Origin of the sequence: Haloterrigena turkmenica DSM 5511 (assembly GCF_000025325.1) — an archaeon.
Classification (GTDB): Archaea; Halobacteriota; Halobacteria; order Halobacteriales; family Natrialbaceae; genus Haloterrigena; species Haloterrigena turkmenica.
The window spans coordinates 1,293,563-1,514,995 of record NC_013743.1; the positions used below are offsets into that span (position 1 = coordinate 1,293,563).

The 221,433-nt window shown below is 65.9% G+C and carries 220 protein-coding genes, 1 tRNA gene and 3 pseudogenes (2 of these 224 only partly in view); 98 read left to right on the forward strand and 126 right to left on the reverse strand.

Annotated elements, in window-relative coordinates:
• Both HTUR_RS06090 and HTUR_RS06095 read left to right on the forward strand, forming a co-directional pair.
• Window positions 1-1,579, forward strand: the 3' portion of a protein-coding gene (locus tag HTUR_RS06090; protein ID WP_012942430.1) for a hypothetical protein. Its footprint begins 356 nt before the window's first position; 1,579 of the gene's 1,935 nt are visible here — the last part of the coding sequence; its start codon lies off the left edge, out of view; it ends in the stop codon at window positions 1,577-1,579.
• Window positions 1,580-2,016: 437 nt separating this feature from the next.
• Entirely contained in the window at window positions 2,017-2,613 is a 597-nt protein-coding gene (locus tag HTUR_RS06095; protein WP_012942431.1) for a GNAT family N-acetyltransferase, read from the forward strand.
• Window positions 2,614-2,718: 105 nt separating this feature from the next.
• On the opposite strand, the gene HTUR_RS06100 is transcribed toward HTUR_RS06095, so the two are convergent.
• Both HTUR_RS06100 and HTUR_RS06105 read right to left on the reverse strand, forming a co-directional pair.
• Window positions 2,719-3,234: a metal-dependent hydrolase gene (locus HTUR_RS06100; protein WP_226377484.1), complete on the reverse strand. Its 516-nt coding sequence runs from the start codon at window positions 3,232-3,234 to the stop codon at window positions 2,719-2,721.
• Between the two features lie 5 nt (window positions 3,235-3,239).
• Entirely contained in the window at window positions 3,240-3,812 is a 573-nt protein-coding gene (locus tag HTUR_RS06105) for a hypothetical protein (protein WP_148225323.1), read from the reverse strand.
• A 381-nt stretch (window positions 3,813-4,193) separates the two neighbouring features.
• On the opposite strand from HTUR_RS06105, the pseudogene HTUR_RS28640 reads away from it, so the two are divergent.
• Window positions 4,194-4,414: pseudogene (locus HTUR_RS28640) on the forward strand (glycosyltransferase); the annotation flags it as partial.
• A gap of 229 nt (window positions 4,415-4,643) precedes the next feature.
• On the opposite strand, the gene HTUR_RS06110 reads toward HTUR_RS28640, so the two are convergent.
• The 4 genes and pseudogenes from HTUR_RS06110 to HTUR_RS25470 form a co-directional block, all read right to left on the reverse strand.
• Window positions 4,644-5,264 carry a metal-dependent hydrolase gene (locus HTUR_RS06110; protein ID WP_049941839.1) on the reverse strand — a complete coding sequence of 207 codons (621 nt, stop codon included), beginning with the start codon at window positions 5,262-5,264 and terminating at the stop codon, window positions 4,644-4,646.
• 1,334 nt (window positions 5,265-6,598) lie between these two features.
• A complete protein-coding gene (locus HTUR_RS06115; protein ID WP_012942436.1) occupies window positions 6,599-7,828 on the reverse strand; it encodes an RNA-guided endonuclease TnpB family protein in 1,230 nt (409 codons plus the stop codon).
• Between the two features lie 41 nt (window positions 7,829-7,869).
• A pseudogene (locus HTUR_RS26650) lies at window positions 7,870-7,938 on the reverse strand (IS200/IS605 family transposase); the annotation flags it as partial.
• A gap of 42 nt (window positions 7,939-7,980) precedes the next feature.
• Window positions 7,981-8,385, reverse strand: coding sequence for a hypothetical protein (locus HTUR_RS25470; protein WP_012942437.1), 405 nt, complete (start codon window positions 8,383-8,385; stop codon window positions 7,981-7,983).
• 342 nt (window positions 8,386-8,727) lie between these two features.
• Between HTUR_RS25470 and HTUR_RS06120 the strand changes: the two genes are divergently transcribed.
• Window positions 8,728-8,964 carry a hypothetical protein gene (locus HTUR_RS06120; RefSeq protein ID WP_012942438.1) on the forward strand — a complete coding sequence of 79 codons (237 nt, stop codon included), beginning with the start codon at window positions 8,728-8,730 and terminating at the stop codon, window positions 8,962-8,964.
• A gap of 162 nt (window positions 8,965-9,126) precedes the next feature.
• On the opposite strand, the gene HTUR_RS06125 is transcribed toward HTUR_RS06120, so the two are convergent.
• The 3 genes from HTUR_RS06125 to HTUR_RS27270 all read right to left on the reverse strand — a co-directional run bounded on the left by HTUR_RS06125 (window position 9,127) and on the right by HTUR_RS27270 (window position 11,407).
• Window positions 9,127-10,671, reverse strand: a complete 1,545-nt coding sequence (locus tag HTUR_RS06125) for a terminase large subunit domain-containing protein (protein ID WP_012942439.1) — start codon at window positions 10,669-10,671, stop codon at window positions 9,127-9,129.
• Window positions 10,671-10,931, reverse strand: coding sequence for a hypothetical protein (locus HTUR_RS06130; protein WP_012942440.1), 261 nt, complete (start codon window positions 10,929-10,931; stop codon window positions 10,671-10,673). Before HTUR_RS06130 ends, HTUR_RS06125 begins: the two co-directional genes overlap by 1 nt.
• A 182-nt stretch (window positions 10,932-11,113) precedes the next feature.
• A complete protein-coding gene (locus tag HTUR_RS27270; RefSeq protein WP_187291473.1) occupies window positions 11,114-11,407 on the reverse strand; it encodes a hypothetical protein in 294 nt (97 codons plus the stop codon).
• A gap of 335 nt (window positions 11,408-11,742) precedes the next feature.
• On the opposite strand from HTUR_RS27270, the gene HTUR_RS06140 reads away from it, so the two are divergent.
• The gene (locus HTUR_RS06140) at window positions 11,743-12,351 is read left to right on the forward strand and encodes an HTH domain-containing protein (protein WP_012942442.1); all 609 of its coding nucleotides are present in this window, start codon (window positions 11,743-11,745) and stop codon (window positions 12,349-12,351) included.
• Between the two features lie 418 nt (window positions 12,352-12,769).
• Here the strand turns inward: HTUR_RS06140 and HTUR_RS06145 are convergent, their stop codons facing one another.
• Complete coding sequence (locus tag HTUR_RS06145; RefSeq protein ID WP_012942443.1) at window positions 12,770-13,192, reverse strand: response regulator; 423 nt, start codon at window positions 13,190-13,192, stop codon at window positions 12,770-12,772.
• An 896-nt stretch (window positions 13,193-14,088) separates the two neighbouring features.
• Between HTUR_RS06145 and HTUR_RS06150 the strand changes: the two genes are divergently transcribed.
• Window positions 14,089-14,283 carry a hypothetical protein gene (locus tag HTUR_RS06150; protein WP_049941632.1) on the forward strand — a complete coding sequence of 65 codons (195 nt, stop codon included), beginning with the start codon at window positions 14,089-14,091 and terminating at the stop codon, window positions 14,281-14,283.
• A 409-nt stretch (window positions 14,284-14,692) separates the two neighbouring features.
• On the opposite strand, the gene HTUR_RS06155 is transcribed toward HTUR_RS06150, so the two are convergent.
• From HTUR_RS06155 to HTUR_RS06180, 5 genes are all read right to left on the reverse strand, one after another.
• A complete protein-coding gene (locus tag HTUR_RS06155; RefSeq protein ID WP_012942445.1) occupies window positions 14,693-15,361 on the reverse strand; it encodes a helix-turn-helix domain-containing protein in 669 nt (222 codons plus the stop codon).
• A 175-nt stretch (window positions 15,362-15,536) separates the two neighbouring features.
• A complete protein-coding gene (locus HTUR_RS28785) occupies window positions 15,537-15,992 on the reverse strand; it encodes a DUF7344 domain-containing protein (protein ID WP_449271833.1) in 456 nt (151 codons plus the stop codon).
• Window positions 15,993-16,224: 232 nt separating this feature from the next.
• Window positions 16,225-16,656, reverse strand: coding sequence for a VOC family protein (locus HTUR_RS06165; protein WP_012942447.1), 432 nt, complete (start codon window positions 16,654-16,656; stop codon window positions 16,225-16,227).
• A 765-nt stretch (window positions 16,657-17,421) separates the two neighbouring features.
• Window positions 17,422-17,823: a hypothetical protein gene (locus HTUR_RS06175; protein ID WP_012942449.1), complete on the reverse strand. Its 402-nt coding sequence runs from the start codon at window positions 17,821-17,823 to the stop codon at window positions 17,422-17,424.
• Between the two features lie 82 nt (window positions 17,824-17,905).
• On the reverse strand, window positions 17,906-19,126 hold the full coding sequence (locus HTUR_RS06180; protein WP_012942450.1) for a Cdc6/Cdc18 family protein: 1,221 nt from the start codon (window positions 19,124-19,126) through the stop codon (window positions 17,906-17,908).
• Window positions 19,127-21,230: 2,104 nt separating this feature from the next.
• On the opposite strand from HTUR_RS06180, the gene HTUR_RS06185 reads away from it, so the two are divergent.
• Window positions 21,231-21,461: a DUF7331 family protein gene (locus tag HTUR_RS06185; RefSeq protein ID WP_012942451.1), complete on the forward strand. Its 231-nt coding sequence runs from the start codon at window positions 21,231-21,233 to the stop codon at window positions 21,459-21,461.
• A gap of 117 nt (window positions 21,462-21,578) precedes the next feature.
• On the opposite strand, the gene HTUR_RS06190 is transcribed toward HTUR_RS06185, so the two are convergent.
• The 3 genes from HTUR_RS06190 to HTUR_RS06200 form a co-directional block, all read right to left on the reverse strand.
• Window positions 21,579-21,971, reverse strand: coding sequence for a hypothetical protein (locus HTUR_RS06190; protein WP_012942452.1), 393 nt, complete (start codon window positions 21,969-21,971; stop codon window positions 21,579-21,581).
• Window positions 21,972-22,480: 509 nt separating this feature from the next.
• The gene (locus HTUR_RS06195) at window positions 22,481-22,792 is read right to left on the reverse strand and encodes a thiamine-binding protein (protein ID WP_012942453.1); all 312 of its coding nucleotides are present in this window, start codon (window positions 22,790-22,792) and stop codon (window positions 22,481-22,483) included.
• Between the two features lie 322 nt (window positions 22,793-23,114).
• On the reverse strand, window positions 23,115-24,800 hold the full coding sequence (locus HTUR_RS06200; protein WP_012942454.1) for a choice-of-anchor D domain-containing protein: 1,686 nt from the start codon (window positions 24,798-24,800) through the stop codon (window positions 23,115-23,117).
• A gap of 316 nt (window positions 24,801-25,116) precedes the next feature.
• Here HTUR_RS06200 and HTUR_RS27275 point away from each other — a divergent pair, with 316 nt between their 5' ends.
• Window positions 25,117-25,293, forward strand: coding sequence for a DUF7331 family protein (locus HTUR_RS27275; RefSeq protein ID WP_012942455.1), 177 nt, complete (start codon window positions 25,117-25,119; stop codon window positions 25,291-25,293).
• Window positions 25,294-25,555: 262 nt separating this feature from the next.
• Here the strand turns inward: HTUR_RS27275 and HTUR_RS27280 are convergent, their stop codons facing one another.
• Window positions 25,556-25,720, reverse strand: coding sequence for a DUF7331 family protein (locus HTUR_RS27280; RefSeq protein ID WP_012942456.1), 165 nt, complete (start codon window positions 25,718-25,720; stop codon window positions 25,556-25,558).
• 314 nt (window positions 25,721-26,034) lie between these two features.
• Here HTUR_RS27280 and HTUR_RS06205 point away from each other — a divergent pair, with 314 nt between their 5' ends.
• From HTUR_RS06205 to HTUR_RS06215, 3 genes are all read left to right on the forward strand, one after another.
• A complete protein-coding gene (locus HTUR_RS06205; protein WP_012942457.1) occupies window positions 26,035-26,295 on the forward strand; it encodes a DUF7123 family protein in 261 nt (86 codons plus the stop codon).
• Between the two features lie 209 nt (window positions 26,296-26,504).
• Window positions 26,505-28,103, forward strand: a complete 1,599-nt coding sequence (locus HTUR_RS06210; RefSeq protein ID WP_012942458.1) for a bacterio-opsin activator domain-containing protein — start codon at window positions 26,505-26,507, stop codon at window positions 28,101-28,103.
• Window positions 28,100-29,278: a sensor histidine kinase gene (locus tag HTUR_RS06215; protein WP_012942459.1), complete on the forward strand. Its 1,179-nt coding sequence runs from the start codon at window positions 28,100-28,102 to the stop codon at window positions 29,276-29,278. The genes HTUR_RS06210 and HTUR_RS06215 overlap by 4 nt, the downstream gene beginning before the upstream one ends.
• Before the next feature lie 16 nt (window positions 29,279-29,294).
• Here HTUR_RS06215 and HTUR_RS06220 read toward each other — a convergent pair whose 3' ends face one another.
• Complete coding sequence (locus HTUR_RS06220) at window positions 29,295-29,867, reverse strand: response regulator (protein WP_012942460.1); 573 nt, start codon at window positions 29,865-29,867, stop codon at window positions 29,295-29,297.
• 142 nt (window positions 29,868-30,009) lie between these two features.
• Between HTUR_RS06220 and HTUR_RS06225 the strand changes: the two genes are divergently transcribed.
• Both HTUR_RS06225 and HTUR_RS06230 read left to right on the forward strand, forming a co-directional pair.
• Window positions 30,010-31,734: a sensor histidine kinase gene (locus HTUR_RS06225; RefSeq protein ID WP_012942461.1), complete on the forward strand. Its 1,725-nt coding sequence runs from the start codon at window positions 30,010-30,012 to the stop codon at window positions 31,732-31,734.
• A gap of 35 nt (window positions 31,735-31,769) precedes the next feature.
• A complete protein-coding gene (locus HTUR_RS06230; RefSeq protein ID WP_012942462.1) occupies window positions 31,770-33,647 on the forward strand; it encodes an ABC transporter substrate-binding protein in 1,878 nt (625 codons plus the stop codon).
• Between the two features lie 248 nt (window positions 33,648-33,895).
• Here the strand turns inward: HTUR_RS06230 and HTUR_RS06235 are convergent, their stop codons facing one another.
• The 3 genes from HTUR_RS06235 to HTUR_RS06245 form a co-directional block, all read right to left on the reverse strand.
• The gene (locus tag HTUR_RS06235) at window positions 33,896-34,423 is read right to left on the reverse strand and encodes a hypothetical protein (protein ID WP_012942463.1); all 528 of its coding nucleotides are present in this window, start codon (window positions 34,421-34,423) and stop codon (window positions 33,896-33,898) included.
• A gap of 191 nt (window positions 34,424-34,614) precedes the next feature.
• The gene (locus HTUR_RS06240; protein ID WP_012942464.1) at window positions 34,615-35,391 is read right to left on the reverse strand and encodes a hypothetical protein; all 777 of its coding nucleotides are present in this window, start codon (window positions 35,389-35,391) and stop codon (window positions 34,615-34,617) included.
• Between the two features lie 97 nt (window positions 35,392-35,488).
• A complete protein-coding gene (locus HTUR_RS06245) occupies window positions 35,489-36,184 on the reverse strand; it encodes a curlin (protein WP_222840501.1) in 696 nt (231 codons plus the stop codon).
• 746 nt (window positions 36,185-36,930) lie between these two features.
• Between HTUR_RS06245 and HTUR_RS06250 the strand changes: the two genes are divergently transcribed.
• The 7 genes from HTUR_RS06250 (at window position 36,931) to HTUR_RS06280 (ending at window position 42,374) form a co-directional block, all read left to right on the forward strand.
• On the forward strand, window positions 36,931-37,611 hold the full coding sequence (locus HTUR_RS06250; protein ID WP_012942467.1) for a hypothetical protein: 681 nt from the start codon (window positions 36,931-36,933) through the stop codon (window positions 37,609-37,611).
• Window positions 37,604-38,119, forward strand: a complete 516-nt coding sequence (locus HTUR_RS06255; RefSeq protein ID WP_012942468.1) for a metal-dependent hydrolase — start codon at window positions 37,604-37,606, stop codon at window positions 38,117-38,119. The genes HTUR_RS06250 and HTUR_RS06255 overlap by 8 nt, the downstream gene beginning before the upstream one ends.
• Before the next feature lie 1,098 nt (window positions 38,120-39,217).
• Window positions 39,218-39,571, forward strand: coding sequence for a ribbon-helix-helix domain-containing protein (locus HTUR_RS06260; RefSeq protein WP_012942470.1), 354 nt, complete (start codon window positions 39,218-39,220; stop codon window positions 39,569-39,571).
• 360 nt (window positions 39,572-39,931) lie between these two features.
• Window positions 39,932-40,147 carry a hypothetical protein gene (locus HTUR_RS06265; RefSeq protein ID WP_012942471.1) on the forward strand — a complete coding sequence of 72 codons (216 nt, stop codon included), beginning with the start codon at window positions 39,932-39,934 and terminating at the stop codon, window positions 40,145-40,147.
• The gene (locus HTUR_RS06270) at window positions 40,134-40,700 is read left to right on the forward strand and encodes an HTH domain-containing protein (RefSeq protein WP_012942472.1); all 567 of its coding nucleotides are present in this window, start codon (window positions 40,134-40,136) and stop codon (window positions 40,698-40,700) included. The genes HTUR_RS06265 and HTUR_RS06270 overlap by 14 nt, the downstream gene beginning before the upstream one ends.
• Window positions 40,701-40,824: 124 nt before the next feature.
• On the forward strand, window positions 40,825-42,018 hold the full coding sequence (locus HTUR_RS06275) for a thiolase family protein (protein ID WP_012942473.1): 1,194 nt from the start codon (window positions 40,825-40,827) through the stop codon (window positions 42,016-42,018).
• A complete protein-coding gene (locus HTUR_RS06280; RefSeq protein WP_012942474.1) occupies window positions 42,015-42,374 on the forward strand; it encodes an OB-fold domain-containing protein in 360 nt (119 codons plus the stop codon). Before HTUR_RS06275 ends, HTUR_RS06280 begins: the two co-directional genes overlap by 4 nt.
• 217 nt (window positions 42,375-42,591) lie before the next feature.
• Here the strand turns inward: HTUR_RS06280 and HTUR_RS06285 are convergent, their stop codons facing one another.
• From HTUR_RS06285 to HTUR_RS06290, 3 genes are all read right to left on the reverse strand, one after another.
• Window positions 42,592-42,927, reverse strand: coding sequence for a hypothetical protein (locus HTUR_RS06285; protein ID WP_049941635.1), 336 nt, complete (start codon window positions 42,925-42,927; stop codon window positions 42,592-42,594).
• A gap of 302 nt (window positions 42,928-43,229) precedes the next feature.
• Window positions 43,230-43,355, reverse strand: coding sequence for a hypothetical protein (locus tag HTUR_RS28420; RefSeq protein ID WP_012942476.1), 126 nt, complete (start codon window positions 43,353-43,355; stop codon window positions 43,230-43,232).
• A gap of 162 nt (window positions 43,356-43,517) precedes the next feature.
• Window positions 43,518-43,733, reverse strand: a complete 216-nt coding sequence (locus HTUR_RS06290) for a hypothetical protein (RefSeq protein ID WP_012942477.1) — start codon at window positions 43,731-43,733, stop codon at window positions 43,518-43,520.
• A gap of 231 nt (window positions 43,734-43,964) precedes the next feature.
• On the opposite strand from HTUR_RS06290, the gene HTUR_RS06295 reads away from it, so the two are divergent.
• Window positions 43,965-44,522, forward strand: coding sequence for a metal-dependent hydrolase (locus HTUR_RS06295; protein WP_012942478.1), 558 nt, complete (start codon window positions 43,965-43,967; stop codon window positions 44,520-44,522).
• A gap of 131 nt (window positions 44,523-44,653) precedes the next feature.
• Here the strand turns inward: HTUR_RS06295 and HTUR_RS06300 are convergent, their stop codons facing one another.
• Both HTUR_RS06300 and HTUR_RS06305 read right to left on the reverse strand, forming a co-directional pair.
• Entirely contained in the window at window positions 44,654-45,190 is a 537-nt protein-coding gene (locus HTUR_RS06300) for a metal-dependent hydrolase (RefSeq protein WP_226377486.1), read from the reverse strand.
• 5 nt (window positions 45,191-45,195) lie between these two features.
• Window positions 45,196-45,690, reverse strand: coding sequence for a hypothetical protein (locus HTUR_RS06305; protein ID WP_012942480.1), 495 nt, complete (start codon window positions 45,688-45,690; stop codon window positions 45,196-45,198).
• Window positions 45,691-45,962: 272 nt separating this feature from the next.
• Between HTUR_RS06305 and HTUR_RS06315 the strand changes: the two genes are divergently transcribed.
• Window positions 45,963-46,430: a hypothetical protein gene (locus HTUR_RS06315; RefSeq protein ID WP_012942481.1), complete on the forward strand. Its 468-nt coding sequence runs from the start codon at window positions 45,963-45,965 to the stop codon at window positions 46,428-46,430.
• A gap of 155 nt (window positions 46,431-46,585) precedes the next feature.
• Here the strand turns inward: HTUR_RS06315 and HTUR_RS27285 are convergent, their stop codons facing one another.
• Entirely contained in the window at window positions 46,586-46,756 is a 171-nt protein-coding gene (locus HTUR_RS27285; protein ID WP_012942482.1) for an HVO_0758 family zinc finger protein, read from the reverse strand.
• A 158-nt stretch (window positions 46,757-46,914) separates the two neighbouring features.
• Here HTUR_RS27285 and HTUR_RS06320 point away from each other — a divergent pair, with 158 nt between their 5' ends.
• The 3 genes from HTUR_RS06320 to HTUR_RS06330 all read left to right on the forward strand — a co-directional run bounded on the left by HTUR_RS06320 (window position 46,915) and on the right by HTUR_RS06330 (window position 49,379).
• On the forward strand, window positions 46,915-48,036 hold the full coding sequence (locus tag HTUR_RS06320) for a glycosyl transferase family 2 (RefSeq protein WP_012942483.1): 1,122 nt from the start codon (window positions 46,915-46,917) through the stop codon (window positions 48,034-48,036).
• A 118-nt stretch (window positions 48,037-48,154) separates the two neighbouring features.
• Entirely contained in the window at window positions 48,155-48,634 is a 480-nt protein-coding gene (locus HTUR_RS06325; protein ID WP_012942484.1) for a DUF7109 family protein, read from the forward strand.
• A 154-nt stretch (window positions 48,635-48,788) separates the two neighbouring features.
• A complete protein-coding gene (locus HTUR_RS06330; RefSeq protein ID WP_012942485.1) occupies window positions 48,789-49,379 on the forward strand; it encodes an NUDIX hydrolase in 591 nt (196 codons plus the stop codon).
• Window positions 49,380-49,388: 9 nt separating this feature from the next.
• Here the strand turns inward: HTUR_RS06330 and HTUR_RS06335 are convergent, their stop codons facing one another.
• Complete coding sequence (locus HTUR_RS06335; protein ID WP_012942486.1) at window positions 49,389-50,075, reverse strand: DUF502 domain-containing protein; 687 nt, start codon at window positions 50,073-50,075, stop codon at window positions 49,389-49,391.
• 243 nt (window positions 50,076-50,318) lie between these two features.
• On the opposite strand from HTUR_RS06335, the gene HTUR_RS06340 reads away from it, so the two are divergent.
• A complete protein-coding gene (locus HTUR_RS06340; RefSeq protein ID WP_012942487.1) occupies window positions 50,319-51,098 on the forward strand; it encodes a DUF7388 family protein in 780 nt (259 codons plus the stop codon).
• Window positions 51,099-51,285: 187 nt separating this feature from the next.
• Window positions 51,286-52,473 (forward strand): NAD(P)/FAD-dependent oxidoreductase, encoded by a 1,188-nt coding sequence (locus HTUR_RS06345; RefSeq protein ID WP_012942488.1) that lies wholly within the window; start codon window positions 51,286-51,288, stop codon window positions 52,471-52,473.
• A gap of 1 nt (window position 52,474) precedes the next feature.
• Here the strand turns inward: HTUR_RS06345 and HTUR_RS06350 are convergent, their stop codons facing one another.
• The 4 genes from HTUR_RS06350 to HTUR_RS06360 form a co-directional block, all read right to left on the reverse strand.
• Complete coding sequence (locus HTUR_RS06350; RefSeq protein ID WP_012942489.1) at window positions 52,475-52,909, reverse strand: Hsp20/alpha crystallin family protein; 435 nt, start codon at window positions 52,907-52,909, stop codon at window positions 52,475-52,477.
• Window positions 52,910-53,075: 166 nt separating this feature from the next.
• On the reverse strand, window positions 53,076-53,234 hold the full coding sequence (locus HTUR_RS27290) for a DUF7559 family protein (protein WP_012942490.1): 159 nt from the start codon (window positions 53,232-53,234) through the stop codon (window positions 53,076-53,078).
• 85 nt (window positions 53,235-53,319) lie between these two features.
• Window positions 53,320-54,048, reverse strand: coding sequence for a DICT sensory domain-containing protein (locus tag HTUR_RS06355; protein ID WP_012942491.1), 729 nt, complete (start codon window positions 54,046-54,048; stop codon window positions 53,320-53,322).
• A 4-nt stretch (window positions 54,049-54,052) separates the two neighbouring features.
• Window positions 54,053-54,412 (reverse strand): DUF7344 domain-containing protein, encoded by a 360-nt coding sequence (locus HTUR_RS06360; RefSeq protein WP_012942492.1) that lies wholly within the window; start codon window positions 54,410-54,412, stop codon window positions 54,053-54,055.
• 182 nt (window positions 54,413-54,594) lie between these two features.
• Here HTUR_RS06360 and HTUR_RS06365 point away from each other — a divergent pair, with 182 nt between their 5' ends.
• The 3 genes from HTUR_RS06365 (at window position 54,595) to HTUR_RS06375 (ending at window position 58,520) form a co-directional block, all read left to right on the forward strand.
• Complete coding sequence (locus HTUR_RS06365; protein ID WP_012942493.1) at window positions 54,595-56,322, forward strand: radical SAM protein; 1,728 nt, start codon at window positions 54,595-54,597, stop codon at window positions 56,320-56,322.
• 162 nt (window positions 56,323-56,484) lie between these two features.
• Complete coding sequence (locus HTUR_RS06370) at window positions 56,485-56,886, forward strand: TRAM domain-containing protein (RefSeq protein WP_012942494.1); 402 nt, start codon at window positions 56,485-56,487, stop codon at window positions 56,884-56,886.
• Window positions 56,887-57,701: 815 nt separating this feature from the next.
• Window positions 57,702-58,520: a DUF7537 family lipoprotein gene (locus tag HTUR_RS06375; RefSeq protein WP_012942496.1), complete on the forward strand. Its 819-nt coding sequence runs from the start codon at window positions 57,702-57,704 to the stop codon at window positions 58,518-58,520.
• Between the two features lie 169 nt (window positions 58,521-58,689).
• Here the strand turns inward: HTUR_RS06375 and HTUR_RS06380 are convergent, their stop codons facing one another.
• The 4 genes from HTUR_RS06380 to HTUR_RS06395 all read right to left on the reverse strand — a co-directional run bounded on the left by HTUR_RS06380 (window position 58,690) and on the right by HTUR_RS06395 (window position 61,433).
• Entirely contained in the window at window positions 58,690-59,454 is a 765-nt protein-coding gene (locus HTUR_RS06380) for a heptaprenylglyceryl phosphate synthase (protein WP_012942497.1), read from the reverse strand.
• A 78-nt stretch (window positions 59,455-59,532) separates the two neighbouring features.
• A complete protein-coding gene (locus tag HTUR_RS06385; RefSeq protein ID WP_012942498.1) occupies window positions 59,533-60,207 on the reverse strand; it encodes a YkgJ family cysteine cluster protein in 675 nt (224 codons plus the stop codon).
• Between the two features lie 55 nt (window positions 60,208-60,262).
• Complete coding sequence (locus HTUR_RS06390; RefSeq protein ID WP_012942499.1) at window positions 60,263-61,051, reverse strand: MBL fold metallo-hydrolase; 789 nt, start codon at window positions 61,049-61,051, stop codon at window positions 60,263-60,265.
• Between the two features lie 100 nt (window positions 61,052-61,151).
• Window positions 61,152-61,433, reverse strand: a complete 282-nt coding sequence (locus HTUR_RS06395; RefSeq protein WP_012942500.1) for a MarR family transcriptional regulator — start codon at window positions 61,431-61,433, stop codon at window positions 61,152-61,154.
• Between the two features lie 209 nt (window positions 61,434-61,642).
• Here HTUR_RS06395 and HTUR_RS06400 point away from each other — a divergent pair, with 209 nt between their 5' ends.
• Window positions 61,643-62,350 (forward strand): class I SAM-dependent methyltransferase, encoded by a 708-nt coding sequence (locus HTUR_RS06400; RefSeq protein ID WP_012942501.1) that lies wholly within the window; start codon window positions 61,643-61,645, stop codon window positions 62,348-62,350.
• An 81-nt stretch (window positions 62,351-62,431) separates the two neighbouring features.
• Window positions 62,432-63,331, forward strand: a complete 900-nt coding sequence (locus tag HTUR_RS06405; protein ID WP_012942502.1) for a glycosyltransferase family 2 protein — start codon at window positions 62,432-62,434, stop codon at window positions 63,329-63,331.
• 45 nt (window positions 63,332-63,376) lie between these two features.
• On the opposite strand, the gene HTUR_RS06410 is transcribed toward HTUR_RS06405, so the two are convergent.
• Both HTUR_RS06410 and HTUR_RS06415 read right to left on the reverse strand, forming a co-directional pair.
• The gene (locus tag HTUR_RS06410) at window positions 63,377-64,165 is read right to left on the reverse strand and encodes an enoyl-CoA hydratase/isomerase family protein (protein ID WP_012942503.1); all 789 of its coding nucleotides are present in this window, start codon (window positions 64,163-64,165) and stop codon (window positions 63,377-63,379) included.
• A gap of 87 nt (window positions 64,166-64,252) precedes the next feature.
• Window positions 64,253-65,032 (reverse strand): DUF7839 domain-containing protein, encoded by a 780-nt coding sequence (locus HTUR_RS06415; RefSeq protein WP_012942504.1) that lies wholly within the window; start codon window positions 65,030-65,032, stop codon window positions 64,253-64,255.
• 139 nt (window positions 65,033-65,171) lie between these two features.
• Here HTUR_RS06415 and artA point away from each other — a divergent pair, with 139 nt between their 5' ends.
• Window positions 65,172-66,248: an archaeosortase A gene (gene artA / locus HTUR_RS06420; RefSeq protein WP_049941637.1), complete on the forward strand. Its 1,077-nt coding sequence runs from the start codon at window positions 65,172-65,174 to the stop codon at window positions 66,246-66,248.
• Window positions 66,249-66,260: 12 nt separating this feature from the next.
• Window positions 66,261-66,968: a metallophosphoesterase gene (locus HTUR_RS06425; RefSeq protein ID WP_012942506.1), complete on the forward strand. Its 708-nt coding sequence runs from the start codon at window positions 66,261-66,263 to the stop codon at window positions 66,966-66,968.
• 57 nt (window positions 66,969-67,025) lie between these two features.
• Here the strand turns inward: HTUR_RS06425 and HTUR_RS06430 are convergent, their stop codons facing one another.
• Both HTUR_RS06430 and HTUR_RS06435 read right to left on the reverse strand, forming a co-directional pair.
• Window positions 67,026-67,439, reverse strand: coding sequence for an EamA family transporter (locus HTUR_RS06430; protein ID WP_012942507.1), 414 nt, complete (start codon window positions 67,437-67,439; stop codon window positions 67,026-67,028).
• An 85-nt stretch (window positions 67,440-67,524) separates the two neighbouring features.
• On the reverse strand, window positions 67,525-68,865 hold the full coding sequence (locus tag HTUR_RS06435; RefSeq protein ID WP_012942508.1) for an NAD(P)/FAD-dependent oxidoreductase: 1,341 nt from the start codon (window positions 68,863-68,865) through the stop codon (window positions 67,525-67,527).
• A gap of 172 nt (window positions 68,866-69,037) precedes the next feature.
• On the opposite strand from HTUR_RS06435, the gene HTUR_RS06440 reads away from it, so the two are divergent.
• Both HTUR_RS06440 and HTUR_RS06445 read left to right on the forward strand, forming a co-directional pair.
• Window positions 69,038-70,123, forward strand: a complete 1,086-nt coding sequence (locus HTUR_RS06440) for a gluconate 2-dehydrogenase subunit 3 family protein (protein ID WP_012942509.1) — start codon at window positions 69,038-69,040, stop codon at window positions 70,121-70,123.
• Window positions 70,123-71,892, forward strand: a complete 1,770-nt coding sequence (locus HTUR_RS06445) for a GMC family oxidoreductase (protein ID WP_012942510.1) — start codon at window positions 70,123-70,125, stop codon at window positions 71,890-71,892. Before HTUR_RS06440 ends, HTUR_RS06445 begins: the two co-directional genes overlap by 1 nt.
• A gap of 123 nt (window positions 71,893-72,015) precedes the next feature.
• Here the strand turns inward: HTUR_RS06445 and HTUR_RS06450 are convergent, their stop codons facing one another.
• On the reverse strand, window positions 72,016-72,150 hold the full coding sequence (locus HTUR_RS06450; protein ID WP_008896547.1) for a hypothetical protein: 135 nt from the start codon (window positions 72,148-72,150) through the stop codon (window positions 72,016-72,018).
• Between the two features lie 135 nt (window positions 72,151-72,285).
• On the opposite strand from HTUR_RS06450, the gene HTUR_RS06455 reads away from it, so the two are divergent.
• Window positions 72,286-73,077, forward strand: coding sequence for an N-acyl homoserine lactonase family protein (locus HTUR_RS06455; RefSeq protein WP_012942511.1), 792 nt, complete (start codon window positions 72,286-72,288; stop codon window positions 73,075-73,077).
• Window positions 73,078-73,086: 9 nt separating this feature from the next.
• Here HTUR_RS06455 and HTUR_RS06460 read toward each other — a convergent pair whose 3' ends face one another.
• The 6 genes from HTUR_RS06460 to HTUR_RS06485 all read right to left on the reverse strand — a co-directional run bounded on the left by HTUR_RS06460 (window position 73,087) and on the right by HTUR_RS06485 (window position 79,005).
• The gene (locus HTUR_RS06460) at window positions 73,087-73,803 is read right to left on the reverse strand and encodes an ABC transporter ATP-binding protein (RefSeq protein ID WP_012942512.1); all 717 of its coding nucleotides are present in this window, start codon (window positions 73,801-73,803) and stop codon (window positions 73,087-73,089) included.
• Window positions 73,803-74,531 (reverse strand): ABC transporter ATP-binding protein, encoded by a 729-nt coding sequence (locus tag HTUR_RS06465; RefSeq protein ID WP_012942513.1) that lies wholly within the window; start codon window positions 74,529-74,531, stop codon window positions 73,803-73,805. Before HTUR_RS06465 ends, HTUR_RS06460 begins: the two co-directional genes overlap by 1 nt.
• Window positions 74,528-75,646, reverse strand: coding sequence for a branched-chain amino acid ABC transporter permease (locus HTUR_RS06470; protein ID WP_012942514.1), 1,119 nt, complete (start codon window positions 75,644-75,646; stop codon window positions 74,528-74,530). Before HTUR_RS06470 ends, HTUR_RS06465 begins: the two co-directional genes overlap by 4 nt.
• Window positions 75,639-76,520, reverse strand: coding sequence for a branched-chain amino acid ABC transporter permease (locus tag HTUR_RS06475; RefSeq protein ID WP_012942515.1), 882 nt, complete (start codon window positions 76,518-76,520; stop codon window positions 75,639-75,641). The genes HTUR_RS06470 and HTUR_RS06475 overlap by 8 nt, the downstream gene beginning before the upstream one ends.
• Window positions 76,521-76,522: 2 nt before the next feature.
• Entirely contained in the window at window positions 76,523-77,857 is a 1,335-nt protein-coding gene (locus HTUR_RS06480; protein ID WP_012942516.1) for an ABC transporter substrate-binding protein, read from the reverse strand.
• Between the two features lie 158 nt (window positions 77,858-78,015).
• Window positions 78,016-79,005, reverse strand: a complete 990-nt coding sequence (locus tag HTUR_RS06485) for an MBL fold metallo-hydrolase (RefSeq protein WP_012942517.1) — start codon at window positions 79,003-79,005, stop codon at window positions 78,016-78,018.
• 65 nt (window positions 79,006-79,070) lie between these two features.
• Here HTUR_RS06485 and HTUR_RS06490 point away from each other — a divergent pair, with 65 nt between their 5' ends.
• Window positions 79,071-79,421: an O-methyltransferase gene (locus HTUR_RS06490; RefSeq protein WP_226377487.1), complete on the forward strand. Its 351-nt coding sequence runs from the start codon at window positions 79,071-79,073 to the stop codon at window positions 79,419-79,421.
• 524 nt (window positions 79,422-79,945) lie between these two features.
• Here HTUR_RS06490 and gatB read toward each other — a convergent pair.
• Together gatB and HTUR_RS06500 are read right to left on the reverse strand one after the other, a co-directional pair.
• Window positions 79,946-81,442 (reverse strand): Asp-tRNA(Asn)/Glu-tRNA(Gln) amidotransferase subunit GatB, encoded by a 1,497-nt coding sequence (gene gatB, locus HTUR_RS06495; protein ID WP_012942518.1) that lies wholly within the window; start codon window positions 81,440-81,442, stop codon window positions 79,946-79,948.
• 77 nt (window positions 81,443-81,519) lie between these two features.
• On the reverse strand, window positions 81,520-81,816 hold the full coding sequence (locus HTUR_RS06500; protein ID WP_012942519.1) for a HalOD1 output domain-containing protein: 297 nt from the start codon (window positions 81,814-81,816) through the stop codon (window positions 81,520-81,522).
• A 74-nt stretch (window positions 81,817-81,890) separates the two neighbouring features.
• Between HTUR_RS06500 and HTUR_RS06505 the strand changes: the two genes are divergently transcribed.
• A complete protein-coding gene (locus HTUR_RS06505; protein ID WP_012942520.1) occupies window positions 81,891-82,592 on the forward strand; it encodes a helix-turn-helix domain-containing protein in 702 nt (233 codons plus the stop codon).
• Between the two features lie 41 nt (window positions 82,593-82,633).
• On the opposite strand, the gene HTUR_RS26655 is transcribed toward HTUR_RS06505, so the two are convergent.
• The 4 genes from HTUR_RS26655 to HTUR_RS06520 form a co-directional block, all read right to left on the reverse strand.
• On the reverse strand, window positions 82,634-82,792 hold the full coding sequence (locus HTUR_RS26655; protein ID WP_394298202.1) for a hypothetical protein: 159 nt from the start codon (window positions 82,790-82,792) through the stop codon (window positions 82,634-82,636).
• Between the two features lie 75 nt (window positions 82,793-82,867).
• Complete coding sequence (locus tag HTUR_RS06510; protein WP_012942521.1) at window positions 82,868-84,139, reverse strand: outer membrane protein assembly factor BamB family protein; 1,272 nt, start codon at window positions 84,137-84,139, stop codon at window positions 82,868-82,870.
• Between the two features lie 191 nt (window positions 84,140-84,330).
• On the reverse strand, window positions 84,331-86,415 hold the full coding sequence (locus HTUR_RS06515) for an AMP-binding protein (RefSeq protein ID WP_012942522.1): 2,085 nt from the start codon (window positions 86,413-86,415) through the stop codon (window positions 84,331-84,333).
• A gap of 2 nt (window positions 86,416-86,417) precedes the next feature.
• Complete coding sequence (locus HTUR_RS06520; protein ID WP_012942523.1) at window positions 86,418-87,275, reverse strand: SDR family NAD(P)-dependent oxidoreductase; 858 nt, start codon at window positions 87,273-87,275, stop codon at window positions 86,418-86,420.
• A 192-nt stretch (window positions 87,276-87,467) separates the two neighbouring features.
• Between HTUR_RS06520 and HTUR_RS06525 the strand changes: the two genes are divergently transcribed.
• Entirely contained in the window at window positions 87,468-88,190 is a 723-nt protein-coding gene (locus HTUR_RS06525; RefSeq protein ID WP_012942524.1) for a helix-turn-helix domain-containing protein, read from the forward strand.
• Window positions 88,191-88,341: 151 nt separating this feature from the next.
• Here HTUR_RS06525 and HTUR_RS06530 read toward each other — a convergent pair whose 3' ends face one another.
• Both HTUR_RS06530 and thiC read right to left on the reverse strand, forming a co-directional pair.
• Window positions 88,342-89,241 carry a PhzF family phenazine biosynthesis protein gene (locus HTUR_RS06530; RefSeq protein WP_012942525.1) on the reverse strand — a complete coding sequence of 300 codons (900 nt, stop codon included), beginning with the start codon at window positions 89,239-89,241 and terminating at the stop codon, window positions 88,342-88,344.
• 94 nt (window positions 89,242-89,335) lie between these two features.
• Window positions 89,336-90,778 (reverse strand): phosphomethylpyrimidine synthase ThiC, encoded by a 1,443-nt coding sequence (gene thiC, locus HTUR_RS06535; protein ID WP_012942526.1) that lies wholly within the window; start codon window positions 90,776-90,778, stop codon window positions 89,336-89,338.
• 279 nt (window positions 90,779-91,057) lie between these two features.
• On the opposite strand from thiC, the gene HTUR_RS06540 reads away from it, so the two are divergent.
• The gene (locus HTUR_RS06540; protein ID WP_012942527.1) at window positions 91,058-91,357 is read left to right on the forward strand and encodes a HalOD1 output domain-containing protein; all 300 of its coding nucleotides are present in this window, start codon (window positions 91,058-91,060) and stop codon (window positions 91,355-91,357) included.
• 120 nt (window positions 91,358-91,477) lie between these two features.
• The gene (locus HTUR_RS06545) at window positions 91,478-92,176 is read left to right on the forward strand and encodes a phosphoribosyltransferase (RefSeq protein WP_012942528.1); all 699 of its coding nucleotides are present in this window, start codon (window positions 91,478-91,480) and stop codon (window positions 92,174-92,176) included.
• Between the two features lie 18 nt (window positions 92,177-92,194).
• Here the strand turns inward: HTUR_RS06545 and HTUR_RS06550 are convergent, their stop codons facing one another.
• Window positions 92,195-92,821, reverse strand: coding sequence for a class I SAM-dependent methyltransferase (locus HTUR_RS06550; RefSeq protein ID WP_012942529.1), 627 nt, complete (start codon window positions 92,819-92,821; stop codon window positions 92,195-92,197).
• Window positions 92,822-92,964: 143 nt separating this feature from the next.
• A complete protein-coding gene (locus HTUR_RS06555) occupies window positions 92,965-93,156 on the reverse strand; it encodes a hypothetical protein (protein ID WP_012942530.1) in 192 nt (63 codons plus the stop codon).
• Window positions 93,157-93,424: 268 nt separating this feature from the next.
• On the opposite strand from HTUR_RS06555, the gene HTUR_RS06560 reads away from it, so the two are divergent.
• Window positions 93,425-94,150, forward strand: a complete 726-nt coding sequence (locus HTUR_RS06560; protein ID WP_012942531.1) for a sporulation protein — start codon at window positions 93,425-93,427, stop codon at window positions 94,148-94,150.
• 36 nt (window positions 94,151-94,186) lie between these two features.
• On the opposite strand, the gene HTUR_RS06565 is transcribed toward HTUR_RS06560, so the two are convergent.
• The 6 genes from HTUR_RS06565 to HTUR_RS06590 form a co-directional block, all read right to left on the reverse strand.
• A complete protein-coding gene (locus HTUR_RS06565; protein WP_012942532.1) occupies window positions 94,187-95,632 on the reverse strand; it encodes an MATE family efflux transporter in 1,446 nt (481 codons plus the stop codon).
• Window positions 95,633-95,733: 101 nt separating this feature from the next.
• Window positions 95,734-96,444, reverse strand: coding sequence for a hypothetical protein (locus HTUR_RS06570; protein WP_012942533.1), 711 nt, complete (start codon window positions 96,442-96,444; stop codon window positions 95,734-95,736).
• Window positions 96,445-96,522: 78 nt separating this feature from the next.
• On the reverse strand, window positions 96,523-97,683 hold the full coding sequence (locus tag HTUR_RS06575; protein ID WP_012942534.1) for a segregation and condensation protein A: 1,161 nt from the start codon (window positions 97,681-97,683) through the stop codon (window positions 96,523-96,525).
• Window positions 97,676-101,266: a chromosome segregation protein SMC gene (gene smc, locus HTUR_RS06580; RefSeq protein ID WP_012942535.1), complete on the reverse strand. Its 3,591-nt coding sequence runs from the start codon at window positions 101,264-101,266 to the stop codon at window positions 97,676-97,678. The genes HTUR_RS06575 and smc overlap by 8 nt, the downstream gene beginning before the upstream one ends.
• A gap of 83 nt (window positions 101,267-101,349) precedes the next feature.
• Complete coding sequence (locus tag HTUR_RS06585; protein ID WP_012942536.1) at window positions 101,350-101,661, reverse strand: DUF7518 family protein; 312 nt, start codon at window positions 101,659-101,661, stop codon at window positions 101,350-101,352.
• Window positions 101,662-101,788: 127 nt separating this feature from the next.
• Entirely contained in the window at window positions 101,789-102,097 is a 309-nt protein-coding gene (locus tag HTUR_RS06590) for a transcription factor S (RefSeq protein WP_008896588.1), read from the reverse strand.
• Window positions 102,098-102,271: 174 nt separating this feature from the next.
• On the opposite strand from HTUR_RS06590, the gene glmM reads away from it, so the two are divergent.
• Window positions 102,272-103,612: a phosphoglucosamine mutase gene (glmM, locus tag HTUR_RS06595; RefSeq protein WP_012942537.1), complete on the forward strand. Its 1,341-nt coding sequence runs from the start codon at window positions 102,272-102,274 to the stop codon at window positions 103,610-103,612.
• Between the two features lie 345 nt (window positions 103,613-103,957).
• Here the strand turns inward: glmM and HTUR_RS06600 are convergent, their stop codons facing one another.
• The 3 genes from HTUR_RS06600 to HTUR_RS06610 form a co-directional block, all read right to left on the reverse strand.
• On the reverse strand, window positions 103,958-105,139 hold the full coding sequence (locus tag HTUR_RS06600; RefSeq protein WP_012942538.1) for a DHH family phosphoesterase: 1,182 nt from the start codon (window positions 105,137-105,139) through the stop codon (window positions 103,958-103,960).
• 153 nt (window positions 105,140-105,292) lie between these two features.
• Window positions 105,293-106,195 (reverse strand): SDR family oxidoreductase, encoded by a 903-nt coding sequence (locus tag HTUR_RS06605; protein WP_012942539.1) that lies wholly within the window; start codon window positions 106,193-106,195, stop codon window positions 105,293-105,295.
• 152 nt (window positions 106,196-106,347) lie between these two features.
• Window positions 106,348-106,773, reverse strand: coding sequence for a DUF5791 family protein (locus HTUR_RS06610; RefSeq protein ID WP_049941841.1), 426 nt, complete (start codon window positions 106,771-106,773; stop codon window positions 106,348-106,350).
• Between the two features lie 141 nt (window positions 106,774-106,914).
• On the opposite strand from HTUR_RS06610, the gene HTUR_RS06615 reads away from it, so the two are divergent.
• The 9 genes from HTUR_RS06615 (at window position 106,915) to HTUR_RS06655 (ending at window position 116,016) form a co-directional block, all read left to right on the forward strand.
• Window positions 106,915-108,003 (forward strand): tubulin/FtsZ family protein, encoded by a 1,089-nt coding sequence (locus tag HTUR_RS06615; protein ID WP_012942541.1) that lies wholly within the window; start codon window positions 106,915-106,917, stop codon window positions 108,001-108,003.
• A 454-nt stretch (window positions 108,004-108,457) separates the two neighbouring features.
• Window positions 108,458-109,339, forward strand: a complete 882-nt coding sequence (locus tag HTUR_RS06620) for a coiled-coil protein (RefSeq protein ID WP_012942542.1) — start codon at window positions 108,458-108,460, stop codon at window positions 109,337-109,339.
• Between the two features lie 264 nt (window positions 109,340-109,603).
• The gene (locus HTUR_RS06625; protein WP_049941639.1) at window positions 109,604-109,912 is read left to right on the forward strand and encodes a hypothetical protein; all 309 of its coding nucleotides are present in this window, start codon (window positions 109,604-109,606) and stop codon (window positions 109,910-109,912) included.
• Window positions 109,913-110,000: 88 nt separating this feature from the next.
• The gene (locus HTUR_RS06630) at window positions 110,001-111,323 is read left to right on the forward strand and encodes a carboxylate--amine ligase (protein WP_012942543.1); all 1,323 of its coding nucleotides are present in this window, start codon (window positions 110,001-110,003) and stop codon (window positions 111,321-111,323) included.
• 109 nt (window positions 111,324-111,432) lie between these two features.
• Window positions 111,433-112,428 carry a signal peptide peptidase SppA gene (sppA, locus tag HTUR_RS06635; protein WP_012942544.1) on the forward strand — a complete coding sequence of 332 codons (996 nt, stop codon included), beginning with the start codon at window positions 111,433-111,435 and terminating at the stop codon, window positions 112,426-112,428.
• A gap of 96 nt (window positions 112,429-112,524) precedes the next feature.
• The gene (locus HTUR_RS06640; protein WP_012942545.1) at window positions 112,525-113,832 is read left to right on the forward strand and encodes a DUF373 family protein; all 1,308 of its coding nucleotides are present in this window, start codon (window positions 112,525-112,527) and stop codon (window positions 113,830-113,832) included.
• 54 nt (window positions 113,833-113,886) lie between these two features.
• Window positions 113,887-114,612 (forward strand): diphthine--ammonia ligase, encoded by a 726-nt coding sequence (locus tag HTUR_RS06645; RefSeq protein ID WP_012942546.1) that lies wholly within the window; start codon window positions 113,887-113,889, stop codon window positions 114,610-114,612.
• 117 nt (window positions 114,613-114,729) lie between these two features.
• Window positions 114,730-114,873 (forward strand): hypothetical protein, encoded by a 144-nt coding sequence (locus HTUR_RS06650; RefSeq protein WP_187291491.1) that lies wholly within the window; start codon window positions 114,730-114,732, stop codon window positions 114,871-114,873.
• Window positions 114,874-115,092: 219 nt separating this feature from the next.
• Window positions 115,093-116,016 carry a hypothetical protein gene (locus HTUR_RS06655; protein ID WP_148225325.1) on the forward strand — a complete coding sequence of 308 codons (924 nt, stop codon included), beginning with the start codon at window positions 115,093-115,095 and terminating at the stop codon, window positions 116,014-116,016.
• 125 nt (window positions 116,017-116,141) lie between these two features.
• Here HTUR_RS06655 and HTUR_RS06660 read toward each other — a convergent pair whose 3' ends face one another.
• Both HTUR_RS06660 and HTUR_RS06665 read right to left on the reverse strand, forming a co-directional pair.
• The gene (locus HTUR_RS06660; protein ID WP_012942549.1) at window positions 116,142-116,867 is read right to left on the reverse strand and encodes a hypothetical protein; all 726 of its coding nucleotides are present in this window, start codon (window positions 116,865-116,867) and stop codon (window positions 116,142-116,144) included.
• A 128-nt stretch (window positions 116,868-116,995) separates the two neighbouring features.
• The gene (locus tag HTUR_RS06665; protein ID WP_012942550.1) at window positions 116,996-117,970 is read right to left on the reverse strand and encodes a sugar phosphate nucleotidyltransferase; all 975 of its coding nucleotides are present in this window, start codon (window positions 117,968-117,970) and stop codon (window positions 116,996-116,998) included.
• Between the two features lie 143 nt (window positions 117,971-118,113).
• On the opposite strand from HTUR_RS06665, the gene HTUR_RS06670 reads away from it, so the two are divergent.
• Together HTUR_RS06670 and HTUR_RS06675 are read left to right on the forward strand one after the other, a co-directional pair.
• A complete protein-coding gene (locus HTUR_RS06670) occupies window positions 118,114-118,410 on the forward strand; it encodes a transcriptional regulator (protein ID WP_012942551.1) in 297 nt (98 codons plus the stop codon).
• A gap of 204 nt (window positions 118,411-118,614) precedes the next feature.
• Complete coding sequence (locus HTUR_RS06675) at window positions 118,615-118,977, forward strand: DUF7344 domain-containing protein (protein ID WP_012942552.1); 363 nt, start codon at window positions 118,615-118,617, stop codon at window positions 118,975-118,977.
• 39 nt (window positions 118,978-119,016) lie between these two features.
• On the opposite strand, the gene HTUR_RS06680 is transcribed toward HTUR_RS06675, so the two are convergent.
• Window positions 119,017-119,472, reverse strand: a complete 456-nt coding sequence (locus HTUR_RS06680) for a Rieske (2Fe-2S) protein (RefSeq protein WP_012942553.1) — start codon at window positions 119,470-119,472, stop codon at window positions 119,017-119,019.
• Window positions 119,473-119,563: 91 nt separating this feature from the next.
• Here HTUR_RS06680 and HTUR_RS06685 point away from each other — a divergent pair, with 91 nt between their 5' ends.
• Window positions 119,564-120,694, forward strand: coding sequence for a saccharopine dehydrogenase family protein (locus HTUR_RS06685; protein WP_012942554.1), 1,131 nt, complete (start codon window positions 119,564-119,566; stop codon window positions 120,692-120,694).
• 3 nt (window positions 120,695-120,697) lie between these two features.
• Here the strand turns inward: HTUR_RS06685 and HTUR_RS06690 are convergent, their stop codons facing one another.
• Window positions 120,698-122,011 (reverse strand): MATE family efflux transporter, encoded by a 1,314-nt coding sequence (locus HTUR_RS06690; RefSeq protein WP_012942555.1) that lies wholly within the window; start codon window positions 122,009-122,011, stop codon window positions 120,698-120,700.
• A 208-nt stretch (window positions 122,012-122,219) separates the two neighbouring features.
• On the opposite strand from HTUR_RS06690, the gene HTUR_RS06695 reads away from it, so the two are divergent.
• Window positions 122,220-122,417: a hypothetical protein gene (locus tag HTUR_RS06695; protein ID WP_012942556.1), complete on the forward strand. Its 198-nt coding sequence runs from the start codon at window positions 122,220-122,222 to the stop codon at window positions 122,415-122,417.
• Window positions 122,418-122,441: 24 nt separating this feature from the next.
• Here HTUR_RS06695 and HTUR_RS06700 read toward each other — a convergent pair whose 3' ends face one another.
• The 5 genes from HTUR_RS06700 to HTUR_RS06720 all read right to left on the reverse strand — a co-directional run bounded on the left by HTUR_RS06700 (window position 122,442) and on the right by HTUR_RS06720 (window position 127,500).
• Window positions 122,442-123,365 (reverse strand): aminotransferase class IV, encoded by a 924-nt coding sequence (locus HTUR_RS06700; RefSeq protein WP_012942557.1) that lies wholly within the window; start codon window positions 123,363-123,365, stop codon window positions 122,442-122,444.
• Entirely contained in the window at window positions 123,358-124,056 is a 699-nt protein-coding gene (locus HTUR_RS06705; RefSeq protein WP_012942558.1) for an anthranilate synthase component II, read from the reverse strand. The genes HTUR_RS06700 and HTUR_RS06705 overlap by 8 nt, the downstream gene beginning before the upstream one ends.
• The gene (gene pabB, locus HTUR_RS06710; RefSeq protein WP_012942559.1) at window positions 124,049-125,662 is read right to left on the reverse strand and encodes an aminodeoxychorismate synthase, component I; all 1,614 of its coding nucleotides are present in this window, start codon (window positions 125,660-125,662) and stop codon (window positions 124,049-124,051) included. Before pabB ends, HTUR_RS06705 begins: the two co-directional genes overlap by 8 nt.
• A gap of 129 nt (window positions 125,663-125,791) precedes the next feature.
• Window positions 125,792-126,610, reverse strand: a complete 819-nt coding sequence (locus HTUR_RS06715) for a helix-hairpin-helix domain-containing protein (protein ID WP_012942560.1) — start codon at window positions 126,608-126,610, stop codon at window positions 125,792-125,794.
• An 80-nt stretch (window positions 126,611-126,690) separates the two neighbouring features.
• On the reverse strand, window positions 126,691-127,500 hold the full coding sequence (locus HTUR_RS06720; protein WP_049941642.1) for a shikimate dehydrogenase: 810 nt from the start codon (window positions 127,498-127,500) through the stop codon (window positions 126,691-126,693).
• Window positions 127,501-127,640: 140 nt separating this feature from the next.
• Here HTUR_RS06720 and HTUR_RS06725 point away from each other — a divergent pair, with 140 nt between their 5' ends.
• Window positions 127,641-128,588, forward strand: coding sequence for a calcium/sodium antiporter (locus tag HTUR_RS06725; RefSeq protein ID WP_012942562.1), 948 nt, complete (start codon window positions 127,641-127,643; stop codon window positions 128,586-128,588).
• Window positions 128,589-128,628: 40 nt separating this feature from the next.
• Here the strand turns inward: HTUR_RS06725 and HTUR_RS06730 are convergent, their stop codons facing one another.
• Window positions 128,629-129,891 (reverse strand): DUF7344 domain-containing protein, encoded by a 1,263-nt coding sequence (locus HTUR_RS06730; protein WP_012942563.1) that lies wholly within the window; start codon window positions 129,889-129,891, stop codon window positions 128,629-128,631.
• Window positions 129,892-129,973: 82 nt separating this feature from the next.
• On the reverse strand, window positions 129,974-132,478 hold the full coding sequence (locus tag HTUR_RS06735; protein ID WP_012942564.1) for a PAS domain S-box protein: 2,505 nt from the start codon (window positions 132,476-132,478) through the stop codon (window positions 129,974-129,976).
• A 200-nt stretch (window positions 132,479-132,678) separates the two neighbouring features.
• Between HTUR_RS06735 and HTUR_RS06740 the strand changes: the two genes are divergently transcribed.
• Together HTUR_RS06740 and ftsZ are read left to right on the forward strand one after the other, a co-directional pair.
• Window positions 132,679-134,013, forward strand: coding sequence for a D-aminoacyl-tRNA deacylase (locus HTUR_RS06740; RefSeq protein ID WP_012942565.1), 1,335 nt, complete (start codon window positions 132,679-132,681; stop codon window positions 134,011-134,013).
• A gap of 157 nt (window positions 134,014-134,170) precedes the next feature.
• A complete protein-coding gene (gene ftsZ / locus HTUR_RS06745) occupies window positions 134,171-135,349 on the forward strand; it encodes a cell division protein FtsZ (RefSeq protein ID WP_012942566.1) in 1,179 nt (392 codons plus the stop codon).
• Window positions 135,350-135,517: 168 nt separating this feature from the next.
• Here ftsZ and HTUR_RS06750 read toward each other — a convergent pair whose 3' ends face one another.
• A complete protein-coding gene (locus HTUR_RS06750) occupies window positions 135,518-136,150 on the reverse strand; it encodes a hypothetical protein (RefSeq protein ID WP_012942567.1) in 633 nt (210 codons plus the stop codon).
• Window positions 136,151-136,264: 114 nt separating this feature from the next.
• Between HTUR_RS06750 and HTUR_RS06755 the strand changes: the two genes are divergently transcribed.
• Window positions 136,265-137,437, forward strand: a complete 1,173-nt coding sequence (locus tag HTUR_RS06755) for an MBL fold metallo-hydrolase (RefSeq protein ID WP_012942568.1) — start codon at window positions 136,265-136,267, stop codon at window positions 137,435-137,437.
• Window positions 137,438-137,494: 57 nt separating this feature from the next.
• Here HTUR_RS06755 and HTUR_RS06760 read toward each other — a convergent pair whose 3' ends face one another.
• A complete protein-coding gene (locus HTUR_RS06760) occupies window positions 137,495-137,830 on the reverse strand; it encodes a 2Fe-2S iron-sulfur cluster-binding protein (protein WP_012942569.1) in 336 nt (111 codons plus the stop codon).
• A gap of 216 nt (window positions 137,831-138,046) precedes the next feature.
• Between HTUR_RS06760 and HTUR_RS06765 the strand changes: the two genes are divergently transcribed.
• Together HTUR_RS06765 and HTUR_RS06770 are read left to right on the forward strand one after the other, a co-directional pair.
• Entirely contained in the window at window positions 138,047-139,450 is a 1,404-nt protein-coding gene (locus HTUR_RS06765) for a geranylgeranyl reductase family protein (protein WP_012942570.1), read from the forward strand.
• 576 nt (window positions 139,451-140,026) lie between these two features.
• Window positions 140,027-140,848 (forward strand): DUF4397 domain-containing protein, encoded by an 822-nt coding sequence (locus HTUR_RS06770; RefSeq protein ID WP_012942571.1) that lies wholly within the window; start codon window positions 140,027-140,029, stop codon window positions 140,846-140,848.
• Window positions 140,849-140,962: 114 nt separating this feature from the next.
• Here HTUR_RS06770 and HTUR_RS06775 read toward each other — a convergent pair whose 3' ends face one another.
• From HTUR_RS06775 to HTUR_RS06785, 3 genes are all read right to left on the reverse strand, one after another.
• Window positions 140,963-142,246: an amidohydrolase gene (locus tag HTUR_RS06775; protein WP_012942572.1), complete on the reverse strand. Its 1,284-nt coding sequence runs from the start codon at window positions 142,244-142,246 to the stop codon at window positions 140,963-140,965.
• Between the two features lie 110 nt (window positions 142,247-142,356).
• Window positions 142,357-142,896, reverse strand: a complete 540-nt coding sequence (locus HTUR_RS06780; protein WP_012942573.1) for a DUF302 domain-containing protein — start codon at window positions 142,894-142,896, stop codon at window positions 142,357-142,359.
• A 135-nt stretch (window positions 142,897-143,031) separates the two neighbouring features.
• Window positions 143,032-143,367, reverse strand: coding sequence for an uS10/mL48 family ribosomal protein (locus tag HTUR_RS06785; protein ID WP_012942574.1), 336 nt, complete (start codon window positions 143,365-143,367; stop codon window positions 143,032-143,034).
• Between the two features lie 227 nt (window positions 143,368-143,594).
• On the opposite strand from HTUR_RS06785, the gene HTUR_RS06790 reads away from it, so the two are divergent.
• Both HTUR_RS06790 and HTUR_RS06795 read left to right on the forward strand, forming a co-directional pair.
• Window positions 143,595-144,029 (forward strand): bis(5'-nucleosyl)-tetraphosphatase, encoded by a 435-nt coding sequence (locus tag HTUR_RS06790; protein ID WP_012942575.1) that lies wholly within the window; start codon window positions 143,595-143,597, stop codon window positions 144,027-144,029.
• Window positions 144,030-144,142: 113 nt separating this feature from the next.
• On the forward strand, window positions 144,143-145,195 hold the full coding sequence (locus tag HTUR_RS06795) for a DUF5787 family protein (RefSeq protein ID WP_012942576.1): 1,053 nt from the start codon (window positions 144,143-144,145) through the stop codon (window positions 145,193-145,195).
• A 494-nt stretch (window positions 145,196-145,689) separates the two neighbouring features.
• Here HTUR_RS06795 and HTUR_RS06800 read toward each other — a convergent pair whose 3' ends face one another.
• From HTUR_RS06800 to HTUR_RS06815, 4 genes are all read right to left on the reverse strand, one after another.
• A complete protein-coding gene (locus HTUR_RS06800) occupies window positions 145,690-146,193 on the reverse strand; it encodes a DUF5797 family protein (protein WP_012942577.1) in 504 nt (167 codons plus the stop codon).
• Window positions 146,194-146,268: 75 nt separating this feature from the next.
• Window positions 146,269-147,558, reverse strand: coding sequence for an MFS transporter (locus HTUR_RS06805; protein ID WP_012942578.1), 1,290 nt, complete (start codon window positions 147,556-147,558; stop codon window positions 146,269-146,271).
• A 76-nt stretch (window positions 147,559-147,634) separates the two neighbouring features.
• On the reverse strand, window positions 147,635-148,666 hold the full coding sequence (locus tag HTUR_RS06810; protein WP_012942579.1) for a phosphate uptake regulator PhoU: 1,032 nt from the start codon (window positions 148,664-148,666) through the stop codon (window positions 147,635-147,637).
• A gap of 119 nt (window positions 148,667-148,785) precedes the next feature.
• Window positions 148,786-149,946, reverse strand: coding sequence for an ATP-NAD kinase family protein (locus HTUR_RS06815; RefSeq protein ID WP_012942580.1), 1,161 nt, complete (start codon window positions 149,944-149,946; stop codon window positions 148,786-148,788).
• Window positions 149,947-150,135: 189 nt separating this feature from the next.
• Between HTUR_RS06815 and HTUR_RS28425 the strand changes: the two genes are divergently transcribed.
• Complete coding sequence (locus HTUR_RS28425) at window positions 150,136-150,261, forward strand: hypothetical protein (protein ID WP_012942581.1); 126 nt, start codon at window positions 150,136-150,138, stop codon at window positions 150,259-150,261.
• A 34-nt stretch (window positions 150,262-150,295) separates the two neighbouring features.
• Here HTUR_RS28425 and HTUR_RS06820 read toward each other — a convergent pair whose 3' ends face one another.
• On the reverse strand, window positions 150,296-150,982 hold the full coding sequence (locus HTUR_RS06820; protein ID WP_012942582.1) for a competence/damage-inducible protein A: 687 nt from the start codon (window positions 150,980-150,982) through the stop codon (window positions 150,296-150,298).
• A 221-nt stretch (window positions 150,983-151,203) separates the two neighbouring features.
• Here HTUR_RS06820 and HTUR_RS06825 point away from each other — a divergent pair, with 221 nt between their 5' ends.
• The 4 genes from HTUR_RS06825 (at window position 151,204) to queC (ending at window position 153,939) form a co-directional block, all read left to right on the forward strand.
• Complete coding sequence (locus HTUR_RS06825) at window positions 151,204-151,560, forward strand: winged helix-turn-helix domain-containing protein (RefSeq protein WP_012942583.1); 357 nt, start codon at window positions 151,204-151,206, stop codon at window positions 151,558-151,560.
• 264 nt (window positions 151,561-151,824) lie between these two features.
• Window positions 151,825-152,349 (forward strand): 6-pyruvoyl trahydropterin synthase family protein, encoded by a 525-nt coding sequence (locus HTUR_RS06830; protein WP_012942584.1) that lies wholly within the window; start codon window positions 151,825-151,827, stop codon window positions 152,347-152,349.
• Window position 152,350: 1 nt separating this feature from the next.
• Window positions 152,351-153,175, forward strand: coding sequence for a 7-carboxy-7-deazaguanine synthase QueE (locus HTUR_RS06835; protein ID WP_012942585.1), 825 nt, complete (start codon window positions 152,351-152,353; stop codon window positions 153,173-153,175).
• A gap of 32 nt (window positions 153,176-153,207) precedes the next feature.
• Window positions 153,208-153,939 carry a 7-cyano-7-deazaguanine synthase QueC gene (queC, locus tag HTUR_RS06840; RefSeq protein WP_012942586.1) on the forward strand — a complete coding sequence of 244 codons (732 nt, stop codon included), beginning with the start codon at window positions 153,208-153,210 and terminating at the stop codon, window positions 153,937-153,939.
• A 16-nt stretch (window positions 153,940-153,955) separates the two neighbouring features.
• Here the strand turns inward: queC and HTUR_RS06845 are convergent, their stop codons facing one another.
• The 3 genes from HTUR_RS06845 to HTUR_RS06855 form a co-directional block, all read right to left on the reverse strand.
• Window positions 153,956-155,371, reverse strand: a complete 1,416-nt coding sequence (locus tag HTUR_RS06845; protein ID WP_012942587.1) for an outer membrane protein assembly factor BamB family protein — start codon at window positions 155,369-155,371, stop codon at window positions 153,956-153,958.
• Between the two features lie 127 nt (window positions 155,372-155,498).
• The gene (locus tag HTUR_RS06850) at window positions 155,499-156,722 is read right to left on the reverse strand and encodes an iron-containing alcohol dehydrogenase family protein (protein ID WP_012942588.1); all 1,224 of its coding nucleotides are present in this window, start codon (window positions 156,720-156,722) and stop codon (window positions 155,499-155,501) included.
• Window positions 156,723-156,854: 132 nt separating this feature from the next.
• Window positions 156,855-157,493, reverse strand: a complete 639-nt coding sequence (locus tag HTUR_RS06855) for an NAD(P)-dependent oxidoreductase (RefSeq protein ID WP_012942589.1) — start codon at window positions 157,491-157,493, stop codon at window positions 156,855-156,857.
• Window positions 157,494-157,635: 142 nt separating this feature from the next.
• Between HTUR_RS06855 and HTUR_RS06860 the strand changes: the two genes are divergently transcribed.
• The gene (locus HTUR_RS06860; protein ID WP_012942590.1) at window positions 157,636-157,998 is read left to right on the forward strand and encodes a winged helix-turn-helix transcriptional regulator; all 363 of its coding nucleotides are present in this window, start codon (window positions 157,636-157,638) and stop codon (window positions 157,996-157,998) included.
• 217 nt (window positions 157,999-158,215) lie between these two features.
• Here the strand turns inward: HTUR_RS06860 and HTUR_RS06865 are convergent, their stop codons facing one another.
• The 5 genes from HTUR_RS06865 to HTUR_RS06885 all read right to left on the reverse strand — a co-directional run bounded on the left by HTUR_RS06865 (window position 158,216) and on the right by HTUR_RS06885 (window position 162,731).
• Window positions 158,216-158,854 (reverse strand): 30S ribosomal protein S3ae, encoded by a 639-nt coding sequence (locus HTUR_RS06865; RefSeq protein WP_012942591.1) that lies wholly within the window; start codon window positions 158,852-158,854, stop codon window positions 158,216-158,218.
• The gene (locus tag HTUR_RS06870) at window positions 158,851-159,177 is read right to left on the reverse strand and encodes a KEOPS complex subunit Pcc1 (protein WP_012942592.1); all 327 of its coding nucleotides are present in this window, start codon (window positions 159,175-159,177) and stop codon (window positions 158,851-158,853) included. The genes HTUR_RS06865 and HTUR_RS06870 overlap by 4 nt, the downstream gene beginning before the upstream one ends.
• The gene (locus HTUR_RS06875) at window positions 159,174-160,367 is read right to left on the reverse strand and encodes a hypothetical protein (protein ID WP_012942593.1); all 1,194 of its coding nucleotides are present in this window, start codon (window positions 160,365-160,367) and stop codon (window positions 159,174-159,176) included. The genes HTUR_RS06870 and HTUR_RS06875 overlap by 4 nt, the downstream gene beginning before the upstream one ends.
• A gap of 15 nt (window positions 160,368-160,382) precedes the next feature.
• Window positions 160,383-160,853 (reverse strand): 30S ribosomal protein S15, encoded by a 471-nt coding sequence (locus HTUR_RS06880; protein ID WP_012942594.1) that lies wholly within the window; start codon window positions 160,851-160,853, stop codon window positions 160,383-160,385.
• Between the two features lie 279 nt (window positions 160,854-161,132).
• The gene (locus tag HTUR_RS06885) at window positions 161,133-162,731 is read right to left on the reverse strand and encodes a long-chain-fatty-acid--CoA ligase (RefSeq protein WP_012942595.1); all 1,599 of its coding nucleotides are present in this window, start codon (window positions 162,729-162,731) and stop codon (window positions 161,133-161,135) included.
• A 151-nt stretch (window positions 162,732-162,882) separates the two neighbouring features.
• Here HTUR_RS06885 and HTUR_RS06890 point away from each other — a divergent pair.
• Window positions 162,883-162,954: transfer RNA gene (locus tag HTUR_RS06890), tRNA-Ala, on the forward strand.
• 86 nt (window positions 162,955-163,040) lie between these two features.
• On the opposite strand, the gene HTUR_RS06895 is transcribed toward HTUR_RS06890, so the two are convergent.
• On the reverse strand, window positions 163,041-164,048 hold the full coding sequence (locus tag HTUR_RS06895) for a tyrosine-type recombinase/integrase (protein WP_012942596.1): 1,008 nt from the start codon (window positions 164,046-164,048) through the stop codon (window positions 163,041-163,043).
• 348 nt (window positions 164,049-164,396) lie between these two features.
• Between HTUR_RS06895 and HTUR_RS25480 the strand changes: the two genes are divergently transcribed.
• The 4 genes from HTUR_RS25480 to HTUR_RS26665 all read left to right on the forward strand — a co-directional run bounded on the left by HTUR_RS25480 (window position 164,397) and on the right by HTUR_RS26665 (window position 167,810).
• Entirely contained in the window at window positions 164,397-164,708 is a 312-nt protein-coding gene (locus tag HTUR_RS25480) for a winged helix-turn-helix domain-containing protein (protein ID WP_012942597.1), read from the forward strand.
• A gap of 317 nt (window positions 164,709-165,025) precedes the next feature.
• Entirely contained in the window at window positions 165,026-165,655 is a 630-nt protein-coding gene (locus tag HTUR_RS06905) for a hypothetical protein (RefSeq protein WP_012942599.1), read from the forward strand.
• Between the two features lie 662 nt (window positions 165,656-166,317).
• Window positions 166,318-166,791 carry a hypothetical protein gene (locus tag HTUR_RS26660; protein ID WP_012942600.1) on the forward strand — a complete coding sequence of 158 codons (474 nt, stop codon included), beginning with the start codon at window positions 166,318-166,320 and terminating at the stop codon, window positions 166,789-166,791.
• Between the two features lie 224 nt (window positions 166,792-167,015).
• Window positions 167,016-167,810, forward strand: a complete 795-nt coding sequence (locus HTUR_RS26665; RefSeq protein ID WP_012942601.1) for a DUF6338 family protein — start codon at window positions 167,016-167,018, stop codon at window positions 167,808-167,810.
• Here the strand turns inward: HTUR_RS26665 and HTUR_RS25485 are convergent, their stop codons facing one another.
• The gene (locus HTUR_RS25485) at window positions 167,811-168,272 is read right to left on the reverse strand and encodes a helix-turn-helix transcriptional regulator (protein WP_012942602.1); all 462 of its coding nucleotides are present in this window, start codon (window positions 168,270-168,272) and stop codon (window positions 167,811-167,813) included.
• A 489-nt stretch (window positions 168,273-168,761) separates the two neighbouring features.
• Between HTUR_RS25485 and HTUR_RS27900 the strand changes: the two are divergent.
• Window positions 168,762-169,135, forward strand: a pseudogene (locus HTUR_RS27900) (hypothetical protein).
• Here the strand turns inward: HTUR_RS27900 and HTUR_RS06915 are convergent.
• The 9 genes from HTUR_RS06915 to HTUR_RS27295 form a co-directional block, all read right to left on the reverse strand.
• Window positions 169,080-170,450, reverse strand: coding sequence for a hemolysin family protein (locus HTUR_RS06915; protein WP_012942603.1), 1,371 nt, complete (start codon window positions 170,448-170,450; stop codon window positions 169,080-169,082). The pseudogene HTUR_RS27900 and the gene HTUR_RS06915 overlap by 56 nt on opposite strands.
• A gap of 5 nt (window positions 170,451-170,455) precedes the next feature.
• Window positions 170,456-172,561, reverse strand: a complete 2,106-nt coding sequence (locus HTUR_RS06920; protein ID WP_012942604.1) for a dipeptide ABC transporter ATP-binding protein — start codon at window positions 172,559-172,561, stop codon at window positions 170,456-170,458.
• Complete coding sequence (locus tag HTUR_RS06925; RefSeq protein ID WP_012942605.1) at window positions 172,558-173,478, reverse strand: ABC transporter permease; 921 nt, start codon at window positions 173,476-173,478, stop codon at window positions 172,558-172,560. Before HTUR_RS06925 ends, HTUR_RS06920 begins: the two co-directional genes overlap by 4 nt.
• On the reverse strand, window positions 173,475-174,470 hold the full coding sequence (locus tag HTUR_RS06930) for an ABC transporter permease (protein WP_012942606.1): 996 nt from the start codon (window positions 174,468-174,470) through the stop codon (window positions 173,475-173,477). Before HTUR_RS06930 ends, HTUR_RS06925 begins: the two co-directional genes overlap by 4 nt.
• Before the next feature lie 229 nt (window positions 174,471-174,699).
• Entirely contained in the window at window positions 174,700-176,610 is a 1,911-nt protein-coding gene (locus HTUR_RS06935) for an ABC transporter substrate-binding protein (RefSeq protein ID WP_012942607.1), read from the reverse strand.
• 125 nt (window positions 176,611-176,735) lie between these two features.
• On the reverse strand, window positions 176,736-177,386 hold the full coding sequence (locus HTUR_RS06940) for a helix-turn-helix domain-containing protein (protein WP_012942608.1): 651 nt from the start codon (window positions 177,384-177,386) through the stop codon (window positions 176,736-176,738).
• Window positions 177,387-177,493: 107 nt separating this feature from the next.
• Window positions 177,494-178,981 carry an SLC13 family permease gene (locus tag HTUR_RS06945; RefSeq protein ID WP_012942609.1) on the reverse strand — a complete coding sequence of 496 codons (1,488 nt, stop codon included), beginning with the start codon at window positions 178,979-178,981 and terminating at the stop codon, window positions 177,494-177,496.
• A 173-nt stretch (window positions 178,982-179,154) separates the two neighbouring features.
• A complete protein-coding gene (locus HTUR_RS06950) occupies window positions 179,155-179,547 on the reverse strand; it encodes a hypothetical protein (protein WP_012942610.1) in 393 nt (130 codons plus the stop codon).
• A gap of 238 nt (window positions 179,548-179,785) precedes the next feature.
• Window positions 179,786-179,947, reverse strand: coding sequence for a hypothetical protein (locus HTUR_RS27295; RefSeq protein ID WP_226377488.1), 162 nt, complete (start codon window positions 179,945-179,947; stop codon window positions 179,786-179,788).
• Window positions 179,948-180,641: 694 nt separating this feature from the next.
• Here HTUR_RS27295 and HTUR_RS06960 point away from each other — a divergent pair.
• Window positions 180,642-180,962, forward strand: coding sequence for a HalOD1 output domain-containing protein (locus HTUR_RS06960; RefSeq protein ID WP_012942612.1), 321 nt, complete (start codon window positions 180,642-180,644; stop codon window positions 180,960-180,962).
• A gap of 64 nt (window positions 180,963-181,026) precedes the next feature.
• Here the strand turns inward: HTUR_RS06960 and HTUR_RS25500 are convergent, their stop codons facing one another.
• From HTUR_RS25500 to HTUR_RS06980, 5 genes are all read right to left on the reverse strand, one after another.
• Window positions 181,027-181,173: a DUF1328 family protein gene (locus HTUR_RS25500; RefSeq protein ID WP_012942613.1), complete on the reverse strand. Its 147-nt coding sequence runs from the start codon at window positions 181,171-181,173 to the stop codon at window positions 181,027-181,029.
• A 332-nt stretch (window positions 181,174-181,505) separates the two neighbouring features.
• A complete protein-coding gene (locus HTUR_RS06965; protein WP_012942614.1) occupies window positions 181,506-181,892 on the reverse strand; it encodes a helix-turn-helix transcriptional regulator in 387 nt (128 codons plus the stop codon).
• 446 nt (window positions 181,893-182,338) lie between these two features.
• Window positions 182,339-183,145, reverse strand: a complete 807-nt coding sequence (gene surE, locus HTUR_RS06970; RefSeq protein ID WP_012942615.1) for a 5'/3'-nucleotidase SurE — start codon at window positions 183,143-183,145, stop codon at window positions 182,339-182,341.
• Window positions 183,146-183,224: 79 nt separating this feature from the next.
• A complete protein-coding gene (locus HTUR_RS06975; protein ID WP_012942616.1) occupies window positions 183,225-184,811 on the reverse strand; it encodes a small ribosomal subunit Rsm22 family protein in 1,587 nt (528 codons plus the stop codon).
• On the reverse strand, window positions 184,808-185,644 hold the full coding sequence (locus HTUR_RS06980; RefSeq protein WP_012942617.1) for a prephenate dehydrogenase/arogenate dehydrogenase family protein: 837 nt from the start codon (window positions 185,642-185,644) through the stop codon (window positions 184,808-184,810). The genes HTUR_RS06975 and HTUR_RS06980 overlap by 4 nt, the downstream gene beginning before the upstream one ends.
• Before the next feature lie 193 nt (window positions 185,645-185,837).
• On the opposite strand from HTUR_RS06980, the gene HTUR_RS06985 reads away from it, so the two are divergent.
• Window positions 185,838-186,569 carry a GNAT family N-acetyltransferase gene (locus HTUR_RS06985; RefSeq protein ID WP_012942618.1) on the forward strand — a complete coding sequence of 244 codons (732 nt, stop codon included), beginning with the start codon at window positions 185,838-185,840 and terminating at the stop codon, window positions 186,567-186,569.
• A 47-nt stretch (window positions 186,570-186,616) separates the two neighbouring features.
• Window positions 186,617-187,705, forward strand: coding sequence for an NAD(P)/FAD-dependent oxidoreductase (locus HTUR_RS06990; protein WP_012942619.1), 1,089 nt, complete (start codon window positions 186,617-186,619; stop codon window positions 187,703-187,705).
• 369 nt (window positions 187,706-188,074) lie between these two features.
• Here the strand turns inward: HTUR_RS06990 and HTUR_RS06995 are convergent, their stop codons facing one another.
• Window positions 188,075-189,265, reverse strand: coding sequence for a M24 family metallopeptidase (locus tag HTUR_RS06995; RefSeq protein WP_012942620.1), 1,191 nt, complete (start codon window positions 189,263-189,265; stop codon window positions 188,075-188,077).
• 125 nt (window positions 189,266-189,390) lie between these two features.
• Here HTUR_RS06995 and HTUR_RS07000 point away from each other — a divergent pair, with 125 nt between their 5' ends.
• Both HTUR_RS07000 and aroA read left to right on the forward strand, forming a co-directional pair.
• Window positions 189,391-190,539 (forward strand): LolA family protein, encoded by a 1,149-nt coding sequence (locus HTUR_RS07000; RefSeq protein WP_012942621.1) that lies wholly within the window; start codon window positions 189,391-189,393, stop codon window positions 190,537-190,539.
• 98 nt (window positions 190,540-190,637) lie between these two features.
• A complete protein-coding gene (gene aroA, locus HTUR_RS07005) occupies window positions 190,638-191,942 on the forward strand; it encodes a 3-phosphoshikimate 1-carboxyvinyltransferase (RefSeq protein ID WP_012942622.1) in 1,305 nt (434 codons plus the stop codon).
• A gap of 8 nt (window positions 191,943-191,950) precedes the next feature.
• Here aroA and HTUR_RS07010 read toward each other — a convergent pair whose 3' ends face one another.
• Window positions 191,951-192,967: a hypothetical protein gene (locus HTUR_RS07010; protein ID WP_012942623.1), complete on the reverse strand. Its 1,017-nt coding sequence runs from the start codon at window positions 192,965-192,967 to the stop codon at window positions 191,951-191,953.
• A gap of 206 nt (window positions 192,968-193,173) precedes the next feature.
• Between HTUR_RS07010 and HTUR_RS07015 the strand changes: the two genes are divergently transcribed.
• A complete protein-coding gene (locus HTUR_RS07015; RefSeq protein WP_012942624.1) occupies window positions 193,174-194,316 on the forward strand; it encodes a thiolase family protein in 1,143 nt (380 codons plus the stop codon).
• 38 nt (window positions 194,317-194,354) lie between these two features.
• Here the strand turns inward: HTUR_RS07015 and HTUR_RS07020 are convergent, their stop codons facing one another.
• Window positions 194,355-195,527, reverse strand: coding sequence for an MFS transporter (locus tag HTUR_RS07020; protein ID WP_012942625.1), 1,173 nt, complete (start codon window positions 195,525-195,527; stop codon window positions 194,355-194,357).
• 84 nt (window positions 195,528-195,611) lie between these two features.
• Window positions 195,612-196,079 carry a hypothetical protein gene (locus HTUR_RS07025; RefSeq protein WP_012942626.1) on the reverse strand — a complete coding sequence of 156 codons (468 nt, stop codon included), beginning with the start codon at window positions 196,077-196,079 and terminating at the stop codon, window positions 195,612-195,614.
• 229 nt (window positions 196,080-196,308) lie between these two features.
• Between HTUR_RS07025 and aroC the strand changes: the two genes are divergently transcribed.
• Both aroC and HTUR_RS07035 read left to right on the forward strand, forming a co-directional pair.
• On the forward strand, window positions 196,309-197,460 hold the full coding sequence (aroC, locus tag HTUR_RS07030; protein ID WP_012942627.1) for a chorismate synthase: 1,152 nt from the start codon (window positions 196,309-196,311) through the stop codon (window positions 197,458-197,460).
• 90 nt (window positions 197,461-197,550) lie between these two features.
• Complete coding sequence (locus HTUR_RS07035) at window positions 197,551-198,060, forward strand: VOC family protein (protein ID WP_012942628.1); 510 nt, start codon at window positions 197,551-197,553, stop codon at window positions 198,058-198,060.
• 38 nt (window positions 198,061-198,098) lie between these two features.
• Here the strand turns inward: HTUR_RS07035 and HTUR_RS07040 are convergent, their stop codons facing one another.
• A complete protein-coding gene (locus HTUR_RS07040; RefSeq protein ID WP_012942629.1) occupies window positions 198,099-198,503 on the reverse strand; it encodes an OsmC family protein in 405 nt (134 codons plus the stop codon).
• A 226-nt stretch (window positions 198,504-198,729) separates the two neighbouring features.
• On the opposite strand from HTUR_RS07040, the gene HTUR_RS07045 reads away from it, so the two are divergent.
• The 3 genes from HTUR_RS07045 to HTUR_RS07055 are packed head-to-tail and all read left to right on the forward strand — an operon-like array spanning window position 198,730 to window position 201,828.
• Window positions 198,730-199,776: a thiamine pyrophosphate-dependent dehydrogenase E1 component subunit alpha gene (locus tag HTUR_RS07045; protein WP_012942630.1), complete on the forward strand. Its 1,047-nt coding sequence runs from the start codon at window positions 198,730-198,732 to the stop codon at window positions 199,774-199,776.
• On the forward strand, window positions 199,773-200,780 hold the full coding sequence (locus HTUR_RS07050) for an alpha-ketoacid dehydrogenase subunit beta (protein ID WP_012942631.1): 1,008 nt from the start codon (window positions 199,773-199,775) through the stop codon (window positions 200,778-200,780). Before HTUR_RS07045 ends, HTUR_RS07050 begins: the two co-directional genes overlap by 4 nt.
• A gap of 28 nt (window positions 200,781-200,808) precedes the next feature.
• Window positions 200,809-201,828: an NAD(+)/NADH kinase gene (locus HTUR_RS07055; RefSeq protein WP_012942632.1), complete on the forward strand. Its 1,020-nt coding sequence runs from the start codon at window positions 200,809-200,811 to the stop codon at window positions 201,826-201,828.
• Window positions 201,829-201,846: 18 nt separating this feature from the next.
• Here the strand turns inward: HTUR_RS07055 and HTUR_RS07060 are convergent, their stop codons facing one another.
• A complete protein-coding gene (locus tag HTUR_RS07060) occupies window positions 201,847-203,358 on the reverse strand; it encodes an E3 binding domain-containing protein (RefSeq protein WP_226377489.1) in 1,512 nt (503 codons plus the stop codon).
• Between the two features lie 77 nt (window positions 203,359-203,435).
• Window positions 203,436-204,374, reverse strand: coding sequence for an alpha/beta hydrolase (locus tag HTUR_RS07065; RefSeq protein ID WP_187291475.1), 939 nt, complete (start codon window positions 204,372-204,374; stop codon window positions 203,436-203,438).
• Window positions 204,375-204,706: 332 nt separating this feature from the next.
• Here HTUR_RS07065 and HTUR_RS07070 point away from each other — a divergent pair, with 332 nt between their 5' ends.
• Window positions 204,707-206,608 (forward strand): 2-oxoacid:acceptor oxidoreductase subunit alpha, encoded by a 1,902-nt coding sequence (locus tag HTUR_RS07070; RefSeq protein WP_012942635.1) that lies wholly within the window; start codon window positions 204,707-204,709, stop codon window positions 206,606-206,608.
• Window positions 206,609-206,611: 3 nt separating this feature from the next.
• Window positions 206,612-207,547 (forward strand): thiamine pyrophosphate-dependent enzyme, encoded by a 936-nt coding sequence (locus HTUR_RS07075; RefSeq protein WP_012942636.1) that lies wholly within the window; start codon window positions 206,612-206,614, stop codon window positions 207,545-207,547.
• An 81-nt stretch (window positions 207,548-207,628) separates the two neighbouring features.
• Here the strand turns inward: HTUR_RS07075 and HTUR_RS07080 are convergent, their stop codons facing one another.
• Window positions 207,629-208,792: a LolA family protein gene (locus HTUR_RS07080; RefSeq protein ID WP_012942637.1), complete on the reverse strand. Its 1,164-nt coding sequence runs from the start codon at window positions 208,790-208,792 to the stop codon at window positions 207,629-207,631.
• A gap of 81 nt (window positions 208,793-208,873) precedes the next feature.
• Window positions 208,874-209,194 carry a hypothetical protein gene (locus HTUR_RS07085; RefSeq protein ID WP_012942638.1) on the reverse strand — a complete coding sequence of 107 codons (321 nt, stop codon included), beginning with the start codon at window positions 209,192-209,194 and terminating at the stop codon, window positions 208,874-208,876.
• A 143-nt stretch (window positions 209,195-209,337) separates the two neighbouring features.
• Here HTUR_RS07085 and lrpA1 point away from each other — a divergent pair, with 143 nt between their 5' ends.
• From lrpA1 to HTUR_RS07100, 3 genes are all read left to right on the forward strand, one after another.
• On the forward strand, window positions 209,338-209,766 hold the full coding sequence (gene lrpA1 / locus HTUR_RS07090; protein WP_012942639.1) for an HTH-type transcriptional regulator LrpA1: 429 nt from the start codon (window positions 209,338-209,340) through the stop codon (window positions 209,764-209,766).
• A gap of 131 nt (window positions 209,767-209,897) precedes the next feature.
• Entirely contained in the window at window positions 209,898-210,395 is a 498-nt protein-coding gene (locus HTUR_RS07095; RefSeq protein ID WP_012942640.1) for an SRPBCC family protein, read from the forward strand.
• Window positions 210,396-210,458: 63 nt separating this feature from the next.
• Window positions 210,459-211,052, forward strand: coding sequence for a nitrous oxide reductase accessory protein NosL (locus HTUR_RS07100; RefSeq protein WP_012942641.1), 594 nt, complete (start codon window positions 210,459-210,461; stop codon window positions 211,050-211,052).
• A 24-nt stretch (window positions 211,053-211,076) separates the two neighbouring features.
• On the opposite strand, the gene HTUR_RS07105 is transcribed toward HTUR_RS07100, so the two are convergent.
• Window positions 211,077-211,946 carry a DMT family transporter gene (locus HTUR_RS07105; protein WP_012942642.1) on the reverse strand — a complete coding sequence of 290 codons (870 nt, stop codon included), beginning with the start codon at window positions 211,944-211,946 and terminating at the stop codon, window positions 211,077-211,079.
• Between the two features lie 57 nt (window positions 211,947-212,003).
• Between HTUR_RS07105 and HTUR_RS07110 the strand changes: the two genes are divergently transcribed.
• Entirely contained in the window at window positions 212,004-212,306 is a 303-nt protein-coding gene (locus tag HTUR_RS07110) for a hypothetical protein (protein ID WP_049941647.1), read from the forward strand.
• Here the strand turns inward: HTUR_RS07110 and HTUR_RS07115 are convergent.
• On the reverse strand, window positions 212,255-212,470 hold the full coding sequence (locus tag HTUR_RS07115; protein ID WP_049941648.1) for a hypothetical protein: 216 nt from the start codon (window positions 212,468-212,470) through the stop codon (window positions 212,255-212,257). The genes HTUR_RS07110 and HTUR_RS07115 overlap by 52 nt on opposite strands.
• A gap of 76 nt (window positions 212,471-212,546) precedes the next feature.
• Between HTUR_RS07115 and HTUR_RS07120 the strand changes: the two genes are divergently transcribed.
• Window positions 212,547-212,765, forward strand: coding sequence for a hypothetical protein (locus HTUR_RS07120; RefSeq protein ID WP_049941649.1), 219 nt, complete (start codon window positions 212,547-212,549; stop codon window positions 212,763-212,765).
• Between the two features lie 64 nt (window positions 212,766-212,829).
• Here HTUR_RS07120 and HTUR_RS07125 read toward each other — a convergent pair whose 3' ends face one another.
• Window positions 212,830-213,438 carry a class I SAM-dependent methyltransferase gene (locus HTUR_RS07125; protein WP_012942643.1) on the reverse strand — a complete coding sequence of 203 codons (609 nt, stop codon included), beginning with the start codon at window positions 213,436-213,438 and terminating at the stop codon, window positions 212,830-212,832.
• 127 nt (window positions 213,439-213,565) lie between these two features.
• On the opposite strand from HTUR_RS07125, the gene HTUR_RS07130 reads away from it, so the two are divergent.
• Window positions 213,566-214,201, forward strand: a complete 636-nt coding sequence (locus HTUR_RS07130) for a TlpA family protein disulfide reductase (RefSeq protein ID WP_012942644.1) — start codon at window positions 213,566-213,568, stop codon at window positions 214,199-214,201.
• A 147-nt stretch (window positions 214,202-214,348) separates the two neighbouring features.
• Window positions 214,349-215,680 carry a Trk system potassium transporter TrkA gene (gene trkA / locus HTUR_RS07135; RefSeq protein WP_012942645.1) on the forward strand — a complete coding sequence of 444 codons (1,332 nt, stop codon included), beginning with the start codon at window positions 214,349-214,351 and terminating at the stop codon, window positions 215,678-215,680.
• A gap of 15 nt (window positions 215,681-215,695) precedes the next feature.
• Here the strand turns inward: trkA and HTUR_RS07140 are convergent, their stop codons facing one another.
• Window positions 215,696-220,060 carry a sister chromatid cohesion protein PDS5 gene (locus HTUR_RS07140; RefSeq protein WP_012942646.1) on the reverse strand — a complete coding sequence of 1,455 codons (4,365 nt, stop codon included), beginning with the start codon at window positions 220,058-220,060 and terminating at the stop codon, window positions 215,696-215,698.
• Between the two features lie 247 nt (window positions 220,061-220,307).
• Here HTUR_RS07140 and HTUR_RS07145 point away from each other — a divergent pair, with 247 nt between their 5' ends.
• Window positions 220,308-221,433, forward strand: partial view of an ABC transporter substrate-binding protein gene (locus HTUR_RS07145; protein ID WP_012942647.1) — the 5' portion only. 473 nt of this gene lie beyond the right edge of the window; the window shows 1,126 of its 1,599 coding nt (coding positions 1-1,126); its start codon is at window positions 220,308-220,310; its stop codon lies beyond the right edge, outside the window.

The window sequence follows — 221,433 nt, forward strand, 5'->3', positions numbered from 1 at the left end:
TGTTTTACCGAAGTATGGGAAATTGCGACTCCCCTGGTTCTGTTGTGTTATCGGGCTGGGAGCAATCGTATTCCTCTCTAATCAGATGGTCTATCCGTTTGGATTTGGCGGTGCTGATTCATATTATCATATCTCACAAATGGTTCAGCCAATCCTGGAGAACGGGACGGTTCCACAGGGAACTAATTACAGCTCATATGCTCTACATCATATTTTTGTGGTCTCCAGTAGCCTCTTCCTCGATATTCCGGGGAAACAGATGTATTACTACTCCCTGGGGATCGTGATGCTAATCAGCGGGATTTGGGTATTTCTGTTCGTCCGGACCGTTCTGTACGAACGGAAGTGGGCAGCAGCTCCAGAATACTGGGCCAGCCTTGCGCTTGTCGTCTTCGTCAGCTCCGATTTCATCAACCGCTACACGAACAACGGAAACCATCTTACCTATACCGGGCTTTTCATCGTAATGATACTCACTCTGAGCTACATCCTCGTCTGGTCCCGAAATATCGAGAAACCGTTCCAAGTACGAGTGGCCGGCACAGTCTTTTTTCTCTTTGCGACCATCACCGTCACCCACCATTATTCGGTCGCGATTCTTCTGTTCCTCCTTTTTCCGCTTCTTCTCGTAGCACCGCGGATGAGGCAGGGACGACGTATACTGATTGCGTTTAGCGTGATAGTTTTTATTCAGTGGACATACAACGCGACTACATATGGCCTTGAGTTAGTGATTGCAAATATCATTCCGCTCTTCATCGGCTTCGATATCGCGAGCCCTACAGGAGCATCAATGGATCAGCCGATATGGCTCATTGCGTATACCACACTCGGAATTTCGATCGCCTTCGCCATCGTACAAATCGGCATTCTTGATCGTTTAGAAGCCAATATACCGCTTCGGGAAAAAGTATTCCCAGTGCTTTGCTACGCATTTTTAGCCCTGATGGCTGTCGGCGTAATCCTCGGAATCCAGGGGATGTCTCCAAATCGGATGTTGTTTTTCTCGCTTCTCACGTTCGTCCCTCTGTTTTTCGTTCTAGGTATCCGCTCACTTCAGTTCCGTCGTCCACAATTAGTCACTGCTGGATTAATCCTTATCATCGCATTTTTTGCACTCTCAGGACTCACTCCAAGCATCGAGACGAGCCCAGTCAGTGATGACGTATCACACAACAAGAAGTTTGAAACATATGAAGAAAGTGAGATAGTTGACTGGTACCGGGCACATCAGCCCGGAAATCAACCAACTTACGCCAGCCGATCGTTTGTAGAGTACGATTCTGGAACAGTAATGTTTCGGGCACATTTAGAGGATTCTCAGATAGGGGCGGAGCCGGTGCCATTGGCAGCTACGGGCGAACACTATTTACAGGAAAATATGACAGATAGCATTCTACTCTACAGCGAATATGATGAGCGAATAGGATATCGGCCAGGATTGGAGGAAAGTCGTCGATTCGGAGAAGGGGAATACGCAACTCATGCTCAAGAGAGCGTTACCGCTCTAGAGACCAATAACCGAATATACGATTCCGGTGTCACGAGGTCATATCGTGTCAATAAGACTATCAACTAGACTAGTATAGGTTGAAGACGCAGACGACAATTGTTTCACATTGCTATTAAAGATTATAGTTTTGTCATCAATGCGGCATATTTATTTGGAATTCCGCGCTCGAGAGCGTACCTGACCCACAGCGGACCCACCAGCCGGACGCCGCGTGCGGCCGTGCATCGGATTTGGTAGTCGTGGGTGCCATTTCTCGAGCGGTCCGCAGCAGCCAGGAGCGAGACGGTCCTGAGCGTTCATCCGGCAATGACGGGTGTCCACGGGATCGGTATTTAGGGCAGCACTGAATCCGGGATCGCTTCGACCGGGCACGGAACGGATTCACCTCGGGCACGGCCCGATTGGCGATACTCGTTCATCGGCAGCTATAAACTACCGGGACCATCGCTGTAATTGATAACTAGTTCCGTTCGTTATCCCGATCGATCTCGACTAGCGGACCGATGTTCCCGCGCGAACTCGAGACCGACCGATTGCGCCTCGAGCGACTCAGCCACGAGACGATCGACCTGGAGTCGTACTATCGGGCGTGTTCGGTTCACGAACCGGGGATCGAGGAGGTCGTCGAGTACGTCCCCGGGTTCGAACCGCATCGTCACCCGAAGGAGACGCGGGACTTCGTCGACCGTGCCGAACGACAGTGGGACGACGGGGAACGCGCCGAGTACATCGTTCGGCCCCGCGAGGGGGAGTCAGGGGCGGGCGATATCGCGGGCGGCACGCGGTTAGACATTGACTGGGACAAACGGACGGCGGATCTGGGTATCTGGCTCCGAACGGCGTTCTGGGGGCGCGGCTACGCCGGCGAGCGAGCCCGTGCCTTCCTCGAGGTCGCCTTCGAGCGGTTGGACCTCGAGTTGGTCCAAGCCGTCTGTCTCGACGGCAACGAACGGTCCAGACGGGCGATCGAGAAGTACGTCGCCGAGTTCGGCGGCACCTACGAGGGACGCCTGCGAAACTGGATGGTCGGAAGCGACGGCGCACCGGTCGACTGCCATCGGTACACGATCCGCGCCGACGAGTATTTCGAACACCGGTGACCCATGGCTAGCACGGTTGGCGGAGTGGCGACGGCATCGTATTTCTTCTGATCGACTTCTCGGGTCCGTCTTGACGGCGCTCCGACGACGAACGCGCGAACCGGATCAGCCGTCGGTTCGGACCGCCGATTCTGCCTCGAGCGAGCGCCGTCGAACGACCGACTGAACACCGAGGGCGACCGCAATCCCGATGGGGACGATCCACCCGTCGCCGCTCTTGTAGAGTCCGGGGAGTGCGATTTCGGCGTCGGTGAGCGGCCACAGGTAGGGAAACGTTCCAGCGGGCGGAATCAAGAACATGTCGAGCACGAAGTGCGAGCCGATGCCGAGCGTGAGCGATAGTGCGACCGGCCGTCGGTACGCCGGACGGACGACCAGCGAGGCGACGAGGATCGCCAGCGTCCCCCCGCCGACCGTGTGAATCGGCTGCCACGAGAACGGGACGCCGAGCACTGCTTCCACGGTCTCGGGGGAAATCACCCGCCCGAGTTTGGCAAGATCGGGAATCATCGCACCGGCCATCGCGACGGTCGTCAGCCGCGGCGTGATCCACTCGTACCGAAGAGAGAGCGCCGTCGCGAGAGCATAGGCGATCAGGACGTGTGTCAATGCGTCCGGCACGCGGATCACTCCCGAGAACGCGATCGCCGCTCCCGGAACCGCGTCGGCTGAGGAACCATCTTCTCGCCGGAACTAACCGGCACGGTCTGCCGTGGTTCGAGCGCCAGCACACTGGCCTCGATCCGCCAACCGACGAGGGCTCGAGCGGCAACGAGCACTGCGCCGACGAGCGAGATGACGTAGAGAAACCGCAGGCCGCCGATATGAATCGCCTCACTCCGATCATCAGGTGCGAATAGTGCGTTTGCGGGGATGGAATCACCGACAACGGCTGCGGTCATCGTTGATTCTGCCGTAGAGGACCCGCCGACTGACGCCGGACCCCCGCTGCGATACTCGCTCCCGGGATCGAGATTCACGTCCTGAAACATCCCGATCTCGTCAATCGTCACCGAGTCCCCTGCCACCGCCGCATCGAGTGTCCAGCCAGTACCACCAAGCACGAACAGTCCGAAGAGCCCGACGAGCAGTACTCCGATCCCGAAACAGCGGCCGAGTAGACTGGCTAACATGCTCGAAAGTGAGTACGATATCGAGATAATAGTCGGGAGAATATCATCTCTCGAGTCGACTCGCAACTCGAGACTCGAATCGAACGCCGTGTCGGCACTCGACTCGATCTCTAAAAGTCGATCCCGGACCACCGACGGACGACTCACCGGATGAGTTGACAGTAACGTTGATTGATAGTACGTTCGCATACGACTACATGGTTCGCTATCCGGAGGGACGCTGTACGATCTGTGGTGAACGGGAGTTCGCTCGAGCCAGCGGCGGAGCGTGGTGTCCGAACTGCGACACGCCGCGTTTGATCGACGAAATGCAAGTCGGACCTGATCGCTGATCCGAGGCTCTACCGAAGCTTCGAATGTCCCAGTGTTTCAGTAGTCCAATACACAGTCCACGCGCATCTCGGACCCAATCAAACCACCGTGGGTGGGACTAAAAGGGGCGACAGGCTCGAGGAGTACGACGATGTCCTCGCACACATGCGCGCGGCGGACGTCTTCGCCTCCCGTCCACCCGCGAAGGCTTCGGCATCCCGTTCGCGGAGGCGATGGCTGCGGATTATACCGTCATCGCAGCGGCCCATCCCGAGTCCGCCGCTTCCGAAGTGATCGCCGACGCGGGCTTCCTCGCGTCACCGACGGTCGACGACGTAACCGATGCCCTCGAGCGCACCACTGACTACCTCGGCAGTTGCCTGGTCGCTGTCGACGCCACTAGATGACATGCGGTGTGATCCCGAGACGGACGCTGGATTCGAACGAAGTAAGAGCGAATCACCGCTGGGTCCGACGCTGGACCGACTACACCCGCCGCCTCGCGACACATCGAGAGCCGTCGCTCGAGCAGGACGAAGTGACTCGTACGGGAAGTGTCCCGCACCCGACCGCGGGCACACCGATTCAGGACCGCCCACGGCGGCCCCTTGCGCGGATGGCGGTAAGCACCATTCGAACACCCCACCGCAGTTCTTGGCCGCCCGGGCGCCCATCAGACAGCCAGACGACGCCCGCTAACCCGACGAGTCCGAGCCTGCCGAGGACCGCAAGCGTAGGGTCGCCCGCAGCTACCGACGGATAGGCGCCGACCACGGTCGTACTGGTGTGTGCGACCGCACCGGTGGCTGAGGCGGTCGTGTCGGCCGCCGACTCGTAGGGAACGACCGGCCAGCCGACGCTCGCGAGCTGCAGCGACCCGTCCGCAGACAGGGGGATGACATCGGCTACCAGATGTGAGAGGGTGCCGACCGCGAACGCGGTCCCCAGCGGGCCCCGACCGTGGCGGCGGGCGAGCACACGGGCGACGAGGGCGAGCGGGACAGCGACGAACAGCGAGTGAGCGACCGCCCGGCCACTCGCGACGAGTCCGACCTGCCAGGCTAGGGGTTTGTCGATCAGATCCGGGAACTGGGAGGCAGTGAGGACGACGAGAACGGCCCACCCGGCGGGCGCTGTCCCCGTACGCCACCGCGCGTAGACCGTGTAGCAGAGATACGCGACCGCGGCGTGTTCCCACGGGTACATGGAGTGGCAGTTACCCCCCGCCCACTTAGAGATGGCGACCGTGGACATTCCGGTGTCACGCGAGCGCGCCAGCCCCGGCCCGAGCCCTTCTGTCGCCGAGTGCTGCTTCCACGGCGCGTCTCGACGCTAGAGCGAAACGGTCGCCACCGTTAATTGTGGGGCTCCCCCCGGAGCACGTAGCGGGCCGTAGCGTCGCCTGCGGCTACGAGCCGGGGGTCGTGCTCGTGCCGTCGACTCGAGCGCGGAAAGGCACCTGCACGACGCCAGGGCGGTAGCCAGCCGACCGCGCGAAACTCGTGGGAAGTGTGCGGGGAGAGATCGACCACGACCTCGGCCATTCGCCTCCGCTGAAGCTAGTTATAACCAATTAATATATTAATTCTGGTGGTTAACTAGTCGACGCGTGTCTAGCACGCCGCGGGGGACCGATGCATCTAGCATCCGCCTCCGTGCCACACGCCGTGCTCACTGAGCGCGGGAGTCACCTTGGGGGAGACTCTTGGAGAACTGAAGCGTGCAGTTTGTAGACGGAATATCACGTTTCTCCATTCCAATAGTAAGTAAATCTCTTGAAAATCACCCACAGATCTTTAGTTGCTCGCAAGATCGGAACTGATGCGGTGGGAGGTGCCTCTGACAGTCCTTTCCCGGCCGTACCTACTCTTGGAACTAGATCGCCGGATATTGCTATGTACGTACGGGGAGTTCACAGACCGGCCCCTTCAAGCGGAAGACGACGATCCGTCTTGGCAACGACGTTCCGTGGGGTAGCGGCCGTAACGAGCGAGGTAGGGCTCGGACATCGTTCTGACTCCGCGAGCAGCTTCGTTGCGCTTGCTGACCGAGAAGTCCGTACACCCGTTCCAGCGGGCTTGCTGGTCTCGGCAGTGGCGATGGGGCGCGTCACAGGGGGCGGGTGCAGCCACTGGTGAAGGCGGACAGCGCCGCCACTGCCGGCAGCCGTCGCAGGCTAGTGGCCGCAGCGACGTAGTTCCAAGAGTCCCCAGCAGAGAAGCGCCCAGTGAAATCGCAATCCAGACGCTTCCGGAGACTCTACGGCTACCTCGACGACCATCCTAATACGGATGGTGCTAACTATTATTTCCGATAGCTATAGAATATGAATGGAAGTCCAAAGTCGATCACACTTACCGAAACTCTCGTCAAACGGATGGACTAGTCCCGACGCTAGTACTAGTATTCTGTACTCGCTATCGGTGACATCCTCCTCGCCGGAAACCGAGAGGGAGCGAAGCTCCCTCAAGCAGTCGGGCGTAGCCCGACGACGGCAAGGCTTCCCACACAGTAAGAATACCGGGCTTGCCGGTAAGGTTTTAAGACCGATCATCTCCAAGCGTCATTTGCGTAGGTGTGCTCGGCTTGGGTGGTCTTACGGCGGTGTCACTACCGCTCCCATCCCGAGGCGAGTCATTGCGTTCCGATTTCCAAGGAACGCTCTCTCCCCACGGGTCAACCCTCTGAGCGATGCTTGCAGCTGCACTGATATCCGCTTGGAACGTCGAGACGCGACAGTGGTCGTTCGTACACCGAAGTTCTGCTTGCGTACTTCGCTTTCCGATGTGACTACACTCGTGGCACGTCTGAGACGTGTAACGCGGACTCACGTATTCGACCGGGATACCGACGTCTCTCGCTTTGTCCTCAACACGGCCCTGAAGCCGTGCAAAGGCCCACGCGTGGAGTCGCCGGTTCATGTACTTCCCGTAGTCCAAGTTCTCACGGATGTACGTCAGATTCTCCATCACGATCATCGGGTTCTCGAAAGTGCCAGCGTATTCGACGACCTCGCAACTGGCCTTCTCGAGGATATCCGTAAGCGCGTTTTGGTAGTAGTCGAACCGTTCATCAATGCGCCATTCAGCATCACGTTCTTGTAGTCGCTGAAGCGTGGTCGACATTTCCTTTCGGAGGTGTTTTGTACGCTTACCACTCCAGAGAACGGGTCTTGTCGGTGTACCGCGCTTAAGGCCACAGGCCGTGATCAGCGCAGTCTCACCGATATCAAGCCCGACTGGTGTGGTGTCACCGTCTACCGTCGGTTCTTCAACCGGGTACTCGACGGTAACGTGAAGTGCCCAGTTCTTCCGGTTCTTCTGGAGTTGAATCTGTCCAGCCTTGACGTCCTCGTTGAGGAGATCGTGCCAGAGGTCTTCTTGCTCCGGGTTAATCCGAAGCGGAATCCAGAAGTTCGTCCCTCGTCCCGGTCGCGGTGCCCACCACGTGAATTCGTGCTCACGTTCGCTCGAGTAGTCGAACCTCGCGGCCTGATTTGTGAGCCGGAGCGGGTGTTCATCGTCTAACTCACGGGCGTTATATGTTTTCCGGAGCTTCGGGATGTAGCTGCATAGTGCAGCCTTCGCTTGGTATGGAAGATCGAACGGCGTCACTACTTCAGAGACACCGTTCATCGTATCCGCACCAGAGTCGAACGCGTCTTGCAGCGCCTCACGGTATGTTTTGAGAGTATCTTGTAACTTCTCCTCTTTGTGGGCTGTCGGCGAGACAAGCGTCGCTTCGAGCGTCTTATTCGCTGTAGTAGACATTACTGGTTCTCAATATAATCCATGAGAACGTCGATACTCACTTACCCGGTCGTTGCGAGGAAGTATCCTGGTTGCCAGAACGAATCCTCGAGCGGCTGTTTCACTTCGGGTACTCGCTACGAACCTTTCGTCGGCCACCGGTGGTTCGTTGGTCATGGCGGACCTCCTTCTGTCGGTGGGCTAACCGCTCTGCTCTGCAGTTCCGTGAGACACTGGCGGTGGGTCCGCGCTGTCGGTAGCGTGATCGTCCCGAGACGGCCCCCGACGAGCACCTCCGTCACGCCGAGCGTCGGCGAGCGGATCCTAGCGGGCGCACATCCGAGACAGTACAGCCTCAACACGACCCAATCCGCGGCGTCGGTACAGCGATACGCGTACGCGAACACGATATCGGTCTCGTGGAGCGCCTCGCCACAGCCGATACAGACGGCGCCGTTCGAGCGGGGTCCAACGGGGTGGCCGGCTAACACCGCCTCCGGAGATGCGATGACCGTAGGCTTGTCGTCGCGGACGCTGTCCCTTGGCGCCTGGTGCCGACAGCTATCGTCACCGGGCATCGATCCTGGCCTCCAGGTGACGTGCCGCGTTGAAGCACGCGAAACAGGGGAGTCCGTCCCCCGTCGGGCCGTTACACCAGTCGTGATCGCACGGTTCGTTCACGGAATGTCTTTTATCGGTCGAATTCGTAGTTCTCATTGCTTCTCACTCCCGAGAAGCGCGGTTCGGTGTGCCAGCACCGAGCCACTGTCTTTCCGTGGCACTTCGCGCTTCTCTAAAAGGATCTTCACCAGCCAGCACTATATAGCTTTGTAAAGCAAAGTAGAAAGCAAATTGCAGACGAAGGTGAATTACGAAGGATATTCTACTATGGGGGACGGACGTGAAGTATGGCCTAAGATATGGTCAATGAGCGATATGAACCAACTGAGAACGACGAGCGCGTTTTGAACGCGCTGAAACAAGGGCGTGACAACAACGATCCGTGGGGCCGGGCGAATCCACGATGGTTGATCGACGAAACCGGCCTTGAGAAAGGCAACATCGAGTTTTCCCTCCGGAGTCTTCGCGATGCCGGCTGGATCAAACGTGTCTCACGCGGACTCTACGAGTTCGTCGAGGATCCCCGCGACGCCTAAGACGGCGGTCGGGCAGGGGCCGCGGCCCTACGACCATGCGCTTGGCGGGCCCGGCACCCAGCCCTCACAGGCGCCGAGGTGGGACCGGGGTCGCCGCCAGCCGACGTGGCTCAGACTGTGTGCAATCGACAGCACCGCAGTCGCGCCCAGGCAACGACGTGCCTACCGCCCGGCGACACCCATACAGGCGTAGCGCAGCGCGTCGAGGCAGTGATCCTCGGCGACCGCCTTACCGACGTGGGCTTCCTTGTAGCCGAGGAACTCCCGGATCAGGTGCTGGCAGCGATCAGACACGAGGAGGCCGACTGCGGGCTGCTCGGTAGTCGAGGACTCGGAATTGCCTGTCTCACCCGCACGCCGGGTTTCCCCGTTTGACGACGACACATACGTCGAGTTCGGCATCCCGCCGATGGTCATGATCACCTTCTCTGTGGTGCCCACGTCTAAATTCCCGTCGGCCTCGAGGCGTTTCCGGACTTCGGCGATCCCCTCGTCGATGTCCTTCGTCGCAGCCTCGGCGCGGTAGCCGGCGCGGCGGAATTTGTCGATATGCCCGGGTTCATGATCGCAGTAAACCGACCCGGAGGGCTTGCCGGTCGCCTCGAGCCAGGCGATCGCGTCCTCGACGTGCGATTCGGATTCGTAAAACTCGTCGAGGACGACCAGCTGATCGCGCGGCGTTTTCCCGACTTCCAACAGGATCCGCGGATCGTTCCAGCCGTGGTCGTAGCCGTAGACTCGCCAGTCGGCGATGACGCGGTCGGTGGCCGCAGCGTGGGGGATGACGTGGGTGTCACGGCTGAACTTCGTATAGACCAGCCCCTGGGCAGCCGCAAACCCACCCCGCAGCGCTTGAGCCTCGCGGTCGGTGTCGCCGAACTGGCGCTCGTAGCGCTCGCGCGTGCCGGCGTCGAGATAGGGGTTGTCGAGCGTCGACGCCCGCACGAGCTCGATCGCGAGCCCGATCGGGTCGCCGGTCGAATCCTGGCGCTGTTCGAGGATTTCCCAGGCGTCGTTGTAGCCGTTCCCGGTGAGCGTCCAGCATTGGACCTTCGGCCCGGCGACCCCGCGCAACCGCCCGCCCAGCATCTCCAACAGATCGTGGAGGTCGGTCTCGTAATGGCTGGGCTCGTCGAGCCAGATGGCGCCGAACTCATCGCCGGCGTACCGGTTCCAGCTGTCGGCCGCCCCGAGGACGATCACGGAGCCGTTGGTCAGCGTCAGCCGATGGGCGCCGCGATTGAAGTCGGCGACGATCGGCGAACTCTCGGGGCCGTTGATCGTCCCGGTCCGGAGCGCGGTCCGGGCGCCGGGCAGTTGTTCACAGAGGATACGGAACGTGCTGTCGCGGGCCTTGGTGAAGTCGACGCCCATCGCCAGAAACCGGCTGTCGGGATGGGCCAGCGCCTGGGCGAGCAGCCAGCGGGCGCCGAGGATGGACTTCCCGCTGCCATACCCCGCGAGGAAGGCGACGAGATCGGCGTCGTCACCCTCGAGCGCGTCCAGACATGCGCGCTGGGCGGCCCAGACGTCGTAGGTGAGCGTGGCCGTCTCGGGGTCGTAGGCGATCCCCGTCGGCCGCGCGTCGGGCGCGGCGTCGCGCCAGGCGACCGTCACGTCGGTCGGGGCGTCGTCGTCGGCCCGTCCCAACTGGTGTTTGAGGGCGTCGAGCTCCCGTTCGAGCCCGCGTTTGGTCGGGTCGCGCATCAGGGGTCACCCCCGTCAGCGGCCTTCAGCAGGTCGAGCTCGGCGGCCATCTCGTCGAGATCCTCGTCGTTGAGCAGTTTGCGGTACTGGCCTGCCAGGTACCCCAGCGCGCGAATCCACTTGATCTGGAGTTCCTGTTCGTCGCGCGACGCGGCGTCGTCAAGCTCGATTCGCGCGTGGGTTGTTTCGATCGTCTCGGCGAGGAGGTCGAGGACGTCCTCGCGATCAGTCTTCTCGGTGGAGGGCTGTGTTTGTGTCATCTGCTACGGAGAGTCATCGCCTCTGGCCACCGCGACAGGGGTGGATCGCGTCGGCGGCTGTGATCGGTAGTGGCCGGGGCGAATGACTCATGTGAACACGTTTGTTACCGATCGTGATAAGTGGTAGCAAAGCGGGGTGAAAGTGATCAGTCGATGCCGTCGAAGCAGCAAAATCACGGCGATTATAGCCCAGAACCCAGCAATCGTGCGGGTTTCGTTGCCTGATGAATCGAGTGCGGGGCCGAACGCAGCCGATTCAGCGACGTACGGCTCGATCGCGTCGCGGACCTACTGGGGGCCGAATGCCGGTTCGATCTGTGTGACCGGCCGTCGCAGCCGCGGGCGTCGAGCCAGGTGTCGACGAGCCCCATCGTCTCGAGATCGGTGACGACATCGCGGATGGCGCGCTCGCCGAGTTGCAGTGCGGCGGGATAGTCGTCCCGCTGTAAGTGCTGATGGACGTCGGCCGTCGTCACGGGCTGTTTGATCTCTCCGCCCCGCATCCAGCCCGTGATGCCGGCGAGGATGAGGTAGTGGTTTTCCGGCAGATCGAGCAGCTTGTCGATGGTCGCTTCGCGCTCGGTCGCCTCGAGATTGGCGTCGAGACACGCCTCAGTGGACTACGGAGGATAAGTTTAGCACGACGACAGCGGTTATTTCGCGCTGACACTGGTGGACCAGCCGCTCACTACAGATGCGAACTAAATACGCAAACCGGATCGTTGATTGTCAGAGATACTCATTTTACACCGAACCAATCGTTATCTAGCCACGGACTGTAAGCCTCTTACTTCCCCTTCGTGGGAGCCCCATGAACATTCATACCAACGAACTGACCGTAGAGGTGTACGTCCGTCCGGACGGACTGGTTGAGCCAATCGACACCAAAATCGACGCGCTACACCGGCTCGACGCTGCGGACCAGATCGACAACCTGGTGATACACGCGTGGCCAGCGGCAATCTCGCTCACAGACCACCCCCCCTACAGCGACGCGATCGCTGCGTTTGCACAGATGGAAATGTGGGCCAGTGAACACGGGGGCAGCATCCAACCGCCGTTCAGCGTTCGGACTACCACGTCCGCCTTTACGAACGAAACACAGACCACGCTCCGGACTCCGATGATGGGTCTTGCTGTATACGTTGGAGAGCGATTGGCGAACGTCTTCCCACACTCCCGGGGTGACGATCACCACGGAGTAATGGACGCGATTGCAGCCCTCAGAACGGACGACCTTGAGCTGTTCCCGTACGCCCCTGATTCGGCTGCACCACCCCCGAGCCACTGCCCAGAATGCAATACCCAACTGACGAACGTACAGGGAATCGGTGTATGTCAGTGTTGTGACCAAGTCGAAGTCGGCACCAGACCTCATCACGAGCGAAGTCAGCGGTCGCAGTTTATGCTCCGACCGTGAGCGAAGAACACCCCTTCTCCGGTGACAGTCTCCTAATTGGGGGCTCAATAGCTGCCCTGACTGAACGCTCACCACCTTCGCAAATCGAGCGGAATCGCGTGCTCCAGCCCCGCTGTGTATTCAGCACGGCTCTACCAACACTACCGATAGCTGATAGAAGGACCAGCGTTAGGTTCGCGGACGGCGGTGCTGATCAGCGGCGTTCTCGGCTGGTCCCGTGTTAGTGCAGCAGCTCGAATTTAAACTAATATCCAATCCCCGATAGAACCGGAGAGAGACCGAGAGAGTGGCGTCCTAGTCAGTCGTCATAGCCGGAAATCTGCAATTCGGACTGCGCGACGTAGCCGCTCACAGCAGCAGGATGGGAGACCTCAGCCACTGTCCCTTCCATGATGAGCCAGGCGATCACTCGGGCTGATCAGACGAGTTCCTGCCCGAGAGAGAATTCGTCCACAATCCGGCGGAGGTCGGCTGGCTCGATCGGTTTCAGGACGTACGCATCGGCCCCCGGCTGTTCCGATTGCAGGTCATGGAACTCTGACAGGACCCCTGTGAGCACAACGACGGGAATGTGTTGCAGAGACGCGTCACGCTTGATCGCTTGCAGCACCGTTCTCCCGCTCGTGTTCGGGAAGTACCAATCAAGTAAGATCAGGTTCGGTCGAGGTGCATCGCCATAGTCGCCCCGTCGATGGAGGAAATCTACGGCGTCGTCACCGTCGTTCGCAACGTAGTGCGTCCCATACATGCCGGCTTCCGTAAACATCTCGTGTGTGAGTCGAACGTCCCCTGGATTATCCTCGATTAAAAGAATGTCACCCACATACGTTGGGTCGCTCACACCAGAGCCTTGTGTTGGCTAATTATAAATTTTTGTTTCGCGGCTTCTCGGATTTCAGATTGTTTGTTATATAGGAATGTATGAGGGAATCAGATCAGTATCACACCGATATGTTCGGAGCCGTAGTCGCTGCTCAGTACAGCGGTCGCTATCATGTCTCCGCTTTCCAAGAGTACTCAGAAATCCTGATGAAAATCACCCGAAGGTCTTTAGTTGCTCGCCAAATCGGAACTAATGCGGTGGGAGGTGCCTCTTACACCCATTTCCGACGTACCTTTCCGTCGACGCTTGGATAGAGCGGTGGGATTGCTCTGTACACACGCGAGCGGATCGACCCCTTCGAGCGGAAGACGACGAGCCGTCTCGACGGCGTTCCCCGTGGGGTGGCGGCCGTGACGAGCGTGGTGTTGGTTCGGTCCTGACTCCGCGAGCTGCTTCGTCGCGCTTGCTGACCGCAAAGTCCGTCCACCCGCAGGAGGGGCCGTCGTCCCTCCCGATCGGAACCGGCGCTCGCGCTTCGAATGCTGGGATACCGGGGCCGCACGCTGAACACTGAACGTCCGTGCTCATCGTTCTCACGGGGGCTTTGACCGTCTCTCGTCATAGGGTGGCTCCGAATGCAGAGGGCAGGACAGTAGCACTGCAACCCAGTGGGCGCCCGCCCCTGTCCGTGGCGGGCACCGGGCCGGCGTGACGCGCTCTAGGCCAGAGCGCGGCTCTCGCGGGCGGGCCAGAACTGGCGACCGCCACCACCACGTCTCCGTGACTGGCGCCTGTGACACCGTGTCCCGCCGCCACCAGGGGGGAGCTTACCCCCGGACGGTCGCCCGCGACGCCTGGCACGAGACACCAGCAGCCACCAATATTTATGATCATCGCCAGCGAATACCGTGGTAGTGGCTGACGAACACCGCGCGACCGAGATCACCGCTGCGCAACTGCGGGAGCTCCTCGCGACGATTCAGGAAGTAGACGAGCAACTCCCCGACCCCCTCAGCCTGAACGACGCGATCGCCGAACTCGAGCAGACCCACGAGCTGTATACGCGGCTCGCGCCCCCGAACGGGGAAGGACCCGGCCGCGGGGACTGAGCGCCCGTCCCTGTGAGCCATCCCCCAGCCTGGCCGCCGTTGCTCGACGACAGCTCGTGTGCGTCTGGGGTCGCCGATCACGACCCGCCGGGGCGAAGCCAGCGGTCGCGCCCCGCCCGATTGAGCAGTGGGGAACCGGGCGGGGCAGCGATCGAAGCGGTGGCGGCTGGCGAGGACGCCGGGAGACCGATCCGCGCCGGTGGCGGGCGGGTCCGACCGTCGCAGGGTGACCGGTCCACCGACGACGCGGGGCTGGTCGCCCGCCACGTAGTGCGGGCGACTCGTGTACGGGGGGCTCGCTGCGACCAGCGCCAGCCACCGCGGGAGCGGACCCAACGGACGCCACTCGAGCGGCCAGGCGACCGAGACGGCTGTGGGTACCAGCGATCGGTCGCCGCAAAAGAGGCGCCTACTCGCTCGGTTTTGTCCCAGTGAAGTCGCATCGTGCATCGAACTCGAGCGACGAGGCGACAAGGGTCCGATAGGCGCGACGAAACCGTTCGGAGAGTGCTTGATGTGAGATGTCCAGTTTCGCTGCGAGTTCTTCTAACGAGATCTCCCGCGGGATCTCGAAGTAGCCATAGGTGAGCGCAGCAGTGAGCGCTTCATACTGCGCAGGTGACAGCCCGAGGTCATCGGCAGTGGTCGTTGTGAGTGATCGGATTTGCGTAATCTCAATCTGAATATCACGCGCTGCCAGTCGCTCATAGACACGACTGGCGTTCTCACGGGCCGGAAACCGCAGTCGGATCGTCCACATGCCAGCTCGCGCTGACGCCGCGAGCATCGTACCGCCTTCTTCAGCAACCAGAGAAAAGTTCTCTGCGATTTCGTTTGAAAAGTGGATGGTGTACAACCTCCGCGCTTCGTCACTCGTAATGAGCGAATGGTCTCTGACGGTCCTGTCCTCTCTCAGGGCGGCGTTCAGTGCTGCGCGGTCCGCACCGCTCATCCACATCCCAAACTCATCGGCGGCAATCACTGGCTCGATCTCACAGACGAGTGAGGGAACTGCGTGAAAGGTAGCGCCGAGTGCGGTATCACTGGCTGGAATGCGGAACTCAGCGATCGTTGCCATAGTTCCTCTCCTGATATACTACCACTACTAATAATTCTCAGTGACCGCTCTGAATACTTTATCTATCCTTGTACTGTATAATAGAAAATAAAAGACGTGAGTAGAGACCGAGAGAAGGTACGAGTCGTGCCTATCAAGCCGGCTTCGAGTACCCCCTCTCGGGGACCCGGAGGCTTCAGAGGAACTCCTGCAGTCGTAAGTCCGAGAGGTCATAGGTGAGCGACACGGTGTCGTCGTCGTGAGAATACACGAGGAGGTTCGCGTCTTCCATCCGCGGGAGATGAGAATGATAGAGATCGAGATAGACCTCGTGTTCCTCGTTCCGTGGCAGGTGGTGACGGGACTCGGTATCGTGTTCCAATCGTGCGACTTCGGCAGCTAGATCGGCCAGTGCCATCGGCGTTTGATACCGTTCGAGACAGTACAACGCGAATCGCCGCCGTTCGTGCGAGAGAATCGTCTTCGAAACCGGATGTTCTTCACTGACTTGTGTGGGAGTCTCTATCATATACTGTCTTCTCAGGGGATGCCCTATTATAATATTACTGGACCATACCACCCGATGGAGAGCGACGGATGGAGACTGGGTCTTCCCGGAGTTGCACCAGTGATCACGCGGTGGCTTACACATCCACACTGCCGTCAGGTCGGGTTTGAGCCGCGAGGTCGTCCCCTCTCTCACTCCGTGTGCGACGCCACGAACGCGTCCGCCGTAGGCCTGCTCCGAGGTGGGCCGGCGGTGATGCGTCGGGGCGCGTCTCGATCGAGCGCCACTGGATTGCCTGGCAGCGAATCGGCGCACCGTGGTGAGGCCGTGGCAGCCGGACTGGTGGGCCGGCGCTAAGGCGTCGGTTGCGCCCGAGTCATCCCTCGGTTTCGACGACTTCGATGACGTTCCCGTCGGGATCGCGGAAGAACAGGATCTCGGGACCGAGCTCGATCCGTTGGGGCTGGCTGATGGGGTCGGCGTCTGCGGGCAGCGCCTCGCAGAAGGCCTGGAGATCTGCCACTGCGAACCCGATGTGGACGGCCCCGTGCTGGTTGATCGCCGTCGGGTGGATGTCGTCACCGGCCGGCTCGTATTCGATGAGTTCGATGCGCGTCCCGTCGGTCCCGGCCGTCAGGTGGGCGAAGTGGCCGGTCGCGTCGTCGACATCGATCGCCGTCGCGATCCCCTCGCCGGCGAGCGTGAACTCGTCCACAACCTCGAGACCGAGCGTCTCGCAATAGAACTCGAGGGCCTCGTCCAGGTCCGTGACAACGACGCCAACATGATGTGTGTCACTGATACTCATCACCTGGAGCTACAGTCTCCTCGCATAAAATAGGCAGTTACGGAGAGGCAGGAGAGCTGTCGGATGTGACGTCCCCCAGCTACGACCGCGACGTCGGGCATCTCATCTGCGTCGAAGCGGTCTCTGTCTCCGACGGGCAGGTTGAGCAGTTCGTGATAGAAGTGGCTACCGGTCTCCTCAACGAGGCTCTCGGCGGGCATAGTTGTATTGACGTGGTAATTCTTGCTCGGCCGGTCCCGAGTCCCAGAGCATGTAGAAGGCCAGCACTGCCTGTTGCCACCGTTGATGGGCGGACGCGGCCAGCCAGTGTGCAGCGTCTCGAACCGGTCCCTACTGGGACCGAGTGGAGCTCCTCCCGGTGGTCAGTGCCACGGCGGACAGCACAGCAATGGTGTCGAACCCGAGACGGTATTGGTGGCGGTCGCTGACGCGGTGCTCGTCTCAGCGCGGTCGGCAGTGCTGTTACGGCGGGCTCCTATAGCAGCCGGGGGCACGGTGACTGTGGGCCGATCCGCGTCGTCCTCGCTCCGCACGGTTGCCGTCTCGTCAGCAGTGTCACCGCCTGTCGTAGCCTGCACGAGTGGGTAGCGTGTCCTGTCACTGCCGTCCAGCGTCACGGCTGGGCTGGTTCACTGGTGGTACCCCCTCACTTCTGCTGTCTGGGTGTTCAACGGCGGTGTCACGGATGGAGACCCTTGGGGACGTGCTCCTGAGCGGCCACTACAGGGGTGGTATCAATTTGTTCCGACGCCCCGATTCGACCACTCACCGGTCGTCCATCATTTCACCGACAGTTTTCCCACCAGTGGTGAGCCCCGTTTTGAGATCTGAATCGAGCAGTTGTCGCTCGAAGTTGACCGCCCGGTTGATCTCCTCGCGAATCTTCCGTTCTTGGGTGATATCTTCGGCATCACGCGCCTGGTCCGCGAGTTGGTGGAGTTGTTGGCGGTTTGCTCGCAGTTCCATGAGTAAAGCAACACCGCTCATATCCCGAAACTCGTCCAGCCGTGGCAGCCAGTGGGAAATCGACGTCAGATCCTCGCGAATCGTCTTTTCGTCGACATCGAATTCGGCTGCGACCTCCGAAACAACCTCCTCGTGGGGCTCCCCCCGGAGCACGTAGCGTTCCCAAAGCCGTGTCCGCCGCGCGCGTTCTGATGGCGTCATGATCGTATGCGACCGGTTGCGTGTCGCATTGCGGTATGGGTCGCAGCAAAATAGGTGTTACACAGGGGCTGATCACCGTCGGTCAGTCTGTCTCCAATGTAGCCAAGTATGTCGACTCCGTGACGTATGGCTCGATCACGTCGCGGACCCATCGCGGATCGAACGTCGTCTCGATCTGCTTGACACGGCCCTCAGCCCCGCGGGCGTCGATCCAGGTCTCGACGAGACCCATCGTCTCAAGATCGGTGATGACGTCGCGGATTGCCCGCTCCCCGAGGCGCAGGTCGGCGGGCAGCGCGTCGTCCTGGACGACCTCGTGGATCTCGGCCGTCGTCACGGGTTGTTTGATCTCGGTGCCGCGGGACCAACCCGTCACGCCCGTCAACACCAGAAAGTGGTTTTCCGGCAGGTCGAGCAGCTTGTCGATGGTCGCCTCGCGCTCGGTCGTCTCAAGGTTGGCGTCGATGCAGGCGTCGGTCACGGTCTCGAGGCCCCGGTCGGTCGCCGTCTCACCGGCCTGGCGGAACAGTGTCAGTGCCTTCCGGGCGTCACCCCACCGCCGGGCGGCCTCTCGCACGCCGTAGTCGCGTACGTCTGCCGGGAGCACGCCGTCGCGGAACGCGCGCTCGAGGCGGGGGGCGAGGACTGCCGCCAACGCATCGCTGTCATAGGGCGGGAAGAAGACCTGTTCGTCGCTCATCGCGCTCTCGACGCGGCTATCCAACCGCAGATCGACCTCGAGGAGCTCGTTGCTGATGAGCCAGACCGAGAGCTCGATCCCGCGGGACAGCCGGCCCTCACCCCGAAGCAGCCGGTAGAAAAAGTCGCTGGGATCGTAGTTCGTGTCGTGCTGGACGTGGTCGATCTCGTCGAGCACCAGCACGGTCCACTCGGGGTAGGCCTCAAGGGCCGTCCAAATGCCCGTAAAGACCCCATCCAACCCCTCGTAGGCGCCCTTCTTGGCGCCGGTCAGCGCGAACAGGATTTCGTTAGCCGCGCTGAACAGCGTCCGACACTCCTTGAGGTTGACGTACTCCACTGCAACGTCGTCATGGCGGGCGGCGAACTCCCGGCAGATCCGCCGCGTCGTCAGGGTCTTCCCCGTGCCGGGCGGCCCGTAGATCGAGACCGTCGGCGGCAGATAGCCGTCATGGACGCCGTTGATGAGCGTGGCGAGGGCGCGTTCTTGGCTGTCGCGGGCGGCGATCTCGGCGGGGTCGGCGAGTGGGTCCAGCGCGCGTTTGTTGGCGAAGACGCTGTTGGCGGGCGCCGTCTCGGCGAAGAGGTCGTCGTACTTACTCATACGCTCGCGATTGTCCCTGATAGTGGCGTGCCAGCAAAGAACGTATCGCCCTGGTCTGTACTGGGCATGCGTGGCGCTCGCTGCGCTCCGTACTCGGCAGAGACGTATTGTGAGAAAACCCCTTCGCGATCACCCACTGGGAGCAAGCGGTTCCAGCGGAACTACGAGTGTGTATGTACCACTCTCCCCTGAGGAGCACGACTGGCGGCCGACCATACCCGCCCCGACGGTCTGTCGGACAAATACCAAAGAGGTCCGCACAGACCAGAGTGCCCCCACCGTGGGGAAAGTTGCCGCCGTGGACGCAGACTCGGCCTGACTCCCACCGGTGGAATTCCGCGGCTTCGGTCGCGGGAGGACGCCAAGTCCGCGGACGACCGTGGACGATTGCTATCGAGTTTCTTCGCGAGAGAGAGCCCGCAGCTCGCACGAACGACGCTGATCCACCCGCCGCGAGCGGTTGTTCGTTGGGTTCGGTAGTCGCGGGTCCACCGCCTCGAGCAGTCCTCGGCAGTACCGCGAGCGACGGTCGCGCGTCGTCGACCGTGGACGACGGCTGTCCACGGACGACCGCCGCCGAACCCCGTCCGGGTCCGGGCTCGAGTGGCGCGTCCGATCGCCCCGCGTTCGGAGTCAGTCGCGGGCGAGCGGCGCTGCCGAGTGCGGTCCGCTATCGCCGGTGAGTCCGCGGCCGTCGCCCTCCTACTCGAGCGTGGTGCCGAACCGATCGAATGCCGCCGCTCGAGAGCGGGAGTGCACGCTGTACGGCGCGGGCCGAACGCGCGAAACTCGCGGTGAATACGAAGAGACGGAACGCGAAACCGGGCGTTCTCTTCCTCGCGAAGTGGCTATCGCCAATAGATATATCGCCACTGACGGCCAACCGATCTACGCGTGTCTATCACGCCGCGGGAGAACGGTGCGTCCGGCAGCCGCTCCCGCGCCTCACGCCGCGCTCGCTGAGAGCGGGAGTCACCTTGGGGGGTGACTCTTGGATACCCGACGCGCTCGGTTCACAGACGCTGATCGGTACCGGCGGCCGATATCACGTCGCTTCCTTCCGAGAGTAAGTAGAAACCCTTCTGAAATCCACCCAAAGTACTTTATTCGCCCGCAAAATCGGAGACGATGCGGTGGGAGGTGCCTCTGACAGCCATTTCCTGGCCGTACTTTACTTCCACTCCTGGAACTGGAGAGCCGGGATCGCGATATCCGCACGTGGAGTAGCGGATCGCCCCCTTCGAGCGGAAGCGGACGATACGTAGAAGCGGCGGCAGTATGCGAAACTCTTATGTCACACGGTAACGTATGACACACTGTGGGCGGAGCCACGAGGATTCACCGGACGACTCGATTCGACCGTCCGTACGGGACGGGGGGAATCGAGTGAGGGGTATAACCGAAGATCCCGTAACAGGGAAACGAGGTCGACACCCCCGAGGAGACCAACGCGGCCCGCAACTCGGCCACTACGGTGGTCGAGTGAGAAGGCTCAGTACCGGACCTCGCGTAAGCGAGGTTCGTGAACTGCGAATACCCAGGCCGAAGGGCCGTAGAAACGCGCTCCCGTCCGGATTCAAATCGTGGTCCTCGCCCGTGTGTTATTTTATAGTATTCCATCCCGCTGAGGGAGGCGAGCGAAGAAATCGGTGCAGAGCAGCTCTCACTCGCGTCGTCCAGTGAGTGGTTCCGCTCCGATCGCCCGGTAGCGAGCTGCGTCTCTCCCAGGGTCGCGAACGGACTCGCAGTTGACCAGGCGCCAGTGACACCGCGAAAGGCGAGGGTCCGTTCGTCCGCGACCGATCCACCGGCCACAATGCGACTAGCTGACAGGCAGCGGATCCCGTATCAGCCCCTCGAGCAACCGATATGACTACTACCGAGACCGCGTTCACGGCGGAGCGAACCGGACGGGTACTGGACGTGACCGGGAGAGGCCGGCCGGATACTCCAGCCAATTGTCCCGTGGCCTTCACGGTTCCCGCGGTGTCTCCGTCGGCACGCACCGCTAGTATGACCTAATACAACTATATCCAGATAAAGGGAAGACTTAATACCACATGGTAGTCAGTGACATGCACGGTAGAACACACCGCAAAGACAGATGGGATCGGATGAGACGCCTTCGAAGCAGACGGAAACGGAACAGGCTACTGACGAGCGATCGAGAACGCAGCGGGCACGGAAGCAGCCACAACGCGAACCGTTACCCGCAGTCCCCGACCGGTATGCGACGCTCAGTCTCGCCGAGGACGAGACGTTCGTCTACGACCAGCGAAATCCGGATGCGTGGATTCAATCGGACACGGCCCGCTCGCTCGAGCGAGCGGCGTAACGAACGTCGACCACCCGAACGTGGACCACCGCCTCTAGGGATGGGCAGCGAGCGTGTAGCGAAGTAGCGGGATTCGAATTCTATGAATGCGACCGGTCCGTCGGCGCCGCGAGCCACCTACCGCTCGGCCCGGTTCGGGACCGCGGCGATCGCGGGATCGTCCATCTCCCTGACGAGCTCGAGGACCGGGCGGAGGTCGTCACCGATCGGCGTGAGGGTGATCGCCCCCGCCTCGCGATCGTAGTCGATGATGTGGAAATCGATCAGCCGTGGGAACTGGACGTGGTGGAACCCGATCATGGCCTCGTCGTCGAAAGCGGCCTCGAGCTCTTCGACGAACACCGTGCCCCCGCGAGCGGTCAGGAAATACAACAGCTGCCGCGTCCGGTCAGTCGCGAGGAGCTGGAACAGATCGCCGAGTGCGATCGGGAGATCGGTCGGCACCTCGTCCGCGGGCGGCGCTGCCGGGACTGCGTCGGTGGAATCAGGCCGTGGGTCATCACGTTCCATAGGAGCACTCAGTCGTCGGGCACAGGTAAATGTTGCCTCGATCATGGCCGGTCGTCACCCAGCACGTCTCGTGCGTGGCCAGACCGGAGCGCCTCGAGACGCCCCCATCGGGGCGCGGTTCGTCTGTAGCCACGCGACCGGCGCCCGCGCTCGCAGAGCCGCCTCGAGAGCGCGGGCGCGCACACCGGACGACACAGGCGGCATCCAACCGACCGCACGACCCACGCGAGCGGCGACGGCGGTCCCGCTGCCGGCGGCCGGGACGCAGGCGTCGCGCGGTGGTGACCACGCGGCCACGGCGCTCACTCGTCGGAGCCAGCGCTGAGAGGGGGACTCACTGCCGGCGACCGAAACCGGTGCAGCCGCCGCCTGCGTGCCCTGGCACTGTTGCTCGCGCGTCGCCCACCGCGGTGAAACGAGCGCTGCACAGTCGGGCCGGTCAGCAGTGTCGGGCGACCGCGATCCAGCGTGCTGGGCGTGGTCTGCGGCCGGTCACGGCCCGGCAGTAGTCAGCGGTCGCGCTCCGGTTCACGGCCGAGCACGCTCGCGACGGACTCGACGCGATCCGCGGCGTCCTGCTCGCGGCTCTGGTAGTCGTCGATCTCGAGCGAGGTGATGATGCGGTCGCTTTCGACGGCGTTGTGAGCCGCGTGGACGGCCTCGAATACCTCGTCGGCCGACTCGGCCTCGATCACCGTATCGGTCGCGGTCAGTTCGTACGCGATATCGAACTCGTCGAGCGCGTCGATGGCTTGTGCGATCTCGTCGGAGAGACTCCCGTCGCGGACGGGAATGACTTCGAATCTGGCGATGACTGTCATGGTGAACACCTCGAATGCCGGCCACGGGGTGGGGCCCCGCTGGCACCGAGAGAGTACGCGCACGATCCGCATAGTTCTTCGCGCACTGGTGGTTCCGCCGCAGACGGCCGCACTGCACTGACCCAGCGGACCCCGAGGCCCTCCTCGACGGCACCTTCGTAGGCCTCGTCGTCCTCGTTCGCGAGGATTCCGTGTCGCTCCTCGAGGACGCCGAGGGACTCGCTCGGCCCGCCGAGATGGAACGCCTCGATGAACAGACCTACAGAATGTACTTCCGCACACGAGATATCCGCTGGCCGTCAAGGGAATCTCGGGGCGTAACTCAGGGCTGATTCACGTGGGGTGAGCGCGCCGTGAACGTTAGATCGGTCAGCGAATCCACGGATCCGTGGACCGTGATAGTTCCGACTAAGTGGTCGTTAACGTACAACTCGTAGGTTCCGGGGTTGTCGAACGACTCCGTGAGGATCGTCTGGCGGCTGCCGGTCGCCGCAATCGACAGTTCCCGCTGGTCGACGACGGTATCGTCACGGATGAGCCGTACGGTGTACGTGCCGTCAGCGCCGCCGACGTTGGTGACGCGTACCACGACGTCGACGCTTTCGCCGGCGCTGATCTCCGTGACGCTCACGGCCGCGTCGTCGATGCGGAAGGTCGCCTGTTTGATTCCGGTCGCGAAGTCCAACAGTCCCGGCGACTCCGTTTCGAAGAAGTAGTGCGTCTGACTCTCGTCCACGAGCGTCGTCGGAAGCTCGATCCACTGGCCGTTTTGATGCGTGTACAGGGCTACATCGTCCGGAGCCTCGTCTCCGGCCAGTTGATCCTGCCTCACGCGGAAGGTGATGGTGACGTCCCGAAGGTCCTCGTTCGCGATAGTGCTGTCCATCGAGACGAACGCCACCTCCTCGGTTCCGTCGGCGGGCTCGAACGCGGGAGACCCTTCGAACTGCTCGTCCCGTTTCGTGACGTTGATCGAGAACTCCCCGCCTCGCTCGGGGGTGTACGAGAGTGCGTCGATCGCGACGGTATCGTCTCGAGTGGCCGGCCACGAGATGTTGAGCGACTGCGTCGTGTTCGGCGCCGCGTCGATGACGGATGCGTTCACGTGCGTCCGGTCCGTTTTGATGTGCGACGGCGAGACGCGGGCCACCGTCGGCGTGTTGGTGAGCCACAGGTTCCGCTGTGGCTGCTCGGGGTCGTCGCTCAGGATATGCATCGTCGCGAACCGCGCCGCCGGTTCCGACTGCGTAAATCGCACGATGACCTCCCGACTCTGTCCCGGTTCGATCACGAACGGACCGCTATCCGCCGGTTCGAAGGCGGCTCGATCGGGACCGACGATTCGTAACGCTTCGATCGTCAGCGGTGTGGTCCCGTTGTTCGTGAGGGTGAACGTCTCCGCAACCGTTTGGTCCGTCACGTTCGCGAACCGGAGCTGCTCCCGGTCGACTTCGATGTCCGATGTGACGCCAGTCCCGGTTAGATCGGCGGTCGCGAGCGGTCCGGTAGCTCGCTCGAGCCGAAGCGTCGCGCGATGAGTGCCGTCGCGGTCGGGACTGAAGACGACCGTTACGTACTCCGTTTCGCCGGGCTCGATCGACGAGACGGAGTCGTCGGTAACGGTGAAGGCGCCGGCGTCGTCCCCCTCGATTGTCGCGTCGGTCACCGTCACGGGATCCGGCCCGATATTGATGATAGGTACTTCGCGAGTCGCGTTCGATCCGACTGCGGTCCGGCCGAAATCCTCCGTCTGGGCGGTACCGAACGCGACGCGTACAGCGTTCGAACCCGGTTCGAGTGCGTTCGCTTCGCCGGCGCCGGCGAGGCGAGCGTCGCCGGCATCGCACGCACACTGCTTCTGTGCGCTCTCGATTGACGGTTCGCTCGGCGCGACACCGGCTGCATCGTCAGCCGCCCAGACGACGCCGCCAGTCAACGCACCCGTCACCGACAGGACGGTGAGACACACCAACAGCCTCCTCGAACGGTTCCCGATGGCCGTGTTCATTGTTAACTTACCTCTCGATCGGGGCTACGGTCAGCCGGTTATTAGATGGATGGGTGTGCTCGAGCGATTACAATTCAGTATCGCGGTGACAGTAGCCACGAAAGACGGAATCGGTTGTGGACGCTGTCGGATTGGTGTCGGCTCTCGAGGCGTGCACCGAGGCCAGAGACGGCTCCGCGCAGCAATTTCTCCGGCGGAAACGCGCGGCCGGACCGGCAGTGCTAGCTGTCTAGAGCGGGTCGCGAGATCCCACACTCGGCTATTTAGCTAGGCACGCTTCGGTAACGGAGGGCCAGTATCCGAGTGGAGAGCGACAATGACCGACACCACCGACACCCGCGACCCCGACGAATTCGTGAGCGAGCCGGTATCGTCGATCCCGACGACGCACGATGCGATCGAGTTTCGCGACGAGATGCTCGTCTACGATCGCAAAGACCCCGACCGGTGGGTGCAGTCGACGGCGAGCATCTCCCTGGAGGAGTTCCGGTGAGAACCGACGCCGGCGAACGACATCGACGTCCTCCCACCTGAGCGGCGCCTTCTCGGCACCGATCGGCACGGAGATGGTCGGAGAAACCGACGTCCTCAGCAGTTCTATACCCCGTACGCAGCACGTGACTGTTCTCGAGGGCCAGCGAGACGGATCGTGAGCACCATCGGCGTTCGCCAGGCTCTCCGTGGAGACATACGACCGGAGTACCAGCGGTTTCGAACTTTACAGTCGATCGCCGATTCGCTGCGAAAGCTGCCGATCACCGCTCGACGGTGACGGCGTGCGTCGACTGGATCCACGCCCGGTCGTTCTCCCTGTCTTGAATGACGGCCACTGGTTCGTCGTCCGTCGTGTACTCGATGTAGTGGTACTGTTCGAAGGGGTCGTGCTCCGTGACTGAAGCGTTCGTATCGTATTCGGTCATCGGTGGTTCCTCGTAACTACACGTAGTGCTACGGAGTGGCGTCTCGAGGAACCCGTCTCTTAGTATCTAAACCGGCGACCACACTCGAACCCCTAGCTATTGAGCGTGGAGCGGCGAGCGGCGTTTCGACTCGTGTGCCACCGTCCGCGGCGTCCGTTCACCCGTCAACCCGCGGTTCGGGTCCCGGTCGGACGGTCGGCGGTCCCCCTCTAGATAGCGAGACCGCCTGTTCCCAGCGGCGATTGGAATACTAAGGAGGGGCTCCTTCGGAGATGCCGGCCGTCCGATCGGACGCAAACGGGTGAACCGAGATCATGAGCGAATCCGACACGTCCGATTCGACCGCGACCCGGACCGCGGCCGCGCTGAGCGACAAGCAGCGTCGCATCCTTCGATACCTCCGCGAGCAGAGCCAGACGAACACCTACTTCAAGTCCCGTCTCATCGGCGACGACCTGGGTATGAGCGCCAAGGAAGTCGGCGTGAACATGCCGGCGCTCGTCGACGGCGAGTTCGACGTAACCGTCGAGAAGTGGGGGTACTCCAGTTCGACGACGTGGAAGGTAACGACCTGACCGCATCGCACGACGTTCCGGCTCCGATCGGTCGCGTTTCTCTCGACGATCGATCCGTTGCGGTCGCGCACAGCGGACAGCGGCGACGAGCCGTTCCGTTCGACGACCGACTCCCGGCGAACGTCCCCGTCGACTCGAACCGTCCGTTCGCCCCGTCTCCCACCGCCAGCGTGGAAAGATTCACGTACAACAGTGTGCTATCGACTAGCATGGATGGGGTCCTCGACGGGGTCACCGACGGCGTGCTCGTCGTCGACACCGACTGGCGGATTACGACGGCCAACGCCGTCGCGGCGGACCTGCTCGAGCGAGAGCGCGACACCCTCGTCGGGACCGATATCAGGGACGTGTTCCCGCGATCGTTCGCGGCGACGTTTCACGAGCACTTCGGCGGCGACGATCCGGAGCCAGCCGAGATCACCTTCGAGGAGTACTTCCCGGAGCTAGACGTCTGGCTGCGCGTTCGGACGACGACGATCGGGGAGCGACTCGCGGTCTACTATCGAGACGTCACCGACCGGAAAGCCCTCGAGAGCGACCTCGGGGATCGGGAGGCGGAACTGGCCCGCCTCGAGCGGATTAACAACATCGTCCAGAAGATCATTCGGGACCTCGTCGGGGCCACGACCCGGGAGGAAGTCGAGGAACTCGTCTGTAAGCGGCTCGCGGAGACCGACCTGTACGAATTCACGGTGATCGGCGAGCGGGAGATGACGGGCGATCGGATCGTCTGTCGAACCGCGGCCGGCGAGCACGACGGGATTCTCGATCTCATCGTCGAGAGCGGTGCCGACGCCGACGGCTCGAGGGGGCCGGAGTACGCGACGCTGGAGACGGGGGAAACGCGAGTCGTCCGCCATCTCGTGGACGACGAGTCGGTTCCGGAGTCGGTCCGCCGAGAAGCGTTCGCTCGTGGATTGCAGTCGAGCATCGTCGTTCCGCTTCGGTACGGGGACACCACCTACGGGGTGTTGAGCGTCTACGCACTCGATCCGGACGCCTTCAGCGAGCGCGAACGGGAGAGCCTGGAAACGCTCGGCGTAACCACTGGGTTCGTCATCAACGCGACTCGCCAGCGCAATCTGTTGCTCTCGGATACGGTCATCGAACTCACGTTCCGTATCACCGACGCCTTCTTCGCGACGGCGTCCGCGCAACTCGATTGCGAACTCGCGGTCGAAGGCATCGTCCCGTTAGACGCTGCATCGTTACTCTGTTACGTTCGCGTCGACGGTGCCGAACCCGATGTGCTCCTCGAACTGGCCGACGATCGATCCGACGTCGACGCCGGTCGCGTGATCCACGAGTCCGCGACCGAGACCGGCGGATTCACCGAGGTTACGGTGTCCGGACGGTCGCCGATCCTCACGTTAGCCACGTACGGCGCGACCGTCAGAACGGCAGAGTTCGATCGCGGAACCGGCCTGATCGTCGCGGAAGTAGCGCCCAGCAGCGACATCCGAGAAGTCGTCGAGGCCGTCGGCGAGCGGTTTCCCAGATCGGAACTACTGTCGAAACTCGACCGCGAACGACCGATCGAAACGGTACAGGAGTTCCGGAGCGGGCTCCACGACCGTCTGACCGACCGCCAGCGAAACGCCCTCCAGATGGCGTACTACGGCGGGTACTTCGAATCGCCGCGAGACAGCACCGCCGAGGAACTCGCCGAGACGATCGGAATCAGTTCGCCGACGCTCCACCATCATCTCCGGGCGGGGCAGCGGAAACTCCTCGACGCCTTCTTCGACGACGCGGAGTGCGAACGGCCGGTTGCGGTCGACGACCACCAACCGAGGCGAAACGAATGACCGGTCGCAGCGACCGGCGGAACGAGGTCCCCTTCGAACGGCGACGCGACGACCTGTTCTCCCCGCTCGTCGCCGACGGTGGACCGACGCGACGCCTCTTTCGGCGCTTTCCCGACCCCCTCCTCTACTACGAGGTGGAGGGAGGGACCGCCGTAGTGCGCGCGGTCAATCCCGCGTTCGAGACGGCCTTCGAGGTTGACGAAGCGGCGATCAGGGACGCTCCCCTCCGTGAACGCCTGCTTCCCGGGCCGATCGACTGCGATTTCGGTCCGCACTGGGAACTGGCGACCGCCGCGGGGAACGCGACGCGACCGTCCGAGGGAGACGATCCGGACGCAGACGCGACCGGAGCGGCGATCCTCGAACAACTCGATGCGGGCGAACGCGTCACCGTCGGGATTCGTCGCGGAGCCGACGACGAGCGGCGGTACTTCCGTCTCGAGGCCATCCCGTCTCCGGACGCGGACGGAGACGGGGGTGGGGTCGCCGGCGGCTACGTCGTCTACACGACCGTGACGGAGTTACGCCGGCGCGTCGACCGCGTGACGACGCGCGCCGACCGGCTCGAGCGAGTCGTCACCGTCGCGGCGCACGATCTCAGAAACCCGCTGGAGGTTGCGAAGATCCGCCTCGAGGCGGCTCGCGATACGGGCGAGGAAGTTCACTTCGAGAAAGTCGAGGGAGCGCTCGATCGGATCGAGCGGCTGATTCAGGACGCGCTCTCGGTCGGCGGGACGGAGGTCGAACCGAGCGGTAGCGTGGCCGTCGGCGATATCGCCGAAACGGCGTGGGAGACCGTCGAAACGGCCGATGCCGCGCTCGTTCTCGAGGACGACCTCCCGACGCTCGAAGCCGATGCTGACAGGCTCCAGCAGGTCTTCGAGAACGTGTTCCGAAACGCGGTCGAACACGGCGGTCGGGAGGCGACCGTGACGGTCGGCGGCCTGGACGGCGGGTTCTACGTCGCCGACGACGGGCCGGGCGTTCCCCCAGCGGAGCGCGAGCGAGTGTTCGAACCCGGTTACTCGAGCGAAGACGGTACCACCGGATTGGGACTGGCTATCGTCCGCCAACTCGTCGAAGACCACGGCTGGAACGTGACGCTCACGGCCAGCGACGCCGGGGGCGCGCGCTTCGAATTCCGCGGGGCCGAGACCGACGAGAGAGCGCCGTAGACGGCTGCCGTGACGGCTACCCTTCACCCCGATTGATCGCGGTGAACGTCTCGACCATTCGCTCGAAATCCTCCCGCGGCACCTCCAGCCCCTCGCGAAGTTTCGCGACCCGACGTTGCATGCGGACGTACTCGCTCGACTCCTCGAGCTGTTCGGGCGTGTGTTCGGCCTCGAGCACCGAGAGTTTCGCCGTGAGGCTGAAGAACTCCGAGAGCGGATCGTCGTAAGACGCGGCGGTCACCTGTTGTTCGATTGCCGCGAAGAGATCGTCCTTCTCGATCGGCTTACACAGGTAGTCGTCGAACGGCATATCGACGATATCGAACCCGGGATTCACGGCCGTTACCATGATGACCTGGCAGTCGTGTCCCCGATCGCGGATCTCCGTTAACACCTTGTCGCCGGAGAACGGCATCCGTCGATCCAGCAGTACCACGTCGACGGTGTCGTCCATCTCGTGGAGGCACTCCTCGCCCCCGTACGCCGTCCGGACGTCGTCGTACCGCTGCCGAAGACGGAGCGCGTACGCGTCCGCCACCTCGCGCTCGTCGTCGACGACGAGCAGTGTCGGGTTCTGGTCGTGGCCCATGTTAACGAATGCCCTAGAGAGGTTCGCCTGTGACCGAGTTATAGCTTTCGTGCGCGGCCGGTCGCGGGTGTCCGACGACGTTCGTTGCGTGCGCTTAAGTGCGCGTACCGAGTACTCTGTTAATTGTTACCACGAGTCAGTGATGAGAGTCCGATTACGAACGAAATTCGTCGTCATCCTCGTCGTGATCACGCTCGTACTGAGCGGGACGGTTCACTGGACGCTCGAGTCGTACAAACGCGACGTCGTCGACGACGAACAACAGCGAACCGACGAGACGGCCTCGTTGGTCGCCGAGCAGATCGACGCGACGATCTGGGAACACCGCGATCGGATCGGGTTGGTCGCGTCGCGGCCCGAGGCTCGGCAGTTCGATCGGAGCGGTCCGTTCCTCGACGCGTTTCTCGACAACTCTCGATTCTACTCGGCGCAACTCGTCGACGCCAACGGAACGGTCGTCGATTTCCGCGGCTCCGTTACGGCAGGGACGAGACGATCAGTGATCGGATCCGACCGAAGCGGAACGCCGTACGTGGAGCGTGCGCTTCGGGGCGAAACGTACGTGAGCGACGTCGAATACGCCGAGCGAGCCGACAGGCCCGTTCTCGTATTCAGCGCGCCCATACTGGACGGCTCGGGGGTTCGGGGCGTCCTCGTGGGTGCCATGTACCTCGATCGGCAGACGATCTTCGACGCGATCCCGCCGCTCGAGACGAGTTCGCAGACGGTCACTATCGTCGGAGACGGGGTGGTTCTCAACGAGAACGAGCGGACGTTCGACGAGGGGATCGAAAGCTCCTCGACCGTCGAGTCGACCGGGTGGGAGGTCACGGTCACTCGAGATCGGACGCTGCTAGAGGATCGATTGGATCGGTTAGCCGCGCTCCAGACGCTGGTGCTGGTCATCGTGGTGCTCGTCATGGTCGGGTTCGGGTACTGGCAGTACGCCGTGAGCCTCCGCCAAACCGAGCGGTTACTCGACGGATTCGACCGACTCGGCGAGGGCGACTACGACAGTACGGTGTCGCTGCGCGGCGGCGCCGAGTGGGAACGGATGAGCGACGGCTTCAACGAATTGGTGGCGACGCTGCGAGCGCGCGAGTCGGAACTCCGAGAGCGGCGGCAGCGCCTCGACGTCCTCTATCGCGTGTTGCAGCACAATATCCGCAACCGAATGAGCATCGTTCTGAATTACGCGGATCTCATCACCGACGAGGCCGCGGACGAAACGGTCGTCGGCGCGGCGGAGACGATCCACCGGACCGGGCGCGACATCACGGGCTTGAGTCGGAAGGCGCGACAGATGAAAAACGCGCTCGAGGCCGATCCCGATCGGAGGCCCGTCGACGTGGCCTCGCTCGCGGCCGACGCGGTCGCGGAGCTTCGCGAGGAATACCCCGACGTTACCGTGACCGCGTCGCTGCCGGACGAGGCGTGGGCGATGGCGCTTCCCTCAGTGCGGCTGGCAGTCGAGAACGTCTGCGAGAACGCCTGCGAACACAACGACAGCGCCGATCCGCGCGTCGAAATAGCGGTGACCGCGACGGGCCCCGAACCGGACGTCGACCGCGATCCGGCCGACGAGAACGGCGGGCGAGTTCGCATCGAGGTGGCGGACAACGGCCCCGGAATTCCGGAACAGGATCGCGCCGCGATCGATGAGGGGCGCGAGACGGCGCTCGAGCACGGGAGCGGGCTCGGCCTCTGGCTGACCTACTGGGTGGTCGATAACTCCGGCGGAACGCTCCGGTTCGACGACAACGACCCGCGCGGGTCGATCGTGATCATCGACCTCCCGCGAGCGGCGCCCCGACGCGGCGACGCAAACGCCCCGGAACCGTCGAGCCACGTCGATGACCGACCCTGACAACGACTTTCACATCCCGTTCCGTACTCCTAACTATGCCACTGGACACCACAGTCGGCGGGGACGGGATCGATCCCGGCGGCGACGCAGTGGCCAGACGACGGCTTCTGAAGGCGGTCGGGGTCGGAACGACGGTCGGCATCGCCGGCTGCGCGCGCGACGGCGATGACGAGGATGAAGACGACGACAGCGTCGACGCGGAGTTGATCGGTCCCGACGGAGCACGAGTGGAACTGATACTCGCGTGTATCGAGGGGAACGACGCGGTGGAGACGGCCGCCGACATCATCGCGGCGGAGATCGCGGATCTCGGCGTCGCAGTTACCCTCGAGCGCGTCAGCTACGATCGGCTCCTCCGGCAATACGTGCGAAACCGGTACCTCGGAGACGGCGACCCCGAGTGGACTGCGGGACCGAACAACGCCGGACCGCGCGAGGAAACCGCGAGCGAATCGGCCTGGGACCTCATGTTCGGGGTCGCGTTCAACACGTATCCTCGAACGCCCGCTGCGATCGACGCATTCTGGCTCGAGCGAGCGCCGACTAACTACTACGGGTACGTTCCCGAGGCCGACATCGAGTCGCGGCTCGAAGCGTTCCGCACGACGACCGATCCGGACGAGCGGCGAGAGCCGATCGCCGAGGTCCTCGGCGCGTTGAGCGAAGAGCAGCCGGTGAATTTCCTCGCGATGTCGGACGACGTTATCGGTTACCGACGCTCGGTTCGCGGTCCGGTCGAAGCCTTCGGGGGAAACTGGGACAGCGCGACCTGGTACGTGGACGAGGACGGGAACGAAGGTGGCCCCACCGCCTCCGACGAGTGGGTCTGGGGCGTGGAAAGCGAGGCCGAAGGGTTGTACTTTCCCGAGCACACCGACAGCAGGGCCACCGCGCGGATCGGCCTGACCTTGGACGGGGCCTACGACGTCGACGAAAACGACACCGTCCGACCGCTGTGGATGGACATCACCGACACCGGCAGCGGACAGGTATACGTCTGCGAACTCCGGGACACCCTCCGATGGGGCGACGACTACGGCCGGATGACCGCCGAGGACTGGGTGTACCAGATCGAGAATGTCCACACCATCGACGGCGGACGTGACCACCCCTGGAACGAGGACGCCCCGCCCTCGAACCGGGTCGACGATTGGGCGACGGTCGAAAACGTCGAGCAAACGAGCGAGTCCGAGTTCCAGCTCGAACTCGAGTCGGTCAACCCCGACTTTCCGCTGGAACCGGTTCTCTGGGGATCGTACTGCGCGCCGAAGGAACTCTACGAGGCGCACGTTCCCGACGCCGACGCGCTCCGCGCGAGCGACGCGTTCGCCGAGCTCAGCTTTACGGGGAACCTCGGCCCGTACACGCTCGAGCGATGGGATCGCACGCGGGAGTTCGTCGCCGCGCGCAACGAGGAGTACTACATGCGCGAACACGTCGACGACGTGGGCGACGCGTGGCGCGACGCGCCGTATTTCGAACGCTACAGCTACCGAGTGGTCGGGGACCGAGCGGACCGCCTCGAGGCGCTCGCGGACGGGGAGCTCACGGCGACGTCGGTCCCGCCGGAGCGCTACGCGGATATTCGAGGGACCGAGGCCGTCGAAATCTACGAGATTCCGCAGCCGTTCCTGACGATCGTCGCGTACAATCAACGCGCAAACGGGTGGGCGGAACTGCGGACCCGCGAGGTCCGACAGGCCCTCTCCATGGCCGTCGAGAAACCGGCGATCACCGAGGACGCGTTCCGCGGACTCGCCGAGTGGACCCACACGTTCCAACCGCGGTGGTCGAGTTGGTACGACGACTCGCGGATCACGCCGTTCGGGGTCGACGAGTCGTACGACAAGGACCGAGCCCGCGAGTTGCTCGCGGAACACACGACCTCCGGGTACGAGTACGAGCCCGCGTAGGGATCGCGATCGAAAGCGACGCCGTCGGAATCGCGGCCTCGAGTACGTGACGTCGGCCGTACCCGGCGACCGACATCGATACGTGGCAAAAGCCGTCGATCGGTTCGTCGGCGAGTCGAACGCTAAGGGCTCGTGCGCGAAGCCCGTCGTTGTGGCTCACGATCTCGAGTCCGGCGACGCGAGGGACGGAACCGCAGCACTCGAGTCCGCGTCGAGACCGCGGCGGAAGTCGTCGCGGAGACGGAGGCCTACTCGAGGTCGACCGAACTGCTCTCGATCTCGTCTGTGACCACGACCGGCTCCGTTTCCGGTCCGGGTCGGGGAACGAACAGCCCCATCGTCAGCATCTCGTCCTCGATCTCGGCCTCGGAGAAATCGATCTCTCGAGTGCGAAACTGCATCGTAACGACGTACCGATTCACGTCCGCGCGTTCGAAGCTGGCCATTACGTCGGGCGTGGCGACGCCGCCCTCGGACGTTCGTTCGACGGCCGCGTCGTCGATAGCGGCCGAGTCCGTTTCCGAAAGACCGAACTGGTCGCGGTGTCCGAGAACGATCTGACTCGGCACCTCCCGGAGGTGCGTCGCGAGCGCCGCCGAGACGCGCACGCGAGCGGTGACGGTCTCCGCGGTCGTCTCCGTGATCTCGAAGTCGAATCGCTCCCCGGTCCGGGCGCTGGTTCGTACGGTGAGCAGCGTCGTCCCGCTGAGGAGCGTCCCGACCGCTTTGAGGACGCTGCGTTTCGAAACTGAATCGGATGCGTCGTATTCGAACATTGGTCGTCGGTCGTCGGTCGTTAGTCGCCGGTCGTCGGCGGGCGACTGTTGCGCTTTCAGCGAGGAGCGATAGCGGGCGCCTCGGGAATGATCATCCTGAAAAATGCGAATTTTCGGGGCCGAAGCGCTACCCGGGGAGAGAGCGCCGTCGGGATCGCACCGCGTGCACGGCGGGAAGCCGGACCGGTCGCTCACGAGTTCGACGAGTCGCTCGAGCACGGCTCCGCTGTCGGCGAGCGCTCGTCGCCTGCGGTCCGACCGCAGTCTCGGATCGCCGCGATCGAGTCGTCGGCGTCGTCGGTCGACGCGGACGCGACGATCAGGTCGTCTCTGATCGGTACCGTCGCGTTCCCTGTCACGGTTCCGCTCACGGTGCTGGTCGACGCACCCGTCGGCGAGACGTCGACGGACGACACCCGAGCCGTGTATGCGACGGCGTCAGGTGCCGTAAACCGGACGGCGCTCTCGTTGCAGTCGACGGCTATCGACGGCTCGTCGGTCGTCTCCGTTCGCGGTTCTTCGCCGCACTGTTCTACGGCCGACGTGATCGGCTCCTCGGTCGACGCGTCGGTGACGAACGCGTATACGATGTCGGCGTCGCCTACCGTAACCGTCGCGTTCCCCGCGAGCGGGGTCCGTCTCGAGGTGCTCGTGCTGGTCCCCGACGGACCCACGTTCACGACGCTGAGTCCGTACTCGTCGTCGTCGGGTGCGGTAACCAGCACGTCGCTCTCGTCACAGTCGATCTCGACGGTCACGTTCACGTCGTCAGCGGACTCCGCGTCCGTCGCGCCGACCGTCGCGTCGTCCGCGGGATCGGTACCCGCTGCCGGCAACCCCAGCACGGCTCCTCCTGCGACGGTGAGTAGCAGCAGGACGGCTGCGGCTCCGGGCGTCAGACGACGAATCGAATCGCCGATATGAGTCGGCTCGTCTTCAGTCGCTGTAGCTCTCGTCTTCTTCGTCATCGGGGTTCTCTCGGTCGATAGTCCGGACGCTCCCCTCGAGACGGGCTATCGGCCGCGGCGCTTCGCGAGTTCGCTGCGGGGAGAGTCGGATATCGGATTAGCTCTGATCGATGACGGCGGTGTTCTCCTGATCGACGTCGGCGCTGTTGTTCTTGCCGTCCTGATCGACGTCGGCGGTGTTGCGCTGGTCGACGCTGGCGTCGTTATTCTTGCCGTCCTGATCGACGAACGCCTTGTTGCGCTGGTCGACGTCGGCGTCGTTGTTCTTGCCGTCCTGATCGACGAACGCCTTGTTGCGCTGCTTCACGTCAGCGTCGTTATTCTTGCCGTCCTGATCGACGAACGCCCTGTTACGCTGGTCGACGTCGGCGTCGTTGTTCTTGCCGTCCTGGCCGACGAGCGCCCTGTTACGCTGGTCGACGTCGGCGTCGTTGTTCTTGCCGTCCTGGAAGACGCTTGCATCGTTTCGCTGGTCGACGTCGGCGTCGTTGCAGTGACCCTTCTGGAAGACACCGGCGTCGTTGGACTGGTCGACGTCGGCATCGTTATTCTTGCCGTCCTGGAAGACGCCCGCATCGTTTCGCTGGTCGACGTCGGCGTCGTTACAGTAGCCCTTCTGGAAGACGTCGGCTCGATTCCGCTGCTCGAGATCGGCGTCGTTCCCGAAACCGTTCTGGAAGACGTCGGCGGCGTTGGACTGATCGACGTCGGCCTCGTTGCAGTAGTCGGTGTACTTACAATCGCCCGGGGACGCGAGCGCACTGCCGCTCGCCAGGGCACCGATGAGTGCCACGGCGAACACCAGTGAAACCGTAGTGCGTAGGGTTCGTTTCATGGTCGTATCTTCGGAGTTCCTTCGAACTCCACGTGGATCCAGTCCCGCATCGTTCGAAGAACCGGGCTCTCAATAGTCGAAGCGACGGTCTCGCGGGCACCCCTAGATATCTAGTCCCGCCCGATGCGACTCGAGCGACGCGTAGAATCGGCGGCGTCGAGCGTTCCACCCCGCGGAATCGCGCCCGATTCGGACGAGTCGCGCTCCCCTAGATACTGAGCATCGTCACCTCGATCGCCGGTTGTGGTATTGAGAGCCGCGTTCCTCGAACGGAAGGGTCCTTGGTCACGGTGGAGGTAGCGCGCTGCTCCCGGGGCGCGCGGCGGCGAACCACACTCCACTGTCGACGCCGACTCGAAAGTGCCAGCCGGCTCCCCTTCGTTGGTCCAATCGTGGTTCTTCCGGATATCCGTGAGCGCATAGTAGGGCTTCCATCCATTCCGAACGAGATGGAAGTGACCGTCGAACTCGTGGTACTGGAACCGCAGGAACTTCCGCGCGCTCACTGAACTCACAGCATCCTCCGTCTCTCGACTACGGCGAGTGTGAGGGTGGGGTCGCCGATCACGACCTCACCGGGGAGCAGCCGGCGGTAGCACCCCATCCGACTGGGCGCGCTCCGCACCGGTCCCGTCTGTTCACTCGAGTGGCCGACGGGAACGGAAGACATTTGCCGCCGCTAGCGCTTCTATGCGAGCAGTACCATGTCGGAGCCGTACGGACAGCGCGGTCGCATACTCGCCGGCGTCGTGCTCGTTGGCCTCTTGGCCGCATGTTCGGTCTGGGCGGGAGCGACGACCGGCGACCTGACGGAGAGCCGGTATCCGGACGAAACCGACGTCACGTCGGAACCGGCTGCATACGTTGGCGACCGAGTCGCTCTCGGTGGCTACGTTGTCGACACCGACCCCGTCGTGATCGCGACGCGTGCCAGCGGCTACGGACGGTTCACGCTCGTGGACGCCAACGCTCGGCTCAGAACCGATGACGCGCCGCTCGAGCGGGGCGACCGGGTAACCGCATTCGGCACCCTCGAGGACGACTCGACGCTCGCCGTCGAACGGGCGCTGACTCGGGATCCGTCCGAGACGCGGTACATGTTCGTCGCATCGGCGCTGGGCGGACTCTGGGTCGTCGGTCGGTTCGTCCGCCACTGGCGCGTCGATCGGACCGGGCTCGCGATCGTGCCTCGAGAGCGATCGCCCGGCAGTCGATCCGATCACGGAAACGGCCGGAACGGGACCCGGAAAGCGACTCGAGCGAGCGAGCGCCGGACGACTCAGTCGCGGGACAACCGGCCGTCTGCGGCCGACGGTCGACGAACCGATACCCACGCCGAACGGGGCGAACGAGACGCTTCGGCCGGAGGTGACTCTCGTGCCTGACGTCTTCACGCACGTTCTCGTCGGCTACAGTCTCGGCACACTGCTCTCATTTAGATACGAGTGGTTGCGACCGGCACACGTCACGCTCGTCATGGGTGGTGCGCTCTCGCCGGATCTCATGAAAATTCGGATCGTGGCTCCGGACGGGTTCGTCGCCTGGGTGCTCGGCGTTCCGTTCTCCTGGAGTCCGTTGCACACCCTCGTCGGCTCCGCGCTCGTAATTTGGCTCGGCAGTCTCTTCGTGGCACCAGACCAACGTAACCGCGCGCTCGTGTTACTCGCGGTCGGCGCCCTCTCACATCACGCTCTCGACGTTCTGCTGTTGACACCAACGGGAGACGCCTATGCTGTCTTCTGGCCGCTCCTCGACTATCGGCCGCCTTCGGGTGATCTCTACCTGAGCAGCGACCGCTGGCCTGCGGTCCTCGCCGGGTTGTGTGCGCTTTGCGTCTGGCTCGTCGACCGCCGGCGCGACGCGGACTCGACAACGCTCGAGTGCGCACGGTAGTACGCTGGACCGTGTAACTGGGAAACGAGAACGGATGGCTGAGTCGCGCTCGGACACAGCACGTTAGTCATCGGAACCCGTGCGAGTGGGAGAACGAACTTTGCCGCCGACGCTCTGGTGGTGCAACGCTTCGAATCCACGCGGTACGCGTCACCAGTCGGCCGCGAGGTACACCATGCGCAGGCGATGGCGCGGCGCCGGATGTGACTGACACCAGGCGGTGGCATCGTCGTACGTTTCGAACGAGGCCACCTCGTGACAGGACTGACAGGTTACTGTAAACATCGGCACCAATCTGTAGTGTCTCCCACTCACACGCGACACTGGGAGAGACCGGTTTCCCTTGCAAGGGCAGGGGTAGCACTCCTGTCCGGACTTCCGAAATCACCAGCAGGGACTCTCCTCTGCTGAGGCCCCTGCACGCACGGACGCCTGTCCGGACCCTCGGCTCCTGTGTTGATTGATACCGTCTGACAAACTCTTTTATATGTTGGTATGAAAGCACACGCTTGCACTCATGCGCTCCTGCAAGTATTGCGGCGAGTCCGTCTCGATCGTTCGATCGCCTACCGCACATCCCGGTATCGACTCGGAGGAACTCCCCGAACTCATCTACGAGTGTCGAGTCGGGCATTTGTGGACGCCGTCTCGTCAGAAGGGAGGCTGATGCGCTCGCGACCGTAGATGGATCGCCGCTTGGATGAGCTCGCCGACCAGCGTCCCACTCCGGATCCACCCGATTAGTAGTCATTCGTACATCTCTCCGACCTTCGCGTGCGAGTGCTGCGCGACACGCGGTTCCATCGTCATCGACTTCGGCTCTCGAGGCTGGCACTACTCGGAGACTCTGGGAAAGAGTCAATGGAGAAACTACTATGAGGATAGAATATGATGGGTGGAGTAACGAGGACTGGACGACACCGTATGCCACCAGACCGACCGGCTGCCACGACGCACGACGAGCACGAGGCCGTACCGAACGGGGACCCGAGCTGTGAAATTTGCGGCTCGACCGACTCGCTCACGTCCTATTCGATCGGATCCCCATCGGGACCTGAGTCATCGGTTTTCCTCTGTCGGCGGCATTATCGAGTCGCGATGTTCTTGGATGGCGATCAGATGCGCGAGACGAACCGGGAAACCGATTCTGATCTCCAAGAGACGCGAAAAATCACGGTTCGCGTTCCTCGCGCACTTATCGAGAGTGCTGACGCTGCCGCCGAACAGCAGGGGCAGACCCGAAGCGAGTTCGTCCGCGAGGGCATCCAACTGGCCATCGAACTGGAAACGATGGATGACGCGTTTGCTGAAATTCTCTCTCGAGCAGTGCACTCGTCGAGCGAGACGACACAGCCGGACACGGATTCGACAGCGGACACTGACGTTGAATTTCTCAAAGAGCGCATTCGGACACTCGAATCATTGCTCGAGGATAGCATCGAGAAACTCTGATCGGCGGCGACCGTGAGCGCGGTGGGCCCGTTGGGCCGATGGCGCGGCCCGTGTCCTCAGAAACCGACAGTTTCCGGGATGCTGAAAACGTGAAGCGTTTTCAAGCACGCCTCGAGTAGGACGATCGCGACTGGCGGCCGACCGCAATCGTCCCGACGTCGGGAAACCGAGACGGACGCGCCGAGTGGCGGTCGGAACGTCGCAGCGGTCGCTCCGAGACGGCACGCGGTTGGGATTCGGCCGCGGGCTATTCTCCGGTAATACCACTTTCTTATCGGCCATTCAGTTGTTGATTTTCACGAATCCGTGTGTGTCTGTCTCAGTCTACGCTTATAGCCCCCCTCGTGGCATGTGGCTGTGATGTCCACGAGTGAACGCCGACTAACAGTTCCGAACGAGATCGCATCGCCACAGGCAAAACTCGTCTACCTGGCCGTCCACGTGACGGACGAGCCGACGGTCACCCGACTGCAGCAGCTGTTGGGGCTATCTAAACTCACGCTCTTGCCGCTTCTCGCATCGCTCGACGATCGGGATCTCGTTCGGCGGACGGAGGACGGTTATGTCGGCCGGTGAGTCCGCTTCATCGCCGGCCGTCGCGCTCGATGCGGCGGATCTCCGGGTCGATTGCTACGTTCGATCCGACGTCCCCGCCCCGATCGCCGAGATCGTCGACGGCGTCGTCGGGCGACTGGAGTCCCTCTGCGAGGCCGGGCGAATCGACGAGTACCGGGTCGCTAGCTGGCCGCCGGAAACGGGCGCCGCGAGCGCGCCGTCGCGGGGCGAACTCGTGACCGCGTTCGAGCGCTGGGCCGACCGGAACGGGCATTCGATCGAGCCGGGATTTCGCCGACGCGAACGTCCGACGTCACCGCTCGGAGCGGAGTCGGACGCCCCGGACGAGCGCGTTCGAGTGCCGATCGTGGCGCTCGCGCTCTCCACGGACGGCGACGTGACGGATCCGACGGCCCTCCGCGGAGTCGTCCCGTATACGGAACGCCCGAACGCCGTCGACGAGCGGACGTACACCGTCGACGAGTGGCTGTCCGCGGTCGAATCCGACGCGGTGGACCGCGACGCGCCCGCCGCGGGACGGGACCCGTCGCCGGTACTGGGGGGACAGCGATGACCGTCTCCTTGGCCGCGCAACCGGTGACGTCCTCGCGAGGCCGCGCGGCGAGCGACCCCCGATCCGCCGCTCGAACACCGCGACGCCGAACCCGCCGGCCGTCGACGCCGGGAGGTGACCGCTGATGTCGTCCCGACGGCAGTCCGCCGACGGAGCGGCGGATCGCGTGGCGGTGATCGGCGCATCGATGACGGAGTTCGGACAACGCGAAGGGGAGTGGATCCTCGACCTCCTCGCGGAAGCCGGACTGGAGTGTCTCGCGGACGCGGGTGCCGACGCCGGCGACGTCGACCACCTGTACGTCTCGAACATGGCCAGCGGCGAATTCGAGGGGATGACGGGCGTGATGAACGCCCTCGCTCACGACCTCGGTGCGATGCCGGCGTACACGCAACGAATCGATCAGACGAGTTCCAGCGGCGGCGCGGGCATCTACGCCGCCTGGCAGTCGATCGCCAGCGGCGCCAGCGACGTGACCCTGCTCGTCGGCGGGGAGAAGATGACCCATCGGACGACCGGCGAGTCGACCGACATCATCGCCTCGGTCACTCACCCCGCCGAGTACAAACACGGCGTCACGCTGCCCTCCTTCGCCGGGCTAACGGCACGCAACTACCTCGAGCGGTTCGACGCGCCCCGAGAGAGCCTCGCGTGGGTCGCCGCCAAAAACCACAAGAACGGCGTCGATAACCCTCACGCGCAGTTCCAAAAAGAAGTCGACGTCGAGACGATCCTCGAGTCGCCGATCATCGCGGATCCGCTGCGGCTGTACGACTTCTGTCCGGTCACCGACGGCTCGGCGGCCCTCCTGCTCTGTTCCGAGGAGACCGCCCGGGAGTACACCGACGACTACGTCGTCATTGCGGGCGTCGACGGCGCGACGGACACCCACGTCGTCCACGAGCGGGAGGATCCAACCGTGATGGGCGGCGTCGTCGAGAGCGGCAAGGGCGCCTACGAGATGAGCGGCTACGGTCCCGACGACATCGACGTCGCCGAACTCCACGACATGTTCACTATCCTCGAGTTCCTCCAGATGGAGGGACTGGGCTTCGCCGAACAGGGCGAGGCCTGGAAACTCATCGAGGACGGCTACACCGAGCGCGACACGGGCGAACTGCCGATTAACACCTCGGGCGGACTCAAGTCGAAGGGCCACCCGCTGGGTGCCAGCGGGATCGCACAGGGCGTCGAGATCTACGAACAGCTCGTCGGCGAGGCCGGCCCGCGGCAGGTCGACGCCGACGTCGGGCTCTGCTGTAACGTCGGCGGCTTCGGCAACTGCGTTATCACCACCATCATGGAGGCAACACGATGACCATGGAAGCGACCCGCTACGACGACGGCTCGATCAGTTATCCCGGCCATCCGCGCGGTCCAGGCGGCGCGGAACCTGTCGAGACGATCGATCTCAGCGAGTACACCGGCGAAGTCGTCACGTGGACGACGAGCACAGCGACGCCACCGGGCGTCCGCGAACCGAACACGCTCGCTATCGTCGAGTTCGATATCGAGGGCGAGACGGTCCGCGCGCTCGGCCAGGTGACCACCGACGACGTCGAGACCGGCGACGAAGTCGAACCCGTCTACGTCGAGGAACTCCGCGAACCCGGCGCCGGCATCCGCGAACCCGAGAGCCAGGACTGGGACGGCTACCGGTTCGAGCCCGTCTGAGAGCTACCGATCATGCAGTAGCCGGCGGTCGTCCGTCGTCTCGCACGTGATCGGGACGCGGCACCGTTCGCGGGCGCCGGAAACCGGTCTGCGGAGGCGACCGCGGCGGTAGTCCCCGACGAAACGCGGACAGACGGGGTCGTGACGGACCCGTGCGAGTTATCCAGAGGAAGCGAGTAGACGAACCGTTCGCGTGCGCTTATCCGAGGCGCGATCTCTACACCTCGTCGAGCACCGCGAGCGAGTAGAGATCGATCGCGCTGAGGACGAGGACGGCGAGCGGGAAGGCCACGTCCGCGAAGGAGGCGGTCTCGAGGCGGAGGACTGAGAGCACGAGTGGCTCGACGAGCGGGCCGGTGGCGAGGAGCGATCCGGGACTCAGAAACACGAGCGCGGCCCCGCACAGTGCGGCCCAACAGCAGCCGCGGCGCCACTGTCGGGCATAGAGGTGTCCGGCGCCCGGCCAGCAGACGGTCAGCAGATACGCCGGCCACGTCGTCACGCGCGCGTCTAGCGGGAGTAGCGGCGTGAACTGTGCTGACGATGACGACACGGATTATCGCCTCCGATACGTCGGCGGTCGCTGCTCGATACGGGACGTTTCGACGGGGAGTCGAGTTACCATACCGGTCGGATCAACGGTCGGGGTCAAAAACGTCAGTCAGACGGCTGTACGACGCGCGCGGCGGAACTGTCGAGCGATCGGACGCCCCGGACGATCACGAGCGGCACGCGGCCGCCGCTGCGGGTGAACGAGCCGTCGTGCGTCGACGGGACGGTCACCGCTCGTATCGCCGCTCGAGAGCTCGACTGGTCGGTACTCGAGGCGGAGATCGAGAATAGCGTCGTCCCGTCCTACGTCGCCTTCTCCCGTTTCCACGTGTGATCGCACAGGTTGCAGCCGTACTGGATGTGTCGCGCTCGCTCCTCGAGCCAGACGTCCGTTTCGCCGCAGTTCGGGCATGGCTCTGTAGCGGCCATATCCCGAGTACGACCGCGACCCGCTTCACGGTCACGCTGCCCATGCATGCCGGACACTGGTGCGGACCGCTGCCGAGACGGACCGACAACACCGAGAACGGACGCTCGAAAACGCCATCCGCTTCCAGCGCCGAGCCGCAAAGCGACGCGACTCGTCCTGACCTACTCGTCCCGCGACTCCGCAGAGAAATCACCGATGGAAGGTGTGGCGCTCTCGTTGGCATGGGCCGCGAACCGCGCGATGAGGTCGTCGACCGCGGGCGAGCCGCTCATCTGCGGGCTGTTCCGAGCCAGCGAGAGGCACATCAGTATCAGCTCGATTTCCTCGTCCGTGAACGCCAGTGATACGGTAGACTCCGTCTCCGTTTCCTCCTCCATATAGCGAACAGCTATAAGCAACACTCCCACTTAGCTTCCCGTAATCAGGTTTTTCTCACCACGAAGTGATCGAATCTGCAGGTCCGCGTCCGTTCGTTGATCCGCTGTCGTCGATGTCCTCAAGGCCCAGCGGTTCCAACGACGTCCTCGAGTCCTGTTCTCGAGCACCAATCCGCCCACTCGAGTCGCGGAGCGAAGTACCTTTACGCAGTTCGACGCAACCTCGAGACAATGTGGCCCTGGGGACACCTCGCCATCGCGTACCTGTGCTACTCGATCGCCCGATATCGACTCCGCGACCGCCCGCCGCGCGCGCTGCCGGTGATCGCGCTGGCGATCGGGTCGCAGTTCCCCGATCTGATCGATAAGCCGTTCGCGTGGTCGTTCGAGATCCTCCCCGGCGGACGGACGCTCACCCATTCCGTGTTCGTCGCCGCGTTGTTGCTCCCGTCCGTCTACCTCCTCGCGCGCCGATTCGACCGACCCGACGCCGGCGTCGCGTTCGTCGTCGGCCACGTCTCGCATCTGCTCGCGGACATCCCGCCGAACGCGATCCTCACGGCCGACGCGTCCCAGTTGACGTTCCTCGTCTGGCCGCTGCTCCCACCGCCGCCCTACGAGGAGGTCGACGGGATCCTCGCGGGCTTCCTGCGCTACTCGATGGGGTGGTACGAGTGGGCGCAACTCGGCCTCGCGCTCGTCGCTCTCCTCGTCTGGTATCGCGACGGACGGCCCGGGCTCGGCTACGTTCGCCGAAGCGTTACGATAATCACGCGAAAAACGGCGTAACGGACGCCCCACCGGAATCGAACCACCCGTCTACTAAATCGAACCGCTCTTCTACTCGACGTTCCACCGACCGCCGGCCCACGACCGACCACGAACCGAACCGTCTCCTCGAGTTCACTGCGCGAATCGAATCACCCGTCCGCCGGCATCGGCGACTCGCGTGACTCGCGCTCGAGCGACCGAGAGCGAGAGTGACGACGGACGACCGATCGAGCCGCGAGGGCCAGCAGGATCGCGACGGGGGCAACCCACCGATCCCGGCTGCTGTAGAACCCCGGGAAGACGACCTCGGCACTCGTGAGCGGCCAGAGGTACTGGTAGGTGCCCGCCGGCGGCACCAACAGGAGATCGAGAACCAAGTGCGACAGCGCCCCGAGCGCGAGCAGGAGCGCGACCGCCCGCCGGTACTCCGCGCGGACGGTCAGCGAGGCGATACAGATCACGACCGCCACGCCGCCGACCGAGTGCATCGGCCGCCAGGAGAACGACGCGCCGATCGCCGCTTCGACCGTCTCCGGCGGGACGACCCACTTCAGCCGATTCAGGTCGGGGAGCATCCCGCCGACCATCGCGACGGTCGCCAGCCGCGCCGTGATCCACGGGTACCGCACCGAGAGCAGCGTCGCGAGCGCGTAGGCGATCAGCACGTGTGTCAGACCGTCGGCCACGTCGATCACTCCCCGCTTCGCGCGACTCGAGTCGTCCCTGACGTCCCTCGATCGACCGGCTCCGCGGCGTCGCCGCCGAACGGCAGCCGACCGGTCGGCTCGAGCGAGAGCCGGCGGAGATCGACGCGCCAGCCGGCGAGCGCGCGGCCCGCGACTAGCGCGGCGCCGACGGCCGAGACCGCGTGGGCGTACGGGAGCCCCCCGATGCGGCGCTCCTCGCTTCGGTCGGCCGGCGCAATGAGGGCGTTCCCGAACTCGGACCCGACGGCGGACAGATCGGCGGTCGCCGCTCGATCGGCCGCCGACGGCCCGGCGTCGCGGTACGCCGCCCCGAGGTCGTAGTCGCCGCCGCCGAGGACGACGAGTTCGTTCGCGTCGCTCGAGTCGGCCGTCGGGACCGCTTCGAGGGACCAGCCGGCGCCACCCAGAACGAGCAATCCGAGGAGCCCGGTGGCCAGCGCCGCGATTCCGAGACCTCGAACGAGCGGACCGGTGTGCATACCCAACGGTTGGAACGACGCGGAGATAATGGTCAGCAGAATATTATGTCCTGAGTCGAACCGCGACTCGAGTCCCGTTTCGGCCCGCGACTCGAATCGTGAGGAGCGGGACAGTCAGGCCGTCCGTCGCCGACGAATTCGACTCCCCGTGTGCGGTCCGAACACGTCCGAACGCGATCGCTTCGGCCGCGTCCGGCCGCTTCGGAGACGAGACGAACGCGAAAATCACAAACAGATAAGTATCAACCGTCGAAAATAACTCGAGAGAGCGTATGAGTGGGGAACACGTTCAGGGAGGGGTCGTCGATCGGGGAATCGAAGACCTAGCCGCGACCGCGCTCGCCGGGCTCGCGGGCGGGGCGGGGTTCGGGGTCGCGCTGTACGCGTTCGGTCTGCTCGAGTCGGTCGGCATCCTCGTCGGACGGCCCGGACTGCTGTCGGGCCTCTCCGTCCTGCTGGTCGCCAGCGTCATCGGGGCGTTCGCGTATCGGCTGCTCGGTACGGTGAGCCACCTCGAGGAGGACGTGGCCGATCCGATCACGGGACTCACGCTCGGCGCGTGTTTCGGCCTCGCGGTCTGGGGTCTCGGCGTCGCGCTCGCGTTGCCGCTGTGGCTCAGACTGCTCGGCTGGACGCCGCCCGTCCCCTACCTCCACTGGCAGAGTCTCGTCGCGCTGCTGGTCTACGGCGTGCTGGTCGGACCGGCGTCTCCGCTCGCCGAACGGTACGTTCGGTTCTGACGACTCGCGAACTGACGCGACTCATCGCCGTCGTCACGTAGATCCGAAGCGACGCGGCGCGTCGCCGTTGTCGACGCGACCCAACGCGAGCGTCGCCACTCCTGACCAGCGGCCGAAGAAGGGACTCCGATTCGAGAGCGAGCGAGTCGGACCGTTCAGCGGATTTCCTTCCACTCGGCGTCGCACTCCGGACAGATGCGGATCGTCTTGATCTGGTCCGGGTCGTTTTCGGTCTTCAGGGCCTTCTCGCAGTCGCCACAGACGAGCCGGTCGTAGGTGTCCTTCTCGAGTTCGCCGTCGCGGAGTGCCTTCCGGACTGATTTCATGTTCCGCCCCTACGAACGTAGGGTAGAAAAAGACCGGTGCTTTATCGAGATCTGTGCCGTGACGTCCTGAGGGGGGCGATACTGTAATCTAGTGATCATGACCGGACGGTCTGGCCGGAGTCGTGGCCGTTTTACCGGTTCGCTCGAACACTCCACCGATGGAGTACGTTCAGGAGCGGATCGCGACGCTCCACGAGTTCGGCGGGACCGCCGGCCGCGACGGCGACCTCGCCCGCGCGGCCGCCGACGCCGTCGCAGAGACGGCCGTCGTCGTTCCGATGACCGCCCGCGAACACGAGAACCCCGCCGCCGAACGCGTTCTCTCGGAACTCGAGTCCCTCGACCCCTCCCCGGCCGCCGTCTTCGTTCCCGTCCGCGCCGACGCCAACGAGATCGACTCCTTTCGCGGCTGGCTCGAGTCGTTCGCGCTGCCGATCCGCGTCCTGTGGTGTAACTCGCCCCGAGTCGACGCCCTGCTGGCCGACGCGGGGCTGGACGGCGAGTTCGGCAAGGGCCGGGACGTCTGGCTCGCGCTCGGGCCCGCCGCCGACGCCGGCGAGTACGTCGTCGTCCACGACGCCGACGCCAGGAGCTACGAGGCCGGCCACGTCCCGCGCCTGCTCGCCCCGCTGACGATGGACTACGCCTTCTCGAAGGGGTACTACGCCCGCGTCGAGGACGGCCGACTCTACGGGCGGCTCTTCCGGCTGTTCTACGCGCCGCTCGTTCGCGCGCTCGCTGACCGCCACGACGCGCCAATCCTCGACTACCTCCGGGCCTTCCGGTACCCGCTGGCCGGCGAGTTCGCCGCCACGGCCGCCCTCGCCCGTCGGCTCCGCGCGCCGCGGGCCTGGGGCCTCGAGGTCGGAACCCTCGGCGACGCCTTCGACGCGGCCGGCTTCGACGGCGCCGCGCAGGTCGACCTCGGGCGCCACGAACACGACCACCGCGCGGTCGCCGGCGAGACCGGCCTCGAGGGAATGAGCCGCGAGGTGGCCGGAGAGCTGCTGCGCGTCGTCGAGGAGCGCGGCGTCGACCCCGACTACGAGACCCTCCAGGAGCGGTACCTCGCGGCCGGCGAGCGGCTGATCGAGCAGTACCGCGCCGACGCGGCGTTCAACGGGCTCACCTACGATTCCGCGGCCGAACGGGACCAGCTCGCCCGCTACGCCGGCTCGATCGCGCCGCCCGACCCCGACCGCCGGCTGCCGCCGTGGACGGACGCGCCGGTGACGCCCGAGGCGATCGTCTCGGCCACGCTGGCGATCCGCAACGCCTAACGCATCGACGGATCCACGACGCGCCCCCAGCGCTCGAGTCCGACGCCGCCGTCGGCGACCGCGGGCGACGATGCCGGTGACCGCAACGCTAATCCGACCTTCGTCCGTCGTGGCGTGTATGGACGCGACTGCGGACGAACTGGCGGGCGTCGTCGACCTCTTCGGCGGGCTGACCCGCGCGGAACTCGAGCGGGCGCTCTCCGAGGCGGCGTTCCGGGCGGACGGCCAGTCCGTCGACGAGGCGGCCCTCGAGACGGCGATCGAGGACGCCCTCGAGTCGTTCGCGCTCATTCGTCACGAGCAGACCGTCGACGGCGAGCGCCGGTCGCTGCTGGTCGCCGGGCCGACGGCGTTCCCGTCGGTGCCGGACCACGCCGAGGACGTCCCGCACATCCTCGACGTCGACCGGCGGCGGCTGGACCGTGAGGCACTCGGCGAGACGGCCCGCGAGCAGTTCACCGACGCCGTCGAGGCGGCCGAAGCGGCCGACGACGAGGACCGGATCCGACACCTGATCGACGTCAGCTACGACGTCGAGGCCTGGTCCCCGGTCGAACTCGCGGCCGAACGGGAGCGACTGGAAGCCGCCCTCGAGTGAGTCCGTGCCGTCGACGGCACGCGACCGACGGACCGCGAACCGAAACGGAGATTCCGATCGGGACCGATGGTCCGACATCGACAGCGACCTCGCGGCTCCGTGTCCGATCGACCGCCGCCGCGGGGTCGCGGAACGAAGGTGAGCGTACCCCCGTATGTCACAGCCGACGATGAACCTCGAGCCGGTCGCCGACCACGCGCCCCTCGAGATCGACGACCAGGAACGCGACGCGGCCGTCCTCGCGCCGATCATCGAGCGCGGCGGCGAGGACCACCTGCTCTTCACGCGGCGGGCCGACCACCTCGGCGAGCACCCCGGCCAGATGAGCTTTCCCGGCGGCGGCGCCGAACCGTTCGACGACTCCATTCTCGACACCGCGCTCCGCGAGGCCAACGAGGAGATCGGGCTCCGATCCGACGAGGTCGAGATCGTCGGCCGACTCGACGATATCCGAACGATTACGGAGTACGCCGTCACGCCGTTCGTCGGTCGCGTCCCCGACCGCGAGTACGTCGGCGACGGCCACGAGGTCGCCGAGATCGTCGTCCTCCCGCTGTCCGGCCTGCTCGATCCGGACAACTACGAGTACGAACGGCGCGACCACCCCTACTACGGCGACATCGTCATCCACTACTTCCACGTCGACGGCTACACCGTCTGGGGGGCGACCGGGCGCATCCTCGTCCAGCTGCTCGAGTTGACGACCGACTTCGAACCGCCCGAGCGGGTCGAACGCTCGCAGTGAGAGACGCTCTTACTGATCGCCCTCGCGCGTCCCGTCGGACTCGAGTTGCCCGACGACGGTCAGCGACGTGTCCTCGAGGTCCTCGGCGGTATCCGCGTCGCCGAAGCCGCCGCTGACCACCCGCGTGAGCGCTTCCTCGAGCGTCTCGTCGAGTTCAGTGAAATCGTCGGGCGAGACCTCGAGGACGTAGCCCGACGAGATGTTCGGCGACGTCGGGAGAAAGAGGGTCGCGCGGCCGTCGGGCGTCCGCTGGCCGGTCTTGAACGCGGTCATCCAGACGCCGTCCCAGGTCTCGACCCTGACCGGCGTCTGGAGGGTCTCGCCCGCGCCGAACGTCGTCTCGGTGGCGGTCTTCGAGGCGTTGTAGACGACGCGGATGACCGGCACCCGATTCGCGACGTAGTCGACGACCCCCTCCAAGATGCCGCCGGTCGTGGTGTCCGTCATCTGCCCGATGACGTACATCGCGAGGGCGAGGAACCCGACGAACGTTGCGACCCGGAGGAAGCCGGCGAGCCGGGCGCGCGCGTACTCGCCGAGTCCGGGCACGATCGCCTCGAGGGTCTCCGCGTTGAGCAGGAGTCCCGGCGTCACGCCCGCGATGAACGAGTAGAGGTAGTAAGCGAGGTACAGCGTCACGAGGACGGGGCCGACGACGATGAGGCCACGTCCGAAATCCCCCTTGACCGAACTCATGTGGCCGCGATCACGGTCGATGGCAGGGCGCCCTCCTATGAGTAGATTGTGGACTCGAGATAGCGGAAACCGCGTCGTTCGGCGATCGAAGCCGGTCGCTGCCGGCGCCGGTCCGGAACGCCAGCTTTTTGCGCGCCGGCCGCACAGCACGTCTATATCCGCGTCGACAGTTCGACGTCCCGACCGTCGTTGCTCGAGGTTTCGGGCCCGTCGGGACCGCCGCGTCGCGCGAAGTGAGCACCTATGTTGACCACGAGCACCGTCACCCGTGCCGGACTGGACGCGATCGCGCTGAAACCCGCGGAGTGTGACGTCTCGGACGGCGCGTCGCTCCCGGTCGAGACGATCGCGATCGACTACGAGGGCCGCGAGCACCTGCCCGCCCCAGAGACGCTCGCTTCCCTCTCGGAGGAGACCGACGTCCTGGTGACGACGCCCGTCCGCGCCGACGGCTTCGATCCGCTGGGCGACGACTCGCTGACCGCCGAACTCCCCGACGCCGTCGGGCGAGTCCTCGTCGCGGGCCACCCCGCCTACCTCACCGCCGAGGAACGCGAGCGGGCCGTCGCGCCGCGACTCGGCGCCGCCCTCGAGACCGATCCCGACGCCTGGGTCGGCACCGAGAGCGTCGAACGGATCGCGATGGCGACCGGCGCGACCCAGTACGAACTGCTCTCGCGGACGACCGAGCGCGACCTGCAGGCGTTACGGGCGGCCGGCTTCGACGGCGAGATCTCCGTCTACGCCCCGACGGTGCTCACCGAGGACGACGACGCCGTGCTCAACGCCGTCGGCGCCTACGTCGCCCGCCGCCGCCCGGTCACGCGAGCCCTCCCCGAGGACGCCCCGACCGACGCGACCGCGACCAGCCGCGCTCGAGACGTGTTGCTCGAGGCGGCCACCGACTACGCGCTCGTCGGCGCTCCCGACGAGGTGCGCGCCCGGATCGACGCCCTGCACGAGGCCGGCGCGACGACGATCGTCGGCTACCCCGCGCGGGGCCTCGAGCTATTCCTCGACTAACTGCCGGTCCTCGCGTACCCGATTCCGAAACGGCGTCCCGAGGGCCAGAAACCGACTTCCGTTGGCGACCGTCGATCACACAGGGTAAGTATCAGCCAGCCCCAGTGTCCGCCATGACGAGTTTCGGTGACGCGATCGACGCTCGAGGACAGCGCCGCGCCCGCGAGCTCCCGGCGCGTGATCGGCCATGACCGACATCGACGACGATCCGGAGATCGCGGTCGGCGCCGACGCCTTCACCCAACAGGGCGCCGGCCTCGAGGTCGCCGTCGTCGGCGGCGGCGCCGTCGGCGCGACGACGGCCTACGACCTCGCCCGCGAGGGCGCCGACGTGACCCTCTATGAGAAGGACCGAATCGCGAGCGGCTCGAGCGGCCGGGCGGCGGGAATCTGTTACGACGCCTTCGCGGACCCCCTCGACGCCGAGATCGCCAGCGACGCGATCGAACGCTTTCGGGCGCTCTCGGGCGACGAAACCTTCCCCTTTGCCGAGTGTCCCTACGTCTGGCTCGCCCGCGAGGGCGATACGGACCGCGCAGACGCCATCCGCGACCAGGTCGAGCGGATGCAGGAAAACGGCGTCGTTGCCCTCGAGGCCGACGGCGACGCGCTCGCGGACCGCTTCGACGCGCTGCGAACCGACGACGTCGCCGTCGCGGGCATTGCCGGCGCGGCAGGCTATACCGACCCCGCGAAGTACACCGCCTGTCTGGCCGCCGCGGCCGACGGTGCGGGCGCGACGCTCGCCCCCGGGACGCCGGTCGACGTCGAAATTGACCCCGCGCGAGTCGTCCTCGAGGACGGCACCGAACCCGAGGTCGACGCGGTGGTCGTGGCCGCCGGAGCCCACACGAAGTCCCTCCTCGCGGACGCCGGGCTCTCGATCGCGATGAAACCCTACCGCGTGCAGGCGCTGATCGCCGACGCCGACGTCGACGAACCGATGTGTTACGACGCGAGCGAGTCGTTCTATCTGCGGCCCCATCCCGACGGCCTCCTCGCGGGCGACGGCACGGAGTACGTCGAGGGCGACCCCGACGACTACGACCGCGACGCGGATCCCGACTTCGCCGACGACCTGCTCGAGCGCGTTCGCCACCGGCTTCCCGACGCCGACCTCGACCTCGAGCGGACCTGGGCCGGCCTCTGTACGGCGACGCCCGACCGCGACCCGCTGGTCGGCGAACTCGAGGACGGGATCTACGTCGCGACGGGGTTCCAGGGCCACGGCTTCATGCGCGCGCCGGCGATCGGACAGCGACTCGCAGAACAGGTGGTGGGCGGGGAAGGAATCGACGCGTTCGATCCGACCCGGTTCGACGGCGACGAGTCGTTCGAGATCGTCGACGGAATGGCAGTCGAGTCAGAGACGTAAGTCAGTCGTCGGCGGTGAGTTCGCCCGGTTCGGTGGCGTCGGTCGCGTCGCCGTCGACGGCGACGTCTTTCGGGATATCGATCCGCAGCGTGCCGGCTTCGGTCAGCGTCGCCGTCCCCGAGTCGGCGTCGACGACCGCGTCGTCGGGTAGCTCCGCTTCGCCGTTGAGTTCCATTCCGCGACCAGGGAACCGCATCTCGTAGCCCTCGTGGTACTGGCGGAAGCGATCGATCTGGATCTTGACATTTCCGCCGAGATACCGAACCTGGACGTCGTCGGGTTCGGCGCCCGGCGCGTCGAAGACGACCCGGTAGGCGGTCTCGGTTTCGAGCACGTCGACGGGGAGCGTGCGGTGATTCTGGACGTGTCCGTTCGCGCGACCGACCTGTCGGTAGAGGACGCTGCCGACTGATTTCCGGAGGTCACTCAGACCCACGGTGGTTCACCTCCGGGAGCGCTCGGCGCGGCGATGGGGACCTGGACGTACGTCAAAGACATGGCTCACCAACGGGTACACGATCGGCATTCATATCTCTTTTGATGGTTCAAAATAAACGTCAGACGGCGACGGGGTCGACCGTTGCTGGCGGGCACCCGTCACGCTACAGTTCGACCCGCTCGAGGCAGTCCGTCCCCCCGCAGGCCGGACAGGCGAGGTCGGTCACCTCGAGGTCGTCGGGGACGTCGTACGTGTAGTGGTTCTCGAAAATGTCGAGAAAGCAATCCTCCGCGGTACAGACGATCTCCTCGGTCGGTGGCATACCCGATACTAGCGTTACGACGACCATCAACGTCGGGGTTGCGGCACTACGGCACGGACGCCGTCGGGTTCGCGACGAACGCCGATTACGGGTCGCCCAACGACCCGAGATACGCGACGATCTCGTCGATTCGCTCCGGGTCGTACGTCCAGAACCCGTAGTACTGACCGGGATCGCGCTCTTCGGCGAGCAGTCCGCACTTGTTCAGATCGCTTCCGCCGCCGTCGAAGATCACGAACCAGAACGCTCCGATCTCACCGCTGGCGGTCGATACGACGTCGATCCCGTCGGCGATCGGCTCCTCGTACTCGTCCTCGACGAAGATCGTGATATCGAGCGTCCGCTCCCGACCCAGTCGTTCGTAGATCGAGCGTTGGGAGGCGAGGGCCGATGCGTTCTGGAAGCCGACGAAGAGCGCGCCGGCGTCGGTTCGCCACGCGCGCTCTTCGATCTCGCGGCTCGCAGCCAGCATCTGACGTCGATTGTACGAGGTGAACAGCGTGTTGTCGAGGAACTCGAAGAGGTCGGCGTAGTCGACGTCGGCGTTCTCGAGCGCCCACGGCGGGTGGATCTCCGGGGAGAGCAGGGTTCGGAAGTGTTCGATACCGATGGCGCCGCGGAACTCGCGATCCCCGTCCCGGATGATCGCGAAGCCGCGATCGGCTACCGCCGGAGTCGACCGTCGGACCACGCGAACGTTTCGGCTCGAGAACTGCCGCTCGAACTCCGCCGCGACCCGGTCTACGTCCGTGTGCACTTCGAGGATCTGCTCCCGCGCTTCGATCTCGTCGAGTTGATCGCGAAGGCCGTTCATGGTATCACGCGTTCCGCAGTAATTCGCGGATGACGGCGGGAATATCGCCTCGCTCGACGGTTCGCGTCTCGCTGTCGAACTCGAGGTAACCGGCCGCGTCGAGTTTCGGAAGTACGAGGTGATACAGGCGAACGCGTATCTCTTCGCGGTCTCCGGGTGTCGCGATAGCGCCCGACTCGGTCGCCGCCAGTCCGGTCGCCGTATCCGCGAGCGCGTCGAGGGTCGCAGTCGATTCGTCCGAGAGGTGGTACAGTACGTACCGCGCGTACCGATCCGAGAGCACGTCCAGGAGAACGTCCGGAGAGGCGTCGCTCTCCATCGCTTCGACCGCCTCGAGGACGTCCCGCAGACGCTCTTCGTCCATTGACAATAACTACCACTTCGCGAAGTGAAATAGCTGATCCAACGTCGCTTCCCGGAGTTAAACGAAAGATAGTACGTTCCCTGCGCCGGTATTTCGCCGGTGGGAGGCGGGATCCGACGCCCGAATCGATCCGTGACGACCGTGTAGTCACCGTTTTACCCATCGAGGCGCTACCGCTCGGTATGATCGACCCCGAGACGCTGTCGGTGACGATCGTCGACGGCTACGTCGACGAGCCCGCACACTTCGGGGTGCCGCCGTACATCTCGACGTACCCCCGCTACGCGGCGGGAGCGCTCGTCGACGCGGGGGTCCCCCGCGAACAGATTACGTACCACACGATCGATCGGCTCCGCGACGAGCCCGACTACTGGCGGGACGTCGACGAGGCCGACCTCATGATCTACCTGGGCGGGATGACCGTCCCCGGGAAGTACGTCGGCGGCACGCCCGCCGAGCCCGACGAGGTCCGCAAACTCGCCTGGACCGCCGACGGAACGAGCCTGATGGGCGGCCCCGTCAAGTTCGGCGTCGGCGACGAGAACGCCGGCGCCACGGAGACCGAACGCCAGGACCTGGACTTCGATTTCGTCGCCAAGGGCGACGTCGAGGCCGCCGTCCACGACCTCGTCGAGAGCGGCCTCGAGGGATTCAACAACCGGATGCGCGATATCGACGAGGTCTCGCGGTGGGCCCAAGAGGGCGCCTTTATCGTCGAGCAACACCCCAACCATCCGGATCACCTCATCGCGGAACTCGAGACCTCCCGCGGCTGTGCCTATCGCTGTTCGTTCTGTACGGAGCCGCTGTACGGCAACCCCTCTTTCCGGCCGCCGCCGACGGTCGTCGGCGAGGTCGACGCCCTCTCCGATTTCGGCGTCAAACACTTCCGAATCGGTCGCCAGGCCGACATCCTCGCCTACGGCGGCGACGGCGAGGCGCCGAATCCGGACGCCCTCAGACAGCTCTACAGCGGCATCCGCGAGGTCGCGCCCGACCTCGAGACGCTGCATCTGGACAACATGAATCCGATCACGATCGTCAACTGGCCCGAACAGAGCCGGGAGGGGATCCGGATCATCGCCGAGCACAACACGCCCGGCGACACCGCTGCCTTCGGCCTCGAGTCGGCCGACCCCGTCGTTCAGGAGGAGAACAATTTGAACGTGAGTGCGGAGGAGTGCTTCGAGGCAGTGCGGATCGTCAACGAGGAAGCCGGCTGGCGTCCGGGCGAAGATCCCGCCGACGCTCCCACCTTCGGCGACGACGCCCCGCGTCGGCTGCCCAAGCTCCTGCCCGGGATCAACCTGCTGCACGGGCTCAAGGGCGAGCGCGAGGAGACCTACGAGCGCAACCGCGAGTTCCTCCAACGGGTCTACGACGAGGGCTACATGCTCCGGCGGATCAACATCCGGCAGGTGATGTCCTTCGCCGGCACCGACATGAGCGATACAGGCGCCGAGATCGCAAACGAGCACAAACAGCTGTTCAAGCGGTACAAGACGCAGGTTCGCGAGGAGATCGACAATCCGATGCTCAAGCGGGTCGCTCCGCGGGGGACCGTCCTGCCCGACGTCCACCTCGAGTACCACCAGGACGGGAAGACCTTCGGCCGCCAACTGGGCACCTACCCGCTGCTGGTCGGCATCCCCGGCGAGCGCGAACTCGGGCGAACCATCGACGTCGCGGTCGTCGACCACGGTTACCGCTCCGTCACCGGCGTTCCCCACCCGCTGGATATCAACGGCGCCTCGATGGACGAACTCACCGCGATCCCGGGTATCGGCGACAGTACCGCCGGCGACATCGTCGTCAACCGGCCCTACGACTCCGTGACCGACGCCGATCTCGGAGGCGAGGTCGACCTCGAGGGGTTCGCGACGACCCGAGCGCTCGAGGGCGCGGACTGACCGCGCTCCGAATCACCCCGTTGTGACGGCTCGTCGACTGACGACTGCTCAAGAATCAAGGGTGTTCGACCACGTTTTTCCACCGCTGTCCCTGCAAATAACGGCCCGCGGTCGGTAGTTCTATTATGGAGGCGCTTCAGAGGTGAAATTGAGGGTCTACCTGTGGAAATATCTGAAAAACTCCTGTGTCTGTTCAGTGCGGACGTCTCGGCAGAGGAGGACCGATACGTAATCGAGGTACCGCGTCAAGAAGTCGAAACCGGCGACATCGACCCGGAGGAAGTCTACCGCGTCGCGCTCATTTCACGCGAGGAGGACGACGCCGAGGAGACGACGGCACAGCCACAGACGGCGCCGTCGGAACCGCAGCCACCGGTCGACGTCGGCGAAACACGCTACGTCGAAATCGAGGACATCGGCAAACAGGGCGACGGGATCGCTCGTGTCGAACGCGGCTACGTCATCATCGTCCCCGGTGCCGACGTCGGCGAACGCGTCAAGGTCGAAGTCTCGGAGGTCAAGTCCAACTTCGCCGTCGGCGAGATCATCGAAGAGACGTTCTAACAACGAAGTTTTTTCGCGGGGACATCGGCTGGCGTCGAAGACGCCAGCCTCAATCCCCGCGAAAAAACTTCGATGAAAAAATACCGAGCGCGCCGCATGCTGGCGCTCGCTCGCGATTGCAAGTAGTCCGTCTGCGGTGGCGCGTGCTGTCGGTCCGGCCGAGCGAAGCGAGGTGCAACCGGAGGGAGCACCTCGAATGCGAACGGGGAACGAAGTGACCCGTGACCGAAAGCGAGGACGGCCGATGACAGCGCGCGAGGCCGTCGCGAATAGTGCGAGACCGGGGTCTCGCATACCATGCAAACGGGCCGTAAGAGGCGGTTTCATCGCCTCGAATTCGCGGCGCTGCGCGCCGCACATGGCCCGTGAGCAGACGTAGCGAGTGACGGCTTGGAAGACGCTTTGCGTCTTCCTGTGGATGAGCGAGCGCTGCGAGCGTTAGCGCGGGACTTCTGGTCCCGCGAACCATCCGAACGGGTGCTTCGCACCCGTGAGGAGAAATCGGTTGGGGAGGGTGCGGCAATTCCCTGCCGGCACGACAGCAGAATACTCGAGTTTGACCCTGTCGAAATCCTATTAGTTCAACGCTTTTGCAGCCGGAACAGCCGTTGGGTCGGTGTGCAAATTCGACGCTGCTACTTCCATCAGCTATCAGTGATGTTGGTAAAGCGGTTCTGAATCTAAGGCGCATATTCTGCAGACAGTCGGGGGTGGCTCTCCTGAGAGCCACGACACCGAGTTACGGTGGCAGCGATCCTATCTGACCGTTGGAATCTCCCCGTAGAGTTAAATGTAGTGTGATTGAACAGTATCCTATGCGTGCGTCTCCACTCTCAGTGATCGCCGTCGTCGCCCTGCTGGTCCTCTCGGGGTGTGTTGGACTTCCGAACGCGGGGGAGAACCAGCCGCCGCCAGACGTGTCCCCCGACGAGTTCCCGAACGCGTCGGAGATCGATCAGTCGGTGTTCGACACCCACGCGACCGAGATGGGGAACACGAGTTTCACGCTCACGTTCGAGCAAAACCGGACGGACCGCAATCCTTCAGTCCTAGAGGATGATTTCAGTCACATGAACGACACGAGCCGGACTCTCGTCGAGCCTGACGCCTCACAGTACCTCGAACACACCACCGGCTACTTTTCGGGGAACGGTTCCACCTACTCAAACGGAAGTACGGAGTACGTGCTGTCGCGGGAGAACGACTGGACGGAGGTGAGAAAGCTCTCCCCCGTGTCAATGTTCAACGAGTCGGGCGAGTATTATCTCTGGCGCGGAGTATTCAACAACGACAGCGACCTCGGGTACGATTTCGCTGCGATTGACGCCACCTACGAGCGCGAGGGCGTCGAGTGGTTCCAGGGCGTTCCGGTGATGCGGTACGAGGCCACCGGCGTCGACGCACTGCCCGACCGGTGGGCGGGGGGCGAGAACGCGAGTTCGAACTTCGAGGAGTTCTCCGCGACGCTCCTGCTTGATGAAGACGGCGTCATCCGCCACTACGAGTACACGTTCGAGAAACCTCCCGAACACCGTTCTCGGCTGCGGTTTTCGCGGGCGTACACCCTGTCCGACGTGGGGAGCACTGACGTCGAGAAACCGGACTGGGTGGCGAACGCGACGGCGGGGTCGTAACGACTCGGCTCGATACCGACCGGGTCGCCCGGTTGATCAATCCATCTTCTGGATCTAACAACCAGCTTCGCTAGTCCTGATGAGAGCTGAGGACTTCAACAGAACCTCCAGTTTCCGTTCAGTCTCGTTCGGTTTGCGTACGCAGCGGACGACTATTCTGCACCGACTGCTACTCCGGGATCGTCTCGAGGAACGTCTCCGGATCGTCGTGGAAACAGTCGCCGACGACGATGGCATCCGCGCCAGCCTCGAGGATCTCGGTCGCTTTCTCGCGGCTGTCGATCCCGCCGCCGTAGAACAGTGCCGTCTCCTCGAGGTAGCGCGCGGCGGCTTCGACGTCCGCGGGGCCGCCGTAGGTGCCCGAGTACTCGATGTAGAAGATCGGAAAGCCGTAGAAGGTCTCCGTCGCCAGCGCCGCGCCGGCGACCTGCTCGGGCGAGTACGTCGCCTCGACGCCGGAGGTCGCCGCCGCCGTGGACTCGAGGTGCTGGATCACGTACCCCTCCCCGATGACGTTCGTGGCGAGGTCCGCGACGGCGTCGGCCCCCTTCGAGGAAATGAGGTCACCGACGACCGGCAGGCTCGCGCCGAGGACGGCCTCGGGTTTGCGGCCGACCTCGGTGAAGAGGTCGACGTGTTTCCCCACGAAGTGCTCCCGATCGCCGTTGTAGACCGCCGGCACGGACAGGTAGTCCGCCGCCTCGATCGTCGATTTGGAGACGTGACTCGAACTGTACGGTTCCTGGAAGACGGGGAGCGACGGAACGGCGTCGTCGATCGCCGCGATCGCCTCGAGCGTGTTGGTCTCGGTGACGTCGTCGGAACCGCCGACGAGCACCAGGTCGGTCCCCTCGAGCGCGCCGAGATCCGACGGAAGCGGCTTCGCCGGATCGACTTTCGTCACGTGAGTGATCCCGTCCCAATCGATGTCCATGCCGGTCCCTTCGAACAACCGGGTCAATTTCCTATCGGTTCGCGCCGGACGACGAGCGGGCGATCGCGGCGACCGCGCTCACTCCTCGAGGGGCGTCCCGTCGATCCGTTTGGCACCCTCCGAATCGTGGACGACCACTTCGCCGGGGTCGGGACCGGCGGGCGCGTACTCGTCCCGGACGGCGATGGCCTCCTCGAGTTCCCGGACGGCGCGTTCCTTCAGCGCGCGGGCCAGCTCCTCGGCGTCCGCGCGGGAGATGTCCCGCCCCAGCCCCTCGCACTCGTGAGCGCGGACGACGCCCTCCTCGTCGACCGCTTCGCCCATCGGCTGACTGGTCCCCGCGAGCGCGACGCTGAAGGGGTAGGTCCGACAGATCAGCGGGCGGTCGTCGTGGGCGACACAGGCCCCGGTCCCCGACTCGTCCTCCTCGTAGAAGGTACAGTCGCCGCAGTCGTCGGTCTGGAGTGCCCACTCGAAGGTCTCGCCCTCGAGGTCGCCGGCCTCGGTCTCCGAGAGCCCGTACGGCATCGGCCGGGCGACGTCGCGCCAGTCGTAGTCTCCCTCGTATTCATCACTCTCCTCGAGTTCCCGTACCTCGTCGGGAAAGACGGTCGCCGTGTGGTCGTCCTCGTCTTCGCCCTTACAGCAGGCGCCACAGCGGGTACACTCGAAGCCGATCGATTCGATGGCGTCCGCGAGGTCGTCGATGTCCAGCGCGCGGGCCTCCTCGAGTTCGGCTTCGAGCGATTGCACACCCGAGTGTCGTCGCCGGTGCGGAAAAGTCAGTCGCTCGGCGCCGACCGAGCGATCACTCCCTCACGGGCGCCGCGCGCTCGCCGTCCCACTCGAGGCGCCTCTCCACGGCGAGTTTCTCGAGGTGGGCGCGGACCGTCGTCCGGGCCAGATCGCGCACCCCGGAGAGGTCCTTCTCGTAGGCCGCCTCGAGGATTTCCTCGAGCGTGTCGGCGCCGCCCTCGACCGCTGCGAGCACCGTCCGTTCCCGGCGCTGTCGGTGAGTCAGGAGTCGTTCCAGCGTCTCCCGTGGGGCGTCGATCGCGGGCCCGTGGCCGGGGTAGAGCGACGGCGGGTCCATCGCCCACAGTCGTCGCAGCGTCGTCACGTACGCGCGCATGTCGCCCTCGGGCGCGCCCACGACGACGCTGCCCTCGCGGACGGCGCAGTCGCCACAGCAGATCGGACCGCCGCGGCCGGCCTCGAGGGCGACGTGGTCGGGCGCGTGCCCGGGCGCGTCGAGAACCCGGACGCGGTCGTCGCCGAGTGGAATCGTCGTTCCGGGTGCCAGCGTCCGATCCGGTTCGCAGCCGGTCGCGTCGCGAAAGCGGTCCGTACGTCCGTATCGCGCCCAGACGGTCGCGTCCGTCTCGTCGGCGTACGCGGCGACGGCGCCGACGTGGTCGGGATGCGTGTGCGTGACGAGAACGTGGTCGACGCCGCGGTCGGAAACGAGATCGTCGAGGTCGTCGCTCCGCGCCGCGGGATCGACGAGTACGGCCGGATCCTCTCCGAGAAGGTAGGCGTTGGTCTCCCCAGTCGGGGCGCGCGTCGCGACCGGAACGGCACAACGAGTAACGTCCATACCTCGAGCAACTCAGCGGTCGAAAAAGTGTGTATCGACGGATCGGACCGGACGGCCCACCCCACTCCCACCCCGGGAGCTGCGGACCGGGTCGCCGCCGTCAGTGCTTGAGGAAGTAGACCTGCTTGCGGGCGTCGCGGAAGCTGTATCGGGAGCCGACGAGGTCGACGTCCTCGAGTCGGTTGAGCGCGTAGCGGACGGTGCGGTCGGGCAGCAACGATTCCTCGGCGAGTTGCCCCTGCGAGAGCGGCGAATCGGTTTCCAGCACTTTCGCGACGAGCTTCGCGCTCGGCGGCAGATCGCGGAGGCGATCGCGGTATTCGTCCTCCGACAGGGTCTCTTCGGCGGCGGCGCCTCGGTCCTCGGCTGTACTCGTGCTCATATCTATGCCAGCGGAATCGGTGGTGGTAAAGCTTCCCTATATGTAGATACGAACAGTCCAGTTTGTATAAGGGGTATGAATGGTGTATTAACACAGCAAAGGGATCGCGGAATCGTGGGATTCGGTTCGGCTCCGATCGGGACCGTTGTCCCGGTCATCGATAGACTCCAGTATCGTTTTATCCTCCCGCTTCTGTAGTTCCGCCCAGTGTGAAAGGACAGGAGTGGTACCAAGCCGACGACGTCGCCGAGGAGTACGACGACAAGCGCTTCTCCCGGGGCGGTCAGCTGATCGACCGTCGGGAGAAGGAAGCAGTCCTCGAGGCGATCATGCCCGTCGAGGACCGGAATATCCTCGAAATCGCCTGTGGTACCGGGCGGTTTACCGTGATGCTCGCTCAGCAGGGCGCCGACGTCGTAGGACTCGATATCTCGGCGGCGATGTTACAGCAAGGACGGGAGAAAACGAAGGACGCGGCCCTCGAGGGAACCATAGAGTTCCTTCGCGGAGACGCGGGCCGACTCCCGTTTCCGGACGATCACTTCGATACCGTCATCGCGATGCGGTTTTTCCACCTCGCGGACGATCCGAAGGCCTTCTTAGAAGAGATGCGACGGGTCTCCCGAGATCAGATCGTCTTCGACACGTTCAACCGATTCAGTGCGCGCAGCATCTACAACTGGGCGCTGCCGATGGGGTCGCGGCTCTACTCGAAGAGCGAAGTGGCCGTCCTCCTGGCGAAGACGAACCTGACACTGGAGGACGTCGAGGACGACTTTATCGCCCCCTACGGACTCTACCGGTCGATTCCCAACGAGCTCGCGACGCCGATCCGGACGCTCGACGAACTGATCGGATCGCTGCCGGTGACCGACCACCTCGCGTCGGTCTCCTACTGGAACACCCGCGTCCGGTAACCGAACGCCTGTCCGCTGGCCGCGAGCCGCTCACAGCGGCGAACCCCGTATTTTTACTATCGATGGTCGCTACTACCGCGTATGGAGCTCTCGGTAGTGGTATCGACGCTCAACGACCGAGAGCGATTACTCTCGTGTCTCGACGCGCTCTCCGAGCGGACGCCGTCCGCGACGGAGATCATCGTCGTCAACGGTCCCTCTTCCGACGGAACGACCGGCGTCGTCCGCGACCGCTCGGACGTCGACGTCCTCGTCGAGATTTCCGAACGGAATCTGAACGTCTCGCGCAACGCCGGCCTCCGCGCCGCGACGGGCGACGTCATCGCCTTCCTCGACGGGGAGTACACGATCGAGTACAGCTGGTACGACGCCGTCGAGCGCGCGATCGCCGACGGGACCGACGTCGTCACTGGCCCCGTGACCGGCGGGGAGACCAAGTACGATCTCCAGAATCCGCGCACCGTCGCCGGGCGCAGCGTCACCCACTTCGACGGGAACAACGTCGCCTTCGATCGGACCGTCCTCGAGGCCTTAGACGGCTTCGACGAGTACCTCGAGGTCGGCGGCGAACGCGACTGCGCCCACCGCGTGGCCGGCCTCGGCTTCGAAACCGAGTGGGACGCGGGGATGGCCGCCAGATGCGAGGTCGGCACCGACGGCGGGCAAACCGACCGCGACTGGGGGGACACCTACCGCTCCCGATCGTATCGACTCGCGAAGAACTACGGCGTGCGGCCGACGACGGTCGGCCGGATCGTCGGGAGCGCCCTCCGCGACGGGACCGCCGGCGTTCGGGACATCGTCACCGGGGACGCGACGCCGACCGACTGGGTCGGAAACGGGACCGACGTCGTCGCCAACGCCGCCGGCGGACTCCGCGACGGACTGCGAGCCCGCTGGGCTGATCGATCGTCTCAGCGGAACCCGAACGGGTTGTCCAAACGCCACGACAGAGCGGTGCGGGTCTACGACCGGCGGTAGTTTTCGGCCCGTTCACGCCGGACGTCCCCGACCACCGGGTGTCGATCATTCGCCGCGAAACTCCGGCTCGCGGTCCTCGAGACGAGCCTCGAACCCCTCTCGGTAGTCGCGGGTGTCGTCGAGTTCGTAGGCCAACTGGCGTTCGTACTCTAGTCCCCGCTCGAGTGGCATCTCGAGGGCGGCATTGAGTGCTTGCTTCGCCTGTCGCAGGCCCAGCGGGGCATTCTCGCAGAGATCGTCGGCGAACGCCTTCGCGCGCTCATCGACGGTCCCGGCGTCGACGACCTCGTGGACCAGCCCCATCTCGGCAGCGTCCTCCGGGTCGACGAACTCCCCGGTGAGGACGATCTCCTTGGCCTTCGAGAGCCCCACGAGACGCGGCAGACGTTGCGTACCGCCCGCGTGCGGGAACGTGCCGAGTTGCACCTCGAGCAGGCCGTACTTCGCCTCGCGGCCGATGACCCGGAAGTCACAGGGCAGCGTGAGTTCGAACGCCCCCGCGGGCGCGGCGCGTTTGATCCCGGCGACGACGGGCTGCCGAGTCGTCTCGATGGTCTCGAGGACCTCGGGGAAGACGTCCCGATCGATCTCGGCGTCGGGTTCGACTCGATCGCGCATCATCTCTAAGTCCATGCCGGCACAGAAGACGGGGCCCTCGCCGAGCAGCGTCACCGCGCGAACGTCGTCGTCGGCGTCGACCGTCTCGAAGGCCTCGATCAGGTCTCGCATGAGCGGGACGGTCATCGCGTTGCGCTTGTCCGGGCGGGAAAGGTAGACGTCCGCTCGAGTGCCGTTCCAGTCGATGGCCGCGAGTCCGCTGCCGACGGATTCCATGCTCGTGGTATCTAGTACCACGCTCTTAACGGTGGGGAATTCAGAGAAATCGCTCGCGATCGTCCGCTCTGCCGATCGCCGCCTGGCTCAGCCCTCGAGGACCTCGTAGGAGACGTCTGCGTCCCGGAGCGTGTCGGTGACGCGGCCGACCTCGTCGGTCGTGACGATCGCGGTCACCTCGAGGCCCCGTTCGGCTCCCTCGGCGGCGGTCTCGCCGGCCGCGAACGGCACCGCGGGATCCGCGCCGGCCTGCCGGCAGGCGACGACGGCCTCGACGCCGGCGGCCACGACCAGCTCGGCCGCCTCGCAGTGTTCGGCGACGAGGTCGGAGTCGACCGCCCGGCTCCCGCCGCTGCGGACCGCGGGCACCTGCAGGACGGTGACCGAGCCCGGCTCTAAGTCCATCACGCCCTCGAAGCTCGTGACGCCGACGTCGGTGCCCGCCTCGGCGTCGGTTGTCGCGACGCCGGTCGCCGGCCCCTCGTTGCCGGGTTTCGCGTGGAGCAGCCCGTCCTCGACGAACAGCGTGACGGTGTCGCCCTCCGCGATGTCGTCGGTCGCGAGGTACGCCGCCTCGCTCATTGCGTCCAGGACGTCGCCGGTCACGTGGTCGGCGAACCGACGGATGTCGTCGGCGGTCCGAAACAGCCAGTCGACGCCTTCCGGCGTGACGCGATAGCGCGACCGGCCTTCCTTCTCGACGAGGTCGTCGTCGACGAGTTCGCGGATGTACTCGCTGACGGCCTGACTCGTCACGCCGACTTCCTCGGCGATCTCACCCTGGCTGACCGCGGGCTGGCGCTCGGCGATCTGGACGAGGATCCGAAACCGCGTCGCGGCCCGCTTGTTGTCGAGGACGTCGACCATACACCTCTACTTTCGCGAGGGAACCAAAAAGGGACGCGGTCGCCGACGATCAGCGACACGTGCTGAGGTAGCCGGCGACTCCCTCGAGAAACCGAGGCGTCAAGTTGATAGCGGGCGCGTCCTTCAGTCTGGCATGACTATGCCGTCCGTAACCGCCGCGACCGAGGTAGCGTCGGTCGTCGGCTACGACCTCGTCGGTTCGGCGACGCTCTCGCCCGTACTGGCCGCGGCCGAGGGAACCACCTCGTCCTCGTCGGGCCTGCTGGCGTGGGTCGCGATCGGCGCGTTCCTCGGGGCGTTACTCCTCGCCCACCAGGGGTACCGCGAACCGGCGCGCTATCTCGGCGCGGGGGCCTGGATCGCCTTCGGCGTCTTCTGGCTAACGATGGTGCCCTACTACTACGGCGAGGCCCAGAGCCCGCTCAAGACGATCCTCGGGCTGCTCGCCTTGCCGCTGTGTCTCTACACCGGCTACCTCCTCTGGGCGGGCCGGGACTCGCTGCTGATCCTCACGAAGGCCGTCGCCTGCATGGGGCTGATCTACTTACCGGTCGAGACGATCCCGTTCGTCAAGACCTGGCTGATCGAGACGACCGCGGCCCAGACCCACTTCGGGATGGAACTGCTCGGCCACAGCCCCGGCCTGATCGAGGGCAGCAACGGCTACGTGAGCAAGTTCGACTTTGATCCCGACGAGACGGTGACCGGCCGGACGACCTACATCGTCCTCGCCTGTACCGGCATCGGCAGCATGGCCATCTTCGGCGGGCTGATCGCCGCCGTCAGCGCGCCGTTGAAGCGCAAGGTCACCGCCTTCGCGCTGGCCGTCGGCGTGATCTGGTTCCTCAACCTCGTGCGCAACGTCTTCATCGGCCTCGCCTCGCCGTGGGGCTGGTTCCAGCAGGACTGGCTCGTCTCGTTCATGACGACCTACATGGGCGCCGAGGCCAGCCGCGTCTCCTTCCTCGTCGCGCACAACTACATCGCCCAGTCGCTGTCGATCGTCGCCCTCGTCGGGATCACCTACCTCGTCGTCAAGATCCTCCCCGAGATCCTCAAACCGCTCGAGGAGGCCCTGTTCGTCCTCACGGGCACCGAGTACGACCTCTTCGAGGCGCTGGCGCCGACGGAGGCGCCCGCCCGAACGGACGGCGGGTCCGACGGAAACCCGGCTGATTCAGACCGGGAACAGACTGATCCCGGCCGAGAGCGATAACCACCTGCCCCAGTGCCCGACGTCGACCTCCCCGTTTCACCGATCGAACGCGCCCTCCACGTCCCTGCAGCCGACGCGCTCGTCGTCGCCGACGTCCACCTCGGGCGCGCCGCCGACTCGAGCGTCGACGCGCCGATCGACGACGGCGGCGACGTTCGCGGCCGCCTCGCGTCCCTCCTCGAGCGTACCGATCCCGCGACGGTCGTCGTCGCGGGCGATTTACTCCACTCCTTCGGGCGGCTCCCTCGCGGCGTCGAGCGCGACCTCGAGGCCCTCGAGGACTGCGTCGCCGACGCCGGCGCCGACCTCGTCGTCACACCCGGCAACCACGACGCGATGCTTGAGTCGGCCTTCGACGGCGAGACGATTCCCGAGTACCGCCTCGCGGACGGAGAGACGGTCGTCTGCCACGGCCACGAACGCCCCGAAACGGAGGCCTCGCGGTACGTCATCGGCCACGACCACCCCGCTCTCTCCGTCGACGGCCGAAAACTGCCCTGTTTCCTCTACGGACCCGGCGCCTACGAGGGCGCGGACGTCGTGATGGTGCCCGCGTTCACGACGCTGGCGGCTGGCGCGACCGTCAACGGGATGCGCGCCCGCGACTTCCAGTCGCCGCTGGTCGCCGACGCTGACCGGTTCCATCCCGCCGTCTGGGACGACTCGAGTGGCGAGACACTGTGGTTCCCACCGCTGGGGGAGTGTCGCCGACTGCTGTAGCTGGCGAGGGTGACCGGCGGAAGACGAGAGACGCGGCTCGCGCCCGTGACGGCCACGTCAGGCCGCAACGAGGACGACCGCGACGACCGCGAGTCCCAGCCCGACGACGTTCGTCGTCGCCAGTTGGGCGTCGAAGTAGAAGACGCCGACGATCGCCGGAATGACGAAGTAGAGCGCTGAGATCGCCGACACGATCGCCATGTTGCCGTGGGTGAGCGCGGCGTAGAAGCTGATCGTCGCGACGGCCAGCAGGACGCCGGACAGCAGCGCGAACCCGACGTCCGTTCGCGTCCCGACGACGGGACGACGGGTCGCGAGGACGTAGCCGCCGACGACGGCGAGACTCGCCACGTAGGACAGCAGTACCGCGTTGACGGGCGAGAGCGATCGGGTCGCGACGCCCGCCGATACCGCCCAGCCGCCGTACAGAAGCAACGCGCCGAGTGCGAGAACGATCGCTGCGTTGGCCATGGGGCAAGGCGCTCCCTCACCGACAAAAACGTCTCGCTCTTGAGACAGTGATGCAGCGGAGACTCATCCCTGAAGCGACCGGTCGCTACCGTGAGTGATCCTCGAGCACCGCCTTCGCCGCCTCCCGTCCGCTTCGCATCGCGCCCTGGATCGACGACCAGCGGGTGTAGTCCCCGGCCAGATAGACCGACCCCGACGGATCCCGCGTCTCGGGTAGTCGGTCGTGGATCCCCGGCGGCTGGTCGAACTGCGCGAACGGAACCCGTTCGGTGTACAGCGGCTCGAGACCGTCGAACTCCTGCTCGGGATACCACGACTCGAGCGCGTCCCGCGTCCGCTCGGCCAGCGGTTCGTCGCTCGCCTCGGGGTCGCGGCTATCGCCGCGTCCGCTCGAGGTCCGGGGGACCTCGCAGCCCAGATACGTCGCGCTGATCAGCGTCGATCCGTCGGGAGCGTGTTCCGGCGCGACCGCGCTGTGGGGGACGACGTGGTTCGGCCCGTCGCCGTCGACCGCGTTGAGCAGGAGTCGCTTGCCCGTCTCGAGGCTCGTTCCGTCCGGCAGCGCGTAGTACTGGGTGACACAGCCCCGCGCATCGGTCGGGATCGACTCGAGGCCGGTCAGGTCGCGGGCGGTCGGCGGATCGGTCGCGACGACGACGGCGTCGACCTCGCCGTTCATGCCGTCGGCCAACTGGACGGTCGCGGAGTCGCCCTCGCTCGAGACCGCCTCGACCTCGCGGCCGGTCTTGATTCCGCCACCGACTTCGCGCACGTGATCCGCGAGCTGCCTCGGGATCGCCTCCATCCCCGCCGCGGGGACCGCAGCGCCGCCGGCCGCCAGCGTCCGAAACGTGTACTCGAAGACGCGACGCGAGGTCGACAGCGAGCGGTCGAGGGTGATCCCCCCGTAGAAGGGCGCGACGAAGGTCTCGATGAATCCGTCCGAGAAGCCGCGCTCGCGGAGGAAGGTCTCGATCGATTCGTCCGGTTCGTCGGTACCGCCGCCGTCGAAGAGCGTCTCGAGGTCGGTTCGACGCAACTCCCACCAGAGTCGGGCGACGCGGAGGCGGTCGCCCAGCGTGATATCGGGATTACGCAGCGTCGCGGGGAGCGTCCCGGGTGCGCTGCGCGGATCTGCGAGCACCGACCGGCCGCCTGGATGAGCGATCGTCGCCCCCGACGTGAACCGGCGCAGCTCCAGCGCCTCGAGATCGAGTTCTCGTTGGACGGCGGGATAGGCCGGAAACAGCACCTGAAAGCCCCGATCGAACCGATACTCGTCGCGCTCGAGCGTTCGGACGCGACCGCCGACGGTCTCGCGGCGCTCGAGCAGCGTCGCCTCGAGACCGCCGCCGGCGAGGTGCCTGGCGGCGACGAGGCCGGCGAGGCCGCCGCCGACGACGAGGACGCGCGGTGTCGATGTCATGGCCGGTGGTTCGGCGACCGGCTACTAAGCCGTGGGGCCAAACGACGACGATCGGCCGCCGTCGTCGCCGTCGAGTCCGCCCACCGGTCGAATAGTCCCGACGGTGTCGCCGACCGCGGCCATCACCTGCAGGGACACGCGTTAACTTTCATTTCGGAGTCCGTGCCTTCGCATGGGAGACAATGACAATCAGCGGGCGGCGGGTGAGACTGACGCCCAGACGCGGGCGAAGCTAGACTTCACGCGGGACGTCTCGCGGCGGCGGGCGATGCAAATCGGCGGGTTAGCGGTCTTCGGCATGGCCGGGACGGCGGAGGCGTTCGACCCCGAGAAGTTCGACGTGGCGCCCCTCGAGAGCGTGCAGGAAGTCGAGGTCGAGGAACAGGGACTCGAGTACTTCACCATCCAGCAGGCGCGGGTCGTCCACGACCTGACGGCGCGGATCTATCCCTCCGACGAGAACGGTCCGGGCGCGCCGGAGGCCGGCGTCGTCTACTTCATCGATCGACAGATGAACTCGGCGTGGGGCCGCGGAGAGCGGTGGTACATGCAGGCGCCGTTCGCCGGCAAGGACCCGACGCAACCGTTCGAGGACCAAGCGCAACGACCCGAGGACGTCGAGCCCGACGTCGAGGTCCCGTGGGCGGAGACGAACCCCTCGGAGACCCAGGGCTGGCAGTACGCGCTCACGCCCAACGAGGCCTACGATCAGGCCATCGCCGCCATCGAGGACTACGTGGCGGCGGAAGCCGACGACGCGGCGTCGTTTACGGAACTCGACGGGGATCAGCAGGACGCGGTGGTCGAGGCGCTCGAGGCGGGCGAGGTGCCGACGTTCGACGACACGGACATCGATCCGGACGGCTTCTTCCTGCTGGTTCGCCAGAACACGCTTGAGGGGATGTTCAGCGATCCGATGTACGGCGGCAATCGGGAGATGATCGGCTGGCGGCTGAAGGGGTTCCCGGGGACGCCAGGCGCGCTCGGTAGCTATCGAGGCCTGTTGCAGGAGGGCGAATACATCGAACTCGGGGAGGACGACTTCCGGAAACTGGCCGACGACGTCGAGTCGCTCGGGATCGGTGACGAGAATCAGGAGCCGGCGAACGACCAGAGCGAGGAGGGCCACGCCCACGTCCACGACGCCGCTGAGGCGGACTTCCCGAACGTCGTCGACGAGGCTGCCGCTCGCGGGGACGCCGACCGAGAGGTTACGCCGATGAGTCTCGACGACGCGGACGACGGAGGTGATCCGTGATGGTGCAAGAACTCGAGCCCGTCGACGTCGTGACTATCGGCGCGGGCTGGACCGGCGGCATCGTCGCCAAGCACCTCGCGCAGGAGGACTATCAGGTGGTCAGCTTGGAGCGCGGCGGCGAGCGCGAGACGGAGAACTTCTTCACGGTCCACGACGAGCTGGGGTACGCCCTGCGGTACAAGCTGATGCAGGACCTCTCGAAGGAGACGATCACGTTCAGGAACTCGGTCGACGAGCCCGCGCTGCCGATGCGCCGCTACGGCGCGTTCCTCCCCGGCTCGGGCGAGGGCGGCGCGGGGGTCCACTGGAACGGCCAGACCTGGCGCTTTCTCCCCTACGACTTCGAGATACGCTCGCGGACGATCGACGAGTACGGCGAGGAGAAGATCCCCGAGAACATGCAGCTCCAGGACTGGGGGATCAGCTACGACGAGCTCGAGCCCTACTACGACGCGTTCGAGTACACCGCCGGCATCGCGGGCCAAGCGGGGAACATCGAGGGCGAAATCCAGGAGTTGGGCAACCCGTACGAGGGGCCCCGCTCGCGGGAGTACCCGCTTCCGCCGATGATGGAGACCCCGGTCCTCGAGCGGTTCAAGGAGACGGCCGCCGAGATGGGATACGAGCCGTTTCAGGCGCCCTCGGCCAACCTCACGGAGCAGTACACGAACCCGGACGGCGTCCAGCAGGGCCAGTGTCAGTACTGTGGCTACTGCGAGCGCTTCGGCTGCGAGTGGGGCGCGAAGGCCTCGCCGATCACGACCGTCCTGCCGGCCGCCCAGGAGACGGGGAACTTCGAACTGCGGACCCACTCCGACGTGGTGGAGCTCCTCTATAACGAGGAGGCCCAGCAGGTCGAGGGCGTCCGATACGTCGACCGGAAGACCGACCAGGTGTACGAACAGCCGGCGGACGTCGTCGCGCTGACCGCCTACGTGCTGAACAACGTCCGCCTCCTCCTGCTATCGGGGATCGGCGAACCGTACGATCCCGAGACCGGCGAGGGCACCGTCGGGAAGAACTACTGCTACCAGAACTTCGGCGCCAGCGCGCGGGGCTTCTTCGACGAGGAGCAGTGGAACCTCTACATGGGCGCCGGCGCGCTCGGCGCGTCGTTCGACGACCTGAACGGCGACAACTTCGACCACTCCGACCTGAACTTCCTCCACGGCGGCAACGTCGCGCTCAACCAGACCGGGGACCGACCGATCGCCAACAACCCGGTTCCGCCGGAGACGTCGTCGTGGGGCTCGGAGTTCAAGCAACAGAGCCTCGAGTACTACCACAGTTCGGTCTCGGTCGCCGCGCAGGGCGCGGTGTTGCCCTTCCGGGAGAACTACCTCGATCTCGACCCCAACTACACCGATCAGTACGGCCGACCGCTGCTGCGGATGACCTTCGACTGGCGCGAGCAGGACCGGAACCTCGTCGAACACATCGGGCCGCAACTCGAGGCGCTCATGGAGGAGATGGGCGCCGACACGATCGACGCGACCACGACGCTCGAGGGCAGTTTCGACATCACGCCCTACCAGTCGACCCACAACACGGGCGGCGCGATCATGGGGTCCGACCCCGCGGAGTCGGTCGTGAACAACTACCTGCAGTGTTGGGAGGCGAGCAACCTCTTCGTCCCCGGCGCCTCGGCGTTCGCGCACAACAGCGGCTACAACCCGACCGGCACCGTCGGTGCGCTGGCGTTCCGCGCGGCGGAGGGGATCCAGCAGTATCTGAACGAACCGGAGCAGCTGGCGGCACCCGAATCGTAGTCGGGCGCTGCAGCAGTTGGTTCCGTTTTTTCGTCGTGCGTGATCGCTCGAGACCGAGCGCCCGGGGGCTCGAGTCGCGACTGTTCACCGTCCCGCCTCGCCGACTCGCGCCCGCCGTCGGCCTCAGACGCCGAAGACGAACCGCATCGCGAGGCCGATGAGGATCACGACGATTCCCGAAATCGTCGCGATGGGCGGAATGGGGATCAATAGGAGTACGATTCCGAGAAGGATGACGCCAGTCGATAGTTTGACCATACGAAAAGATGGATTCGGCGACAGGTATCGCTGCGGCCGGCATCCCCAGCGCCGTTAAAAGCGTCGCCGACCCGGCCGTCCGCTAACCGGTCAGCGAGCGGTCACGTATAACCGGCCGCGGCCCGTGGGTAGCGTATGGTCGACGCATCCGTCACGCCGATCGATCGCGGGACGATCACCGCCGACGCCAACAACATCGTCGAGGGCTTTACCCTGGGTTCGGCCGCCGATCCGAACCCCGAGACGGTGATGGCCGACGGCCCCGTCTACAACGTCGTCATCGACCACCCCGAGGCGACGATCCTCTGGGACACCGGCTCCCACCCCGACGCCGCCGACGGTCACTGGCCCGAGGAGCTCTACGCCGCCTTCGAACACAGCGGCCTGCGACCGCTCGAGGACGACCTCGCCGACGCGGGCTACGACGTCGACGACATCGACGCGGTGATCCAGACCCACCTCCATCTCGATCACGCGGGCGGCCTCTACGCCTTCGAGGGGACCGACGTGCCGATCTACGTCCACGAGCGCGAACTGAAGTACGCCTACTACAGCGCCAAGACCGACGCGGGCGACGAGGCCTACGTCGCCGGCGACTTCGACCGCGACCTGAACTGGAAGATCGTCCACGGCGACCGCGAGCGGCACTTCGCGGACCTCGAGTTCGTTCGCCTCCCCGGTCACACGCCGGGGCTGCTCGGCCTCGTCCTCGAACTCGAGGACGTCGGGACCGTCGTCCTCGCGGGCGATCAGGCCTACACGCGCTCGAACTATCACGACGAGCGGCCGATGGGGGGCCAACTGCTCTGGAGCAAACGCCACTGGCTCGAGAGCCTGCGGACCGTCCAGGAGATCGAACGCCGCCGCGACGCGACCGTGATCTGCGGCCACGACGGCGACGACCTCGAGACGCTTCGCGAATTGTGAGAACGAGACTCAGTGAACGCCGACGTACGCCTCGCGGACGTACTCATTGTCGTGGAACTCCGCGGACGTGCCGGAGAGTTCGATCTCGCCGGTTTCGATCAGCGAGAGTCGTTCGGCGTGGTTCAGCGCGAACGTCGAGTTCTGCTCGGCGAGGAGGATCGTCAGTCCCTCCTCGTTCAGTCGCTCGAGCGCGTCGCCGATGTCCTGAATGATGACCGGCGCGAGCCCGAGCGTCGGCTCGTCGAGCATCAGGACGTCGGGGTCGCTCATGAGCGCGCGGCCGATGGCGAGCATCTGTTGCTCGCCGCCGCTCATCGTCTCGGCCTCCTGTTCGCGCCGGTCGTCGAGCCGCGGGAACAGGTCGTAGACCACGTCGAGGTCGGCCCGGACCCCGTCGCGATCGTCGCGGAACTGGGCGCCCATCAGCAGGTTCTCGTGGACCGAGAAGTACGGGAACAGGTCCCGGTCCTCGGTGCAGTAGATGAGGCCGTCCCTGACGATCTGCTGTGGGGGCACTCGAGCGAGGTCCGCGCCGTCGTACCTGATCGTCCCCTCGTACTCGGTGAAGCCGGCGACGGCGTTGAGCATGGTCGTTTTTCCGGCTCCGTTGGGGCCGATCACGCCGTAGATCTCGCCCGCCTCGATCGACAGCGAGACGCCTCTCAATGCGTGTGACTTGCCGTAGTAGACGTTGAGGTCGTCGATTTCGAGTATCGTGTCGGTCATTACAGTCCCTCCCCGGCGAGGTACGCTTCCTGGACGCGCTCGTTCTCGGCGATCGCGTCGGGGCTACCCGCCGCGAGGAAGTCGCCGTTGTTGAGCACGACGACGCGGTCGACCAGATCCATCAGGCCGCCCATGTTGTGGTCGACGACGACCATCGTCATCCCCTCCTCGCGGAAGCCTTCGATCTGGGCCGACAGCTCGGCGATCTCCGCCTGATTCATCCCGGCGAAGGGCTCGTCGAGCAACAACAGCTCGGGCTCGGTCGCCAACGCTTTGGCGATCTCGAGTCGGCGGACGTCGGCGTGGGGCAGTTCCCCCGGCATCTGATCGAGGTCGTCCTCGATATCGATGCGCGCGGCGTACTCGCGGATCTCCGCCTCGCTCGCGCCGCCGTACAACGAGAAGACGCTGTTCGGCAGCGTGAACAGCTCGATGTTGTCGGCGACCGACATCGAGTCGATCGGGTTCGACTCCTGGGAGACTCTCGAGAGGCCCTGATTGACCACCTCGTGGGTCGCGTCGTCGGTGATGTCCGCGCCGTCGAACCGGATCCGCCCCTCGGTGACGTCGTAGAGGCCCATGATGCAGTTGAACACCGTGGACTTCCCCGACCCGTTCGGCCCGATCAGGCCGACGATCTCGCCGCGCTCGACGGAAAGCGAGAAGTCGTCGACGGCGACCAGGCCGCCGAACGTCTTCGTGAGGCCGTCGACCTCGAGGAGGCTCACTCGCGATCACCTCCGACCGCGCCGACGGCGTGCCAGATCCAGCGGAAGAGCCCGTTGCGGGCGAACACGAGGACGAGCAGGACCAGCAGCCAGAGCATGACCCAGCGCGTCGAGTGGCCGAACCACAGCCGCAGGATCTCGTCGCGCAACAGCACGAAGAGGAACGCGCCGCCGATCGGGCCAAGTACGGAGCTCATGCCGCCGATGACCGCCATCGCGATCATCTCGATGCTTCGGTCGACGACGACGAAGGTCGTGGGGTCGACGTTCCCGCCGAAGTGGGCCAGCAAGACGCCGCCGATCCCCATCGTGATCGAACTGAGCGCGAACGACCAGAGCTTGAACTTCGTCGGGTCGAGCCCGGCCGCCGACACGGCGCGTTCGTTCTCGCGGATCGCGACGAGCACAGTCCCGACGTTCGACCTGGCGACGACGGTGAGCGCGGCCGCGACGAGTAACATCGGGACGAGCATGAGGTAGTACCGCTCGGTGAAGTCCCAGGTGAATACCTCGACCGCCTGGAACCCGTTCTCGCCGCCGAGGGTCTCACTGAACCCGATCGTCAGCCGGTAGAACAGGAGCACGGCGACGAACGTGACGAGCGAGAAGTACGGCCCCGACAGGCGCAGCGAGGGCAGGCCGATGAGAAGGCCGAGCACCAGCGCCGCGAGGATCGAGACCGGGATGGTGACCCAGAAGCTCGGCACCGGACTGAGGTTGACGGCTAACAGCGCCGTCGTGTAGCCGGCCGCGGCCGACAGCGCCGAGTGGCCGAAGCTGATGTAGCCGGTGTAGCCGCTCTGGATGTCCCAGCCCATCGCGAAGATCGACCAGATGCAGGCGACCGCGAGCGTCCGCATGTAGTTGCCGACGAACAGCGGCGCCCACATCGGAACGGTCGCGAGCGCGACGAGCGCCGCGACGAGCAGCCCCAGCTGGAGTCCCGTCACCTCGCCGACGTACGAGCCGAGGAACCGGTTGAAGAGGTTCGCGCCGGGTTGCAGCGCGCGGTCAATCGGCGAGAGGACGCGAGCGGCGGCCCGCCCGCTCGGGAGCAGGATCGATCGTCGAACCGTACTGCGCAGCCGTCCGATCCGTCTGACGCGTTCACTCATGGACGTATTCCCTCCCGTACAGCCCCTGCGGTAACAGGAACAGTACGACCAGTAGGATGATCAGTGAGAGGATCCCGCGGAAGCTCTGGCCCAGCATCGAGACGGTCAGCGTCTCGGTGTAGCCGATCAGGTAGGCGGCGATGATCGACCCCTTGATCGAGCCGATGCCGCCGATCACCACGATGATGAAGGCCAGCGCGAGCGGGTTCAGCCACATCAGCGGCGTGGCGGCCTGGTCGCCGCCGAGGAAGATCCCCGCGAGGCCCGCGAGCCCGCCGGCGATCAGCCACGTGCGGGTCCGGACCGAGTGGAGGTCGACGCCGGTGAGCTGTGCCCCCCGCTCGCTCATCGACGCGGCGAGGATGGACCGACCGCCGTCGGTCTGGGTGATGTAGTACCACAGCAGCCCGATAGCGATCCAGGAGAGAACGAAGCCGGCCAGATCGTTGTACGAAACCGACGTGCCTGCAATGCCGACCTGGCCGCTGACGACCGTGTAGGCGTACGGCTGGTCGCCGAAGATGCCGAGCGCGATTTCGGTCGTCATGGTGGCGACGACGACCGTCGCGAGGAACGTGATCACGGGATCGTCCTCGATGTAACGGACCAGACCGGCGTACAGCCCGTACGACGCCAGCCCGATAACCCCGACTGCGACCGGGAACACGACGAGTCGCGGTAAGGCGACCGACTCCCAGATCACGTCGCGGTTGAGGATCACGAACACGTACGCGCCGGCCATGATGAGGGCGCCGTGAGCGAGGTTCAACACGCCGCCGACGCCGAAGATCATGGTGAACCCGATGGCGATGAGCGCGTAGAGGGCGCTGATCATCGCGCCGGTAATCAGTATCGAGAGGAGCGAGTCGAGCATGCCTAGCCCATCCACTCGGGTTGTATGTGGTCTGCCGTCCGGTACTGTTCGGGGTAGACGCACTCGAGGCCGTCCTCGGGGCGCCACTGCGTGATCGGGAAGTTGGTGATTTCGTCGTTCTCGCCGCGCTCCTCCTGGACGTCGTGGGGGTAGTCGTCGCCCTCGCCGTAGAACGAGATCTCGCCGGCGGTCCCCGTGTACTCCAGCCCCAGCATCGCGTCGACGATGGCGTCGAGGTCGCTCTCGTAGTCGGCCGTGCCGGCCTCCTCGACGGCCTCCCGGTACAGGTAGATCGCGTCGTAGGTGTTGAACCCCATGTACATCGGGAGGTCGGGTGCGTCGCCGTCGTCCTCGGTGAACGACTGGTACGCGTCGACGAAGTCGAGCGTCTTCTCCGTGATGTCGGTCGTGCCGGCGGCGCCCGACTGCGAGGTCGTCTCGAAGGTCGCGGCCCCCTCCGAGAGCTCGTAGAAGTCGGGCGTCATCGAGGCGACGTGGATCCCTTCGATACCGAACTCGGCCTGGCGCTGGTGCCAGCTCGCGAGCATATCGGTCGCGATGATGTGGGCGAAGAATCGGAAGACGGCGTCCGGCTCTTCGGACTCGAGATCGTCCATCACCGTGCTGAAATCGTCGATCCCGGTCGACAGTTCGGACTCGTAGACGACGTCGTAGCCCCGCGATTCCAGTTCGCCCGGCAGGTTGTTCGTGAACGGGTCCGTCCACGCGGCGTCGTCCGCCAGATACGCGAACGAGTTCCAGCCGTGGTGGTCCGAGAGGTAGTCGGCGTAGCCGCCCATCGCCTCGGCCTGGAAGTACGAGTTGATCGGGCCGGAGCGGAAGATGTTCTTGTTCGCCTCGTAGTCCGAGCCGGTCGAGTTCTCGATGATCGCCGGCGAGGCCGACCCGGTGACGATGTACGGGACGTCGTTCTCGGCGATCATATCCATGATGTTGAGCGAGACCTCGCTGGAGAACGTGCCGACGAGTAGATCGACGTTCTCCTGATTGATCAGCCGCGACGCCTCGTCCTGGGCCGTCGACGGATCGGAGCGCGTGTTCGCGCTGACGACTTCGATGTCCTCGTCTCGAATCCCACCGTCTTCGTTGATCTCTTCGGCGGCCAGTTCGGCGCTCCGCTCGGAGCCGATCCCCTGCGTGTTCTCCAGCGGAGCGAGATGACCGATCGTAACCCCCTCGTCGTCGCCACTCCCGATGCAGCCGGCCAACGTCGTCGCCACGGCGCCGGCACCCGCGGCGCCGATGAACCGCCGACGCCCGACGGACATTTTACCAGTTCTATCTGATCTGAGCGTATTGTTATCGTCGTTATCCATTGACTGTCACTCTGTTACCGATTCTCACCCAACACTTCAGATTCTCCAACAATAAAGGTGAGGGTAGTTAGCAAAGATCGAACGACTAGTGGAAGCGTGTGAGTCACTACCTACTACCAAGATCGTACGGCCGCCGAAATCGAACGGAAGTAGACGCCTCAGACGATCTCTTCCGGAGAAACGCTCTCGGTAACCAGTCGGTACCTCCCGTCGTCGACGGTAACCGCTCCTTCGTGACGGAGGTGATCGAGATGGGCGAAGGCCTCGCCTGGTCCGTGGAGGATGTGGATCCCCTCGAGGTCGCCGAACAGGTGGTCGCTCACCGTCCAGGCGTCGGCCGGGCCGTGCTCGTCGAGCACGTCGACGACTTTCTCGGCCCGCTCGCGGTGGTGGTCGATGATCTCGCGGGCGCGGGCGGTCGGGTCCTCGATCGGATCCCGGTGGCCGGGCCAGACGCGATCGTAGTCGCGGTCAGCTAATCGCTCGAGCGTGGTCAGATACTTCGCCAGCGGCCGATCGACGCGGACGTCGGCGCCCCCGACGTTGGGCGTGTACACCGGCAGGAGGGCGTCCCCGACGACGGCCTCGCGGCCGCCGTCCAGTTCGAAACAACAGAGTCCCGCCGCGTGACCCGGCGCGTGAACCGTCTCGAGTCGATAGCCGCCGACCTCGAGGACGTCCCCGTCCGCGATCGGCGTGACGTCGGCTGGCTCGCCCTCGATGGTCGACGCCGCCTCGAGAAACTCCAGCAACTCGGCCCGCGCGTCCTCGGGGACGCCCCACTCCTCGAGCAGTTCCTTGCGACGCCGGTCGACGGCGGCCATCGTGTCGGCGTCGCCCGCGACCAGCGGCGCGTCGGCCTCGTGGACGTAGACCGTCGCGTCACTCTCGGCCTGAATCTCGCCGGCCAGTCCCGCGTGATCGACGTGGAAGTGCGTCAGCACGATGTCGTCGACGTCCGCGAACGCGTAGCCGCGCTCGGCCAGTCCGTCCCGCAAGTCCTCGCGCACGCCTGGCGTCGCGATTCCGGTATCGACGAGCACGAGGTCGCCGCCGTCACGAGACACCTCCGGAGTCTCACCGTCGACGAGAATGTAGGCGTTGTTTCGGCCCTCGAACTCCTCGTTACCCAGCCGTATTCGATCCATATCTGGACACAACTTGCTGATCGTTCATAATTCACCGGGCTGCGAGGTCGGACGAGCGATTTTCGGTGCCTCGACTCGACGGCCCGTTCGATCTCGTCTTCCTCGACGCCATCAAGTCGGAGTACGAGGAGTACCTGGCCGAGTCGCTGCCGCTGCTGACGGCGGGCGGGATGGTCGTCGCGGGCAACCTCCTTCGCAGCGGTCGGGTCGCCGCTGCGGCCGCGGACACCGAAACCGACGTTATCGAGGGGAGTACGGCTCGTCGGCGGCCGCGCTTCGAGCGTTCAACGAGACGTTCGTCGATCACGACGACCTCGAGGCGATCATCACGCCCCAGGGCGACGGGACCGGCGCTGCCGTCAAAACCTCTTGACGTCCTCCCCGCGCCGAAGCGCGAGGAGTCCTCGATGGGATAGTAAGCGCTGCTGAACTCGGTATCGCTCCAGACCGAACGAGGGACCCTGCGGTGGCGCGTACTGTCGACCGACCGAGCCTCGCGAGGGCGGTCGATGACACTGCGCGAGGGACGAGCAAGTGACCGAACGGGAACGAGCGAGTCGGCTGGGGAGGGGCGTGGAATCCCTTGTCGCCACGATAGCAAGACGCTTCGTTTCGTCACCAGTGCCTCGAGCAGACCGGTCTACAAGCATGTATATCGCTCGCCATTTCGATCAGAGCGGGGAGTAGAGAGAAGCATCTTGCTCCCGTGGCGACGGGGAATCGCCACGCCCTCCCCAGCCGACTCGCTCCCGCTGGTCGCTCGTCCATTGTCAGAACGAGTTCTGACACGCCTTCGTTCACTACGCTCACGAAGACCTCGCGCGAATTCGTCGGTCACCCTCGCTGTCGCTCGGCTGACCGACAGCGCGCGCCACCGTACACTGGGTTCTCAGTTCAGATCGCAAAGAAGCCGAACGTTCTCTTTGCTCGCGTTCGGCGGTTATCCGTCCAGTTCGGCCCGCAGCAACTGGTTGACGTCGCCGGGGTCAGCACTTCCGCCGGTCTTCTGCATGACCTGCCCGACGAGGAAGTTGATCGCGCCGTCGTCGCCGGACTCGTAGTCGTCGACGGCGTCGGGGTTCTCGTCGATGGCCTCGACGACGGCCTGCTGGACCTCGTCCTCGCCGGTCTTGCCCAGCCCTTCCTGTTCAACGATCTCGTCAGGCGCGTTGCCGTCGTCGAGCATCGATCGAAGCACGGTCTCGCGGGCGTTTTTCGCCGTGATCTCGTCCTCGGCGACGAGTTCGACGAGGCGGGAGACCTCCTCGAGGCGATCCGCGATGTCCGTGATCTCCATGTCGCGGTAGTTGAGTTCGCCCAGCAGGTTGTCCGCGACCCACGTCGCCGCGAGGTCGGGGTCGAATTCGCCGGCGACGTCCTCGTAGAAGTCGGCGACCTGCTTGGTCGAGGTGAGCTTCGAGGCGGCCTCCTCGCTCAGGCCGTACTCCTCCTGGAATCGCTCGCGGCGGGCCGAGGGGAGCTCCGGAATCGCGATCTCGTCCTTCCAGCCCGAGACGCGAAGCGGCGGCAGGTCGGCCTCCTCGAAGTACCGGTAGTCCTTCTCCTCTTCCTTCGAGCGCATCGAGACCGTGATCCCGCGGGACTCGTCCCAGTGACGGGTCTCCTGTTCGACCGCGCGACCGCGCTGGATGGCGTTCTTCTGGCGCGTCTCCTCGTAGGCCAGGGCCTTCTCCGCGCCCTTGTGACTCGAGATGTTCTTGACTTCGGTGCGGTTGGCCGCGGCCAGCGCCTCTTCGCCGATCTCGTCGGTGTCGTCGCCGTCGATCTCCTCCTCGGGGATGATCGAGAGGTTGGCGTCGATGCGCAGGCTGCCGTCGCGTTCCGCGTCGAAGACGCCCAGGTACTCGAGCACTTCCTCGAGTTCGGCCAGGAAGGCCCGCACCTCCGCGGGGCTGCGGAAGTCCGGCGCCGTGACGATCTCCATCAGCGGCGTCCCCGCGCGGTTGTAGTCGACGAGGGTGTACTCCGCCGAATCGATGCCGCCACCGCCGCCGACGTGCTGGAGGCTGCCCGGGTCCTCCTCTAAGTGGGCCCGTTCGATCGCCACCGTGCGGCGCTCGCCCTCGACGGAGACCTCGAGTTCGCCGTCGGCGCAGATCGGCTCGTCGTACTGGGTGATCTGGAAGTTCTTGGGCAGGTCGGGGTAGTAGTAGTTCTTCCGGTGGAACCGAGTCTCCTCGGGGATGTCGGCGTCGATCGCCTTCCCGATCTTGACGGCGGCCTCGACGGCGGCCTCGTTCAAGACGGGCAGCGCGCCCGGCAGGCCGAGACAGACCGGGCAGACGTTCTCGTTGGGCTCGTCGGTCTGTTCGGTCGCACAGCCACAGAAGATCTTCGTGTCGGTCTCCAGCTGGACGTGGACCTCGAGGCCGATGACGGTCACGAGGTCGCCCTGCTGGACGGTCTGGGCAGTCATTGGGCCTCGATTCGGGCCGGGCGGGGTAAAACGTAACGACTGCCGTGCCGACGGCTTCGAGCCAGCGCGGGCGAGAGTCAACGCCGGTCAGCGTTCTCGACCGGTTCGTAAATCGCGACCGTTCCTTGCGCGTCGACGTCGACCACGTATCCGTTGTACCTGAATCGCAACTGACCCCGGGCCCGATCGGACTGAAATACCGCGTTCAGATCGCCGGGAGGAACCGCGTGGTACAGCGGCGGTAAGTCGGTGAGCTCCGTGTCCGAGACCGCCGCGACCGCCCGGAGCACGACGTCGCTGTTCGTCTCCTCCTCGCCGACCGTGTACTCGAGTATCGGGAATCCGACCGCGGGATCCCGTATCGACTCGCCCATACGACCGGTATGCTTCCGGCCCGGATACCCGGTATGGCTAGAATTTAACCCTCTCGCCAGCAGAGTCACCGACGATGAGTACTCAGGAACCGGTATCGGAACCGGAGAGTTTCACGCGGGTCGAATTCTCCCTCTCGAACGCGGAGTATCCGTTCGTCGGTATCTCTACGATCGACGGCTGCCGAGCCGCACTGGAGGAGATACTCCCGCGCAGTGCGGGATCGTACGCCGAATTCTTCGAGGTGAGCGGCGTCGAGTCCGAGCGCGTCCTCGAGATCGCGAGGACCCACGAGTCGGCCGAACCGACGTTGCTCGACGAGTACGAATCGGAGAGCCTCTTCGAGTTTCGAGTGAGCCGTAACTGTCCCGCGGTCTTCCTGTGCGAGCGCGGAGCGTTACCGCGGGAAGTGTACAGCACCGACGGACGTGGGCGTATCAGCGCGGAGATACCGCCGTCGGAGGACGCGGGAGAGATCGTCGACGCGTTCCTCGATTCGCATCCGGACGCGGAGCTACGGGCGAAGCGAGAGCAGTCGTCCGTCACCCCGCTGTTCGGTCACCGACAGTACAAACGGGTGCTGTCGGAGCGGCTCACGGACCGCCAGCGAGAGGTATTCACGGCGGCCTACGAGGCGGGATACTACGAGTGGCCGCGCGAGATCACGGCCGATGCACTCGCGACGGAACTGGACATTTCGACGTCGACCCTGCTCGATCACCTCCGATCCGTCGAGCAGATGTTCGTCCGGCTGTTTTTCGAACCGACGGACCGGTGAAGACTCGGATTACAGCGGGAGCAGCGCGAAAGTCCACGACTTCAGTTGCGGGAGGTGTCTGAGGGTCGATATGACCCGTCTTCGACGGCGACCGCTCCTTCGCGATGGAGGGAATCGAGATGCACGAAGGCCTCGCCCGGTCCGTGGAGGATGCGAATCCCCTCGAGGGCCTCCTCGGTCCGCTCGCAGTGGTCAGCCATCGGAGACGATTCGGGTCCGCGAGGGGAACACGTAACGGGACAGTTCCGCGGACGTCGTCCCCAACGGCCCGACGATCAGGGACCGATCGCGACCGCGCCCTCGCTGGTGTTCACGTACAGGCGGTCGTCGGCGATCGCCGGCGTGTGCGCAACATTGGCTCGTTCGCCGAGATCGAGCGTCCCGGACCCGACCGTCGATCCGTCGGCGGGATCGATCGCGACGATCCCGTCCAGATCCCAGCGGACGGATCCGTCCTCGGCCTCGAGTCCGAAGAACGTCCGCTCGCCCCCCTCGAACCCGATTGCACAGATCGTCTCCGACTCCTCGAACACGAGCGGCAGTCCGGCGACGCCGGACCGGGACGCGGACGGACCGTTCCCGTCGGCGTCGGACTCGGTCGGGTCCGGCTGGAACGACCACAACTGATCGCCGTCATTCGTCGAGAGGGCGACGATGCCGCCCCCGGCATCGGCCCTGACGGAATCGCCGGCGATCGCGTAGACGGCGTCGTCCCCGACGACGGGCTGGGTGAGCGGGACCCCGCCGTCGTCGACTTTCGAATCGAACGGGGACTCGGCCGACCACAGCAGGGAGCCGTCGTCACGGTCCGTGGCGCGGAGCGTGTCCGCGACGCTGGCGTAGACGACGTCCTCGGTGACCGTCGGCGGAAACTCGTTCGTTAACCGCTGGACCGAGCCGTCGCGTTCCCACTCGTACCGGCGCTCGAGGTCGCCGTCGTCGGCGTCGAAGACGGCGTAGGTCCGCTCGCCGGCGTACAGCGAGCCGCCGTCGGCCGTCAGCGGCGAGTAGAGCTGCCGCTCGATGGACGCCTGCCAGCGTTCGTCGCCGCTCTCCGGATCGAGGGCCCGGAGGGTGGGCCCTCCGTCGAGAGTCACGAGGTACACCGCGACCCCGTCGGACTCGAGCGTTCGGCTGGGCATCGCGGTCGCCGCGTTGCTCCCGTCAGGAGCCAGTTCGAAGGTCTCGCTCCAGTCTTGCTCGCCGGTCTCCCGGTCCACGGCGATGACGTGCGTCTCTCGGCTGACGCCGCCGTCGAAGTCGAAGGCGACGATCACCCGCTCTCCGAGGACGAACGGACAGGAGAGCTCGCTCGGGTAGCCGTCGCCGGGCGGTTCGAGATCCTGTTTCCATGCGGTCTCGAGGTCGCCGTTCGGCCCAGCCGCGTCGGGGTTTCGGCCCGAGTTCGCCGCGTCGTATCGGTACGACGGCCAGCCCTCGAGCCGCGTCTGATCGTCGGAGAGGACGTCGAGACAGCCGGCCGCGCCGACCGCGCCGGCGCCGGCGATCGCTCCGAGGGTTTCTCGACGGGTAAGCGGGGATTCCATACGATTCCTACTGGGGTCCTTCAGAAAAGTGTTATTGAGCCTACTACTCGAGTGTGAATACAATCGATAGCGGCGAACGGCGCGTTCGGCCGTCCGCGAAACGGGCGTCCGGACGGCCTCGAGCGCGCCGTCCGTACGGTCGCTCCGCCCCCGCCTCGAATCACATCGCGCCGGCGCCGAGCGGGGCGGCGCTATCTGGCCGCCTCGAGTTCCTCGAGCGCCTCGGGGTTCTCGATGCTGCTCATGTCGCCCAAGTCCTCGCCCGTGTAGGTGGCTTCGATGGCCCGGCGAATGATCTTGCCCGACTGGGTCTTCGGGAGGTCGTCGACGAACAGGATCTCGCGCGGGCGGAACGGTTTGCCCAGTTCCTCGCCGACCTGGGCCCGCAGTTCCTCCTTGAGGTCGTCCGATTCCTCGTGGCCGTCCTCGAGGATGACGTAGGTGACGACCGCCGTCCCCGTCGTCTCGTCCGGCGCGCCGATGGCGGCGGCCTGGTTGACGGCTTCGTGGTCGATGAGCGCGCCCTCCACTTCAGCGGGGCCGACTTTGCGCCCCGCCACGTTCAGCGCGTCGTCGGCCCGCCCGTGGAGGAACCAGAAGCCGTCTTCGTCCTTCTGGGCCCAGTCGCCGTGGTTCCACATCGGCGGGTCCTCGAAGGTCGACCAGTACTCGTTCAGGTAGCGCTCGTCGCCCGACCACAGCGACTTGGTCATCGAGGGACAGGAGTCCCGCGCGACGAGGAAGCCCCGCTGGTTGTCCTCCCTGACGGAATTCCCGTCCCGATCGACGATATCGATGTCCATGCCGAGTCCGGGACCGCCGAGCGTACAGGGCTTCAACGGCTGGGTCGGCATCGGCATCAGGAAGCAGCCACAGATCTCGGTGCCGCCGGAGATGTTGATGATCGGCGCCTCGCCGCCGCCGACGTTCTCGTAGAACCAGCGCCACGATTCGGGGTCCCACGGCTCGCCCGTCGACCCGAGGAGCCGGAGCGACGAGAGGTCGTGCCCCTCGAGCCAGTCGTCCCCGTGCTTGCGCAGCGCTCGAATCGCCGTCGGTGAGATGCCGAACTGCGTCAGCTCGTGGCGGTCGATCATCTCCCAGAAGCGGTCGGGTTCGGGGTGGTCGGGCGCGCCCTCGTACATGAAGACGGTGCCGCCGAAAGTGTGGGTACCGATGAGCGTCCACGGCCCCATCATCCAGCCGATGTCCGAAACCCAGAAGAACCGATCCGAGGGCTTGAGATCCATCCCGAAGTAGACCTCCTTGGCGCACTGGACCTGCACGCCCGCGTGGGTGTGGACGATCCCTTTGGGCTTGCCCGTCGTCCCCGACGAATAGAGGAGCATCGACTCCTGGCTCGAGTCCAGCGACTTCGTCTCGTACTCGTCGCGTTGCGTCTCGACGGCGTTGACCCACCACTCGTCGCGGTCGTCGGTCCAGGGGATCTCGCGTTCGCTGTGGCGGTCGCTGGATCCCAACCGATCGAAGACGATCGTGTGCTCGACGTGACCGGCCTCCTCGATCGCCTCGTCCGCGGCGGACTTGAGGAAGACGGGATCGCCGCGCCGATAGAAGCCGTCGCCCGTGAAGAGCACCGAGCACTCCGAGTCCGCGATCCGGGTCGCGGCCGCGTCGACGCCGAAGCCCGAGAAGATGGGGACCGCGATCGCACCGACCTTGAAACAGCCGTACAGAATGGAGACGACCTCGGGCACCATCGGCATGTAGAGGCCGACCGTGTCGCCGGTCTCGATGCCCCGCTGCTCGAGGGCGTTGGCCACCTTGTTCGACTGCCGGCGCAATTCGTGGTAGGTCACCTCCCGAATCTCGCCGTCCTCGCCCTCCCAGATCGTCGCCACTTTGTTGCGTCGCTCCTCGTCGACGGCGGCGTGACGGTCGAGCACGTTGTGGGCGATATTGATCTCGCCGCCGGGGTACCAGTCGGTGAACTGCGGTCCACCGAGGCTCGCGGTTTCACCGCTCGCATCGTCCGAGGCGCTTCGCGCCTCGCTCTCGCTGTCGTCTCTGATCTCGTCGTACTCGTCGTAGAACTCGATCCCGAGGTAGTCGACGAGTTCGTCCCAGAACCAGTCGACGCCGCTCTCGGGTTCGCCGTCGACCTCGCTCGTCGTCCGCTCGATGAGCTCGTCGTAGTCGTCGATCCCGTACGTCTCCATGAAATCGTAGACGTTCGTCGACTCGACGAACTCCCGGCTGGGGTCGTGGACGATCTCGTCGACGTCCTCGAGGGCCGGATCTGTTGCGTCGGACATTGTTACTCGTAGGTAAGGGTCATGCCACCATCAAACAACAGGTCGCCGCCGTCGAGGTGTCGGCCGAGATCCGAGAAGCCGAGCAGGAAGAGGTTGGCGACGTCGATCGGTTCCATCATCTCCTTGACGCGGGACTGGCCGAGCATGACGTCCTCGATCACCTCGTCGACCGAGATCCCGCGCTGTTCGGCGGTATCCTCGAGTTGATCGGTCACCAGCGGCGTCTTCACGTAGCCGGTGCTGATCGAGTAGGCGCGAATCTCCCCCTCGCCCTCGGCGGCGATCGACTGTGTCAGGCCGCGCAGGCCGAACTTCGAGACGTTGTAACCGACCTTGTCGCTGGTGACGTAGTGGCCGTGGACCGAACCCATGTTGCCGACGCAGCCCCGCCCGTCCTCGGTCTCCCGGAAGTGCGGAATGCAGAGCTTCGAGAGGTACAGCGGCGCCCGGAGCATGATTCGGTGCATCGTATCGTAGGTCTCCATCGGGAAGTTCTCGATCGAGTCGATGTGTTGCATCCCGGCGACGTTAGCGAGGTACTTGATATCGCCCAGTTCGGCCGCCTCGTCGACGATCCGCTCTAAGTCGTCGTCCTCGGTCAGATCGCCGACGACCGTCTCGATGTCGCCCTCGAGGCCGAGTTCTTCGCCCCGGTCGACGGTCCCGGCGAGGCCGTCCTCGTCGATGTCCGTCGCCGCGACGGTGAGGCCGTTCCCGGCGGCGGCGAGCGCGGTCGCGCGACCGATCCCCGACCCGGCGCCGGTCACGAGACAGACGTTGCGGTCGGTAAAGGCGTCGTCGTCGATCCGGTGAATCTCCTCGGCGGTCACGGTCGGTGGCGTCACCTGGTCCTGTGACATTTCGTATGGCTACCCTCGGAACGCGCTAAAAGACGCGCGTTAACATATCAACGGGCGCTCGAGGAGGCGCTTCGATCGTCGCGGTGCCGATCAGTGCCGGCCGATTTCGATCGGTAATCTCCGATTTCGAGCGGATCGCGCTCGCGAACGGGTGAAGATATTAATACGCTGTGTGTGGTTCACTCGCTAGGAATGATCGATCTCGATATCGACATGCGCCAGTACGACTGCCCGTTCATCGATACGACCGACGATGTCGAGATCGCCTTCTCGGCCGTCCAGTGGCAACTCGATACCGACGACGAACAGCTCGAGACCCGACTCATCGCGCGGGGGGAGTCGACGGGCGCCCTCGAGGACGGGCTCCACGCGCTTCGGGACCACCCGAACATGCGCGAGTGTTACATCCTCTCGAAGCGGGAGAACGTCGCCGAGATCGGGACGACGATCGAGGAGACCAACGCGATGCGGACGATCCAGCGAAACGGCGGCTACATCACCGGCCCCTTCCACATCGAGGACGGCCACGAGCGGTGGCACGTCGGCTTCGACGACGACGCCGACGAGGATCACGCGTTGGCCGAACTCGAGCGCCACAACGACTACACCGTCGCGGACCGCGACCAGTTCGGCCCGACGGAACTGTTCGACCTCCTCGAGAATTCCGACAGCGCGCTCCGCCTGCTCGAGGGCTGTCGGTCGCTGACCGAGACCGAACGAGAGACTTTCGAGACGGCCGCCCGGGAGGGCTACTACGAGACGCCACGGGCGACGACCCTCGAGGAGCTCTCGAACCACTTCGACGTCTCGAAGACGGCCGTCTCGATGAACCTCCGCCGGAGCGAACGCAAGGTCCTGCAGGCGGCGCTGTCGGCGCTCGAGAACATGGACGAGACGGTGACGCAGACGCGCTGACCGTCGACTGCACTGAGCGGACAGTCACTTCTACTTCCGTACTGGCGGGTCGGCCGCAACTGCCCTGTCTCCGTTCGTTTCGTCCGAAAACGCGACTAGCAACGAGCCGACCGGCCGGGAGTGAGCGATCGGTAACCGTTTTTCGCACCGTTCAGGCCTCGAGGATGTCGTCGTCTTCGTCCTCGGGGACGGCCAGCGAGCCGTCGAGCACCGTCACGCCGCGACCGCCGACGCGGACGTCCTCGCCGATCCGAACGCGGACCTGCCCCGGACGGTCGACGTAGTGGCCCTGCTCGAGGCGGAGTTCCTCGGGGAAGTCGTCGTCGAACGCGCCGAAGCGATCGAGGTAGGCGCCGACGGCGCCGCTGGCGGTGCCCGTGACCGGATCCTCGGGGACGCCGGCTCCCGGCGCGAACATCCGGCCGTGCAGGGTCGACTCCCGGCCGAGCGCGTCGAAGGTAAAGCAGTAGACGCCGGTCGCGTCGACCTCGTCCGTGAGCTCCTCGATCGCCCGCATATCGGGCTCGGCGCTCCCGAGATCCGAGAGGTACGTGATCGGCGCGATCAGGAAGGGGAGGCCGGTCGAGGAGACCGCCAGCGGGATGTCGTCGCTCGCCCCCTCGAGGGCGGCCGCGTCGACGCCGAGCGCGTCGGCGACCCGGTCGTAGCCGACGTCGACCTCGCGGATGCGGGGCTCGTCTTGGGTCATCCAGACCGTACCATCCGAGTCGACCTCGATCTCGAGTTCGCCAACGTTCGTCTCGAGCGCGTAGGTGCCGGCCTCGAGGCCCTCGTCGCGGAGGTGGGCGAACGAACCGATCGTCGCGTGGCCACAGAGATCGACCTCCTGAGTCGGCGTGAAGTAGCGAATTCGGTAGTCGGCCGTCTCGCTGGGGCGGAGAAACGCCGTCTCGCTGACGGCCAGTTCGGCGGCGATCGACTGCATCTGGTCGTCCGAGAGCCCGCCCGCGTCGGGGACGACGCCGGCCGGGTTCCCGGCCAGCGGCTCGTCCGTGAAGGCGTCGACCTGCAGGGTCCGGATCGTGTCCATACGACGGTGGTGGGCCGAACGACGTATCAATCCTCGGTCATCGTCACGACGCCTCGAGCCGGTCGCCGCCCGCCCGCTCGAGCGGAGCGGTCGCTCAGTCGTCGCCCGGCTGTTCGACCCGTTCGCCGTCACTGACCGACGGGAGGTCGCCCGACTCGTGGGTCCCCACGGGCGGCCGGTTGACCTCGGCAGCCGGCGAGGCCTCGAGGTCGGTACCGCCGTCCTCGTCGCTCGTCAGCGACTCCATCTCACCGCCCTCGCGTGCGTCCTGATCGATCCGCATCGAGCAGAACTCGACCCCGCACATTGAGCAGAAGCGGGCCTCCTTGTAGTTGTCACCGGGCAGCGTCTGGTCGTGGTACTCGCGAGCGCGGTCGGGATCGAGCGCGAGGTCGAACTGCTCGCGCCAGTCGAACTCGTAGCGGGCTTCCGAAAGGGCGTCGTCCCAGTCGCGTGCGCCCGGCCGTTCATTGCCGACGTCGCCCGCGTGGGCGGCGATCCGGTAGGCCGCGAGGCCGTCGCGGACGTCCTCCTCGTCGGGCAGGCCGAGGTGCTCTTTGGGCGTGACGTAACAGAGCATCGCGGCGCCGGCCTGGGCCGCCATCGCGGCGCCGATGGCGCTCGTGATGTGGTCGTAGCCCGGCGCGACGTCGGTCACCAGCGGCCCGAGGACGTAGAAGGGGGCGCCGTCGCAGACCTCCTGCTGGCGCTCGACGTTCTCGGCTACTTTGTGCATCGGGACGTGGCCCGGGCCCTCGACCATCACCTGGACGTCATATTCCCAGGCGCGGCGGGTGAGTTCGCCCAGCGTGTCGAGTTCGGCGTACTGGGCCTCGTCGCAGGCGTCGGCCAGACAGCCCGGCCGGAGGCTGTCGCCGAGACTGAAGGTAACGTCGTGCTCGGCGAAGATCTCGCAGATCTCGTCGTACACCTGAAAGAGCGGGTTCTGCTCGCCGTGGGTCTCCATCCACGAGGCCATGATCGAACCGCCCCGCGAGACGATTCCCGTCTTGCGGCCGTCGGTCAGCGGCAGGTGTTCGGCGAGGATACCGGCGTGGATCGTCATGTAGTCGACGCCCTGCTCGGCCTGTTTTTCGATGACCTCGAGCAGCAGGTCTTTCGTCAGTTCTTCGGGTCCGCCGGCCCGCTTGACGGCTTCGTACAGCGGCACCGTCCCGAGGGGCACCGGCGAGTGTTCGACGTGGGTCTCGCGGATCTCGTCCAAGTCGCTGCCGGTGCCGAGGTCCATCACCGTGTCCGCGCCGTAGTGGACCGCGGTGTGGAGCTTCTCGAGTTCCGTCTCGAGGTCGCTGGTCTCCTCGCTGTTACCGATGTTCGCGTTGACCTTCGTCGCGAACTCGCGGCCGATGATCATCGGGTCGAGCGACTCGTGGTTGACGTTCGCCGGAATCACGGCCTGTCCGTCGGCGACCTGCTCTCGGACGAACTCCGGGTCGCGGTTCTCGCGCTCGGCGACTCGCTCCATCGCGTCGGTGACCGTCCCCTCGCGGGCGGCTTGGATCTGGGTTCGCGCCATCGATAACTAGGTTGTATCATCGAGTTATATAGCGCTTGCGCTGGGAGACGTTCGAACGGGAGCCGTGCGACGACGGGAGTCACCGTTCGACGGGAGGTGACGGTGATCGAACGAGGAACTCCGCCGCCGCTACGTCGGTCGTTCGTGCGACCGATCACGGTAGTCGGAATAGCTAACGGTCAGATAGCGACGCTGAGATGGCGATGAACGATAGTTACGATTAATTCGAATCCACGTGGTTTTTTATAGTATGGTGTTGGCCACTTCGCAAGGCAATCCATGGCGACGGAACATCATCGAAACGATATTGGGGGAAATAGCTCGACGGACGAACAGACGTACGTCTTCTCGCCCGAGAAGGCGCCGTCGCTCGCCGTGGTCGAAGCTGTCGCATCCGCGTCGGAGACCGACCCCACGGCGATCCCGCCGCTGTACGATGCGATCGAACCTGACGCGCTCGATGCGACGTTCGAGTCGGCGTCGTCGCAACCGGGGGCGACACGACGCGTTTCGTTTTCCTACGACGGGTTCGACGTCACCGTCGACGGCGGGCCGGCCGTCACGGTCACACTCGAGTAATCGACCGACTGGCGGTCCAACCGGGGGAGCCGTCGACGAGGAACGTGTTACCGATCGGCGCGAATCGTCCGAATACGCATCGTTTAAGCGCCGCTGATCCGTGGTACGTCCTGAAACACGATGTCCGACTTACCGGACGACTTCGACTGTACGATCACTACCTGGGAGTACATCTACGGCCTCTGTCGCGACGTCAGCGACGAGGTCCGCGACGACGAGTTCGAACCCGATGTCGTCGTCGCGCTGGCCCGGGGCGGCTGGTTCGCAGGTCGGTGTCTCTGTGATTTCCTCGGGTTGGACGACCTGACGAGCCTGAAGATGGAACACTACGTCGGCACCGCCGAGAAGAGCGGCGAGCCGTCCGTTCGGTACCCGATGCCCGAGGGCAGCGTCGAGGGGAAGGACGTCCTGATCATCGACGACATCGCCGACACCGGGGGCTCCATCGAGCGCGCCCACGAGTACGTCACCGACCGCGACGCCGGCGAGGTCCGCACGGCGACGCTGCAGTTGCTCGGCACCAGCGAGTACCAGCCGGATTACGTCGGCGAACACCTAGAAGAGTGGACCTGGATCGTCTACCCCTGGAACTTCATCGAAGACATGGTCGACCTCGTCTCCAGCGTCATGGAGCAGGCCGAGCAGGAGTCGTTCACCCGGGAGGAGATTCGCCACTACCTCGCCGAGTTCCACGGGATCGACCGCATCGAGATGGAGATCGCCCAGCCCGACCGCATTCCCGAAGTGCTGACCGAGATGGAGCGACGCGACGTCCTCGAGTCGGCCGGCCCCGGAGAGTGGACGCTGGCCGCCGACTGAGCGAGCCATTGAGTCCGTCTAGTTCTCGAGTCGCCCCGCGACGTACACCCAGCGTTCGTCCTCGCATAGCGTCCCGGAGACGCCCCGCTCGTCGACGATTTCGAACCCCGTCTCGCGCAACTGCGTTCGCGTCGTCGCCGCCCCAGCGACGTGCCACTGCATTTCGACCCCGGTCTCGAGCCAGTCCGGGTTCTCGCCGCGCCACTCCTCCAGTCCCTCGGAGACCAGTACCCGCCCGCCGGGCCGTAGGACCCGCGCGCACTCCTCGAGGACTGTCCGGTGATCGTCGAGAGGCACGTGAATCAACGAGTGGAGGGCGATCACGGCGTCGAAGACGCCGTCGTGAAAGGGCAGGTCCGTCAGGTCCCCCTGAACGAGCGACGCCATCGGTGCGTTCGCCGCTGCCAGTTCGAGCTGCTCCCGAGAGAAATCGATGCCGACCGCCGCTACGGCTCCGTCCTCGCTTCCCCGCTGCAGAACCGGCGTCCCCTGTCCGCAGCCGGCGTCGAGAACCGTCGGCGACGCCGGCAGCGATTCGAAAAACGCCTCGAGGGCCGCCCGCTCGCGATCCTCCTCTGATCGTTCGGCGGCGTACGTTTCCGCCAGTTCGTCGTATCCTCGGCGGACGACGTCCTTGTCGACCATCGACGAGGGATTCCGAGTCCTCCCTCTTCAATCGTCGTGCCGGACGCCGACGGACGTGTCCCTCGAGGCTCGCTCGCCGCCGTTCGCTCCGGTCCCGAAACCGCGTCCGAGCGTCGATCGGTCGGTCGTAGATTCGACGCGGCTTACGCCCGCCGGAGCGCCGGCGGCACCTCGAGGGCGACGACCTCGTGTCGCGTCTTCTGTTGATGGTCGGTGCCGATCGCCATCGCCTCGTCTCGGTCGTCGGCCGTGTGTTCGAACGAACAGCCCTCGCACTGGACCAGGAACTGTTTCAGGCCGCCGTCGGTCTCGGTCGACTCCCTGTTCGTGAGCATATCCACCCGTTCACCGCGTGATCGCTTGAGCCGTTTTCCAAAATGGTTTGGCATGCAGTCACATTGGCTTGTCACCAGAAGTGGGGGACTTGGCTCTCGCCCGCGCGCTTGACCCCGGTTATCTAGTCACCGATCGACGATAGATCACGACGAGCGACGGTCGTCCTGACGCGATCGACGCGGCGTCGCCCGGCGCGAGCGCAGTCGCCGCCGCGAGACGCGTCCCGATGAGAAGGTAGATATCAATCGACTGTGACGTAGTCGGCGTATGAAACGTATCCTATCGAGCCTCGGTATCGGGGCAGCAACGGTCGATACGATCCTTCCGACGACGCTCACGGCGGGCGAAACCGTCGACGCGCGCGTCGACGTCACCGGCGGGAACGACGCGCAGGAGGTCGACGGCATCTACTTCGCGCTCGAGACGCGCTACGAGACCGACGAGAGCGCGCGGACGGGGACGATCGACTCGTTCCGCATCGCGGACCCGTTTACGATCGAACCCGACGAGGACAGGTCGTTCTCCGTGTCGATCGACGTGCCCTACCACACGCCCGTGACGATGGGGAAGACGGAGGTCTGGCTCGACACCGGCCTCGACATCGACTGGGCTGTCGATCCGGACGACACCGATCCCGTCGAGATCGAGCCGGATCCGCTCCGCCGAACGCTGTTTGACGCCGTCGAGTCGCTCGGGTTTACGCTCCGGACTGCAAAGTGTGAGGCCAGCGAGTCGCTGTTCTCGAACCACCGGTTCGTCCAGGAGTTCGAGTTCGTCCCCCGATCGGGCCCGTTCGCCGGCGAACTCGATGAACTCGAGATCGTTCCGCTGCCGGAGGGCGAGGGCTTCGACCTGCTGGTCGAAGTCGACCGCCGCGGCGGTCTGCTGGCCGAACACTTCGACGCCGACGAGAGCCACGAGCGCCTCTCGCTCGACGCGACGACGACCGACCTCGAACGTCAGCTGCGCTCGACGATCGAGCGCAACCTCTGAGGCGTCCGGAGGGGCGAGAACGAACCGCTCGACCCCTCACTCGGCGTCGGTCGCTCGGCCCGTCCCGTCCGCCGCCTCACCCGGTTCGTCCTCGTCGATCAGCGATCCCTTCCACGTGCCCCGCGAGAACCACGCGACGGCGGCGATAGCGCCGACGATGTCGCCGGCGACGACGCCGGTCCAGATCCCCCGCGGCCCCCACTCGGCGACGAACAGCAGGGCGTAGGTCACGGGGACGCGGACGAGCCACAGGCCCAGCACGGAGAAGGCCAGCGCCGTCTTCGTGTTGCCGGCGCCGCGGAAGGCGCCCAGCACGACCTGCATGACGCCCATGAAGACGAAGCCGACCGCGGCGAACCGGAGGTAAGTGGAGCCGTAGGCGATCGTCTCCGCGCGACCCGCCTCCTCGGCCGTCACGAACACCGAGACGAACGGTTCCGGGAAGAGTGCGGCCAGCAGCGCCGCGACGGCCATGATCCCCGCGATAGTGCCCCCGGCGATCCGCGTCGCTCTCTCGGCGCGGTCGCCCTTCCCCGCGCCCAGGTTCTGACCGACGATCGAGTCCGTCGCCTGTCCCATCCCCATCGCCGGCAGGAAGGCCAGCGAGATCAGCCGGTTGCCCAGCCCGTAGGCCGCGACGACCGCCGGCTGGAAGGTGACGACCATCGCCGTCATCGCGACCAGCGCCAGCGCCGACATCGACTGCTCGAGCGCCGTCGGGACGCCCAGACGGACGATTTCGGTGACGTACTCGAGCCGGGGCCGGAGATGTTCCGGGCGGATCTCGGGGCCGACGTCGCCGTAGTACAGTAGGTAGAAGCCGATGGCCGTCGCCAGCCCCCGCGAGAAGACGGTCGCGACGGCCGCGCCGGCGATACCGAGGCTTGGAAGCGGTCCCACGCCGAAGATCAATAGCGGATCGATGACGAGGTTGAGCAGGACGCTGACGACCATCACCCGCATCGGCGCGCGGGTGTTGCCGTACCCCCGCATGAGCGCGGCGAAGACGAAGAAGCCGAACACGAAGGGGATCCCGAGGAAGAAGATACGCAGGTAGTCGGCGGCGAGCGGGATGATCGCGGCCTGGGTCTCCGGATCGGCGGGCAACGCGGCGAGCATCGAGTCCGTCGCGACGAAGCCGATGAGGCCGAGCGCGACCGCGACGATCGAGATGAACGAGATCGTCTGGCCAGCGATCAGACCGCCCTCGCCGCTCTCGGCGCCGGTGTGCTGGGCGAGCAAGATCGAGCCCGCGGTCGTGAAGCCGCCGCCGACGGAGATCACCAGAAAGAGCAGCGGAAAGGCGAGACTCACCGCGCCGACGGCGTCGGGCGAGAGCGCCCCGAGCCAGAAGGTGTCGCCGACGTTGTAGGTGACCTGTAGCAACTGGATGACCACGAGCGGCCACGCCAGTTCGAACATCGGCCGGACGAGCGACCCGTCGGTGAGGTTGCTCGCGTCCGGCGCTGAGCCGGAGGACATACCTCATCACAACCTCCCGAGCGACTTGATCATTCGCGAGGTGTGATACCTTCGGGCACGATCCGCGTCGATCCGCCGCTCGCTCTCGCGTCCCCGCGGACTTACGGTCGTCCGTCCTCGAAGGCGCGTTCGACCTCGAGTGCGGCCGTTCGGTCGCTCAGATCGACGCGCCGAGCGATCTCGGTTCCGGGGCCGGAACCGGAGTCGTCGCGCTGCCAGTCGTTCGGATCGGTCTCGTCGACCGTCGCGGCGCCGCCGGCCGGCGTCGAGTTCGACCGCGATACGGTGGCCTCGGCCGTCACCGTGCCGTACTCCGATGTCGGTCCGCGCCCGGCGTCGCCGACCGTGTGACGGGCGCGGCCGGCGTCCGGGTGTTGCGTCCACCCGGGAGCGCGCCCCGCGCCCGCCCCGATACCGAGACAGTCCCGACAGATGTCGTTGCTGCCCCACGCGAGCGTGTAGAGCGGGACGCCCAGAATCACGACCTGCCGGGCGTAGCGGCGGTGCACGCCGTCGTCGATGACCCGCTCGCAGTGGACGCAGCGCTGGGTCCCGGACTCGAGCGGCCGATCCTCGAAGCGGTACTCCAGCCCGAACGTGTGGGCCGGATACAGCGGGAGCCCCTCGAGCGTCCAGAGGACGAACAGACTCACGCAGAACAGGGCTGCCGAGTACCACATCGCGACGCGCGGTTCGGCGACGGTCATCGGCCCGGCGAACGATCCGACGAGGATCGCGATGGGGAGCAGCCGCCGTATCAGCGCGAATATCTCGACGTGGATGCGGATCACTGCGTCGTCGGGCCGTTCCATCGACTCGACGTTCGGACAGCGACTGGTAAACGTTTGTGGCAGATTTTCACCCCGCTGTCACGAGTGGCGCCGTCGGACTCAGTCAGCGATCGCTTCGTCCGCGTCCGTCTCCGCGGCGGCATTCTGGATCCAGAGGTCGCCGAACAGGTCGTCCTGCTCGAGACGGATCCGGCCGCGGTGGGCGAGAAAGAGCAGCGCCAGGTAGGTCATCACGCGCGTCCCGCCGACGGCCTCGATTTCGGCGTACAGCACCTCCTCGCGGCCCTCGTCGTACTGGACCTCGAGTTCTGCCTCGACGTCGTCGATGACGGCCTCGATGTCCTCCTCGTGGGTCGTGTGGGTGACGTCGTCGCTGGTCGGTTCGTCGTCGACCCGGAAGTCGTCGTTGGCGTGGTAGTCGAGTTCTTGGACGCCCCGATCGTACCCCTGGGGCGACTCGCTCGTGTCGTAACTGCGCGATTCCTTCCACCAGGAGTCGCGCTCGGCCGACCGCAGCTCTCGGACGAGTTCGTCCAGCGTCTCTGGCTTGCCGCGTGCCTGTTTGCGCTCGAGGCGCCGTTCCATCTCGGCCTCGAGGCTCTCGACGGGGTCGAATCCGGGCGGGTGCGCGCCGCCGTCGTCGCCCTCGGGTTCCATCGCTCCCTCGTCGGCGAAGGGTGCCTCCCACGGCGGCAGTTCCTCCTCCTCGGGCTCGTCGGTGGCGAACAGTTCGTCGCTTTTCATCCGGAGGAGGACGCTCGCGTAGAACAGCGCCCGCCCTGACGTGCGCAGGTCGGCGTCCTCGATCGCCTCGAGGAACTTGTCGGTCACCCGTACGACGTCGATGTCCCACGGATCGATCTCGCCGTCCTTGGCGAGTTGCACCAGTAACTCGACGGGCTCGACTTCGTCGTCGTCCGCATCGTCACCCGCTTCGTCCGCGTCGACATCGGCGTCCGACGCCTCGTCCTCCGAGAACTCGAGGACCGACGCCTCTGACTCGGCGTCTCGAGGCGTGTCGCCCGCGCTCGAGTCCGTCTCCGAACTCGATTCTCCGGGCGGCTCCCGTTCCTCGTGACCGGTGATGTTCAGGGGGATATCGTCCCGTCCCCCGTCCGTATAGAACTCGTCGTGATCACCGTCTCTCGGGTCGCTTCGTTCGCGCCTCGCATCGCTCGGCTTTTCGGAGTCGCGTGGCGACTCTCTGCTCGCGCCTTCGGCGCTCGCATTCTCCGAGCCGCGTGGCGGCTCGCTAGTCACTAACAGGCACCTCCTCACCACCGGCGTCTTCGCCGTCGCTCAGATCGATCCCGGTGACGGCGCTGACGTTATCCTGTTGCATCGTGACGCCGATGGCCCGCTCGGAGCGGTCGAGCATCGCCGAGCGATGGGAGACGACGACGAACTGGGCCTCGTCGGCGAGTTCGTCGACCATCTCGCCGATGCGCTCGGCGTTAACGGCGTCGAGGAAGGCGTCGACCTCGTCTAGGGCGTAGAACGGCGCCGGATTGTGCCGCTGGATCGCGAAGATAAACGCCAGCGCGGTCAGCGACTTCTCGCCGCCGGACATCGCGTCCAGTCGCTGAATGGGCTTGTCGCCCGGCTGGGCCTTCATCGTCAGCCCGCCGTCGAAGGGGTCCGCCTCGTTCTCTAAGTGCAGCGTGCCGGTCCCCTCCGAGAGCTTCTCGAAGATCTCGGTAAACTGCGCGGCGATCTCGTCGTAGGAGTCCATGAACGTCGCCTTCTTCTGGGTCTCGTACTGCTCGATCCGGTCGCGGATCCCCTCCGCCTCCTCGACCAGCGTCGCCCTCGCGTCCTCGAGTTCCTCGAGGTCGCTGCGAACCTCGTCGTACTCGTCGATCGCGAGCATGTTCACCGGCTCCATCGCCTCCATATCTGCTCCCAGGAGGTCGATCATCTCGAGGACGGTCTCGTGGTCGGGGACGTCCTCGGGGTCGTAGTCGCCGACCTCCGACTCGAGGCTCTCGATCTCCCACTCGAGGTCGCTGACGCGGTTGCGACAGTCCTCGAGTTTGCTCTCGACGGCGTTGACCCGGTCCTGTTGCTGGTCGCGTTCGGCCCGCGCGTCGGCGAGTTCGTCCTTGAGTTCGCTACGTTCTTCCTTGAGTTCGGTGAGCTCTTCCTCTAGCTCCGCGACGGCCTCGCGTTTCTCCTCGAGTTTGTCTTCCTTCGCCTCGATTTCGTCCTCGAACTCCTCGATCTGCTCCTCGTGTTCGGCCTTGCGGTTCTGGGCCGCCTCGATCTCGTCGTGGCGGTCCTCGATGGCGTCCTCGGCGTACTCCTTCTCCAAGCTCAGCTCGTTGAGTTTGCTGTCGAGGTCGGCGATCTGGTCCTCGCGGTCGTCGATCTCGGCCTCGAGTTCCTCGATCTGAGCGGTGAGTTCGGGGATCTTCGAGTCCTCGAGTTCGGTCTCGAGGTCTGCGATGTCGGCCTCGATCTCCTCGACCGCGGCGGTCTTCTCCTCGATCTCCCCGGAAATTTCGGTCATCCGCTCGTCGACGGACTCCCGTTCGTCCTCCAGATCGTCGAGGTCCTCTTCGAGGGCCTCGATCTCGGCCTCGATGGTGTCTCGCTTTTCCTCGAGATTCTCGCGTTCGTTCTCGATCGACCGCACCTCGTCGGTCGCGTCGGTCTTGCGGTCGCGGGCGTCGTCCAGCCGTTCTTCGACGTCGCGTAGCTCCTCGCGGAGGGACTCGCGCTCCTCCTGGAGTTCGGTGATCTGCTTGGCGACGCGCTCGAGTTGGCCCTCGCCGCCGCCGGTAAAGGAATACCGGGAGCCGCTGCCGGAACCGCCGGTCATCGCGCCGCTCTTCTCGACCAGGTCGCCGTCGAGGGTGACCATGCGGTAGTCGCCCATGTACGAACGGGCCGTCTCGAGGTCCTCGACCACGAGGGTGTCGCCGAGCACGTACGAGAAGACGCCGGCGAACTGGTCGTCGAAGTCGACGAGGTTGTACGCGAAGTCGACGACGCCCGGATCGCTCGGCGCCGACGGGAGTCGGCGCTGGCTCATGTCCGTCAGCGGGAGGAACGTCGCCCGACCCGCGTTGCGCGACTTGAGGTGGTCGATACACTGCTGGCCGACGACATCGTCGTTGACGACCACGTTCGCGAGGCGTCCGCCCGCCGCGGTCTCGCAGGCGACGGCGTACTCGCCCGGCACCGATCCCAGCTGGGCGACGGCGCCGTGGACGCCGTTGATCCCCGCGTTGAGGATCGTCGTCACCGCGCGGCCGAAGGAGGTGTCGCCGCTCTCACCCGCGTTGGCCTCGAGTTCGGCGTACTCCTGTTGTTTAGCCTGAATCTCGTCGTCCAGTTCGTCGACGTCGGACTGGATGCGGCGCTTCTCGCTTTTGAGGTCGTCGACGACGCCCGCGATGTTCTCGCGGTTCTTCTCGGCCTTCTCGAGTTCCCGCTCGAGATCGTTGCGTCGGCTCTCGATCTCGGGGATCTCCTCGCGTTTCGCCTCGATCGCCGCCTCCTTCTCCTCGATTTCGGTCGAGCGGCGTCGGGCCTCGTCGAGCAGTCGGTCCTGCTCGCGCTGGAGGTCGTTCTTCTCGGTTTTCGCTTCCTCGAGGTCGTCCTTGCGCTCGGCGAGTTCGGCCTTCAGTTCGTCGAACTCGGTGTCGACAGCTTCGATCTCGGCCTCGAGTTCGTCGCGCTCGGCCGCCCGTTCCTGAATTTCGCTCTTGAGGGAGGCCTTCTCGAGTTTGTGCTCGCGCATCTCGCTCTCGAGGTCGTCGATCTGCTCCTGCTTGCGGTCGATCTCGACGAACGCCTCGCGGCGGTTCGATTCGGCCTCCTCGATGGCGGCCTCGCTGGCTTCGATCTTGTCCTCGAACCGGGAGATCTCGCCTTTGATCTCCTCGATTTCGCTTTTGATCCGGAGCTGTTCGTCCTCGCCTTTGCGTTCGATTTCGGCGTTTAAATCCTCCAGATCCTCCTGGAGGCGGACGACCGTGCCCTGGCGCTCGTCGAGTTCGCGCTGAAGGTCCTCGAGTTCGCCCTCGAGTTCGGCGGCCGTCTCCTCGGCGTCGGCGAGCTCGTCGCGTTTCTCCTCGAGCTCGCTGGCCTTCTTGTAGCCCTCGTACTCCTCCTTCTCGCGGCGCAGCCGGCGGTAGCGCATGGCCTGCCGGCGTTCGTCGGCGAGCTGGTCGAGGCGGTCGCGTTTCTCCTCGATGCGCAGTTCGGCCTCGTCGATGCGTTCCTCGACGACCTCGAGTTCCTCGAAGGCGTCCTCCTTCTTCGCGTCGAACTCGGCGACGCCGGCGATCTCGTCGATGATCTCTCGGCGAGCGTGGGGCGTCATGTTGATGATCTCGGTGACGTCGCCCTGCATGACGACGTTGTACCCCTCCGGCGTGACGCCCGCCTGCGCGAGGAGATCCTGAATGTCCGAGAGGTTGACCGCGCGATCGTTCAGATAGTAGTAGGAGTAGTAGTTGTCCTCGGTTTCCTTAACCCGGCGGCGGATGCGGATCTCGTCGACATCGCCGACGTCCTCGCTGCCGGCGGCGTTGACGACCTGCGACCGGGTGAGCGTTCCGTCGGAATTATCGAGGATGACCTCGACGGTCGCCTCGCGAGGGCCGCCGGAGCTATCGCCGTCGTCGTGACCGGGGTTGTAGATGAGATCGGTCAGCTTCTCCGCGCGGATCCCGCGGGTACGGGCCAGTCCGAGCGCGAAGAGGACGGCGTCGATGATGTTCGACTTGCCCGAGCCGTTCGGGCCCGTGATAACCGTAAAGTCCTCGTAGAACGGAATTTTCGTCTTGCGGCCGAAGCTCTTGAAATTGTCCAGAACGAGTGCCTTGATATACATTCTCTTAGCGCGCCCTCCATCCGTGCGGGGAATCGTGGTCACCGCGGTCGCGATATCGGTGCGACCGAGCCGTGACCACGCGGTTATGCGACAATAATATCGTCGCTACCTGAGTCTTCCGCTTCGTCGGTCGTCGACTCCTCGTCCGGCTCGGCGTCGGCCGCGGCCTCAGCGACCTCGTCCGGCTCGGCCTCGGCAGTCACGTCGACGTCCGCTTCGCTCTCTCCCTCGGAGACGCGCCGGTTGGGAACGCGAGTCGGCGTCTCGGCGTCGAGTTCGGCCTCGAGAACGCGAATGCGCTCCTTGGCCTCGATCAGTTCGTCCGTCAGTCCCTCCACCGTCGACTCGAGTTCCGCAACCGTCGATTCGAGCTCTTCGACGCGGTTGTTCGACATACCTTCTAGCGGTCTGTCTGGACACATAAACGTACGTCAGACAATACTAGTTGTTCTGGTACCTTCCGATCGCCGATTACCGTCGGACCGTGCAACGAGCCGACGACGCCGGGACGGCCGCCGGCGCTCAGTTATCGTCTTCGCGCCACTTGTGCTCGCATTCGGTACAGATGAAGAATCGAGTCTCGGACTCGTCGGCCGAGCGGATCTGTTGCATGTACCAGTGGGCGCGGTCGTTACCGCACTCGGGACAGTGGGCGTCGGTCTCGGGCAGCGAGGTCTCGCCGGAGGACTCGATAATCTCACTGGCCTCCTGGCTGTCAGTCACGACGTACTCATCCGCGTCGCCCTTGGGTTCAGTGTAGCCGCAGCTTCCGCACTTCCAGAGGCCGTCGTCGGCTTTCATCATCGAACCGCATTCGTCACAAAATTCCATCGTTGTCCGGGATACGTCGGCCGAGCGACTTAAGCCACCCGTTCCGTTCCCCGACCGTCGGCGACGGCGTCACGGCCGTCGGTTTTCCTCGGCTCGCGGAACCGCGATACACCTTCTCTCACACGGGCGGACGGGATTCCTGTTTTTATATAGCCGGTTGTGATACGCTCGGGTATGTTCGGAACGAGCGGTATCAGGGGAGCGGTGGGCGACGAGGTGACGGCCGAGCTGGCGCTGTCGGTCGGCCGAGCGCTCGCCACCGAGGGGTACGAACGAGTCGTCGTCGGCCGCGACGTCCGCGAGAGCGGGACGGTTCTGGTCGACGCGCTTTCCGCCGGCGTCCGCGAGTGCGGCGGAGACGTCGTCGAGGTCGGCGTCGTGCCGACGCCGACGGTCGCCCGCGGCGTCGACTGGCTCGAGGCCGACGCGGGCGTCGTGATCACGGCCTCGCACAACCCGGCCACGGACAACGGCATCAAACTCTGGTCGCCCTCCGGCCAGGCCTTCGACACCGAACGCCGCGAGACCATCGCGAGCCGCGTCGAGACCGACCGGTACGACCTCGCGGCCTGGGACGGCCTCGGGAACCGAAGCCGGGACGACGGACTGCTCGAGCGCCACGTCGAGGCGATTACCGACCGCGTCGACGACCTCGAGGGGCTGGAGGTCGTCGTCGACGTCGGCAACGGCGCCGGGAGCGTGACCGCCGACGCCCTCCTCGAGTTGGGCGCGTCAGTCCGCACCCTGAACGCCCAGCAGGACGGCCGGTTCCCCGGACGGCCCAGCGAACCCAACGAGGAGACGCTCGGGGACCTCCAGGAACTCGTCGGTGCGACCGACGCCGATCTGGGCGTGGCCCACGACGGCGACGGCGACCGGATGGTGGCCGTCGACGAGCGCGGCCGGTTCGTCCCGAAGGACCTCCTGCTCGCGCTGTTCGCCCGCGACGCGGTCGGCACCGGCGACCGGGTCGCCGCGCCCGTGGACACGAGCCTTGCCGTCGACGACGCGCTCGCGGACGTCGGCGCCTCGGTGACCCGCACCGCCGTCGGCGACGTCTACGTCGCCGAGCGGGCGACCGAACCCGACGTCGTCTTCGGCGGCGAACCCAGCGGCGCGTGGATCTGGCCCGACGAGACGCTCTGCCCCGACGGCCCGCTGGCGGCCGCCAAACTCGCGGCGATGGCCGCCGACGAGGGCTCGCTCGCGAGTCTGGTCGACGACCTCGAGACCTACCCCATCCGCCGGACCTCGATCGAGGTCGACGACAAGGAGCGGGTCATGGAAACCGTCGAGTCGACGGTCCGCGAGCGCTACGACGAGATCGACGCCCTCGACGGGGTCCGCATCGATCACGGCGACGGCTGGACGCTCGTTCGCCCCAGCGGCACCGAACCCGTGGTCCGCATCACCGCCGAAGCCCGCGACGACGAGCGCGCCGAGGCGCTGTTCGAGGACGCCCGCGAAATCGTCCTCGAGGCGAACGAGGAATCGGATGTGGCGCCCGCCGAATGAGGTACTTCACACGGCGGATACGTCGTCACGCCGTGCGCTGAACTGACGAGATACCTGTGCGGCGGCGTGCGCTGTCGATCGTATCCGAACGCGAGTGAGGATCGATCGCCACTACCGCGCGAGGGATGAGTGAGTGAGCATAGCGAGCGAACGAATCGGCTGGGGAGGAAGTGGAAATCCCCGTTGCCAGAGTCGCACACCGCTCGAGAAGAACCGACTCTCGAGTCGCACACCGAGTATCTTCACCAGTCTCACGTCCGAGTCTCAACGGTCTCGAGCACGTCGCAGCCCGGCCGAGTAGTGACGTTCCCCTTCTCACTCGAGTCTACGCTCGCCGACTATTGACTACCGTTCGCCGGACATCGCCGAGAACAGCCGCTGCTCGAACTCGTCCCTCGAGATGCCCTCGGAGGTACCGATCCCGTCCATGTGATCGACCGAGACCTGGCCGCCGCCCATCCGGGCGTGGCCGCCCGCGTTCGCCATCGGAATGTCGCTGATGGCGTGGCGGAGCGTCTCGCCCATGTGGACCCGATCGTCCCGGGAGCGCCCCGAGAGGTGGATCGTCCCGTCGCGTTCGCCGTAGACGACGACCGCCGTCACGCCCTCTAACTGCATCAGTTCGTCTGCGGCCTGCGGGATCGCGTCGACGTTCGAGATTTCGCCGACGTCGCAGACGGCGAAGGGGCCCTCGACGCGTTTCTCGGTGATCGCCGTCGCCTTGACCTGCAGGACGTCGTCGCTGACCTGCGGGTTGGCGACCCGATCGAGCAGGTCCTCGTCGATCGCGCCGAACAGCGCCGCGCAGGCGTCGAACTCCGCCCGCGAGCAGCCGTTGGTCAGGTGCTTCGTGTCCGACTGGATGCCGTAGAGCAGCCCGGTCGCCAGCTCCGGCGAGACCTCGAGGCCGTCCCCGCCGTTCATCGTCGCGCCGAGTTCGTCGAGATACTCGACGATGATGGTCGAGGCGGCGCCGTACCCCGTCCGGACGTCGGTGAACTCCGTCCCCGCGCCGTTGCCGGGATGGTGGTCGATCACCGCGATCGGTTCGACGGTCTGGGAGCCCGCGAACCCGCGAGGCGTGTTGTGATCGACGAGGACGACGGCGTCGGCGGCCAGTTCCGAACTCGCCTCGATGGCCTCGAGGTCCAGATCGAGGACGGTCCGAAACGCTCGGTTCTCCTGGTGGCGGATCTCGCCGGCGTACTGCAGCGTCGCCTCGGTGTCGACGGTCTCGGCGATCCGGGCGACGCCCATCGCACAGGACATCGCGTCGGGGTCCGGATTCGGGTGCATCACCACCGCGACGTGGTCGTACTCCCCCAGCAGCCGCTGGAAGCGAACGCCCGGCGGCCGCCGGAACCAGCTGACGACCCACCAGCCGCCGACGGCGACCGCGACGGTCGCCACCACGAACAGCGAGAGCATCAGCGGCTCGAGGGACTCGAGGAACTCGCGGACCGGCCCGACCAGCGCCGTACCCGACCGGCGGAACGTGCCGCTGGTCGAGCCGTTCCGAACGATCATACGTCACCATTAAATCGAATCGACAAGAAATTTCCCCCTCTAACGACCGACTCGGACGGTCTCGAGGCGGGTTTCCGGTCGACTCCCTCGAACTGCCGGCAGTCGGCCCGCCTTCGCGTTCCGCAGAGCGCAGTGCGACCGCTCTCGAGCGGCTCAGATCCCTCGCTCGCCGTCCCGGTAGGCCTCGATCGCGTCCCGATACCCCTCGCGGTAGGTCGGATACGCGAACTCGTAGCCCAGATCGCGCAGTTTCTCGTTGGCACAGCGCTTGCTCGTCAGGATGCGCCGCTTGCCGGCCTCGGAGACGTCGTCGTCGGCCAGTCGCTCCGCCTTCGTCTGTTTGGGCGGCTGCTCGACCTCGCACCGCTCGGCCAGCCAGTCCGCGAACTCCCACTTGTGGGCGGGTTCGTCGTCGACAACCTGAACGACTTCCCCGCGCGCGAGGTCCTCCTCGAGCAGATAGCGGACGGCCCCCGCGGCGTCGTCGCGGTGGACCATGTTCAGGTAGCCCTCGGTGACGGGCCCCTCGAGATAGCGCTCGAGGCGGTAGCGGCCGGGGCCGTAGAGGCCGGCGTAGCGCGCGACGGTGCCCTCGAAGCCGTACTCGGCGGGCGACTCGCGGGCGATCCGTTCGGCCTCGGCGAGCACCTCGGTCTTCTCGGTGGTGGGCTCGATCGGCGTCGCCTCGTCGACCCAGTCGCCGTCGTGGTCGCCGTGGACGCCCGTCGAGGAGGTGTAGACCAGTCGCTCGGGCCCGTTCTCGCGCTCGCCGAACTGCTCGACGGCCGTCCGGAGCCCCTCGACGTAGACCTCGCGGGCCGCCTCCGCCCCGCGGCCGCCGCTGCTGGCCGCGAAGACGATGGCGTCGACGTCCGGAACGGCCGCGAGTCCCTCGCGGTCGGTGACGTCGGCCTGCACGGCCTCGAAGCCGGCATCTTCGATCGCCTCAACCCCCTCGTCCGATCGGCGCACGCCGATCGCCTCGTGGCCGCGGTCGGTCAGTTGGCGGCCCAACTCGAGGCCGACGTGCCCACAGCCCAGAATTGCAATGTTCATACGTCGACTCGCGGGTGAGCGACCATAATATCACTGCTCGAGGAGACGTTTATCGGATTCTTCACGGCGTAGCGAACGGAGTGTGTAGCGCACGCGGGTCGCGCGTCGCAGCGATCGTCGTCGATCACCGTCGTCGATCGCTGCGTCCCGACTCAGGGCGCCCCGTCGGCGATCACGTACTGGATGTGGACGAACTCCTCGAAGGACATCGGCGCGCGCCGCTCGATCTTCTGCTGGACCTCCTTCGCGTCCATCTCGATCGCGAGCTCGCTCTCGACGGCGTCGACGTCGAGGACGGCGGTGGTCATCCCCAACAGGAGGTGGTCGCAGGCGATCTCGACCATCTCGTCGGGCTCGGGCTCGCCGTCCGCGAGCGCCTGGATCTGGGCCGCTTCGGGGAGCGTGAGATCAGGCGAGTCCCCCTCGAGGAGCGCGTTGGCGGTTTCGCGGTCGACATCTGTCTGGTCGGCGACGGCGTCGACGCCGTGCTGGGTGACGACCGCCCGGAGGTCGTCCTCGTACTCGGCGCGGAGGTCGGCGGGCGACTCCGGGGCGTTCATCCGTTGTTCGTAGAACATGCCGGGAAGAACGGGCATCGCGTTGAAAGGTATTATTATCGAGCCCGCCGGCAGCCTGCCGACGGATATCGGCTCGAGCCACCGCGTTCGCTGCAATTGTCCACCGGAACGTTCAACTGGGCATACTTACATGAGCGTGATATGAAAGTTGCCCTGATCGGTGTTGGTCAGGCCGGTGGCAAGGTCGCTGAACGGCTCGCCCGCTTCGACGCGGAGATGGGGTTCGGAGCCGTTCAGGGCGCGCTGGCCGTCAACTCCGCCGAACCGGACCTCCAGTCCCTCGAGTACGTCGACACGCAGTTGATCGGCGCCGACCGCGTCAACGGCCACGGCGTCGGCGGCGACAACGAACTCGGGACCGAGATCATGCAGGCGGACATCCAGCAGGTGCTGGACTCGATCGACGGCCGCGTCACCTCCAAAGCGGAGGGAATCTTCGTCGTCGCCGGCCTCGGCGGCGGCACCGGTAGCGGCGGCGCGCCGGTCGTCGTCCACCACCTCCAGCAGATCTACGACGTCCCCGTCTACGCGCTCGGGGTCCTCCCGGGACGCAACGAGGGCGCGCTCTATCAGGCCAACGCGGGTCGGTCGCTGAAGACGATCGTCCGCGAGGCCGACGCGACGCTGCTGGTCGACAACGACGCCTGGCACGAACAGGGCGAGAGCGTCGAGAGCGCCTTCGAGACGATCAACGAGCGGATCGCCAAGCGAGTCGGCCTGCTCTTCGCCTCCGGCGAGGCCGTCGAAGGTGTGGGTGAGAGCGTGGTCGACTCGAGCGAGGTCATCAACACGCTTCGAGCGGGCGGGATCGCCGCCCTGGGGTACGCCACCGAGGTCGCCAGCGAGGACAGCGCCGAGAACGTCAACACGGCCATGAGCGTCTCGCGACAGGCGCTGCTGACGGGCACCAGCCTCCCGGACGCGACGACGGCCGACTCGGCCCTGCTGGTCATCGCCGGCGAACCCGATCGCATCCCGCGCAAGGGCGTCGAACGCGCCCGCCGCTGGCTCGAGGACGAGACCGGCAGCATGCAGGTCCGGGGCGGGGACTTCCCGCTCGAGAGCGAGCGACTGGGCGCGCTCGTCCTGTTGGGCGGTGCGGAACGCTCCGATCGCATTGGTGAGTTCGTGGAGCGCGCACGCGAGGCCAACAAGGCCCAGGAGCGCGAGGAGGAGAAGACCGATCCGGCCGAACAGTTCGCCGACGACCGGCTCGAGGACCTCTTTTAGCTCTCGGAGCCGACGACCGTTCGGACGGGCGCTCTCTTCGGATTCGAGACCGGTCGCGGGCGCCACTCGTCCGGGCCCGTCGCCGATCGACGGGACGACCCGCCAGCGAGACGACGCACGACGGGCGGTGTCATTTATAAGTATTCTCGGAACCCATGACACAGTCCATCACAGTACGAGGGCGCCCCTGGCAACGGTTTTCAGGGGGTTGTGGACCGGTAGGTTTAAATTGAAGGCGCCAATAGGTACGGCTACCAGAACGCCACCGGGGCGCGTATCGCTCGACGATCGATGACAGGAAATCTTATTCACCGAGGTTTCGCAGATCGTGAGCAGATGCTGTGTACAGCCGCTCGTTTTCGTTCGACGGCACCCGTCCGACCGACGGGCGTCCCCGTCTGTGAAACGAGCGAACATCCCCGGTGCGGGTATGGCACAGAGGTTTGAATAACACATGGTAGACGAATCAAAGAACATCGAACTGACGGAAGACGACCTCGAAAACAAATCGAAAGGGCAGCTCATCAAGATGGCTGGTCAACTGCGGGACCGGCGAAACGAGCTGAACCAGATGGCCTCCGAGCGAGCCTCCAAGCGCGACGACCTCAACGCGAAGACACGCGAGAAGGTCGACGAGGCACAGGAGCACCGCGAGAAACGCGACGAGCTCAACGAGCAGGTCCAAGAACACAAGGAGAGCCGCAACGAGCTCAACGCCGAGGCCAACGAGCTGTTCGACAAGGTCGAGAAGCTCAAGTCCGACATGGAGCTCGACGAGGGCAAGGACTTAGAAGAGCTCGAGGAGGAGATCGAGGAACTCGAGTTCAAGCAGCAGACCGAGGTCCTCTCGAGCGAGGAGGAGAAGGAGCTCATCGAGAAGATCGAGTCCAAGCGCGAGGAGTACGAGGATCGAAAGGGGAAACTCGAGCAGAACGAGGATCTCGAGGAGCTCGTCGAGGAAGCCGAGGAAGTGCGATCGGAAGCCTCCCAGCACCACCAGAAGGTGACGGAGCTCGCTGACAAGGCCCAGGAGCACCACAACCAGATGATCGAGGCCTATCGGGAGGCCGACGACATCCGCGACGAGGCCGACGAGATGCACGAGAAGTTCGTCGAGGCCCAGGAGGCCGCCGACCAGCACCACGAGGACTTCGTCCGCGTCCAGAAGCGCCTGCGCGAACTGGACAAGAAAGAGGAGAAGGAGCGCAAGTCCGAGCGCGACAAGAAGAAAGAAGAGGCCAAGGAAGAGGCCGAGGAGATCTATCAGAAGTTCAAGGAGGGCGAGACGCTCGACACCGAGGACCTGATGAAGCTCCAGAAGACCGGTCTGCTCTAGGTCGGTCTCGTCTACCGGCGGTTCGGTTTTCTCTCTTTGCTGCGGTTTCGACGCCGACGTCTCGAGACGAGAGTCCGACCAGCGCGCGCTCGAGACCGGTGCCGTGAGTCGTCGATCGGAGACCGAGCCGCTGCCTCAGGACCTCTCGTGCTCGAGATCGACCGCGTTCAGCTCGTTCACTTCGGTCGCAAGGACATTCTCAGGGCGTGTAAGCAGGGTGAGCTATTTTAGTGCCGGCCGGGGTCGAGTGTAGACGAGCGCGTAATGGATACGGAAACGAATCGAGTAGCCGAGCGACCGACCGGTCGCGACACCACCACTGGGTTCGGCGGCGGACTCGATCGCCGCGGAACGGAGTACAGGAGTCGAGACGATCCGGGAGCGGCGGTCGTCGATGGCGTTCGGAGGACGGTCGCCGCGGACGGTGATCGTTCCGCGCGAAGCTATACGGGTCTCGGGGCCGTCGTCGAGACCGTCGCTGCGTCCGCCCGCGATTCGGTGGCGCCCCCGCAGTCGCGTCCGGATCGATTCGTCGAGACCGACCACGAACGGCGGGTATTCGGTCCCTACTAGTGCGCCCGTGGAATCGACCGACCGATAGCAGACACCGATTCGAGTTAGTGAGCCTATACCGATGACAGCTGATCACAATTCTTCGAGCATGGATCGACACGACGACGATGCGGGCGTCCTGATACCCGGTATCGATGCGCCGAGTACCGTCGCCTGTCTCCGTTCGCTGCGACCGCGCGGCATCCGTACGATCGTCGGCTCCGAGTCGTCGACGACCCCGGCGGCCCGATCGACGTACTGTGACGAGTTCGTCGAACTGCCGGATCCGACCGACGATCTGTCCGCCTACGGCGACGCGTTGCTCGAGGTCGCCAAGCGATCGGACGTTCGGACGATTATCCCGGTCCGCGAGGAGGACGTCTACGCCCTCGCCGATCGCAAGGCGGCGTTCGCCGACGTGGTCGACACGAACTGGCCCGACTTCGAAACGCTCCGACGGGTTCAGGATCGCGTCGAACTCTTCGCCGCCGCCGACGCGGCCGACGTGGCGGTCCCGGAGACCGCGCTGTTAGACCAGTGGACCGACTGGGACCAGGAAACGATCGTGAAGCCCCGATACACGGTCGCCGCACCCGCCTATCTCGATCCGGGCGCCGACGAGATCGAGATCGGCTCGACGGAGTACCAGCAGCCGGGCACGCCGCCGGACCTCCAGACCGTCGTCGAGCGCCGCGGCCACGTCCCGCTGGTCCAGGAACGGATCCCCGACTCCCGCGAGTTCGGCTTCTTCGCCCTCTACGACCGCGGCGATCCGGTGGCCACCTTCCAGCACTGCCAGCGCCGCGGCTGGGAGTACTGCGGCGGCCCCAGCGCCTACCGCGAGTCGGTGTACGATCCGGACCTCGAGGCGGCCGGCCGGGCGCTGCTGGACGAACTCGAGTGGCACGGCCTCGCGATGGTCGAGTTCCTCCGCGATCCCGACGACGAGGAGTACAAGCTCATGGAGATCAACCCTCGCTTCTGGTCGTCGCTGCCGTTTTCCGTCCGCGCGGGCGCGGACTTTCCCCGCTACTACTGGCAGCAGGCGATCGGCGACCCGATCGCGTCCGACGACACCTACGAGGTCGGGATCGGCGGCCACCTGCTCCGTGGGGAGCTCAGCTACCTCCACAGCGTGGCGACCAAGGAGTACCCGATGGTCGAACGCCCGTCGCTCGCGGGCGCGGTGCGCGACGTCGCGACGTCGCTCGTCAGTCAGCCGCGGTTCGACTACGCGGTGGCCGACGATCCGATGCCGTTCGTCCGCGACGGCATCAACCTGGTCGAAGCGTACCGCGAGAGTCGATCATCGTCGGATTCGGCCGACGACTCGAGCGAGGCCGACGACCGCGATCCGACGGACGTACCGCCACAATCGACGCGTTCGCACGGGGCGTCGCCGTCGCAGACGTCCCAGGGACTCGACGACTGAATCGGTACGTCGCTCGCAACTCACGGGACCGTGAGGCGATAGGTCGCCGGAATCGCCAACGCTTACCGGGTACCGTACGGAGATGGTCGTATGAGACGAGGTGTCTGCTATGGTCGATAGCGAACGGATCGAGCGACTGCTGATCGTCGTCGCCGGCGTCGTCGCCTTCGCCGCGGCCGGGTTCGCCCTGTTCGTCGTCTATCCAGACTCGTTAGCAGAGCTACTCGGCGTGCTCGTCGCGCTCGCGGTCGCGGCGCTCGGCGTTCGCTTCTCGAGCAATATCGCCGCGTCGCTGTACCCCGACTACGACGTCGCCGAGGTCGCCGTCGAGGGCCCCATCACGCGCGACGGTGGCGGGGGATCGCTGCCCTCGAGTCCGCGGGGAACGCCGGCCGACGACATCGTCGACCAGATCGACCGGGCCGACGAGGACGACAGCGTCGACGCGCTCCTGGTGAAACTCAATACGCCCGGCGGCGAGGTCGTCCCCAGCGACGACATCCGGCTGGCGGCCGAACGGTTCGACGGGCCGACGATCGCCTACGCGACCGACGTCTGCGCCAGCGGCGGCTACTGGATCGCCAGCGGCTGCGACGAACTCTGGGCCCGCGAGGGCTCGATCGTCGGTTCGATCGGCGTCATCGGCTCCCGGGTCAACGCCAGCGATCTCGCCGAGAAGGTCGGTCTCTCCTACGAGCGCTTCGCCGCCGGCGACTACAAGGACGCCGGCACCCCGCTGAAGGAGATGGACGAGGACGAGCGCGCGTACCTGCAGGGGCTGATCGACGACTACTACGACACGTTCGTCGAGCGGGTCAGCGACGGCCGCGACCTCGATTCGGAGTTCGTCCGCGACACCGAGGCGCGGATCTACCTCGGCGAGCAGGCCCGCGAACTGGAGCTCGTCGATCGCCTCGGCACCCGCCGGGAGATCGAGGACGAACTGGCCGACCGCCTCGAGCGCGACGAGATCAGCGTCGAGGAGTTCGAGCCCGAGCGGCCGCTGATGGCCCGCGTCGGCGCCGGCGCACAGCGAGTAGCCTACGCCTTCGGAGCCGGCATCTCGGGGCTCGCCGGGGACCGGGAGTTCCGCCTGCGGACCTGATCGAACGCTCGCGGGCCGTTCTCGCCGATCGCTCGGCATCCCGATCGCGTCGAACGAGTAAGTGGTTTTATCGTCACACGGAATGCATCGCCTACCGTGACAACGCTGGTCGTCTGTCTCGACCGGACCGACGACGTCGGTCGCAAGACCGGGCTGCACTCTCCAGTCGTCGGCTGGGAGGCGGTTCGTGCGCTCGTGACCGACGTCGGACTGGCGGATCCGGAGGATTCGGGGGTCAACTCCCTGCTCGAGACGTTGCGCGTCGCCCAGAACCTCCGCGACGAGAACGAGGAGGTCGTCGTCGCGGTCGTCTCGGGCGACCGAGAGTCGATGGTCTCGGCGGACAGAGCCGTCGCGACGCAACTGGACGAACTCGTCGCCGAGTACGATCCCGACTCCGCGGTCGTCGTCATCGACAGCGCGGAGGACGAGCGACTGGTCCCTATCGTCGAGAGCCGCGTCCGGGTCGATTCGGTCGACCGCGTCGTCGTCCGACAGGCCCGGGACATCGAGTCGACCTACTACCTGCTCAAGCAGTTCCTCGCCGACGAGGAACTGCGCCAGACCGTTCTCGTCCCGATCGGGCTGACGCTGCTGGTCTTCCCGATGCTCGCGAGTTTCGTCGGGCCTGCGGAGGGCGCCGCCGCGATCACGACCGTCATCGGCGTCTTCCTGCTCTATAAGGGGTTCAATATCGACGAGCTGGTGACCGGTCTCATCCATCAGGTGCGCGAATCGCTGTACTCCGGACAGGTCTCGGTCGTCACCTACGTCGTCGCCGCGGGGCTGACCCTCGTCGGCCTCTTCGCCGGCGCCCTGGGTGTTTCGGCGCTCGAGGACACCCCCGGCGTCGTGGTGCCGACGATGCAGTTCGCTTTCGACAGCGTCCCCTGGCTCGCGATGGCCGCGCTGACGGCCAGCGCCGGCCGCCTGCTCGACGAGGCCATCGGAGACGGACCGATCCGCAGTTCGTATCTCAATCTCCCCTTTATCGTTATCGCCGTCGGGCTGGTCGTCCGGGGCTTCTCGGCGTATTTCCTCGAGCAACAGCGCGTGATCGACCCGTTCGTGGTGCCGGCCTACGAGTTCGGCGTTATTTCGAACGAGCAGTTCGTGGTGTCGGCCGGCGAACGGCTCGCGCTGTTCGTCGTGACCGGGATCGTGGTCAGTCTCGTCGGCGCCCACGTCGCGTCGTACTTCAGCACCAGTCGAGAGGAGGGAGAACTCGCCGACGGCGGCCCCGAGACGCCGGCGGCGGGCGAGAGGGCGTCGGAGCCGTCCACGGGCGCCGAGTCGACGTCCGAACTCACCGACGGCGGGCCGCCGACGTCCCGAACGGACGCGACTGACGACGCTGCCGACGCCGATTCGTCCTCGAGTACCGACGCCGATTCGAGCGAGTGAGCCGTCGGCAGTCGGACTCGTCACCCATATACTCCTCTGGAGCAACGGTCACCCATGAGCGACGCAGACGGGACGTGGGTGAGCCTCTTCTCGGGCGGCAAGGACTCCTCGTGGGCGCTGTACCGGGCCCTCGAGTCGGGACGCGACGTCTCTCACCTCGTGACGGTCCACCCGACGGGCGACTCGTATATGTACCACGTGCCCGCGACGGAGCTGGCGGTGCTGGCCGCCGAGAGCATCGGGGTTCCGCTGATCGACGTCGAACCCGACGACTTCGAGGCCGCTGCCGCCGCGGACTCCGGCGTACAGGGCGACGACGAACTCGAGCCCCTCGAGGCCGCCCTGGCCGCCCTCGACGCGGACCTCGAGGGCGGCATCGCCGGCGTCACCGCGGGCGCCGTCGAGAGCGAGTACCAGACGAGCCGCATTCAGGGGATGTGCGACCGACTGGGCTGTGAGCTGTTCGCCCCGCTCTGGCAGGAAGACCCCCGAGAGCTCGCCGACGCGATGCTCGAGGCCGGCTTCGAAATCAAGATCATCCAGGTCGCCGCCGGCGGTCTCGACGAGTCGTGGCTCGGCCGGACGCTCGACGAGGACGCGCTCGAGGAACTCGAGGCGCTCAACGAGGAGTACGGCGTCCACATCCTCGGGGAGGGCGGCGAGTTCGAGACGTTGGTCGTCGACGGGCCTCACATGGATCGGCGGATCGATCTCGAGTACGAGCGAGAGTGGGAGGGGACGCGCGGACGGTTGCGGATTACGGATGCAGAGCTAGTGTAAGTACTGCGAGAACGCGAACGGGCGTGTAGCGCCCGTGAGCGAGCGAAGCGAGTGAGCGGCTTTTTGGTCCAGATTTTTGCTCGAGCGGTCAGCCGAAGGCTGATCCGAGAGGAAAAGGTGGGCCTCGAGATCACGAAACTCGAGACGTTGCTGACGCTGGCCGACCGGATGGACCTGCCCGCCGAGGTCGTCGACCCGCTCGAGCAGACGAAAGCCGAGGCGGAAAACGGGCTCGAGAGCGTCCGGACGTTGACGGCCTGAGTCGCCGCACGGACTCACCTGCGGGACGTCAGACCGGTAGAGAGGGAGCGATCGATATACCTGATTCTCGAAAAGTCGGCATCGGTATCCGATCGCGTATCATTCTCCCGAACGGCCGAACCGTCGATCCAGCCGTGAGGGCGGCGATACGGGCGTTCGGTACTGACGGTAACTCATTGCCAGAACAATTTTATGGTTATACTGACTTTCACGAAGAGAATGCAATCGAGACGAGACGTACTTCGAACGGCGGCCGGGGGGACGAGCGTCGGGTTGCTGGCTGCGCTCGCCGGCTGTAGCGACGAGACCAGTGCGGACGGGGAGAACGGGAACGATGACGATGACGACGACGGTGAAAACGGCGGTGAGACCGTCGACGAGGCCGGCGCGCTCGAGTACACCGATTGGGCCTACGACCCCGACGAATTGTCTCGGGACTCGATCGTTGCCATGGAGATGGACATCAGCGCGCTCCTCGAGGCGAAGCCGTCGTACGCGGAGGAGTTCCGTTCGGACCTGACGGAGCGCTACCACGAGAGCCTCGAAGCCGAGGAGATCGACGCCGTCGTCAGCGCGGGTGACGCCGAGATTCTCGCCGGTTCGTTCGATCCCGGAGCGATCATCGACGAAATGTCGGTCTCCGAGGCGGAGGGCTACGAAGGGTTCGACCTCTACGATGACGAGGAGTCGTCCGTTACCGTCGCGACCGACGGAGACTATCTCATCAGATCGGAGCCGAGCCCCTACCAGTCGTTCGACGCCCACGAGGAGATCGAGCTCCTGATCGATACCAACGCCGGAGACGCGGCTCGACTCGCCGACGAGAGCGATTTCTTCGCGCAGCTCTCCGGGGGGAACGCCGACGGTGACATGGAGTTCGTCCACGTACAGACCGAGTCGGTCACCGAAAGCGCGTCCGACGACGCGGTCGTCGCGAGACGCGAGACGGCAACCATCGAGAGCGCAGAGACGACCATCGAGCAACGCGATCTGTACAAGAGCGAAGCCGGGATCGACCTCGACGAAATCGAATCGCGGTATCAGTCGGCGGACCTCGAGCTGGACGACATCTCCCAGGACGGTCGAACCGTGACGATCGTATTTCAGGTGTCGACCGACGAGTATCTGAGCACCGAGGGCTAACGCGCTCGGTCCGACCCAGTCTCAACTCGAGAGTGGGCGTTCTCGTCGTGAATCGATGCGATCCGTTCTGTTCGTCCGGTAGTACTCGTTCGCTCCGAGACGACCCGCCGGCACTCGAGCACCGTCTATTCGCAGTCACTTCCGCGGTCGGCCGGCGAGCCGTGGACCTCGAGGACGGCCGCGCGGTCGTCGGCGTCCGTATTCGTCCACCAGGCGAGCCGATCGATCTCGAGGGCGGAGTACGACGACTCGAGGGCCAGCCACTCGCCCGACGCGATCGTCCGGCGATCGCTCGCGGTGTCCAGCGGCGACGACTCGAGGTCGTCTGCGACGGCGTCGAGCAACCGGACGACGGCCGGATCCGCCCTGATCGTCTCGACGCCAGCGAGCTGGCGCAGGTACTGAAACGTCGAGGGGCCGACGCCGGCGATCTCGCCGATGGGATCCTCGTCGTAGCGGTAGTGGTCGGCCGTTTCCGCCCACGCGACCAGCGCGCCCAGATCCTCGCTCTCCGGACGGCCCGCGAGCACGGCGGCGGCCTCGAGCAGAACGTGTCGTTTGCGCTTGGCGCCGACGGCCGCGACGAGGGCGTCGTCCTCGAGGTCGACGGCGGCGAGATCGGCCAGCGACTCGATCCGGTCGGTCGCGACGAACGCCTCGCGGAACCGCTCGACGATCGGTTTGACACCGCCGAGAAAGCGCTGGCCGGTCGTCGACGCGGCCGCTTCGGCGAGCAATAGCCGCGGATCGTCGCCGGTCCAGCGGCGGCGCTCGCGGAAGGCGGCCGCGAGTTCCGCGCAGGGAACGCCCTCGGCGTACCAGTAGAGAACCGACTGGACCGCCCGTGACATGTGCGTTGTCGGCACACATCACACGGGTGACTGATAGCTGTATCGACTAGTTCAGTTCGAAAACCGATGTACGCTCGTCCGGCCCCACCGGACGACACCGCCGTGCGACGCAGGCGAGCGACTCTCTGTCACTCCGTGGGGCCGTTCGTAATCGTCGTGTGGGCGCCGATGAGCGCACCCGCGAGATCCAGTTCCTCGAGATGCGTTCCCTCGTCGATGATCGATCGGCGGATGTCGGCGTCCCGGACCGTCGCGTCGGGGAAGATCACGGCGTGGTCGAGATCGGTGTTCTCGAGGGTGACGTCGCCCATGACGTGGACGTTGTCGCCGATCGAGGCGTTCTCGAGGGTCGCCGAGTCGGCGACCAGCGAGTCGCCGTCGAGGTGCCAGCCGACGGCGTCGAGATAGCTCTCGGGGGTGCCGATGTCGAACCAGGCGCCGTCGAAGGTGTAGGCGTAGGTCGCCTCGTGGTTCTGGAGCCACTGGATGAACCAGCCCGGCTCGTCGGGGTTGTTCCCCTCCTCGAGGTACGTGGGAAACAGGGACAGCGAGTCCTGCGGGAACGCGTAACAGGCGATCGAGACCAGTGTGCTGTTGGGATCGTCCGGTTTCTCCTGGAAGTCGACGACCCGGTCGTCCTCGAGTTCGACCAGGCCGTAAGATGTGGCCTTTTCGCGGGAGCCGACGTCGTAGGCGGCAAGCGTCGGCGCGCCGTGGTCCTCGAAGTAGTCCACGAAGTCAGCGACGTCGAAGCTGATCAGATTGTCGCCGGCGATAACCAGCAGATCGTCGTCGACGTTCTCGCGGTCGATCAACTGCGCGAGCGCGCCGACGACGCCGAACTTGTCGTCCTCCTCGGTCGTGTCCTCGACCGATAGCCGCGGTTTCTCGAACTCGCTGTCGGCGAGGTGGGCCTCGAAGTCGGGTGCGAACCGCTCGTTGGTGCTGACGAAGACCTCGTCGATTCGGTCGTCAGCCTCGAGTTCGGCGAAGATGCGATCGATGACGGTGGAGTCGCCGATCGGGAGGAACATCTTGGGCCGGTGTTTCGTGATCGGCCACATACGAGTCGCGTACCCGCCGGCGAGGACGACGGCTTTCATGGCTCGTCATTCATCTGCCTATGATAAGTGGTTTACCCTTTCAGGGATCGCGTCGCCGTCGTCGGATTCCGGAGTCGGGCGCGACCGAGGTCGACGGTGTGACGACCGATAGGCTAACGGTCGGACGGGCGTTTGTCGGACGTATGCGCGAGGCCGACGAAACGACGCGACAGCGACTCGCCGACGCCCTCCGAGACGAGCCCGCGACGCCCAGCGAACTCGCGGTCCGACTCGATCTGACGCCGGAATCGGTGGTTCGCCACGCCGAACACGTCTCCCGATCGATCGACGGGAACGACGCGGACGAACAGCTACTCGTCGCGCCGCCGGCGTGTCGAGACTGCGGCTTCGACGACTTCGACGACCTGCTGAACCTCCCCTCACGGTGTCCCAGTTGCAAGAGCGAGTCCGTCACCGAACCGACCCTGACGATCGGGTGATCGGGACGGTCTCGAAACGGTGATAGTCGTCCCAGATGAGACAGCTGAGTCGGATTCGATACTAATATTTACTGCGCCCCCGAGAAATCGGTACATACCCTCGAGCGAACGGACGGTCGATCCGCTGTCCCATCGGCGCCTACCCCGCTCTCGTCTCTCCAGCGCAGGCGTCCGTCCGTTTCGAGAGGCCAATGGAGGTTACGAATGACTGCCACACCCCACTCCGAGTCCGACTGTGTCGACTTCGTGCTGGCGGTCCTCGACGAACTCGAGGGCTGCGACGCGTCAGCCGAAACGGTCGACGACGCGTTCGGACTGCTGGCCGCTCAGCGCCGCCGACTGCTGCTGTCGGTCATGCGAACCTACGGCGAGTCGCTGACGCTGCCCGACGCCGCCGAGGAGGTCGCCGTCCGGGAAACCGGCTGCCAGGTCCCGAACATCTCCGCCGAGCGCGTCCACGAAATCTATCTCTCGCTGTATCACGACCACCTGCCACGACTGGTCGACGCCGGCCTGCTCGAGTACGATCAGGAGCGCGACCTCGTCGTCCCGATCGCCCTCGAGTAGCGGCGGCGCACCCGAACTCCCGGAGAGACCCGAACTGGCCTAGATTTTGACGTTAGAACTCGAGGAGAGGTCGTCATCGTCGTCGACCGGTCCCGCACCGACGTACTCGTAGTCGTCATCGGTCAGGTAGACCGTACCGTCGTGGACCGTCACCTCGAGATCGGTGAGGTAGGCGCCCTCGCAGGGGCCGTACGTACACTCCCCGGAGCCGGCGTCGAAGTAGGCGCCGTGGTTGGCACAGACGAGTTCCCCGTTTCGCATCGAAGCGCCGGAGCCCTTGTCGATCTTGATGTGGGTGAGATGTTGGCAGTAGTTCAGCCAGCAGGCGAGTCGATCCTCGTCGGTCTCGCCGTCAATCCCGTCGCCGCCGGTCCCGTTCTCGGTGGCAACGAGAATCGCCTCCTGTTCGCCGTCGGAGCCGTCGGTCACGCGAAAGAGCACCGTCGACTCTGCCGGCACGTCCTCGAGCGCGGTGATCCGTTGGGACGCGTCCATCGCCCGCTCGGTTACGGGTCCGCCGTGGTGAACGTTTCGATCGCCCGAACGTCTGACGCAGATTTAACATCCCGAGCGCCAAACGACGGCTATGGACTCCCTTCTCATCTACGGCTCCTACGGCTACACCGGCCGACTGATCGCTCGCGAAGCCGTCTCTCGAGGAGGGTCCCCGGTCGTCGCCGGTCGCAACGGTCGCGCCGTCTCCCGACAAGCGGACGAACTCGGTGTCGAAGGGCGAACCTTCGACCTGAGCGACGCCGCGGACGTCGCCGCCCACCTCCGATCGTTCGACGCCGTGTTGAACTGCGCCGGGCCGTTCGTGAACACGGTCGACCCGCTCGTCGACGCCTGCCTCGAGACGGACACCGACTACCTCGACATCAGCGGCGAGTTCCAGGCGTTCGAACGGCTCCGCCGACGGGACGAAGCGGCCCGCGCGGCGGGGATCACGCTCCTGCCGGGCGTCGGCTTCGACGTCGTCCCCACCGACTGTCTGGCAGCGTTTCTCCACGCACAACTGCCGGACGCGACCGCCCTTTCGCTTGCGATCAAGGGCGGCGGCGGGCTCTCGCGGGGCACCGCCCGAACGCTCGTCGAACACATCGGCGACGACGGTGTGATCCGGCGAAACGGCCGGCTCATCAAGGTCCCGATGGCCTACCGGAGCCGCGAGATCGACTTCGGCGACGGCCCCGAACACGCCGTCACGATCCCGTGGGGCGACGTCGTCACCGCCGCCCACAGCACGGGCATCGACTCGATCGAAGTCTACGCGGCCGCGCCGTCGTGGGCGACCCGCGCGCTCTCGGCCGTCGACTCGCTGGGCTGGCTGCTCGAGCGCCGGCCGGTCGAAACGGTACTCAAGCGCCTCGTCGACGCTCGAGTCGACGGTCCCGACGACGCGGCCCGCTCGACCGGCGCCGCGACCGTCTGGGGCGAGGCCGTCGACGAGACGACCGGGCGTCGCGCCAGTGCCCGACTTCGGACCCCGAACCCCTACGCGCTGACGGCCGAGGCCGCGGTGAGCGCCGCCGAACGCGTCATCGGCTGGGGCGAGCGGGGCCGGAGCGGCCGCGGTCGCCTGCCGGCCGGCTTCCAGACGCCCTCCTCGGCGTTCGATTCCGAGTTCGTCCTCGAGTTGTCAGGAACCGACCGCGAACTCCTCGAGGCGCCGGCCGAGTCGGACGACCCCGAACGGGCGGCTCTCGAGTCCGACTGACGGTCAGTCCTCGCTCGGCGCGCTGCCGCGCTCGTCCATCATCGTCCGCGTCCGTTCGACCCAGCCGCCCCGATAGTAGCCGACGGCGACGTAGATCATCGCCCAGACGTAGAAGACGACGATCGAGGCGTACACCGCCGACATTCCGTAGTCGAGGTAGATCCCGCCGACGGCCGAGACGCCGAGCATGCCGACGGCCATCCCCGAGACGCGAGCGACAAAGGGCGTCCGCGTGTCGCTGCCGCTGGTGAGCGCGCCCGAGAGCACGACGTAGAGGATCGTCACCGGCGCCGCGAGGGCGTACGCGCGAGCGAAGCCGGCCGCGTAGCCGATCGTCGACGGATCGTCGGTGAAGAGGCCGACGATCCTCTCGGCGCCGACGAATATCACGCCGCCGAGCGAGCCGACGGTCAGGAGTCCGAGCAGGGCCGCGGCCCAGCCGTTGTACCGCGCCCCCGCGGGATCGCCGTCGCCGAGCGTCTGTCCGACGACGATGCTCGTCCCGGTCCGGTACCCCCGCGAGATCGGGCTGGTCAGTTGCTGATAGACTCGCCGCCCGATCTGGTAGGCTGCGTTGACGTCCGTCCCGAAGACCAGCAGGATCGAATTAAAGGGGAACTCGAGGACGGTCGTCACCAGCCCCTCCGCGATCCGCGGGGCGCTGATCGCGAGCAGTTGCTTCGTGACCGTCCACTGGCGAGGGCGGACGAAGCCGGCCGGCGTCCACGGACCGCGGATCGCGGCGACGAGCGCGAGCGCGGAGAAGACGTTGCCGAAGGCGGTCGCGATGCCGACGCCGAGGATGTGGAGCCGCGGCGCGGGCCCCAACCCCAACCCGAGAACGAGCGTCCCGACGATGTTGAGGCCGTTCGAGACGACGTTGAGGTACATCGGCGTCCGCGTGTCGCCGGCCCCCTGCATCGACCGCGCGGCGACCAGCGCGACGTGGCGGGCTGGGCTGGTCGCGAAGATGATCGCGAGGTAGAGCCCGCCCATGCGGGCCACCGCCGACTCGGCGCCGAGCACGCCGATCGCTCGCTCTCCGAAGAGAACGCCGAACAGCACGAACGGGAGCCCGGCGACCGCGCCGAGCAGTATCGCCTGCGTGATCGCCTCGTCCCGGTTGCCCGTCGCGCCGCTGCCCGTGTCCTGACTCAAGAGGGCGATAACGCCGCTTCCCAGGCCCAGCCCGATCCGTAGCGGCAACCGCGCATACAGGTCCGCCAGCCCGACGGCCGCGACCGCCGCGGGCGAGAACAGTCCGGTGACGACGACGTCCGTCGTTCGCATCATCGTCCGGAGGAACTGCTCGATCATCACCGGCCACGAGAGATCGAACACGCGCCGCCAGACGTCGAACAGTCGCCGTCGCCCTCCGGAGAGCACGATTCTGAATTCGGGGCGTCCGGTGCTTGAACTTGTTGCAATCGGCACTCGAGGGAACGTCCGCTCGCTCGAGACGGCGCGACGACGGTGCGGTTCGCGACACGCTTATCAGCTTGCTATCCGAAGTGATGACTGAAAAATGAGCGAGTGGATCGCCCGGAACATCGCGCTCTCGTTCGTGTTCTGGGCGATTGTCGCCTTCGTTCTCATCGGCGGCCTCGAGGTCCTCGTCTTCGATCGGTTCGAACCGCTCGAGTACGTCGGTTCCACGATCGGACTCGGGATCGGATTCACGGTCGGGATGCCGCCGGTTCCGCTGCGGACCGCGGATACGTGAGGCAGTCGCGATCGCCTCGCGGAGCTATCTCGACGAGTAACAGGCCTGCTCGACGCGTTCGTCGTACAGCCGCGAGAGTCGCTCCGTAACAGGTCCGCCGCCGATCTCCCGGTCGTCCAGCGTCGCGATCGGTCGCAGCTCCCAGGTCCGGTTCGTCAGAAACGCCTCGTCGGCCCCGCGGACGTCTGTAAGATCGTACCGCCCCTCTCGAGTCGGAATTCCCTCCTCGGCAGCCAGTTCGAGGACGATCTCGCGGGTGATTCCCGGTAGCACGTCTCCGTCGGTCGTCGGCGTGTGGAGGGTGCCGTCGCGGACGAAAAACAGGTTGCTCGTCGCGCCCTCCGCGACCGACCCCTCGAGGTCGCGCATGAGCGCCTCGTCGGCCGCCGTTCCGTCCTCGGTCTCGGTGCCGGCCCCACTCTCGCCCCGATGCAGTTCCGCGCGCGCGAGGATTCCGTTCAGGTAATTGTGTGTCTTCGCCCCAGCGGGGATCGCCTCGTCGGGCACTCGGCGCGTCTCGACGGTCCGCACGGTCGCGGGCTCGTCCCAGACCGAGGTCCCCTCGAGCCCCCCGCGTGGGAGCGGTTTCGCGTAAATCACGACCGTCGGATCGACCTCGGGTCGGGGCGTCAGCTTCCCCGGCTGGACGCCGCGCGTAATCGAGAGCCGAACGTAGGCGTCCGCGAGGTCGTTCGCGGCAAGGGTCTCGTCGATCCGTCCGCGGAGATCGGTCCTGGTCAAATTATGTGCGAGCGACAGGGCGTCGCAGGTGGACTTGAGGCGCTCGAGATGGCGCTCCCACGCGAAGACCGTCCCGCCGTAGGCTCGAATGGTCTCGAAGGCGGCGTCGCCGTACCGAAAGCCTCGGTCGTCGACGCTAACGGTCGCCCCGCTCGCGGGCGCGATCTCGCCGTCGACGTGGTAGTAGCGATCACCTTCGTCAGTCATCCTGCGTCTCCTCCGTCGCCGTCGCTTCCGCGGCGAATCGACAGAAGTTCGCTATCATGCGTTTCCCGACCCGCAGCGAGATGCCGTCGTCACCGGCCGCGTCGTCGTGGCCCCGCGTCAGAATGCTCTCGGGGTGGAACTGGACGCCGACGTGGGGTTTCTCGCGGTGACGGACAGCCATCAACACGCCGCGCTCGTCGGTCGTCCGCGCCGTCTCGAGTAGCGAATCGGGCAGGTCCGCGCGGTCGACCGCCAGCGAGTGATACCGCCCGACCTGGAACGTCTCCGGCAACGCCGCGAAGATGCCGTCCCCGTCGTGCTCGACCGTCGAGGGCTTGCCGTGGACGACGTGGGGCGCGTGCACCACCGGCGCGCCGTTGGCCGCACAGAGGGCCTGATGGCCGAGACAGACGCCCAGAATCGGGTAGTCGGTCTCGGCGAACAGCGGAACCGAGATTCCCGCTTCCTCGGGCGTACCCGGCCCCGGCGAGACGACGATGCCAGTGGGATCGATCGACTCGAGATCGGCGAGACCGATCTCGTCGTTGCGCCGGACCACGACCTCGTCCGCCACCTCGCCGACGTACTGGACGAGGTTGTACGCGAACGAATCGTAGTTGTCGACCACCAACACCCTGTCGCTGCGGTCGCTCGCTGTCGCTCGCTCCCGGGTGCTACCTCCGTCACTCACGCTGCTCACCTCTGCCTTCAGCCTCGAGCGCCATTCCGGCCCGCTCGCCCAGTGCCTCGTCGACGGCCGCGATCAGCGCGCGGGCCTTGTCGAGGGTCTCGTCGTACTCGCGGTAGGGATCGGAGTCGTGGACGATCCCGGCGCCGACGCGGAGGTGGTACTCCTCGGCGTGGCGGACGAGCGTCCGGATGACGATGTTCAGCGTCGCCCGCCCGTCGAAACCGAAGATTCCGACGCTGCCCGTGTAGGGGCCCCGACGGGTCGCCTCAAGTTCGTCGATGATTTCCATCGTCCGCGGCTTCGGCGCGCCGGTGATCGTACCGCCCGGGAAGACCGCCGCGATAGCGTCGGCCAGCGACTCGTCGTCGCGCAGTCGTCCGGTCACGTTCGAGACGAGGTGCATCACCTCCGAGTAGCGGTCGATCCGCCGGTACTCGTCGACCGTCACGGAGCCGTACTCGCAGACCTTCCCGAGGTCGTTACGTTCCAGATCGACCAACATTGCGTGTTCGGCGCGTTCCTTCTCGTCGGTCAGGAGGTCCTCCTCGAGTTCTCGGTCGTCTTCGGCCGTCTCGCCGCGCGGTCGCGTGCCCGCGATGGGTTCCGTCCGGACGAAGTCGCCATTTCGTTCCAGTAATAGCTCGGGACTCGCGCTCACCAGATCGGCCGCACGAAACTCGAGGAGCCCCGAGTACGGCGCGGGGTTGACCCGTCGGAGGGCGTCGTAGGCCGCGACGGGGTGGACCGCCGCGGGGGCGACCAGCCGCTGGGAGACGTTCGCCTGAAAGGTGTCGCCGTCACGGACGTACTCCTTGACTCGACGGACGCGCTCGGCGAACGCCTCGCGGCCGCAGTCGCTCTCGAACGTCGCTTCGGACGTCGCGACTGGCGGCTCGTCGACCGCGGGATCGCCCTCGAGGGCGGCCCGCGCGAGCTCGAGCGCCCGGTCGCGGCCGCGTTCGTAGGCCGCCTCGAGCGTCTCGTCGGAGCGGCCGTCGCCGACCGCGATTCGCGGACAGGCCGTCACCCGCAGCGTCACCTCACCGTCGTCGGTCGGCGCTTCCCAGGCCGCCAGCCGGTCGTAGACGCCGATCTCGAGGCGGGGAAGCCCCCGATCGTCGACGGCCGACTCGGGAAGGGACTCGAGTTCGCGGGCGACGTCGTAGGAGAGCCAGCCGATCGCCCCGCAGGGGTAGGGGACCGAACAGTCGCCGCGAACCAGCTGGTCCTGCTCGAGGAGCCCCTCGAGGGCCGCCAGCGTCGGAGAATCCTCGTCGTCAGTTCGCGCGACCGCGTCGGGCCCGACCGTCAGCCGGTCGACGGGGTCGACGCCGAAGTAGCCCCAGCCGGGCTGGCCGCCGGTCGTCTCGAGGAAGGCGCCGCCCGCGTCGGCATCGCGCGCCCGTCGATAGGCGAGAAACGGATCGTCGACGGCGACGCGGACTTCGATTGGAATTCGAACGTCGGGTTCTCGTGACGTCGCGACGTCGGTCGTCACGTTGTCAGCCGGCGCATTATCGGTCGGTGTGGCGTCGTCACCCTCGAGCAGCTCATGGGCGGCGGCTCGAAACGACGCGAGCGAGGTAACGACGCGCGGATCGCTCATACCCCTTGGAAGGGAGCGAGCGCCTAATCCTCTTGCGGTTTCGAGAGTAGCGGAAAACGAGAGGCCGAGAGTAGCCGTCGGGAGAGTGGGAGGTCGGACAGTCGTGCGTGGGAACGAGGGCGTCGACGACTAGCGGACGTCCGCGCGGTCGATCCAGCCCTGAATGCGCGTTTCAGAGATGTCGGTCTGCTCGGACAGGTCGTCGGCGTCGGCGTCGGCGAGTTCGCCGACCGTTTCGACGCCCGCAGCGGCGAGGCGATCCGCGTAGGCCGGGCCGATCCCCTTGATCGAGTCGACCGGCTCCTGGTTGGTTTCGTCGTCGGCCGCCTCCTCCGGTTCGGACGCCGTCTCCGCGTCCGTCGCCGCGGATTCGTCGGCTGTCTCCGGCTCGATGGATTCCTCCTCGGGTTCCGCGGCGGCCGTCGGCTCCGGTTCTGGTTCGGTCGTCGCATCCGCGTCGGTCGAGTTGTCCGGCTCCGCCTCCTCGATGGCGGCGTCCGCAGCGCTGTCGGGCAGGTCCTCGACGTCCGGCGTTTCGTCCGCCGTGTCGGCAGCGGTCGCCTCCTCAGAGTCGTCAGCCGACGATCCGGCCGACTCGGCGGCTGCCGATTCCTCGGTTTCGACGGTCGACTCGTCAGCGTCAACGGCTGACTCCTCGGTATCGACGGCCGGCTCCTCGGTTTCGACAGCCGGCTCCTCAGTTCCGGCGGTCGACTCCTCGGTCCCGGTGGTCGTTTCGTCCGCGCCGCTCGTCGAACTCGAGGGCGCCGGCGTTTCGGTTGCCGCCGGCGTTTCCGTCGTCGATTCCGTCTCGGTCGGTTTGGCGTCGGCCTCGTCCTCCCGTGACCCTTCCCGTTCGACCGTTACCCCGACCTCTCGACCGCGTCCTCGCTCCGGGTCCGAATCGCCGAACCCGAGCAGCGACTTCAGCTTTTGGAGGATTGCCATTGTGGCGATATAGTCGGCTCCATCACTTAAATTCGCCTGATACTCGGATCTCGACCGTCGATTCCGGCCGCAGACCCGGCTCAGAGCCGATCGCGAAGCGCCGCGTTCATCGCGTCGACCGGCGCCTCTCGCCCGGTCCAGCGCTCGAACGCTTCGACGCCCTGGTAGAGCAACATCCACGCGCCGTCGACGGTCGTCGCCCCGGCCGCGGTCGCGTCCCGAAGGAGTCGCGTCTCGAGCGGGCGGTAGACCGCGTCCAGCACGGCTAGGTCGCCGTGGAGCGCGTCGGCCGGCACCGGCGTCTCGTCTTCCTCCATGCCGACGCTGGTGGCGTTGACGAGCACGTCGGCGTCGGAAAGCAGGTCGACGAGCGTCTCGTCCTCGAGGCCGTGACCCGTCGCGCCAGGCACCTCGTCGGCGAGGTCGCGGGCCGTCGACGCGGTCCGGTTGGCGATCTCGACGGTCGCGCCCGCGTCAGCGAGGCCGAAGGCGACGGCCCGGCCAGCGCCGCCGGCGCCGACGACGACCGCGCGTGCGCCGTCGACTGACACGCCGTGATCGCGCAGGGCACGCAGGGCACCGACCGCGTCGGTGTTGTGGCCCGTCGGGGCGCCCTCGCCCGTGAAATCGATCGTGTTGACGGCGCCGATCCGGGTCGCCAGTTCGTCCGCCTCGACGCACTCGAGGACGTCCTGCTTGAACGGAATCGTCACGTTCAGTCCCGCGATACCCAGCGCGTCGGCGCCGTCGATCGCGTCCTCGATCGCCGAGGGCTCGGGCTCGAAGGTGACGTAGCGAGCCTCGAGGCCGAGTTCGTCGTAGGCGGCTTCGTGCATCGGCGGCGACAGCGAGTGTCCGACCGGGTTGCCGAGCAACCCGAAGACGTCCATAGCCATACCACACAGTCGCGTCGAGGGGACTATAATCGGTGCGACTTCGGCGACGGAGCGTCCGCGCGCGATCCACAACCGACTCGCCGACGCGAGATGCTTTCGGATTTCTTTTACCCCCCTCTCGAGTAGCCGCCGCTATGCTCTCCGGCATTCCGCTGTATCTCGTCCTACTCGCGGCCGGTATCGTCGCGCTCTACGGCGGCGCGGAACTGCTCGTCGCCGGCGCCGGCCGGCTCGCGCTGGGGATCGGCCTCCGGGCGGCGACCGTCGGCGTGACGGTAGTCGCCTTCGCGACGACCGCGCCGGAACTGTTCGTCTCGACGATCGGCGCGCTGAACGTCTCGACAGATATCGGCCTCGGCGCGGTCATCGGCTCGAACATCGCCAACATCGGGCTGGTGCTCGGCATCTCGGCGCTCATCAAACCCCTCCAGGTCAGTTCGATCGTCATGCGCCGCCACGTTCCGTTCATGGTGTTCGCCGCGATACTGCTGGTCGCCCTCGGCGCCAACGGGACGATCGGCCGCCTCGAGGGCGCGGTCTTCCTGCTGGTACTGGCCGGTTTCACCGGCTATCTGCTCTACTACGTCAACGCCGACCCGGCGCCGATGATGGACGATCCGGACGCCGGCGAGGGGATCTCGCCCCGGGACGTCGCGCTCGTCGTCGGCGGGCTGATTGCGCTCGTCATCGGCTCGCGGTGGCTGGTCTCTGGCGGCACCGGGCTGTTGTCGGCGCTCGGCTTTTCGGACCTCTTTATCGGCCTGACGGTGCTCGCACTCGGCACCTCACTGCCGGAGCTGGCGGCGTCGGTCGTCAGTGCCGTCCGCGGCGAGACCGCGTTCTCCATCGGCAACGTCGTCGGCTCGAACATCTACAACATCCTCGCGGTGCTGGGGATCGTCGCCCTGATCACGCCGATCGAGATCGCCTCGAGCACGTTCCGGCTCGAACTCCCGTTCCTGCTCGCCTTCACGGTCGTCCTGGTCGCAATGATGGGGTACGGGCGGCGGCTCACGAGACTCGACGGCGCCGCGCTCGTCGTCGGCTACGCCGGATTCATCTACCTGCTGTTCCCGTCCTAGAAGAGTCCGTTAGGATGACCGCGAGAATCGGCGAAAACGTCTAGAGTGGTGTCGACTCTGTATTCCCGGTCGCGTCGGCACACTGTGACTGCAGTTGATCCAGTCGCGGCCCGACGTGTTCGCGGACGATCCGTACCAGCGCGTTCTCCGGGCCGTCGCCGGTGATGGCGGTCGTCCGCGACGGCGGCGACGATTCCTCGTCGGCCGTGACGAGCATCACGCGCTCGCGATCGGCGAAGACGACGTGCCCGTGGTGGTTCCAGCCGGTGGGGAGGTTCAGCCAGTCGCACTGGGGCTCGCAGATCGTCGCCCCGGGAACGGCCGACCTGACGGTGTCCCGAACGCGGGGCGACTGCGAGCCGACGTAGACGTCGACCCCGCGGTCGGCGGCGGCTTGCCAGCGCTCGAGACAGCGCCGCCCGAGCAGTCCCGCGTCGGGCACCGTCACGACCAATTCTTCCTCGGCGCTGTCCGCGATCTCGTGGCCCCTGGCGACGACGCGTTCGGTCCCCTCGAGCGTCCGGCAGCCGCCCGCGTCCGTCGAGACGCCCGCGGTTTCGCTCCCCGCGCCGACGCCGTCAGTCTCCGACTGTCCGTCGGCCGTTCGCAGAAGCGTGCACACGTCCGCGAGCGGTCCATCGGCCAGCCACTCGGCTTGCCACTGAGCCGCGTCCGTCTCGATCGAGGCGATTCCGTCGGCTCGATCGTACGCGACGAGACCGGCGTCCTCGAGCGCGGGCAGGTCGTCGTGGGCGAGTCGCGTCTCGATCGGTGCCCGTGCCGATTCGTCGACGTCGACGAGCCGCGTTTCCTCGCTTCGCGCCACGAGGGTCGCGGCGAGGTCGGCGACGGCGAGCCCCTCGGGGTGTCTCGCGAGGACGCGACAGACCTCGCGGCGACGGGCGGGACACAGCGCCTCGAGCGTTCGGTTCACCCGCTGTTCGTCCCACTCCGTGCCGCCGGTCGGGTTCTCGAGCAGGAACGTCACCCAGTCGGCGTCGAACAGCGGCCGGTCGGCGAGGGCGAGCCACCGTGTTTCGTCGTCCGGTTCCCGCTCGATCAGCAGGTCGGCCTCGAGCAGCCGGGGGACGTGGTTGTGAACGAGTTCGATGTGCGCGGTCCGGACCTGCTCGGTGGTGACGATCGGCGATGCGTGTTCGCGAACGGCCACCTCCGTCGCGAGCGTTTCCAGCGACGTGGGCTCTCGACGGTCGAAGAGGACCGAGAGGAGATACCGCCGTCGGGGGGCGGCGAGACCATCGAACGCGGTGGTTATCTGTTCAGTAGCGGAGCCGGGATTCATTACTCGATAGAGAGGATTGACGCGGGAAAGGACTGTACCAGCGTGCTCTGGTATGACCGAGAGATACCGCGACGGAATCCTCTCATCCTCCCCGTAGCTCGCGTTTAGCGCCGGTCCCGCCCTCGAAGTACGCCGTGAGGACCTTCGCCTGAGCGACCCGGAGGTGCTGGTGGAACGTCTGGCGGGCGATCCCGAGTCGATCGGCGATCTCACCGGCGTCGCTGCTTCGCGTCGGCCACTCGAAGTAGCCACCGTAGAAGGCCGCCTCGAGGGCCGTCCGCTGTTTCTCGGTCAACTCTTCGGCGACCCGCCGCCGGAAGTCGCCGCCGGTCTCGACCGGCTGCTCGACGGTCCGTTTCGACACGAACTCCGTCTCGGGGTAGGCCGCGGTGACGGCGTCGACGAGGTCGCGGACCTCGATATCGGGACTGGCCTGGACGACCGTCGTCGAGACCCCGCGGTCGGCGACTCGCGAGCGCACCCGGGCTCCGTAATCCGCGAGCAAGCCGGTGATCGTCGGCCCGGCGACGACGACCTCCCAGTGGCTTTCGTCCGCGTCGGTATCGACCAACCGGAGCTCCTCGACCGCGTCGTAGTCGGTCACGACCGCCCGGATCCGCTCGGGATCGGCGTCGGTGACGGTCACGTAGTGGACGAACCGCTCGTCGGTCAGCGGTAACACGTGACCGATCGAGAGCCGGCAGTCGAGGCGGGCCGAGCAGTCGACGTAGACGTCCCGCGGGTCGGTGGACTCGAACTCGAGTTCGACGACGATGTCCTGATAAAGGAGGCGCCGGACCGCCATCGCGTTGATCGCGTGTCCGATCGTGCCGCCAAACTCCTGAAGGACCTCTCGCTCGCGGTCGGTAAACGCCGCGGACTCGGCGGCGCCGACGACGAGCAGCCCGTAGGTGCGACCGCTCGCGGTGATCGGGACGACCGCGACCGCGCCGTAGTCGCGCTCGCGGGCGTCGCGGCGCCAGTCGTCGACGTCGCTCTCGCGGAGGTCGTGATAACACCGCACGGACTCCATCTCGAGCGTCGGTTCGTCCGAGTCGTCGTCCGGGGGCCCGACGAACGACGGGAGGACGGTCTCGACCGCGTCCGCGTCGATCCCGTCCCACGCCTGGGGTTCCCACGGCTGCCGGCCGCTCGTCACGACCGGGTCGACCCGACCGATGGCGGCGAATCGGTAGGCGTCCGCGTCGGCGAACGTCTCGACGATCGCCGACTCGACCTCGTCGCGGGTCTCGGCCGTGACCATCGCCTCGTCGATCGTCCTGATCGTCGCGTTGAGCCGCTCCAGGCGCTCGAGTTCCCGCTCACGGGCCTTGCGACCGGTGATGTCGCGGCCGACGCCGGTAAAGCCGAGCACGGAGCCGGTGTCGTCAGTGATCCGCGCGCTGTTGAACTCGTAGGGAACGATCTCGCCGTCGCTCGTCAGTAACCCTCCCTCGGCGGTAACGCGGTCGCCGTCCTCGAGGATTCGCTCGATGGCGTCGGCGATGTGATCGCGGTCAGACGGGGCGATGAACTCGAGCGGGTTCCTTTCCTCGAGTTCGCCCGACTCGTAGCCCGTCGCCTGCTCGAACCGTTCGTTCCAGTGGATCAGCTTCCCCTCAGTGTCGTAGGCGTAGAGCATGTCCGGCTGGGCCTCGAAGATGCTCTCGGTCAGCGCCTTCTCCTCGCGGAGTTCCCGCTCGCGGGCCTTGCGGTCGCTGACGTCGCGACCGACGCCGGTAAAGCCCAGGACGGACCCGGTCTCGTCGGTGATCCGTGCCGTGTTGAACTCGTAGGGGATCCGCCGCCCGTCCTTCGTGAGCAGCTCCGCTTCGACGGAAACGTACGGGGATTCCTCGAGGATTCGCTGGAGGGCGTCGGCGACCCGTTCGCGGTGGTCCGGGGCGACGAACTCGAGGGGCTCCATCTCGGCCAGTTCCGACTCCGCGTACCCCGTCACCTCCGGAACGCGGTCGTTCCACTTGAGGAAGGTCCCCTCCGCATCGAAGGCGTAGACGACGTCCGGTTGGGCCTCGAAGATGCTCTCCGAGAACGTCTTCTCCTCGCGGAGGTTCCGTTCGCGTTCGTACTCGTCGGTCCGGTCCTGGAGGACGTTCGCGTAGGCCACGACGTCGCCGGCCGACTCGTCCGTACCGGCGCTCGAGGTCGCGTCGGGGTCGAACGTCCCCGAGTCGGCGACCTCGTCCCCGCGGATCGGAACGACCACCTCGCGAGCCCAGAACCGGCTGCCGTCGCTCCGGTGTCGCCAGCCCTCGTCTTCGACGCGCCCCTGGGTTCGCGCGTGCTCGAGCACCTTCGCCGGCCGGCCGGTCGTGCGCTCTTCGGCTGGGAAGAAGATGCGATAGTGACGACCCACGACCTCGGCTTCCTCGTATCCCGTGAGCTCTCGGACGCTCTCGTTCCACGCGGCGACGCGACCGTCGGCGTCGAGTATCGACACCCCGTGATCGGGGAGGCGCGTCGCCAGCCGGCGAACGTCGAGGGTGAACTCGAGGCGGTCGTCTCCGTTCGGTCCGGTCTCCGATTCGTTCGCCCCACCGTTACACTCCGAGGATGAGTCCGTCATTGGTTGGTGTATTCAGAACACGTTCGCGCTGGCCGTGTTCAGGCCAGTGGTTCCCGTTACCAGTTACCACTCAGAACGTGGAAAAACCGACGGTGACCTGTGCCACGTATTTATGTTTATTTTTCGTTTATGGTGCCGGAGTGACCAATTCTGGGACGAGAACCGACGACGTTACTGGGTCCCAGCCCGGTCGACCGAGTATGAGCGACCTCGCGATCGTCGAGAGCCGGGCCGACCGCGCGTCGGTCCACGTCTGCGACCAGCTCCGCGACCTCGCCGACTGGGAGGCCCTCGAGGACGGCTCCCGACCCGACGCCGACGGCGGCGGGACCTACTACCGTCTCGAGGGCGCCGAACTCCGGTCGTTCGAGGACTTCCACCTAGAACTCGAGTCCCCCGTCGACGCCTTCGACTGCGACCCCGACGTGCTGGTGTTCGCCTCCCGCCACTCCGGCGACACGGGACCGCTGCTGACGGGCCACTTCACGGGCAATTTCGGCCCCGCGGAGTTCGGCGGCGAGCCTAACGCCGTCGCAGACGCGTGTCCCCACGCGCTGGCGCGCCTGCTCGAGGCCTTCGACGAGCACGCCCCCGAAGGATACGACGTCGGGATGGAGTGTACCCACCACGGCCCGACCGACGTCGGCTGTCCGTCGCTGTTCGCGGAACTGGGCAGCGGCGACGAGCAGTGGGACGACCCCGCCGGCGCCGAGGCGGTCGCCCGAGCGATTCTGGATCTGCGCGGCGTCGATCCCCACCGCTCGCGGCAGATCGTCGGCTTCGGCGGCAACCACTACGCGCCGCGGTTCGAGCGCGTCGTCCGCGAGACCGAGTGGGCAGTCGGCCACGTCGCGGCCGACTGGGCCCTCGAGTCGATGGCCCACCCGACGACCCACCCCGACGTGCTCGCGGCCGCGTTCGAGGCCAGCGAGGCTGAGATCGCGCTCGTCGACGGCGAGTGGCCGGTCCTCGAGGAGACGCTCGAAGAACTTGGTCATCGGCTCGTCAGCGAGACGTGGCTCCGCGAGGTGGGTGACCGACCGCTCGAGGTGGTCGACGCCGTCGAGTCCGATCTCGGGCGCGTCGACGACGGAATCCGGTTCGGCGACCGACGCGCGGACGCGTTCGACGTCGTCGACCTGCCGGCCGATCTGGTCGCCACCGCACAGGGGATCGATCCCGACCGCGTGCGAGAAATCGTCGCATCGAACGCCGTCGCCTTCGCGACGGAGAACGGCGGCAGTCGCGTCGGATCGCGCGTCGCGATTCCGGCCGAAGACGAAGACACCGCCCGCGAAACGATCGTTGCGGAGCTCGCAACCGTCCTCGAGGAGAAGTACGACGACGTGACCGTCGCGGACGACGCGGTCGTCGCCGAGCGGACGGCGTTCGATCCCAACCTCGCGCGCGAGGTCGGCGTCCCCGAGGGGCCGAAATTCGGCGCGCTCGCCGACGGCGAGTCCGTCACCGTCGACGGAGAAACGGTCAGTCCGCAGAGAGTTCAGCGTCAGGAAACCGATCGGTTCTCGAAGTAACCGGACAGAACGAACGCAGTAATCGCCGGCTACCGGGTCAGGGGACGGGATTCACGGCATCGAGTAGGTGACAGATACTCACTCCCGATCGTGTCAGACATACGTCTGACGTGTAGGGGAAAGGTAATTATGCTCCATCTTCTAGACAGTGCCAAGAATGGACTCCATCATCGACGATGCGATCGACGAGGCCGAAACCGGGGAGCAGTCCGAAGTCCCCGACGACGCTCCGCTTCAGGACGACCAGTCCGCGGGCGGCGACGCGTCGGACGGCCACCAGACAGGAACGATGACCGACGACGAACTCGAGGACGTTCTCCAGGACCTCCAAACCGATATCACCGTCGTCGGCTGTGGCGGCGCCGGCGGGAACACGGTCAACCGCATGCACGAGGAGGGGATCCACGGCGCGAAACTCGTCGCCGCGAACACCGACGTGCAACACCTCGTCGAGATCGAGGCCGACACCAAGATCCTGATGGGGAAAGAGAAGACCAGCGGCCGCGGCGCCGGGTCGCTCCCGCAGGTCGGCGAGGAGGCAGCCCTCGAGAGCCAGCAGGACATCTACGACGCCATCGACGGCTCCGACATGGTCTTCGTCACGGCGGGGCTGGGCGGCGGGACTGGTACCGGCTCGGCACCCGTCGTCGCCAAGGCCGCCCGCGAGGCCGGCGCCCTGACGATTTCGATCGTCACGACGCCGTTTACCGCGGAAGGTGAGGTTCGGCGGACGAACGCGGAAGCCGGCCTCGAGCGCCTGCGCGACGTGAGCGACACCGTCATCGTCGTCCCCAACGACCGCCTGCTCGACTCCGTCGGCAAACTGCCCGTCCGCCAGGCGTTCAAGGTCTCAGACGAGGTGCTGATGCGCTCGGTCAAGGGCATCACGGAACTGATCACGAAACCCGGCCTCGTCAACCTGGACTTCGCCGACGTTCGCACCGTCATGGAACGGGGCGGCGTCGCCATGATCGGCCTCGGCGAGTCCGACTCCGAGGCGAAAGCGGAGGACTCGGTCAAGACCGCCCTCAGATCGCCGCTGCTGGACGTCGACATCTCCGGCGCGAGCTCCGCGCTGGTCAACGTCACCGGCGGCAACGACATGGCCATCGAGGAGGCCGAGGGCGTCGTCGAGGAGATCTACGACCGGATCGACCCCGACGCGCGCATCATCTGGGGGACCTCGATCGACGAGCAACTCGAGGGTAGCATGCGGACGATGATCGTCGTCACCGGCGTCGAATCGCCTCAGATCTACGGCCGGCCCGACGAGGAGACCGTCCAGCCGGAGATGACCGGCCAGGCGGGCGGCGACGACATCGACTTCGTCAACTGATCGCGACCGCGAGCCGTTCGACCGCAGAGCGGATCGGGAGGGAGTCCATCTTCACCACTTCTAGTCGTCTGTACTCGCGTTTCGTGGCCGTGAGCTGTGAGCGAGAACAGTGAAAATACGTCCGAGCGGACACGCCGTCGGACTCCGGGACCGACCGCCGTGCCCGCCTCAGCAGATCGGTTTCGGGTCGATTCCTAAGTCATCCAGCGAGCCCGCGTACGCGTTGTACGCAGCCTCGATTACCTCTTCGGCCGCGTCTCGAGCGCGGTCCCAGTCTCCGTCCTCGTCACAGACGTCCTCGAGCAACTCGAGCGCCCGGTCGCCCTGTGCCGCCGTCTCGCTTCGCAGCTCCCGGAACTGATCGGCTCGGCGTTCGTCGCCCTCGTTGACGAAGAAGCTCACGACCTGCAGGTGGGTCCGCTCGCCGACCATCGACCGACCGACGAGTCCGCCGAGGCGGGAAGACGTGTCCTCGAGCGACCGGAGGGTCTCGTGCATCGGTCCGCCAGTCGCGTCGGCGTCGGCCTCGCCCTCGAGCAGATCCGCGACCCGTTCGTAGTGCTCGCGCTCCTGCTCGCGGAACTCGGCGAACGCCGCTCGCGTACCCTCGTGGCCCTCGTCGTCGGCCCAGCCCTCGAAGGTTTCTATCGCGGCGCGTTCGCTGTCGGCGACCGTCCGGAGGACCGTCTCCGCCGTCAAATCGGCGTCGGTGAGCGCGACGAGCAGTTTGGACGACCCGAGCCGCTCGAGTTCGCTGTCCATCGACTCCTCGACCGCGTCCCTGAATTCGTCGGCGTTCATACCCCTTCGACACCACGGATCGTGTTGAACGTTGGTGGCGGTTTGACGGGGTAGCGGGGCCGGCGAACCCACTGCGAGCCACGACTTAACCGTCGCGGCGGCGTACCGACGACCATGACCGATGGGAGCGAGTCCGCGGCGGCGGCCGACGAACAGGCCTCGATCGACCCCGAGACGTTGGCCGACCGACTGCGGTCCGGCGACGAGCTGACCGTCCTCGACGTCCGCGACCGCGACGAGTTCGAGCGCTGGCACCTCGAGGGCGAGGGCGTCGAGGCCGTCCAGATTCCCCACATGAAGTTCATCCAGGCCCAGGCGACCGGCGGCGTGACCGACCTCGTCGACGACCTCGAGGAACCGATCGTCGCGGTCTGCGGACGCGGGGAGGCCAGCGCCCACGCCGTCGGGCTCCTCCGGGACGCCGGTATCGACGCCAGCAACCTCGCCGGCGGGATGGACGCCTGGGCCGACCTCTCCCTCGCCCGCGAACTCGAGGTCGACGCGCCCGCGACGGTCGTCCAGTACGACCGGCCCTCGAGTGGCTGTCTCGCCTACGCGATCTACAGCGACGGCGAGGCGGCGGTGATCGACCCGCTCCGCGCGTTCGCCGATCGATACGTCGACGATGCTGCAGATCGGGGCGCGGAGTTCCGGTACGCCGTCGACACGCACGTCCACGCCGACCACGTCAGCGGCGTCCGCGCCCTCGCCGAGCGGACCGACGCGGAACCGGTCCTCCCCGCGAGCACTCGGGATCGCGGCCTCGCGTTCGACGCAACGTCCCTCTCCGATGGCGACGAACTCGAGATCGGCTCGGCGACGCTGACCGCGGTGGCGACGCCGGGCCACACGACTGAGTCGCTCTCCTATCGACTCGGCGACGTGCTGTTCACCGGCGACACGCTCTTTCTCGAGGGTGTCGGCCGGCCGGACCTGGAACGCGGCGACGACGGGGCGTCCGAAGCTGCCCGACGACTATACGAGACGCTGAACGAACGACTCGAGGGGATCCCGGACGAGACGACCATCGCACCGGGCCACTACAGCGACGCCGCCGACCCGCGCGAGAACGGGACCTACACCGCCCGTCTCGGCTCGGTGCGCGACCGACTCGCGGCGTTCTCGATGGACGAAGCCGCCTTCGTCGAGTACGCCACGAGCGACCTCCCGCCGCGACCGTCCAACCACGAGCGCATCGTCGCGGCGAACCTCGGTCGGGAGGACGTCGACGAGGAGACGGCGTTCGAACTCGAACTCGGGCCGAACAACTGCGCGGTCGCCGAGTGAGCGTCCCGCTCGTCGGGCGACTGCGCGAGAAGGAACGGGTGTGACCGTCGCGAACGGTCAGTCGTCCGCGGTCGCGCCGGCGTTCGAGCCGTCGGCCTCGAGGTCGCTCTCGATGCTCGGCGGGTACTTGCCGCGGTCGAGTGTGAGATCGGACTGCGGGCGCGCCATGCAGGTGAGCGCGTAGTTCTCGGCCTCTTCCTCGGTCAGTCCGCGGGCCGCGGGCTGGGTGACCTCGCCCTCGACGATCTCCGCCGAGCAGGCCAGACACATCCCCACGCGACACGAGTACTCCTGGGCGATGCCCTCCTCGAGACACCGGCTGAGAATCGTCTCCGTGTCCGAACAGGTTATCGTCTCGCCCGTCCCGACGAATTCGACCGTGTACTCAGTCATAGCATCCGATACGGACGACCTCACTAAAACTCTTTATTCCCCTCCGCGTCGTGATAGGAGCAACGAGACTCGCGCGGCGGAACCCGTCCGGACCGTCGATGCCGTCTCGCGACCGAACGCGGACGGACACCGGGTCGTCGGCTCCCGGGTTTGCCCTCATGATGCCGACAAATAACACATAAAACGTTTTCTCCCCGTGGTGTAGACACTGTTAGTATGAGTACGCAGGAGCAGTCGACGGCCGCCGCGTCCGAGACCTACTCGCCGGACGTGGTCGTCGTCGGTGCGGGGACCGCAGGGTGTTACGCCGCAGCGACCGTCGCACGCGAGGGGTACGACGTCGTCGTCCTCGAGCGCAAGACCGAGGACGAAGCCGGTCACATCGCCTGCGGGGACGCCCTGAAGGGCGCCGACGCCTTCCCCGAGTCGATTCCGAAATCGCAGATCGAATCCGCCTTCACCAACACGGGCGTCGATCACGGCCGCTTCGAGATCCCGCAGGAGGACACCGTCCTCGAGATCCCCATCCCCGGCGAACTGGCGGTCATCGACCGCTGGGAGTACGGTCGCCTGATCATCGAGGGCGCGGCGGACGCGGGCGCCGAGTTCCACTACGATACGGTCGTGAAGAACGTCACGCAGGCCGACGACGGGCAGGTCACCGGCGTGGAAGCGATCCGGAAGGGCGAGCCCCGAACCTACGAGGCCGACGTCGTCATTGACGCCGCGGGCTCGCTGTCGGTCCTGCAGGACCACGTCGACTTCTCGGCGTCGACGTTCGACACGAACGTCAACTACAGCCACTTCTGCTCGGCCTACCGCGAGATCGTCCACGTCGACGAACCCGTCGAGTGGGACGACGCGCTCGTGTTCAAGCCGACCGAGCGCGCCGCGGGCTACCTCTGGTACTTCCCGCGGACCGAGACCGAGATCAACGCCGGACTGGGCTTCCAGATGACCGAGGAGCCGATGAAGCTCGTCGACGACCTCAAACGCGACCTCCAGAACCGCTCCGAGTTCCGGGGCGCCGAGGTCGAGGACAAACTCGGCGCGGCCCTTCCTACCCGCCGACCCTACGATTCGGCCGTTCACCCGGGCTACATGGCCGTCGGCGACGCCGCGGGCCACGTCAACCCCACCACCGGCGGCGGCATCGCCGGCGCGGCCTACGCCGGCAAGTACGCCGCCGAGGCCGCGGTCGAGGGCCTCGAGACCGGCGACGTCAGCGAGAAGGCCCTCTGGGAGTACAACGAGCGCGTGATGGACCACTTCGGCGCGCGCTACGCCGCGCTGGACGTCTACAACATCCTCTCGACGGCCGTCGACGTCGACGACCTGATGGGGCTGCTCGCCGCGATGCCCGGTGAGAAACTCGCAGAGGCGCTATACTCGGGCAGCACGAGCATCGGTCCGAAGCTCGCCGCAGAGAGCCTCTACAAGAGCCGCGACCACTGGGGCACGATCTGGAACCTCTTCCGAACGAAACGGCGGGCCGACGAACTGCTCGAGCTCTACGAGCACTACCCCTCCCATCCCGCCGCCCTCGAGCACTGGCAACAGCGCCGCGACGACGTGATGGAGGCTGTCTACGAGACGACCGGCGCCGAGCCGAAGTACTAGCGCCAAACTTTTGCTCTGCGTGCGGTCGCTTCGCGACCGCACTCGGCAAAATCTTCAAAAGAGCGCGAAGCGCTCTTTTGGACTGGGCGATTCCTTCGGAATCGCTTGCAGTCGGCGCGAAGCGCCGACGACCTCGCGGGATCGAAGATCCCGCTCAGCTTTGATGAAAAGCACTCCTCCCTCCGTTCCGGGACGCTCCGCGTCCCGGCTCACGGCTCGCGCCGTTCGCCATACGCGGCGCTCCGCGCCGCGCTCTCCACATCGGTCGTCGGCCCGCTCGCTCGGCCTCCGGCCTCGCTCGCGGTCGATAACGGCGACAGCCTGCCCTTCCCCGTTGAGCGGAGGCGAAGCCTCCGCGATGCTCGGAAGACGCGGAGCGTCTTCCGTTGAGCCGTGGCCTCCTCGCGATGCTCGGAGGCCACTCCCGGCCGGAGAGCTCGAGCGAACCCACCTAGCTCGTTTGACAAAACGGATTACGTGAGGATGTGAATGGGTTCATGACGTAAATCGGTATTGGCCAAAAACCTACTCTGTTAGGGAAATTCATGATTCACAGCGATCTGATACGTAGTACCGATGGCACAGAATCACACACGCCGACGCGCACTGTCACTGATCGGCTCCACGGGGATCGTCGCGATCGCCGGCTGTACGGGCGGTGGCGGCGACTCGAACGATGAGGAAATGTCCGACGACGATGGGTCGAACGGCGAAGAAATGAACAACGGAACCGAGGACATGAACAACGAGTCCGAGAGCGACGACATGGACGAAGCGATGGGGAACGTCCGCGTCGCCCACCTCTCCCCGGACGCGCCGAACGTCGATGTCTGGGTCGACGGCGATCCCGCCCTCGAGGACGTCCCCTACCGGACCGTCAGCGACTACCTCCCACTCGAGCCCGGGACCTACGCGGTCGAGATCACGGCCGCCGGGGATCCCGACACGGTCGTCTTCGACGACGACCTCGAGGTCGGCGAGGGCGACTACACCGTCGCCGCGGTGGGCGAACTCGCCGAGGAGAACCAGCCGTTCGAGGTGGCCGTCTTCGAGGACGATCTGAGCGATCCCGGCGATCAGGCCCGCATTCGTCTCGTCCACGCCTCGCCGGACGCCCCCGCGGTCGACGTCACCGCCGGCGACGGCGAGACGGTGCTGTTCGAGGGCGCCGCCTTCGGCGACGCGGCCGCCGTCGAGGTCCCCGCGGACATGTACACGCTCGAGGTCCGGCCCGCGACCGACGGCAACGACGGCGACGTCGTCGCGACGTTCGACGTCGAACCCGAAGCCGGAACCGTCTCATCGGCCTTCGCGGTCGGCTACCTCGAGCCCAAATCGGCCCCGGTCGACGAGCCGTTCGACCTCGAGATCGTCGTCGATCACGACGGCGACCACTGATCGGACGGTGTCGGCGCCGAGCCGTCCACCGTCGATCGACACCGTTCGATCCGTTTTATCATCGCCGGAGCTGCCACAAGCGCTCTATCGGGTCGAAGACGGCCCTCTACGCGTTCAGGGTCGTCTGCGTCCGAGCCGCTCGATCGCGCCGGAGACGACGTCGACGCCGTGGGCGATGCTCGCCTCGTCGACGTCGAACGTCGCGCTGTGGTGGCCGCCGGGGTGGTCGGTTCCGATGCCGACGTAACACGCCTCGCCGCCGTTCTCCTGGACGGCCCGCATGAGGTACGTCGCGTCCTCGCTGCCGCCCAGTTCGTCGCGCTCGAGGACGCTCTCGACGCCCGCGGTCTCGTCGGCGACGTCGGCGACGATATCGGCCAGCGCCTGATCGCTCGTCGCGCTCGGCGCTTCGGCACCGACACCGAACGAGACCTCGCACTCGTGCATCTCGGCAGCGTTGCGGACGACGTGGCGCGCCTTGCGGTCCATATACTCCATCAGGTCGGTCGTCTCGCCGCGGACCTCCGCGAGGATGCGAGCCTCGTCCGGGACGATGTTGGCGGCGCTGCCGCCCTCGACGACGCCGGCGTTGATTCGGGTCTTGCCGTCGTTGTGCCGCGGGATCCCGTAGAGATTTTGCACTGCGGTCGCCATCGCCTGGACGGCGTTGCGCCCCTGTTCGGGGTGGCCGCCGGCGTGGGCCGACTCGCCGGCGAACTCGGCCTCGAGGTGGCGCACGGCGAGGAAGCCGTCGATGCCGGCGACGATCTCGCCGGTCGGGTGGTCCAGTCCGATGTGGAGCGCGAACAAGTGATCGACGTCCGCGAGGTGCTCGCTCTTCGCCATCGACTTGCCGCCGCCGACGACCTCCTCGGCGGGCTGGAAGAACACCTTCAGCGTCCCCGAGAAGTCGTCGCTCGCGGCGATCCGCTCTGCGACGCCGATCCCGATGGTCGCGTGGGCGTCGTGGCCGCAGGCGTGCATCGCGCCCTCGTGTTCCGAGCGGAAGCCCTCCGCGGCGGGAGCGTGGTCGGAAGCGTCGCTCTCCTCGCGCGGGAGCCCGTCGATGTCGACGCGCAGGCCGACGGTCGGCCCCTCGCCGCGCTCGAGGACGGCGACGGCGCCAGTATAGCCGCCCGCGAGCGACTCGAGAACTGCTTCGTCGGCGCCGGCCTCGCGGGCCCGCTCGAGCCAGCGGGTCAGTTCCGCCTCGTCGGGGACGGCCATCCGGTGGTCGCTCGCGATGGCGTCCGGGCCGACGTAGAGTTCGTCGAGGTCGTCGCCCAGTCTGGACTCGAGTTCTTCGACGAGCCGTGCAGTGGTGTAGAACTCGCACCAGGCCGGTTCGGGCCGCCGGTGGAGATCCCGGCGCAGCGAGACGAGGTCATTCGTGCTCATACCTGTCCCTCGTCGTGACGGGTCAAAAGTACTGCACCTCTTCGGGCGGTTCGCGGGCGGCGAGCACGTCACGCTCGACCGCTCGGGACGGGCGACACGGTGTCGACCGTTCAATCCCCGCTGGCGTCGGGTCCGGTACCGGCGACCGCACTGGCGAGGTTCGCGAGCGCATCGGCGACGCCCATTAACTGATCGTCGACTCCCTCGAGGTCGTGACGGCGAGCCAGGTACTGCGGGTCGTTGTAGGTCACGTACACCTGCCCGTCGGCCTCCCAGACGAGCAGTTTCTGCGGGAGGTCGATCGCGACCGAGCGACTCGCCCGCATCAGCGGCGTCCCGGCCGCGGGATTGCCGAAGAGGAACAGCGTCGTCGGCGGGAGTTCCATGTCGACCGATTCGGCATTTTCCGCGTGGTCGATTGTCGCGACGAGCAGCAGGTCTCGCTCCTCGAGGGCCGGTTCGACGCGCGCGACGGTCGTCTCGAAGTCGGCGTCGCTCTCGAGGGTTATCAGTCCCGGGTCGTCGAGCGCCGCCTCCGGATCGTCGTCACCGGCCGCGGCCGTCGTCGATGCACCGATACCCAGCGCCGTTCCCGCGCCGAGCGCTTGCAGGAACCGTCGTCGCGCCGTGTCGGATCGATCGTCCGTCATCGTCTCGAGGCACCAGCGACCCGCTGGTAGTTATGCGGGCGTATGCTCGGCTAACGGAACGTTTGGCCGGTGAAACGATCGTAAAGGGGTCGAGAGTGACTCGAGATCGAAACCGCAGTCGCGTCGTGGGCGCGCTCAGTTGCTCTGGCCGGCGCCGCGGATCTGCTCGACCTCGGCCTCGATGTGGACCGAATCGGGGAAGTTTTGCGAGGCGATGTTGCGTGCGAGGTTGTCGTGACCGTGAATCTCGAGTTCGCGGGTGAAGACGGTGTAGCTCCACGAGGAGAATCGTCGTTCGTCGTCGGCGTGGAGCCGGCAGTGCTGGGGAACGGAGTGTTTCTGCGGGGGATGAGAGTGGGGGCCTTTCAGCGCGGCGCCCTTTCGTTCGGCGGTCGATTTGATGTCGTCGACGATGGCGTCGAGCGCGGCGCGATCGCCGCTCTGGAGCGTGAGACGGGTCACGAAGGTCATGGCTAGTCGTCCATTCGTCAACGGCCGGCGCGTAAAAGCTTGCTGAGATGGCGCGCGGGCGCCGCTCGAGTCGGGCGCGCTGCTGGGCGAACGATTCGCGAAACGGGCCAATTGCCCCGGAAACGGCGAGCGTTCGGCCGCGACGGCCGCCGAATCGGCACGGCAATCCGTGTACGCTGGACGAACAGTCCGATATTCTCTTAACGTCGCACCTGTTAGCCCAGTTAATGGCAGTCGAAGCTACGAGCGCAGGCGCGATCCTCTTCCGCGATACGCGGGGCCGGCGCGAGTATCTTCTACTCAAGAGCCGCCCAGGCGATTGGGAGTTTCCCAAGGGCGGTGTCGAAGGAGATGAAGAGCTACAGCAGACGGCGATCCGCGAAGTAAAGGAAGAGGCAGGTATCGAGCAGTTCCGGCTCCTCGACGGCTTTCGCGAGGACTACGACTACGTCTTCGAGGCGAACGGCAAGACGATCCACAAGACCGTTCACCTCTTCGTGGCGAAGTCCTTCGAGGCGAGCGCGGAACTTTCAAACGAACATCGCGACCTCCAGTGGCGCGATTACGAACAGGCAGTGAACACCGTCACGCAGGACGGTCCTCGAGAGATCTTGGAGCAGGCCCACGATTTCCTCGACGAACGGGAGGAAGACGAAGAGTAGGGTAGTTCGAGCGGCCGCGAGACCGGTGTCGATACCCGATCTCGATCTCGCAGACGACGGTCAGCGGCGTTCTATCGAGTAGCGCTTTTGCTCGCGCGGTCCGAAGCCGAGTCGTGGATCGGTACACGACCGAGTTCGCGTTCGAACTCCGGACCTGCCGCTGGGCGGAACGCGCCTGGCCGCCCGACGAGCCCGCCAGTGACGACCACGCGTTCGTCGTCGCCCGACAGCTCGGCACGAAACGCCGCCGCTGGGACACCATCGTCCTCGAGTGCGACCCCGAAGCGCTCCGCGAGCGGGCGAACTTCGGCGCGGAACGCCTCGACGGCGACCTCCTGCACGTCGTCCGCAACGCCCCCGCCGAGTGGAGCTACTACCGCGATTGTCTCCCCCATCCCGGCTACCCGTGGCGCTATGTCCGCGAGGCCATCCATCGGGCCGACGACCGCGAGATCCTCGAGACTCGCAAGAACGGGAACCGCATCGAGATCCGCCGGAAGTGGCCGTATCCCGACGACTGGGTCCGGCGAATCGTCGCGATCGAGAACAAGCCCGACTTAGACGCCAGTGCCGCCCGCGCGCTGGGGGCCCAACTCGAGTACGACGTCGCCGTCGGACTGGCCGACGAAGTCTGGGTCGCCACGCGGCGAACGGGCGACCCCGTCGAGCGCGCGCTGTTCGAGGATCTACCCGTCGAGGCAGGGATCCTCGCGCTCGAGCCCGAGACGCTCGCCGCCGAAGTCACGTGGTATCCCCGTTCGCTGGCCGTCGACGACCCCGGCACGCGGATTCTCGAGCGACCCGACGGCGGTCGCCGGGACGGCTCCGCGGCGCGGTTCGAGTACGTCGATCCGGACGCGAAGCGAGAGACGCGCCTCGAGATCGCCGAGCGCGCCTACGAACGCGGCTGGCGCTCGTTCGCCGACACCATGCGCCCCGACTGTCGGCACTTCGAGTTGCGCTCGCGGGACGGCCTGCAACTCGAGCCCTACTGCGCCGCGAAGGGCCGATGCCAGACGGCCGCGGAGTGTTCCGGCGGCTGTGCCGAGTTCGAGCCTGAACCACCCGTCTGGCGGACTCGAGGGTGGCCGATCGAGGGCGGCCCCGGAAAACGGTGCAAACGGTTGCTCGAGGATCGGCGTCGACGGCACCGACCGGGACTGTAGTGTCTAACTCGCGAATCTCGGTACAAGTGCGATTCCGGACACTGTGCTCCGGTCCGAGAAACCGTGTACGGTGACGCGCGCTTGCGGCTGCCTGAGCGAGAGCGAAGGCAGTCGCTGAAACCGTGCGAGGTCTTCGCGAGTTTCACGAGCGAAGGCTTGTCAGAGGTTGCTCTGACAGTGGATGAGCGAACGAATAGCGCGGGACCGGAGGTCCCGCGAACCATGCGAACGGGCGCGAAGCGCCCGTGAGCAGACGGAGTGAGTGAGCGAATCGGCTGGGGAGGGCGTGGCGCTCCCTGTTGCCACGATAGCACGACACTTCGTTTCGTCTCAGTTCGTCTCGAGTATACTGTTCAAAACGTACGCTCTGCCCATAGCACCGGTGAACTCGGAAACGGATTGCAGACCTCGAGTCGAGTATCGACCGAGAACTCGGTTTCAATCTCGGCACGACTGACCGCAACTGTAACTCGCTGATTGTGACTGATCAGCCCTTACTCGGAGCTCTCGACCTCGAGTTCCTCGCGGTCGACGGTCAGGCGGAACGTGGGGACGGTGCGGTACTCGACTTCGACGACGCCCTTGCGGCGCAGGCTCTGGAGCCCCGAGCGGACGTCCTCGGCCTCGGGATCGACGTCGAACTCCTCGCGGAGTTTGTGAAGGACCGAGACGACGCTTTCGGACTCCTCCTCGGGGCCGGCCAGCACGGCGACGATCTGCGTCTGGAGCTCCGGCACCCGAATACGGGAGGGGACGCCCTCGTCGTCGGGGTCGCTCTCGATGCCGGGTTCGACGTCGACGAGGTCGTTCGCTTCCGCCGTCGCGCGGATCAGACTGTTATCGTCCCGGAAGTAGTAGTCGCCCAGTTCGTTCTCGAGGTACTGGTGGACCTCGCTGCCGCTCTCCATGTCCCACCGCTCTTGCAGTTCCGAGTTCTTCGTCGGCTGTAGCTCCACCACGTCCGCCAACCGTTCTGTGGCCTCCTCCGAGAGCGTCATCGTCGCATCGTATGCGTATCCGCTACTTTTGCGTTGCGTCCGCGGCGTGATCGCGGTCGCGCGGTCGACCGCCGCTCAATCGTCGCCGACGACCGGCACGGACCGCGTCGACTCGAGAGTCTCCTCGACCTGCGTGTAGACGAGGACGGCCCCGAGGGCGGCCAGCGCGGTCCCGAAGAGAAACGGCGTCTCGAAGCCGTAGCCGATCAGCGCGCCGGAGGTCAGCGGGCCGACGGCGATGCCGTAGCCGAAGGCCATGGTGAGAATCGAGAGCTTCGACCCGGACTCGCCCTCGCCCGCGAGGTCGCCGGCCAGCGCGAGCGCGGGCGCGAACACCATCGCGGCGGCAACGCCCTGACCGAGACGGGCGAGGAACATCGGCGCCGACGACGCGAGAAAGCCCTGGACGAACGTCGTCGGGATCAGGAAGAGCATCCCGGCGAGGATGAACGGCCGGCGGCCGTACCGGTCGCAGGCCCGGCCGATCGGCGTCTGCAGGGCGACCTGCGCGAGGATGAACGCCGCGAACTGGAGGCCGAACCACGTCGAGCCCTGCTCGAGGCGGGCGTTGACCTGCGGTTGGATCGTCGCGAACAGCGCGATCGCCGCGGCCATGAACAGGGAGACGACCCCGAGGGTGAAGATCGGATCGAGCAGGTGCTCGCCCGACGGATCCCGGATATCGATCGAGAGGTCGGCGCCGGCGTTAGCACTCGTCGCGTCGGGATCGGAGACGAGCAGCGTCACCAGCCCGTAGCTGATCAGCGCCGTCACCGTCGCGAGGTAAAAGGCCGCGTCGAAGCCGCTGAGCGTTACGTCCGCGGGGAGCCGGTAGGGGCCCAGGTTGACGAGCGCGCCCGCTGCGATGGGACCGGAACCGAACCCGACGAGCCGGAACGTGTTGTAGACGCCCATGTTGCCGCCGCGATCCTGACTCGTCGCGAGTTCGTTGACCAGCGCGATCGACGCCGGAATGATGAAGGCGACGCTGACCCCCTGTAGCCCGCGGACGACGAGCAGCGAGAGGTACGTATCCGCGAACACGTAGGCGACGTTCGTCACCGCGAGGCCGGCGAGCCCGATCAGGATGAAGGACTTGCGCCGTCCCGTCCGATCCGAGAGTCGACCCGTCAACGGTTGGAAACTGCTGTTGAGAAAGCCGAACAGCGAGAGGATGACGCCGATGAGCATCGACTCGCCCAGTCCGAACGTCGCTCCGCCAACGACGTCGCTGGTCACGTACAGCGGAATGACGATGATCAGAAAGGAGTTGCCGATGCCGTCGGCCATCCGTGCGAAGGCCAGCGCGAGGACGCGACGGTCGACAGCGAACTGGGCGACGATCCGGCGACGAAGCTCCCGCATCGCCACTAGGTGCGATACCGCGTCCGATTAGCGTTTCGAACCGAAACCCGATCGAGGCGAGCCCAGAGACTCGCCGTCAGTTGATCGTCGTGTGCTCGGACTCCTCGTTGAGCGCGAGGTTGGCCGCGATTTCGGCGTTTCGCATGGCGTACTGGGCGGTCTGCTGGAGACTGACGAGCACCTCACGGACCCGCAGCAGGTCCTCGTTGGACATCTCCGGAAGCTCGTCGAGGATCTCCTGTTCCTTACTGGAGACGTCGTGGAACATCTTCCGAACCCGATTCGATTTGTCGTAATCGCGCTCGACGGCCGCCTCGACGGCGATCGAGGTGATCTCGTCGACCAGGTCGTTCAGTTCGCGGATGTCGCGCATCACCGAGCTATCGACGTTCAGGCTGTGGCCCTCGGTCTCGATGACGATCTCGGCGATATCCTCGGCGTTGTCCGCGGTGAGCTCTAAGTTCTTCGCGATCGAGCGGTAGCCGATCAGCGGGAAGCCGCTGTTGAGTCCGACCGCGCGGGCGAGATTCGGGTTCTGGTAAGCAGTGAAGATCAGGCGCAGCAGAAGGACGAAGATCTTGTTGGCCTGTCGTTCCCGATTCAGGGCGCGCTGGGCCAGATCGGGGTTGCCGTGGGCTAAGGCCTTGATCCCCTCGCCGCGCATCGTCTGGCCGGTTCGCTCGAGGCGCTCGAGGAGGTTGTCGAGCGTGAAGTCCTCCGGGTCGACCGAACAGCGAATCGAGATGCTCTCGGGCGTCTCCTCGATGACGCCGAGTCCCATCAGCTGCGTCTCAGCTTGGTAGACGGCGTTAATGTGGTCGGACTCGAGGGCGCCGTCCTCGGTGTCGATACGGATGACCCGCCGCCCGAGGACGTACTGGGCGACGATCGCGCGCTCGACGGCGTCGGCGTCTAAATCGTCCGCGTGGATGATCGCTTCCGTCTCCTCCGAACTGGCGGATTCGGGCATGACGGTCAGCGTCCCCTTGCCGCTGGTCCGCAGGGACACCTCGTCGCCCTTCTCGACGGCGTGTTCGGACGCCCACTCCGCGGGGAGCGTCATGGCGAGCGTCGACGGCCCGAGTCGTTGCACTTTCCGCGTTTCCATATGACATCCTAAGGAAAGACACGACCTTAATCTTGACTATATTCACCTTATATCCGGGTCGAATAGTTATATGGATGATTGTGGTGGACGGAATCGCACGTACCTTAAACAACTAGCCCTCAGACGACCTTCACGAGCCGCGTCGTGAACCGACCGGTCCGCACCCGCAGCCAGCCCCGCAGCTCCTCGTCGATCGCCTCGTCGTCCGTGTCGACGTGCAACGCGTCGATTCCGTCGAGTTTCTCCCCCGACGCGACGACCTCGATCTCGTCCGCGCGCTCGATGACCGCCGGCGAGATCTGGTGGTTGCCGCGCCCGAAGACGAACCCCTGGCCGCCGATCGGCGAGACGACGATCGTCGCCGGCGCCTCGAGGACGTCCAGAATATCGCTTTCGGCCGCGTCGCGGGCCAGTACCTCGCCGTCGCGCCAGACGTCGACGCCCAGCGGCGACGGGTCGATCTCCAACTCTCGCTCGATCGCGCCGACGGTGCTGCCGGGGCCGAAGACGTACGTGCGCTCGCGGTCGACCTCGCGGGCGAAGCCCGCGGCCAGCGAGTCGACGCTGCCGCTCGAGACCTGCTTGCTCGACTGGACGTCGGGCGCGACGGGGACGGGGACGATCGCCTCGAGCTGCGAGCGGACCTCGCCCTCGCGGTAGGCGTCCTCGTCGATGTCGTTGACCTCGCGATCGGCCGCGCGATCGAACTCGGCGGCGATCCGGCCCGCGTCCGCGGGCGTCACGGCGAACACCGACGAATAGATCTTGACGCCGGCGGGGACGCCGAGCATCGGCGTCTCGTCGCCCTCGCTCTCCTCGAGCACGTCGGCGACGTCGACCGCGGTGCCGTCGCCGCCGACGAACAGGACGAGGTCGACGTCGCGCTCGAGGAAAGCCCGGACGGCGGCCCGCGTGTCAGCCGCGGTCGTCTCGGCGGTCGCCGGATCGACCGGCCGCGACGTGTCGCTCGGATCGGTATCGGCGTCCACGGAAACGGTCGCGTCGGCCAGGTCGGCGTCGTCGGCCGTCGGCTCGTAGACGACGATCGGTTCGTAGCCGGCGTCGCGGACCGCCCGCTCGCCCATGACCCCCGCCGCGGTGTAAACGGTGACCCCGGGCGCCCGCCGATGCAGCGACCGCAGCGCCTCGCGCGCCCGTTCCGGCGCCCGCGGTTCGGCCCCGCGGCGGCGCGCTTCCTCGAGTTTGCCGTCGGTTCCCTTCAGTCCGACCCGACCGCCCATTCCCGCGATCGGATTGACGACCACACCGAGCGAGTCCATGGCGGACGTAGGCGAAGCCGATCAATAAGCCGTATGGTGTTTCGAGCGCGTTTCCGGCTCTCGCTGTCCCAGAACGGACCGACGGACACGCGACGGCGCGGCTCGCGCCCGTGGACCGCGATCGAACGCGCGCCGAACGACGCGCCGATTTTCTGAAAGGTTAAGGGGGCTGGGGACGGACCGCGGAGCATGGACACACTCACGCAGGTCGTGCTGGCGGAAGGTGCGGAGCTACCGATGGACGTCGTCGGCTGGGGCGCGTTAGTCCTCAGCCTCCTCGTAACGATCGTCTGGCTCGCGTACCTCTACCGGTAACGCTCCCGACGGCTACCGACGGCCGATCGCCTTCTCACTCGGCGAGTTCGACGCGTTCGCGGAGCCACGCGGCCGCCGCGGCGACCGTCTCCTCGTCGGTCCCCTGGACGGCGAGCCGGACCGAATTGCCCGGATAGCTCCCGACGCTGACGTCGAATCGCTCACGGACGCCGGCGATTCGGTCGAGCAGCGCGCTCTCGGGTTCGTCGGCGACGACCTCCTCGCGGTAGGTCGGCGCGCCGGCGAACTCGGATTCGATCGACTCGAACATCCGCTTCATCTCGGCCGGCACGCCGGGCAGGACGTAGATATCCTCGACGACCGCGCCCGGAGCGACCCCCTCGTCGTTGTGCAACGCCCGGGCGCCGGCAGGCAGGTCCGCCGTCCCCGCGGTCAGGTCGTCCCGCGAGTAGCCCGACTCCTCGAGCCAGGCGAGCGCCTCGGCGTGTTCCTCGAGGTCGCGCCCGAGCGCGGCGGCGACGCCCTCCATGGTGACGTCGTCGTGGGTCGGCCCGAGGCCGCCGGTGACGACGACCGCGTCGTACTCGGCGCGGTACTCGTTGACGACGCGCGCGATATCGCCGATCCGATCCGGGACCGTGGTGACGCGTTCCACCGAGACGCCGCGCTCGTCGAGTCGTTCGCCGAGCCAGGTGGCGTTCGTGTTTGTCGTCTGCCCGGCGAGCAGTTCGTCTCCGACCGTGACGATCGCGACGTTCATACGGGACCGTTCGGGCCCCGGATTGAAACGAGTATCGAGGTTTCAGTCCGCGGTAGTCGGTGCATATCGGCAACCGCGGGCCGAACGTGGGCCTCGAGGAATCGTCGGCTATCGGAAAATTTCTGACGAGGAGTTGACCAGTTTAATCACCGACCAGTATACAACTGGACCGGTCAGGTAACCACAAGATTCAATCTTGATAATTCATTAGAGGATGAACGATGTCTCAGAGTCGGACGGATGGAGCCGAGGCGGATTCGACCGCGGTCCTCTCGGCGCTCGGGAATAAATACAGCGCAGAGATCCTCTGCGCCGCGGGAACACCGAAGTCGGCACAGGCCTTGAGCGAAGATATCGAGATCCCGATCGCGACGTGCTATCGGCGCATCGAGGAACTCGTCAACGCCGGACTGTTGACCTGCGAGGGCCGACAGCTCTCCGAAGAGGGGCGCCGCACGAACATCTACCGGCGAACCTTAGACGAGATCGAGGTCGACTTCTCGAAGGATCGCCCGCAGCTCTCCCAAAAGCGTCGAACGGAGGCCAAGAACAGACTGCAAGACCAGCTCAGGGACTGACTGAACCGTCTCGAGCGACCGAGGATCGACAGACCGAAAGCAGGGATGGGAGACGTCGACTGGAATCGACCGACGAGACGAACGATCGCTTTTCCGGGCCGGCGACCGGTCAACGCGATTTTTCGGACCTCGAGTGACTGTCGCGATCTACCGTTCGAGTCGAGGCCGTGAGCGAAGCGTCCGAACGCGGGCAGTAGCGAGTCGGCCGAACCGGCGCCGTCGCCAGTCGGTCATCCTTAAGTAATCCCACGGGAATACTGCGGTATGACCGAACCGTTCGACGGATCCGATCCAGCGGCCACGACCGACGATAGCGAGGCCGAACGTAGTGAGGCCTCGGCGGTAGCGAGTCGCGGACAGGACCCCGTCGTCGGCACCGAACGCGTCCTCCGAGTCGGCCACGACCGACCGATCAGGATCAGCACCGGCCATCGGATCCGCCACCACGACGGCAAGTGCGCGCGCCCGCACGGCCACAACTACGAGGTCGCCGTCACCGTCGTCGGCGAACTCGCCGACGAGGGCTGGGTCGCCGACAAGGGAGATATTACCGACGTCATCGACGAGTGGGATCACATGTTTCTCCTCGAGGCGGGCGATCCGCTGATCGAGGCCTTCGAGGCGTCGGGCGACAGCGATGCGGTCGTCGTCCTCGAGCACCCGCCGACCGCGGAGGTGATGAGCGTGCTCTTAGAGCGAAAGCTCCTGGCCGCACTCCCCGAAACCGTCTCCGACGTGCGGGTACAGGTCAACGAGACCAGCGAACTCTGCGGGGGCGGCCGATTCTGAGATGCCGGTCTCCGATTCCGTCGACCGCGACGGTGAGGGCGAGGGCGCTGGCGCTCGAGACGGTGCGGGGACTCACGGTGAGCGTCCCGACGACGGCCTCCCGATCAACGAGCTGTTCTACTCGCTGCAGGGCGAGGGCACTCTCGCCGGCGTCCCGTCGGTGTTCGTCCGCACGAGCGGCTGTAACCTCCGGTGTTGGTTCTGTGACTCCTATCACACCTCCTGGGAGCCGACCCACGCGTGGCTCGGCCTCGAGGAGATCCTCGCCGAGATCGAGAGCCACGACGCCGACCACGTCGTGCTCACGGGCGGCGAGCCCCTGATCCACGAGGAGAGCGTCGCCCTCCTCGAGGCGCTCGACGATCGCGGCTACCACACCACCGTCGAGACCAACGGGACGATCAATCGCGACGCGCCGATCGACCTCGCCTCGATCAGCCCGAAACTCGAGAGCAGCACGCCGACGCCGGAGCGCGCGCCGGACGACGCCGACGAAGCCGACGCGGAGCGGTGGGCCGAGCGCCACGAGCGCGACCGGATCGACCTCGAGGCGCTCGCTGCACTGGTCGAGGACTACGAGTTCCAGCTGAAGTTCGTCGTCACCGACGGCGACGATCTGCCGGAGATCCTCGACCTGCTCGCGGAGCTCCGCGGCGTCGCCGACGCGCCGATCCGCGACGACGACGTGCTCTTGATGCCCGAGGGCGCGACGCGCGAGCGCCTCGCGGAGACCCGCACCCGCGTCGCCGAGCTCGCGATGGAGCACGGCTTCCGGTACACCCCGCGGCTCCACGTCGACCTCTGGAACGACGCGCCCGAGACGTAGCAACCGACGACCGTTCGACCACCAGCACTACGATGACCGACGCGAACACCGCGACTGACGACGACGAATCGACCAAGAAACGCGCCGTCATCCTCCTCTCAGGAGGTATGGACAGCGCCACCGCCGCCTACGAGGCCCGCGACCGGGGGTACGAGCTCTACGCCCTGCACACCTCCTACGGACAGCGCACCGAGGACCGCGAACTCGAGTGCGCCCGCCGACTCGCCGACGAACTCGACGCGGCCGACTTTCTACAGATCGAGACCGGTCACCTCTCGGCGATCGGCGCCTCGAGTCTCACCGACGACGAGATGGCCGTCGCGGACGCGGACATGGAGAGCGACGAGATCCCCACCTCGTACGTCCCCTTCCGGAACGCGAACCTGCTCGCGATGGCGGTCTCCTACGCCGAAGCCAACGACTGCGAGGCCGTCTTCATCGGCGCTCACAGCGAGGACTTCTCGGGGTATCCGGACTGCCGGCCCGAATTCTTCGAGGCCTTCGAGAACGTGGTCGACGTCGGGACGAAACCCGAGACCGATATTTCGATCGAGGCGCCGTTCGTCGAGTGGTCGAAAACGGATATCGCCGAGCGCGGCGTCGACCTCGAGGTCCCGTACGAACACACGTGGAGCTGTTACCGCGAGAACGAGCCCGCTTGCGGCACCTGTGACGCCTGTGCGTTCCGCCTGCAGGCGTTCCAGAACGTCGGCGTCCGCGATCCGATCGAGTACGCCGAGCGGCCCGACTACGCCGCGGAGTAGCCGCAACCGGGGACGCTCAGTCCCCTCCGTTCGCGACTCGACGGCCCACGGCCGCGAGCGCGAGGACGCCGCTGACGATTCCCGTCCCGACGGTGAATCCCGGCGCGCCTTCGCCGTCGGAGCCCTCGTCGTCCGCGGATGGTTCGCCGTTGTCCGCGGATGGATTGCCGTCGTCCGCAGATGGATCGCCGTCGTCCGCGGATGGTTCGCCGTCGTCCGCGGATGGTTCGCCGTCGTCCTCCGATCGGATCGCGACCAGTCGGTCGCCGCTCGCGTAGACCGTTCCGTCGACGACGGCGAGCTGGCTCGGTTCGAAGTCGGTCTCGAGGCGCCACAGCGGGTCGCCGCCGTCGCGATCGAACGCGACCGCGCCGGACTCGCCGTCGTCCGCGACGGCGGCGAAGACCGCGCCGTCGCCGACGATCACGTCCTCGATAGTCGCGGCGTCGGCCGCGGACCGCCACTCGTCAGCGCCGGAGGCTCTATCGTAGCCCACGACGACCTCCCGGTCGGACGACGCCGCGTCGTCGACCGCGTAGAGTCGATCGGCCGCGAGCGCGGCCGGTGAGTAGGTCGGCACCGTCGCTCGCTCGTCACCGTTGCCGGCGTCGTAGACCGCGACGGCGTCGTCCTTGACGACTGCGACGGCGTCGCCGTGGGCCATCGGACGACCGGAGAACGTGTCCGCGGCCCAGTCGTCGACCCGGTCGGCCCAGCGGGCCGCGCCGGAGTCGAGTTCCCGGGCGAACAGCTGGTTGTTGCTCACGGCAAAGACCGCGCCGTCGCCGACGGCGACGGGGTCTCGCTGGAGCGGATCGCCGCGCTCGCCGCCGTCGACAGTCACCGGTTCGGGGTCGAATCGCCACTCCCTCGTCCCGTCCCGCGCGTCGAAGGCGAACAGGCTCCCGTCGGCGACGACGAGCACCAGGTCCTCCCCGACCACCGGCGTCCGGTTGGTCTCGTATCCGATCCCGGATTCCTGCCAGCGACGTTCCCCGTCGGCCGCCTCGAGGGCGGTGATCGACGCGGTATCGCCCGCGGTCGTCACATATACCGCGTCGTGATCGGCGGCCGGCGCGCCCACCGCGGCGACCGCCGAACCGTCGACCGTGACCTCCGTGATCCACTCCTCGTCGCCGTTTGCCGCGTCGTACGCGGCCACGCGACCGTCGTCGGTGACCAAAAAGAGGCGGTCGCCGGCGGCGGCGAAACGGCCGCCGCGTTCGACCGTCCAGTCGATCGCCACCGGCGGTTCGGGGCCGGCCGTCTCGGGAGCGGCGGCGCTGCTGTCTGCGTCCCCGTACCGGGTCGGCCAGTCGGCCGGGGCCGACGCGTCGGTCGATCGGGCGGCACCGGTTTCCGAAGCCGCTGCCCCGGTCGCCACCGCGACGCCGACGTACTTCAACACGTCTCGTCGGTCGTACTCGGTCATACCTACCGAGGCGGTGATGCCGATCCCTGTTACTTATTCCTCCGGTAGAACCGTTGCAGCCCGACAATACGGGGCATGAAGTGGTTCGATCAGTGAAAAGATCTATGAGTCGATAGGTAGCTGCGACCTACCACGCCGCCTCGAGGATCCCCTCGATCTCCTCGACGGAGGGGGCCAGTCCGGGCGGCGCGTTCGCCATGAACGAGTCCTCGAGGATCGCCTCCGCGACGGCGGTGAACTCCTCGGGCCGCGGGCCGTCGACCTCGCGCAACTGCGCGGGGAGGTCGAGTCCGTCCCGAATCTCCGCGACCGCCTCGACGACCGCCGCGCCGTGATCCGCGGCGTCGCCGACACCGAGCGCGGTCGCGAGCATCCCCGCCCGCGCGTCCACGTCCTCCCGCTCGAAGAGATACTCGAGGACGTGCGGGACGACGATCCCGTGGGCGGCCCCCTGCTGGACGTCGTACGTTCGCGTCAGCCCGTGGCCGAAGGCGTGGACGATCGAGAGCGTCGTCTCGCCGGGCCGAGAGATACCGTACTGGACGAGGACGATCCCCTCGAGGAGCGTCTCGAAGGTCCCCACGTCTCGGTCGCCGTCACCGAACGCGCGGAGACCGTCCTCGAGTTTCTCGAGGCCGTGTCTGGCCGTCGCGTCGGTCACGGGCGTCGCGTTGGCGGCGTAGAGCGTCTCGATGCCCTTGTCGAAGCCGTTCATCGCCGAGCCAGCGAGGATCGAGTCCGGCGTGGTCGCGACCAGTTCGGGGTCGTAGACCGCCGCCGCGGGCATCAGGTCGGGGTGGGAGACGCCGCCGCTGGCCGGCTCGTCGACGGGCCCTTCGTCGGGATCGGCGGTGACGCCGGCGACCGACGAGAGGTCCGCGCCCGCGAGCGTCGTCGGCACCGTGACGATCGGCACCAGCCCTTCGTCGGGGACGGGAAGCGTCCCTGTTTCGGCGAGTTCCCGGCCGGCGGCCGCCGGACCGTAGCCGTTGGCCGCGAGAACGCTGATGATCGTCGCGACATCGAGGCTACTGCCACCACCGACGCTCACGATTGCGTCGGCATCCTCGGCCTCGAGGCGGTCGCGCCCCGCCAGCGCCGTCGAGAGCCGCTTCGCCGCCGACGTCTCGTCGAACACGCCGGCCAGCCGCTCTCCCAGCCCCGATCTCACCGGTTCGATTACCGTCGGCGTCGCCCCCACCGTCGAACCGCAGACGAGCAGCGCGCGCTCGAGACCCAGCGCCTCGAGTTCGGCCTCGAGGTCGTCGACGCTACCGGCGCCGAAGCGGATCGTCGCCGGGTCGTAGTCGAAACGGAACGACGGCTCGCGGTCGCTCGAATGAGAACGCATGGACGGCCGTACGGACCGCGGGCTGTTAAAAGCGAGAGCAGCGGTGATCCAGTAGCGAGGTGTCGGTTCGGAATCGGTTCGCCGGTCCGTTCGAGTCTGACGTCTCCGTTCACCGTCGCGAGACTCGCGGCGTCAGTGACCGACGCCGAGGTACGTGTGGACCGCCTCCTCGTTTTCCAGTTCGTCGACGAACGCGACGGCGAAGTCCTCCATCGAGATGTAGCTCTCGCCGTTCTCGTCGGCGACGAGCCGTCGGTCCGCGGTTCGGTACTCGCCCGTTCGCTCGCCGGGCTCGATCACCGCTGCCGGCCCGAGGTAGGTCCACCGGAGGTCGTTGGCCTCGCCGATGACCCCGTACGCGTCGATGGCCGCCTGCGCGAGAGGCTCGAGTTCGTTCGGGAACTCTTCGGTCTCGATGAGCATCGTCTCCGGGTCGACGCGCAGGCCGCCCGCGCCGCCGGTCCAGACCAGGCGGTCGGTGTCCGTCCGCTGGAGTCCCTCGACGACCGCTTCGGCCATCTCGACGAGGACGTCGACGTCCGCGTCGTCCGACGGGCCGAGCGCCGACGCGACGGCGTCGTGATCCGCCGCGAGAGACGCAATTTCATCCGCATCAGTCGCGTCGGCGGCGACCGCGCCGAAGTCGGGGTCGTCGATCCCGTCGATCTCGCCGCTGCGGGACGTCCCCGTCACCTCGTGGCCGCGCTCGAGGAGTTCGGTCGCGATTCGTCGCCCGATTCGTCCGCTCGCACCGAGTAGGAGTACGTTCATGATCGTGCGTTAGGTGATTTCGCCGGTGGTCGGCACGCGATACGCAGATGAGCAGCCAGACGGCCGGTTACATCACCATACCTGCTGTTGGGACGTAACTGTGATATAGTTCAGCGAACGTCGGTATGAGCAAGTCACACCGATGTCACCGCACTCGGATCTCGAAGCGAAATACGCCAGCTGTCCGGTGATCAAGACCCTCGAGGAAGTCGGCTCGCGGTGGCGGTTGACCGTCATTCACGTCCTCCGAGAGGGCGAACTCCGCTTTAACGAGCTCAAGCGTGCGACGGACGCGAACTCACAGACGCTGTCCCGCGTGCTTGACGACCTCGAGGAGACGGGTTACGTCGAGCGGCGAGTCGAGGAGGAGAGCCCGATCGCCGTCTACTACTCGCTGACGCCGAAGGGCGACGACCTCCTCTCGGCGTTCGACGAGATCCTCGAGTGGGGCGAGAAGTGGATCGACGACGACGACCGCCCCGACGGTGAGGAGAGCGGGGCGTAGCGAGACGAGGCGCTCGGTACGCGCCTCGAGCGTCGTATCGTGTGCGACGGTGCTGTGGCTCCGCAGTTCGATATCTGCGTCGTCGCGGCGCCGCGACTCGACTGCTATGCCCGGGGCTCTGCGACGAGACGGCGTCCGCGAGAAAAATCGATCTCGGTTGGTGATCGCGACTCGAGAGTCGGACTCGGCTTCGAATTCGAGTCCGAGTACGGACCGATTATTCGGCCGCGACGTCTTCCTCGTCGACGTCGACCGCGGTCGCTTCCTCTTCGGCGACTTCTTCGGGGTGGGCCTCAAGGGTGGCCTTCTGGATCTCGACGCGACGCAGCGGGTAGATCGTCTTGGCCTCGCCGTAGATCCCCGAGGAGAGTCGACCCTCGACGACGCTGTCGATGAGCTCCTCGAAGGAGCGCTCGGCGGCGGCCTCCTCGATCATCTCGACCATCTGGTTGCGGATGGCCTTCTCCTGGCTCGCGTCGGCCTTCTTGGTCGTGAAGGCGACGGGCTGGATCTGGACGCGGTAGTCGTCCGTCGTGAGGACGGTGACGTAGGCCTCGACCTTCGAGGCGCCCCGTCGGACCAGCGACCGCAGGTAGTCCCGGGTCAGGGAGTGCTCGACGAACTCCGTGTACGCCGAGTCGCTGCCGACGTCGGTGATCTTGAAGGTCAGCTTGGTGTTGTTCTCGCTGGCGTTGTTGTTGAGTTCGCCCAGCGTCGTTTCGATGGTTCGGTCGTAGACCTTTTCCGGTTCGTCAGCGGGGGTTTCGCCGAGTTCCTGGCGGTCGAACTGCTCGGGTGCCAGGACGGTGTACCACCGCTTCTCCTGTTTCGCGCGTGAAACTGATCGTTCACTCATGATGTATCTGTAGTGTTACTGTCCGCATCGGACGCGGGCCCCGCGTCCGCTGGTAGCTCGCGCTGTTCCCCTGGGTCCCGTCCGGAACGGGCCACGTCGATCGCCACCTCGAGATTGACCACGTAGTCGTCGACGTTCGAGTGGAGGCCACCGGTCGCCTCGCGTTCGATGTGCGTGACGACGGCGCCCTCGGTCTTAGTCTCGGCATCGCCGTCCTCGCGCTCGACGACCGTCTCCATCTCGTCGGTGTTGTCCGGGCGAAGCGCCCGCGCGACGAGTTCGGGGTCGTCGTGGCGCGTTCGAATGGTCGCGCGCCGACTCATCGTCGGTCCCTCACGATCTGTATGAGCGTCGACTCGTCTACGCCGGGATCGTACCGTAGGTAGCCGCGGCGGCGGCCGCCGTCGTAGGCGACCCCCTCGATCCCGACCTCCTCGAGTTCGCGTGCGACCGCCTCGACGGTCGCCCCCAGCGGCTCGCCGCCGCGGGTGGCGATCGCCGCCTCGCCGTCGGCGACGGCGAGGACGGTCGATTCCGGCGACCGGTAGGCCGCGGCGATCCGGGCGACCGCTTCGACGGGGCCGTCGTCGACGCCGACGACGAACAGCCCGTCGTAGCGTCCCGTCGAGCCGGCTTCGAGCGCCGCGTGGGCGCGTCGGCCGTGCTCGCGCCAGGCGTCCAGTGCCGGCTCGCGGGCGTCGTGGCCCATCGCGAGCGCGGCGCCGGTGCCCGGCTCGGTGCGGGCGGTCGCCTCGAGGACGTCCGCGTAGCCGCCGATCGTCGCGAACGGCGCGTCGGCCGTCGCGTACGGCCGTAGCACGCGCTGGACCGTCTCGGCCGCGGCCGGTACCGCCTCGTCGTCGCCGACGATATCGAGGGCGACGGCGGAGCCGATCGTCCGGTGGGCGTCCGAATCGAACGCGTCCGGCGCGGCGAGGTCGACGCCGAGTTCCTCGAGCGCGGTCCGCGTCGCGCTCAGGTCGCCCGACCACGGCGCGCGAAGGCGCGTCGAGTGGGCGAGACCGTCGACCGGATCGGTCGTCGGCACCGCGACGCCCGGTCGGCGATCGACCAGGCCCTGCGTCCGCGCGGCCTCGAGGACCCACTCGCTCTCGCCGGCACCGGGTTCGACGCCAGCGGCCACGAGCCCCGCGAGCGCGAGGACGTGATCCGGCGACGCCTCGAGGCCGCGAACGGCCTCGAGCGCCGCGAGCGTGGCGGGTCGGTCGTCAGTATCGAGCCGCGTCGCGTCCGCGTCGACGGCGCCGATGGCGACGGTAACGTCGTCGGCCGCCGCCCGTCGGTCGCGAACGCGCTCGGTTCGGTCGGCGACCGTGGGGCCGACGCTCACCTGGAACGGCGTCCCGCGGTCGGCCAGGGCCCGCGCGAGCAGGCCGCTGGCCGCCAGCGCGTCGCCGTCGGCGCGCGCGACGAGGTGGACGAAGCCGGCGCTCCCGATCGCCTCCGCGGCGGGGGCAGACGCCGGCTCGGCGGACCGACTATCGGTGGCCATCTAGATTCGGTGGGGTTACTCCTCGTCGAGGAGCTCTTTCGCGACGTCGTAGGAGTACGTGAAGTCCGGCTCGACTTCGTCGCCGCGGTAGTAGTCGACGAGGCGTCGGACCTTCGACTCCGTGTTCTGCAGGGCGCGCTTGTTCTGGTAGTCCTGCGGGTTCTGCTGGATGTGCTCGCGCAGGCGCACGGCGCGTTCCATCAGGTTGTAGAGGTCCTCGGGGAACTCCGATCGCGCGTCGTTCTCCTCGAGGATCTCGGTGATCTTCTTCCCGGTCGCCAGCTTGACGTCCGGGACGGGCGTGCCCGTGACACCTTCGTCACGCAGCTTCATCCCGATCTGACTGGGATCGTAGCCCTGCTCTGCCAGTTCGACGACGCGGGCTTCGATATCGTCCGCGTCGACGTCGCTCCACTCCGGCGGGTCGTCTGCCGTCGGCTTGTCCGATCCGGACGAGCCGCGACGGCGGGTGTGCATTCGTGCCATTGGTGAGGATAGGAACCGCACTGACCGCTGAAGTCGTGTGACAGTCGCCGCTGCGACCGTCCGTGCACTTCCGCAATCCCAAGCCGTCCGAAACAGTGGACGGCGCAGTCAGATTTGCGGCCGTGCGCTTCCCACCAGTGTCTTCGCTCGGACGGACTAAAGGGTTTCTAGACTGGCTTCCTCGAACCGTAGCTGGTCGGTGCTCGAATGGTGGGTGGTGTTCTCGAGCGATCCAGTAGTGAAAGTGTGGAGTGCGATCGCGGTCAGTCGAGCGATCAATTACTGCTGTCCCACGCGCGTCTCCTCTTCGTCCCAGTACTCCTCGCGGAGTTCGTACTTCTGGACCTTGCCGGTCGCGGTCTCGGGGAGATCTTCAACGAAGTCGACGCTCGAGGGCTTCTTGTAGCCCGCGAGGTGCTCGCCGACGAACTCGAGGATCTCGTCCTCGGTCGGCTCGGCGCCGCTTCGCGGGACGACCAGGGCCTTCGGCGTCTCGCCCCACTTCTCGCTCGGGACCGGAATGACCGCGGCCTTTCCGACGTCGGGGTGGTCGTAGAGGACGTCCTCGACCTCGATGCTCGAGATGTTCTCGCCGCCGGAGATGATGATGTCCTTCTTGCGGTCCTGGATCGCGACCATCCCGTCCTCATCGATCGTCGCGAGGTCGCCGGTGTGGAAGTAGCCCTCGAGGCGCGCGGTGAACGCCTCCTCGGTGGCGTCGGGCTTCTCGAGGTAGCGGTCCATCACCTGGTTGCCGCGGACGACGATCTCGCCGATGGTCTCGCCGTCCCGCGGGACGTCCGCGCCGTCCTCGTCGACGACCCGGACGTCGGTACAGAGCGTCTGACTTCCCTGTTTGACCTTGAGTTCGCGGCCGCGCTCGGCGAGCCGGCGCGGCGAGTTGCTCGTCGTGATGATCGGCGCGGTCTCGGTGAGCCCGTAGATGTGGATGATCCGCCAGCCGAACTCGTCCTCGACGGTCTCGATGGTGGCCGTGGCGGGGGCCGAGCCGGCGGTCGCGATTCGGACGTCGCGGTCGCCGGTGGTCTCGAGGTCGGGGTGTTCCTCGTGGTACTGAATCAGGTTGTTCAGCACCGTCGGTGCGCCGCACATGAACGAGACGTCGTACTCGCGCACGCGCTCGAAGACGCCCGCGGCGTCGAAGGTCCGCTGGCAGACGTGGGTCCCGCCCGTGCCCGTGATCGCGTAGGTGTGCCCCCAGCCGTTGCAGTGAAACATCGGCAGCGTCCAGAGGTAGGTGTCGTCGTCCCGGATCTCCATGTGCTGGTTGAGCACCAGCGCGTGCCAGTGCTCGGTACGGTGGGTGCGGACGACGCCCTTCGGATCGCCCGTCGTCCCCGAGGTGTAGTTGATGCTGGCGTCGTCGTCCTCGCTGATCTCGGGACGGTCGGGTTCCTCGGTGGGCTGGCCCTCGAGGAACTCCTCGTAGTCGGCCCACTCTCCCTCGATCTCGTCGGCCCGATACCCGACGAACGTGTCCGCCGGAATCGTGTCGCGGATCGCCTCGATCTTCTCGGCGTAGTCGTAGTCCGCGACGATCGTGTTCGCCGCGCAGTCCTCGAGGATGTACTCGTACTCGCCCGAGACCAGCCGGTAGTTCAGTGGGACGAACACCGCGCCCAGCTTGTTGGTCGCGTACAGCGTCTCGATGAAGTAGTGCGTGTTCGGCGCGAGCAAGGCGACGCGGTCCCCCTGTTCGACGCCACTGTCCTCGAGGGCGTGTGCGAGCCGGTTTACGCGGTCGTTGACCTCTTCGTAGGTGTACTCGGTCCCGTCGTGGGCGACGACGCCGGTGACGTCACCGTAGCTGTCAACCGCCCGCTCGAGGAAGTCCGTGGTGAGCATCTCCCGTTTCATTCTGTGGTACCCGTTACCACTGACCACGTAATGGGTCAAATGTTTACTCCCGCCTTCCAGCGAGTACCAGGGTGGTGTGCTAATACGTGGGATGGCTCGAGCGTTTCGAGGGGTTTATCTATTCCCGCGGAAAATGGAGGAATGCGTACGAGGGCTCGTAGATCAGAGGTAGATCACTCCCTTGGCATGGGAGAGGCCCCGGGTTCAAATCCCGGCGAGTCCATACAATTCTGGCGTTTCAGGCGTTTTACTTCCCGAATTCTGGGTTTAAGCAATCAGCGACAACTGCTGATTGCTGTCTCCAGATTCCTAGAGGTCTTCGATGAAGTCACGTCGCTGCTCCATCTTTGCTCGGTCCGTGCGTCGGTCGTAGTGGTGTTCGAGACCCTCCGGTGAAACGTCACACCGGTCGCTAACGATTCGCTCCGGGACACCTTCTCGGAGCTGATGGGTGATCGCACCGCGTCGGATCGTGTGTGGCGAGAGGCTACTGGGACACTCCGAGTAGTGACCGTACTTGCGTGCCTCACAGTCCATCGGATCACGATCGTGGGGACAGTCCCCAATCATACAGGGCTGGGTGAGCCGGTACACCTCCGAGCGAATCTGACTCGAACTCAACCGACCTTGATCGCTCGTCACCAGCGGTTGGCGGCCGTGGTCATCAGTGATGTCGTGCCGATGGAATCGGATGTACTCATCGAGTACACCGCAGTAGTAGTCGTCGAGTGCGATCGCCCGTTCAGCCGGTTCCTGATTCTTGAGTGGCGTTCCCGTTCCGGGTCGATGGCGGAGCCAGAAACACTGTCCGTCGGGTTCGTAGTCCTCGAGATCGATCGCACGGAGGCTCCCGAGGCGAATCCCCGTATGCCAGAGGATCGCGACGAGAACGTGTTCGCGGCTCGCACGCTTGTACCGCTCGAGATAGCCGAGTATCTTCTCCGCCTGCTCGGGCTCAAGCAGTTCGTCACGTGCGTCTTCATCGCGATCGACCTCGGGAAGTTTCACCCGTTCACGCATTCCCGATTCAACGGCATCGATCGAGGCACAGAACTCGAGGAAGACGCGAATCGTCGCCAGTTGCCCGCGGAGCGTGACGAGGTTGATGTCCTGCTGGCGCCAGACGCGGTAACGGTGTAAGTCTCGTCCGGAGAGGTCGTTGAGGTTCTCGAGGCCGACTTTTTCGCACCACTCGACGAAGGAATTGAGTCGGTAGTTGTGATTCTGGAGGGTCTTTTCGCTTAGCTCTGGCTCCCGGTGAGCGACGTAGCATTCGACCGCCTCTCGAGGTGTAATTGGCTCGAGATCGTCGCTCATACGTTCTCGAGACCCCCGTATTGACCGTCGTCACTGTCTGCTTGAGCACCGCAGGCGTAGCGGTCGTCAGACCTTTTGGCTGGCGATACCTCCTGCCGTGCGTGGGGTGTCGTCCCCACGGAAGTTCCGCGATTCATTCCGGATCACCGGAGCTACCTTTCGGGCGGCGTTGCAGCGCCGCCCAGCCTCGCATTCCGATGAGAGTCATCTTCAGCCGAGTCGGTAGCTCCTTAGTTCTGAATATAGTCCAATATTGCATAAATGCAACGAGTATGTATTATAGAATAGACCTCTATTGAACGGGGAAAGCATGAGTAATAGGTAAGCCCATGCTGAACCGACGATACGATGAGAAAATCGGGAACATGGATGACGATCTGGGACGATCGAATTCTCGAGACGCTACGGAAAGAAGGGGGGAAACCAGTCGGAGAGTTAGCGGAAGAAGACGGTATTAGAATCTCTCACTCCTCTGTTTCTCGCCGGTGTAAAAAACTCGCAGAGCATGGACTCTTGACTCCCCTCGGAAATGGAGTCTACACGATCACAGACAGCGGGAAGGCGTATCTCGACGAAGAGTACGATGCTGAAAACGACGTCTACCTGAACGGAAACGGATCGAGAGACGGCCAAACTGCAAGTCAAACCTCTGAATCGTGACGGAACGGAAGCACGCTCGATGAACGAATCCTCGAGCATTTAGCGGAGGATTCGTGGTCGACACCTCGTTGTATGTCTCGAGTCGTCGATCTCACTGCATCTCGCGGACGGATGGAGGAACGGTGTCTGTTGCTTTGTCAGGTTAGACTGATTACCCCGATCGTCGAGGATAGCAATATGTACGAGATCACCTGTGAGGGCCAGGAATATCTCGATAGGAAACTCGACGTTGAGAATCGACCGACTCCCTCGCCTCAAGCGCTTCAGGGATAGCATTGCCAATAGGTTAATTTGATAGAAAAGTAGACAATGAGTCGATGGAGCAGGACGACCTATCTGATATTCAAACCGAAGCACGGAGTCAAAATTTAGTTCGTGCTATTGAGCGGTTCATTCGGGTACTGAACAAACAGGCGGGGGAGAAGCACGCTGCGAAGGTTATTCTCGAGGGAGCGGTTCTCCAAGGTAGCAAACTCGAGCAGAAGCCGGAGCGATTTATCGAGGAGGAATTGATCGAGCCAGTGATGCAGGTTCTCGGGTATGAACCTCGATTTCAGCCAACTGGCTTCAATGGACTTGGTGGCCGTTATCCGGACTTCACCGCACTAAACCTCGATATCACGAACTTCGGTGAGGTAAAAAAACCAGGCCGAATTCAGAACGCTCGAAAAGAGTCGTTCGAATACCTGCAGATGGCTACTAACCGGCCGATCGTCGGTATTGCTACCGACGGCTTTGTCTGGATACTCCATACTGCAACTGATCCCGAGGAAGAGCCAGCGTACACGCATCACGTTACCCTTCATGATCTCTTCGAAAAGATCCGACTCGAGCAGACGCAGCCAAATGCCAAGCGCCGATCTCGCACTCACCTTCGTGATCTCTCTCAAAAGTTTGTGAGTCAGTTCAATGCTAGCCACGTAGAAGAGCTTGTTATCGATAACTAAGTTTGAAACGGCGTATCAACGCAGTTGATTATACGACCCTCATAGCCAATCGACCTTACCACGCTCTATCGTCGGCCGCCTCAAGAATCTTAATGAAGAGCCTTAGTCATCGGTTTCCTTGATGGAGTCCCATCCAGATATCGATGCCTCAAAACGATTGTTGCTCCGTTAATTACTTGATCTGTATCGATCGCTACTCTATGATCGCTCGTCCGACTCTACTCTGATTCTCGAACACTCTATACTCGAATGAGTTTGTAAACTGAAACTCAGATATGCAGAACTGTTTTTATTATTGATCACATCATAACGTCTATGAACAGGCGCGGAATCGACGAATGGGCGATCGTTCTCGCTATAAGCGGTACCATCGCGTTCACCGGTTTGTTAATTCTGTCTGTCACTACTAATCCGACTACTACTATCAGTCAAGGAGAGCCTCTCCACCGTCTACAAACATCTCTTTTAACGAGAATCGATGTTACATATCCATTGCTGGCAAAAGGGGGAATTATGATGATTTTGGTTATTCTTGGAACACTCGTTGCAAGAATTGGTTCTCAGGGGCGTTGACGAATGCTCGAGGGACACGGTATCGAGGTGCGGATTCCGACTGAGGGTTTAATGATAGGTAAGCGGCTTGTATGGTATAACGAACAGATATGAACGAGCGAGATCTGTATGCAGACGACTGGATGGAGGTAAACTGGTGCGAGTGGCTATCTCTTAATCCGACAGATGATGAGTTGACAGCGATCTTAACTGATCCGGGACTCTACCGTGTTCGCCATCGTGACCGTGACGGCCTCGAGTATATCAGTCAAACCGAACGGAGTATACGGGGACGGGTGAGCGCACTGGCACGGAACGTCTACTCCGAAGAGATGCCGTTCCGTGATCCGCACACAGCTGTACCGTGTCTCTGGGCAGTTCGTAATCGAGACAGACCAGCATTCGAAGTGTCGACTGCGACACCGTCGCTCGCCACCCACAATCAGGACTGGAAAGGCCTTGAGGAAGCACTCATCACGACCGCTCGTCGAGAGATGGGTGAAAGCCCGACCGCGAACTTCGGACGGATCATTTCTGGCTACTCACAGTCGGGATACCGAAGTGATGGATACGTCGGTGGTTAGTTCGAAGATGGGGAAACTGAACGAATACCGAATCCGGCCATAGGCCGGTTCCTTGGAGATATGATTGGCGCACACTATCTTATAACGGAACAATCACTGACGGCACAGTTTGGAAACTAATTTGTTAATTATATTGAGTTATAATTCCGGATATCCAATATGGACTGACGGAGAAAATACAGAGATAGAAGAGTTTTATATCTGGTATCATGATTGCTGTGTAGATGACGAGTGCGACTCGAATTCCAATTAGTCTTCTTGCGATTATTCTACTTCTTGTCCCGGGGTTAGTAGCGCTCGAAATCTACTATCGAAGAACAGGAAAACAATCTAAACTCTCACGGATCCAGTGGGTTGTTTTCAGTGTTTTCTTGAGTTTGTTTTCATTACTATTACTGTATGTATCTACGCCAATATACTTTGACCAGCTCACAGATATAGTAGAATCTCTATCTACCTCCCTTAATATCGTCAATGATGAGGAGTTGTTTTCCATGTCTATTCCAATTATGACTGTTTTTTATATAATTCACGTAGGAGTCTCTCTTGTGATTGGGAGAGTTATTGGAGAGCTTGATGACAGATGTCTAAATCCCGATAGAGTTCTTGATCGACGCCCACCCTGGCAGTACGCATTTGATGAAGCCAACAGTGAAGAGATTGAAGTTAAACTCAGAGATGGTACAGTTATTCAAGGCCAGTTCAATGAAGCAGCTTGGGACAAAGAGGAACATGAACTCTATATCGAGGACCCATATGAAGTAGAGTATGATGGTGAAGAATTGGTCGGGGATCCAATTGATTTAGGCCGAAGTATACTCCTAAAAGGCTCTGCAATCACACATGTGCTTTTCACTGAGGAGGACCCATACACAGAAATGGAAATCAATTCTGAGGAGATTGCTACAGAAATTGAAGGTGAACTTGATGAAATACTGCATGACCTTGGTGAACAAGCAGAGCTATCTTCATTCGAAATACAAGCAGAGGAGGAAGAATCTGAGTCTCAGGAAGAATGATTAAGCTGGTTTGAATTCATCAAGCTCGCTTTCGTCAGTGTACTCTGGATATTTAGAATAAACATACCGAAGAAGCCGATCAAGAGGCTTATTATTGTATCTCTTCTTTACATTCTGGGCATCTTCAAGAATGTCATCAAATCCAGACAAATCATTTCTATTGATAAGCTTTTGCACAACCTGCTGTCCAGTGGGCGTCAATCTGTAGGCGTATTTTTCATTTCCACTCCTATTTTTCTTCACTTCCTTGGCTATTAGGTCCCTCTCCTGTAGTTTGTCAAGAGTTGCGTGCAACTCTGGTGAAAAGGGACCATATTTGTCGCTTCGGAATTCAAATGCATTATAGAGATCTGTTTCTTCCTGAGCAAGGAATACTAGCTTTTGGAATCGAGTTGCACCGTCAACTTCTCGCTGGCCATCAACATATAGTAGGCCAAGCGGAAGGAGCTTTGAGTGTGACATAAAGGGTCTATGACGGTTTTCGTTATAAGGAAGTTCAACGGCTACTCAATAAATCTTTAGGACGAAGTGGGTCCCTTAGCTATTAACAGGCTTCGCTTACCAAGGAAGCGTCTTTAAGTCCCGTCGGCAAAAGAGAATGTCTGTCCGAAAGTTCGGAAATAGCCCATCTCACCCTTTTTACTGAGTAGATGTCTCTATCTCTGGATAATCATCCGGATCAATTAGAGATACCGTCCATGTTGCAGTATTTGTTCGTGTGACTCGAACAGGACGGCCTTTTACACTTCCTTCATTATCAACCAATCCAAGCGCCCGAAGTTCGCTCTTCGGGAGTACAACACCGCCCGACGTACGACCAACTTCTACCAACGGATGGATTGGCATGGCTACGTTCCTAACTGGGCCTAAATTTGTTTAAACATTGGTCTCACTAGTACGAGACTATGATATTCCTGATTGATATCACCCGCTCTCGAGTCACATTGAGACATGGGTACGGACAACCCGCCACTAACTGACGAGAAGACTCTCAACGAAATCTACCACGACCGGAATCGCCTCGCAATCGCCTTCGCGAGAGCGATCAGGCTCGCTTGGGGACCGGACACCGCTGACTGGTACTGGCACGACGAGTGGCCCGGCGTCTGGGTTGATACCCCACTGGCCAGAAATCGTGGCGCGTTACGCCCGATCTCGAGGACGTCCTCGAACAGTCGTCACTCCAACAGACCGACCCGCAGCTACGACGGCCACTTGAGCGTCAAGTCATACCGATCAGATCGAACAGCGAAAAGAACCGAACGCAACCTAACTCGAGGCGGCGACACCGGAGCCGTCCGTTACCGAAGGCTCCGACTCGCTGATGCGCACCCGCCTGATGCGCGTATCGTCGACGCGTTCGACGGTCAGTTCGGCGCCGTCGTAGGCGAACGTTTCGCCGGGTTCGACCAGTCGGCCGGCGCGGTTGAAGACGAAGCCGGCGATCGTCTCGAACTCCTCGCCCTCTGGGAACTCGACGCCGGTGACGTCGTTGACGGCCTCGATGTTCACCTCGCCGTCGACCCGGACGGTTCGGTCGTCGACGGTCTCGATCGGGTCGTCCTCCTGGGTCTCGAGGATCTCGCCGACGACGGCCTCGACGATGTCCTCGGTGGTGACGATCCCCTCCGTCGTCCCGAACTCGTCGATGACGACGACCTGTTCGACCCGCTGCTGGCGCATCTCGCGGAACAGCTCGTCGACGTGTTTGCTCTCGGGGACGTGCAGCGTCTCCTCGACGTGGGCCTCGAGCAAGCCGTCGTCGGTCGACTCGCGATCACCGACGAGGTCGCCGAGCGCGACGATCCCGACGACGGTATCGAGATCGCCGTCGTAGACCGGCAGGCGGGTGTGGCCGCTCTCGACGCACTTCGCGACGGCTTCGTCGACGGTCGCTTCTCGAGCGACGGCGGTGACGTCCAATCGCGGCGTCATCACCTCTTTGGCGATGGTGTCGTTGAACCGGAACACGCGCTGGAGCATCTCGCGTTCGTCGGCCTCGATGACCCCTTCGCTCTCGCCGGTCCGGATCAGCTCCCGGATCTCCTCGCGGGTGACGTACGACTCCTCGACGGCCGTGCCGCCGGTCAGGCGGTTAAGCACCCGTGTCAGCGCGTCGAACGTGACCACGAGCGGGAACAGCGCGTACTCCGAGACTTTGAGGGGACGAGCGACCGACAGTGCCCACGATTCGGTGTTCTCGATAGCGTAGGACTTGGGCGCGCTCTCACCGAACAGCAGGACGACGGCCGTCACGCCGAACGTCGCCGCCAGCATCGCCCGCCCCTGGCTCGTGTACATCGCGAACAGTCCCGTCGCGATCGAGGACATCGCGATGTTGACGAGGTTGTTCCCGACGAGGATCGTCACCAGCAGTCGGTGGGGGTCGTCCTTCAGCGCCTGGACGGTCTCGGCGCCGGACGCCCCGTCCTCGACGAGCGCCTCGATGCGGTGGTGGGCCAGCGAGAACATGGCGATCTCGGCCGAGGAGAAAAACCCCGAGAGGACCAGCAACACCAGCAGCGCCGCGACGCCGCCGGCGGCCACGAGGGTCGTCGACGGCTCGAAACCAACGACTCCCGACGCGGCGACCGGGCGAGCGACGTCGGCCAGTACCGCGGTCGCCTCGAGGCCGGGCATATCACTCAGTCACCCACCGAGTCGGTGTTCGCCGAGGCCGGGAACTCGTCGTCGTCCAGCGCGGCCGCCTCCGACGCGGCCGGTCCGTCCTCGCTCTCCGGGAAGTAACACGCCGCCCGGTGGCGCTCGTCGCCGGTCTCGTCGATGGCCGGTTCGGCCTCCCGGCACGACTCCTGGGCCTTCGGACAGCGCGGGGCGAACGCACAGCCCGAGGGGAGGTCGACCGGGTCCGGCGGCTCGCCGTCGAGCAGGACGCGAGTCCGATCCGCGGTCGGGTCCTTCTCCGGCGCGGCCGACAGCAGCGACGCCGTGTACGGATGCTCGGGGTGGGCAGCGACGCGGTCGACGTCGCCCTCCTCGATGATCCGCCCGAGGTACATGATGGCCAGCCGATCCGAGACCTGCATCAGGCTCGCGAGGTCGTGGGAGATGTAGACGATCCCGATGTCCTCGGCGTCGGCCAGCCCGCGCAGCAGGTTCAGCAGGTTGACCTTCAGCGAGACGTCCAGCATCGACGCCGGCTCGTCGCAGATCAGGAAGTCGGGATCCAGCACGAGCGCCTTGGCGACCGCTACGCGCTGGCGCTGCCCGCCGGAGAGCTCGTGGGGGTAGCTATCGAGGAACTTCTCGGCGGGAGTCAGTCCGACCTTTTCCAATGTCTCGACGATGGCCTGCTCCTTCTCGTCGGTACGGTAGTCGTGGATCGTCAGCGGCTCGCCGACGAGCTTGCGGACGGTCTGGCGCGGGTTCAGCGAGTCGAAGGGGTCCTGGAAGACGATCTGGACCTTCCGTCGGAACTCCTGGAGGTTGCCGTCCTGGTAGTACTCGTAGGGTTCCCCGTCGAACGTCAGCTCGCCGCCGGTCGGCTCCTCGAGGAGGGCCATCGTCTCGCCGAGCGTCGACTTCCCGCAGCCGGACTCGCCGGCGACGCCGAGCACCTCCGAGCGCCGGACCGACAGCGAGACGCCGTCGACCGCTTTCACGTGGTCGGGGTCCTCGCCCCGGAACTTGTCCAGCAGCGGCTGGCTCTGCTCGTAGTGTTTCTCGAGGTCGTCGGTCTCGAGAATGACCTCGCCGCGACCGGAGTCGGCGTCGCCCTCGTCGGGGATGCCCCACGTCTCCGGCTCGACGGCGTCTCGGCGCAGCTGAGCCGCCTCCTTGACGCGGTGGCAGGCCGAGCGGTGGTTCCGATTGGGGAGGTCGACCAGGTCCGGATGCGACTCCCCGCACTCGTCGGTGGCGAACGGACACCGGTCCCGAAACACGCAGGCCGTCGGCTCCCGGTTCAGGTTCGGCGGCGAGCCGGGGATCGCGACGGGGTCCTCGTCCTCCTCGTCGATCTCCGGGAAGGAGTTCTTCAGCCCCATCGTGTAGGGGTTGGTCGGGTTGACCAGCACGTTATCGACGCTGCCCTGCTCCATCACCTTCCCGCCGTAGAGGATCGACAGTTCGTCGCAGGTCTCGGCGATGACGCCGATCTCGTGGGTGATCAGCAGCAGCGAGCTGTCCATCCGCTCTTGAATCTCCAAGATCTTGTCGATGATCTTGTCCTGGACGATGACGTCCAGCCCGGTCGTCGGCTCGTCGGCGATAATGAGGTCGGGCTCGAGGGCCAGCGCCATCGCGATGGTGACCCGCTGGCGCATCCCGCCGGAGAACTCGTGTGGATAGTCGTCGATCCGGTCGGGATCGAGGCCGACGATCTCGAACAGTTCGCGGACGCGGTCGCGCGCCTTCGCGTCCGTGACGTTGCGGTGGGTGTGGATCGCCTGCGCGATCTGGTCGCCGGTCGACATCACGGGATCGAGCGAGTCCATCGCGCTCTGGGGGATGTAGGCGATGTCCTCCCAGAGGACGTCCCGGCGCTCGGCCTCCGAGAGGGATGTGAGGTCCGTTCCGTTGAACTCGATCGTCCCGCTCTCGACGGTGCCGTTGCCGGGGAGTAGCCCCAGCAGCGCCTCCGCGACGGTGGACTTCCCGGAGCCGGACTCGCCGGCGAGGCCGTAGTTGACGCCCTCGTCGATACTAAAGGAGACGTCGTTGACGGCGTGGACTGGTTCGTCGTCGGTCGCGTACGTGACTTTCAGGCTTTCGACGTTGAGTAGCGTCATTGGTCGGTCTGGATTTCGGGGTTGATGACTTCCTCGTAGGCGCGGCCGATGAGGAACACCGAGGTCGTGATCGCGGCGATACCGATGGCCGGCGGGAGCACCCACCACCACGCGACGCGCATGTTGCCCGACGCGAACACCTGCCGGAGCATCCGGCCCCAGCTGGTCATCGTCGGGTCGCCGAAGCCGAGGAAGGCGAGGCTCGCCTGCGCGGCGATCGCCCAGGCGACGCCGTAGGCGGTGTAGAGGAACCCGATCGGCAGGACGTTCGGCGCGACGTGGTACAGCATCGTCCGCAGGTCGCTCGCGCCGCTGGCTCGAGCGGACTTGACGAACGTCCGCTCGCGGACCGAGAGCACCTCCGAGCGGACGACCCGCGCCGGCATCTTCCAGAGGAAGGCGGCGATGATCGCCGTGATCAGCCAGATGTTCGGCGTCATGAACGTCAGCAGCAGCAACGCCATGGGCATGAACGGCAGCGAGAACGTCAGGTCGGTCAGGCGCATCAGGAGTTCGTCGACCCAGCCGCCGTAGTAGCCGCTGACGACGCCGACGGTGAAGCCGAGCGCGCCCGTTCCCAGCCCGCCGAACAGGCCGACGATGAGCGTCGGCCGCGCGCCGGCGAGGAACTGACTGAGCACGTCCTTCCCGTAGGCCGTCGTTCCGAAGAACGCGTCCACGCTCGGGGCGGCGAGCCGGAGCACGGAGCCGCCGTCGCCGCGAACGGTGTGTTCGATCGGGTCGTGGGGGGCCAGGTACGGCCCGAACAGCCCGAGGAAGACGAACGCCCCGACGACGAGCATGCCGGCGAAGGCCATCGGGTCCTGTCGCAGGAACGCGAACTGGTCGCGGACGGTCGTCCACAGTGCGTCGACGCGCTTGTACAGCTCCGCTTTGGGTTTCGTTTCGGTGCTCATGCGGATCCACCTCCGCTCGTCGAGACGGTCGGATCGAAGTACGCGTAGAGGACGTCTGCAAGCAGATTCGCCAGGATAACCGCCAGCGCCATGATGAAGACCGCGGCCTGGACCAGCGGGTAGTCCTGTTGCTGGATGGCCAAGACGAGTTCGCGGCCGATACCGGGCCAGCTGAAGACCACCTCGAGCAGGATCAGTCCCTGGAAGATCATCCCCAGTCGCAGCGTGAAGTAGGTCAGGATGGGCAGCATCGAATTGCGACCCGCGCGGGCCAGTTGCTCCATCTCAGTGAGTCCCTTCGCCCGGTGGAGCTTGAGGAACTCCGAGCCGCGCTTCTCGACGACGCCGTTGCGGGCCAGCAGCAGGAAGTCGCCGCTGTAGTAGAGGACGGCGACGGCGAAGGGCAAGAGGTAGTGATGGAGGAAGTCCAGCGAGGCGAACGTCTCGATGTAGCCGTCCGGCGTCGCCCGGATCGATCGCATCCCGAGCGCCGGGACGATCTCCAGGTTGTACGCGAAGACGATGATGAAGAAGATCGCCGTGATGAACACCGGCGTCGAGCGCAGCAGCGTCGTCGAGACGATGCTGAACTTCTCGAGGCGGCTCCCGCGGTTCCAGCCGGCGTACATCCCCAGGAGCGAACTCAGGATCGCCGTCGTCACCAGCGCGGGCACCAGCAAGATCAGCGAGTTGATCAGCCGCGGCTCGAGGACGTCCCAAACCGGCTGGCTCCGCAGGATGGAGTAGCCGAACTGGAAGGTCAGCAGGCTCCCGAGGTAGTTGGCGTACTGGACCCAGATCGACTGATCGAGGCCGTACATCGCCCGGATCTCGTCGATCTGTTCCTGGTTTAAGTTCCCCGAGGTCACGAGCGCCTCGAAGGGGCTCCCCGGCAGGAGCCGCAGGACGACGAAGATGACCGAGACCGCGACCAGCGTCAGCAGGACGGAGATCGCGAGCCGCTTGAGCAGGAACCGCTGGAACTTCGTCATCGGTTCACCTCCTGAACGATCGACGCGCGGTTCGCTGACCGCGTTGCCCCACGGGTCGCCTTGCGGCGGTCCGGAGTGACACGCTCGACTCGAGTGGTGGGTCGGTTCGGCGTGACACGCTCGACTCGAGCGGTCGGGCGGTCAGTGTGGCGATTCGTCTCCGATCGGGTCCGATCTCGTCGCGGTCGTTGGAGTCGGTTAGTAGTGTGGTACATTGGTGATCCGTTGCTCATGAGAAGTCGGGCTGGCCGAGCTCCGAGCGGCGTTTGTGGGTGTTCTCGGGCTGAATGCGGTCGACGAACGCGCCCCACGCCTCGCCGTTGGGGAACCGCAGGTTGCCGTCGTCGTCCCAGGTGTAGCCCGCGCGCTCGAGGACGTTCCGGGCTTCCTCGACGTCGTAACTGTAGTCGGTCGTGTCGGCGTTGTGCCACTGGGTGAGCGACGAGATCGGGTTCTCGCCGGCCGGCACCGTCGCCTGCCCGTCGAGGAAGTCGTCGACGAACCCCTGCGAGTCGACCGCTTTCGCCAGTGCGACGCGGAACTCCTTGTCCCTGATCGGCGGACAGGAGAACATGAGCTTCGTGTCGAGCGGCGCGTAGCTCCCGGTCGACAGCTTCTCGATCCCGTCCGTGTTGGCCGCCCGGTCGGCCTGCAGGGTCGAGAGGGTCGTCCCGATGGCGTCGATCGATCCGCTCTGGAGCGAGCCGATCAGCGCGTCGACGTTGCTCACGTTGATCCAGATGACGCTCTCGATGCCGGGGCCGCGCTCGGCCTGCTCGCCGAGGGCGTCGGCCCGCCAGTCGTCGTCGAACATCCAGTGGTCGTCGTTGCGCGTGGCCTCGAATCGGGTCCCCTGCTCCCAGTTCTCGAACTGGAAGGGGCCGGTGCCAACGGGGGCGTCCGGGTTGTGCTGCGACGGGTTGTCGACGTCCTCCCACCGGTGTTTCGGGAGGATGACGCTCCGGACGACCCGTTGGGTCATGAACGAGGCGTCGGGGTTCGACAGCTCGAACCGGACCTCGTGGTCCCCGAGTACCTCGACGGACTCGATCGGCTCGTAGAACGGGACCTGACTCGTGGAGGAGTACTCCTTGTACAGTTCGACGGTGAACTTCACGTCCTCGGCGGTGAACGCCTCGCCGTCGTGCCACTCGACGCCCTCGCGCAGCGTGAGTTCGACGGTCGTGTCGTCGACGAAATCGCCGCCGGTCGCCAGTGCGGGGGCCACGTCCAAATCGGGCGTCGCGTCGAATAACCCGTCGTAGATGAACGTAAGTCGATTGGCCTCCGCGCCGCCGGCGGCCCACGGCAGGTTCAGCGAGTTCATCGACGTGGTGACGCCCTTGACGTAGGTCCGGTTGTCCGTCTCGGGCTGGAGGTTGACCTCCGTCCAGACGAACGAGTCCATCGTCGGGCCGTTCCCCGGCGTCTCCACGTAGCCGGTCCATCGGTCCGTGTTCACCGCCGTGATGATCTCCGGGAAGAGCGTGATGAGCGCCCCGACGTCCTCGGCGAAGAGTTCCTGTGCCCGGTCGACGAGCTCCTCGCGTTCGGCCCGATCGGTCGTCTGGGCCTGCTCGGTGAGCACCTCCTGGAGTTCCGGATGGTAGTAGTTATCGTAGTTCGAGAGCGAGCCCTCGGTCCGCCGCATCAACAGCGGGTTCGGATCGAGCCCCCGCTGCGGGTCCGGTCCGTGCGTACTCATCGAGACGATCGCCTCGAGTCCGCGCGTTTCCCAGCTCTGGGCGTACAGCTGATTCAGCGGACGGTCGTTGAGTTCGACGGCGATACCCAAATCGCCGAGCCCCCGCTTGACCATCAACGCGTGTTCGCGCATCCACGGGTCGTCCTCGCTCGAGAACTCGACGGGGAACCGATCGAGCACCGCACCGGCCGTCGCGCTGTACTCCAGTGGCGGCGAGTCGGCGTCGATCGTCTCCCACTCGCGCCAGTACTGCGTCTCGACCGTTTCCGGTACCCCATCGGGCGCGTCCGGCTCGAGGCTGGTGCCGCGACTGCCGCTACAGCCCGCGAGCACGCTCGTCCCGAGCGCCGCGGCGGCCGTGGCGACGTAGCCGCGTCGCGTGAGTCGGTCACCTCCCTCGGTGGCCGATCCATCATGATTTTCTTTGGTCGTCATCCACCCCCACGTTACGGACTAACTAGGTTCGGTTTACTCCCTATCGGCCTCGATAGCTATCGTTCTTTAAGTCAGGTCGTCTATATCAGGCCGATGTAATAAATGGTTGACACCAGAAAGGGGCCTCACTCTCGCGGACCGTAGATGAGTTCGAGGAGGGTTCGCTCCGCGGTCCGTAATCGTTCGCTCGCCGTCGACTGCGCGATCTCGAGTTCGTCGGCGAGTTCGGTCGCCGACGTCTCTCGCGGGATGTCGAAGTAGCCGTTCTCGTAAGCCGTCTCGAGGACTGCCAACTGCTCGTCGGTGAGCTTCGAGACGAGGACTTCGGTCAATCGTCCGCTGTCGAGCGGTTCGCCGGGGTCCTCGTTCTGGGTGACCGACAGCAGTTCGAACTCGCCGAGGGTCTCCTGGACCTCGTCGGCCATCGCCCGGAACTGATCCCAGTCGCGGGTCGTCACCACGGCCTCGAAATCGTCGTTCTGGAGGACGATCCGGTTCGGAATCGCCTCCTGTCGCAGGACGAGACTCAGGATGAACGGATACGATTCGTTGGCCAGGATCGTCAGCCGGCGAATCTCGAGGTCGTCCGACGCGGTCGGGATCTCGCTATCGTAGAACAGCGACACGCCGGAGATCTCCTCGACGACGGCTTCCGGATCGAACTCGGCGTTCGACGTGACGGTCAGAGACTCGATCCACGTCCCGTCTTCGACGTAGAACGCGTTGTCGAGCTCGATGCTCCGGACGTCGTCCAGCTCCCGCCGGAGCTTTGCCATCACGCCAGTCGGCGCCGTCGTGAACTCGATGCGTAGAATTGGCGACCCTCCCTACGGGGAAGAGTCCGACCCGTTCATATATACCTCACGCTTATCGCGATCGGTTGTCAGCCCACTAACGGCCAGTAGACGAGCCACGAGGCGGCGGCGACACCGACGGCGAGCATCATCGTCACGAGGCCAAAGGAGGCGACATCGCGGTGCGACAGCGGTCCGCGGTCCATCGACACCAGCACCGCGGTCGTGTTGAACGGGAGAATCGTCGTCGAGCCGACGACCAGCAACACGGTCAGCGCCAGATACAATCGGTTGACGTCGAAGACGGCCGCGAGCTCGAGGACGATCGGCAGCGCGACCACGATCGCCGCCGAGCCGGTCGAGAACAGAATCCGAATTCCGACGGCCAGGGCGATCAACACCGCGACGAGCTGCCACTGGGCGAGCGCCGCGAACGGGATCCACCGCGTGAGGGCGTCGACGATCGCCACGATGGCGCCGGTCGTCTCCAACACGTCGAGAATCGACAACATCGCGCCGACGAGGAAGATGATCCCCCAGTTGACCCCCGCGATATCGTCGGCCGTGATGATGCCGACCTGAGGTAGCGAGAGCACGACGACCGCGGCGACCGCCGGGAGCACCGTGGGAATCCCGACGAACGAGCCGCCGATCCAGCCCGCGATGGCGCCCAGAAGGACGAGCGCGACGAGACGCTGGTCTCGAGTCAGCGAGGGCGATCCGTCGCCGTCCGTCTCCAGTTGCGGTTCGTCGACATCTGTCCTCGGTTCGGTCCCCTCCCCGTCCGCCTCGAGTCGCGTCCCGGCGGTTGCGCCGAGCGTCGTCTCGCCGTCGACAGCCGCGAACAGGCCCGCACAGAGCGTCGCCGCCGCGTACAGGGCGATCGTCGGCGGCAGCATCAACACGGCCCAGTCGACCCAGGTGATCGGCCGCACCGAGGTCGCGATAATCTCGGAGGTGACCAGCGCCATGCCGCCGCCGGTCATCAGCGCCATCGACCCGATCGGGTTGACGTGACCGAGGACGAGAAACGCCCCGGTTTCGAAGCCGTCGTCGCCCGCGCCGAACGCGGCCGCGAGCCGCTTCACGATCGGGATGAACGTTACCGCGCGCGCCATCGCCGACGGCATCACCAGCGCCAGCGCGAGGACGCTCCCGGCGACCGAGCGCAACGCGCGCCGCGGCGTGCTCTCCGCCGTCAGCAGTCGGCGCGCCAGCCGCCGGTCGAGACCGACGCTCGTCGTCGCGTCGCCGAGCAGCAACAGGAGCAGCAAGAAGAAGACGAGCGTTGACGTAAAGCCCGTCGCGGCCGCGTCGAACGAATCGACCGTCTCCAGCGCGAACAGTAACGTGACGCTGAGCACGCTCGAGACGACGTACGGAATCGGACGCGTCAGCCACAGGACGAGCGCCGACGCGAAGACCGCCAGCGCGCGTTGTCCCGCGACGGTCACCGCCGCCGGAGGAGGAACCATCGTCCCGACCGCGAGGATGGCAGCGGCCGCGAGCAGCCCCAGGAATTGCCGCGACGTGAGCGTCGTCTCCGTCCCTGCCCGCGCATCGTCCCGATCAGCCATTACCAGCACCGTCGTCGGTTCCGGTGAAGAAGCTGGTGACACCGCGGTCGAGAACGAAGCGGGACAGCGTTGCCGCTAGAAACGAGTCGTTACCGGGTCGGAGCGGACGCGAGCACTACGAATGAGCCCGAGGGAGCCAGCCCAGGGTGTCACCCCCGACCGCTACCGCGCCGTCACGCCTCGTCTCGAGTGCGCTCGGCTTCCGCCCGCGCCTGCTCGATCTTCTCGTCTAACTTCTTCGTCACGGTGTATTTGAACTCGTCGGGCATCTGGCCGTAGTTGATTTCGACGGTCAGCATGGCGTCGCAGCCGTCGACGATCTCGGGCGCCCAGCTTCCCTGCGCGAGTTTCGACTCCTCGGTGACTACGGCTTCGCCGTCCTCGACGTCGATGAACGCCGTCACCGTGTTCCAGATGGAGGGGTTGCTCGTGGTCGCCTCGTCGAACAGGCCCTCGAGTCGCGAGTCCCGGAGCTCTTCGGTCGCGACCTCCTCGCGTAACGCCTCGAGGGCGTCGGCCAGCGCCTCGTACTCCGCCGCCGGTCGCTCGGAATCGTCGAGGATCATCGTCCCCACCTCGCGTGGTCGTGTGGATGCATCTTAGCTAGCATTGTGGCTGGACGACCAAGTCTTCCACGTTACGCGGCGTTCGCGATCCCGGTCGCGGCCGCCGCTGACCGATGTCGAAGGGGGCGCGTCGACGGCGGACGGCTAACTGCTGTCTTCGATAAGAGTATCCGGTCGATACGCGCGACTATCGGTACCGGTGGCGGCTCGTTCCGCGTCGCACCCCCGCTCGCGGTCGTCAGCCAGTGTTCGGATCCGGCGGCGACTCCCCCTCGGAGTCGTCGGCGACCTCGAAGCGCGTCGCGCCACAGGAGCACCCCTCTTGGCCGATGACGCGAATCGTCCCGTCGGGCCACTGTCGGGCCGCGTAGACGGATCCGCACTCTTCGCACACTGCCATAACCCGCGTTACGTCGTCTTTGTGAGCCATCCCCGAGACGACAGAACGCAGATTGCGCGAATTAAACTTGCTACTTGGAAAATCACAGTCAACTACAAGTAATCACCTCGGAATTCGATAAAGATCACCGAACGAGTTTTCTCAACATTCGTTTCGATGAGAGCGAAACGAACGAAAGGGCCAGCGCCGTTCCGATCAGTAAACCCGGATCCCGTCTGCCGGTCTCGAATCGCCGGATCCGATTTGCTGCCAGCCTAACGCCGTCGCGATCGCAGCCCAACCGTCGGGTTTCGCTACGTCAGAGAATCGCTGGCAGTACCGAACGACGGTACTATCGTCACGGCGATACAATCAGGAACGCCGTACAGGACCCTGAAGAGTCGTTCTGTTGGATTTAGTGACAACCTATTTATTATTGGTCCGCTGGACGGGGCACCCGTGACGATGATCGACCAATGGTGGGGTTCCACGCGGGTGGCGTACCGGAGATCGGCTATCGTAGCATCGCGGCTCGGTCAACGCGGGCGGAACGGACGGCGGTCTCTCGGACGCGAGGCGTTCCGTTGGGGGGCGATTGGCGCCTCGAGCCCCGGCCGGCGATCCGTCCGCCGGGGTCGCGCCGTTCGACCCCTATCGGCCGTCGCTGCGAGCATCGTCGCTCAGGTGCGTGCGCGTTCAGAGCGAGGCGCCGACGATGGATAACAGCCGGTCGCGGTCCCGCTGGGACCCGCCCTCCCGTCGGACGGAAGACGAGATCATCGTAGACGTCGTCCAAGCGCTGGCCACCGCGGATCGACTCGACCTGGACGAAGTCGAGTACACGCTCTACGAGTACATCAACCCGGCCGTCCTGACCGAACTCGCCGCCCACGATGGCGGTAGCTGGAAGTTCACGTTCGAAATCGCCGACCACGAGGTGACGCTCACCAGCGACGGCCGGCTCTTCGTCGACGGCGTTCTCTGCCGGGATGACCTGGCGCTCCAACGGTCCTCGTCGACGCCAGCTTACGGGTGAGCGTCGATTGCCCGCTCCCGGTCAGTCGCACCGGTCGCGATCGATACCCCTGCCGTCCCCGCGGTCACAGCAACAGCGAGACGACCGCGAGGACGACGAACACCAGCACGAGCCACTTCGCGATGGTCATCGACAGCCCGGCGACGCCGCCCGCACCGAGCGCACCGGCGATGATCGCGATCACGAAGAACAGCAGTGCGAGTTCTAACATATCTCTACAGAGGGCTGTTTGATGGATATGGATTCGGCCTTCGTACGCCGTCCACACCGGGGTAGCGCCGTCGCGGCGATATCTCTTGTCGACCGCCGCAACCGTTCGGTCGACTCGACTTACAGGTGATCCTGACTCGAGTCGAGTGCCCCGAACCGAGAGGGGGAACAGCTTCAGCCGGCCGGCGCCGCCTACAGCCGACGCTCGAGTCCGGACGCAGACGTAACAGTGGAAAATCAACCCTCGAGAACTCGAATACCGTCGACCTCAGCCTCGTCGAAATCGTCCCGGCGTCCCGAACGCGTTCGCGTCGATCCGGTAGTCGGCGAGCGTTACTCGTTGAGGTGGGAGCGGTATCCCTTCGGCTCGAACCCGCGCCGGCAGACGACTCGTTTGCGACCGACGGTGATCGCACTGACCTGCCCCTCGTCCTCCATGCGGTCGATGACCTCCTCGAGGTGCTCGTCCGACCAGCCGGTCTCCTGGCGGACGGTCGATCGATCGACGCGGCCGCCGCGTTTGACGAGCAGTCTGAGAATCTTGTCCTCGTCGGGGAGGTCGTGTTCGTCGACCCCGTACTCGATCTCCTCGGCGTAACTCAGTGTTTCGTCCTCGCTGTCGTCCGATTCCTCGCCCGTCGTCTCGCCGTCTTCCGTCTCGCCTGTCGAACCGCTCGACCAGAGCGAGGAAAGACGGGTCCAGAGTGCGTTGAATACCATCCGTTGATCACCCTCCGTGGTCGCTAGTTGTGTCCGTTAGATACCGATCTACCTTGCTTTTGTGTTTCATTTGGTACCTATCTCTGTAGCTGCTAATTATGGTCTGACTATCGTAACGCCGCGGTCGGCGAATAGCACGGGCCTTGCGACCCGCAAGTCGATTATCTCGTCATCGAGCAGACACGCGGTCTCGCCGCGACGCGACGTCACAGCGGACCACGCGCGCAGTGGCCGTTTCGGGCACGCTCGAGGGCCACAGCTGTCGTCCAGCGTTCGACCTCGGCCCTCGCCATGACTGATCGTTCACCATCCCGATACAAATCAGTTCGGTAGCGGTCGGCAACGGCCGCGTTCCCCTTCTGATGACGACGGCGCCGGTCGTCGCGTCGCCGTATCGCACGGCCGACCCGGTAGATCACGTCGATCATTCGCCGGTTTCGGACCGATTATCGCTCCGTCGGGCCGACGGTCTCCGAGTACGCGTCGGCCAGCGCCGACAGCCCCTCGTGGCGGTTCGTCGAGTGCGGGGCGGTCAACGGCGAGACGCTGATCCGTCCCTCGACGACCGCGCGGCGGTCCGTCCCGTCCGGATCCGGCAGCGTCTCGGGGTCCATCCGCTCCCAGACGCGGTCCTTGAGGTGGACGCGACCGCCGTCGCGCTCGGCGTCCATCTCGTAGCGCTTCGAGGGGCGGGTGACCTCGAGCGGCGCCGGGTCGCCGTCGGCCAGCGGGACGTTGACGTTGAGGTAGGCCGCGTGATCGAAGACGCCCGCCTCGAGGGCGTTCTCGACCAGATAGGAGGTCACGCGCGTCGCCTCGGCGAAGTCCTCGGGATGCAGGTCGATCTCGCTCAGCGGCCCTCGTTCGGGCGGGACGTACATCGAGGTCGCGATGGCGGGGACGTCGAAGAACGCGGCCTCGACGGCGGCGCTGATCGTTCCCGAGCGCCCGAGGACGTACTCGCCCAGATTCGCGCCCTCGTTACAGCCGGCGACGACGATATCGGGGAACGGCCCGAGTTCGGCCAGCCCGGCGACGACGCAGTCCGAGGGGGTGCCGTGGACGGCGTACCCCAGCTCGCGGTCGTCGACGTCGACCTCGTGGGACATCGAGCGGCCGCAGGCGCTCTGGTCGGTCGCGGGGGCGACGACGGTCACGTTACCCAGCTCCGAGAGGGCGTCGTACAGCGCCCGGATCCCGGTGCTGTCGATCCCGTCGTCGTTGGTCAACAGGATCTCGAGGGGGTCGCTCATATCCGTCGGGTCGGAGGCCGGGGCGAAAAGCCCACCGCTTCAGCAGGTCGTATGGCGGGCCGGTTCCGGGGCCGATCGCTCAGCCGATGCGGTCGACGATCGTCTCCTCGTCGACGACCAGGTTGTACGCCTCCTCGTCGTCGTTCCAGAGCGCGAGGATCCGTTCGAACGAGCAGACCTCGCCGTAGTCGGCCTCGAGCAGCGGCCGGTTGAGCGAGGTCTCGGACGTGATGACGGCGTAGTGGTCGATCGCCTCGCTGCCGTCGCTGATCTTGAACAGCGGGTTGGAACGCCCGCCGTGATCGCCGCCGTCGCGGTCGTGGTCGCTCAGCGAGCGGCTGAGTTTCGCCGCGACGAGGTCGATCCGATTCGGCACGTGCCGGTCCATCTCGGCCATCTGCGCCCAGTCGCTGGTCTCGAGCGCGAGGTCGATCCGCCGCTGCCCGTCGAGGCGCAACAGCGAGGTCGAGAACTGGACGTCGACGTTGACGAACTCGCCGGGGGCGTGGTCCTCGTCGTCGGCCGGCGTCGCCTCGTCGAGTTTCCGCTGGAAGGAGGGGACGGCGAGGTCGGGTCTAACGTCGAACGTCCAGCCCCGGTCCGTCGGGCGCTCGCCCCGCCAGAGGCGGACGGTGGGTCCGTAGACCGTCACCAGACCGCGCCGACGGGCAGCGGCACTCCCCTGTCCGGCCGCTTCGGCTTCGCCGTCGGCGTCGGGCTCGTCGAAGCCCATCTCCGCGGGCGTCCACAGTCGCTCGTCCTCGAGTTCCCGCTCGAGTTCGCGCAACTCGACGCTGGTGTTCTTGTCCGCCGGCGCCATCGCCAGCAACGTCCCGTCGGGCGCGAGCGTCTCGAGGGCCGACCGCAGGACGGCCGCTGGCTCCTCGAGTTCGCTCAAGACGTTGCAGGCGAGGACGAGGTCGAAGCCGTCGTCGGGGGCGGTGGGATCGAACGCGTTGTCAGTGTCCGAACCAACCGCTGCGGGATCGAACGCCTCGACGGTCGTCCGGTGGATCGTCGGGTGAACGTTCGGCCCGGTCTCTTCGAGCAGATCCTCGAGCACGTCGGCGGCCGCGCTCGGCTCGACGGCGTGGTAGTCCAGCAGGGCGTCCTCGGGGAGGTAGTCACAGAGCCCCAGCGCGGGGCCACCGACGCCGGCACCGATGTCGAGGACGCGGAGCGACCGCCCCAGCAGGCCGCGCTCGGCGAGGTCGTCCAGCGCGTACTGGACGGCCGCGTAGTAGCCCGGCAGGTGGTAGATCGCGTAGCCGGCGGCGACGTCGTCGTCGTACTCGACCGGCCGGCGCTCGAGGTAGCGGCGCTTGAACCGCCGGGTCGTCGACCGCAGGAGCCCGCCCGTGGCGTCCTCGTGCCAGTCGACGCCGTAGCGCTCGACCAGCAGGTCCTCGAGACGCTGTTCGTACGCTGCTGGGAAGCGCTCGACGGGGCCGCGGTTGGGCGCGACGGGATCGTCCTCGACGGGGACGAAGGTACCGTCGTCGCGCTCGATCAACTCGAGTTCGGGCGCCAGTTCGCGGAGGTGCTGGCGGACGACCGCCGGGTGTGGGTTGCCCTCGACGTACTCGCAGATCTCGTCGGGGTCGATCGGGCGGACGTTCTGCAGGTACTTCGCGTTCGAGCGGACTGAGTCGCGCTGGTCGCTCATCGGGTTGATCCTCCGTTCGTCTCGCTGTTCGGTTGTCCGTTCATTTCGCTTTCCGTCCGGCCGTTCGGTTCGTCGGAATCGGTCGCCGCGTCGGACTGCCACCGATCGGCCGCCTCCTGATAGAGGGACTCGAGTTCCTCGCGGTCGGCGTCGGCGACCGTCGCAGCGGCGTCGGCGATCGCGTCGGCGCCGTCGAAGACCTCCTGAATGTCGGCGTAGACGCGGGGCGTCCCCTCGGTCATCTGCTCGGCCAACGTCTCCAGTCCCTCGTATATCGGCGTCTCGAAGCCGTCTGGGACCGGTTCCGTGGCCAACGCGAACGACAGGACAGCGGCGTGGGTCGCCGCCTGAACCGTCTCCATCGCGTCGTCGTGTTCCGTCGCCGTCGTCTCGACGAGGTCGTTGCCCCGCCGCTCGAGGGTCTCGAGCAGTGCGTCGATCGTCGGCCCCGTCTCGTCGCGAACGACGGCGATCGATCCCGGCGCGCGCTCGGGCGCGAACAGCGGGTGGAGGCTCGCCCGCTCTACGTCGGGCGCGTGCGTCGCCATCGCCTCGAGGGGCGGTCCCATCACGCCGGAGACGTCGACGATCGCCGCCTCGGCCCGGTCGGCGTGGTCGGCGATCGCGTCGACGGCGTGGGTCATCGGCACCGCGATGCAGACTACGTCGTAGCTGTCGGTCCCCTCGAGCGCCGCGGTGTCGGCGTCGTCCCCGACCGCGTCGGCGGCGGCGGCCGCGGCGTCGGCGTCGACGTCGGCGAACGTCACCGAGGCGTCTACGGCACGGCCGAGCCACGTCCCCATCGCCCCCGCGCCGACGATCAGTACGTCCATCGGCCCCTGCTACCGTCCGGCGTCGCAAAAGCGGTTCGATCGATCGGCTTCCGTGACCGTCCGCTCACTCGAGGCGTTCGCATCGGCCGCCGGCCATCCGTCGATTCGCCGAACGTCCCGTTCCGGATGGCTATTTCCATGCCATGTGTTATCTACTCCCAAATATTAAATCGTCGGTCTGCGTACTGGCCGTATGGGCGTGATAGAGCGGCCGACGTTTTCGTCCGACGCCAGCAGACGGATCTACGAGTACGTCGAGCGAAACGGCACCGTCGCGCGACACAAAGTGATGGACGTGGTGTCGCTGCCGTCCGCGGAGTTCGAGTCCCACCTCGAGTCGCTGAAGGCCGACGGCTACCTCGAGGAGGACGGCGGCACACTCCAGATTGCCGTCGAGTTCGGCGCGGTCGCGGAACACGAGACCAACGAGCGCACGTTCGTCGTCCGGCCGGGACGCCAGTCCGACTTCGACGGGCTCATCGAGACGATCAGGGACGTCACGGCCGAGGAGACCTACGTCGTCGCCGAGGCCATCGCCGAGGAACTCCTCTACGAGGACGCCGTCACCAGACACAACACCGTCAAGTCCCGAATGTTCTTCGTCGCGACGATCGACGGCGACGTCGTCGGCTGGACCCACCTCGACCTCCCGCAGGTCGATCAGCTTCGGGGGACCGCCCAGCAGACCGTCGGCGTCCGCGAGGCCCACCAGGGACACGGGATCGGAAGCAAACTCCTCCAGCGGGGCCTCGAGTGGGCCGAAGCCAACGGCTACCGGAAGGTGTACAACAGCGTGCCCATCACCAACGACCGCGCTCTCGAGTTCCTCACCGAACACGGCTGGGACACCGAGGCGATCCGCCGGAACCACTACGAGATCGACGGCGACCCCGTCGACGAGGTGATGATGGCCCGCGAGCTGTGAGCGGACGGTGCCGGGATTCTTGATCGCCCGGGCCGTGAGTCCCGACCATGACACGGATCGGAATCGTCGGCGCGGGTGCAGCGGCGGCCGCCGCCGCGTACGCGATCGAGGAACGGGACGATACGTCCGCGAGCGACGACGTTTCGGTGACGGTCCTCGAGAAGTCCGGCGGCCTCTGCGGGCGCGCGGCCACCCGCCGGCGCGGGGACGTGACCTACGACTACGGCGCGAACTACGTCAAATCCGACGACGAGCGGGTCGTCGACCTGCTCACGGAGGCTCTCGAGACCGACGGGCTGGTCGACGTCACCGACCCGGTCTGGACGTTCGATAGCGGTGGTGAGATCGCCGAGGGTCGGGACGCCGACGACCACAAGTGGACCTACGAGGCGGGGCTGACCCAGATCGCCAAGCGTCTGTTCGACCGAACCGACGCGACGATCCACCGCAACACGCGCGTCGAGACGATCCATCGGGAGCCGGCCGCGGGGACGTGGCGCCTCGAGGACGACGCGGGCGACCGATGGGGGCCGTTCGACGTCCTCCTGTTGAACCCGCCGGCGCCCCAGACCGCCGACCTGCTGCGATCGGCCGAGTGGGACGTCGACACTGACGCTGACGCCGAGACTGGTCTTCGGGATCGCCTCGCCGACGCGGTCGAGGCCGTCCCCTACCGAACGATCTGGACGGGCGTGTTCCACTACCCGTTCGAACTCGACGTCCCCTACTACGCGCTCGTCAACACGGACAAGACCCACGAGATCGGGTGGATCGGCCGCGAGGAGTGCAAGCCGGGGCACGTCCCCGACGGCGAGTCGCTGCTCGTCGTTCAGGCCAACCACGAGTGGTCCGTCGACCGCTACGACGACGACCCCGACGCAACCCTCGAGGCCCTCGCCGAACTGACCGCCGATCTGCTGGGCGACGAGCGCCTGCTCGAGCCCGACTGGACGGACCACCAGGGCTGGCGCTACGCCTTGCCCGAGGACGGCGTCGATCGCGAACCGGTTCGGGCCGCCGAGGACGTAGGCCTGTACTGTCTCGGCGACTGGGTTGCCGGCGAGGGGCGACTCCACGCCGCGTTACGGAACGGGCTCGAGGTCGGGGAGCACGTCGGGGAGCATACGTCGAACTGAGAACTCGACCGAGAACCGACGTGCTGCGGCGCGCGCTGAGGGGCGGCGAACGAAGAGTGAGCCAGCCCGCGAAGCCGTGCGAGGGATGAGCGAGTGAACAGCGTGAATGAGCGAATCGGCTGGGGAGGACGTGGCGATTCAGTGTTGCCACGGTAAGCGAGACGCTTCGTCCACGGATCCGCTGCAATCATGGCGACGGGGTTTTCCACGCCCTCCCCAGCCGATTCGCTCGCTCTCTACGGTCGCTCGCTCATCCCTCGCGCAGCGTTATCCACGCGGTCTCGAAAACTACTCGACCGCGTCGACAGCGCGCGCCACCGCAGATCGAATGGGACGGGTCCGACGCCGGACGAGCGTCGACTCTCGAGTTCAGTTGTTCGCCCGTGGCTCGAGTCCGATGCGATAGTCGGTCAGGTTCTCGTAGCCGTCCTCGGTGACGACGATCAGGTCCTCGATGCGCACCCCGCCCACGGCGGGGTCGTAGAGGCCAGGCTCGATCGAGATCACGTGGCCGGGCTCGAGTTCGCCGCCGGCGGGCGAGACGCTCGGCTGTTCGTGGATGTCCAGCCCGACGCCGTGGCCAGTGCTGTGGATGAAGCCGGTCCCAGTGCTCGGATCGCTCCGAAGGGTCGCGTAGCCCGCGTCCTCGATCACGTCGCAGGCCGCGCCGTGGACCTCAGCGCCGGTGGCGCCGGCCTCGACGGTCTCGAGGGCGGCCTCGTAGGCTTCCCGCGTGACCTCGTACCGTCGCCGCGCCTCCTCGCCCGGATCGCCGCGGGCGAAGGTCCGGGTCATGTCCGCGAAGTAGCCCGTCTCCTTGTCCCGCGGGAAGATGTCGATCACGATGAGTTCGTCGGCCGCGAGGGGGCCGCTGCCCCGATCGTGCGGATCGGCCGCGTCGGCGCCGCAGGCGACGATGGTCTCGTCTAACGCGCAGCCGTGGCCCAACAGCGTGATCTCGATCGCCTCCGTGACGCGCTCGCTGGTCAGCGGCTCGCCGTCCTGCACCAGAATTCCGTCCTCCACGTCGGCGGTCGCGATCAGCTCCTCGGCGCGGGCCATCGCGGCCTCGTTGGCCCGCTGACTCGACCGAATCTGCTCGAGTTCCCAGTCGGTCTTCGTCGCGCGGATGTCCTCGACGATCCCCTCGGGTTCGACCGTCACTGCGAGTCCCCGCTCGCGGAGGCCGTCCGCAGTCCCCGTCGGAAAGTTCTGCGGGACGGCGATCGATTCGACGCCATGGTCCTCGAGAAACGCCGCGAGCGCGCGACTCTTGGCCTCGTAGGCGCCGTGCTCGGCGACGAGATCCTGGTAGTCGTAAGTCGACAGCCGCGTCACGGAGTCGGCGCTCGAGTTCGCCGTCGCGCGGCCGTACTCGAGTCCCGAGACGAGCAGGTGAACGCCGTCGTCGGTGACCAGCGTCTGGTAGGGGTCCGGCGCCGTGAAGCCGGAGACGTACCGCTGGTCGGCGTCCGAAGCGTCGTCGTCGATCAGATAGCCGTCCAGCCCATCGGTCTCGAGGCGCTCGCGCAACGGGGCGAGGTCGACGTCGAGTTCCATAGCGGGTGTGCGAGGGGCGACCACATAATGCCGACGAGTTCAGTTCCGTTCGCTTCGGTCGCTGAACGCGAGCACGACACCGGCCAACCCACAAACTTACAAATTCCGACGACAGTCACTCGTGTATGAATCGTCGACGGTTTCTGACGACTGGCGTCGGCGCCGGCGTCGCGCTCGCCGGCTGCGTGAGCTATCCGTCCGCCGACGACGGCCCCTCGAGCGAGGCGCTGCTCCGCGACGCGATCGAGACGCGCCGCGGGCTGCACGATCTCAGGGGCCGTCGAACGCTGACGGTCGAAACCCCGTCGGAGACCGTCGAACGAACGGAGCGCGTCGTCCGGCAACCGCCGGCCAAGCAGCGCCTCGAGGTCCTCGAGTCGACCGATCCGGACGCGCCGGTCGGGTCGGTCACCGTGACTAACCGCGAGATGACCTGGGAGTACAACCCTGAGGAGGAGCTCGTCGACCTCCAGTTTCACGGCACCAAGGTCGACGCCGATCGGACGCTGCGGGTCCTCGAGGCCTTACTCGAGGACTACCGACTCGGCTACGAGGGGACGACGACCATCGATGGCCGGGACGCCCACGTCATCGAGACGCGGCCACCGGTCGAGGAGACGGGGCGGCGGCTCAATCTCGTCGTCGGCGATACGACCTACGCCATCCCGCTGTCGACCGACGATCTCGAGGACCTCGAGGTTTCCCGGACGATCGCTATCGACGACGAGTACCGGTATCCGGTCAGAGAGCGCAACGAGGTCCGCGACGACGGCGAGATCCGTTACCAGCTGACCGTCACCTACGAGGACCTCGCGATCGACGAGGGCGTCGAGTCGGAGACGTTCACCTACCAGCCGCCGGCCGACGCGACGGTCGTCACCGACGGGACGAAACCGGAGGGGATCTTCGACTCGATCGACGAGGCCGAGTCGGCTGTCCCCTACGACCTGCCGGAGGCGGTGCTCCCCGACGCCTACCTCCTCGATCGCATCACCGTCGTCGAGCGGGACGAGGAGTACGGCGGCGTGACGACGACGCTGTGGTACAACGATCCGAACGTCGTCGCGCGCGAGCTGTTCATCGTCGTCCGCGAACAGGCGCGGTTCGATCCGGACGTCCTCGAGGAGATCGAGATCGACGGCCGGACGGCCTACTACCGGGACGGCCGGATTCAGAGCGTCTTCTGGGACTGCGACAACCTGAGCTACGAGGTCTCGAGTCTGGTCGACGGCGAGCCGATCCGGGAGATCACGGCCTCGATCGGCTGTCCGTGAGCGTCCGTCGCGGGCGATCGGAGCCGCGCCCGGGATAGCCGATCGTCAGCACTTCGCAGATCGGTATCGGTAAGGCGGGGCCAGCCCACAGAGCGACCATGAACGTCACGATCACGCCCTCGAGCGTCGCCGGATCGGCGCGGGCACCGCCCTCGAAGAGCTACACGCACCGAGCCATCCTCGCCGCGGGCTACGCCGACGAGGCGACGGTCCGGGACGCGCTCTGGAGCGCGGACACGCAGGCGACCGCACGCGCGGTGGATCTCTTCGGCGGCGACGTCACCCGGGCCGGGGACGCGACCCTCGAGATCGACGGCTTCGACGGGCGGCCCGAGGTCCCGGCGGACGTCATCGACTGTGCGAACAGCGGGACGACGACGCGCCTCGTCACGGCCGCGGCGGCGCTGGCCGACGGCACGACCGTCCTCACCGGCGACGAATCGCTGCGCTCGCGGCCCCAGGGCCCGCTGCTCGAGGCGCTGACCGATCTCGGCGCCGAAGCCTACAGCACCCGGGGCAACGGGCTGGCGCCGCTGGTCGTCACCGGGCCGCTCTCGGGCGGGACGGTCTCGATTCCGGGCGACGTCTCTTCCCAGTACATCACGGCCCTGCTGATGGCCGGCGCCGTCACCGACGAGGGGATCGAGATCGACCTCGAGACCGAGCTCAAGTCCGCGCCGTACGTCGACATCACGCTCGAGGTGCTCGCGGACTTCGGCGTCGACGCTCGCGAGACGGACGAGGGCTTCGCGGTCGACGGTGGCCAGTCCTACCGGCCCGCGGGCGGCGAGTACGCCGTCCCCGGCGACTTCTCGTCGATCTCGTACCCCCTCGCGGCGGGCGCCATCGCCGGTAACGAGGGCGACGGCGTCCGCATCGAGGGCGCCAACCCGAGCGCGCAGGGCGACACCGCCATCGTCGAGATCGTCGAGCGCATGGGCGCCGACGCCGACTGGGACCGCGAGAGCGGCGTCATCGACGTCTCGAGCGCTCCCCTCACGGGGATCGAGGTCGACGTCGAGGACACCCCCGACCTGCTGCCGACGATCGCGACGCTGGGCGCCGTCGCAGACGGCGACACGCGCATTACGAACGCCGAACACGTCCGCTACAAGGAGACCGACCGCGTGAGCGCGATGGCCGAGGAACTGGGCAAGCTGGGCGTCGAGACCACCGAGGAGCGCGACTCGCTGACGGTCCACGGCAGCGACTCCCGACTCGAGGGCGCGACGGTGCAGGGACGGGCCGACCACCGGATCATCATGGCGCTGGCGCTCGCCGGACTGGTCGCCGAGGGCGAAACGACGATCGAGGGGGCCGACCACGTCGACGTCTCGTTCCCCGGCTTCTTCGAACTGCTCGAGGAGTTGGGCGTCGCCCTCGAGCGCGACGGCGGGCAGTAGAACGGCTCTTACTCGGGAATCTCGAAGCGGTCGAGGACGATGGTGTGCGCTCGCTCCGGCCCTCTCCACGTGACCGCGAGGTACTCGCCGGCGTCGGCGCTCGGCACCGCGACGGTGAGTTCGTCGCCGGGGGTCACCTCGCCGGAGAACTGCGTCTCGGTGAGTCCGCCTTCGAACCCAACCTGAACGTGCTCACCCTGGAACGTGGGACCGTCCTCGTGGACGATCGTCACCGCCTTCGCGTCGGGATCGTACTCGAACGAGAGCTCGACCACCGGAGCGGGGTCGTTCTCGTCCGCTTTATCGTAATCCGGGTGCGTCGACCCGACCCGGATGGGTGCTACGACAGCGCCGAGTACCGATTCCGCGTCTTCGAGTGCCGACGCGTCCCACTCACTGTTCGTGAGGAACACGCTTCTGAACTGGTCGGGCTGTACGTTCGTGGGCGGCGTCTCGCCGTACTCGAGGGAGGCGCGGTAGACGCCGTCGTGGTGTTCGGTGAACCCCGCGTCGTGGCCGGTGACCGGTTGTTCCTCCGATTCCGTGTAGAATCGCCCGATCCAGAACTGGTGGGTGTCCATGCCCTCGTAGTACGTCTCGTCGGCGTAGGCGCGGACGACCCAGTTCTCGGCGTCGGCGTCGTAGACCGGGGCCAGAAAGACGTGTGCCGCGTCGTCGGTCGTGTCGATGGCCGGGTCGACGACTACCTCGGGGGTCGATTCGGTCGATTCATCGGTATCGACCACGCGTTCGTACCCCCAGACGATTTCGGGATCGCCGGCGTAGGATATCTCTTGAGGGTCGCCGATCGATACCGATCGGTCGCTGACGGCGTCGACGTCGACCCGGTAGACGCCCTCGCCCGCGGGCGAGAGGTCCGTCGGAGGCTCGTCGTCGCCCGAGTTCGTCGACTGGTCGTCGTCGGTTTCGGAACCGTCATCGGGGGGATCGTCGCTCAAACAACCCGCAGTACCGGCCGCTCCGGCGGCGAGCGTCGCGAGGAGGAGTTGGCGGCGTCGGACCATACCGATAAGTTGTCAGATAGACAATTAGCTTTTTTGATGCCGAAGGATACGAAATAATAGGTCGAAGCGGCGTCGATAGCCGTCTATTCCCGTAGCGCCTTCTGCTCGCGTCAGCGTGCGTGGGCCTCGAGTGGGATGGTCCGGCACCGCGCGATAGGGTACCGAAGGAGGTACTTATTTACGTTCACGAAAGATCATTCTATACAATGGCAGGAAATACGCCGGTAATCGTTAGCGCTGTTAGGGCCGCACAGGGAAAGGAAGACGGTGCCCTCGCGGACGTTCGCAGCGAGGACCTCTCGATTCCGCTGGTCGACGAGATGCTCGCGGAGACGAGCCTCTCGAGCGAGGACGTCGACGACCTTGTCTGGGGCTGCGCCCAGCAACGCGAGGAGCAGCGGACCAACATCGCTCGCCAGATCGCGCTGTTCTCGGATCTGGGCGAGAACGTCCCCGCGACGACGGTCGACCGCCAGTGTGCCTCCTCGGCGCAGGCGATCATTCAGGCCGCGGACTCGATCCGGGCGGGCCGCCAGGACGCCGTCATCGCCGGCGGGGTCGAGAGCATGAGCCGCGTGAAGATGGGGGCCGCCGAGAGCGGATCGATGTACCCGAAACTCGACGAGGAGTACGGGATGGAGAACCTCATGATGGGCCAGACGGCCGAGAAGGTCGCCGAGGAGTTCGACATCAGCCGCGAGGAGCAGGACGAATACGGCGCCCGCAGCCAGCAGCGCGCGGTCGAAGCGACCGAGGAAGGCAAATTCGACGACGAGATCGTCCCCATCGAGACGGGGGACGGCGTCCACGACGAGGACGAGGGGCTGCGCCCCGGCACGACGACTGAAAAGCTCGCCGAACTGCCGACCGTCTTCAAGGAGGACGGCACCGTCACGCCCGGCAACGCCTCGCAGATCGCCGACGGCGCTGCCGGCCTCATGCTGACCAGCCGCGAGTTCGCCGAGGAGAATGATCTCGAGATCATGGCCGAGGTCGGCACCAGCTACGTCGCCGGTGTCGATCCCACGATCATGGGCGTCGGTCCCGTCCCTGCGACTGAGGGGCTGCTCGAGCGCGCCGGTCGCGAGATCGACGACTACGGGCTGTTCGAGATCAACGAGGCCTTCGCCAGCCAGACGATCTACTCCGCGCGCGAACTGGGGATTCCGATGGACCGACTGAACGTCAACGGCGGTGCGATCGCCATCGGCCATCCGCTGGGCTGTTCCGGCGCGCGGCTGCCCGTGACCCTGATCCACGAGATGAATCGCGAAGGCGTCGAACGGGGCATCGCGACGGAGTGCGTCGGCTTCGGGCAGGGCGCAGCGATCGAGTTCGAACTGCCCTGAGGCGGTCGTCTCGATTTTTGCGTCGTTCTCGAGTGTCGTCAGTAGCCGAGATCGAACGCTCGGTTCACGCCGAGCGCGAGGACCGTGATCGAGAACAGTCCGGCGAGAACGAGAAACGACGGCCCCCAGCCGAACAGGTCGGCCAACAGGCCGACGCCGACGGAGCCGGCAGCGCCGACGACGGTGTAGACCGTCCGGACGAGTCCGAACCCGGCACCGCGCTCGGCGGTTTCGAACTGGTCGAGGAAGCGCGGGTCGAGCGCCGCGAAGAAACTCGAGCCCAGTCCGGCCAAGACCACAGCGGCGGCGACGGTCACGCGGCTCCGGGCGCCGACCAGTCCGAAGAGGCCGATCGCCCCCGCGAGCATCGAGCCGCCGATCGCGATGTCGCGTCCGATTCGATCGGAGAGGTCGCCGAGGAAGAACTGGCCGACGGTTCGCACGACGAAAAACGCCGAGAAGGCCGTTCCGGCGGCCGTCGCCGAGTAGTCGTGGTAGGCGACGAAGAACGTCGGGAGGAAGGTGAGCAGCCCTTGGACGATGAACGTGCCGAGCATGGCGACCGCGAGCGTGAAGACGATCGCTGGCCGCGAGAGCAGGTCGACCAGTGCGGCGAGTTCGAACCGGTCGCGCATCGGCTGTTCCGGTCGTCGCGGCTCAGTCGGGCGGATCTGCCACGCGAACAGTGCGAACACCGGGAGGCCGACGCCGAGAACGAGCGCGAGCGCGGGCCGCCAGCCGAACCGGACGCCGACCCACGCCGCCGCGACGGGCGCGACCAGCCCGGCAAGCGGACCGCCGATCGAGTGGATGCCCACTGCACGACCGAGTTCGTCGTAGGTCCGCGACAGCAGCGTCGTCGCGACGGCGTAGTGCAGTCCGGCGACGGCCCCGAGGAGGACGGCGAGGACGACGAAGGCGGGAAACGCGGGCGAGAGGGCGAGCAGGAGGCTCGCGATCGACGTGCCGCCGACGGCGACGAGGATCACTCGTTTCTCCCCGTATCGGTCGCCGAGGACGCCGCTGGGGAACTGCGAGAGGCCATAGGCGAGCCACATCCCCGACAGAGCGAACCCGATCTGCGTGTTGGAAACGGCGAAGTCGTCGACGATGAACGGAATGACCGGACTGATCGCCATCCGAGCGAAGTAGGTGACGAAGAACGCGAGCAGACAGAGGACGAGTACTGTCGACCGATACTGCCAACGCATGAATTCCGTCCGCCGGTTTCGGAGAGACGAGGATAAGGCCATCGAGACACGGCTCCGACGGCGGACGACCGCGAGTCCTCGAGGCTAGCAGTGGTCGGACTCGGGTTCGAACGTCGACTCGAACTCGCCGTCCTCGAGGACGAACAACTCCGTCGCCGGACAAGGTTCGTCGAACGACGACGGCTCGAGCGTCGTCTCCGCGACGGTGGCGTCGTCGACGGAGACGACCACGGCGTACTCGTCGCGGTTGCGTATCGTGACGACGACGTGGGCGTCGGACTCGAGGTCGTAGCTCCCGTCGAACGTGGCCGTCTCGGAGTCGATCTCGAGCCCGACCGACCGCTGTCCGTCGATCAGGTTCCAGAGACGGACTCGGTGGGGTGAACCGTCGACCGACTGGAAGCCGACGGTCGCTCGAGCGATCGGGTCGTCGGGATCCGATGGGACCTCCGGGGTCGTCGACTCTTGGAGGACCGTCGCCTCGGTCGAGACACAGCCCGCGATCGCGGCACTCGAGGCGGCGACGCCGGCGAGCAACGAACGGCGGTTCATAGTGGCTATTACGTACACCACTTGGCGCAAAGATGCTTTGGGTGGGCTGAGGCGACCGAATTCAGGGTTTCACGAGAGTCTGCACGGCGGTCATTTCGCGGCCGGTGCTCGAGAGGGGTTCGCCTCGACGCCGCGTTCGGTCGAGTCGCTCGAAACGGAACCGGGTCGGCGGCGACCGACCGTCGGAGATCCTGCACCGCTAAGTGGCCCCGTCCCCGAGAGACCCGTAATGAACGGCAACCGCTTCGGTCGCCTCTTCCAGGTGACCACGTTCGGCGAGAGCCACGGGGAGGCGATGGGCTGTACCATCTCGGGCTGTCCCGCCGGCCTCGAGCTCTCGGAGGAGGACATCCAGGAGGACTTAGATCGGCGAAAGCCGGGCCAGTCGATGATCACGACCAGCCGCGGCGAACCCGACGACGTCTCGATCAAGTCCGGGATTCAGGACGGCTACACGACCGGGACGCCGATCGGGCTGGTCATCCAGAACAAGGACGCTCGTTCAGGCAAGTACGAGCCGTTCATCACCGCACCCCGTCCGTCCCACGGCGACTTCACCTACTCGGCGAAGTTCGGTACCCGTAACTGGGGCGGCGGCGGCCGCTCGTCGGCCCGCGAGACCGTCAACTGGGTCGCCGCGGGCGCGATCGCAAAGAAGCTCCTCGCGCGCGAGGGAATCGAACTCAAGGCCCACGTCAACCAGATCGGCGACGTCGAGGCCCCCGAGGTAAGCTTCGAGCAGATTAAGGAACACTCCGAGGAGAACGACGTCCGCTGTGCCGATCCCGAGACCGCCGCGGAGATGCAGGAACTCATCGAGGAGTACCAGGAGGAAGGCGACTCCATCGGCGGCTCGATCTACTTCGAGGCCCAGGGCGTCCCCGTCGGCCTCGGCGCACCTCGGTTCGACTCGCTGTCCGCGCGACTCGGACAGGCCATGATGGCGGTCCCGGCGACGACGGCCTTCGAGTTCGGCCTCGGTCGCGAGGCCCGCGAGTGGACGGGCAAGGAGCGAAACGACGACTGGGAGTTCGACGACGAGGGGAACCCGACGCCCGTCGAGAACGACCACGGCGGCATCCAGGGCGGCATCTCGAGCGGCGAACCGATCTACGGCGAGGTCACGCTCCACGCACCTACGTCGATCCCCAAGTCCCAGCAGACCGCCGACTGGGAGACCGGCGAAATCAAGGAAGAGAAGGTTATCGGCCGCCACGACCCCGTCCTCCCGCCGCGAGGCGTCCCGGTCGTCGAGGCGATGCTCGCGCTGACGCTCGTCGACTTCATGCTGCTGTCGGGCCGGCTCAACCCCGACCGCGTCGACGACCAGCCCGGCGAGTACGACACGGACTACCACCCGAGCAACCCGCAGAACGAGTGACCAGGTAGCCGATCGAGGCGCCGGTCGGCCGTATTCTCAATCGCTTACATCGGTACTAAACGATAACTCGTTCCGCGTCGACGCCCGTATATGGGTACTGGTAACATCCCACAGTTGGGCGTCGAGATTCCGGAACTCTCGCAGGTCGCGTTCGTCGTCGAGGACCTCGAGGACGGTATGGATCGATTCGACGGCCTCCTCGGCATCGGACCCTGGGAGATCTACCGGTTCGAACCGCCCGCACTGACCGATCGGACCTACCGCGGCGAGCCTCACGAGTACTCGATGCGCCTCGCGCTCGCGCAACTCGGCGAGACGATGATCGAACTGATCGAACCGCTCGAGGGGCCGAGCATCTACACCGAACATCTGGAGGAACACGGCGAGGGACTGCACCACGTCGCCTGTTTCGCGTTCGACGATCCCCACGCGGTCGTCGACGAGTTCGAGTCCGCGGGGCTACCTGTGCTCCAGAGCGGGAACTTCGACGGCACCGAGTTCTGGTACTTCGACACCGCCGACGAACTCAACGGCGCGATCTTCGAGACCGCGGCGAACGTGGACGCGATGCCTGAGCCGGACGCGACCTATCCAGAGTAGCGCGGCCGCGCAGGCGCGACGCTCCCGTCGTGGGCCGCCTACAGCCGTTCCCATGAGACGTCCATCGGCGTCTCCTCGTCGACGAGCTGCGAGACGTGACAGCCCCGCTCGCCGAAGTCGACGAGGCGATCGACCGTCTCGTCGTCGGCGTCGGTCTCGAGTCGGATCGTCGCCTCGAGTCGGTCGACCGAGCCCCGTTCGGGTTCGGCCTCGGTCGTGACCTCGATGGTCTCGACCGGCGTCTCGCGCTTGTTCGCCTGGAAGCGAACGCTCAGCGAGAGACAGGAGGCCAGCGCGCCGAGGAAGACGTCGACCGGCGTCGGCCCCGTCTCCGAGCCGCCGGCCGACTCGGGTTCGTCGAACCGCCACTCGAACGAACCGGCCTCGATGGTCCCGCCCATCCCCTCCGGGTTCCGGGCGGTGACGGTTCGCTCGGGCATCATTCGCGGACCACCTCGGTCGACGTCGGTACTGATGCTGGCGTCGGCGACCGCAGTTCCGATTCCGCGCCGTGATCGACGGACTGCGAGCGGTCGAGGTCCCGTCTTCGGTGTGTTGGTACGCGCATCCCGTTCGATCCTCACCGTTGGGAGGCATAAACGACCGCCTACGGGCATCGGCCTTGCTCACCGTTAGCATTATACTTTGGTTTGTGGTACCGTGTGTCGCATGGCCGACTATACACTAGACACGGAGGAGGGGCGACGGGAGGCGCTCCGTCGGATGCTGACGATTCGGGAGTTCGACTCGACGGCGGGTGACTACTTCGCCGACGGAGAGATTCCCGGCTTCGTCCACCTCTACATTGGGGAAGAGGCAGTCGGCGTCGGTACGTGTGCCGCGCTCGAGCCCGACGATTACATCGCGAGCACGCACCGGGGCCACGGACACTGCATCGCGAAGGGATTGGACCCGAAGCTGATGATGGCCGAGCTGTTCGGCAAGCAGGATGGCTACTGCAACGGAAAGGGCGGTTCGATGCACATCGCCGACGTCGACTCCGGGATGCTCGGCGCGAACGGCATCGTCGGCGCGGGGCCGCCGCTGGCGACGGGCGCCGCGCTGTCGATCGACTACGACGACCGCGAGCAGGTAGCCGTCGGCTTCCTCGGCGACGGTGCCGTCGCACAGGGGCAGGTACACGAGGCGATCAACCTCGCAGCGACCTGGGACCTGCCGGCGGTCTTCGTCGTCGAGAACAATCACTACGGTGAGGGGACGCCAGTCGAGGAACAGCACAACGTCGACGACCTGAGCGACACCGCCGGCGCCTACGACATCCCCGGCGTCACCGTCGACGGAATGGACGTCACGGCCGTCGCCGAGGCCATCGAGGAGGCGCGCAAGCGCGCTCGAGACGGCGACGGTCCGACCATCGTCGAGGCCGAGACCTACCGCTACCGCGGCCACTACGAGGGCGACGAGGAGCCCTACCGGGACGAAGACGAGATCGAGAAGTGGAAGGAGCAGGACCCGATCGACCGGTTCTCGGAGCTGCTGGTCGATCGCGGCGAACTGACCGAGGAGGAACTCGAGGAGCTGCGGGACGAGATCGAGACGGAGATCAAGGAAGCGGTCGAGTACGCTCAGGACGCCCCGCTACCGGACCCGAGCGAAGCCTACGAGGACATGTTCGCGGAGATGCCACCCGAGATCGAACGGTTCGCCAGCCAGGCCCGTGCGGACGGCGGTTCGCTCGGAGGTGATCGGCGATGACCGCCCAGGCCGAGATCGAGCGCGCCGAGGAGACCGAGACAATGACCGTCCGCGAGGCGATTCGGATGGGGCTGCGCGAGGAACTCGAGCGCGACGAGGACGTCTACCTGATGGGCGAGGACGTCGGCAAGTTCGGCGGCGTCCTCGAGGTGACCAGCGGCCTCTGGGAGGAGTTCGGCGATGAACGCGTCCGCGACACGCCGATCAGCGAGGCCGGCTTCATCGGCGCCGCGACCGGCGCCGCCGCGACCGGGACCCGACCCGTCGCCGAGCTCATGTTCTCGGACTTCATGGGCGTCTCGATGGAGCAGATCATGAACCAGATGGCGAAGATGCGCTACATGTTCGGCGGGAAGACGGAGATGCCCGTCACCGTCCGGACGACCGAGGGCGGCGGCATGGGCGCCGCGAGCCAACACTCCGGCACGGTCCACACCTGGATCGCCCACTTCCCCGGCCTGAAGGCCGTCGCGCCGGGCACGGCCGCCGCGGCGAAGGGGCTGACGAAGGCCGCGGTCCGGTCGGACGACCCCGTGTTCGTCTTCGAGAACAAGATGATCTACGAGCAGCAGGGCGAGGTCCCTACCGACGAGGAGTTCACCGTCCCGCTCGGCGAGGCCGCGGTCGAACGCGAGGGCGAGGACGTCACCGTCGTGGCGACCCAGCGGCTCGTCGGCGAGAGCCTGCAGACCGCCGACAGCCTGGCCGACGACGTCAGCGTCGAGGTCATCGACGCCCGCTCGCTGTACCCGCTGGACACGGAGACCATCGCCGAGAGCGTCCGGAAGACGGGGCGGCTAGTGGTCGCCGACGAGAGCCCCCTCTCCTACGGCGTCCACGCCGAGATCGTCAGCCGCGTCCAAGAGGAGGCGTTCTTCAGCCTCGACGCCCCGATCCAGCGGATCGGGACGCCGGACACTCACATGCCGTTCAGTCCCCCGCTCGAGCAGGAGGTCCTCCCCGACGGCGACGACGTCCGGGAGGCGATCGAGCTGATCACGTAGCGATGGCAGCGAGCCACGGGGCCGACGCGTGACCCGCGTCGGACTCATCGCGAACCCGGCTGCCGGTCGCGACATCCGGCGGCTCACCGGCGGCGCGAGCGTCGTCGACAACTACGCCAAGCGCCGCGTCGCCGAGTGCGTCCTCGAGGGGCTGGCCGTCGTCGCCGAGCCGCCTGACGTCGCGGTCATGCCCGACCGGAGCGGGATCGCCGACCACGCCGTTTCCGAGGCGCCCGACGACCTCGCGGTCGAACGCGTGGAGATGACGGTCGAGGAGTCGGCCGCGGACACGCGACGGGCGGCCGCGCGCTTCCGCGAGAGCGCCGATGCCGTCGTCGTCCTCGGCGGCGACGGCACCACCCGCGACGTCGCGCTCGAGATCGGCGACGTTCCGCTGGTTTCCGTCTCGACGGGGACGAACAACGTCGTGCCGACGCCGGTCGACGGCACCGTCGCTGGGGCGGCCGCGGCCGCGGTCGCGACCGGCGCCGCGGACGCCGACGCGGTAACCGATCGGCACGGGCGGATCGACGTTCGAGCGGACGACGTCAACGGCGAGAAGCGACTCACCGGACTGGCGGCGGTCGAGATCACGGACCGATCGTTCGTCGGCACGCGGGCCGTCATCGATCCGTCGGAACTGATCGGCGGCGTCGTCTCGCGGGCGCACCCGAGCGATATCGGCCTCGGGAGCGTCGCCGGCTGCCTCGAGCCGCTGGCGCCCGACGCGCCGGGCGGCGTCGCACTTCGCCTCGACGATCCCGAGGTGACGGCACGATCGGTCTCGGCGATCGTCGCGCCCGGGATGACGGCGACGATCGGAGTCGCCGAGCGCGACCGGCTGGAGTGGGACGAGCCGGCGACCTTCGACGTGTCGGACGTCGTCGTCGGCGCGGACGGCGAGCGCGAACTCGAGGTCGTGGACGCGACGGTCGAGATGACGCCGACCGCCGACGGGCCGCGACTCGTGGACGCCGACGCCGCGCTCGGCGCCGCCGTCGAGGCGGGCGCGCTGGTCCGCGACGGCCCGCTGCTCGAGGAGCGGTAGCGACTCTCGTTTTCGCGACTACTCTCGGCCGCGGTACGACCCGAGAACGAGTTCCGACGCTCGCTCGGCCCGTTCGAACAGTTGCTCGAGGAACGCGGCCGCCTCGTTGCCGCCGATCGCGCGTGCGTCGTAGGTCAGCGTCGCGACCACGAGCGGCTCGAGGGTCACGTCGTTACCGTTCGAAACGGCTCGCTGCCCGGTCGGATCGACCTCGAGGGTCGCGACGGACGGCGGATTGACGAGTCGCCCGTCCGCCTCGGTCTCGGCGGCGTTCGCGACGGTGAACGTGGCCCGCTCGTCGGAGGTGGCGGCGTCCGCGTCGTCGCCGTCGACCGCCCGCCGCGCCTCGACGACCTCCGAAAGCGAGCGGTTCCGAGCGTCCGGGACGACCACGGAGACCGGCCCGTCCTCGCTCCCGGCGACGAGCGCGACATTTTGCCGCTCTCGGACCTGATGGGTCGATTCCGCGTACGTTCCGTTCAGCACTGGGTGGTCGGTGAGCGTCGCCGAGGCGAGAACGACCAGCAGGTCGGTCATCGTGACCTCGTCTTCGAAGGCCGTCCGCACCGCTTCGGTCGCCTCGAACAGCGCGTTCGCGGCCGCCGGCGCGGCGACGGCCGTCGTCCGGTGGTACCGATCCGTCAGCGGGTCCCCGGGTTCGATCCGGCGGACGCCGGCGGCGTCGGTCGGTGCCGCCGGTACTTCGACGCCGGCCGTTGCCTCGCTCCCGGCTTCGGCTCCGGCCGCAGCGGTAGTCTCCACCTCTGGCGCCGATTCGGCCGCCGCCTCCACGTCGTCCTCGGTGACCGATCCCATCGGCCCGGTCCCCTCGACCGCCGTCAGATCGACCTCGAGTTCCTCCGCTCGTTTCCTCGCGCGGGGCGAGGCCTTGATCTCTTCGCCCTCCGTCGATTCGGCCGCGGTCGCCTCCGCCTCCGCATCCGCTTCGGAAGCCGATTCCGCCGCGGCCTCGACGTCCTCTTCGGTGATCGACCCCATCGGGCCCGTCCCCTCGACCGCTGTCAGATCGACCTCGAGTTCCTCGGCGCGCTTTCGCGCGCGCGGAGACGCCTTGAGGTCCTCGGACGCCCCGTCCGACCCGCCGCTGGAGGGCTGCGCGGCGGCCGCGTCGCCGCCGTCGGCGCCGTTCGCCTCGGGCGTCGCGTCCGCGTCTCCCGCTGTGGCCGCGTCCGACGCCGCGTCGGCGTCCGGACCGGCGGCCGCGGCGATCTCGGGAGCTTCTTCCTCGAGTTCGGCCTCGGCGTCGGCCCGCAGGTCCGAGATGTCGGCGTCCGGCGCCGCCAGGATGCCGATCGGCGTTCCCGGCGGTACCTCCTCGCCCTCCTCGACGTAGACGTGCCGGAGCGCCCCGGACCCGCGGGCGTCGACCTCGCCGATGCTCTTCTCCGACTCGACCTCGACGAGGACGTCGCCTTCGTCGACGGTCTCCCCTTCGTCGACGGTCCACTCGAGGACGACCCCGCGTTCCATCTCGAGACCCAGCTTTGGCATCTTGATAACGTATCCCATGACACCGATACGCATCACATCCCGTTACTAAAACGTATCTCCCGTCCCGCGGTTTCGGACGGTGAGGGAGTCGGCCGTCAGCGGACCGCGCCCCCGACCGCCGCTCCGACCTCATCGATCGCCTCTCGTGCACGATCGAGTTCCGGATCGTCGAGCATCGGCAGGAATCCGTGGATCATCTCGTCGTACTCGAGGTGCCGAGCGGGAACACCGGCGTCCTCAAGTCGATCGACGAACGCACGTCCGTCGTCCCGAACCGGATCGAAGCCGGCCGTCACGACGAGCGACGGCGGCATCCCCTCGAGGGTCGCCCGAATCGGTGACGCGTAGGGGTGGCGCCCGTCCAGTTCGCTCCGGAGATACCCCTGCCAGAACCGCTTCATATCCTCGCGGGTGAGGAAGTAGCCCTGCGCGTTCTCCTCGTAGGAGTCCGTGTCGAACGCGTAGTTCGTCGGCGGATAGAGCAGCGTCTGGTGGTCGATCGTCGGCCCGTCCCGATCGCGGGCGAGCAGCGCCACACCCGCGGCGAGCGTGCCGCCGGCGCTCTCCCCGCAGGTGGCGAGCGCGTCCGTCGTGGCGCCGATCGCCGCCGCGTTATTCGCGACCCATCGCGTCGCGGCGTAACAGTCCTCCAGCGCCGCCGGGAACCGGTGTTCGGGCGCGAGCCGGTAGTCGACGGCGACCACGACGCAGTCCGTCGCGTCGGTGAGCGCCCGACAGAGCGCGTCGTGGGTCTCGAGATCGCCGAGGATCCAGCCGCCGCCGTGGTAGAACAACAGCGGCGGAAACGGTCCGTCGCCCGACGGCGCGTAGATCCGGATCGGGATCTCGCCGGCCGGACCGGGCACCGTCCGGTCCGTCACGGAGCCGACTGCGTCGACCGGCTCGTCGGGAACGGTGAGTTCGCGGTACGTCTCCCGGGCCGCCTCGAGCGAGAGGCGATAGAGCGGCGGGAGCCCCCGGTCCGACAGGTCGTGGAGAAACGCTTCGACCTGGGAATCGAGCAATACTGACATGGTATGGCACACCATCCATGTGTGCCCGTATAAGTCCACCTCCGGTCCGACTGAGTCCTACGGAGGCAAGATGGTGTACGGACGAACCGTTTTCCAGTATTTTGGACAACATTCATCGAGGTTATCAGATATGAAACGCTGGGAACGGAATCTGTAATCATTAATCACGGGCAATTTTTCGTGAACCTTCCGGACGAATTGGGTAACGTAGGCGAGATAAAATGGATGGTTGTTCATTCTTCACGATAGATCTATGGCAATGTATAGCAAAGGCTTTAGGTCACGTAGAGCAAAATCCTGGTACGGTCGGCCCACCGGCCACTGATTTCACTATGAGCGACGAACTTATCTGGCGAATCGCGGGCGGTTCCGGCGACGGAATCGACTCGACGAGCCAGAACTTTGCCAAGGCGCTAATGCGCTCGGGGCTCGACGTATTCACCCATCGTCACTATCCGTCGCGAATTCGCGGCGGCCACACCTACGTCGAGATCCGGGCCGCAGATCGGGAGGTACAGTCACGGGGAGACGGGTACAACTTCCTGCTGTCACTGGGCGACTCGTTCGCTCGGAACCCGCAGGAGGAGGCCTACTACGGCAACGAGGAGATCAAGCCCCTCTCGGAGAACCTGGACGAACTCCGCGAAGGCGGAATCATCGTCTACGACGAGGGTCTGATCAGCGAGGAGGACGTCGAGGCCGTCAACCTCCACGAGCGCGCGGAGGAGAACGACTGGCACGTCTTCCCGGTGGATCTCCGAGGGCTCGCCAAGGAGCACGGCCGCGAGGTCATGCGCAACACCGCCGGCGTGGGTGTGACGGCGGCGCTGCTCGACATGGAACTCGAGCACATCGAGGACCTGATGTCCGATGCTATGGGCGGAGACATCCTCGAGGCGAACCTCGAGATCCTCCACGAGGCCTACGAGATGACTCGGGAGGAACACGACTTCGAACACGACCTTCGCGTGCCCGAGGGCTCTCACGAGACCGAGCAGGCGCTGCTGTCGGGCTCGAACGCGATCGCCTACGGCGCGATCGACGCGGGCTGTCGGTTCATCGCCGGCTACCCGATGACGCCGTGGACGGACGTGTTCACCATCCTCAGCCAGAACTTCCCCGATATGGGCGGAGTCTCTGAACAGGTCGAGGACGAGATCGCCGCGGCCGCGCTCGCGGTCGGTGCGAGCCACGCCGGCGTCAAGGCCATGTCCGGGTCGTCCGGGGGTGGCTTCGCGCTGATGAGCGAACCGCTCGGCCTCGCGGAGATGACCGAGACGCCGCTGGTCCTCGTCGAGTCGATGCGTGCCGGTCCCTCGACCGGGATGCCGACCAAGCCCGAACAGGCCGACTTGGAGCACGTCCTCTACACGAGCCAGGGTGACTCCCAGCGCGTCGTCTTCGCGCCCGGGAACATCGAAGAGGCCTACGAGCAGACGCGACTGGCCTTCGAGATCGCCTGGGACTACCAGATCCCGGCGATCGTCATCTACGACCAGAAGCTCTCCGGTGAGAACACCAACGTCGACGTCGAGTTCTTCGACCGCGATCCGCAGCCGGATCTCGGCTCGACGCTGACCGAGGAGGAACTCCGGGAGGCCGCACACGACAACTCCGGGAAGTTCAAGCGATTCAACCACGAGGACGCCGAAAACGGCGTCTCACCGCGCTCGATCCCCGGCCAGAAGGGCGGACGCTACCTCGCGACCGGGAACGAGCACAGTCCCGTCGGGCACATCGAGGAGGACCCCGACAACCGCGTCGCCCAGATGGAGCGTCGCCTCGAGAAACTCGAGTCGATCCGCGCGGAGCTCGACGAGGAACGGGACTCGACCCAGACCTACTACGGTCCGGAAGACGCCGACTACGGCATCATCACCTGGGGCTCCACCCAGGGTGCCGTCGCGGAGGCCATCGAGCGCCTGAATGCGCAAGGTCACTCGGTAAAAGGAATCAGCGTCTCCGACATGATGCCCTTCGCCGAGAAGGAAGTGACGGAGTTCCTCGAGAGCGTCGACGAGGCGATGGTCGTCGAGATGAACGCCACCGCGCAGTTCCGCGGTCTGATCCAAAAGGAACTGGGCCGCTTCGGCGACAAGATGACCAGCCTGCTGAAGTTCAACGGCAACCCCTTCGAACCCGCCGAGATCGTCGAGGGCTACGAGGTCAACCTCGCCGACGAGGACCGTCAGCCAACCGCACAGGTACGAATCGAACCCGCTGCAGGTGACTAACCAATGAGTGCATTCAACGCGATCGGTGAGGAACGCGAGATCGACCGGGACGAGTACACCCCCGGTGTCGAACCGCAGCCGACCTGGTGTCCGGGCTGTGGCGACTTCGGCGTCCTGAAGTCGCTGAAACAGGCGCTTCCCGAAGTCGGGAAGACCCCCGAAGAGGTGCTGACCGTCACCGGGATCGGCTGTTCGGGCAAGCTGAACAGCTACCTGGACACGTACGGTTTCCACACGATTCACGGCCGCTCGCTGCCCGTCGCACGGGCCGCGAAGCTCGCCAACCCCGAACTCGAGGTCATCGCCGCGGGCGGTGACGGCGACGGGTACGGGATCGGTGGCAACCACTTCATCCACACGGCCCGCGAGAACCACGACATCACGTACATCGTGTTCAACAACGAGATCTTCGGGCTGACGAAGGGCCAGACCTCGCCCACGAGCCCGAAGGGTCACAAGTCCAAGACCCAGCCCTCGGGCAGCGCGAAGACGCCGCTGCGGCCCCTGTCGCTGTCGCTGACCGCCGGCGCGAGCTACGTCGCCCGCACCGCCGCGGTCAACCCGAACCAGGCCAAGGAGATCATCGCGGAGGCCATCGAACACGACGGCTTCGCCCACGTCGACTTCCTGACCCAGTGTCCGACCTGGAACAAGGACGCCCGCCAGTACGTCCCCTACATCGACGTCCAGGAGTCCGACGACTACGACTTCGACATCCACGACCGCGCGGAGGCCGCCGAGATGATGCGCGAGACCGAGGACGTCCTCAACGAGGGCACCGTCCTGACGGGACGGTACTACGTCGAGGACGACCGTCCCTCCTACTCTCAGGAGAAACACGCCGTCGGCGAGATGCCCGACCAGCCGCTGGCCGAGCGCTACTTCGATGACGACGCCGAGTGGGAGCGCAGTTACGACCTGCTCGAGCGCCACACGTAACGACGTTCCCGCGGTCAGGGGCGCCGTTCGTACCAATTTCGCCGTTTTTTCGCGGTTCGCTTCGACCGTCGCGAGCGTCCGCTATTCGCAGTCGTCGTCGATCGACTCGGCGACCGACAGCGCCGTCTCGCGCTCGACCGACGCGGTCGTGAAGACGAAGTACGTCCGCTCGCCGCAGGGCCACTCGACGGTCGTCCCGAGATCGCTCTCGGCGACGGTCCCGGACGCGCCGTCGACGGTGACCGCCTCGCCGGCGACGTCGAACGGCCGGGGGCCGTTGCAGGCGCCGACCCGGATCGACTCGCCGACGCTCTCGTCGCCGGCGTACCTGACCGAGACCTCCCGCAGGTCGTCCGCGTACGGGTAGTCTGCGACGGCGGCCGTCGCGCGAGCGAAGCGCTCCGGTAGGCGAGTCGGTTCCGCCATCGTAACTCCTGCGTCGGCCTCCGCGTCCGCGAGCGTGTCGTACCGGTCGAGGTAGGGGAAGACGTGTTCCTCGACGAGGGCGTCGTCAGGTGGGTCGAGCGCGAACAGATCGTCCGCGACCGGTTCGTTCAGCGAGAGCGACGTGTAGATCGCGTCGTAATCGACGGCGTCAGTTTCGACGACCTGTTTGACCGGGAACAGCGTCTCCCGGTCGAACCAGACGTCGATCCGCTCGACGGTCTCCTGCAGTTCGGTCGTCTCTCGCTCTTCCGTCTCGAGCGGGATCACGAACTCCGTGTTGCCGACGAGGACGCCGATCGAGCGCTCGACGGTCTCGTCCGGCGGCGGGTCGAACCGGACCAGGTAGACGTCTCGACCGTCGAGCGTCGTCTCCTCGCGCACCTGCGACTCGAGTTGGTCGAAGTACGTCGTCGTCTCGCCGTAGATGTACTCGATGTGGCTCTCGCCGCTCATCTCGGAGTCCAGCACCGCGATGCGGTTTCGCTCAAGGTCGTGAAACCAGGCCCGTTCCCCGTCGTCGACGTTCCGAAAGGTGGCGTCGTCGCTGGTCCCTTCGACGTACGTTTCGCCGCTGGCGCGCGCCGTGATCTCGTCCACGATGACGCTCGTCGTCCCGTCGCGGTCGAACGTCGTCTCGACGGTCCCGACCATCGTTTCCGGTCGGTCGAGGTCGCTCAGTTCGCGTTCGATCTCCGCGGCCGTCGTCGCGTCGGCGCCGCTCGGGCGGAGACAGCCCGCCGTCGCGGCCGGTAACACACCGGCACCGAGCGCGACGACCCCCCGACGTGTCAGTCGCATACGTCTCCTCTGTCACTGATCTGTTAAATCAATTGTTGTTCGACCGATACGCCGGCGACGGGGCGCGGCTCGAGCGGCGGCTCAGTCTCGACTTCGCGCCCCGAACCCGCGGGCGAACAGTTTCGTCAGGTAGCTCAGCGCGAGCAACGCGACGATGAGCGCGCTGAGCGCGACGGGTTCGAACCCGTAGAGCAGTTCTCGGATCGCGTAGGCCACGACGAGCGTTCCCATGAGCAGGGCCGTGCCGCCGGCCCACCGGGAGACGTACGCCGGTTCGACCGACTCGTCGTAGTCGGCGTGGAGGTCGGCCCGACCGCGGACGGCGATGAGGTAGCCGAGAAACAGGATCGCGACGCCACAGCACAGCCAGACGACCCCGCTGACGTGATTGGGCTCGACCATGTCGGATAGCGACACTGCGACCACCGCGAGAATAAGTCCGGCGATCCAACGGTCGAACACCCCACGGCGGTGATGTTTTCCCCCACGTATCGGTCGTTTTCGGATACAAAAGATATTTTTCCGCCGGAGCAAAAGAGAGTATCATGAGTACACAGGCTACGGAAGATCGCATCCTCGAGGTGTTAGAGGAGGATGCACAGGCGTCCTACGCCGAGATCGCCGAGCGGGCGAACGTCTCGAAACCGACCGTTCGCAAGTACATCAACCAGCTCGAGGAGGACGGCGTCATCGTCGGCTACTCGGCCGACATCGACCCGAAAAAGCTCTCGAGTAAGACGATCGCGATGGTGGGGATCGACGTCTCGAGCGAGCGCTACGTCGAGGCGACGAAGGCGCTGAAGGAGTTAGACGAGGTCGAGGCGCTGTACAGTTCCAGCGGCGACCACATGCTGATGGCCGAGGTCCGTGCGGCCGACGGCGACGCCTTGGGTGAGATCATCTCCGACCAGCTACTCGAGATCGACGGCGTCACTGCGGCACATCCCTCTTTCCTCCAGGAACGACTGAAGTAGTCCGTCCGGCGTCCGCCTCCGACGCTCGAGCGGGCGGTGTGGGGGAGGGTGCGTTCGATACTCGCCGTGGCCGTTCGGTCGGTCGTCGTTTGGCCGTCCCGTTTTCCCGTTGCTCGGCGTAGTCGGGAGCGATGGCGACCTACGAACGCCGGACGACGATCGAGGCGCCGCTCGCCGACGTCTGGGCCTTTCACTCCCGCGTCGAGGGCCTCGAGGCGGTGACGCCCGATTGGATGAACCTGCGCGTCGAGGCGATCCTCGGTCCCGACGGCGAACCCGATCCGGACGTACTCGAGGCCGGAACCGAACTCGCGCTGTCGATACGTCCGTTCGGCGTCGGGCCGCGCCAGCACTGGACGTCGCTGATCACGGACCGCGAGCGCGGCGACGGCAGCGCCTCCTTTCGCGACGAGATGGTCCGCGGTCCGTTCGACCGCTGGGAACACACCCACTCGTTTTTCGCCGACGGCGAGCGGACGGTGCTCCGGGACCGCGTCGCGTACGAACTCCCGGGCAGCGGCGTCGCCGGCCTCGGCCGTCTCACTGACGTCGCCGCGCCGTTCTCGAGGGTCGGCTTCGAAGCGATGTTCCGCACGCGCCATCGGTTGACGAAGGAGCGTCTCGAGTGAGCGGTCGTCGTGATTCGGGAATCGGACCACGCTCGTTTTGCCCGTGGCGGTGGTAGCCGGTGTATGAACGGACCGAACGGGCGTCCCCTCGAGCGACGACGGCTACTCGGCGTCCTCGGGGCTGGCCTCCTCGCGGGGGGCGCCGGCTGTCTGGGTGGGGACGGCGGCGACGGCGAAGACGAAGGAGAAGACGAGCCGCGGACGGTAGACCCGACCATCGAACATCCGGGCGACGAACCCGTCGCGTTCACCGACGAGCAGAACTGTCCGATCTGCAATATGACGCCGGCCGACTACCCCGCCTGGCACGGTCAGGTCGCCCACGAGGACGGGACGGGGGCCGCTTTCGATACCCCGGGCTGTCTGTTCGCCTATCTCGTCATCACCACGTCCGACTCGCCCGTCGCCGGCGCCTGGATCTCCGACTACGAGACGGGCGACCTCATCGACGCGACCGAGGCGTCCTACGTGCTCATTACCGACGAGACCGCCGTCGACGATATCATGAAGATTAACCCGCGGTCGTTCGCCGAGCGGGACGACGCCGTCGCCTTCCTCGAGGAGTACGATGCGGAAGAACTGACCGAGGAGGACATCATCGAGTTCGACGAGATCGACCGCGAGACGGCCGAGATCTATCGCGGCAATCGCATGTGACCAACGGACTCCCCGCCCGTTCCGCTACGTTCGCCGCTGGATCACGATGACGCCGACGACGACCAGCGTGCCGCCCAGCACCGTCGTCGCCGTCACTGGTTCGTCGAGCACTGCCGCACCGAGGACGACGGCGACTGCCGGTTCGGCCGTGCTGATGATGCTCGCCCTGCTCGCCCCGATTCTCGATAGGCCGGCGTAGAGGAGACTAATCGGAATCGCCGTCGAGAACATCGCGAGCGCGATCAACACGCCCCACGCGGTCGGCTCGGTCGCCGCCGGCACCGCGAACGTCCCCCGCGCCGCGCCGATCGCGAGAAACAGGAGCCCCGACGCCGGCAGCACGTGGGCCGTCAGCACCTGCGGATCGACCGACTCGAGGACGCGCTCGCTGCCCAGCATGTAGCCCGCGTAGCAGATCGCCGAACCGAGCACGATGACCACGCCTCGCGGATCGGCACCGGCGGGGTCCGCACCGACGATCAGCGCCACGCCGCCGAGCGAGAGACAGAGCGCCGCGACGAGGGGCCCGCTGATCCGGTCGGGCGACGTGAAGAGCGTGACGGCGACGACGATCGCCGGAAACGTGAAGAGGACGATCGCGACCAGTCCCGCGGTGAGATGCTCGAGTCCCCAGAAGTAGAAGCCGCTCATGCCGCCGTAGCCGCCGATCCCGAGGAGTGCCGCCCAGCCGAGCAATCGACCGTTGAGAAGGTTCTGACGACCCTGTGCGGCCAACAACCCCCAGAGGACCGCCGACGCGATGGCGAACCGAAACGCGAGAATCGTCGGAATCGAGAGGCCGACGTCGCCCCCGAGCGTCCCGAAAATGCCGACGGTTCCGAACCCGACGGCCGACGCGAGCACGTAGCCGATCCCGACCGTCCGCTCGTCCATATTCTCACGAGACCGTCTCGAGCGTATAGCGTCGGCGATTCGACGCGTCCGTTGAGAGTGATTGTCGCTCACAGCGAGCCGTTCTGGAGTCACACCGTCGTCAACTGGACGCGCAAGGTCGTCGTCAGCGTGGCCCGGCTAGATGAACTGATCGGATCGACGATCCTCGCCGTCGTGTTGCTCGCCGAGGTACCCGACGCCGTGACGATCGCCGGCGGTACCGTCGTTCTCGCGGGGATCTATCTCACGATCGTCGGGCGGAACAGCCGCGGCGCTACGGACCGGGCGGAACGGCGTCCGAGAAAACGTTACTCCGAGAGCGTCGTGAGATACTTTCGGCCGTCCTCGGTGATCGTGTAGACGCCGCCCGAGACCTGTCGCACGTGGCCGTCCGACTGGAGATCGTAACACACCTGCGTCACCGTCACCGGATGCTCCTCGAGCGTCGCCGCCAGCGTCCCCACTTCGACCGCGCCGCGCTCGTCGAGGACCCGTAAGAGCCCTCGACTCGAGCAGTTGGTCATTGTATAACCACGTATAACGGAGATATATAAAATAGTAGTTTCGGTACTGGGTACGGAGAATATAATATCAATAAGGATGATAAATCGTCGATCCGACGACGGACGCGCCGCCGAGAGCCGCGACGGCGTCGAGGTGATCACCGTCATGATCGACTCAGTCGCCGAGCAGAGCGACGAGGTCACGGCCGCGGTACGGAGCATCGCGGCCGCCACGGAAGAGCAGACGATGATGGTCGAGAACATCGAAGACAGTATCGAGGCCCTCGAGCGGGACATCGAGGACGTCCTCAACTGACCGGACCGCTCGCGTTTCGCAACAGTACGCTTCAGCCGTAGGATAGCCGCCAGCGACCGACTCGTTACTCCTCGAGCATCGGATACGACTGGGTGCCGCCCCGGGAGTTTCGCGCGACCAGCGTCGCCACCGCGGCCGTCCCGCCCGCGACTGGGCGGCGCCGCTCCGCGTAGGAGAGGATCGTCAGGTCGAGACACGCCCGCAGGAGGTCGTTCGATCGGTACCGGAAGCGCTCGCTCGAGGGGCCGACCTCGACCGGATTCGAAGAGCGGAGGTGGTGTTCGTAGACGAGGACGCCGCCGGGCGCCAGCGCGTCCTTGAGGTCGGGCAGGTGCTCGAGCGCAGCGAAGAAGCTCACGGCGAGCACGTCGTACTCGTCGGTCGGGAGTTCGACGTCGTCCAGATCGGCTCGCTGCCAGTTCACCTCGAGGCCGCGCTCGTCGGCTCGGTCTCGCGCCCGCTCGATCGCCGCGTCGGAGATGTCGATCGCGTCGACCTCGTACCCGTGCTCGGCGAGAAAGAGCGCGTTCCGTCCGGTCCCGGTCGCGACGTCGAGTGCCCGCCCCTCGGGCAGCGTGGCGATCCGCCGCTCGAGTTCCGGAATCGGCTCGTCGGGAAGTTCGAACTCGACGTCGCCGTACCGCTCGTTCCACCGCTCGCGCTCGTCGGTCATGGCTTCCCTAACGGGCGTGGGACAGTTGTCTGTGGCGGTCTCGAGGGGGCGTCGCCGGCAGTGAACTCTTCTTTCGTCGCTCCGTACGGCCGGCCATGCCGGTCCCCGCCGCACGGGGAGTGAGTTGATGAACAGACGCGAACTCCTCGCCGGTCTCGGAAGCGCGGGCGCCCTCGCCGGCGCCGGGACCCTGCTGCGAATCGGGCCGCCGTCGTTCGGCGCCGACGGTCCGGGGATGAGCGACGGCGACGAGTCCCTCGAGGTGGAAACGATCGACGCGCGCGGGAGCGAGGCGGGGACGGTCCGCGTTCCGACCGACGCGGTCACGCTCGTCACGTTTTTCGTCACCGGCTGCGGCAACTGTCAGGCACAGATTCCCGAACTCGCCGCCGCCCGCGATCGGCTCCGGGAGCGACGCGGCGACGCCGTCCGATTCCTCGCGGCCACCTACCAGCGCTCCGAGACGCTGTCGCCGTCCGCGCTCCGCGAGTGGTGGGCGACCCACGGCGGCGACTGGGCCGTCGGCTACGACGCCGGACTGGCCGGCGCCTACGGCGTCGTCGGCTACCCGACCACGATCGTCGTCGATCCGAACGGCGAGAAGCGGTGGCACGAGACCGCCGTCCTCGATCGCGAGACGATCGTTCGGGACGTCGACGCCGAACTCGAGGCCGAGGATACCGACGGTGACCGTGAGAAGGAGCCGTTCGACGAAACGGCCGGCGAGTCGACGGCGTCGCGCATCGGTGACTCAGGGACGTAACGGCGGCTACTGGCGCGGATCTCCGACGATCGAATCGTGGCCGTCGCACAGGGAACGGCGGATCGATCCCGGTCTCAGCCGGATTGTCTCTTCCAGTGACAGGCAAAGGTTTACGACTGCCTCTGACTCAGTAATACGGGATCACAGATGATTCTCATCATCGGTGCCGGGAGCGTCGGATCGAATTTGGCCGCTGACCTCGCGGAATCCAATGATGTGGTTGTCATCGACCGAAATGCGGACCTGGTCGATGAGCTTCGTTCACAACACGACGTGACCGGGGTCGTCGGCGACGGTCGCTCGGCAGCGACGCTCCGGGAGGCGGGCATCGATCGGGCGGAGATCGTCGTCGCGAGCACCGATAGTGACGCGGCGAACGTCATGGTCTGCAACGCGGCCAAGCAGGCCGGCGATCCCCACACCATCGCCCGCGTCAAGGAGGTCGGGTTGTTCGAGACCTGGCAGTCGCTCGACGAGGGGCTCGGCGTCGACACGATGCTGTGTATCGACAAGCTCGCGGCCGAAGCCGTCGTTCGGACGATCGCGCTTCCGGGCGCCCACGCCGTCGATACCTTCGCCGACGATCAGGTGGAGGTCGCCGAGTTCGAAATCGGGGAGGACACGCCGATAACCGGTCAGAGCGTCGCGGAGGCGGATCGCTACGCGTCGACGACGTTCGCGGCGATCCTCCGGGACGACGACGTCATCATCCCGACCGGGGAGACGGTGATCCAGTCGGGGGACTGCGTCGTCGTGATCGGCAGTCTCGCCAGCATCAGCCGCTTTGCGGAGGACGTTTCCGCTCAGCAGCCGTTGAAATCCGAAGACGACATCGTGATCGTCGGCGGCGACGTGCTGGGCTACCAGATCGCACAGCAGTTCGAGACCCGGGGTTGGACGCCGGAAATCGTCGAGCGCGATCCGGAGCAGGCGTCGCAGTTGACGACCCGGCTCCGCGGCTCGTCGGTCGCGGAGACCGACGTGACGAACATCGGCGGCTTCAACCCCGACGTGTTAACGGGCGCCGATCTGGTCGTCGGCACGGTCGACGATAACACGAACTACCTCCTGGCGCAGTTGGCCAGGGAATTCGACGTCGCCAGAACCGCGGCCGTCGTCGACAATCCCGAGGTCGTCGACCTCTTCGAGGAAACCGGACTCGACGTGATCGTCCACCCCGAAGACATAATCGTCAGCGAGATCCTCCGGACCATTTACGAGCCGAGTCCGGAGGAAGTCGGCGTCCTGGGACACGACGACGCCGAAGTGCTCGAGGTCCTCATCGATTCGGAGAGCGCCCTCGCCGGGAAAGCCCTCCGGGACGTTACCGACCAGCTTCCGTCCGGGATCGTAATCGGCGCGATCGTCCGCAACGAGCAGCTGCAAATCCCGCGGGGCAACAAGATCATCCAAACCGGTGATCGGGTCATCGCGTTCGTTGACGCTTCCGTCGCCGCCGAGGTCGCCGAACTAATCTGACCGGATACATCCGGCCTATGAGTCGCCGCCGAATCGGGTGAACAGCCCGGAGAGCGACTCCGTCAGGGACGAGCGACTGCCGCCGAGCGCCGCGACGCCGTCGTCGACCAGCCACAGCGTCGCGCTCGAGACGACGAGTTCTGTCGCGGTCGCCTCGCGCTCGAGTCGCCAGCGCCGGCGTCCGTCGCCGGCCGTCAGCGCGAGCAGGCGTCCGTCGTCGGTCGCCAGATAGACCGCCTCGCCGACGACCGCGGGCCCCGTCGTCGCCGTTCCGACGTCGACGCGCCAGCGCTCGGTTCCCCGCGCCGTCTCGACGGCGTAGCAGCTGCCGTCCGAACTGGCGACGTATGCCGTCCCGTCGGCGACCGCGGGCGCCGTCTCGATCCGGGCGCCGGTATCGAACCGGAACCGGCGCGATCCGTCGTCGCCCGACAGCGCCAACAGCGTCTCGCCGCTGGCGACGTAGACCGTACCGTCGGCGACCGCCGGCGGAGTGCCGATCGGTCGCTCGAAGGTCCGCTCCCAGCGTCGGTCCCCGTCGGCCGCCTCGAGCGCGAGCAGGCGGTCGTCGACGGCGACGTAGACTGTCCCGTCGGCGACCGTCGGCCCGGCGAATTCGCCGGGCCGATCGACCGCCCAGATCGGCCGTCCGCTCTCGAGGTCGATCGCGTGCAGCGCGTCGCTGCCGACGTAGACCGTCCCGTCGGCGACGACCGGCGCCGTCCGGACGCGGCCGTCGGTCTGGTAGCGCCACTCCCGCTCGCCGGTCTCGGCGTCGATCGCGTAGACGGCACCGTCGGCGCTGCCGACGACGACCCTCCCCTCGGCGACCGCGGGCGCGGCCCGGACCGGGCCGCCGGTTTCGAACCGCCAGCGCTCGCGCCCGTCCTCGAGGTCCAGCGCGGCGACGCTGCCGTCGTCGCGACCGACGGCGACCGTCTCGCCGACGACCGCCGGGGCGGCTTCGATCGCGGCGTCTTCGGGATCGTCGCGCCAGCGTTCGGTCGGGCGCCGTCCCAGCGGTCGACCGCCGACTGCGTGACCGGTCCGAGCCGGCCCCGCCCGCGTCATCGGCCAGCCGGCGGCGTCGCCGTCGTCGGAATCGGGGAGTGCATCGGTGGCGTCGGCGAGTCGCGTCGCCGCGCCCTCGGCCGCCGCGGCGACGGCCGGGACGGGGTCGTCGGTCAGCAACTCGATCGCGGGTCGCGTCTCGGTCGCCTCGAGCGCCGCCAGCGTCCGGACGGCTCGAGCGCGCACCCGGCCGTCGGGATCGGTGAGTCGCGACTCGAGGACCGAGAGGGGGGTCCGGCCGACGTCCTCGAGCGGCGACCCGTCGTCCGACTGGGCACACGCGGCCAGCGCGCCGGCGGCCGTTGCCCGGACGTCGGCGTCGGGGTCCTCGAGCGCCGCGAGCAGCGCCGGTACCGCGTTCGCGAACCCGGACGGGTCGTCGTCGGCCATCGTCTCGAGGACCCGGCCGGTGGTGACCCGGACGACGGGACTGTCGGCCTCGAGCCCGCCGGCGATCTTCTCGATTCCGGTCGGTCGGAGCGTCGCCGACTCGTCGGCCAGCACGGCCAGCGCGAGGACGGCGAGGCCGGCGACCCACGGCTCCGCGTCCAACCGGTCGCCCATCCCCGAGAGCTGGGTGTTGATCCCGTCGGTGTGGGTCGGCGTCTCGCCGCCGGCCGCCAGCGAGGCGGCGTCGAGCAGCCGGTTGTCGATCGCCTCGAGACCGGATTCCAGCGCGTCTCCGTCGTCGTGGTCCGTTACCGCGAGAGTCCCGAGCGCGAGCGCGGCGTAGCCCCGGACCGCCTCGTCGGCCGGTGGCGCACCGCTCCCGTCGGGCGTGCCGTCCGCGAGCACGTCTGCCAGTCGATCCCGTGCGGTGGCCGCGTCGTCGGGCGCCGTCGCCGCCAACCGCGCGATCTCCCCGGCGGTCGCGCGCCAATCACCGTCCCCGTCGGACTCGAGCCGATCGACCAGCGCCCCGGTGACGGCGTTGCCGTCGTCCACCGCGACGACCGTCGTCAGCGCCCGTCGGAGCGCCGGCGCGTCTGCTCCGCCCGGCGTGAACCGCTCGAGCAGCGACGAGGCGGCCGCGGCGACCGGCTCCGAATCGCGCTGTGCGACGTCCCCGAGCGCGGCGGCGACGGCGGCCGACCGGTCGTCATCGCCCGACAGCGACTCGAGGACCACGTCGGTCGGCGTCGGCTCGACGTCGGCGTCCGCCGCGAGCGTCGTCGCGAGGGCCTCGAGCGCCGCGACGCGAACGGCCGGGGTGGGATCGACCAGCGCCGCGGAGAGCGCCTCGACGACGGCTTCGGCCTCCGCCCCGGACTCGAGGCCGAGCGTGGCGAGGGCCTCGCAGGCGGCGACGCGGACTCGCTCCGACTCGGCCGTCGTCTCCGCGACGGCCAACGATAGCGCCGGCCGACGGTCGGCAGCGGCGTCGTCTGCGGGTGCGATCTCGGCGAGCGTTCGGCGAACGGTCCGCCGGACGGTGTGGTCCGAATCGTCCAGCGCCGCCAGCAACGAGACCAGCACGCCGTCCTCGCGGACGTCGTCGGGGGCCGACGCCGCGACCCGCGAGAGGACGATCGCCGCGTTGTTTCGAACCGTCGCGTCCTCGTCGTCCAACCGCTCGGCCAGCGGGGCGACGGCGTCGCGAACCGCGAGCGGCCGTTCGGCCGCGACAGAGACGAGGTCGCGCGTCGCGGCCCGCCGAACGGCGGCCGCGTCGTCGCCGAGCCGTCGGATCAGCGATCGCACCGCCGGGTGGGCGTCGGCGATCGCCGACCGCGCGACGTCGGCGAGGCCGCGGGCCGCGTACCCCTGCATCCACTCGTCGTCCGCGTCCGAGGCGGTCCCCGCCTCGCCCTCGAGGGTCTCGAGGAGCGCTGGAACGTCGGTCCCGTCGACCGGCATCTCGCGTGCGAGCGCAGCCAGCGCGTCGGCCGCGGGCCGACGGACCGGTTCGTGGGGATCGTCGACCCGATCCGCGAGAGCGGGGACGACCGGTCGGATCGCGTCGGGCGAGGACGCCGCCACGGCGGCGATCGCCCGGACCGCGTCGAGGCGAACGGTCTCGTCGTCGGCGTCGGCGACGGCGGCGAGTTCGGTGACGACGGGTTCGACGGTATCCGGTTGCGCGTCGGCGACGGCGGCGATCGCCGCGACACCGTGGCTCCGAACCGGCTCGACGTCCGTCTCCAGCCGTCGGGCCAGCGGGCGGACCGCGTCGGTGATAGCGATCGGACGCTCCACTGCGACCGACGCGAGCGTCCCGGCGGCGTCCGTCCGAACGGTCTCGTTCGAATCCTCGAGTCGGTCGACAAGTGCCGAAACGGCGGAGACGACGGTTTGGGGCGCAGTGCCCGAGACCTCGCGGAGCGCGCCGACGCACTCGCGACGAATCTCCGCCGTGTCGTCGAGTCGGTCCGCGAGTCGATCGACGGCGTCGGTGACCGCTTCGGGCCGAGCCGTCGCGATCGCCTCGAGGGCGACGGCGGCATCACGGCGGATCTCCTCCCGGTCGTCGGCGAGTTGGGCGGCGATCGGGTCGACCGCGTCCGCGAGCGCTGCCGGGGAGTCGCGCGCGATCTCGCGGAGCGCGTCCATCGCGTGGCCTCTGATCGCGGCGTCGTCGCCGAACTGCGTCGGGTCGCCCGCAGCGTCTTCCTCCCCGCTGCCCCCGAGCCGATCGACCAGCGCCGGGACGGCCTCGAGGACGGCATCGGGATCGGTCGCCGCGACTGCGGCGAGGATCGCCGTGGCGTTCTCGCGGACGGCGACCGTCTCGTCCTCGGCCGCGGCGGCGACGTCGTCGACAACGGACGTGACCCGCTCGGGCTCGGCGTCGGCGATGGCCGCGAGGGCGTCCGTCGTGCGAACCCTCACGCGCTCGTTCTCGTCGGTCGCGTAGCGTCCGAGGGCCTCGATCGAGTCGACGACGGTGATCGGCCTGTCGGTCGCGACCGACGCGAGCGCATCGGCCGCGTTCGCGCGGACGACCGCACTCGCGGCTTCGCCGCTCGTACTCGAGGCGCTCCGCGCCTCGCCCTCCAGCCGGTCGGTCAGTGTGGGGATCGACTCGCGGACGGCGCCGGGATGGTCGGCCGCGACGGCCGACAGCGCCGCGGCGGCGTGGGACCTGATCGACGGCTCGTCCTCGAGGCGGTCGGTCAGCGACGCGACGGCCGAGCGAACGTCCTCCGGCCGCTCGGCGGCCTTCGTGGCGAGCGTCCGCGCGGCGTACTCCCGGACGTCGGAATCGTCGGCCGTGAGAAAGTCCTCGAGTTGGTCGATTCCGACGGTGACTTCGATCCCGTCTCCGCGTCCGATTTCCCCACCCTCCGCGATTTCGTTAGGTTCTGACATTTTCTGAGTTCCGACGTCCGACGGCGTCGAGAGGTTGCTACTGACATATACGAACACACTCAGTTAATTCTACTCCCGGGAAGGGCCGATTCAAGCGCCGGTCGATCGCGCGGTTGGCCCGCCGAACGCGTCCCATCAGATGCAGGCAGACCGCACTCGTTGGTCGTCACGGTAGACTCGACAGTGGCCGAGTACGTGGCGACGGCTCGGTGAATGGGTGCGACCATGGTATCGACGTAACCGACTTATGATGGCTGATCAGAGGGACAAGCGAACGCACAGAACGACGCGACGCGACCTGCTCGTCGCTCTCGGCGGTGCGAGCACGGCAGCGCTGGCGGGCTGTTCGACGACGCTGGGAACGGACTCGGGCTCGACGCTCCGCGTCGGAACGCTCCGTCCGCCGCTCTCGCTCGATCCGATCACCGCGCGGGCGATCGGCTCGGAGCAGGCGATCGATCGGATTTTCGAGGGGCTCTACGGCTACGGCGAGGGAACCGATATCGTTCCCGCGATCGCGGCCGGCGAGCCGGAAATCGCCGACAACGATCGAGAAGTCGTCGTCGAACTCGACGACGGCGCGCGATTTCAGAACGACCGAGCGGTGACCGCCGAGGACGTGGTCTACTCCTACACCGCGCCGCTCGAGGAGGACGCGCCGACGGAATGGCTGGCGAGCCCGTTCGACTCGGTCGAGTCCGACGGCGAGCACACCGTTCGGTTCACGCTGGCGGAGCCGTACCCGGCGCTCGAGCACGCGCTGACACATCCGATCGTGCCCCGACAGGAGCGCGAGGACGACAGGGAGGCGTTCGCCACGAACCCGATCGGCGCCGGCCCGTTCGAGGTCGCGTCGTTCAGCGCGGAGAAGAAGACCACGCTCCGTCGCTGGGACGACTACTGGGGCGAGACTCCACCCGCGATCGATCGGTTCACGATGGTCTACGTCGAGTTCCCGGTGACTCAGCTGACCAGCCTCCGGACGAATCGCAACGATCTGATCGAGCCGGTCTCACCGCTGATCGTCGATCACGTCAGCGACGTCGCGAACGCGTCGGTGAAGCGCCAGCAGGGATACACGTCGTTTTACTTCGGCTTCAACTGCAACGAGGGGCCGACGACCGACCCCCGAGTGCGAGAGGCGATCAGCTACTGCATCGACCTCGAGAAGGCGGTCTCCGAGTTCGTCGAGCCGATGGGCCAGCGTCAGTACAGCCCGCTGCCGCCGCAGGTCGCCGAGGAGTGGAACATGCCGACCGACGAGTGGGCCGAACTCGCGAACGAGCAGAACCCCGAACGCGCCCGTGACCTCTTTCGCGAGGCCGACGCGGCCAGCGGTCAGCTTCGCATCCTGACCTCGACGGATCCGAAAC

Excerpts from the sequence above, each read along its gene's own strand:
- HTUR_RS06095 (WP_012942431.1), top strand. The coding sequence starts at position 2,017 with ATGTTCCCGCGCGAACTCGAGACCGACCGATTGCGCCTCGAGCGACTC.
- HTUR_RS06110 (WP_049941839.1), bottom strand. The coding sequence starts at position 5,264 with ATGTACCCGTGGGAACACGCCGCGGTCGCGTATCTCTGCTACACGGTC.
- HTUR_RS06115 (WP_012942436.1), bottom strand. The coding sequence starts at position 7,828 with ATGTCTACTACAGCGAATAAGACGCTCGAAGCGACGCTTGTCTCGCCG.
- HTUR_RS25470 (WP_012942437.1), bottom strand. The coding sequence starts at position 8,385 with ATGCCCGGTGACGATAGCTGTCGGCACCAGGCGCCAAGGGACAGCGTC.
- HTUR_RS06120 (WP_012942438.1), top strand. The coding sequence starts at position 8,728 with ATGGTCAATGAGCGATATGAACCAACTGAGAACGACGAGCGCGTTTTG.
- HTUR_RS06125 (WP_012942439.1), bottom strand. The coding sequence starts at position 10,671 with ATGCGCGACCCGACCAAACGCGGGCTCGAACGGGAGCTCGACGCCCTC.
- HTUR_RS06130 (WP_012942440.1), bottom strand. The coding sequence starts at position 10,931 with ATGACACAAACACAGCCCTCCACCGAGAAGACTGATCGCGAGGACGTC.
- HTUR_RS06140 (WP_012942442.1), top strand. The coding sequence starts at position 11,743 with ATGAACATTCATACCAACGAACTGACCGTAGAGGTGTACGTCCGTCCG.
- HTUR_RS06155 (WP_012942445.1), bottom strand. The coding sequence starts at position 15,361 with ATGGCAACGATCGCTGAGTTCCGCATTCCAGCCAGTGATACCGCACTC.
- HTUR_RS28785 (WP_449271833.1), bottom strand. The coding sequence starts at position 15,992 with ATGTGTAAGCCACCGCGTGATCACTGGTGCAACTCCGGGAAGACCCAG.
- HTUR_RS06165 (WP_012942447.1), bottom strand. The coding sequence starts at position 16,656 with ATGAGTATCAGTGACACACATCATGTTGGCGTCGTTGTCACGGACCTG.
- HTUR_RS06175 (WP_012942449.1), bottom strand. The coding sequence starts at position 17,823 with ATGACGCCATCAGAACGCGCGCGGCGGACACGGCTTTGGGAACGCTAC.
- HTUR_RS06180 (WP_012942450.1), bottom strand. The coding sequence starts at position 19,126 with ATGAGTAAGTACGACGACCTCTTCGCCGAGACGGCGCCCGCCAACAGC.
- HTUR_RS06185 (WP_012942451.1), top strand. The coding sequence starts at position 21,231 with ATGGGATCGGATGAGACGCCTTCGAAGCAGACGGAAACGGAACAGGCT.
- HTUR_RS06190 (WP_012942452.1), bottom strand. The coding sequence starts at position 21,971 with ATGGAACGTGATGACCCACGGCCTGATTCCACCGACGCAGTCCCGGCA.
- HTUR_RS06195 (WP_012942453.1), bottom strand. The coding sequence starts at position 22,792 with ATGACAGTCATCGCCAGATTCGAAGTCATTCCCGTCCGCGACGGGAGT.
- HTUR_RS06200 (WP_012942454.1), bottom strand. The coding sequence starts at position 24,800 with ATGAACACGGCCATCGGGAACCGTTCGAGGAGGCTGTTGGTGTGTCTC.
- HTUR_RS27275 (WP_012942455.1), top strand. The coding sequence starts at position 25,117 with ATGACCGACACCACCGACACCCGCGACCCCGACGAATTCGTGAGCGAG.
- HTUR_RS27280 (WP_012942456.1), bottom strand. The coding sequence starts at position 25,720 with ATGACCGAATACGATACGAACGCTTCAGTCACGGAGCACGACCCCTTC.
- HTUR_RS06205 (WP_012942457.1), top strand. The coding sequence starts at position 26,035 with ATGAGCGAATCCGACACGTCCGATTCGACCGCGACCCGGACCGCGGCC.
- HTUR_RS06210 (WP_012942458.1), top strand. The coding sequence starts at position 26,505 with ATGGATGGGGTCCTCGACGGGGTCACCGACGGCGTGCTCGTCGTCGAC.
- HTUR_RS06215 (WP_012942459.1), top strand. The coding sequence starts at position 28,100 with ATGACCGGTCGCAGCGACCGGCGGAACGAGGTCCCCTTCGAACGGCGA.
- HTUR_RS06220 (WP_012942460.1), bottom strand. The coding sequence starts at position 29,867 with ATGGGCCACGACCAGAACCCGACACTGCTCGTCGTCGACGACGAGCGC.
- HTUR_RS06225 (WP_012942461.1), top strand. The coding sequence starts at position 30,010 with ATGAGAGTCCGATTACGAACGAAATTCGTCGTCATCCTCGTCGTGATC.
- HTUR_RS06230 (WP_012942462.1), top strand. The coding sequence starts at position 31,770 with ATGCCACTGGACACCACAGTCGGCGGGGACGGGATCGATCCCGGCGGC.
- HTUR_RS06235 (WP_012942463.1), bottom strand. The coding sequence starts at position 34,423 with ATGTTCGAATACGACGCATCCGATTCAGTTTCGAAACGCAGCGTCCTC.
- HTUR_RS06240 (WP_012942464.1), bottom strand. The coding sequence starts at position 35,391 with ATGACGAAGAAGACGAGAGCTACAGCGACTGAAGACGAGCCGACTCAT.
- HTUR_RS06250 (WP_012942467.1), top strand. The coding sequence starts at position 36,931 with ATGTCGGAGCCGTACGGACAGCGCGGTCGCATACTCGCCGGCGTCGTG.
- HTUR_RS06260 (WP_012942470.1), top strand. The coding sequence starts at position 39,218 with ATGTTCTTGGATGGCGATCAGATGCGCGAGACGAACCGGGAAACCGAT.
- HTUR_RS06265 (WP_012942471.1), top strand. The coding sequence starts at position 39,932 with ATGTCCACGAGTGAACGCCGACTAACAGTTCCGAACGAGATCGCATCG.
- HTUR_RS06270 (WP_012942472.1), top strand. The coding sequence starts at position 40,134 with ATGTCGGCCGGTGAGTCCGCTTCATCGCCGGCCGTCGCGCTCGATGCG.
- HTUR_RS06275 (WP_012942473.1), top strand. The coding sequence starts at position 40,825 with ATGTCGTCCCGACGGCAGTCCGCCGACGGAGCGGCGGATCGCGTGGCG.
- HTUR_RS06280 (WP_012942474.1), top strand. The coding sequence starts at position 42,015 with ATGACCATGGAAGCGACCCGCTACGACGACGGCTCGATCAGTTATCCC.
- HTUR_RS28420 (WP_012942476.1), bottom strand. The coding sequence starts at position 43,355 with ATGGCCGCTACAGAGCCATGCCCGAACTGCGGCGAAACGGACGTCTGG.
- HTUR_RS06290 (WP_012942477.1), bottom strand. The coding sequence starts at position 43,733 with ATGGAGGAGGAAACGGAGACGGAGTCTACCGTATCACTGGCGTTCACG.
- HTUR_RS06295 (WP_012942478.1), top strand. The coding sequence starts at position 43,965 with ATGTGGCCCTGGGGACACCTCGCCATCGCGTACCTGTGCTACTCGATC.
- HTUR_RS06305 (WP_012942480.1), bottom strand. The coding sequence starts at position 45,690 with ATGCACACCGGTCCGCTCGTTCGAGGTCTCGGAATCGCGGCGCTGGCC.
- HTUR_RS06315 (WP_012942481.1), top strand. The coding sequence starts at position 45,963 with ATGAGTGGGGAACACGTTCAGGGAGGGGTCGTCGATCGGGGAATCGAA.
- HTUR_RS27285 (WP_012942482.1), bottom strand. The coding sequence starts at position 46,756 with ATGAAATCAGTCCGGAAGGCACTCCGCGACGGCGAACTCGAGAAGGAC.
- HTUR_RS06320 (WP_012942483.1), top strand. The coding sequence starts at position 46,915 with ATGGAGTACGTTCAGGAGCGGATCGCGACGCTCCACGAGTTCGGCGGG.
- HTUR_RS06325 (WP_012942484.1), top strand. The coding sequence starts at position 48,155 with ATGGACGCGACTGCGGACGAACTGGCGGGCGTCGTCGACCTCTTCGGC.
- HTUR_RS06330 (WP_012942485.1), top strand. The coding sequence starts at position 48,789 with ATGTCACAGCCGACGATGAACCTCGAGCCGGTCGCCGACCACGCGCCC.
- HTUR_RS06335 (WP_012942486.1), bottom strand. The coding sequence starts at position 50,075 with ATGAGTTCGGTCAAGGGGGATTTCGGACGTGGCCTCATCGTCGTCGGC.
- HTUR_RS06340 (WP_012942487.1), top strand. The coding sequence starts at position 50,319 with ATGTTGACCACGAGCACCGTCACCCGTGCCGGACTGGACGCGATCGCG.
- HTUR_RS06345 (WP_012942488.1), top strand. The coding sequence starts at position 51,286 with ATGACCGACATCGACGACGATCCGGAGATCGCGGTCGGCGCCGACGCC.
- HTUR_RS27290 (WP_012942490.1), bottom strand. The coding sequence starts at position 53,234 with ATGCCACCGACCGAGGAGATCGTCTGTACCGCGGAGGATTGCTTTCTC.
- HTUR_RS06355 (WP_012942491.1), bottom strand. The coding sequence starts at position 54,048 with ATGAACGGCCTTCGCGATCAACTCGACGAGATCGAAGCGCGGGAGCAG.
- HTUR_RS06360 (WP_012942492.1), bottom strand. The coding sequence starts at position 54,412 with ATGGACGAAGAGCGTCTGCGGGACGTCCTCGAGGCGGTCGAAGCGATG.
- HTUR_RS06365 (WP_012942493.1), top strand. The coding sequence starts at position 54,595 with ATGATCGACCCCGAGACGCTGTCGGTGACGATCGTCGACGGCTACGTC.
- HTUR_RS06375 (WP_012942496.1), top strand. The coding sequence starts at position 57,702 with ATGCGTGCGTCTCCACTCTCAGTGATCGCCGTCGTCGCCCTGCTGGTC.
- HTUR_RS06380 (WP_012942497.1), bottom strand. The coding sequence starts at position 59,454 with ATGGACATCGATTGGGACGGGATCACTCACGTGACGAAAGTCGATCCG.
- HTUR_RS06390 (WP_012942499.1), bottom strand. The coding sequence starts at position 61,051 with ATGGACGTTACTCGTTGTGCCGTTCCGGTCGCGACGCGCGCCCCGACT.
- HTUR_RS06395 (WP_012942500.1), bottom strand. The coding sequence starts at position 61,433 with ATGAGCACGAGTACAGCCGAGGACCGAGGCGCCGCCGCCGAAGAGACC.
- HTUR_RS06405 (WP_012942502.1), top strand. The coding sequence starts at position 62,432 with ATGGAGCTCTCGGTAGTGGTATCGACGCTCAACGACCGAGAGCGATTA.
- HTUR_RS06410 (WP_012942503.1), bottom strand. The coding sequence starts at position 64,165 with ATGGAATCCGTCGGCAGCGGACTCGCGGCCATCGACTGGAACGGCACT.
- HTUR_RS06415 (WP_012942504.1), bottom strand. The coding sequence starts at position 65,032 with ATGGTCGACGTCCTCGACAACAAGCGGGCCGCGACGCGGTTTCGGATC.
- artA (WP_049941637.1), top strand. The coding sequence starts at position 65,172 with ATGCCGTCCGTAACCGCCGCGACCGAGGTAGCGTCGGTCGTCGGCTAC.
- HTUR_RS06430 (WP_012942507.1), bottom strand. The coding sequence starts at position 67,439 with ATGGCCAACGCAGCGATCGTTCTCGCACTCGGCGCGTTGCTTCTGTAC.
- HTUR_RS06435 (WP_012942508.1), bottom strand. The coding sequence starts at position 68,865 with ATGACATCGACACCGCGCGTCCTCGTCGTCGGCGGCGGCCTCGCCGGC.
- HTUR_RS06440 (WP_012942509.1), top strand. The coding sequence starts at position 69,038 with ATGGGAGACAATGACAATCAGCGGGCGGCGGGTGAGACTGACGCCCAG.
- HTUR_RS06445 (WP_012942510.1), top strand. The coding sequence starts at position 70,123 with ATGGTGCAAGAACTCGAGCCCGTCGACGTCGTGACTATCGGCGCGGGC.
- HTUR_RS06450 (WP_008896547.1), bottom strand. The coding sequence starts at position 72,150 with ATGGTCAAACTATCGACTGGCGTCATCCTTCTCGGAATCGTACTCCTA.
- HTUR_RS06455 (WP_012942511.1), top strand. The coding sequence starts at position 72,286 with ATGGTCGACGCATCCGTCACGCCGATCGATCGCGGGACGATCACCGCC.
- HTUR_RS06460 (WP_012942512.1), bottom strand. The coding sequence starts at position 73,803 with ATGACCGACACGATACTCGAAATCGACGACCTCAACGTCTACTACGGC.
- HTUR_RS06470 (WP_012942514.1), bottom strand. The coding sequence starts at position 75,646 with ATGAGTGAACGCGTCAGACGGATCGGACGGCTGCGCAGTACGGTTCGA.
- HTUR_RS06475 (WP_012942515.1), bottom strand. The coding sequence starts at position 76,520 with ATGCTCGACTCGCTCCTCTCGATACTGATTACCGGCGCGATGATCAGC.
- HTUR_RS06480 (WP_012942516.1), bottom strand. The coding sequence starts at position 77,857 with ATGGATAACGACGATAACAATACGCTCAGATCAGATAGAACTGGTAAA.
- HTUR_RS06485 (WP_012942517.1), bottom strand. The coding sequence starts at position 79,005 with ATGGATCGAATACGGCTGGGTAACGAGGAGTTCGAGGGCCGAAACAAC.
- gatB (WP_012942518.1), bottom strand. The coding sequence starts at position 81,442 with ATGACTGCCCAGACCGTCCAGCAGGGCGACCTCGTGACCGTCATCGGC.
- HTUR_RS06500 (WP_012942519.1), bottom strand. The coding sequence starts at position 81,816 with ATGGGCGAGTCGATACGGGATCCCGCGGTCGGATTCCCGATACTCGAG.
- HTUR_RS06505 (WP_012942520.1), top strand. The coding sequence starts at position 81,891 with ATGAGTACTCAGGAACCGGTATCGGAACCGGAGAGTTTCACGCGGGTC.
- HTUR_RS26655 (WP_394298202.1), bottom strand. The coding sequence starts at position 82,792 with ATGGCTGACCACTGCGAGCGGACCGAGGAGGCCCTCGAGGGGATTCGC.
- HTUR_RS06510 (WP_012942521.1), bottom strand. The coding sequence starts at position 84,139 with ATGGAATCCCCGCTTACCCGTCGAGAAACCCTCGGAGCGATCGCCGGC.
- HTUR_RS06515 (WP_012942522.1), bottom strand. The coding sequence starts at position 86,415 with ATGTCCGACGCAACAGATCCGGCCCTCGAGGACGTCGACGAGATCGTC.
- HTUR_RS06520 (WP_012942523.1), bottom strand. The coding sequence starts at position 87,275 with ATGTCACAGGACCAGGTGACGCCACCGACCGTGACCGCCGAGGAGATT.
- HTUR_RS06525 (WP_012942524.1), top strand. The coding sequence starts at position 87,468 with ATGATCGATCTCGATATCGACATGCGCCAGTACGACTGCCCGTTCATC.
- HTUR_RS06530 (WP_012942525.1), bottom strand. The coding sequence starts at position 89,241 with ATGGACACGATCCGGACCCTGCAGGTCGACGCCTTCACGGACGAGCCG.
- thiC (WP_012942526.1), bottom strand. The coding sequence starts at position 90,778 with ATGGCGCGAACCCAGATCCAAGCCGCCCGCGAGGGGACGGTCACCGAC.
- HTUR_RS06540 (WP_012942527.1), top strand. The coding sequence starts at position 91,058 with ATGGCGACGGAACATCATCGAAACGATATTGGGGGAAATAGCTCGACG.
- HTUR_RS06545 (WP_012942528.1), top strand. The coding sequence starts at position 91,478 with ATGTCCGACTTACCGGACGACTTCGACTGTACGATCACTACCTGGGAG.
- HTUR_RS06550 (WP_012942529.1), bottom strand. The coding sequence starts at position 92,821 with ATGGTCGACAAGGACGTCGTCCGCCGAGGATACGACGAACTGGCGGAA.
- HTUR_RS06555 (WP_012942530.1), bottom strand. The coding sequence starts at position 93,156 with ATGCTCACGAACAGGGAGTCGACCGAGACCGACGGCGGCCTGAAACAG.
- HTUR_RS06560 (WP_012942531.1), top strand. The coding sequence starts at position 93,425 with ATGAAACGTATCCTATCGAGCCTCGGTATCGGGGCAGCAACGGTCGAT.
- HTUR_RS06565 (WP_012942532.1), bottom strand. The coding sequence starts at position 95,632 with ATGTCCTCCGGCTCAGCGCCGGACGCGAGCAACCTCACCGACGGGTCG.
- HTUR_RS06570 (WP_012942533.1), bottom strand. The coding sequence starts at position 96,444 with ATGGAACGGCCCGACGACGCAGTGATCCGCATCCACGTCGAGATATTC.
- smc (WP_012942535.1), bottom strand. The coding sequence starts at position 101,266 with ATGTATATCAAGGCACTCGTTCTGGACAATTTCAAGAGCTTCGGCCGC.
- HTUR_RS06585 (WP_012942536.1), bottom strand. The coding sequence starts at position 101,661 with ATGTCGAACAACCGCGTCGAAGAGCTCGAATCGACGGTTGCGGAACTC.
- HTUR_RS06590 (WP_008896588.1), bottom strand. The coding sequence starts at position 102,097 with ATGGAATTTTGTGACGAATGCGGTTCGATGATGAAAGCCGACGACGGC.
- glmM (WP_012942537.1), top strand. The coding sequence starts at position 102,272 with ATGTTCGGAACGAGCGGTATCAGGGGAGCGGTGGGCGACGAGGTGACG.
- HTUR_RS06600 (WP_012942538.1), bottom strand. The coding sequence starts at position 105,139 with ATGATCGTTCGGAACGGCTCGACCAGCGGCACGTTCCGCCGGTCGGGT.
- HTUR_RS06605 (WP_012942539.1), bottom strand. The coding sequence starts at position 106,195 with ATGAACATTGCAATTCTGGGCTGTGGGCACGTCGGCCTCGAGTTGGGC.
- HTUR_RS06610 (WP_049941841.1), bottom strand. The coding sequence starts at position 106,773 with ATGTTCTACGAACAACGGATGAACGCCCCGGAGTCGCCCGCCGACCTC.
- HTUR_RS06615 (WP_012942541.1), top strand. The coding sequence starts at position 106,915 with ATGAAAGTTGCCCTGATCGGTGTTGGTCAGGCCGGTGGCAAGGTCGCT.
- HTUR_RS06620 (WP_012942542.1), top strand. The coding sequence starts at position 108,458 with ATGGTAGACGAATCAAAGAACATCGAACTGACGGAAGACGACCTCGAA.
- HTUR_RS06625 (WP_049941639.1), top strand. The coding sequence starts at position 109,604 with ATGGATACGGAAACGAATCGAGTAGCCGAGCGACCGACCGGTCGCGAC.
- HTUR_RS06630 (WP_012942543.1), top strand. The coding sequence starts at position 110,001 with ATGGATCGACACGACGACGATGCGGGCGTCCTGATACCCGGTATCGAT.
- sppA (WP_012942544.1), top strand. The coding sequence starts at position 111,433 with ATGGTCGATAGCGAACGGATCGAGCGACTGCTGATCGTCGTCGCCGGC.
- HTUR_RS06645 (WP_012942546.1), top strand. The coding sequence starts at position 113,887 with ATGAGCGACGCAGACGGGACGTGGGTGAGCCTCTTCTCGGGCGGCAAG.
- HTUR_RS06655 (WP_148225325.1), top strand. The coding sequence starts at position 115,093 with ATGCAATCGAGACGAGACGTACTTCGAACGGCGGCCGGGGGGACGAGC.
- HTUR_RS06660 (WP_012942549.1), bottom strand. The coding sequence starts at position 116,867 with ATGTCACGGGCGGTCCAGTCGGTTCTCTACTGGTACGCCGAGGGCGTT.
- HTUR_RS06665 (WP_012942550.1), bottom strand. The coding sequence starts at position 117,970 with ATGAAAGCCGTCGTCCTCGCCGGCGGGTACGCGACTCGTATGTGGCCG.
- HTUR_RS06670 (WP_012942551.1), top strand. The coding sequence starts at position 118,114 with ATGCGCGAGGCCGACGAAACGACGCGACAGCGACTCGCCGACGCCCTC.
- HTUR_RS06675 (WP_012942552.1), top strand. The coding sequence starts at position 118,615 with ATGACTGCCACACCCCACTCCGAGTCCGACTGTGTCGACTTCGTGCTG.
- HTUR_RS06680 (WP_012942553.1), bottom strand. The coding sequence starts at position 119,472 with ATGGACGCGTCCCAACGGATCACCGCGCTCGAGGACGTGCCGGCAGAG.
- HTUR_RS06685 (WP_012942554.1), top strand. The coding sequence starts at position 119,564 with ATGGACTCCCTTCTCATCTACGGCTCCTACGGCTACACCGGCCGACTG.
- HTUR_RS06690 (WP_012942555.1), bottom strand. The coding sequence starts at position 122,011 with ATGATCGAGCAGTTCCTCCGGACGATGATGCGAACGACGGACGTCGTC.
- HTUR_RS06695 (WP_012942556.1), top strand. The coding sequence starts at position 122,220 with ATGAGCGAGTGGATCGCCCGGAACATCGCGCTCTCGTTCGTGTTCTGG.
- HTUR_RS06700 (WP_012942557.1), bottom strand. The coding sequence starts at position 123,365 with ATGACTGACGAAGGTGATCGCTACTACCACGTCGACGGCGAGATCGCG.
- pabB (WP_012942559.1), bottom strand. The coding sequence starts at position 125,662 with ATGAGCGATCCGCGCGTCGTTACCTCGCTCGCGTCGTTTCGAGCCGCC.
- HTUR_RS06715 (WP_012942560.1), bottom strand. The coding sequence starts at position 126,610 with ATGGCAATCCTCCAAAAGCTGAAGTCGCTGCTCGGGTTCGGCGATTCG.
- HTUR_RS06720 (WP_049941642.1), bottom strand. The coding sequence starts at position 127,500 with ATGGACGTCTTCGGGTTGCTCGGCAACCCGGTCGGACACTCGCTGTCG.
- HTUR_RS06725 (WP_012942562.1), top strand. The coding sequence starts at position 127,641 with ATGCTCTCCGGCATTCCGCTGTATCTCGTCCTACTCGCGGCCGGTATC.
- HTUR_RS06730 (WP_012942563.1), bottom strand. The coding sequence starts at position 129,891 with ATGAATCCCGGCTCCGCTACTGAACAGATAACCACCGCGTTCGATGGT.
- HTUR_RS06735 (WP_012942564.1), bottom strand. The coding sequence starts at position 132,478 with ATGACGGACTCATCCTCGGAGTGTAACGGTGGGGCGAACGAATCGGAG.
- HTUR_RS06740 (WP_012942565.1), top strand. The coding sequence starts at position 132,679 with ATGAGCGACCTCGCGATCGTCGAGAGCCGGGCCGACCGCGCGTCGGTC.
- ftsZ (WP_012942566.1), top strand. The coding sequence starts at position 134,171 with ATGGACTCCATCATCGACGATGCGATCGACGAGGCCGAAACCGGGGAG.
- HTUR_RS06750 (WP_012942567.1), bottom strand. The coding sequence starts at position 136,150 with ATGAACGCCGACGAATTCAGGGACGCGGTCGAGGAGTCGATGGACAGC.
- HTUR_RS06755 (WP_012942568.1), top strand. The coding sequence starts at position 136,265 with ATGACCGATGGGAGCGAGTCCGCGGCGGCGGCCGACGAACAGGCCTCG.
- HTUR_RS06760 (WP_012942569.1), bottom strand. The coding sequence starts at position 137,830 with ATGACTGAGTACACGGTCGAATTCGTCGGGACGGGCGAGACGATAACC.
- HTUR_RS06765 (WP_012942570.1), top strand. The coding sequence starts at position 138,047 with ATGAGTACGCAGGAGCAGTCGACGGCCGCCGCGTCCGAGACCTACTCG.
- HTUR_RS06770 (WP_012942571.1), top strand. The coding sequence starts at position 140,027 with ATGGCACAGAATCACACACGCCGACGCGCACTGTCACTGATCGGCTCC.
- HTUR_RS06775 (WP_012942572.1), bottom strand. The coding sequence starts at position 142,246 with ATGAGCACGAATGACCTCGTCTCGCTGCGCCGGGATCTCCACCGGCGG.
- HTUR_RS06780 (WP_012942573.1), bottom strand. The coding sequence starts at position 142,896 with ATGACGGACGATCGATCCGACACGGCGCGACGACGGTTCCTGCAAGCG.
- HTUR_RS06785 (WP_012942574.1), bottom strand. The coding sequence starts at position 143,367 with ATGACCTTCGTGACCCGTCTCACGCTCCAGAGCGGCGATCGCGCCGCG.
- HTUR_RS06790 (WP_012942575.1), top strand. The coding sequence starts at position 143,595 with ATGGCAGTCGAAGCTACGAGCGCAGGCGCGATCCTCTTCCGCGATACG.
- HTUR_RS06800 (WP_012942577.1), bottom strand. The coding sequence starts at position 146,193 with ATGACGCTCTCGGAGGAGGCCACAGAACGGTTGGCGGACGTGGTGGAG.
- HTUR_RS06805 (WP_012942578.1), bottom strand. The coding sequence starts at position 147,558 with ATGCGGGAGCTTCGTCGCCGGATCGTCGCCCAGTTCGCTGTCGACCGT.
- HTUR_RS06810 (WP_012942579.1), bottom strand. The coding sequence starts at position 148,666 with ATGGAAACGCGGAAAGTGCAACGACTCGGGCCGTCGACGCTCGCCATG.
- HTUR_RS06815 (WP_012942580.1), bottom strand. The coding sequence starts at position 149,946 with ATGGACTCGCTCGGTGTGGTCGTCAATCCGATCGCGGGAATGGGCGGT.
- HTUR_RS28425 (WP_012942581.1), top strand. The coding sequence starts at position 150,136 with ATGGACACACTCACGCAGGTCGTGCTGGCGGAAGGTGCGGAGCTACCG.
- HTUR_RS06820 (WP_012942582.1), bottom strand. The coding sequence starts at position 150,982 with ATGAACGTCGCGATCGTCACGGTCGGAGACGAACTGCTCGCCGGGCAG.
- HTUR_RS06825 (WP_012942583.1), top strand. The coding sequence starts at position 151,204 with ATGTCTCAGAGTCGGACGGATGGAGCCGAGGCGGATTCGACCGCGGTC.
- HTUR_RS06830 (WP_012942584.1), top strand. The coding sequence starts at position 151,825 with ATGACCGAACCGTTCGACGGATCCGATCCAGCGGCCACGACCGACGAT.
- HTUR_RS06835 (WP_012942585.1), top strand. The coding sequence starts at position 152,351 with ATGCCGGTCTCCGATTCCGTCGACCGCGACGGTGAGGGCGAGGGCGCT.
- queC (WP_012942586.1), top strand. The coding sequence starts at position 153,208 with ATGACCGACGCGAACACCGCGACTGACGACGACGAATCGACCAAGAAA.
- HTUR_RS06845 (WP_012942587.1), bottom strand. The coding sequence starts at position 155,371 with ATGACCGAGTACGACCGACGAGACGTGTTGAAGTACGTCGGCGTCGCG.
- HTUR_RS06850 (WP_012942588.1), bottom strand. The coding sequence starts at position 156,722 with ATGCGTTCTCATTCGAGCGACCGCGAGCCGTCGTTCCGTTTCGACTAC.
- HTUR_RS06855 (WP_012942589.1), bottom strand. The coding sequence starts at position 157,493 with ATGAACGTACTCCTACTCGGTGCGAGCGGACGAATCGGGCGACGAATC.
- HTUR_RS06860 (WP_012942590.1), top strand. The coding sequence starts at position 157,636 with ATGTCACCGCACTCGGATCTCGAAGCGAAATACGCCAGCTGTCCGGTG.
- HTUR_RS06865 (WP_012942591.1), bottom strand. The coding sequence starts at position 158,854 with ATGAGTGAACGATCAGTTTCACGCGCGAAACAGGAGAAGCGGTGGTAC.
- HTUR_RS06870 (WP_012942592.1), bottom strand. The coding sequence starts at position 159,177 with ATGAGTCGGCGCGCGACCATTCGAACGCGCCACGACGACCCCGAACTC.
- HTUR_RS06875 (WP_012942593.1), bottom strand. The coding sequence starts at position 160,367 with ATGGCCACCGATAGTCGGTCCGCCGAGCCGGCGTCTGCCCCCGCCGCG.
- HTUR_RS06880 (WP_012942594.1), bottom strand. The coding sequence starts at position 160,853 with ATGGCACGAATGCACACCCGCCGTCGCGGCTCGTCCGGATCGGACAAG.
- HTUR_RS06885 (WP_012942595.1), bottom strand. The coding sequence starts at position 162,731 with ATGAAACGGGAGATGCTCACCACGGACTTCCTCGAGCGGGCGGTTGAC.
- HTUR_RS06895 (WP_012942596.1), bottom strand. The coding sequence starts at position 164,048 with ATGAGCGACGATCTCGAGCCAATTACACCTCGAGAGGCGGTCGAATGC.
- HTUR_RS25480 (WP_012942597.1), top strand. The coding sequence starts at position 164,397 with ATGAGAAAATCGGGAACATGGATGACGATCTGGGACGATCGAATTCTC.
- HTUR_RS06905 (WP_012942599.1), top strand. The coding sequence starts at position 165,026 with ATGGAGCAGGACGACCTATCTGATATTCAAACCGAAGCACGGAGTCAA.
- HTUR_RS26660 (WP_012942600.1), top strand. The coding sequence starts at position 166,318 with ATGAACGAGCGAGATCTGTATGCAGACGACTGGATGGAGGTAAACTGG.
- HTUR_RS26665 (WP_012942601.1), top strand. The coding sequence starts at position 167,016 with ATGACGAGTGCGACTCGAATTCCAATTAGTCTTCTTGCGATTATTCTA.
- HTUR_RS25485 (WP_012942602.1), bottom strand. The coding sequence starts at position 168,272 with ATGTCACACTCAAAGCTCCTTCCGCTTGGCCTACTATATGTTGATGGC.
- HTUR_RS06915 (WP_012942603.1), bottom strand. The coding sequence starts at position 170,450 with ATGCCCGGCCTCGAGGCGACCGCGGTACTGGCCGACGTCGCTCGCCCG.
- HTUR_RS06920 (WP_012942604.1), bottom strand. The coding sequence starts at position 172,561 with ATGACGCTACTCAACGTCGAAAGCCTGAAAGTCACGTACGCGACCGAC.
- HTUR_RS06925 (WP_012942605.1), bottom strand. The coding sequence starts at position 173,478 with ATGAGCACCGAAACGAAACCCAAAGCGGAGCTGTACAAGCGCGTCGAC.
- HTUR_RS06930 (WP_012942606.1), bottom strand. The coding sequence starts at position 174,470 with ATGACGAAGTTCCAGCGGTTCCTGCTCAAGCGGCTCGCGATCTCCGTC.
- HTUR_RS06935 (WP_012942607.1), bottom strand. The coding sequence starts at position 176,610 with ATGACGACCAAAGAAAATCATGATGGATCGGCCACCGAGGGAGGTGAC.
- HTUR_RS06940 (WP_012942608.1), bottom strand. The coding sequence starts at position 177,386 with ATGGCAAAGCTCCGGCGGGAGCTGGACGACGTCCGGAGCATCGAGCTC.
- HTUR_RS06945 (WP_012942609.1), bottom strand. The coding sequence starts at position 178,981 with ATGGCTGATCGGGACGATGCGCGGGCAGGGACGGAGACGACGCTCACG.
- HTUR_RS06950 (WP_012942610.1), bottom strand. The coding sequence starts at position 179,547 with ATGATCCTCGACGATTCCGAGCGACCGGCGGCGGAGTACGAGGCGCTG.
- HTUR_RS27295 (WP_226377488.1), bottom strand. The coding sequence starts at position 179,947 with ATGGCAGTGTGCGAAGAGTGCGGATCCGTCTACGCGGCCCGACAGTGG.
- HTUR_RS06960 (WP_012942612.1), top strand. The coding sequence starts at position 180,642 with ATGGATAACAGCCGGTCGCGGTCCCGCTGGGACCCGCCCTCCCGTCGG.
- HTUR_RS25500 (WP_012942613.1), bottom strand. The coding sequence starts at position 181,173 with ATGTTAGAACTCGCACTGCTGTTCTTCGTGATCGCGATCATCGCCGGT.
- HTUR_RS06965 (WP_012942614.1), bottom strand. The coding sequence starts at position 181,892 with ATGGTATTCAACGCACTCTGGACCCGTCTTTCCTCGCTCTGGTCGAGC.
- surE (WP_012942615.1), bottom strand. The coding sequence starts at position 183,145 with ATGAGCGACCCCCTCGAGATCCTGTTGACCAACGACGACGGGATCGAC.
- HTUR_RS06975 (WP_012942616.1), bottom strand. The coding sequence starts at position 184,811 with ATGAGCGACCAGCGCGACTCAGTCCGCTCGAACGCGAAGTACCTGCAG.
- HTUR_RS06980 (WP_012942617.1), bottom strand. The coding sequence starts at position 185,644 with ATGGACGTACTGATCGTCGGCGCGGGGGCGATGGGGACGTGGCTCGGC.
- HTUR_RS06985 (WP_012942618.1), top strand. The coding sequence starts at position 185,838 with ATGGGCGTGATAGAGCGGCCGACGTTTTCGTCCGACGCCAGCAGACGG.
- HTUR_RS06990 (WP_012942619.1), top strand. The coding sequence starts at position 186,617 with ATGACACGGATCGGAATCGTCGGCGCGGGTGCAGCGGCGGCCGCCGCC.
- HTUR_RS06995 (WP_012942620.1), bottom strand. The coding sequence starts at position 189,265 with ATGGAACTCGACGTCGACCTCGCCCCGTTGCGCGAGCGCCTCGAGACC.
- HTUR_RS07000 (WP_012942621.1), top strand. The coding sequence starts at position 189,391 with ATGAATCGTCGACGGTTTCTGACGACTGGCGTCGGCGCCGGCGTCGCG.
- aroA (WP_012942622.1), top strand. The coding sequence starts at position 190,638 with ATGAACGTCACGATCACGCCCTCGAGCGTCGCCGGATCGGCGCGGGCA.
- HTUR_RS07010 (WP_012942623.1), bottom strand. The coding sequence starts at position 192,967 with ATGGTCCGACGCCGCCAACTCCTCCTCGCGACGCTCGCCGCCGGAGCG.
- HTUR_RS07015 (WP_012942624.1), top strand. The coding sequence starts at position 193,174 with ATGGCAGGAAATACGCCGGTAATCGTTAGCGCTGTTAGGGCCGCACAG.
- HTUR_RS07020 (WP_012942625.1), bottom strand. The coding sequence starts at position 195,527 with ATGCGTTGGCAGTATCGGTCGACAGTACTCGTCCTCTGTCTGCTCGCG.
- HTUR_RS07025 (WP_012942626.1), bottom strand. The coding sequence starts at position 196,079 with ATGAACCGCCGTTCGTTGCTCGCCGGCGTCGCCGCCTCGAGTGCCGCG.
- aroC (WP_012942627.1), top strand. The coding sequence starts at position 196,309 with ATGAACGGCAACCGCTTCGGTCGCCTCTTCCAGGTGACCACGTTCGGC.
- HTUR_RS07035 (WP_012942628.1), top strand. The coding sequence starts at position 197,551 with ATGGGTACTGGTAACATCCCACAGTTGGGCGTCGAGATTCCGGAACTC.
- HTUR_RS07040 (WP_012942629.1), bottom strand. The coding sequence starts at position 198,503 with ATGATGCCCGAGCGAACCGTCACCGCCCGGAACCCGGAGGGGATGGGC.
- HTUR_RS07045 (WP_012942630.1), top strand. The coding sequence starts at position 198,730 with ATGGCCGACTATACACTAGACACGGAGGAGGGGCGACGGGAGGCGCTC.
- HTUR_RS07050 (WP_012942631.1), top strand. The coding sequence starts at position 199,773 with ATGACCGCCCAGGCCGAGATCGAGCGCGCCGAGGAGACCGAGACAATG.
- HTUR_RS07060 (WP_226377489.1), bottom strand. The coding sequence starts at position 203,358 with ATGGGATACGTTATCAAGATGCCAAAGCTGGGTCTCGAGATGGAACGC.
- HTUR_RS07065 (WP_187291475.1), bottom strand. The coding sequence starts at position 204,374 with ATGTCAGTATTGCTCGATTCCCAGGTCGAAGCGTTTCTCCACGACCTG.
- HTUR_RS07070 (WP_012942635.1), top strand. The coding sequence starts at position 204,707 with ATGAGCGACGAACTTATCTGGCGAATCGCGGGCGGTTCCGGCGACGGA.
- HTUR_RS07075 (WP_012942636.1), top strand. The coding sequence starts at position 206,612 with ATGAGTGCATTCAACGCGATCGGTGAGGAACGCGAGATCGACCGGGAC.
- HTUR_RS07080 (WP_012942637.1), bottom strand. The coding sequence starts at position 208,792 with ATGCGACTGACACGTCGGGGGGTCGTCGCGCTCGGTGCCGGTGTGTTA.
- HTUR_RS07085 (WP_012942638.1), bottom strand. The coding sequence starts at position 209,194 with ATGGTCGAGCCCAATCACGTCAGCGGGGTCGTCTGGCTGTGCTGTGGC.
- lrpA1 (WP_012942639.1), top strand. The coding sequence starts at position 209,338 with ATGAGTACACAGGCTACGGAAGATCGCATCCTCGAGGTGTTAGAGGAG.
- HTUR_RS07095 (WP_012942640.1), top strand. The coding sequence starts at position 209,898 with ATGGCGACCTACGAACGCCGGACGACGATCGAGGCGCCGCTCGCCGAC.
- HTUR_RS07100 (WP_012942641.1), top strand. The coding sequence starts at position 210,459 with ATGAACGGACCGAACGGGCGTCCCCTCGAGCGACGACGGCTACTCGGC.
- HTUR_RS07105 (WP_012942642.1), bottom strand. The coding sequence starts at position 211,946 with ATGGACGAGCGGACGGTCGGGATCGGCTACGTGCTCGCGTCGGCCGTC.
- HTUR_RS07115 (WP_049941648.1), bottom strand. The coding sequence starts at position 212,470 with ATGACCAACTGCTCGAGTCGAGGGCTCTTACGGGTCCTCGACGAGCGC.
- HTUR_RS07120 (WP_049941649.1), top strand. The coding sequence starts at position 212,547 with ATGATAAATCGTCGATCCGACGACGGACGCGCCGCCGAGAGCCGCGAC.
- HTUR_RS07125 (WP_012942643.1), bottom strand. The coding sequence starts at position 213,438 with ATGACCGACGAGCGCGAGCGGTGGAACGAGCGGTACGGCGACGTCGAG.
- HTUR_RS07130 (WP_012942644.1), top strand. The coding sequence starts at position 213,566 with ATGAACAGACGCGAACTCCTCGCCGGTCTCGGAAGCGCGGGCGCCCTC.
- trkA (WP_012942645.1), top strand. The coding sequence starts at position 214,349 with ATGATTCTCATCATCGGTGCCGGGAGCGTCGGATCGAATTTGGCCGCT.
- HTUR_RS07140 (WP_012942646.1), bottom strand. The coding sequence starts at position 220,060 with ATGTCAGAACCTAACGAAATCGCGGAGGGTGGGGAAATCGGACGCGGA.